Here is a 230686-nt window from a genome sequence, read left to right as displayed (position 1 = left end):
GGCATGATCGGCGTGCGTCTGGAGGCACGCGTGCACGTCATCACCGGGGCGCAGTCGGCGGCGCAGAACATGAGCAAGTGCGTGTCCCGTGCCGGGCTCAAGGTTGATGATCTGATTCCTTCGCAGCTGGCCTCGGCGCAGTCGGTGCTGACCCAGGACGAGCGCGATCTCGGCGTGTGCCTGGTCGACATCGGCGCCGGTACCACCGACATCGCCGTGTACACCCAGAGCGCGATGCGTCACACCGCTTCGCTCGGCATCGCTGGCGACCAGGTGACCAACGACATCGCGTTCGCATTCCGCACGCCAACGCCTTTCGCCGAGGAGATCAAGGTCAAGTACGCCTGCGCGCTGGCGCGCCTGGCGCGGCCCGAGGAAACCATCGAAGTGGCGATGGTCGGCGATCGCGCGCCGCGACGCCTGCAGCGGCAGTTGCTCGCCGACGTGGTGCAGAAGCGCTACGAGGAAATCTTCGAAATGGTGCAAGCGGAGCTGCGTCGATCCGGGCTCGAAGAGCTGGTTGCAGCCGGCATTGTGCTCACCGGCGGCGGCGCCCGCATGGAAGGCATCGTCGAGCTGGCCGAGGAGTTGTTTCACATGCCAGTGCGCGTTGGCGTGCCGCAGTACGTCAGCGGGCTCGGCGACGTCATCAACAACCCGGTGCATGCCACCGGTGTCGGGCTGCTGTTGGCCGGCAGCCGGCATCCGTCATTGCGCGCGCATCAGAGCCCGGCCGGTGAGGCCGTGGGTTCGCTTTGGGGCAAGTTGCGCAAGTGGGTTTCGGGAGAGTTCTAGCGATCAGTCCGCTGCGCACGGCGCGGCGGCATGGGAATTCCGCGAACAGCGGAAACGGAGCCGGACGGCGATCCGGTCACAACGAAGAAGCAGCAACACTGGAGGTAGGGAAATGTTTGAATTCGTCGAAACACCAGCGCCGAACGCCGTGATCAAGGTCATCGGCATCGGAGGCGGCGGCGGCAACGCAGTCGCACACATGGTCAACGCCGGGGTCGAGGGCGTTGACTTCATCTGCGCCAACACCGACGCGCAGGCCTTGCGTCACTGTCCGGCCAAGACCACGCTGCAACTCGGTGGCAATGTCACCAAGGGTCTGGGCGCAGGAGCCAACCCCGAGGTCGGCAAACAGGCCGCCATGGAGGATCGCGAACGCATCCGCGAACTGCTCACCGGCGCCGACATGGCCTTCATCACCTGCGGCATGGGTGGCGGAACCGGCACCGGCGCAGCGCCGGTCGTCGCGCAGTTGGCGAAGGAGATGGGCATCCTCACCGTGGCCGTGGTGACCAAGCCGTTCCCGTTCGAGGGGCGCAAGCGCCAGCAGATCGCACTCGCCGGCATCGACGCCCTGTCGCAGTACGTCGATTCGCTGATCACCATCCCGAACGAAAAACTGCTTTCGGTGCTTGGCCGCGAGACCTCGCTGCTGAGTGCGTTCAAGTCGGCCAATGACGTGCTGCTCGGCGCGGTGCAGGGCATTGCCGATCTGATCACACGGCCTGGACTGATCAACGTCGACTTCGCCGACGTGCGCACGGTCATGTCCGAGATGGGTATGGCGATGATGGGCACCGGCGTTGCCCGTGGTGATGACCGCGCGACGGCTGCGGCTGAGTTCGCGGTCAACAACAAGCTGCTGGAAGACATCAATCTGTCGGGCGCTTGCGGCATCCTGGTCAATGTCACCGCCGGCATGGACCTGACCATGCACGAGTTCGACGAGATCGGACGCACGATCTCCGAGTTCGCGGCTGAAGACGCGACCGTAGTCATGGGCACCGTGCTTGACCCGGACATGCGCGACGAAATCCGCGTGACCGTGGTCGCGACCGGTTTGAACCGTGCGCAGCCGGTACGCATGGCGACCCCGGCGGTTGTGGCGGCGCAGCCGCGCGTTGCGATCGTGCGTTCGCGACCCGGCGAACCCGATTTCGGCCATCCGCTGAACCGTGCGGTGCCGACCATGGGTGGACGCACGACGGCGGCGGCGGCCCAAGCGTCTTCGCCGGCGCCAACCGAGTCGGCGAGGGCGCCGGTGGATGACTACCTGGATATCCCGGCCTTCCTGCGTCGCCAGGCCGACTGAGGGATCGCTGCGGCGGCCGGTCCGCCGCAACGGGATCCTGCCTCCACCCCCGGCTGTCGCCGCAGCCGGGCGGTCTTGCATCCCGTTCGCGGCGGGCCAGGCTGTTGCGGAAACGCAACAAACTGGTGTCTTTTTGCTGGCGCCCCGGTTCCATGGGCGGAAAACGTCATGCTAAGGTTGCCGAAATAAGTCGTCCCTTGGACGAGGCTCTTTGGCGCATGATCAAGCAACGCACACTCAAGAACGTCATCCGCGCCACTGGCGTCGGCATCCATACCGGACAAAAGGTCTATCTGACCTTGCGGCCGGCCGCCCCGGATGCCGGCATCGTCTTCCGCCGCGTCGATTTGGCCGAACCCATCGAGATCAAGGCCTGCGCCGAGAATGTCGGTGCGACCGCGATGTCGACCACGTTGGTGCGCGACAGCATCCGCATTTCGACGGTGGAGCATCTGCTCTCGGCGATGGCGGGCCTCGGAATCGACAACGCCTATGTGGATGTCAGTGCGCCCGAAGTGCCGATTATGGACGGCAGCGCCGGGCCCTTCGTGTTCCTGCTGCAGTCTGCCGGAATCGAAGAGCAAAACGTCGCCAAGCGGTTCATTCGCATCAAGAAGTCGGTGACGGTACGAGACGGCGACAAGTGGGCCCGCTTTGATCCGTTTGACGGCTTCAAGGTCGGTTTTACCATTGATTTTGACCACCCGATCTTCACCCGCAAGACCTCGTCGGCGGAGATCGATTTTTCGACTACCTCCTTCGTCAAGGAAGTCAGCCGCGCCCGTACTTTCGGCTTCATGCGCGACATCGAAATGCTGCGCGAGCGCAATCTGGTGCTCGGTGGCAGCATGGACAACGCCGTGGTGCTCGACGACTACCGCGTGCTGAACGAAGATGGCCTGCGTTACGAAGACGAGTTCGTCAAACACAAGATCCTCGACGCGATCGGCGACCTGTACCTGCTCGGACACAGCCTGATCGGCGCGTTCTACGGCTACAAGTCGGGCCACCAGTTGAATAACCAGCTGTTGCGCACCCTGGTTGCGGACAGCAAAGCGTGGGAGGAGATCACGTTCACCGATTCGGCGGACGCTCCGATCTCCTATGCCCATCCGGCGCAGGCGATCTGATCCGGTTCTGAGACATTTGTATCGGTCGCCAAGCGCGGCCCGCCGGAAAATCGGCGCTGGAAACATTATTCGGCAAGGGATGCCAAACGCGACAGCAGTTCCCGCAATTCGGGGTCGGTTGTCGCGGCTGCCGCAGCATTGAGGTGCTTCGCGGCAGCCGGGGAAAGCGGTTTCGAGGGTGTCTCCGACGGAACGGGGAGCTCCGGCACCGTTTTCACCACCAGTTGGGTCAGTGGTTCGGGCCAGAATGCTGCCGCAGACGCGAGCAATCGCGACTGTTCGGCGCGCAGTCTTGCCGCCACCGCCGGCTGGCCGGTGACCAGCACCAGCACGCCCGAACGCACATTGGCGACGCAAAACCACGTCGCCCAGGGTTCGGAGAGCTGGCGACGCAATCCGGAATCGAGCCGACGCAAGAGTGCGGCGCGCTCGATCAGCGAATGCAACGAGGGCGAACGTGCCTGACGCGATGCGTCGACGGCATGGACGAGGGGATTGCGTCGCGTGTCCGGGGGCATGGCCATACCGACAGAGTAAACGAATGAACATCATCATTGTCGCCAAACCGGATGCCGGAACCCGCGTGTTCAGTCTGTCGGACCGGCGCGTGCGCGCTGCAGTCGGCATCACGCTGGCCGCGCTGTTCCTCAGCCTGGTCGCGCTCGGCGCATGGTTCGGGGCGGCCTTCCTGGGCCCGAGCCGGCTGCGCGACCAACTCAGCGGCACGCGCAACGAACTCGCGGCGCAACAGGGTGAAGTGGAGCGACTCACTGGTGTCGTTTCGCGCGACATGAACGCACTCGCATTGCGGCTCGGTCGCATCCAGGCGGAAACCACGCGACTCAACGCCCTCGGCGGTCGTCTGGCCAAGCTCGGCAAACTCGACGACGGCGAATTCAACTTCGGTTCTGACCCTGATCTCGGTGGCCCCGAGGGCGGCGGGTTGCTGGCTGCCGTCGCGCCGAACCAGATTTCCACTGCGATTGGTCGTCTGGAACGCCAACTCGCCTCGCAGTCCCGCCAACTCAGCGTGCTCGAGGAGCTACTGGCCGACCGCGAACTCGACGCCAGCCTGATGCCTTCGGGTACGCCGGTGCGATCCGGGTACATCTCCTCGCGTTATGGCTACCGTGCCGACCCGATTTCGGGCGCGGCCGATTTCCACTCCGGCATCGACTTCGACGGCGACTACGGCACCGAGATCCTCGCCGTTGGTTCCGGAGTGGTGTCGTTCTCCGGAGTCAAGCCCGGCTATGGCAATACCGTCGAGATCGATCACGGCAACGGCTACGTGACGCGCTACGCGCACAATTCCAAGAACCTGGTCGCGGTGGGTGATCCGGTGCGCGACGGCGACGTGATCGGCAAGGTCGGCTCTACCGGCCGGTCGACCGGAACGCATGTACACTTCGAGGTCTGGCGCGACGGTCGCGTCATCAATCCGAACGAGTTCGTGCGCGAGCCGGGTTGAGCGCGCTTGTAATCGTCGCGACCGACCCCAAACGTGAAGATCTCGTGGGGCCGCCTGCCCGGGCGGCTTCGTCGTTTCCGGATTCCATACTCTACGCGTTGAGACCATGTTCAATCAGATCCTGACCCGCCTGTTCGGCAGTCGTAACGAACGCCTGCTCAAGGGCTGCGAGAAGGTAAAGCAGCAGATCAAGGCGCTTGAGCCTCAGATGCAGGAGCGCAGCGACGTCGAGTTGCAGGGCAAGACCGCCGAGTTCAAGCACCGCGTCGAGCAGGGCGAGACGCTGGATGCCTTGCTGCCGGAAGCATTCGCGGTGATGCGCGAAGCCGCGAGGCGCGTGCTCGGCATGCGCCATTACGACGTGCAGCTGGTCGGCGGCATGGTGCTGCATCAGGGCAAGATCGCCGAGATGCGCACCGGCGAGGGCAAGACTCTGGTCGGAACCCTGCCGGTGTATCTGAATGCGTTGGCCGGCAAGGGCGTGCACGTCGTCACCGTCAACGACTACCTCGCAAAGCGCGACTCGGCGTGGATGGGCCGGGTCTACAACTGGCTTGGGCTCTCGGTCGGGGTGGTATTCCCGGGCATGAACCACGCCGACAAGCGCGCCGCCTACGCCGCCGACATCACCTACGGCACCAACAACGAGTACGGCTTCGACTATCTGCGCGACAACATGGCGCTGTCAGCCGAGGATCGCTACCAGCGCGGCCAGTTCTACGCCATCGTCGACGAGGTCGATTCGATCCTGATTGACGAGGCGCGCACGCCGCTGATCATCTCCGGACCGGCCGACGAGTCGCCGCAGCTGTACCTGCGCGTCAACACCGTGGTGCCGAAGCTGGCGCGACAAAGGGACGAAGAAGGCGAAGGCGACTTCTGGGTTGACGAGAAGGGCAAGCAAGTGCACTTGTCCGAAGCCGGCATGGAGCATTCGGAAGCGCTGATGCGATCGGCCGGCATCATCGGGGCCGAGGACAGCCTGTATGACGCGCACAACATCATGGTCGTGCACCATCTGAATGCCGCATTGCGCGCGCACAATCTCTACCAGCGCGATGTCGACTACATCGTGCGTGACGGTGAGGTCATCATCGTCGACGAGTTCACCGGCCGCACGCTCGCCGGACGGCGCTGGTCGGACGGCTTGCACCAGGCGGTCGAGGCCAAGGAAGGCGTGCCGATCCAGCGCGAGAATCACACGCTGGCGTCGATCACCTTCCAGAACTACTTCCGCCTGTACAAGAAGCTCGCCGGCATGACCGGCACCGCCGACACCGAGGCCTACGAGTTCCAGCAGATCTACGGGCTGGAGGTGGCGGTCATCCCGACGCACCGTCCGATGGTGCGCAAGGATCATCCGGATCTGGTTTTCCTCAAGGCTGACGCGAAGTGGAATGCGATCATCGAGGACATCAAGGAGTGCTACGCCCGCAAGCAGCCGGTACTGGTCGGAACGACCTCGATCGAGACCTCGGAAATGCTTGGCGAGCGGCTTCAGGCCTCAGGCATTCCGCACCAAGTGCTGAACGCCAAGCAGCATGAGCGTGAGGCGCAGATCGTGGCGCAGGCGGGCAGCCCGGGCGCGGTGACCATCGCCACCAACATGGCCGGTCGCGGCACCGACATCGTGCTCGGCGGCAATCTCGACGCCGAACTGGCGGCGCTGCCGCCGGAGACCACCGACGCCGAACGCGCGCGCGTCCGCATCGAGTGGCAGAAGCGACACGACGAGGTGCTGGCGGCGGGTGGCCTGCATATTGTCGGCAGCGAGCGTCACGAATCGCGGCGCATCGACAACCAGTTGCGCGGCCGTTCCGGTCGCCAGGGCGATGCCGGGTCGAGCCGTTTCTTCCTGTCGCTGCAGGACAATTTGATGCGCATCTTCGCGCCCGACTGGGTGACGAAGTGGATGCAGGTGTTCGGCATGAAGGACGAAGACGCGCTCGAGGATCGGCTGGTTTCGCGCCAGATCGAGAAGGCCCAGCGCAAGGTCGAGGCGCACAACTTCGACGTGCGCAAGAACCTGCTCGAATACGACGACGTCGCCAACGATCAGCGCAAGGTCATCTACGCGCAGCGCAACGAGTTGCTGGAACCGAACGACATCAAGGAAACCATCGACAGCCTGCGCTTCGACGTCGTCGAGGACATCGCGCGTCGCTTCGTGCCGGTCAAGAGCATCGCCGACCAGTGGGACATCGAAGGACTGGAGCGAACGCTGGCCGCGGACCTCGGCATCCAGTTGGAGCTGAAGCGCCATCTCGATGCGAATGAGGATCTGGAGGAAGCGGTATTGGTCGAGAAGGTGCAGGAAGACGTCGACCGTTACTTCCGCGAGAAGGAGGCGGGCATGGGCAGCGAGTTCATGCGCACGGTCGAGAAGCACTTCCTTCTGCGCGTGCTCGACACCCAGTGGCGCGACCATCTGGCGAACATGGACTACCTGCGCCAAGGCATTCATTTGCGCGGTTACGCGCAGAAGCAGCCGAAGCAGGAATACAAGCGCGAGGCGTTCGAGCTGTTCACGCAGATGCTCGACCGCGTCAAGCAAGAGACGGTCAGCATCCTCGCGCGCGTGCGCGTGCAGAGCGAAGACGAAGTGGCGCGTATGGAGCAACAGCAGCAGGCGCAGGCGCGCCAGCAGCAACAGGCCATGGCGTTCCAGCATCCCGACACCGGCAATTACGGCGTCGATGAGGAAGCCGAGCAGGTGCAGGCCGCGGCCGCGCGCCAGTCGAACCTGCCCAAGGTGGGCCGCAACGATCCCTGTCCCTGCGGCTCCGGCAAGAAGTTCAAGCAGTGCCACGGCCAGCTGGCCTGATGCGCTGACCGGAACGGCGCATGCGCGTGGTCGCCGCCCTGCTCGAGGATGAGGCAGGGCGCGTGCTGCTCGCACAGCGGCCACCTGGCAAGCACGAGGCCGGCCGCTGGGAGTTTCCCGGCGGCAAGGTCGAAACGGGTGAGTCGGCGTTGGACGCGTTGCGTCGCGAGCTGCACGAAGAACTGGGCATCGAGGTCACTGCGGCGTCGCGCTTCATGTGCGTGCGACGCAGTCGTGGTGTGGACGAACTGGCGCTGGAGGCTTGGCGTGTGTCTGCTTGGCGGGGCGTGCCGGTAGCACACGAGCACAGCGCGCTGGTGTGGCAAACGCCGCAGCAAGCTCTGTCGCTGTCGTTGTGCGATGCCGATGTGCCGATCTGCCGCGTCGCTGGGCTGCCATCGTGTTATGCGATCACACCCGATCCCGGCGCTAGGATCCCGGCGCAGTTCCTGGAGCGTATCGAAGCCGGATTGCAACGCGGCATCCGCCTGCTGCAATGGCGCGCGCCGATGCTTGATGCCGGTCGTTATCGCGACACCGCCTGCGAATTGCGTGCCCTGACCGCTCGCTACAGCGCGCGCCTGATGCTCAACGCCAGCCCGGCGCTGGCCATGGCGATTGGTGCCGATGGCGTGCACCTCAATGCCTCGCGCCTGATGGCCATGAGTGCGACGCAGTCGTGGCCGAAGGAGTTGCTGGTCGCGGCCTCGGTACATGGGTTACGCGAACTGGCGCAGGCCGAGGTGATCGCCGTGGATTTTGCCGTGATTTCACCGATCCGTCGTACCGGCTCGCATCCGCGAACCGAGCCCATCGGCTGGTCCGGGCTGCGCCAGCTGATCGAACACAGCGACGTGCCGGCCTATGCACTCGGTGGCCTTGGTCCCGATGATGTGTCCGAAGCGCGCGCGCATGGCGCGCTGGGGGTCGCCGGAATCAGCGCATTCTGGTGAGGTGCGCGCGCCAGCCGGCGAGCGCTGTGTCCACGCGATGGTGCAGGTCGGCGAGCGTGCCGTCATTGGCGATGACTTCGTCGGCGATGGCAAGTCGTTGCGAGCGCGGCGCCTGCGCCGCGATCATCTTCCGCGCCAGGTCGGCGTCGACGTGATCGCGCTGCATCAGCCGCGCCTTTTGCGTGGCAGTGCGGGCATCGACCATCACGGTTCGATCGACCCAGTCGTAGTGTCCACTCTCCACCAGCAACGGGATTGCGAGTAAGACCAACGCATCCTTGCTCGCCGTGGCGCCTGCGCGCAATGCGTCACGCACGCGCGGGTGGATGACGGCTTCGAGCATGTGCCGAGCTGAAGACTGCGCGAAGATGCGGGCACGCATGGCGCGTCGGTCGAGCTGGCCGTCGGCCTGCAGCACGTCCGGCCCGAAACGCTCGATGACCTCGGCGAGGCCCGAGGTCCCCGGCGCGACGACATCGCGACTGATGCGGTCGGCATCCAGGATGGCGACGCCTTGGGCAGCCAGTCGATCAGCCACCGCGCTCTTGCCCGAAGCCACGCCACCGGACAGCGCAACCACGAAGGCCATGGCTCAGTACAAACCCATGCTGTGCTTGTAGGTCGCGATGATCCAGTCACCATAGAGAAACTGGACCCAGCCGGCGATGGCCAGGAACGGTCCGAACGGGATCGGCGTCTGGCGGTCGCGCCCCTTCGCAATCAGGATTGCACTGCCGATCACTGCGCCGACCAGCGAGGACATCAGCACGATCGGGATCAGCCCTTGCGGGCCGACGAAGGCACCCAGCGCAGCGAGCAGCTTGAAATCGCCATAGCCCATGCCCTCCTTGCCGGTGACCAGCTTGAACAGCCAGTACACGCTCCAAAGACTGAGGTAGCCGAGCGCAGCGCCCCAGAGCGCCTGGGTCGGCGGCACATACAGCGAAGCCGTCGCCGCCGCGAGCAGGCCCAGCCATAGGGTCGGCAGGGTGAACTGGTCGGGCAGCAAGGTGGTGCGGAAGTCGATGCCGGAAGCGGCGATCAGGATCCAGGTCAGGACCAGCGCCACAGCCGATTCCCATCCCGTGCCGAAGTGCCACACGACGGCTGCCGACGCGGCCGCCGTCAGCAATTCCACCAGCGGATACTGGATCGAGATCGGCACCCGGCACGACCGGCACTTGCCACGCAATACCGCGTAGCTCAGCACCGGAACGTTCTCGTACCACGACAACTGGTGCCCACACTTCGGGCAACGCGAACGATCCGCAACCAGCCCCGGCGGTGCGGCCTCCTCGGTCTCCGGCAGTTCCAGAATTTCCCGCGCCTCACGGCGCCACGCGAACTCCAGTCGCGGCGGCGTGCGCAGGATCACGACATTCAGGAAGCTCCCGATCAGCAACCCGAAAACGAACACGGCGGCCGCAAGGACCGCCGTGTCGGCGAACAACCAGTCGAACGCCGGCATCCGAAGTCAGACCACGGCGCCGAGCTTGAAGATCGGCAAGTACATGGCGATGACGAGGCTGCCGACCATGCTGCCGATGATGACGATGATGAGGGGTTCGAGCAGGCTGGTCAGCGTGTCTACGGCGTTGTTGACCTCGCGCTCATAGAACTCGGCCACCTTGAACAACATGGTGTCGAGCGCGCCAGCTTCCTCACCGATAGAAGTCATTTGCTCGACCATGGTCGGGAACAGATTGACCTGCCGCATCGAGATCGCCAGCGAATAGCCGACTGCGACGTCCTCCTTCATTCTCATCACTGCCTTCGCGTAGATGATATTGCCAGTGGCGCCCGCAACGGTCTCCAGTGCCTCCACCAGCGGCACGCCCGACTTGAACGTGAGCGCCAGCGTTCTGGAGAAACGTGCGACCGCGGATGCATGCAAGATGCCCCCGATCACGGGCAGCTTGAGCATCATCCTGGCGGCGGTATGCTGAAATGCCTCGGAGCGCCTGTAAAGCTGGAGGACTACGTAGCCGGCGGCCATAGAACCAAGCAGAATCGCCCACCAATAGGCTACAACAAACTCCGACAGTCCGATGACCATGAGGGTGAAAGCAGGAAGATCGGCTCCGAAGCCAGAGAACACGGTCTTGAATTGCGGTACGACGAAGATCATCAACACCGCGCAGACCATGATCGCCACCGCGATCACCGTGGCCGGGTAGAACAGGGCCTTCTTGATCTTGCCCTTGAGCGCTTCGATATTCTCCTTATAGCTGGCGACTGTATCCAGCACGGTATCCAGCACGCCTGCTGACTCACCTGCCTTCACCAAGTTCCGGTACAGCTCATCGAAGTAGATCGGGTGGCGCGCAATGGCTTCGGCGAGGCTCGAGCCGCCCTCGATGTTGCTCTTGATGTCGTTGAGCATGGTGGCGAGCGCGCCATTCTTGGTCCCCGACGCAATTAGATCGAAGGCCTGCACCATCGGCACGCCCGAGGACATCATGGTGGCGATCTGGCGGCTGAAGGTGGCGATATCCTGCGGCGTGATCCTGCCTTTGCTCGAAAAAAAACCGGCCTTTCGCTCCGCCACCTTGCTTGGGTTAATGCCCTGTTTGCGCAGGTCGGCCTTGGCCAGATTCGCATTCTTGGCGCGCACCTCGCCGGTCATCTTCTTGCCGCGCTTGTCGGTGCCTTCCCATTTGAAGACCGGCATTTGCTCGCCGCGTGGCGTCACGGGGCTGCCTTTGCGGGGAGCGGTCTTGGTTGCAGTCGCAGTTGCCATGGCTTAGTCCTTGGTCACGCGGTTGATCTCGGCAAGGCTTGTAAAACCATCCTTGCATTTCTTCAGTGCTGACTGTCGCAGATCGTTGATCCCGATGCGACGGGATTCGGCGGCAATCTGGTTGGCGTTGCCGCCGGAGAGGATGATGGTCTGGATTTCCTCAGACATCGGCATCACCTGGTAGATGCCCACGCGGCCCTTGTAACCCTCGTTGCACGAGGAGCAGCCGACCGCCTCGTAGATGGTCATGGTGTCGATGTCTTCCTCGCGAAAGCCCTCGGCGAGCAGGGCCTCGCGCGGGATCTTGAGCGGCCGCTTGCAGTCGTGCAGGCGCCGCGCCAGGCGCTGGGCAGTGATCAGGGTCACCGCCGAAGTGATGTTGTATGGGGCGATGCCCATGTTCATCAGGCGCGCGACGGTCTGCGGCGCATCGTTGGTATGGAGTGTCGAGAGCACGAAGTGCCCGGTTTGCGCCGCCTTGATCGCGATCTCGGCGGTCTCCAGGTCGCGGATCTCGCCGACCATGATGATGTCCGGGTCCTGGCGCAGGAAGGAGCGCAGCGCTGCGGCAAAGGTCATGCCCTTCTTGGCGTTTTGCTGAACCTGGTTGATACCGAAGACGCGGATTTCGACTGGATCCTCGGCGGTTGAAATATTGACCGCTTCGGTGTTCAGGATATTCAGGCCGGTATAGAGCGAGACCGTCTTGCCCGAGCCGGTGGGACCAGTGACGAGCACCATTCCGTAGGGTTTCTGGATGGCCTCCAGGAACAACTTGCGCTGGTCTTCTTCGTAGCCCAGCTTCTCGATGCCCAGTTTCGCGGCCGAGGCGTCGAGCACGCGCAACACTACCTTTTCGCCGAACAGCGTGGGGCAGGTGGAGACGCGGAAGTCGATCGACTTGGTCTTGGAAATGTTGAGCTTGATGCGTCCATCCTGCGGCACGCGACGCTCGGCGATGTCTAGGCCAGACATCACCTTGAGACGCGCGGAGATGCGTGGCGACAGCTTCACCGGAGCGGTCGCGACCGCGCGTAACATGCCGTCGATGCGCAGGCGCACGCGCACCGAGGTCTCGAACGGTTCGAAATGGATGTCGGAGGCGCCTCGTTTCAGCGCATCCAGCAACACCTTGTTGACGAAGCGCACCACCGGCGTGTCATCGCCGCCGGCGTCGATGCCGCTGCCACCGCCGCCCTCATCATCGTCATCGCCGCCCTCGACTTCGAGATCGCCCAGCCCTTCATCGTCTTCGCCATCGCCCGCTGCGAGCGAATCGGCTCCGGCAAGCGCCAAGTCGATCATGCGCTCGAGCGTGTCCAGTGGTACCAGGATTGGCTCGACCGGCATGTTGGCTGCGAACTTGATGTCGTCCAGCGCGCGCAGATTGGTCGGATCAGAGATACCGACGAACAGGCGGTTGCCGCGCTTCCACAGCGGTAGCGCCTTGTGGCCCTGGATCAGTTTTTCCTCAACCAGCTTGATCGGCATGGCGCGTGGATCGATCGCCCGCACATCCACCAAGGGAATTCCGAACTCGATCGAAGCGGCATTGGCGACCGCTGCAGCGGGAGCGAGGCCATTCTGGACAAAGCAGCTGACGAGCGGGATTTTCTGCTTGGAGGACTCTTCGACCGCCTTGCGCGCGGCGTCCTCCGGCACGAGGCCTTCAGCCGCGAGTCGGCGCGCGATGCCAGGCATTCCGGCAAGGGAGGATCCTGCTGGCGTACTCACGAAGCCGCTCCAAAGTGACGTATCCGGTCAGAAACATACCGCAAACATCTGACCCCGCATAGGATTTGGGAGCCAAATTCGTGGATTGGGATGGAGCGCCTATGCGATCTGGTTGTACCGCCTATATCACCTGGCCCAGTCGCACGACGGTAGGCTGCGGATCTTGGCTTGGCTTGGCCCATTCATGAAACTTGGGGGCGACATGTTTCGAAAAGACATCCGCGGATTAAGGGCACTCGCCGTATTGGCCGTGCTCTTCTATCACTTTCGAGTTCCTGGATTCTCTGCGGGGTTCGCTGGGGTCGACGTCTTCTTTGTTGTTTCCGGTTACCTGATGACCTGGCTTCTGGTCCACGACCTAGAACATGGCCGGCATTCAGCCACAAGTTTTTACTTGTCCCGCGCTCGCCGAATAGTTCCCGCGCTTGTGACGCTCAGCGCTATTCTGATGCTTGTCGGCTGGTGGGTGTCGCTTCCCGACGACTATGCGCGGTTCGCAACGCACGCACTAGCCAGTTTGTGGTTTGTATCGAACCACGTCTACCTCGGTGAGTCGGGTTACTTCGACTTCGCAGCCACCGAGAAGTGGATGCTGCACACTTGGTCGCTATCGGTGGAGTGGCAGTTCTACCTTCTCTTGCCGCTGTTGCTCTCCGTTTGCTGGCGGTGGCGCCCTCACCGATCGTTCATTGCCGCCGCTTACGTGGTATTTGCCCTTGCTTCGCTCTCACTGATGCTGGCTGTGCCAGGGGACTTGAAGTCGACGGCCTTCTTTCTGCTGCTGACTCGCATGTGGGAGTTAATCGCCGGCGGTTTGACGATGTTGGTCATTCCAATCTTGCATGGGCGTTCTTCGCTGCGATGGGTGTTCGGTGGTAGCGGCGCTGTGGGGATGCTGCTTACGCTCTTGCTATCACCATCGTCTGTCGACTGGCCGGGGCCGTGGACACTTCTGCCAGTCCTTTCCACTGCAGGCGTCTTGTGCGCAGAGGATCGAAGCCCAACCGTGCTCGGATCGCACGTGCTCGGGTGGGTAGGCGATCGCTCATATTCGCTGTACTTGTGGCATTGGCCGATAGTCGTAGTCCTCACAGATCTGGGTGCGGAGCGTACGGTGCAACTTGGAGTTGGTTTGCCGGCTTCTATTCTATTGGCACATCTCTCATATCAAATGATCGAACAACCGTTCCGCTCCAAGTTCCCCGGATTCCGGGCGCGAGATGCTGTCATGGCTATGGCTTTCGCAGCTGTGTCTGCCTCGCTCGCCCTGATAATCACGGATGCCGGGGTCCCTGCTCGCATGCCCGCGGTGGCGGAGGGTGCTGCGGCGGAAGCCAGAAACCGATTTTCGCCACTGCGGAAGTGCCAACGTGCTGCAACTGGACCATGGGATAGCTGCCGCTATGGAAGTGGACCAGTTGGTGCAATTCTGATTGGCGACAGTCATGCCGACGCGGTTGCTTCATCGCTCGCGCAAGTGCTGACGGAACAACAGCGCTCGCTTGTACTGTATGTCTATCCGAGTTGTCCGACTTTGATCGGGGCGAAGTGGACGCCAGGCGTATTCCGGGCTGGACAGCATTGTGAGGCTTTCAATCAATGGGCGCTGGCCCGCGTCGACGAATTCGCCAACGGTGTGCCGGTAGTTCTGGTTGCGCGGAGTAGCGCTTATCTCTACGGGTTGACCGAGTCGTGGGATCCCAGCCCACCAGGACCGGCGATACATTTTTCGCGACCAAGAGGTGAAGTAGACGCCGAGTTTCTGGACGAGTATTCAAAAGCGCTCTACCAAACAGTCTGCCAGTTGACGCGCCGCCGTCCGGTTTTCCAAGTTCGACCGATCCCCGAGATGGCCGTCAACGCTCCGCGAGCAATCGCCCGCTCACTTATGCGGCGAGATTTGCGGATGCCGGCGATCGATTTGTCCGCCTATTGGGCACGCCACCAAACGGTGATTGCCGTTCAAGAAAGTGTTTCGAATCACTGCGGTGGAAGAACGCTGGATCCAGTACCGCATCTCTGTGACTCAAGTCACTGCTTCGCCGGGTCTGCCGGCCGTCCCTGGTATTACGACGACGATCATCTGAGTGAATTCGGCAACCGGCGATTGCTGCCGATGTTCCGTCAGATGTTCGCCGTCTCCAAGACTCGTTGACTATAGACCGTTGCTTTCGCGTTCATCTGACAACGCGAGCATGTAGGTGCGGAGAGTGAACATCGATGAGGATCTGCCGTAGCTTACCCGAAACTGTTTCTCGGCCTTCTCGACGCCCAGATGGTCGCCTTGAGCCAGTCGACCGAGCATTATCGCGCCGACTAGATACTCCCGGCCGTCCATCCGCGACCATTCAATATCACTCAGTGCATGTTCCGCAGCTGACTCGATGGCCAACCCGTCGCGCGACGCCAGCGCGCGCATCAAACCGAACCATGCTGTCTGGGCTCCTGGCTCGGTGCAACCGGGCCAGTTCTCGGCATCAAAGGCTCTCTTCATTTGATCAGGGTTGGCGAAAGCGACGGTCAGTCTGGTCACCGTCATCATCGAGTCGGTGAGTTCCAGTGCCTTGGCGCCCTTCTGGCAGGTTGCACCGAGGTCAATCAACATGGCGGTTGCAACGACGGCCTCCGGGTACTTGGACATCAGTTTCGGCGTCAGCCTATGGTTGATCAGTGAGGCGACAATCTCTCTTGCTCGGTGGTGCGAACGAAGCACCGGATACAAGCGAGACTCTTTTTCGCCGCTGTCCAAGTTGGCCGTGTCGGTCAATTCCGGGCGCCCGTGCAGCATTTGCTGGATCGGCAGCGGCGGTTCGGACAAATTGATCATAAGAGTTGCGGCGTCTCTGCGGAAGCGCGCAGAAGGTCCTTGCAGCGCCAATGCTGGGTAGAAGTCTGAGTGAGGTTCAGCATCGAAAACCCGGACGATGGCGCGCAGGCTCTCCGTCGTTGCAATGTGGCGGGCTAGATAGGCGTCTGGATGGCTCACGCCCTGCAAGCTGACTATCTTTGCCAATCGGTCTTTCCCCTCGCCAAGGTTCTTGTATTCGAAGTCAAGCTCGGACTGTCGGGCGACAATCAGAAGATCTGTCGAATTGGTAACGAAAACGTCTGCATAGCGAAACTCGGCCAGCACGGCTGCGAGCACTTTGGACAACAGACGGTCGTTGATTTCGTAGGCATGCATCCATTGAATGAAAACCCCGTCTTGCTTCAGGTGTTGCTTGATTTCCTTGTAGAACTCAATCGTGAACAGACTGGCGACACCGCTGACCCAAGGGTTGGATGGCTCGGACACGATCAGGTCATAGGCGTAGCGTCCGCTCGCGAAGTGCGTACGCGCGTCATTGATGACGATCTTGGAACGCGGGTCCGTGTATGCGAGTTCATTGAGGGGTTTGAACCCCTCCGCAACCTTGACCATTGCTGACTCGATTTCGATGGTCTCCACCGTGCCTATGTTCTTTGAAGCCAGCAGCGTGTGAGTCGACAGCCCTGATCCGAATCCGATGACAGCGACGCGATCGTATCGGTTGCGGATTGATAGCGGCAGCGACGCGATCATCGTCATCGTGACCTCGTCACCCGAGTTCGGAGCCCCGGGGATCATCTGGATGCCTGCGTCCGGCTTGCCGTTAGTCGCGATGGTGCGAACGCCGGTTGTGAACGCGGTCATCGAGATCGTCGCAGTCTTGCCGTCCACGTATGCGATGGTCTGCTGGTCAAGGGGGTCGAAAGTCGAGTTTCCGTAACGGAAAACGCCGCTCGACAAGACGCTGACATCAACCTTTCCGACCCATTGCAGTAGCCCAAACGCGCACACCGTCGCGAGCAATGCGGCAAGCGCTGAGAACTTGTGGGGCCGGTCGCAGTACTTGTAGTACAAGTAAGCGCCAAGGAAACCGTCGATCACCGCGGCGAGCACAATACTAAGGCGAACACCAATTGCCGGGATCAATGCATGCACCATCAGGAAAACGCCCAGGATTGCGCCCAGGGTATTCGCGGCGTAGATCTTTCCGATCTTTTCGGTGCCCGCGCCGGATCGGATCAATGCTGCGGTCATCAGCGGCAGGGTCATTCCCGCGAAGAACGCCGCTGGGAATACCGTCGACAGCGACACGACCGCAGTGGAAGTCAGGAAAATCAGGTAGCCATTATCGGTACGCGCAACTGCGGCCATGACCCACTCGACCAAGCTGAAGCTGTACGCATAGAGGATCAGGCACAGCAACGTGGCAACACCCATTGCGACTTGCGCGAATGCAGCACCACGGACTACGTCAAAGCTGGCTCTGCGTGCCCAGTAACGGACCGAGAGTCCACCCAGTGCCAGACCGAGAATGAACGATGAAAGCATGAGCTCGAACGAGTGCTGGGTCGATCCCATCGACAGGTTGAGTAGGCGTATCCAACCGACTTCATAGATGAATGAAGTCGCCCCCGTGATAAGCGCCGCAAGCAACATCATCCGGGATAGTCCTGAGCGAGTCCGGGCGATGGCTGGCTCGGCAACGGCTGCCATGTTCTCCGCTTGCGCGGGCATGTGCCTGAGTTCAGGAGCATGCCGGCCAAGTTTTCTGGAGTAGGCGATGGCTGCCAGTCCTACGCCGATATTGAGCAGCCCAGCGACGACCAATGAACCCGGGGTGCCAAACTGGGGCACGAGCAGGAAGGTGGCGATAAGTGCGCCGAACGCGGCGCCAATGCTGTTGGCGAAATATAGAGATCCGAGCACGGACGAGTCGGAGCGTGTCGAGGCGCGGATGCAGGCCGCGCCAAGGATCGGAAACGTAGTACCGAGCAGGATGGACTGAGGCAGGACCAAGGCCGCACCGCTGACCCATTGCCAGGTGATCGCGGCCGCCGGCGACGCCATGGCCGGCAGGGCGATGGTTTGCGAGAAGTTGGCTACTGTCAGGTATTCGGAATGGGAGGCAAGACCGAGCAGGCCGATGCCGATTTCGAGCAGTCCGTAAAGTTTCAATAGCTGGACTGGGCTGCGTCGTGTCCGGCTGGTCAACCAGGAACCGATGGCCATTCCACCCATGAAGATCGAGAGCACCAGTGCCTGCGCGTAGGCGGCGTGACCCAAGATCAGACCCAGGTATGTGGACCAGACCGACTGATAGATCAGTGCCGCGAATCCAGACGCAATGAAGAGCGCCATCGACAGAGCAAGTGCATGGTGCTGAACGCCCCCAGCGTGGTGTGAATCTGGAACTGCGGCACTAGCTGTCATTCGATCCTCGACTGTAGATGGACAGTTCTTCTAGAGGTTCTGTCGAAGAACTGCAAGCCGCTACTTTCGTTGGGCCGAACTCGCGCGCAACCTAGTTGAGCGAGATCCATCATTTGCTTTCGTCCACCATGGATGGCTGCGACTCGTTGACACGGATCAAATTACAGACTCGTTCGATACAGGTCACACTGGTTGTCCGAAGGAGTGGCGATCATCCTCCGACGTCGTGAACTAGCGGCACTCTGCGGGTACGTACTTGTCGGGTGACACGGAAGTGCATGACCATTTCACCGTGCCTCCGCCGCCCATGGACGGCGCGTAGACCAAAACGACGCCTTGTGTCAACGCACTGCCCGTTGCAGTCAGTACTCCATTCACACAAGCAAACGAATCCACGTTCTTGGTCCCAATTACGCCCGTGTTAACCCCTTGGCATGCATTGGCGTCGATCACTGCATTATTCGAAATATTCTCAGAGACAGTTGCCTTCGCGCTCGCCGAGAGAACTGCGAGCTCAGCAACCCGGGCGCGAATGGTGTAGTCCTGATAGGCGGGCAGTGCAATCGCTGCAAGGATTCCGATGATGGCCACCACGATCATCAGTTCAATCAGCGTGAACCCATGCTGCGATTTCATTGGAGTCGGCCTCGGAAAAGTGTGTTGTCGCGACGCAAATTGACGCAATTGCTGTGCCAAATCAGCATTGTCGTGTTGGCCAGCGAAATGGTCCTCTCGGTTGGCCTTGAAGCGTCGTTGTCGACTAGTCGTGAGTCCTAGTCGACTGAAAAAAAAGAAGGGCGCCGAAGCGCCCTTCTTCACAGACCGCTGGGTGGGATCAGCGGCACTCGGCCGGAAGGTACTTGTCATCCGCCGCCGAAGTGCAGGTCCACGCGATCTGGCCACCGCCGGCAAGCGATGGCGTATAGACCAGCGCGACGCCCTTGGCGTTGGCATTGCCGGTGACGGTGAGGACACCGGTGGCATCCGCGCAAAGGAACGAGGCAGTATTCTTGGTGCCGGGAGCCGTCGTATCGACACCGAGGCAGGAGCCCGCGGCGATAACGCCGCCTGCATTCGAGATATTCTCGGCAACCGTCGCCTTGCCGCCCGACGCCAGAATGGCGAGTTCGGATACGCGAGCGCGTACGGTGTAGTCCTGATAAGCCGGCAGCGCGATCGCGGCGAGGATGCCGATGATGGCGACGACGATCATCAGTTCGATGAGGGTAAAGCCCTGTTGCTTTTTCATGTGAGACCCCTTTGCAGTTGATTAGCTAACAACCTTCACGACCACGGGACTGGCAGTTGGCCTGGTTCCCTGGCCCTCGGGCCAGCACGGCGGTCGTGCGTAACGATAGAAGCATAGGTTGTGCCAATGGGCAACCCCGAGCGCAGCAGGCGCGCCAGTCCTTGGGTTCCCGATTGTCACGAATGATTGGCAGGGTCCAGGCCGGGAAATCGGGCTGGCGATGCGCCGAAGCGCCCTGTGCTGGGGCACAGTACTGCCGTTGCCGCTATGGTTCGGAATCCGGGGCGAAGCCGTCAAAGCCGGCTGTGATCAGGGGCTTGCCGCAGCTGCGTTCGATGATCACTGCACCGAAGCCTGTTCGAGCCTTGATCGGCAGTACGGCCAGGGCCGACTCATCCCGATTGCCGCTGCTTGCCCAGCGACGGAGTGCCGCAGTTTCCTCGGGTTGGCTCTGGTCGTAGTCGGACAGCGGTCTTGCGTGTGCCAGTAAAGTGCTGGAAACGTCGGACAAGGGCACGAAAGACTTGGGCAGTTGCGCAGTCGCCGGGCCGCCTTGGGCGGCCTCCAATGAGCGGGCCATGCGCTCCTGCGCATCTTCGGGCGGCATCACCCCGACCACGACCGGGCCGGTCCAGGAAAGCTCCCGCCACTCCTCGCGCGGCGCCTTGGCTAGCTCGTCGGGGTGAATCTCATTGGCGGATACGAGTTCGAAGCGATCCACCGCCCCCACCAAAAACACCGGCCGCGATTGCGCCATGACCCAGACGCCATAGCCCAGGGCGCCCATCTGGACCATGAGGATCACGGCCAAATCCCAAATTAACGATTTCTTGATGGGGTTGAAGACGATCAGGGTCAATAGTGGACCCAGGGTGACGTCGATCCCGACGACCAGGATCAGCAGCTTGCCGGCGCCCGCCAGCGTGAACAGGGCGTCGGGGTACCAGACGAAGCTAAACAGCGCGAACACGGCCAGCCCGAGCAGCACGCTGAACGCGAAATGCCCGCCCCCGTCTGCCAACAATTGAGGCTCCGAATACCCATCAGTCAATCCCCAGCTTCTTCAGCTTGTACCGCAACGCCCGGAAGGTGATGCCGAGCTTGGCGGCGGCCTTGGTCTTGTTGTAGCGGCACTCTTCCAGCGCCTTGATGATGGCGTCGCGCTCCAGGCTGTCGATGTAGTCGACCAGATTGGAAGCGCTGGCGGAGCCGGCGGATGCTGCGGAGGGTGGGGTGGCTTGCGGGCCTTTCAAGGGGGCGAAGGTATCAGCGACGCCGCTTTCGGGAAGGCGCAGATCATTGATTTCTATTCGGTTGTTCTCGCACATTGCGATGGCGCGCTCCAGGATGTTCTCCAACTCGCGGACATTGCCCGGGAAGTTGTAGGCCATCAGCGCCTTGAGCGCTGCCTCGCTGAGTTGCGGGCGTTCGATGCCCCACTCGGGGGCGATGCGGTCGAGGTAGCGCTCGGCCAGCAGCGGAATGTCCTCGGCGCGTTCGCGCAGTGGCGGCACGCGTACTTCGATGACGTTGATGCGGTAGAACAGGTCTTGCCGAAACTGCCCCTGTTCGACCAACTTGGACAATTCGCGATGGGTGGCGCTGAGGATGCGCACATCGATCGGAACCTCGGCGGTGGACCCTACCGCGCGCATCGCTTTTTCCTGGATCACGCGCAGCAGCTTGACCTGCATGTGCATCGGCAGGTCGGCGACTTCATCGAGGAACAAGGTGCCGCCGGACGCGGCCTGGAACAGGCCCTCCTTGTCGGTATTGGCGCCGGTGAAGCTGCCCTTCTTGTGGCCGAAGAACTCTGACTCCATCAACTCCGAGGGAATCGCCCCGCAGTTCACCGGCACGAACGGTCCGGCGGAACGAGGGCCCAGTTCGTGGATCATGCGCGCAACCAGTTCCTTGCCGGTGCCGGACTCGCCGCGGATATAGACTGGCGCTTGGCTGCGGGCCACCTTTGCGATGGTCTGGCGGACCGCTTGCATCGCCGCCGACTGTCCGATCAGCTTTTCGTTCGAGCCCTGGGTTTCGGCCTTGCGTTGTTCGCCAAGCTTGAGCGCGGTCTGCACCAGTCGGCGCAATACCGCCAGGTCGACGGGCTTGGAAACGAAGTCGAAGGCGCCGGCCTTGAGCGCGTTGACCGCAGCATCGACGTTGCCGAAGGCGGTGATCATCGCGATCGGCGTCTGCGGATGCTGGCGAGCGACATGGGCGATGATGTCCTGGCCGTTGCCGTCGGGCAGACGCATGTCGGTGAAACACAGGTCATACTCGTGCTCGCTGAGGCGCGCGAACGCCTCCGCCTGCGTGGCCGCGGTGTCGACCGCGAGGCCCATGCGCGTCAGGGTCATCACCAGCAACTCGCGGATGTCGGGCTCGTCGTCGATGACGAGTGCAGTCTGTCGGCTCATCGGTGCGTCGTTCCGTGTCGGTCAGGCGATGGCGGTGCCGGGTTGGCCGTGGAAGCTGATGCGGAAGCAGCTGCCGCCGCCAGCCAGCGAATGGTAGTCGAGAGTGGCCTGATTGGTCTCGCAAAGCTGGCGCGCGATGTACAGGCCGAGCCCGGTGCCCATTTCGCTGGTGGTGAAGAAGGGCTCGAAGATGTGCGCCGCCTGCTTGGCGGGAATCCCGGGGCCGCGGTCGACCACTTCCAGTACCGCCTGGTTGGTTTCCGGCAAACGTCGGATGACCAGTGCCACGCGCGCCGGTTCGTTCGGCATGCGCCCGTAGCGCAGGGCGTTCTTGACCAGGTTCCACGCCACCTGCTGCAACTGGTCGGGGTCGAACATCACCGACACGCCGCTCGCCTGGACGTTGAGCTTCAGCTCGTCCTGGCCGATCGGCTGCACGGTGCGGAACTCCTCGACAAATGCCTCGGCCCAGCGCGACAAGGTCACCAGCTCTTGTTTCGAATGCTGGCGCCGCGACAACTGCAGGATGTTCTCGACGATCGCGTTCATGCGCAGGCACTGGCCGCGGATGATTTCGAGCAAGCGCCGATCGGACAGCGGAAAGTCCTCGGACTCGGCCAGCAGCTGGGCCGCGTGGCTGATCGCCGCGAGCGGGTTGCGCACCTCGTGCGCGATGCTGGCGGAGAGTCGCCCCAGCGAGCTGAGCGTCAGCTGCTCGGCCTGGCGCGTCATCAAGGAGGTGTCTTCGAGGAACACGATGCAGTGGTGCGCGTCCGACTGTGGCACTGCGACGAAGCGCGGGATCACTTCCGGCTGGCCCTCGGCGAGGGCGATCGGTTGCAGGTTGGTGGCGTGGCCAGCGCGCCATTCGTTGACGCGCAGCGCCAGCGACGGGCTGATGCCGTTCAAGTCCTTGCGCGTTGGCGAGGGCTGCCCGAGCAGATGCCAGGCCGACTCGTTGATGCGCTGAATCTGGTTGCGATCATCGACCACGATCACGCCCGAGCGCATGCGCCGGATGATCAACTCGTTCAGCTGCGAAAGGCTGGCGAGATCCGATTCCTGCCGATCCATCAGCTTCTGCCGTTGCGTGACTTCGCTGCGCAGCAGTTGGCTGAGTGCGGCGGCGGCGACGTAGGCGAGCCCGAACAACATCACTTCGCCGGGGCTGCGCTCGCTACGGTCGCCGAATGCAATGCTGACCGCGCGTTCGAAGAACCCGGCCAACCCGGCAGCCAGCGCGAACGCGAATGCGGAGCGGAATGGCAGCAAGGTCGCTGCGCTGGCGATGTTGACCAGGATCAGCGTGGCGATGCCGCCGTCCAGCCGCGAAGTGGCGTGAAGGGTCAGCGTGGTCGCTACGATGTCGATGCCGATGCCGAGGAAGACCGGCAGCCGCCGCGTGTGATCACCGAGGCCGCCCCAGAGCAACAGCACGATCGCTGCGATCAGGTAACACATCGCCACGCTGCGCGCGAGCAGCGGATGGTCGATGCTGACCAGTTCGCTGCCGAAGGGCGTGAACAGCAATCCCGCCAGCAACGTCGCCTGAAGGATGCGATAAAGCGAGAAGAAATACGTCTCGCGCTGTACCAGGCTGCGGTCGCTGTAGCGGGAGAGGGTGCGGTCGAACACGGGATCGCCTCGACGGGATGTGCGTAGATAGCACGCCGGCGCCTCGCGTCGCGAGCGCAGGACCGGATTCGCCATGTCATTCCCGGTCGGGCTTTGGCACAATACGCGCCCGTTTTTCTCCGGTCCGTCGCGCGCGGCACCGATTCTCTGTTTTCCTTCATCAGGTGACTCATGAACTTCCACGAGTACCAAGCCAAAGCTTTGTTCTCCGATTACGGCATTCCGGTTCCCGCCGGTCGCATCGCCACCACTGTCGAGCAGGCCGCCGAGGCGGCGCGCGCGATTGGTGGCGAGCAGTGGGTGGTGAAGGCGCAGATCCACGCCGGTGGCCGCGGCAAGGCCGGTGGGGTGAAGCTGGCGCGCGACATCGACACGGTCAAGGAAGCCGCGGCCAAGATGCTCGGCACCGGGATGGTCACCTATCAGTCCGCGGGCCGCGCCTTGCCGGTCCACACCGTGCTGATCTCGGAAGCCAACGACATTGACCAGGAGCTGTATCTGAGTTGCCTGGTCGACCGCGCCACCAAGTCGGTGTCGTTCATCATCTCGGCCTCCGGCGGCGTGGACATCGAGCAGGTCGCACGCGACAACCCGGAAGCGATCCACACCGTCGCGGTCGACTACGTGCAAGGCCTGCAGCCCTACCAGTGCCGCAAAGTCGGCTTCGCGATGGGCCTGACCATGAAACAGATCGGCCAGCTCACCAAGATCATGACCGGCGTCTACAAGCTGTTCATGGACAAGGACATGGCGCTGATCGAGCTGAACCCGCTCGCGATCGTCGCCTCGGGAGACCTGATGGCGCTCGACGGCAAGCTCAACTCCGACGACAACGCCGAGTTCCGTCACCCGAAGCTCGCCGCGATGCGCGATGTCACCCAGGAAGACCCGGCCGAAGCCGAGGCCGCCGACCATCACCTGAATTACGTGCAGATGGACGGCAACATCGGCTGCATGGTCAACGGCGCTGGTCTGGCGATGGCGACGATGGATGTGATCAAGCTCGCCGGTGGCGAGCCGGCGAACTTCCTCGATGTCGGCGGTGGCGCCACCAAGGAGCGCGTGACCGAAGCGTTCAAGCTGATCCTGTCGAACCAGAAGGTCCGCGCGATCCTGGTCAACATCTTCGGCGGCATCGTCCGCTGCGACATGATCGCGGAGGGCATCATCGCCGCGGTCAAGGATGTCGGCGTGACGATTCCGGTGATCGTGCGCCTCGAAGGTACCAATGTGGAGAAGGGCCGCGAGCTGCTCGCAGGTTCCGGCTTCCAGATCATTCCGGCGACGGATCTCAACGATGCGGCGCAGAAAGCGGTCGCGGCAGTCAAAGGTTAAGGGGCAGCGATCATGAGCGTTCTCGTCAACAAGAGCACCAAGGTCATCTGCCAGGGCTTCACCGGCAGCCAGGGCACCTTCCATTCCGAGCAGGCGCTCGATTACGGCACCTTGCTGGTCGGCGGCGTCACGCCGGGCAAGGGCGGCTCGCAGCACGTCGGCCTGCCGGTGTTCGACACGGTCGCCGAGGCGGTCGATGAAACCGGCGCCGATGCGACCATGATCTTCGTGCCGCCGCCGTTCGCCGCCGATGCCATTCTCGAAGCGGCCGACGCCGGTATCCGCGTGATCGTCGCCATCACCGAAGGCATTCCGGTGCTCGACATGCTGCGCGTCAAGCACGCGCTCGCGCACTATCCGGACACCGTGTTGATCGGGCCGAACTGCCCCGGCATCATCACCCCGGGCGAGTGCAAGATCGGCATCATGCCCGGCCACATCCACAAGCCCGGCAAGATCGGCATCGTCTCGCGCTCGGGCACGCTGACCTATGAGGCGGTGTTCCAGACCACCAATGCCGGCCTCGGTCAGAGCACCTGCATCGGTATTGGTGGTGATCCGATCAACGGGCTCAACTTCATCGACTGCCTGAGCATGTTCCAGGACGACCCGCAGACCGAAGGCATCATCATGGTCGGCGAAATCGGTGGTTCGGCCGAGGAAGAGGCGGCCGAGTTCATCGAGGAATACGTCAAGAAGCCGGTGGTCGCGTTCATCGCCGGTGCCTCCGCACCCGCGGGCAAGCGCATGGGCCATGCCGGCGCGATCATTTCTGGCGGCAAGGGCACCGCAGCTGCGAAATTCGCTGCGCTCGAGAAGGCCGGCGTGACCACGGTGAAATCGCCGGCGGATCTTGGCCGCACCATCGAGGCCTGCCTCAAGGCCCGGAAATAGGCCCTGCCTTCGTGGGTGCGAATTTATTCGCACGCTCTTGATCGGATCAGTAGAGCGTGCGAATAAATTCGCACCCACAACAGCATGAACCGCACAATCCATGGCCACCATCCGCATCGCGCTCGCCCAGTTCGATTTTCCGGTCGCGGCGATTTCGGAGAACGCGGATCGCGTCGTCGCGTTGGCGGAACGGGCGCGCGATGAGCTCGGTGCGCGCCTGATCGTGTTCCCCGAGCTGACGATCTCCGGCTACCTCGCCGAAGACCTGTTCCTGCGCCCGAGCTTCATCCGCACCTGCGACGAATACCTGGCAAAGGTCGCCGAGCGCGTGCGCGGCATCGATCTGATCGTCGGGCATCCAATGCAGGAAGGCGAGCGTCGCTACAACGCGCTCAGCTGGATCCGCGATGGCGACGTGCTGGTGCGATATCGCAAACAGGCGCTGCCGAATTACACCGTGTTCGACGAGAAGCGCTATTTCGCGGCGGGCGACCAGGCGGCGACCGTCGAACTCGAGGGTGTGCGCTTCGCGCCGCTGATCTGCGAAGACATCTGGGACCCGCAGCCGGCGAGCCGCGCGCTGCAGGTCGGCGCCGATGCGTTCATCGTGATCAACGCCTCGCCGTTCAACCCGCGCAACCGCGCCGATCGCCACGCCGTGGTCCGCTGGCGTGCGCGCGAGCATGATGTGCCGATTGCGTACGTGAACCTGGTCGCCGGTCAGGATGATCTGATCTTCGATGGCGGCGCATTCCTGGTCGATCGCGATGGCCAGATCAACGGCCTGGCTCCGGCGTTCGAGGATCATCTGCTCGCGGTCGACTACGACATTGAGGCGCGTCGCTACCAGCCGCTGCAGTGGCCGTCGGCCGAAACCAGCGACGACGCGCGCGTCTACAACGGTATCGTGCGCGGCCTGCGCGACTACGTGCGCAAGAACCGCTTCCCGGGCGTGTTACTAGGGCTGTCCGGTGGTGTCGATTCCGCACTGACCCTGGCGCTCGCAGTCGATGCGCTCGGTCCGGAGCAGGTCACGGCGGTGATGATGCCGACCCGCTATACCTCGCAACTGTCGCTGGACGAGGCGGCGGCGCAGGCGAAATTGCTCGGCGTGAACTACCACGTCGTGCCGATCGAGGATGCCTTCAATGCCTTGACCACGACCCTGCAGCCCTTGTTTTCGGGCCGCGCGCCTGATGTCACTGAGGAAAACCTGCAGGCGCGCATCCGCGGCATGATCTTGATGGCGCTGTCGAACAAGTTCGGCGCGATGGTGCTGTCCACCGGCAACAAGAGCGAGATGGCCTGCGGTTACGCGACGCTCTATGGCGACATGTGCGGCGGTTACGCGCCGCTGAAGGACGTGTACAAGACCGAGGTCTGGGACCTGTGCCGATATCGCAACGCGATCTCGCCGGCGATTCCCGAAGTGGTGATCTCGCGCCCGCCTTCGGCCGAGTTGCGCGAGAACCAGAAGGACCAGGACTCGCTGCCGCCGTACGAAGTGCTCGACGAAATTCTCAAGCGCTACATCGAGCAGGACCAGTCACGCACCGAGATCGTCGCCGAAGGCTTTGATGCGGCGACGGTGGAGCGCGTGGTGCGCATGGTCCTGCGCAACGAGTACAAGCGACGACAGTCGGCTCCCGGTCCGCGCATCACCCAGCGCGCGTTCGGACGCGATCGGCGTTATCCGATCACGTCGGGTTGGCGTTGATCAGCCGCTGAACGGATTCAACTGCCGCCACTTGCTGCGCTTGGCTGGCCACTTGCCGACCAGGTACGGGTGCTCGGGATAGTTGAGCTTGAGCACTTGCGCGGTTTCGTCGCCGAGCTGGGTGCGGCCAATGCGGCGGTAGCTCTCCGCCATCACCGCCAGCGCATCGGCTGCGGCCGGTGCTTCCTGGTAGGTCTCGACCAGGAACTTGGCGCGAGTCGCGGCAGCGATGTAGGCGCCGCGACGGAAGTAGTAGTTGGCGACCATCAGTTCGGCATTCGCGAGGCCGTTGCGCAGGTAGAGCATGCGCTGGCGGGCGTCGGCGGCGTACTTGCTCTCCGGGTACTTGTTCAGCAGTTCGCCGAAGTCCTGGAAGCTCTGGCGCACGTACTGGAGGTCGCGGCGGGTGGTGTCTTGCGAGAAGTACTTCTCGAGCAAGCCGATGCGGCGATTGAAATTGACCAGACCGCGCAGGTAGTAGGCGTAGTCGATGCGTGCGTGCGTCGGGTAGATCTTGATGAAGCGGTTGATCGCGGACAGCGCCTCGTCCGGCTTGTTGTTGCGATACAGCGCATAGGCCAGCTCGATCTGCGCCTGCTCGTGGTAGCGGCCATACGGGAAACGCGCGACCAGGCGTTCGTAGAACTTGACGGCGCGGCCGACCTCGTCGTTGTCGAGAGAGCGCTTGGCTTCCGCATACATCGCGTCCACCGGCAGGGTTTCGGCCGCCTCGATCCGCGTGCGGTTGCTGCACGCGAGGAACAGGGGGAGGAGGGCAATCAACAGCAGTCGGGCGGGGATCTGGAGGCGCACAGGCACGAAACCGTCCTAGAATGAGGCGAGCATCATAGCCCATCCCCGCCGCAGGCCGGGACCGGGTCATCCGTCACGATTCGCGCGGGGTTCAGTCGGGCCCGCGCCCGGAAACCGCATGAACGAAACCGTTGACACCGAAATCGACGCGCCCGCGCTCGATCATTTCGAATTCGCATCAGCGCCGAGGCCGCCGGTCGGCGCTTCGACCAGGCGCTGGCCGAAGCTTTGCCGCAGTTCTCGCGCGCGCGTCTGTCCGGCTGGATCAAGGACGGTCGGGCCACGCTGAATGGCGAAGTGCGGCGACCCAAGGACAGCGTGCACGCTGGCGACTCCGTGGTCTTGGATGTCGAGCGCGAGATCCAGATCAGCGACGAGCCCGAGGACATTCCGCTCGACATCCTGTTCGAGGACCGCGACGTGCTGGTGATCAACAAGCCGGCCGGTCTGGTGGTGCACCCCGGTGCCGGCAACGCCCGCGGCACGCTGGTCAACGCCCTGCTGCATCATGACCCCAAGCTGCGCGAGCTGCCGCGTGCCGGCATCGTGCATCGTCTGGACAAGGACACCTCGGGCGCGATGGTGGTCGCGAAGACGCTGGAGGCACATGCAGCGCTGGTGGCGCAGTTGTCCGAGCGCGAGGTCAACCGACGCTATCTGGCGCTGGTCAACGGCACCTTGATTGCCGGTGGCAAGATCGATGCGCCGATCGACCGTCAGCCGCGCGATCGCATCCGCATGGGCGTGGTCGAGGGCGGGCGCGATGCGATCACGCACTACCGCGTGGTCGAGCGCTTCCGCGCGCATACGCTGCTCTCGTGCCAACTGGAGACCGGGCGCACCCACCAGATCCGCGTACACCTGAACCACATTCGCCACGGCATCGTCGGCGACCCGCTGTATGGACCGGGACTGAAATTGCCGAAGGGCGCGCCGCCGGCGCTGATCGAGTGCATGCGCGCGTTCAAGCGCCAGGCGCTGCATGCGGCGGAACTCGCGTTCGTGCATCCGCGCACGAAAAAGCAGGTCGCGTTCAGCGCGGTGATGCCCGAGGACATGGAAGAGCTGATCGCCTTCCTGCGGCGCGCCTCGCCGCCCGAATCGGCCTGATGGAGTGGTTCGTCCGTGCGCAGTGGCAAGCGCCCGGCTGTGTGCAGGGCCTGACCACGACACGCCTCGGACCCGGGGTTTCGGCCGCGCCCTTTGACCGCCTCAATCTGGGCGACCATGTCGGCGATGTTCCGGCCGCGGTCAGCGCCAATCGCGTGGCTCTGCGCCAGCACCTGCAACTGCCAGGCGAGCCGTTGTGGCTACGGCAGGTGCATGGTGTACGGGTGGTGGATGCTGATGCGCTCCCCGCCGGCGTCGTGCCCGAGGCCGATGCAGCGATCACGCGCTCGTCTGACTGCGTGCTCGCCATTCTCACTGCCGACTGCCTGCCGGTGTTGTTCGCGGCCGACGATGGCTCGGTGATCGGTGCGGCGCACGCCGGTTGGCGCGGATTGGCCGCGGGTCTGCTCGAAGCCACCGTGGCCGCGATGCAGATCGATCCGGCGAGGCTGGTGGCCTGGATCGGCCCTGCGATCCGCCAGCCGGCATTCGAGGTGGGCGCAGAAGTGCGCGAGGTCTTCGTTGACCGCGATCCTCTTGCCGTTGCTGCCTTCGAGCCGAGCACGCGGGCCGGCCATTTCCTTTGCGACCTGGCGCTGCTGGCGCGCCTGCGTCTGGCTGCGACCGGGCTCGATCGCGTCGCGGACTGCGGTGTCTGCACCTTCGCCGATGCCACGCGCTTCTACTCGCATCGCCGTGGCTCGCCTACCGGAAGGGTCGCAACCCTGCTGTGGCGCGGCGTGCGCTGAAGCCTTCGTTTTCAACCGGCTGGCGACAGCCCGCGCGCACAGGGGTATCTTTGCCGAACCCATTTCGCGAGGGACGGGCAATGAAGACGTGCATGCGTTTGCTGGGTTTGGTTCTGGCGGCCGGAGCGACTCTGGCCTGGGCTGGTGACGGCGTGGTGCAGCCGCGCCAGGCCGAGTTCCACATCAATGACAGCAGTGAGCCGACGCCGCAGGCGCCGCCGAGTCCGGTGACCGTGTTTGGCCGCAGCGTCGGAGTGCGAGTGCTGCCGACCCACCCGATCTACGCACCGCCGGATGCGGCGGCTACGCGCGTCGATTACGTGGAGACGCCGCGACCGAGTCGCGGCAACCCGAACGCGCCGCGCGGCAAGGGTGCGCCTGGTCCGGTTGTCGCCTTGCCCGAGTGGCAGGCGCCGGCGCCAAAGATCTGGGGCAGCGTCTCGCCGTTGTTCGACTCGATCGACTTCCTCGACAACAGCACCTACAACGACGGCTACCTGTTCATCCCGGCCGATCCGCATGCAGCCGTTGGTCCCTCGCACGTGGTCACCATCGTCAATGTCACGGTGATGATCCACGACAAGACCGGGGCGCTGCTGTATTCGTCCGGGCTGCAGGACTTCTTCGCGGGCTTGGGGGCCAGCGCGCCGGTCACCTACACCTTCGACCCCAAGGTCTATTACGACACGCAGTCCGGCCGCTACATACTGGTGACCCTGGAGCAGGAAGACCTCACCGGTACGTCGAGCGACAAGTCTTACATCTTCTTCGCGGTGTCCGACGACAGTGACCCCACCGGTACCTGGTACCAGTTCCGCGTCGACTTCAAGGCGCTGTATGGCTCGAACCGCTGGTTCGACTACCCGGGCTTCGCCTTCGACGAGGAAGCGGTGTACCTGACCGGTAACGTGTTCGGGTTCGGCGCTGGCGGCTCCTTCGACGGCGTGCGCATGTTCACGATCGCCAAGGGCATGGGAACGGGCGGCTGGTATGACGGCGGTACCGCCACAGTCTATGGTCCAACCAATCCCTACGCATCCAGTGGCGTAGCCTCCACGACCATGCCCGCACGCATCGAGGGCACGCCGCCCGCGGGCGCCATCGGCACTTGGCTGACCCTCTACAGCGGCATCGCCTCCGGCAGCACCGAGTACATCCAGGCGATGCGCGTGGACAGCCCGCTCAGCGCCACGCCGACGTTCACGCTGACGCAGTTGTCGCAAGGCAACATCGACAGCGGCGCCGCGATGCCGGGTGCTCCGCAGCCCGGTACCGATGCTGGCGGCACCAATCGGCTCCTCGACGCCGGCGACAAGCGCGCCTTGGAAGCAGTGTGGCGTGCCAATGATCTGTGGACGGTGTTCACCATCGTCTCCAACGCGGCGCCGAACAGTGGTCAGCCCACTGCGCGCTACCTGCGGCTCGATACCACCACGCCCTCCGCGCTGAGCATCGCCGATTCCGGCAACGCCGGTGGCGAGGACATTTCCGCCGGGCTGTACACCTACTACCCGTCGATCGGCCTCAACGACTACGGCCACATGGCGATGGGGTTCACCGGCTCCAATGCCTCGACCTACGCCAGTTCCTATGCCGTCAGCCGTCGTGCCGGTGATGGTGCCGGGGTGTTGTCCGCGACCAAGCTGGTCAAGGCCGGCGTTGCGCACTACTACCGGGCCTTCGGCGGTACGCGCAATCGCTGGGGTGACTACACCGCAACCCCGCGTGATCCGAGCACGCAGTGCTTCTGGCACTACAACATGTGGGCCGACACCACAGGGACGATTCTGGGCTCCTATCCGAACGAGAACGGCCGCTGGAGCACCGCGGTCGGGCGCTTCTGCGTCTGCGATGGCGACGAGTCCACGGTCGATACCGACTTTGATGGCGTCTGCGCCAACGTCGACAACTGCGACGCCGCTGCGAATCGGGATCAGGCCGACGGCGACAGCGACGGCGTCGGCAACGTCTGCGACAACTGTCCACTGGTCGCCAACCCGAGCCAGACCGATACCGATCTCGATGGCATCGGTGATGCCTGCGACACCGGCGCGGTCGCCTCGACCACGACCATCACCAGCAGCCCGGATTCGAGCGACTTCGGCGAGATGGTCAGCCTCACGGCGACCGTCAGCGGCGGTTCCGGAACGCCGACCGGCTCCGTTTCGTTCACCGACGGCGCCACGCCGCTTGGCAGCGTGAGCCTGAACGTGATGGGCATGGCGGTACTGTCGACCAGCGGTCTCGCGGTCGGCGCACACACGATCGGCGCTGCCTACAGCGGTGACTCGACCTATGCCACCTCGTCGGGCTCCGACCCACACACTGTGGTCAAGTCCGACACCACGCTCTCGATCAGCGACTCCCCGGAACCGAGCACACAGGGCAGTCCGGTGACGATCACGGCAAGCTTGAGCGTCGTCGCACCGGGTGCGGGCACGCCCACCGGTTCGATCACGGTCACTGCAACCAACTCGACCGGTTGCACCATCACCTTGCCGGCAGTGAGTTGCGCACTGACCTTCAGCGCAAGTGGCTCGCAGACGATCAACGCCAGCTACGGCGGTGACGGCAGCTTCAGCGGCTCGGCTGCAGCGCCGATCACCAACCTGTCGAACCCGTCGAACACGGCACCGACGATCACCTCGGTCAGCGATCAGACCATCGCCGAAGACGGCAGCACGGGCGCGCTCGCGTTCACGATCGGCGATGCGCAGGATGCAGCGACGGCGTTGGTGGTCACGGCCACGTCCAGCAACGCCGCGCTGGTGCCGAATGCGCCGGTGAATCTGGTGCTGGCAGGCAGCGGCGCAGCGCGCAGCATCAACGTGATTCCCGCGGCCAACCAGAGCGGCAGCAGCACGATCACGCTGCGCGTGACCGACACCGGCGCGCTGTTCACGGAGACGACCTTCCTGGTCACGGTGACGGCGGTTGATGATGCCCCGGTGGCGGTCGCCGACAGCGCGACAGTGGCCGAGGACAGCGGCGCGAACACGATCGATGTGCTGCTGAACGACACCGACATCGATGCTGGGCCGAAGCTGGTGACTGCGGTCGGTACTGCGACCAACGGCACGGTGACGAACAACAGCAGCAACGTCAGCTACACGCCGACCGGTAACTACTGCGGCGCCGACTCGTTCACCTACACCATCACCGGCGGTAGCAGCGCCACGGTGAGCGTGACCGTGACCTGCGTTGATGATCCGCCGGTCGCAGTCGCCGACAGCCCGAGTGTGGCCGAGGACAGCGGCGCGAACACGGTCGATGTGCTGCTGAACGACACCGACATCGACGGCGGCGCGAAGCTGGTCACCTTGGTCGGCACGGCCGCGAACGGCACCACCGCGATCGGAGGCGGCGGCGCCAACGTCAGCTACGCCCCGACCGCGAACTACTGCGGCGCCGACTCGTTCACCTACACCATCACCGGCGGCAGCAGCACGACGGTCAGCGTCACCGTGACCTGCGTCGATGACGCACCCACGGCAGTCGCCGACAGCCCGAGCGTGGCCGAAGACAGCGGCGCGAACACGATCGACGTGCTCGCGAACGACACCGACATCGACGCCGGTCCGAAGCTGGTCACCCTGGTCGGTACGGCCACGAACGGCACCACCGCGATCGGAGGTGGCGGTGCCAACGTCAGCTACGCCCCGACCGGTAACTACTGCGGCGCCGATTCGTTCACCTACACCATCACCGGCGGCAGCAGCGCCACGGTGAGCGTGACCGTGACCTGCGTTGATGATCCGCCGGTCGCAGTCGCCGACAGCCCGAGTGTGGCCGAGGACAGTGGCGCGAACACGGTCGATGTGCTGCTGAACGACACCGACATCGACGGCGGCGCGAAGCTGGTCACCTTGGTCGGCACGGCCGCGAACGGCACCACCGCGATCGGAGGCGGCGGCGCCAACGTCAGCTACGCCCCGACCGCGAACTACTGCGGCGCCGACTCGTTCACCTACACGATCACCGGCGGTAGCAGCACGACGGTCAGCGTCATCGTGAGTTGCGTCGATGACGCACCCACCGCAGTTGCCGACAGCCCGAGTGTGGCCGAGGACAGCGGCGCGAACACGATCGATGTGCTGCTGAACGACACCGATATCGATGCTGGGCCGAAGCTGGTGACTGCCGTCGGCGCTGCGACCAACGGTACGGTGACCAACAACAGCACGAACGTCGGCTACGCGCCGAACGGCAACTACTGTGGTGCCGATAGTTTCAGTTACACCATCACCGGCGGCAGCAGCGCCACGGTCAGCGTCACCGTGACCTGTGTCAACGACGCACCGACCGCGGTGGGTTCGATCGCGACGCAGTCGGCGACCGAAGCCGTGCTGCTGAGCGTTGCCACGGCGTCGGCGTTCAATGATGTGGATGGCGACACGTTGAGCTACACGCTGGATGCGGGTGCACCCGCCTGGCTCTCGGTCGACTCGGGCACGGGTGTCGTCAGCGGCACACCGCCGATCGGCGCCGCGCCCGGACCGTATAGCGTCACCGTCACCGCCAGCGATCCGGCGCTGACCAGTGCCGCGCAGACGTTCTCGATCACCGTGCTTCCGTTCGGATTGTTCAAGGACGGCTTCGAGACGGTGCCCTGATCGAGCTTGATCCTGCCGTCCAGGAAGCCCCGCTGCTGCGGGGCTTCCTGTTTGCGGAGCCGGCGTCAGGCTTTTCCGGGCGCCGCCGACCGGGCAGACTGGAGCCCAAACCGAGGAGGCGTCCGCCATGAGCCAGACCGCACTGATTCCCGTCGCGAACGGGACCGAGGACATCGAGGCCGTGACCCTGATCGACGTGCTGCGCCGCGCCGGATTCTCGGTCATCGTGGCCAGCGTCGGCAGCGCTCGCGAAGTCACTTGCGCCAACGGCACCCGCATCGTCGCCGACACCTTGCATGCCGACGTCGCCGGACGCAGCTTTGGTTTGATTGCGCTACCGGGCGGAATGCCGGGCGCGGAGCACCTGCGCGACACGCCAGCATTGATCGCTCAGCTGCGCGCCCAGGATGCGCGTGGCGCCTTGTTCGGGGCGATCTGCGCTTCGCCCGGCGTCGTGCTCGGCACGCATGGACTGATCGGCGCGCGCCGGGCCACGGCCTATCCGGGCTTCGAGGGCCTGCTGCCGGCCGGAAGTTTCGTGGACCAGCGCGTGGTGCGCGACGGCCACCTCGTCACCAGCCGCGGCCCCGGAACCGCGCTCGAGTTCGCGTTGGCTCTGGTCGAGGCACTCGGGCATGCCGACCTGGCCGCGCAGCTCGCCACCGGCATGCTCGCCCGCCGCTGAGCCTCAGGGCGAGCCCTGCACGGTCTCGAAGCCGTCGGCGTGCAGGACCTCCGGCGGCAGGTCCACGGTCAGGCTGACGGTATCCCAGAAAATGTCGTCCGAAGTCTGGTCGCCGAAGCTGTCGATCGCGACGATCAGTGCGGATAGCTGCTCGATCAGGCTGCCGCGTTGCCAGACGCCACCGTCCTCGGAGCGCGGCAGCGTAAAGGGCGTGAGCACCTGCGTCTGTCCGTCCACCGTGATCGACACCCAGCGGTCGTTGCGCTGGTTGGCCTTGAGCGTGATCTGGTGCCAGGCGTTCCAGCCGAGCCCCTGGCCGACGGTGAGCGGGACCGGTTCGTTGTTGTTGCTGCCATTGAACATCGCGATGCCGACGTTGGCGCCGCTGTCCTGCTTCGCCACCCCGTTGCCGCCATACACGCCGAAGGCGATGATCTCGTAGCCGGGATGCGGTCCGCCGCCGGCGACCAGTGACGCGTTGTATTCGTTCAGCGCCGTGAGATCGCTGGACTTGCCCTGGAAGCGGGCGCTGAGCGTGATCAGCGGGTGGGTGGCGAGATTCGGAGCGGTGAGGTCGCGTCGATCGATGGTCTGCGAAGCATCGGTGTTGGCGGCTACGATGAACTCGCGCAATGCCTTCCCGGCGTAGGCGGTGGTGCTCTGGAACTCGCCATAGGCCGGGGCCGGCGCCGAGCCCTGGTACCAGCCGCCATGGCCGGCCGCCCCAGGATAGGCCAAGGTTGCCCCCAGCGTCATGGTGTCGAAGTTGTTGCTGTACACCGTCACCGCTGATGGCGACGAGGGTGCCTCGGTCGCTGCCAGTCCATTTGTCGGCAGCGCGAGCAGTGCCAGTGCCAGCCGGTGCCCGAGACCGGCGAGGTGGCGTAGCGCAGGGGCTGGAACGGGATGTGGGTTCATTGCGCGTCGTCCGATCCGAAGTGAGTGCTCCCAGTCTAGCGGCGCCTGGCCCACGGTAGGCCGCATCGAAGCGGAGACAAAAAAACCGCGGCCCTTGCGGGCCGCGGTTGGGGAGGGCGGGCGTGCTCAGCGCGCCGCGTTGGAGTTCATGTTGCTGTTGCGGCTGCTGTCGGTCACTTGGGCCGGGTCGCGCATGCCGCCGGTGTGGCACCAGCCGGTCTTGTGGCCGAGGTTCACCGCGCCGCTCAGCTGGCCCTTGGCCTTCTCGGTGGTGCCGTCTTCCGGGTCGGAGAGCAGCACGTCGGTGGCCATGTTGCAGTAGTCGTAGACCCAGCTGCGATCGGTGAACGAAGTGGTGTGGAAGTTCACCTTGGCGCGCGCCCAAGTTGGAATGCCGGCGAGCCAGCTCGAGGCGCCGCTGTAGGTCAGGTTGGCATTGGTGCCGCAGCCGACGCCGAAGATCGAGCCGAGCACGGCGGCGTTGCCGGCGAGCGCGGTGCCCTGGTAGGGCGTGCCGACCGACTGGATCAGGCGCGAACCGGTGGCGTTGTCGAGGCCCGACCAGTAGTAGGTGTAGAGGTGCAGCGACGCGGCGCCGCCCTGGCTGTGCGCAACCACCCCGTAGGAGTTCCAGGTCGCACCGAAGGTCTTGATCAGGTTCGCGAACTGGTCGTGCGAACGGTTCTTGTTGAAGTCCTTGAACACCGCGGCGTTGCCGAACTGGTAGGCGACCGGGCCCCAGGCATCGCCGGAGCAGTAGCCATGCACCAGCAGCAACTTGGTGCCGACGCCCTTGGCCTGGACCAGATCGGCCGGACGCGCGCCCATCTGCATCTCCTCGTCGACTACGACACGGCGCTCGAACGCGGCCTTCGGCAGCGCGCCGAGGTTGATCGGAAGTTCCGCGACCGTGGCCAGCGGGATGAAGTGGTTCGGGTCCTCGATGCGCAGGTTTCGCAGCGTGAACGGGCCGATGGCCTTGGCCTTCGCGATCCAGCGCGCATCCAGCGACAGCGGCAGACGGCCGCCATCGAGTTCGCTCATGCCGCCGATCCAGGCGACGGCGACATCGCGGCCATTGCGCTTGCCCCAGACTTCGCCGATGACGCGATAGTGGTCGCTGCCGGCCTTGGACACGCTGACTTCGAGATCGAGCGCGATGCGGCGATCGGAAACGGCCTTGCCGAACACGGTGGCCTGACGCACGGCGATCTGATCGGCGATCACCGGCAGCGCGAACTCGGCGCTGCGTACAAAACCCTTGCCATCGGCGGTGCGACCGCTGGCGATGACCTGCGCGCTGTGCTCGCCGGCGCGGAGCGCGGCGAAGTCGGCGCCAAAGATGCCATCAAGCGCCTTGCCATCGCCGTGCAGACCATCGTCGAACATCGCGTACTCGGACACGCCATCGGGGCCGGTCACGCGCAGTTTGGCCTCGGCGATCACCGGCACCGACGCGCCGCCCTCTTCGTCATAGACCGAGGCGACGAAACCGATGCGCTTGCCGACTTGCTGATTGAAACTGGTCGGATGCGCCATCAGGCGAGTCTTGCCGGCGCCTTCGACCAGCACGAAGCCTTGCGCCGCGGCGTTGCCCTCGAGCGAGAGCGTCCAGTCACCCGGCATCATCGCCTTGAAGCCATAACGAACGGCCGGGAAGTTCTGGCCCTCGAGAGCGAAATTGGTGTGGTCGAGCTCCTGCGCCAGGTCGCGCACCGACTTGGCCGAGCTGCCCAGCGGATCGCGCAGCTGCAGGTTCCAGTTCGACTTGGCGGTGGAGAATGCGAGCAGGCGCAGATCCTCGCCTTCCACCGGCAGCGTTGTCTGCCAGCCGTAACGGCCGTCGCCGCGCTTGTCGAGGCGCACCGGCAACAGCGCGCTCTTCGAATGCACCGCGGTGCTGGCCGGCTCGACCGCCGCCATCGCGGCGAAGTCGGACGGCGGACCGGCAAGCTGCTTGGTCGCGAGCTGCGCCGCAGAAACGGAAGCAAACGGAACTGCCGCAGCAGCGAGGGACAACAGGAAACCGGTATGACGCTTGATCACGAAACCCTCCCAGATTTGGTGCGCGCACGAGCGGAAGCATGCGAACTTGGCGTGCTGTGTTTGGTGTGCGCCGGATCGAGTCCCCCGCTGGTCCGTACCCCTGAGTCCGGACAGGCGCGTGGTGAATTGTGCGGTAGTTCTCACTTTTTGCACGCTGCACTGCGTCAAACGCCCGTTTGAGACAGGTGTTTGCAATCGCAGAAGGTCAAAGCGAGCACTCGGTCCTGGATTGCCGCGGCGGGAGTGAAGCGCCAACGCCGCGCTTGAATCCGCCCGCGCCGGCCGCAGCTTGCGACCATCTCGCGGCGTGGCCGCATCAGACTTTGGGGATTCCCATGCGCATGGACAAACTCACCTCGCGCTTCCAGCAGGCCCTGCAGGAAGCCCAGTCGCTCGCCGTCGGTCGCGACCACAACATGCTCGAACCGGTGCACGTGTTGAGCGCACTGATGGAACAGCAGGGCGGTTCGGTGCGGCCCTTGCTGACCAAGGCCGGTGCCAATGTGCCGATGATCCGCCAGCGACTGTCGGCGATGCTCGACGCGCTGCCCAAGGTGAAAGGCCAGGAAGGCAACATCAATGTTGGCAACGACCTGAACCGGCTGTTGAATCTGACCGACAAGCTCGCACAGGAACGCGGCGACCAGTTCATCGCCAGCGAGTTGTTCGTGCTCGCGGCCGCAGACGACAAGGGCGAGATCGGCCAGCTGTTGCGCAATCACGGGGCGACCAAGGCCGTGCTTGCCGCCGCGATCGACCAGTTGCGCGGCGGCGAAGCGGTGTCCGACGCGAATGCCGAGGAACACCGCCAGGCGCTCGACAAGTACACGATCGACTTCACCAAGCGCGCCGAGGATTCCAAACTCGACCCGGTGATCGGCCGCGACGAGGAGATCCGCCGCGTGATCCAGGTGCTGCAGCGCCGGACCAAGAACAACCCGGTGCTGATCGGCGAACCCGGCGTCGGCAAGACCGCGATCGTCGAGGGCCTGGCCCAGCGCATCATCCACGACGAAGTACCGGAAGGCCTGAAAGGCAAGCGCCTGCTTTCGCTCGACATGGGTGCGCTGATCGCCGGCGCGAAGTTTCGCGGCGAGTTCGAGGAACGCCTGAAGGCGGTGCTGAACGATCTCGCCAAGCAGGAAGGCAACGTCATCCTGTTCATCGACGAGTTGCACACCATGGTCGGCGCCGGCAAGGCCGAAGGCTCGATGGATGCCGGCAACATGCTCAAGCCGGCGCTCGCGCGCGGCGAACTGCATTGCATCGGCGCGACCACGCTCGACGAATACCGCAAGTACGTCGAGAAGGACGCCGCGCTCGAACGCCGCTTCCAGAAAGTGTTCGTCGGCGAGCCGAGCGTCGAAGACACCATCGCCATCCTGCGCGGGCTGAAGGAGAAGTACGCGGTCCACCACGGCGTCGAAATCACCGACCCGGCGATCATCGCCGCGGCGACGCTGTCGCACCGCTACATCGCCGACCGCCAGTTGCCGGACAAGGCCATCGACCTGATGGACGAGGCGGCGTCGCGCATCCGCATGGAGATTGATTCCAAGCCGGAGGAGATGGACCGTTTGGAGCGGCGCCTGATCCAGCTCAAGATCCAGCGCGAGGCGCTGAAGAAGGAGAAGGATGCGGAGACGAAACAGCGGCTCTCCGATTTGGAAGTCGAGATTGCAAGACTCGAGCGCGAATTCTCGGACCTCGATGAAGTCTGGAAATCCGAGAAGGCTGCGGTGCAGGGCAGCACCAAGTTGAAGGAGGACATCGAACGCACGCGCAACGAGATGGATGCGGCGATGCGTCGTGGCGATCTGGCCAAGGTCTCGGAACTGCAGTACGGCCGGTTGCCGCAGCTCGAGGCGCAACTCGCCTCCGCGCAGGAAACCGAACAGAAGGGCTTCAAGCTGCTGCAGCAGAAGGTCACGGCGGACGAGATCGCGGAAGTGGTGTCGCGCTGGACCGGCATTCCGGTCAGCAAGATGCTCGAAGGCGAGCGCGACAAGCTGCTGCGCATGGAGGCGGAGCTGCACAAGCGCGTGGTCGGCCAGGACGAGGCGGTGGTCGCGGTCGCGGATGCGATCCGCCGCTCGCGTGCGGGTCTGTCCGACCCGAACCGGCCGAACGGCTCCTTCCTGTTCCTCGGCCCGACCGGCGTCGGCAAGACCGAGCTGTGCAAGGCACTCGCGGAGTTCCTGTTCGACTCGACCGATGCGATGGTGCGCATCGACATGAGCGAGTTCATGGAGAAACACAGCGTCTCGCGACTGATCGGTGCACCTCCGGGTTATGTCGGTTACGAAGAGGGTGGTTACCTGACCGAGGCGGTGCGGCGGCGTCCGTATTCGGTGATCCTGCTCGACGAGGTCGAGAAGGCGCACCATGACGTGTTCAACGTGCTGCTGCAGGTGCTCGACGATGGCCGCCTGACCGACGGCCAGGGCCGCACCGTCGACTTCCGCAACACCGTGATCGTGATGACCAGCAACCTCGGCTCGCAGCTGATCCAGGAATTCGCGTCACGCAATGACTACGCCGGCATGAAGGCATCGGTGCTGGAAGTGGTGCAGGGCCATTTCCGCCCAGAGTTCATCAATCGTCTCGACGAACTCGTGGTCTTCCATCCGCTCGGGCGCGAACACATCCGCAACATCGCGCGCATACAGTCCGGTCACTTGTCGAAGCGCCTCGCCGATCGCCACATCAAGCTCGAGATCAGCGACAGCGCGCTCGACCTGCTCGGCAACGCCGGCTTCGACCCGGTCTACGGCGCACGCCCGCTCAAGCGCGCGATCCAGAGCCAGCTCGAGAACCCGCTCGCCAAACAGATCCTGCAGAACCAGTTCGCCAGCGGCGACACCGTCGTCGTCGACCAGTTCAACGGCACGCTGCAGTTCCGGAAGGGGTGAGTTCGCCGCTCGCCAACACGCATGCACAGCGCTCGCGAAAGGCCGGGCGCGCGCTTAGAGCGTTGGCCAGGAATTGGCTTCCGACGCCTTCTTGATGGCGTCTGTTCGCCGGCGAATCAGTTCGTCTAGCTGTTGGCGTCGAAACTCCGAGAGGTATCTTGAAGTAGCGTCCTTGATCTCGTTTCGCGCGAGAAGAAGAGTTGGATCTGCCAGTGAGAACGCTGTCTGCAAGGTGGCGAACGCATTTCCGTCGTTGCACATCGAGATGATCTCTTCAGCATGTCGGGTGCGAGCCCGGTCGCGTGCGGCGAATAGAGCGACGGACCGCGTAACGAGGCATGGATCTTGACCCACTACACGCGCCAACTGTTCGTCGCAACCTGCGTTCAGTGCAAAGCCGGCGATGAAGCAAGCGTTTCGACGCGTATTCCGCTCCGCACTGGCGATCAAATTGGACAACCAATGCGTCGTGTCTAGCTGCGCGCGTCGGCGTTCAACTTCTATTCCGATTCTGCGCAGGTGGTCCTTCCTCACCGGCATACGAACAAGTGCAGTAAGGGCGTCGATCGCCCGAGCCGGATCTTTCTCCATCATGTCGTGAATCAGCGCTGGGGCGTCGGGGTGATTGGCCTGGGTCAGCGCCAGTGCCTGCTGAGTTGCCATATCCCAATCGATATCGAACATGCGTCGCATTTGTGCGGCGCGATGACCAACAGTCGTCATTCCTGTATCTGCACGGAAGTACTCCGACACCACGTCGTCATGTCCTTCCCCGGCACGCTGCGGGTCGAGCGTCACCTGATGCAGGTCTTCCTGGTCGAGAAATGGAAAGCCCCGCATCTTTGAAAGTTGCCTCCTTCGAATCTCAAGTCGATGCGGGTCCAACTCGCCACGACGGACGATCTCGATACAAGCGTCAATGAGCCTGGAGTCACCGACGGGCTGGTCACCGAGCGCGATGTCCAGTGCTCTATCCAGCGCGGCATCGCGAAACTCGAGGACATAGTCGGCAGCATCACCGCACCATTCGAGCCGCTTCGTCACCGCCTGAACAGCTTCTTGAATCGTGGTGTCGCGACGTTCGCCCAGACGCCTCATCGCAAAGAAGGCCCGCGTTGCCACCTCGGTGCCGAGCGTTCCGTTGAACGCGGTGTCGGGAATGCGTTGCCCGAGTTCTTTGTCTGGAACGCAGGCGATGATGGCGAGTGCGATGGATAGACTGCGTTCGTCGGCCCGGTCCAGCAGTACATGCAGTTTCGTGGTGACTGCGTCGGAAAGCGTCTCAGTGTCCACCAAGTGGCGATGCCACCCACGAAGTGAAATCCTGGTCAGGGTATGAAGCGATTGATCAAGCAGCTCCGCCAGGTGACCCGCGCGAATGAGGTGCAGCGCAGCTAGCGCGGGTTGATCCGAAAAGCCCCTCTGCCTCGGCGCTTCCTGCTCGGCCGAAAGCATGAGAAGCGTCGAGACATCCGCTGTACCAGCATCAACCAGGTCTTCCCTAAGCGCTTGTTCCCGAATTTCGCGGCGAGTGTCCTGCATCTCTGCCCGCAGCAAGCCACTCCACCGGTCGCCTCCAATTCGCCGCAACAAACCTCTGGCGGAGTCTCGAAGCGTGGAGTGTGGTTTGCCCGGTTGGGCTGGTAGTGCCAAGCGGAGCAACGTATCGGCGAGAGCCGAGACTCTGTCTTGCGAGAAGGCGCTGGTGAAGCCAGCGCCTTGAAACTCCGAGATCGCGCGAATTTGATGGTCGATCACGTTCAATGAACTGAATTCATTCATTGTGTCGAGCACCTTCGACAATGCAGTCAGCATCGCCGCCGCGAGTGAAGGTGACACAGCATCACCGTGAAGCGCGAGTAGCTGAGCCGCCACCGATCGATGCTGGTCAGTGCTTACGACGCTCTCAAGTGGTTGGCGTGCTTCAGTTGCCGCATGAATGAGCAACGCGCCGTTCATTTCGCTACCGAAAAATCCGATCTCGGAGTAGTGTCTATCGAAGAAATTCAGGGCACGTGCGGGCGAGAGCACCGCCAGCGTCGCGAAAATGCGATGACCATCTCCCCGCTGATGAGCATCGTCGTTCAGTGCCTCGGCGACATCATGCAGGCCGAATCTCAGTGCAACTCGTGCCCTGAGTTCCGCTTTGCCTGAGGGGAGCGATGAAAGAACATCGTGTCCGTGCTCCGACCAAAGTGCGTCCGCAAATGGCTCTGCCGATTGCGTCAGAAGATGCACCCAAGTCGATGCGGCCAGTCCGTTGCCACGTCGGAGGTCCTCCACGATCTGCTTGCTGGCCCACTGCGCTGCTAGCGGCAGGCAGGCAAGCATGGCGCGTCGCAACTCGTGCTCTGCCCCAATCATCGCGGGTGGCTCCCTCGTTGCCTCAAGTTCGGCAAGACGTCGATGCACGAGTGGTGCGGCGGCCAGTGAGGGGAAGTCGCCCAACTTAGACATCCAGCGATGTGCGGCCGTCGCTGTTGCAGCGCTGAGTTGTCCAGCAATGAACGTCGCGACTTCCTGAGGATGGTGTTTGCCTATGGACTCGACGGCCGCGATCAAGGCGTCTGTCCAGTAGGTTGTGGATCCTTCGCCAGATCGCGTAGCGAGAGCATCGAGAAGTGCCAAACCTGATTTCCCCAACGTCGGCAGTAGCTCAGTGGCGAAGGAATGCGCGGAATGAGCGTCGATCGATCCCATCCATGCGGTGCAGACCTCTGCGCATCGCTCTTCGGATTCTCGTCTCAGCAACCACACGATGTCCATCAAGACATACCCCAACAAGGGCTGCGCATTGGGGCGCGCATGCGAATCGTCAGGGCGCTTTCCGAGCGGACTCAAACACTGGGCCAACGCTTTGGCATCGATCTCCCCGGCGACAAACCGGCGTTCCAGGCGGCGTGCGAGATACCAGTTGAGCAGGCGGTCATGCACAAATCCCCAGCGATCGTCGGGGTAGCTCACCATCAGGCCGGACTCGCGAAACGCTCCGATCAATGAGTGCGACATCCCGGCTTGCAACAAGGCTTCCTGGGACCATGGATAGTCAACGTCAGGGTCGAGCAGAAGGTCGGCGTGCAGATAATCTCTGTGTTCCGGGGCTAGTCGTTTCCAAAACGCGCCGAACCCGCGCCCAACAAGTTCGTATTCGTTCGCTGGCGTGAATGTTCGAGAGTCAAGATCGGCGAACAGTCGTGCGAACAGCGGGGTTGTCAATATCAGGCGAATGTCGGGTGGAAGCAGGGTGTCGTCGATGCCACGGCGAGCGAGGTATCGGTGCAACTGCAGAAAAGTGAATGCGGGAATGTCGACCCGATCGGCACCGCCCAGCTCAGCCGATGCGAGGTTCGCTGCCGCAACGACTCGGATGCCGCAGTCTTGCGGAATGACTGTGCAGAGTGCTTGCGCCTGGGATTCGTCCAGAGTCTCCGCGATTCCGACGGTGAGCCAATACGACCCAACGGAATGCGCGTCGCGCGCTTTTTCACTGAGCGCTCGAAGCGACGGGTCGCCGGACTTGCCCATGGCTTCGACCCAGACACGTCGCGAAACGCTCGCATCAAATCGAGGCAGTTCCGAGGCAGGTAGATGGATGGCCAGCAAACACCGTTCGAGACTGTCTTGCAGGACCGCTTCGACCTCCCACGACTTTCCGAATCCACTTCGTCCGGTGAAAAGCGTGAACGCTGAACTGGGATCAACCGCGACTCGGGGGATGTGCTCGGACTTGTCGAATCCCCAAGCCTTCTTCTCCCGTCGCTCGTGCAGCAGGCGTTGGGCTAGCTTCGGGAGTGCCCCGAAGGACCAGGCGGACCACCCGGCAACCCTGCGGAACTCCGAAATATCGATTGTGGAATCCCCGGATTTGGCGCGTTGAATCAACCACCCGATCAACGAGCGACGTTTTTCGACAATCTGGTCGTCCGGGTGATGTTCGGCGAGAAAACGATCGACTCCGGCGACGATTTCGTCTTCGGTACGCGGATCCGCAAATCGACAATGTGCCAGCACCTGCGAAATCTGATCGATTGTCGTGCTTGATTTCTTGATCTCGCGATCGATGTCGTCTTTGATCGAGCGCAGGAATTCGTCGTCTGAAGCAAATGACTTCCTGCCGATAGACACGCGATCCGTGCCCAAAGCGCCAGTTGCGACCCGTCGGATGAACTGCTCCCATGCGTCCTGATGCGTGATACCTGCTGCAGTCTGCAACTCATAGTGGCTCGGTTCGCCGCGATGAACGCGCTTTGCCCTCAGAAAATCCGGCAGCACTCCACTGACGAACTCAGCGTACTTCAGGGGCTGGTCGCGCAGTTTGACTTGAATGACGTCTGCGGCGCCGCCGCTAACCCGCATCGCATCACCGCCACCCGCTGGCTCCAGGACAACGCATGCACTGCTCTGACCCGCGTCCGGCGCGAGGATGTGAACAGCGGACAATTCCCGCAGATCGTCAATTGCTCTGAGCATCTGGTAACAGATGCCGCCAATATTCGCTGCGCCGCCTCGTGTGCTCATGACCTGATCCTAGTCAATCTCAGAGCGATCGGGTATCAGTCAACGATGCCTCCGAGGCAAACCACTCTGTGGTGCAACGCCGGCTTCGACCCGGTCTACGGCGCGCGCCCGCTCAAGCGCGCGATCCAGAGCCAGCTCGAGAACCCGCTGGCCAAGCAGATCCTGCAAGGCCAGTTCGTCAGCGGCGACACCGTCGTGGTCGACAACTTCAACGGCACGCTGCAGTTCCGCAAGGGGTGATGTGACTCGGCTATCATGCACGCGATGAACATGGACCGGCAGCTGGTGGAGTATGCGGCGAGGTGGCGCGAGGTTTCGCCGCAGCTCGAGGCCATGCGCGACCAGGAACTTGTATCCACTCCGCTGCCGATCGCCATGGAGCAACTTGCTGGCATGGTCGAGTCCGCCGTGTTTCTTGAGCCGCTTTCGAATACTTCCGGCATGGTCGAGATGCAGCGCATCCTTGCCCTGTTGCGCGAATGAACTGGTTGGTGAGAGCCGCGCAGCAGGTTCAGGATGTCCTGAGCACGGCGGGCATCCCGTTCTGTTTCATCGGCGGATTTGCCGCCCAGCGCCATGCGGAGCCGCGCGTCACGCGCGATGTCGACGTGTCGATCCTGGCCGGTCTGGGCAACGAGGCGCCGGCCATCGACCTGATGCTCGCGCACTTCGCGCCTCGGCGTGACGACGCCCGCGCTTTCGCAACCCGCTACCGCGTGCTCCTGCTGAAGACTGAGGACGACATCGGCATCGATGCAACATTGAGCGCGCTGCCGTTCGAGGCTGAGGTGATAGCGCGCAGTTCGTTGTTCGAGTTCGCTCCCGGTGTCTGGCTGCGGACCTGCAGCGCCGAGGATCTGCTGGTGATGAAGATCTTTGCGGGACGACCGATCGATTGGCGCGATGTGGAGATGATCCTGCGGCGATATCGGCGACAGGGTCTGGATCTGGCAGCAGTCGAAGCGCGGGTCATGCCGCTGCTGCAAGCGAAGGACGAGGTCTCGTCCTGGGACGAGTATCAGAGATTGCTGAAGCGGGTCACTGGCTGAGCCAAACCCCGATTCCATCGCCCTCGCGTTGCATGCATCGCCCCAACCAACCCCAGGAGCGATGTCATGTACGCACGCAAGTCCCTGTCGCTGGCGATTGCCGCCGGCCTGATGTTCGGAATCGGTGCCTGCTCGGTGCAGGAGAAGAGCGACGCAGTCGCGGTGGTGGCGGACGACAAGGACGAGCGGCCGCTGTTCGACGAACCTGTGGACGCGAGTTCAACGGTGGTTCTGGCCGAGAAGCGCCAGGAACGCGCCGATGGGCGCAGCAATGAACAGGAAGTGGACGTCGCCTTCCTGCAGCCGCCGCCGGCACCGCCAGCGCCGGAACCGCCGCGGGAGATCAAGTCGCGGGAGGCGGCCAAGCAGAGCGCTCCGTCGGTTCAGCCCGCGCTGCAGTCGATCACGGTCAGCGGCACGATCGCGGCTTCGCCCAGCGTTCCCTTGCAGGGGCAGCCGATGGCCGGCGACATCACGACCGAGAAGTACGCGGACCACGAGGACAATGCAGTGATGCGCGTGGCCGAGCAGCCGGTCTCGACCTTCAGCATCGACGTCGACACCGGCAGCTACACGAACGTGCGGCGCATGTTGAACCAGGGTCAGCTGCCGCCGCGCGATGCGGTACGCGCCGAGGAGTTCATCAACTACTTCGACTACGCGTTTGCCGCACCGAAGGACCGCAAGACGCCGTTCGCGGTGCATACCGAGGTCGCCCCGGCGCCGTGGAATGCGAAGCGGCACCTGATGATGGTCGGCATCCAGGGCTACGAAATTGCGGCGACGGAAATCCCGGCGGCGAACATCGTCTTCCTGATCGACACCTCGGGCTCGATGGAGTCTGCGGACAAGATCGGCCTGCTCAAGCAGAGCTTCATGGCCATGGTGCCGAAGCTGCGCGAACAGGATCGCATCAGCATCGTCGTCTATGCCGGTTCGGCTGGCCTGGTGTTGCCGCCGACCTCGGGCGCCGACCACGAAACCATTCTTGCCGCGTTCGATCGGCTGTCTGCCGGTGGATCGACCAATGGTGCAGCGGGCATCGAACTTGCGTATGAGCAGGCGAAGCGCGCCTTCATCAAGGGCGGCGTGAATCGCGTGATTCTCGCGACCGATGGCGATTTCAATGTCGGCACGGTCGACATGGAGTCGCTGAAGACCATGGTGGCCGAGCAACGGCGCAGCGGCGTCTCGCTGACTACGCTCGGCTTCGGCCAGGGCAACTACAACGATGAACTGTCGGAGCAACTGGCCGACATCGGCAATGGCAACCATGCCTACATTGACACCTTGAACGAAGGCCACAAAGTCCTGGTCGAGGAGATGAGCAGCACCCTGTTCACGATCGCCAAAGACGTCAAGATCCAGGTCGAGTTCAACCCGGCCGTGGTTAGCGAATATCGATTGATCGGCTACGAGAACCGCATGCTTGCGCGCGAGGACTTCAACAATGACGCCGTCGACGCCGGCGAGATCGGTGCCGGCCACGATGTGACGGCGATCTACGAAGTTGCGCTCGCCGGCAGCGGCGCCGAGAGCGTCGACCCGCTGCGCTACGGCGCGAACGCGACGGTCAAGCACAGCGGCGAAGAACTCGCCTTCGTCAAGCTGCGCTACAAGCAGCCGGATGCCGACAAGAGCACCTTGATCGAGCGTCCGATCAGGCGCAGCCAGATCGCCCGCGAAGCGAGCCCGCGCCTTCAGTTCGCGGCCGCCGTCGCCGCTTTCGCCGACCGCTTGCGCGGTGGCGAGCACCTCGGCGATTTCAACCTGGCCGCGATCGGCAAGCTCGCCAGCCAGGCGCGCAACGACGACCGCTACGGCTACCAGCGCGAATTCGTCGAACTGGTGAACCGCGCGCAAGCGCTCAGCGGCGAAGCGACTCCGGTGGCGGTGGTTGCGGAGTAGGCTTGCGCTGAAGGGCGACCCCCTCCCGGCCTCCCCCTCGCTGCGCGAAGGGGAGGAGACAGGGCAGAGCAACCGCCTCCCGGCCTCCCCCTCGCTGCGCGAAGGGGAGGAGACAAGACGAAGCCCGTGCGTGAGCAGGCTCCGTGCTTTTGCCCCCTCCCTTGCGCGCGCAGCGCGGAGGGGAGGGTTGGGGTGGGGTCGTCTCTCGCAACGGAGTCGCCATGACATGCATCGAATCCTGATCGCCCTGCTCCTGATCGCCCCGGCCACGCTGGCGGACAGCTTGCCTCACGTTGCCAAGATCTACGGCCGCATCCAATTCGTCAGCTCGTTCCCGGACTACAAGGTGAAGATCGTCGACAGCTTCGCCGACCTGCATGTGCAGGTGGTCGAGAGCTTCCCGGACAAGCCCGGGCGCTGGCAGATGGTCGAGTCGTTCCCGGACTACAAGATCCAGATCGTCGAGTCCTTTCCCGACTTCACCATCAAGTACGTCGAGAGTTTTCCCGGCCCGCAATAGCACGCCCGCACCCGACCAAAGTCCAGTGCCTTGTGCGTTTGCACATGGCTGCAATCGGGGCTTCGCAGTCGAAGCCTTCGCCTGCGACGGTCTGGGGAGGGATTGCAATGCATGGACAATGGCTGGTTCGAATGGGCGCGGCGTTCGCGCTGTTGGGTTCCGCTGATGCTTTGGCGCTGACCTGCGGCACCAACAATGGCTGGACCTGCCAGGGCACGGCGACGCAATACGCCGGCGGCTTCAGTCCTGGCGTTGGCTACGGCGGATTTGGCGGCGCCAGCAGCTGCACCGCAACCCGGACACCGGTGGTCTTTCTGCACGGCAATGGCGACAGCGCGATCAGCTGGGACATGCCGCCGGCCAATGTCAGCGGTTACGCCACCGCACCGAACTCGGTCTATGACGAGTTCAAGGCTGCTGGCTACAAGGACTGCGAGCTGTTCGGCGTGAGCTATCTCAGCAGCAGCGAGAACGCAGCGCCGCAGTACAACTACCACCAGCCGGCGAAGTACACGATCCTCAACACCTTCATCGACAAGGTGCTGGCACATACCGGTGCGGCCAAGGTCGATATCGTCGCGCACTCGCTCGGTGCGACGATGGCGATGGCCGCACTCGAGTCGGCTTCGAAGTGGAGCAAAGTGCGCCGCTTCGTCAACATCTCCGGTGGTCTGCGCGGCATCTACAGCTGCCTGTACACCGGCGCCGCAAATGTCTACGCGACCACCTGCGGCTCCGAGAATTGGTACAACGGCGACATCTTCGGCTTCTACCCGGGCGGCTATTCGGCGTACTACTACAACCTGTGGACGGGATCGGGTATCGGCTCACTGCGCGCCATGCCTGCGGCCCACAGCGCGGTGGCCTTCTACACGATCGCAGCCGGCGCCTACGATCAGGTCGGCTGTTCCTCGTACACGTACTGGTCGGGCTGCAACCTGATGAGCAAGTTCAACAGCGCGAGCAACGTCAAGGCACAGCTGATGGTGGGCGCCGGATCGACCGCGGGCTCGGTCGACTGGAACTGGCAGGACGGAAGCCCGTACCAGACCGGCGGCGGTGATCTGTCGAATGGCGTCGGACATTTCCGCGCCAAGACCAACACCGGCAAGATCATCCAGCGCATGCTCTCGACCACCTGTACCACCGGTTGCGCCAGCGGCTATGTCGGCGTGTACGGTCCGGCGGTGGTGTACTGAGCTACTGGTTGCGCCGGCGACATCAGCGCTTCGACAGCGAGCGCTTGCGCTGGGCCGGTGCCTGGGCGAGGCGTTCAAGAATGGCGGTGGCGTGAAAGACGCGTCCCCACTTCTTCTCGGCGGCGGGCACGCGCAGGATGCCGAGCCCGACCAGATTGTTGATCGCCCCCGTTGCCGCCGGAATCGACACGGCCAGTCCTTCTGCGACCTGCTTGACTGAAACGACCGGATGTCCGATCAGGAACGCAGGCAGTCGGCGCGTCGCGGAATCCGAACGGAACTTGCCGAGCAAGGTCTTCCATTCCGCCTGGAGGGTCGAGAGATCATTGGCGATCGAGATGCAGTCATCGCTGGCCTCGACGATTGCCCTTGCAAGCAGGCTCACCCAAGGGTCCCAGTCGCCGCGTAGTTGCACGTCGGCCAGTGCGCGGTAGTAGGTGTTTCGGTGCCGCAACAGCGGCCCGGACACGTACAGCGGTGGCAAGCCATGCGCGGCAAGCATCAAGGGCAATAGCAGTCGACCGACACGGCCATTGCCATCCATATACGGGTGGATGGTTTCGAACTGGGCATGCGCAATCGCCAGTTGCGGCACCAGCGTGAGCACGCCGTATTCGTCTTCGCGCGGGGCGTACTGGAGGATGCTCCGCTCCATCTCGGCCATGCAGGCCGCGACGCGCTCTGGCGGAGAGGGCACGAACGCGGCGTCCTCAATGCGGCCGGCGCCAATCCAGACCTGTTGGGTTCGATAGCGGCCACGCGGGAAGCCGGTGGGTGCGTCTTGCATGAGGATGGCGTGGAGTTCATCGATCAGCCCGATCGTGAGCGCGTTGCGACCCCCTCGCTCGGCAATTGCGTCCAAACCGTGCTGGAGCGCGTGGACATAGCGCTCGGTGATCTTGACGTCGGCTGGCAATCCATCGAGCCCCAGCGTGGCTTCATAGGTCAACAGTTGCGGCAGGTCGGCGTGGGTGCCTTCGATCTGGGAGCTCTGCACCGCTTCCCGCCGGGCCAGCGTGCGGGTCAGGAGCCCGGCATTCGGCATACCTGCAAGGACGCCTTCCAGACGACCCAGCGCGTGGTTTGCGGTTGCGATCGCGAGGTCGAAGCGTGCGGCACGCGGCAGGGCGCGCGGCGTCGGCGGCGCGATCAGTGCATGGACGTGGGGGTAGTCCTTGCACCGGACCAGGTAAGGCTGCCGATCGGGTGCGATCTGGTCCTTGCGCATGCGGCTACGCCCTCGACGACCGTCGGCGCAGTATTGCAAAGCCGGCGTCGCTTTTAAAGGATATGGCGATTTACCTGAAAAATGCGGCGCGCTTTGCAAGGATCGGGTTGATCGTCCCGGGCATTACTTGCGCGAGTGGTAATCACCCTCGACCACCCACTTGTAGCTGGTGAGTTCTTCCAGGCCCATCGGGCCGCGAGCGTGGATGCGTTGGGTCGATACCGCGACTTCGGCGCCGAGGCCGAGCTGGCCGCCGTCGGTGAAGCGCGTGCTGGCGTTCCAGTACACGGCAGCGGAGTCGACACGTTCGAGGAAGTCGCGGGCGCGCGCGGCGTCCTCGGTCAGGATGCCGTCGGAGTGTCCGCTGGAGTGCACGTCGATGTGCGCGATCGCGGCCTCCATGTCGTCCACGATCCCGATGCCGAGCGTGAGCGACAGCCACTCTGTGTCGAAGTCCTGCGGGCCGGCCCGTTGTACGCGAATGCCGTTCGCGAGCTCGGGCTCCAGGATTGCGAACGCGTCGGCGTCGACGCGGAACTGCACGCCGTCTGCGGCCAGCGTGCGTACCAGCTCCGGCAGCACTCGTTCCGCGACGGCGCGGTGCACGAGCACGGTATCCAGCGCGTTGCACACGGTCGGGCGTTGCACCTTGGCATTGCGAATCACCGCGATCACGCGATCGAGGTCGGCACGGTCGTCGATGTACAGATGGCAGATGCCGATGCCGCCGGTGATCACCGGCATGCGCGCATGCTCGCGGCAGAAGGCATGCAGGGACGCGCCGCCGCGCGGGATGATCAGATCGATGCAGGCGTCGAGCTGGAGCAGTTCGAGCACATGCGTGCGATCGCTGGAGGGCACCAGCGCCAGCGCGTCGGCGGGCAGGCCGGCGGTGGTGAGCGCGGTACGCACGCACTCGGCGAGCACGCGGTTGCTGCGCAGCGATTCCTTGCCGCCGCGCAGGACCGCGGCATTGCCGCTCTTGATCGCCAGCGCGGCGACGTCGATGGTGACGTTGGGGCGCGATTCGTAGACCACGCCGAGCACGCCGATCGGCACGCGACGGCGATGCAGTTTCAGGCCATTCGGCAACACCCGCTGGTCGACGCGCACGGCCAGCGGGTCGGGCAGGTCGAGCAGGCTGCGCACGTCGCTCGCAAGCGCCGCGACGCGTGGTGCATCGAGACGTAGCCGATCGAGCATCGCGACATCGAGGCCTGCGTCGGCTGCGGCGGCAAGATCTTGCGCATTGGCGGCGGCGATGGCGGCGGTGTGTGCGATCAGCGTATCCGCCAGCGCCGCCAGGGTCGCATTGCGCTGCGCATGCGTGCTGCGCTTCAGTGTCTTCCAGGCGCCGCGCGTGGCGGCGGCGAGGGCGTGCAGGTTGAAGTCGCTCACCACATCACCAGGTCGTCGCGGTGGATGAACTCGGGCCCGAAGTCGTAGCCGAGGATGGCGGCGACATCGGTCGATCGCTTGCCGGCGATGCGGCGCAGTTCGCCGGCGCTGTAGTTGGCGATGCCGCGCGCCAGCATGCGGCCTTCGGCATCGTGCACGGCGACGGTGTCGCCGCGATCGAAGTCGCCGTCGATGGCACAGACGCCGACGCCGAGCAGGCTCTTGCCGTTGCGCAGAGCGTCGATTGCGCCGGCATCGACGCGCACGCCGACGCCATCGCGCAGGCCGCTCAGGATGTAGCGACTGCGCGCGTCGCGCGGCGCGGCGACGGCAACGAAGCGCGTGCCGATCGGCTTGCCGGCGACGATCTCAGCCAGGCGCGCGGGCTCGCGACCGTCGGCGATGACCACCTCGGCGCCGCTGCGACGCGCGATCTCGGCGGCCTTGAGCTTGGTCAGCATGCCGCCAGTGCCGAGCGTGCCGGCGCTACCGCCGGCGGCGGCCCAGACCGTTTCGGGAATCTCGGTCTCTTCGATGCGCGCGATCAATCTTGCATCGGCATGGGTGCGCGGGTTGGCGTCGAACAGCCCAGCCTGGTCGGTCATCAGCAGCAGCAGGCGCGCATCGACCAGCGAGGCGACCAGCGCCGAGAGCTGGTCGTTGTCGCCGACGCGAATTTCCTCGGTGGCAACGGTGTCGTTCTCGTTCACGATCGGCAGCACACCGGCGCCGAGCATCGCCTCGAAGGTGTTGCGCGCGTTGAGGTAGCGGCGGCGATCGTCAAGGTCGGCGCGGGTCAGCAGTACCTGCGCCACGGTGATGCCGTAGTGGCCGAACAATTCGCCATAGAGCGCCATCAGTCGCGGCTGGCCGACCGCGGCGAGCATCTGCTTGGCGGCGACTTCGCTCTCGCTGCGTGCCAGCCGCAACACGCCGCGACCGGCGGCCACCGCGCCCGAGCTGACCACCACCACCTGGTGGCCGGCTGCGCGCAGTGATTGCAATGCCCGCGCGTAGTCGATCAGACGCGGCGCATCGAGCACGCCGTCGCGGGTGACCGTGGAAGATCCGAGCTTGAGGACAAGGCGCATGGGCAAGTTCGCGGGGAAGCCCGAGCGTAGGGTGCGAGTCGTGGAGGAGGCAACCGGTGCCGGAGTGATCGATGACTGGGCCCGGCTGCGAGTAGGTGAAAGCCGGGGCGGCATTGCGCTGCGATGCGCCGCCCGGCGACCGACCCCAACCCGCAAGGAATCCCGATCATGAAGACCAAGCTCACCCTCACCCTCGCCGCCCTCGCCGCTGTGCTCGGGACCTTGACGGTGTCGTATCCGGCACTGGCCGCGACCTACTCCGTGACCCGCTGCGACGGCGGCCTGTGCACGGAACTGCGCTGCGACGACTTCGGCTGCGTGGTCGTGCGCCGCTGGCGCGAGTTCACCATCGAGAACTGAGGCTCCGACCGCCGCGTCCCCGCGCGCAACGCGCAGCGGGGACGTCGTCGCGGCTGGCATCTGCCGCCGGCGTCGTCTATACCGTCGTCCGGGTGCCGTTCATGGCGAAAGGTGGACAGGGATGATGCGGATCGCGGCGTGGCTGGTGGTCTCGTTGTGCATGCTGTTGGCGGCTTGTGCCGGATCGCGGCCGACTGCCGCGGAGGCAACGCCAGCCGCGCCGACGCCGATCCGCACGCCGCAGGCGCTGCAGCGTCACCTTGCGCAGGAGCTGGGCCACGGCTCGCCGCTCGATGCATTTCCGGTCGGCGCGCGCACCCGCTTCCTGCGCAGCCTGAGTTTCGGGCGCGGTGGCGTCGCCGGTTTCGACGTTGCCGATCTGGAGGAGTCGCTGAGCACCGAGCAGGCCGCAGCCGTGCTCGGTCTGTTCGGGCTCGACGATTACCTCGCCGCGCTCCAACCGTTGCCGCAGCCGCGACCGGCGCGCAACTTCGAGACGCCGTTCGAGCGCCGCTACCTGACGTTCCACGAGGCCATCGACGGCCAGCCGCAGGCGGCAACGCAGGCGCTCGCCGACCTGCTCGAACGCGAATCGGCTGCGACCGTGGCGCTTCGCCTCGACACCTGCGAACGCCTGCTGCTGTTGCGCGCGCTGCTGGTTGCCCTGCGCCAGGAATCCACGCCAGCGCGCGCCACCGAGGTCATCGCGGCGCTGGATCTGCTCGACCGCGAGCAGGCGGCGCAACCGCGCCAGATCCAGCGCGTTTACCAGGCACTGATTTCGGCGCGCGACTTCGATGCCGCCGCGCGCCTGCGGCAGCGCTTCCCCAGTCGCGGCCTGGAGCCGTTGCCCGCGCGTGACTTCGAAGACACGCTGGATCCGCTGCCGGAATCGGTGCTGGAGGTCTCTGCGGATGCGCTGCAGATGTCGCGGCGGCGCATCGACCTCGACCAGGGCCTGCGCATCGTGGTCGTGGCCGGCTGCCACTTCGCGCGCGATGCGGCGCGTGCGATCGCCACTGATCCGGCACTCGACCGCCTGTTCCGCCGTCACGGTGTCTGGCTGGCATCGCAGTCCGAATCGTTCACTGCCGTCGCCGACTGGAATCGCGAGTTTCCGACGCAGCCGATGCACATCGCCTGGCGCGACCGCGACTGGCCGCGCGTGCGCAGTTGGGCGATGCCGGCGTTTCATGTATTCCGCGACGGACAACTGGTCGCGCAGTGGAACGGCTGGCCCGCCGACAGCGGCATGGCCACGCTGCGCGAGCAGTTGCGTGCGGCGGGCGTGGGCGGATTGCCGTGAGAAAGGCCGGATTTGGCCATCGCGATGGCTGAGTCGGAGACGACACTGCACTTCCCTTGCAGCCCCGAGAGTCTTGCCATGAATATCGCCCGCCCCATATCGATGCTTGTCCTATTCGTCGCTGCCTTGTTCGCCGTGGCCTTGCCTGCAGCCGCGCGCAAGCCCTGCGAGGAGCTGCAGGCCGAGATCGATGCGAAGATCAAGGCCAACGGCGTCGTCGCGTTCACGCTGACGGTGATCGATGCTGCTGCGGAAACCGGGACCGAGGGCAAGGTCGTCGGCAGTTGCGACGGCGGCGCCAAGCGCATCGTCTATCGGCGCGGCGCGGCGGGCACGGCCGAAGTCGCGGCAACGCCGGCCGGCTGAGCGCCGCGCGCGCACGGTTCCGATAGCATCGCCGCATCTCCCTTCGAGGTTCGGCGATGGCGCGGGTGCTGATCGCGATACCGAATGACGATTTCGATCCGACCGAAACCGCGGTGCCGTGGAAGGTGTTGCGCGCCGCGAAGCACGAGGTTGTGTTCGCCACCCAGGACGGCCTGCCCGGCGAGTGCGACTACCGCCTGATCACCGGCAAGGGCTTCGGCCTGCTCAAGCCCTTGTTGATGGCGAATCGAGACGGCTGCTTCGCCTATGCGGCGATGGCGCAGAGTGCCGAGTTCCGCAATCCGATCGAGTGGAAGACCGCGCTGCGCCAGGACTTCGACGGTCTGCTGCTGCCCGGTGGGCATGCCATCGGCGTACTGCCCTATCTGGAGTTGCAGGACCTGCAGCAGAAGACCGCCGAGATGTTCGCGGCCAACAAGCCGGTCGCGGCGATCTGCCACGGCGTGCTGGTCGCGGCGCGCGCGCTCGGGCCGGACGGCGAGTCGCTGCTGTATCAGCGACGCACCACGGCGCTGCCGAAGTCGATGGAACTCTCGGCCTGGGCGGCGACGTGTCTGTGGCTCGGCGACTACTACCGCACCTACCCGAAGACCGTCGAGGACGAAGTCACCGATGTGCTGGCGCAGGTGACCCAGTTCGACGCTGGTCCGCGCAGCCTGCGTCGCGATTCGGCGAGCGACCTCTCGCCCGGTTTCATCGTGCGTGATCGCAACTGGCTCTCCGCGCGCTGGCCCGGCGACGCGCATCGCTTCGCGCACGAGTTCGTGGCGATGCTGGGTGAACGGCGCGGTCACTAGCGCTGCGATATCTTCCGCACACCCTTCGCTGCCGGAGTGCGTCCATGCGGGTTCGTTGGTGTTTCGCGCTGTGCATGCTGCTGGGCGCGACGGCGCCTGCCGCCGAGGACTTCGCCGACAAGTTCTGGGCGCAGCAGAACAAGGAGGCGCTGCGTGACCTGGAGCGCGGCAAGCCGGTGCAGCAGATCAAGGCCGCGAGTCGGCTCGGCGCCAAGTTCGCGGCGCAGACGGCGCCGGTCCTGATCCGTCACCTCGGCGCGAGCGAGAGCCCGATCCGTCTGGCGGCCGCCGAGGTCCTGTGGGAGTTGGGGGCGGACGAGCCGGGGGCCTTCGCATCGGCGCAGCCGGCCTTGCGCAGCGCGCTCGACGATGCCGATGCCGCGGTGGCGATGAATGCCGCTGGTGCGCTGGCGGCGATGGGCATTGCCGAGGGCGAGCTGGCCGCCGCGCGACGGCGAGTGCTGGCGGCTGGCGCGCGCGACTACGTCGGCTTTCTCGCGGCGCGCGGTTTGGTCGGGATCGATCCGGCACCGCGGTTGCTGCCGTACCTGCTCGGTTATTTCCTCGATGCGGTCGAGGCGAAGGCGCGCGACAGCTCCATCGACAACGTCGAATTGGCCGAGAAGGCATTGGCCAAGCTGGTCGCCACCGGCGATCGCGCCCTGATCGATCCGCTGTTGCAGTCGCTGCCATCGTCGCCGCCGGCGACGCCGTACCTGCTGCGGCAGTTGCACACCTTTGATCCGCGTCCCCCGGGTTGGACCGACGTGCTCCTGCGCAACGCCGACAGCCCCTATCCGGACATTCGCGATCGCGCCTGGAGTTTGCTTGGCGATCAGCGCGATGCCGCCTCGCTGGAGCGTTGGGCGCCGAAGGCTGCACGCCTGCTCGCCGATCCGGCGCAGCGCAAGATCGGGCTGCGCGCGCTCGCCGACGCCGCCGGGCGCAGCACGCATGGACTGCCCGAGCTGGCCGCGCTGGCCGCCGATGCGGCGGGTGACGAAGCCGAGCGCGTGCGCGCCATCGAGGTGCTGGGAGACGCCGCCGATGGCTCCGATCGCGAAGGCCACGCCGCGGTGCACGCGGCGGCGCGCCCACACTGGGAGCGCATGTGCGCGCCGATCCTGAGTGCGCATGCCATCGACGCGTATTTCCGCGCTTGCCACGACGATGCCCGCGACGTCATCGCCCTGGAGGCCGAACGCGCGCGCCTGATCGGTACCTGGCTGGGCGCGAACCGGGAGGTCGAAGCCAAGATCATGCTGCTTGGTGATCTGGAGTCGATGTGGAACCGCGCCGCGCCGGCCGCGAACGCGGTGCGCGCCGAACGCCAGCACGCCGACGCGCGCGTGGTGCAGGCGGCGGAGGCGGCGTTGAATCGCATCGAACCGGCCTGGCGCGAGCGTGATGCACGCGGCGGCGGCACGGCTCCGTCTGCGAAGGCGCCGACAGCGCGGATGCCGGAGGCGGGAACCGCCAAGGGTGCCGACGGCGTGGCCCTGTACACCGCGATCGCCAAAGGCGATGTCGCCGCGGTGAAGAAGCTGGTTCACGCCGGCAACGTGCATGCGCCGGTGCGCCACGCGCAGATGCAGGGCACGCCGCCGACGCCGATCATGATCGCGCTCGGTTACTGCGGCATCCCGCAGGCGGCACAGGGGTTGCCCGCCATCGTCAGCTACCTGCTCGGCCTCGGTGCCGATCCGGACGTGACCACGCCCACCGGTGATCGCCTGCTCGACCAGGCCAAGTACAGCTGCACGCCCGAGATCATGACCCTGCTTGGCGGACGAGGCGGGGCATGAGCGACGGGTCCATCGAATCGCAGGCAGAGCGCCAGCGGGAACGCGACGCCTGGTCGAGTCCCTGGTATCCGGCGCTGTGCTTCCTCGTCGCGATGCCGATCGAGATCTGGTGCTGGTGGAAGGCACCGTTCATGCAGCTCGGGTGGCAGGTCGTGCTGGGACTGACGATCGTGATCGCGGCTGTGCCCTGGATCGGCAGCCGACAGCACCGTGCCGATTCGGAAACCCTGCGCCGGCATCCGGCGCGCTTCGGGTTCCTGCTGCCGGCGTTGCTGCTGCATGCCGGCATGGCAGCGTTGTACGGGCCTTATTGGAATGCGGGCAGGGAAGCGGGCGATGGCAGCATCACCATCAACCGCCTGCTCGGCGCGCTGCTTGATCGCCAGGCGATGGCGACGATGCTGGTCGAGGCCGCAGCCCGACCGGACGACCGCAGCCTGGAAATCGGATTCCTGCTGCGGCTCGGCGCCGATGCCAACGCCGCCGACGCGCGCGGGCGCCATCCACTCGACGTGGTCGCCGACGGCACCTCGCTGGATCGACTGCTCGACACCGGCGCCGTGCGCCACTCGGCGGCGATCGGGCGCACCCTGATCGTGCTGGCGCGCGAGGGCGATACCGCGCGGCTCGTGCGCCTGCTCGCGCTCGGCGTCGATGCGGACGCTACCGACCCCGACGGCGACGCCGGCTACACCGCCGCGCACGAGGCGGCCTACTCCGGTCACGCCGAAACCCTGCGCGCACTGCTCGCCGCCGGTGCCGACCCGGACCGCCGCGATGCCCACGGCAAGACCGTCACCGACCGCGCCGGCGACGACCCGGACCTGCTCGCCGTGCTCGCCGAGTTCGATCGCCGGCTGCCCGTCCCTGCTTCGGGGGCGGCGGCGGTGGAGTGAGCCTCCATGCTGCCGCAGTGGCGCTGTCAGTGCGCCACCTGCGCGAGTGCGCGCTCGACGGCGGAGAGTGCATTTTGGGCGATGGCGCGGAAGTCGTCGCTGAAGCGCTCCTGCGCATCGATGACCTGCTGCCAGTAAGCGCGGGCGAGTGCTGCGGCCGCCAGCCAGTCACGGGTCTCGTGCGGCAGCGGAAAAGGTGGACGCCAGTCGTTGTCGGGCGGCAGTACTTCGCCGGTGGCGGCAGGGCGCCATCGCATCGGCAGCATGTCGTAGACCGGTGCCAGCGACAGCGGGCGAGTGTCGTCTAGATTGAGGGATACGTTGCCGAGGTGCATGTCGGTATTGCCGATCAACGCGCCAAACCAGCCGAGGCGCGCCAGCCGCGTAGCGTCTTCGGCGGCCAGCCAGCCATCGTTTCGAAGTTGCGCCGCGAACTGCCACCAGGGCAGTGCGCCATGTCCGTAGAACGCAGCATCGAGCGCGGCAAGCGGGACCATGCCGATGCGACCGAGCGTCGGCGTGCGATCGAAGCGCGTCGATTCCAGGAAGACGCGGTTGTCCGCGGTCAGGATCCGGGTCGGGGCGGCGGCTACCTCGGCGGCGGCGAGCGTCTCGGCCGCGAGCCGCTCGCCCTGCAGCAGATCGGCCCAGCGACGCGCACCAGGCGTGGTCAGGCGTTCGCTGAACTTGACGATCACTGGTCGCCAGCTGCCATCCACTTCGGCCAGAGTTGCGGTGAACTTGGGCTGCTCGCCGGCGGCGGAGGAACCGAACGGCTCACCGCGCAACGCCGCCTCTGCCAGTCTCGGATAGTGTTGCTCGCGTTCCTCCGCAAGGATCGCATTCGGCGGTGACGAGCGTTCGTCGAGCGCGCGGCGCAGCGACGGCTCGCCGAGGATCAAGTCACCGGGTGCATCGTGGCCATACTGCAGAAGCGCCAGGGCGATGTCGTCGTCGCCCCAGAGGTTCAGGTCTGCGGGTGACCCGAGCAAAGGTGCGACGCGATGTGCGAACGCACGCCCGAGGAAACCTTGCGGTCTCTGGCCATCGAGGAACCAGGGCCAGCCCGGGTACAGGCCGTCGCGAAACTCGGCGTTCGCAAACACCGGACCCAGGCGCGCGCCTTCCGCCGACAACCACCAGTCGCCGCGCGCCAGTGCGTGCAAGCGGCCGAGTGGATGCGGGCGGCCCATCGGATCCAATCGATACAGCGGCCAGTTTCGGCCGACGCGACCCAGCGAATGCGTAGCTGCGTAGCGCGTGGCGCGGGCCTTGCCAATCCGCACCACACCGTCGCCGGCCTCGCGGACCATTCGCGACAGCGTGGCCTGGCTTACGCCCAGGGCCGACTGCAGCGTGGCCGCCGGCACGGGCTGTGTCTGGCCGGGTCGGGTCAGGAAATCGACCAATGGGTTGAATGAGGCGGCATTCATGAATGGATTCGTGAATGGATAATGACGCTAGCATACTATAAAGATCATATGCTTATGGCGTATAGCCGACGTTGGAGTGAAACGATTCGTGAGTCGATTATGGAGGTCGGCCGAAGCGTCTGCGCTGAACCGCGGAGGCGGGGCCCCGAATGAAGCGCGCTCCGCTTACTCAAACCCATCCGCGTACAGCAACCCCTCGGCGCCGTACTCGTAGGCGCCGCGATCGGTGTGCCGAGGCGCGGGTAGTTGCGCTGGTCGACGGCGGGGACGAGTGCGCCGCCCACGCCGCCGTTGCGGGCGGCGCTGGCGGCAGGGATGGCGTGGGTCGGGGTCGGGCCGCCGTTTGCGGCGAGTGCTGCGAGCAGCGGATCGGCGAACTGCGCGCTCGCGGTCATCGGCACCTCGGCACCGCCGCCGTCCGGCCGTTGCTGCGGCCACTGCTGGTTGCCACCGCCATCGAAGGCCGCGGCATTGTTCATGCCCCAACTGACCCAGCGGTTGCCGCCACTGTTGTTGGCCAGGATCACATTGGTCAGTCGCAGCCGGTTCGGCGTGCCGATGGCGATGCCGCCGGCGAAGGCAGCGGTGGCGACGTTGTTGGCGATGGTGCTGTTGACGATGTCGATGTCGGCGTTCGTGCTCAGCGCCATCGCGGCGCCCAGCCCGGTGCGCGCGATGTTGCCGCTGAAGGTGCTGTTGCGGATCAGGCCGGGCGCATTGCCGGCGACGAACAGACCGCCGTAGCCATTGGCCTCGTTGTCGATGAAGGCGCTGCGCTCGATCGCCCACGGCCCGTCCTGCAGGTAAGCGCCGCCGCTGTGCTGGCCGGCGGGGTTGAGCTGGCGGTTGTGGCGGAACAGCACGTCTTCGAAGCGGGTGCGGCTGCTCTGGTCGTACATCACGCTGAAGAAGCCGGCACCAAAGGCGTTCGAGGTGTTGTCGATGAAGCGCGTGCGGCACACGTCGACCGTGCGGTTGGCGCCGTCGACGCCGAGCGCTCCCGCATTGCCGCCATTTCCGGGGTTGCCGCCGCTGCCGATCGCCTGGTTGGCGAGGAAGTCGCTGTCGACCACGTTGACCGCGAGCGAGCCGAGCGAATAGACCGCACCGCCGTTGCTGCCGCGGTTGTTCTCGAATACGCAGTCGCCGATGTCGATGCGTTCCAGCAGTTCGCCGTAGAACGCGCCGCCGCCGTCGTCCTGAGGCGTGCCGTCGAGCGCGGCGAGGTTGTTGCTGAAGCGGCAGTGCGAGAGCTTCAGGCTCACCTTGTGCGGATACTCGCCGCCGTGCGGCTTGTAGATCGCGGCGCCAACACCGTCGCTGACGCTGGCGTCGGCGAACGCGAGGTGCTGCAGCGTCACCGTGAAATGCGGTGCGTTCTGCGCCGGGTTCGGGTTGTTGATGGTCAGGATGCGGCGCACGCCGCCGCCTGAGAGCGTGACCACGTCCGCGCCGTCGAGTACCACCGCGCGCGTCGCGTTCAAGGTCGAACCCAGCACGATCGTGGTGGGTGCCGCGCCGACGTTGAAGCGCCAGACGCCGCCGGCATCGAGCGCAGCCTGGATCTGCGCGGTGCTGACGCTGCCCGGCGTGCCGTTGCCGAGCAGGTTCGCCGCAGCGGTCGATTCGGGCGCGACCGCGCCGCAGAAACTCTGCGCCCGCGCCAGGCCGGAGAGCGCGATGAGGACGAGGACCACGAGCCGTCTGGAGTGCATGGCGCATAGCGTGACGCGATCGCGGAGCCTTGTCTTGCGATGACCATCACGCGCCGGTGGTCCGAGCCGTTGCCGATGCGGGACGGTCACGGTCCGGCGGGTTTGCCCGGTTCCGGCTGCGGGCGGACAATGCCGTTCTCCCCCGGAGCACGACCATGGCCAGCCTCGACGCCCTTCCCACCAGCGCCGCGCAGTTGCGGCGACTGTGCGTGACCTACGCGCAGCCGAAGTTCGGACGCGCGCTGTGGCAATTGCTGAACACGTTGCCGCTGTTCTTCGCGCTGTGGGCGCTGATGGCCTACGGCTTCCTGCACGGCTGGCATTACGCCTGGATCCTGCTGCTGTCGCTGCCGACCGCGGGTCTGTACGTGCGCATGTTCATTGTCCAGCACGACTGCGGCCATGGCTCCTTCTTCAAGTCGGCGCGGGCCAACGACATCGTCGGCGGCGTGCTCGGCCTGATCACGCTGTTTCCCTATGGCTACTGGAAGAAGACGCACCATATTCATCACGGCAGCTCCGGCAATCTCGATCGCCGCGGCGTCGGCGACATGAACACGCTGACCGTTGCCGAGTACCTGGCCTTGTCCTGGCGCGGTCGCTTCGCCTACCGCTTCTACCGCAACACCCTGGTGCTGCTGCTGATCGGCCCGGTCTACCAGTTCCTGCTCAAGCACCGCTTCCCGTTCGACCTGCCGTTTTCCGCGAAGCGCGAATGGGCCAGCGTGTGGACCAACAACGCATTGCTGCTGCTCGCTGGCGGCGCGTTGTGCTGGCTGGTCGGTTGGCAGACGGTGCTCGCCGTGCATCTGCCGGTGGTGCTGCTGGCGGGCGCCGGTGGCGTCTGGCTGTTCTACGTGCAGCACAACTTCGAGCACGGTTATTGGGTACGCAAGGACGAGTGGGACGCAACGCGCGCCGCGATCGCCGGTTCGTCGTATTTCGACCTGCCGCGGCTGCTGCACTGGTTCACCGGAAACATCGGCTACCACCACATCCACCACCTGGCCAGCCAGATCCCGAACTACCGCCTGCGCGAAGCCTTCGAGTCGAGCCCGCTGCTGCAACTGTCGCCGCGCCTCACGCTGTGGTCCAGCCTGAAGTGCGCGCGCCTGAAACTCTGGGACGAAGACCTGCGGCGCATGGTCGGTTTCCCGAAGCGCGTGCGCGGGTGAGTCCGCGGTCGCTTCGATGCGTTTGGCGCTAATCAACGCCTGACCGCGCTGGCGCCTGCACCCCGGGCTCCCGCTCGCAGCCTACCGATTTCGCCCGGCAGCGTTGGCCTTCAACCATCGCAACCAATCCGGTCTACAATGCGGCCCATGAACGTGTTCGCGGCCAGTTTCCACGGGTTGTCCATCTCCGAGCGTATCCAGCTCGTCGAAGATCTCTGGGACAGCATCGCGTCGGAGGCGCCTGGCGCGCTGGGTCTCACACCCGCACAAGGAGCTGAGATCCAACGTCGTCTGGCTGCCCACGATACCGACCCGAGTACGGCGGTCGATTGGGACGCCGTGCGCTCCGAGCTGCAGCGGCGCGACCAGTAATGCGCGTCGTATTTCGGCCCGAAGCACGGTTGGAGGTGCTTGAGGCCAAGGCATGGTATGAGGCGCGCGTTCCAGGTCTTGGGATGGAATTTGCACGCGCACTTGAAGTTGCTGTTCATTCCGCGAATCGTTCGCCCGAGGCATTCTCCGTCATCAAAGACGATTGTCGCCGGGTGTTGATGCGCCGGTTTCCCTACTCCGTTATCTATCGTTCACGCCAGGGCGAGTTGCTCGTTGTTGCGGTCTTCCACCACCGCCGCGAGCCGGATTCCTGGCGGGGCCGTTCGGGCCGATGACCACATGGCGCAAGATCGCTCGCGCGTAACGTTGTTGTCGCCGCTGCAACCGCCGCGATCGGAGAGCTGATCTGCAAATCGTCGAAAGCAATCTGTTTGGACTGCGCGCGGCCTGCTACCGGCTGCGGCATGAGCGCGCTGCGGTGGAGTTCGTGGTCTGCCCGATGATCCACATCGGCACCCAGGCGTACTACGACTCCGTGCGCGTGATCCTGGAAGGCTGCGACGAGGTCATCTTCGAGGGTGTGCGTTCGTTCCGGGCCCGTCTCATCACCGCGTCCTACCGTTGGCTGACGTACCGGCGCAGGTTGGCGCTGGTGACCCAGAATCAGGCGCTGTGCATGAAACAGTTGTCGGCGCGGCTGGTGCACGCCGATGTCTCGGGCAGCGAGTTCGACGACGACTGGCGCCAGATCGCCTGGCATCACCGCCTCGCCATCTTCATCGCCGCGCCCGCGCTTGGGCTGTGGCTGTATCTGACGGCGACGCGCGCCTCGATCGGCAAGCGACGTGGTGTCGATGACTTGCGCAGTCGCAGCGACATCCTGCGCGACGACTTGGTTCCCGGCTTCGACGCCGCAATCCTGGACCGTCGCGACCAGCGACTGATTGCGGCGATCGAGGCCGCGCGCGCGCGCGCCGAACCCGGGCACAAGGTGGCGATCGTCTACGGCGCCGCGCACATGCGCACCGTGCTTGAACACCTGATGACCCGCCACGACTATCGCATTGCCGACTCGCAGTGGCTGACGGTGATGGACTACGACACCTGATTGCGCCGGGGCGCCTGGGTCGATGGCTCAAGTAATCTCGCGAGTCGCGCCCGATCGACACTGGCCTCAGTCCGCGACGAGCGCCGGTGGGTGATACACCGGTGCGAAGCCGCCACCGGGGGTGCGGAAGTTGGTGGTCTGGCCCTGGTAGAGGCGGGCGGCGACGAGTTGCACGGCGCCGTCGTAGACGTAATTGCGCAGGTCGAGCTTGAGCGGTTGGTCGGGGGCGAGGTGGCGTTCGCTCGGCGGCACGACGGCCTGCGCGACGTAGTCGGCTTCGAGGATTTCGGCGAACACCTTGCGCGTCAGCTTGTCGCCGCGATACGCGCCGCGGCTGCCGAAGCCGCCGGCGGGCTTGAAGAACCAGTGCTTGCGATCCGCCCACAGCGCATCTGCATCTTCGCCGAATACGCGCCGGGTGCGCGGGACGCCGCGCAGCAGCGTGTCGATGGTTGCGGCGTCGAGGCCGGCTGCGCGCAGCCAGTCGGAATCGCCGAGCAGTACCAGGTTGTGCTTGTTCGCATACAGCGCGTGCGCCTCGGGATGCGGGGTGAACACGGCGGCGTCGCTGCGGTAGGCCGCGGCCAGGTGCGCGTGCGCGGGGTCTTCGAAGTAGAAATCGGTGAGGCGGTTGTAGACCAGATCCACGGGCACGCCTTCGCATTCGAGGCGGCCGTCGCGCAGCAGCAACTCGCTCGGATCGACGATCACGGCACGGATGCCATCGCGCTCGAACAACCGCTGCGCCAGCAGGAACTCGGGGTACAGGTATTGCGCTGCGGGTGCGGTATCGACGATGGCGATGCGCCGGAGCGGCGCGTCGCCGCGGGCGATCCGCCACTCGTTGCGGAACATCGCGCACACGTTCGCATCGAGATCGCCGCCGGCGCCGCTGCGCGTCAGCAATTGCGTCACCGCGACGCAGCAGGCGCGTTGCGCGCTGGCGATGGCGGCATTGAGAAAGGCGCCGCCGGCGTTGCTGTTGATTTCGATCAGCTGCGGACCATTCGCGCCGATGTGGAAGTCGTAGCCCATGAACGCGCCGCGCGCGGCCTGGGGCACGCGCGCGATTGCCGGCGCATCGGCGAGCACCGCCTCGCGCCACGCCGCAGTCGCGACCACGCGCTCGACCGCGGCGATGATGTGCCGCATCGCCTCGGTATGCGCCGGCGCGACGAACACCGGCAGCGGCGAGAACAGGTGCGGATGCGTCTGCACGAACGGCTCACGCAACCCGCGCGCGCCGAGCTCGTGTTCCAGCTGCGCGCGCAGCGCATCGACATCGGTGCCGATGCACTGGCAGTCGCGATTCAGTCGATCGGCGGCGGGAATGCCCGTGGGGCTCATCGGAAACCTGCAGTGTCGGGACCGACATGGAGCCCGCGGGCGTGGGTTCAAGTCAAGGCGTGGAAAGGCCGAGGTCAGGGCTGCATCCACCGGCGGTCTGCTGGTCTGCGTTCGAAGGTGCTTGCGCAAGCTCGACGCTTCAGTGCCTGAACTGCTCAAATTTCCCGGGCGCTTCGCTGCGTCACCGACTGGACCGCAGCAAGGGCACCCGTTTCAGCAGCGTCAATGTTCGCCAGATCCATTCCAGCGGCCCGTGGTGGAATCGGCGGAGCCACAGACGGCTGCAGATCGTTTGCGATACGAAAATGATCAGCGCGAGTGCGTAGCAGTGCCGCAACGGCAGGCTGCCGGCGAGCCCGAGGCCCCACCAGTGGAAGACCGCCGCCGCAGCGATGCTGTGGAAAATGTAATTGCTGAGCGCCATCTTGCCGACTGGCGCGAGCCAGCGCAGCGCTCCCTGGCTGCCGGCATGCGGGCAGCCGAGCACGATCAGCGCGACGTAGGCCGCCGCGAGCGGATAGACCGCGAACAGATACAGGACCTGTTCGAAGACGTCGGACTCGAGCCGGCGAATCACGCCATAGGTTTCCGCGACTCGCAGCAGGCTCGCGGCCATGCCGATCAGTCCGCCCCAGACCAGCAGGTGTCGCAAGTAGGTCCGATCTTCTCGAAGCCGGTTCAGGAAATCGCTGCGACCGCAATGGAGCCCGAGCAGAAAGAGGCCGAAGATCTTCAGCGCGCGGCCATTGGTGAAATTGGTCATCGCGTGTTCGGCAATTTTTCCGAGGTTGTAGTCGCGAAACACGGCCCAGTCGCCCTTTGCAAGAACAACCAGCGACAAGGGCTTGTCGGTCGGGCGCGCCATCACGTCGGACATCTCCATCCATTCGGCATCGCGCAGGACCGCCAACAGCACCGGCGCCAACAGTGACAGCAGCGCCACGGTCAGCAGCGTGCGGTTGGTGGCGTGGCGAAACAGCAACAGGAATGCGCCGATCAAGGCATAGAAGCGCAGGATGTCGCCCCACCACAGGAAATACGCATGGGCCCAGCCGATCAGGAACAACACCAACAGCCGGCGGCCATAGCGAGCGGTGAAGCCGGCCTCCTGATGCGCCTCGGCGCGCTGCATCTGGACGGCAACGCCGAGCCCGAACAGGAACGAGAAGATCGAGTAGGACTTGCCGTGGACGAAGAGCCGCGTGAAGAGCAGAAAGAACTGATCGAGCGGATGCGCATGCAACGCCGCACGCACGGCAGCAGGCGCCAGCAGGTAGCCGCTCAACCACAGGATGTTGGCGAGCAAGATCCCGCCCAGCGCAAATCCGCGCAGGACATCGAGAACTTCAATGCGCTGATCCGAAGGGCTCGAGGTCACGGTCATGCTCCTTGCCGCAAGTCTGCATGAAGTGGCAGCACCAGATCGCGCCCGGGTTCGGTTGCCGATTCGGTTTCGGCGAGGCCGCCGCCGCGGATTCAGTTGCTCGGCGGCGGCACTGCCAGTGGGACTCACCAGAAACCTATGCTATCAACGCCGCCATGGAGCCAGGCGAGGCGCAATCGAGGGATGGGCGTGAGGGCTGGCGGCGCTGGCTGGGGCTGGCGTTGCTCGGGCTGGCGCTGATCGGGTTGTGGCAGGTGCCGTGGTTGGGTTGGCTGGTGTATCCGTTCCGCCTGTTCGGCACCTTCGTGCATGAGTTGAGCCATGGCCTGGCGGCGATCGCGACCGGGGGCGATTTCGTGCGCTTTGCGGTTTCGCCCGACCTGTCCGGCGTGGCGCATTCGGCGGGTGGCATTCGCATCGTGGTCGCCAGTGCCGGCTACGTCGGCAGCGCCATTTTCGGCGGCCTGCTGCTCGCCGCACATGCGCGGCTGCTGTCGGCGCGAACCTTGCTGTTCGTGCTTGGCGTCGGCTTCGCGCTGCTGTGCCTGCTGTTCGTGCGCAACCTCTTCGGCATTGCCGGTGCGCTCGCGATCACGGCGGCCTTGTTCGCCGCTGCGCTGCGCTTGCCCGCGGGCTGGCGCGACACGCTGATCGACGTGCTCGCGCTGCAGCTGATCCTCGACGGCTACAACAGCCTGTTCACCGTGTTCACGCTGGCGCGCAACGGTGCTACCGAGACCGACGCGCACACCATGGAGACACTGACATTGTTGCCCGCGACCTGGTGGGCGGTGATCTGGATGCTGGTCTCGACTGCGGTGTTGTTCGCCGTCTTGCGACTTGCGCTGCGGCCGAGGCGGGTGCTGGTTGCGACGCTGCTGGTCGCGATCGCGTTGATGCCGATCGCGGCCGTGCACGCGGCGACGCCGTTGACCGGAATCCGCAGCCTCGCGGCGGCCGAGGGCTTGCCGCAGCGCACCGTGTTCGCGCTCGCCGAAGATGCCCGCGGCTATGTCTATGCCGGCACCCAGGACGGCCTGTCGCGCTGGGACGGACGCTCCTTCACTGCGGTGGAATTTCCCGGTGGAGCGCGTGACTGGGTGGTGCGTGTGCTGCGCGACGGCGACGGCCTGTGGGCGGGCACGCCGCGCAGCGGGCTGTATCGCGTCGAGAACGACATCGCGCAGGAGTGGCACGATGCCGAGGGCGGACGTCTGCTCAACATCCAGGCGCTCGCCGCCTCGGTTCATGGCGGCGTCTGGGTGGCGGCGCAGCGCGGGCTGTATCGCTGCGGCGTCGAGCCGGGTTGTCGGCTGCAACCGCGAAACGGTTCGTCGCCGATCGGCGCGCTGCTGGAGTCCATGCAGGATCCTGCGGTGCTGTGGGTCGGTGCCGCCTCGCTCGAACGCCACGCGCTCGCCGCCGATGGCAGCCTGCGCCCGGAAGCAGTGGCGGACACGATCATCGGCTGGCCGGGGGCGCAGGTGCAGGCGCTGGCCGAGGATGCCGCGGGAGCGCTGTGGGTTGGCAGCGACCTCGCGATCTCGCGCCACCATCGCGGCCAGTGGCGCGAGTGGCGGGCGGAAGGCGTGGAGACGCCGAGCGACGTGCGCGCGCTGGTGCCAGCGCCCGGCGGCGGCGTGCATGCGGCACTCTGGGGCGTGGGCCTGGCCACCGTCGATGGCAACGATGTGCTGAGCGTTCACGGCGTGGCCGCGGGACTGCCCGAACCGTACCTGCAGGCGCTGCTGCTGCGCGGCGACGACGCACAAGCACAGCTCTGGCTCGGCAGCGGCGCGACCGGCGTGTTGCGGCTGGAACCAGGTCGCTGGCGCAGCTTCGACGAACACGATGGTCTGCCCTCGCGCGTGGTCATCGGCGTTGGCCAGGCGCGCATGGATGACGGCGTCGAGGCGCAATGGGTGGGCACGATCGGTGGCGCGGTGCGGCGCGTGGCGGAAGGTTGGCAGCCCTTGCTGCCCGAGCGCTACCGCGATCGCGCCGTGTACGACGTGCTGACTGATCCAGGCGGGCGCGTCTGGTATGCGACCCACCTCGGCGTGCTGATGCAGGAGGGCGAGCGCTGGCAGGCGTTCGGTTTCGGCAGTGCGCAAGCCGCCGTATTGACCAGCCATCTGGCCTGGATCGATGGCGCGCTGTGGGTCGGCAGCGAGCGCGGTGTCGCGCGCATTGTCGGAACGGCGCTGCAGCCGATGTTCACGGCGATGCAGCCGATGGCGCAGCCGGGCGTGCGCGTGCTCGCTGCGGTCGATGTGCCGGGTCGCGGCCGGCAGTTGCTGCTCGGCAGTTCCGATGGACTGGCACGGGTGGTCGATGGGCGCATCGACGCATTGCCCGCGGCATGCTCGTCCGCGGGAATGGTCTATGACATCGAGGTGATGGCGGAAGCCGAGGTCTGGATCGCGACCCGCTCCGGCGTGGTGCGCCTGCAATGGCGCGATGGCGCGGCGGTGTGCACGCCGGTGCCCGAGCCTGGCGGCGCAGCACGCACCGTCTACGAGATCGCCAGCGATCGCCGCGGACGCATCTACCTGTTCGGTTACGACGGCGTGCGTCGCTTTGCCTCGCGCGCTGCGGACGCGGACGGCTACGAACGCTTTGGTGTCGAGGACGGTCTGCCCTCGCCCGAGTTCAATCGCGACGCATGGCTGGCCGACGATGGCAGGTTGTGGGCGGCGAATGCCGATGGGCTGGTGGTGTTCGATCCGGAGACCGATTTGCTGGTACCCGGCGCGGCGCCGCTGCGCATCGGTGCTCGGCACGGCACCCAGCCTCTGGTCGCGGATGCACTGCTGCCGAGCGAACACGAGGAACTGGTGTTCGCGCCGCGACTGCTGTCGTTCAGTCATGAACATCGCATCCGCTATCGCACACGCATGCTCGGGCAGGACCGGGTGGTCACGGCGTGGAGCGCAGATGGCGATCGTCGCTACGCGCACCTGGCCCCGGGCGCTTATCAGTTCGAGGTCGAGGCGCGCGATGCCGCCGGCAACGGCCATGGCCCGGTGACGATCGCGTTCCGCGTCGCCGCGCCGTGGTGGCAGCACCCGCTGGCGCTGTTTTCCGCGGCGCTGGCGCTGGTCGGACTTGGCCTGCTGTTCGGGCGAATGCGCGCACGTGCCTTGCGCGCGCGCGCCGCCGCGCTCGAAGCGCTGGTCGGCGAGCGCACGCAAGACCTGGAGCTGGCGTCGAATCGCGATCCGCTCACTGCTGCGTGGAATCGCCGCTACTTCCATGCCCGCATCGGCGGCTGGCTGCGCGACAGCGAGGCCGGCGGCGGTCTGCTGGTGCTGCTGATCGACATCGATCACTTCAAGCGCATCAACGACACCCATGGTCATGCCGCGGGCGACGCCGTGCTGGTCGCGGTCGCCGCCTGCCTGCGCGGCGTCGATGGCGATTCGCCGCTGATCCGCTGGGGCGGCGAGGAGTTCGTGCTGGTGCTGCGGCGCGAGCGCGGGCGCGACGACGACGCCCGCGTCGCGGCGGTGCTGCGTGCCGTGGCGGCGCTCGCGGTGGACGTCGACGGGCAGTCGATCGCGGTGCGCTGCTCGATCGGCTGCACCGTGTGCCGTCCGCCTGCGCTCGACATCGACGCGCACATCGACCGCGTCATGCACCGCGCCGATGCCGCGCTTTACGAAGCCAAGCGCCAGGGCCGCCATCGCGCCTATGCCGCCGAGCCGGCGAACGACGGCGGCGTGTCGCTGCGCCGAGTCGCGAAGGGGGATGGGGAGTCTGGCGCCTGACCGTTCAACGAGAGCGCCGCGAGCAGCGTCGCGCTGGACCTCGTTCTACTGCTTGCAGGTCACGACCCGAAGACCCAGGTGTTCCTCGAAGGGGTCGAAGTCGCGGTCGTTGTGCAGCAGTTCCAGGTTGCTGACGATGCAGCGCGTCGCGATGAACGTGTCGATGGTCTTGCGTACCGTCACACCCTTCGCGCGCAGTCGCCGGAAGTTCTTCGCCGCCTCGATGGCGACGTCACTGCCACCAAGCACGACGAGTTCGAGCGTGCCGAGCAGTCGCCTTGCCTCATTGAACTCGCGGTCGCTGCCGGTGCCTTGCAACACCTCGGCGAGGATGAGATCACCCATCGCCAGTGGCTCGCTCGCCAGCAGGGAATCGAGCTTGTCCGTTTGCGGAGTTTGCCTGCCGCGGAAGAAGTCGATCCAGACGCTTGAGTCAACCAGGATCACTTGTCCCGCCTCATCGTGTCGAGGTCGCCTTGCCAGTTCAACTTGCCTCGCAGGCGGCGGATTTCTGCCTGCTTGCGAAGGCGAAGCAAGGTCTGCAAGCCCAGCTCGACCGCCTCGCGTTTGGTCCTCAAGCCGGTCGCCCGCAGCGTTTCGGCCATCAGCTTGTCGTCGATGACGATGTTCGTGCGCATAGGTGTACGCCTCTTCTGGTTCGTACACATTCTAGGAACGCCGACGACCCGCCACAAGCATAGGAACCCGAGATCGCGCCATCGGTGAATGTGCCGCCTTGCGGATTGTCTGGCCGAGGGTCCGCGCCGCCTACCCCTCGAACCCGTCCGCAAACAACATCGGGCCGGCGCCGCGTTCGAGCGCGCCGCGATCGACGCCGGCGCCGAAGGGGCGCTCGTAGCTGCGGAAGTCGAGTGCGGGAATCAGCCCGCCGACGGGCAGGCCGGAGTCGAGTGCGGGGCTTGCCGGCAGCGGCATGGCGTCGAAGCTGTCGCCGCTTTGATTGGCGAGCTGCGGCGAGGCGCACAGGTCGTTGCCGGCGAGCGGGCAGGGGTTTTCCTTGACGTTGTGGATCACGCCGTAGTCCTGGTTGAGCGGATTGCCCGGGCAGCCGTTGTTGTAGGCGAAGCAGGTCAGCTCGAACGATTGCAGGAAATCGGTGTCGCCGACGAAGACGTTGTTGCGGCTGACGATCGACTCGCTGCCGTTGCAGCCGGAGTTGTCGATGCCGATGATGCAGTCGCCCTCGCTGTACAGGGTGGAGTTGATCAGCTGGACCTGGGTGCCGGCATTGAGGTCGAGGTTCAGCGTTGAGCCGAGCGCACGGCAGTGGTCGACCTGATACGTGAACGGTTGGCCGGCGAAGTAGCCGCAGTTGCCAACCAGGATGCTGTTCTCGATCAACGTGTGGCCGCGGGTCTTGATCTGGTTGCCGGCGTTGCCGCGCGCCTCGACCCGGCGCAGTTCGATTTGCGCGCTCGGCTGGTCCAGATAGAGCAGGTCGAGGCCATCGGAGGTGTTGTAGTTGAAGCGCGAATCGGAGATCAGCCAGTGGCCGCCGCCGGCGCCGAGCCCGACACCATCGCCGTAGCCGCCGGCTTCCTGTGCCCAGCAGCCGCCGGTAACCAGCCCGGGCCAGGTCTGCGCGCAGCCATTCCATTCCACGATCCAGTGCGAAAAGCGCAGGGTGCCGGTATTGCCGTCGAAGTCGGGGATGTCGCCATCCCAACCCACCCAACCGTTGTGGCTGATGCGCACGCGCTCGACGCTCAGGTCGGCCAGGCGCCCGGCAAGCACGCCGCGCACTGCGAGGCCGTGGATGTCGAGGTCGCGCAAGCTGATGTCGGTGGCGTCCCAGGCGACCAGGCCGGTATCCGCCCAGGGACCGTAGGGCGGCGTGTCGCGTTCGCAGGCGAGCCCGCCGGAGTGGAACTCGATGCAGCCGGAGTGATCGGTCAGTTCCAGGCACGCGACATCGACATGGCTGGCGTTGCGCAGGTCGAGCAGGTGGGTGGCTCGCTCGCTGCCCCAGAACTGCGGCGGCGCGGCGCAACCGCCATCATGGCCGACGCCGAGCAGGCGCGTGCGCAGCAATGCCGAGGGACCGGCCGGCAGCGCCGGCATCACGCAGTCCCAGCGGCCGCCGCTGTCGCAGTCGACCGAGTTCGGCGCGCCGTAGCCGAGCAGGTACTGGCCGGGGCCGATCAACAGTGTGTCGCCGCCGCTGATGCGCAGCGCCTGCACGCCGCCCGGTGGCAGCGCCCAGAACGGATGGTTCCAGGCGCAGGCCTGGTTGCTGCCGCTGCCGGGATAGGCGGCATTGGCGAGCCCGGTGCACTGGCCGGCGCTGCCGCCGTCGGTGCGCACATAGTAGGTGGCGGCTTCGCTCGTGCTCGCCACGAGTAAAACAACGCAAGTCATTGCCGGGATTGCCGCGCGCATCGCAGTGCTCCTCGCCGCAGCCGGAACGGCGCTGGTGCGAGACTACGCCTGCGCTCGACGCTTGCAAGCGGATGCCGGCGCAGATCCGGAGCAAAGTGCTGGAGCTTGGTGATGCAGCGCATGGGCGAAAATCCGCAACCAAGTTGCGGATTTTCAAGTTTGCGAGCGATCGTCGCCCACGCCGCCGCATTGGACCAAGGTACAGGTGCGCGCTGAACGCGCAGTTTCTACATTGGCGGCCATGATCGGTGCATGTCGTGCCGGGGGAGAATCTACATGCTGCTGCAGAATCGTTCACCGCTGGCCCTGGCGATCGCGCTGTCCTTGTGCGCGGCCTTGCCGGTCGTTGCCGAGGATGACAAGACCGACGCCGCGAAGGCCGAGTCGGAGAAAGCCGCGACCATGGACACCATCACCGTCACCGCGCGCCGCCGCGAGGAGACGCTGCAGGAAGTCCCGGTCGCGGTGACCGCATTCACCGAGGCCGCGCTCGAACGCATGAACGTGCAGGACATGGGCGATCTGGACGCGCAGGTGCCAAACCTCACGGTCTATGCCGCACGCGGTTCCAACTCGACGGTGACCGCCTACATCCGCGGCGTCGGCCAGTCCGATCCGCTGTGGGGCGTCGATCCCGGCGTCGGAGTCTATCTCGACGACGTCTATCTGGCGCGGCCGCAAGGCGCGCTGCTCGACGTCATCGACATCGATCGCGTCGAAGTGCTGCGCGGCCCCCAGGGCACGCTGTATGGCAAGAACACCATCGGCGGTGCGATCAAGTACGTGACCAAGCCGCTGCTGCCCGAGTTCTCGTCGAGCACCACCGTCGCGGTGGGCACGCACTCGCAGCTCGACCTCAAGACCAGCCTGAACCTGCCGCTCGGCTCCGACGCGGTGGTTGGGCGCGTCTCGCTGGCCTCGCTCAATCGCGATGGCTTCGGTGAGAACCAGCGGACTGGCGAACAGGTCAGCGACAAGGAAATCCTGGTTGCGCGCGGCACGCTCGGCTTCTATCCGAGCGATGCGGTCAGCGTGGTGCTCTCCGCCGACTGGCTCGATGACCAGGGCGGTGTGCGCGGCGCGCGGCGCCTGAATGCGTTCAATGCCGCCGACCCGGCCCACACGCCAGCGCTGGACGACCGCTACGACGTGCTGAACGGCATGCTCAACATCAACGACACCGGCATGAACGGCGCCTCGGCGACGATCAACTGGAACCTCTCCGATGCGTGGTGGTTCAAGTCGGTCACGGCGTATCGCGAGTCCGACACCGACACCTACATCGACTTCGACACGCTGCCCAACAAGATCGCCGACGTGCGCGCGATCTACGCCGACGACCAGCTCAGCCAGGAGTTCCAGTTCAACTACGGCGGCGACGACTGGCAGGGCGTGTTCGGTCTGTACTGGTTCCAGGGCCAGGCCGGCGGCACCGTGTTCAACAACTTCTTCAACGCCATCTTCGGCACCACCAACGGCACCGTCGATACCGAAGCGCTGGCGGTCTACGGCGAGGGCACCTTCCCGATTTCCGACACCTTCTCGATCACCGCCGGCCTGCGCTACACCGACGAGAGCAAGGAAGCCGACGTGCTCAACCAGGGCTACGCCAACGCCAGCTACAGCACGCCGATCTCGACCGCCGCCGACTTCCACGACACGGTCGACTTCAAGAACGTGTCGCCGAAGATTTCGCTCGACTGGCAGATCGATGACGACACCCTGATCTACGGCCTGGTCAGCCGCGGCTTCAAGAGCGGCGGCTTCAACATCCGCGCCAACACCGCGGCGGTGCCGGCTTCGGCGCGTCCATTCGACGACGAGTCGGTGACCAGCTTCGAGATCGGCAGCAAGCAGTCCTTCAACGACAGCAGCGTGTTCCTCAACGCTTCGCTGTTTCACAACCAGTACAAGGACATCCAGCTGTCGGTGTTCAGCGCTTACGACTCCAACGGTGACGGCACCGATGATGCCTTCTTCGGCGACTTCACCAACGCCGGCAAGGCCACCGTACAGGGCCTGGAGCTGGAGCTGCAGTGGCTGGCCACCGAGCGCCTGAGCATCAGCGGCAACGCCGCCTGGCTCGACGCCGAGTACGACGAGTTCGTCACCCGCGGTGTGGATGTTTCGGACGCGCAGATCATGACCAATGCGCCCAAACTCTCGGGTGCACTCACGCTTGGCTACACCTGGCCGGTGTTCGGCGGCGAGCTCGCGGCACGCGTCACCGGCAGCTATCAGGACAAGGTCTATCCGACCACTGACCTGAGCGAAGTCATCGCCCAGCCCGGCTACAGCCTGTGGGGTGCCGGCCTGGTCTGGCGAGACGACGGTCCGTGGGCGTTCTCGCTGCAGGGTTCGAATCTGGGCGACAAGGAATACCGCACCACCGGCTACAACATCCCGGTGCTCGGCGTGCTCACTGGGTTCTACGGTTCGCCGCGCCAGATCACCTTGGCGGCGACCTACAGCTTCGACTGATCGCGAAAGCGTCCGATTGAAATCGGACCCACAAGAGCTTGAAAGCGTCCGATTGAAATCGGACCCACAAGAGCTTGAAAGCGCCCGATTGAAATCGGACCCACAAGAGCTTGAAAGCGTCCGATTGAAATCGGACCCACGAGAGCCAGGCAGCGGCGGGCTTTGCTAGGCTGCGACGATGTTGAACGCCTCCACCGTCGTCATCGCCGGCCTGGTCTGGTTGTTGCTGCTGTTCGGCGTGGCGCTCTACGGCGAGCGCCGCGGTGAGCGCTTCACTCGTGCCTGGCCGTGGATCCACGCGTTGTCACTGGCGGTGTACTGCACGGCGTGGACGTTCTACGGCACTGTCACCCAGGCGGCGCGCTGGAACACGCCGATCCCGCCCACGTTCATCGGCACGTTCCTGCTGTTCCTGTTCGCGATGCCGTTCCTGCGTCGGCTTGCAGCACTGGCCGAGGCGCAGAACTCGGCGTCGCTCGCCGACCTGATCGCCTCTCGCTTCGGCAAGGACCCGCGCCTCGCGGCGCTGATCACTGCGGTCGCGGTGCTCGGCATGGTGCCCTACGTCGCGTTGCAGCTGAAGGCGGTGGCCATGAGTTACGCCATGCTCACCGGCGGCGCCGCGCAGGTGCCGGCGTGGCAGGACGCGGCGTTCTGGATCGCGTTGGTGATGGCTTTGTTCGCCATGCTGTTCGGTACCCGCCGCGCTGCTGCCACCGAACACAATCGCGGCCTGGTGCTGGCGGTCGCGTTCGAGTCGCTGATCAAGCTGGCGGCAATGCTCGCAGTCGGCGCCTACGCCATGTTCGGTGCGCACGGCGGCCTCGGTGATCTGTCGCAGCAGCTGCAAGCGCAGCCGGGGTTCCGGCCCGACAGCGGTTTCTTCGCGCTGGTCGTGCTCGGCGCGCTGGCGATGTTCACGCTGCCGCATCAGTTTCACCTAGGCATCGTCGAGCTTCGCGATCGCGCGCATCTGGCCACCGCGCGCTGGTTGTTTCCGCTGTACCTGCTGCTGATCGCGGCGCCGATCTTGCCGCTGGCCTGGGTCGGTGCAGCCGCGTTCGGCGAGCGCGTGCCCTCCGATCTGTACGTGCTGGCGTTGCCGCTGTCGCAGGGCCACGATGCGCTCGCGTTGCTGACCTTCCTCGGCGGCGTGTCGGCCGCCACCGGAATGGTCATCGTGGTCGCGCTGACCTTGTCGATCATGATCGCCAACCACTGGATCGCGCCGCGCGTGGTGCGCAGCGCCACCGCGGCATCGGGCGATCTGCGCGAAGCGGTGCTGCGTCATCGCCGTTACGCGATCGCGCTGGTGGTGCTGCTGGCCTGGGCCTACAGCCGGGCCATGGTCGCGAGCGAGGTGCTGGCCGACATCGGCGCCTTGTCGTTCTCGGCGCTGGCGCTGCTGGCACCGCCGATCGTGGCGGCGGTGTACCGGCCGCAGCTGCCGGCGCGTGCGGTGTCCGGCGGCTTGCTGGTCGGCATCGGGCTATGGTTCTGGATCATCCTGCTGCCGCTTGCGGCTGAACTCGCCGGCCATCGCGTGCCGCATTTTCCGGGCGCGCTGGACCTGCTCGCGCCGGCCAATTTCGCCGGACTCGGCGGCATCGACCGGCTCGCGCGCGGCACCTGCGTCAGCCTGGCGGCAACCACGCTGGCGATGCTGCTGCTGGCACGACGTGCGCCGGTCTCCGCCACGGTCGATGCCGGTCGCATCGAGAGTGCGGTGCTGCGCGGGCTGGCCTCGCGCTTTCTGCCGGAGCGCCAGAGCGCGGCGCTGTTCGACGGCGCCGAGATGCATGCCGGTGCCGAGCGCATCGCACGTGTCGAGCGCGAGTTGGCGCCGGTGATCGGCGCCGCTAGTGCACGTCTGCTGGTGGATGCCGCGCGCCGCACCCCGGCGGTGGCACTGGAGCGGGTCGCCGAATTCGTCGGCGAGGCGACGCAGACGCTGCGCTTCAACCAGCAAATCCTCGAAGCCGCGCTCGAGAACATGAGCCAGGGCATCAGCGTGGTCGATGCCGAGCTGCGTCTGGTGGCGTGGAATCGGCGCTATGCCGAGCGCTTCGACTATCCGCCGCAGCTGCTGCGCGTGGGTACGCCGGTGGCCGAGCTGCTGCGCTTCAACCTGGCGCGTGGCCTCGGTGGCAGCCGCGCCGGCACAGCGGATCTGGAGCGGCGTCTGCAGCTCATGCGCGCCGGCACGCCCTACGTCAGCGAACGGCGATTTGCGGATGGTGCGGTGGTCGAAATCCGCGGCAATCCGATGCCGGGCGGTGGTTTCGTTGCCACCTTCACCGACGTCACCGCCTATCGCGCCAAGGAAGCCGAGCTCAAGCACGCCGCAGAGACGCTGGAACAGCGCGTCGACGAACGCACTGCGGCGCTGGCGTTGGCGAGTGCCGGGGCCGAGCGCGCCAATCAGGCAAAGACGCGCTTCCTCGCGGCGGTCAGCCACGACCTGCTGCAACCGATCCACGCCGCGCACCTGTTCACACACGCGCTGGCGCAGTCGCTGCGCCATGGCGAATACCAGGAGGGCGTGCAGCAGATCGACGGCGCGCTGACTTCGGCCGAGTCGCTGCTCGCCGGCCTGCTCGATATTTCGCGTCTCGACGCCGGCGGCATGACGCCGAGCGTGCGCGCGTTTGCGCTTGATGAAGTGCTGCAGCACCTGGCCAGCGAGTTCCGCGTGCTGGCAGCGGAGCGCGGGCTGGCGCTGCATTGCGTCGCCACCCGCGCCTGGGTCGAAAGCGACCCGCAACTGCTGCGCCGCGTGTTGCAGAACTTCCTCTCGAACGCGGTGCGCTACACCCAGCGCGGGCGCGTGCTGCTCGGTTGCCGACGCCACGGTCCGCTGTTGTCGATCGAGGTGCACGACAGCGGCCCCGGGATTCCCGAAGCGGAGCGCGTCGTCATCTTCGAGGAGTTCCGGCGCCTCGATCGCGGCAGCCAGGGACTTGGGCTCGGCCTCGCCATCGCCGATCGCATCACGCGCCTGCTCGGGCATCGCCTGCGCCTGCACTCGACGCTTGGACGCGGCACCATGTTCGCGGTCGAGGTGCCGCTGGCAGCGCCGCGCGTCGAACCGGAGCCTCATGCCGCGGCCGCCACCGAGCACGCGCCGCGCGCCTGCGTGCTGGTGGTCGATAACGACGCCGCGGTGCTGCGCGCGATGCAGGCACTGCTCGAAGGTTGGCACTGCGAGGTGTTGGCCACGCACGCCGGCGACGCGGCGCAGGCCAGGGCGGCGTTGCGGCGTCCCGATCTGCTGTTGCTCGACTACCACCTCGACGGCGGCCACGACGGCCTCGAACTGTGCGCGCAACTGCGCGAGCAGATCGGTGACGTGCCGACCATCGTCATCACCGCCGATCATTCCGACGCCGTACGCGAAGCCGTGCTCGCCGCCGGCTGTCAGTTGCTGCACAAGCCAGTCAAGCCACTCGCGCTGAAGTCGCTGATGAACCGGTTGCTGGCGGGGAGAGCGTCTGGCTGGTTTTCAACGGCGTAGCCGGTCAGCCAGACCCACGAGAGCAGAGCGGACCCCGGCCTCCTGTGGGTCCGGCTGACCGGCTACGCCGTTGAAAACCAGCCGGACGCTCTCGCACTGGACTGAAGCCAACAGCGTCTGGCTGAAGCCAGACCCACAAGAGCAGCGCGCCGTCCGGCCTTCTGTGGGTCCGGCTGACCGGCTACGCCGTTGAAAACCAGCCGAACGCTCTTCGCTCTGTGGGTTCGGCTTCAGCTGAACGCTGCTGCCAGTCAGTCGCTTTCCTCCTCATCCGCCACCACCCGCGCCGGGTCGCCGAGTTCGAGCGAGCGCAGCATGACCGAGGCCTGGGTGCGGTTGCGCACGCCGAGCTTCTGGAAGATCAGCGACAGGTGCGCCTTGATGGTGCGTTCCTGGATGCCGAGGCGGTCGGCGATCTGCTTGTTCAACTGGCCATCGGCGACCAGCCCGAGCACGCGCAGTTGCTGCGGCGTCAGCGAGGCCAGTCGCGCGGCGATGCGTTCGTCTTCGCTGCTGGTGCGCGTGGCGCCGATCGCGTTGCGCAGTTGTGCCGGCACGTATTCCTCGCAGTTGAGCACCGCGCGCAAGGCGCTGCCGAGTTCTTCCAGCGACGCGCCCTTGGGGATGTAGCCGGCGGCGCCGAAGGCAAGCGCGCGACGGATCACGCGCGGATCTTCGTTCGCCGAGATCATCGCCACTGCGACCGCGGGATGTTCGGCGCGCAGCGAGGCCAGGCCCATCAGTCCGTGGCTGTCCGGCAGGTGCAGATCCAGCAGCACCAGGTCGATGTCACGCCGCGCATCCAGTTGCGCTCGCGCTGCGGCCAGCGAATCGGCTTCGACCAGCACCGCGTCGGGTGCGATCGCGCGCAGCGCCTGGGTCAGTGCGAGGCGGAACAGCGGGTGATCGTCGGCGATGAGGATCTGGGTCATGGATTCAGCTTGCGGTCCAGCCGCCATCGACCGGAATGGCCGCGCCGTTGAGGTTATGCGCCTCGCGCCGGCACAGCCACAGCGCGAGCGCGGCGATCTCCTCGGGCAGGGTCATGCGCAGGCTCGGCTGCTTCTCCGCGAGCAGATCGCGGATGCCGGCATCGCGGTCGCCGCCGTGCTGCGCGGCGCGCGCCAGCACTTGCGGTTCGATCAATGCGGTCTCGACGAAGCCGGGGCAGATGCAGTTGATGGTGATGCCGCCGCTGGCGCGGTCGCCGCTGCTGGCGTATTCGAGCGCGGCCACCTTGGACAAGCCGACCACGCCGTGTTTCGCCGCAACATACGGCGCTTTGTGCACCGAGGCCACCAGGCCATGCACCGAGGCGATGTTGATGACGCGGCCGAAACCACGTGCGGCCATGCCGGGCAGGGCGTGGCGCAGGGTGTGGAAGACCGCGCTCAGGTTGATCGCAAGGATGCGGTCCCACTGCTGCGGCGGCATCTCGCCGATGCTGGCGGTGTGCTGGATGCCGGCGTTGTTGATCAGAATGTCGATGGGGCCGGCGGCCTGCATCAACGCGTCGATCGCGCTCGCATCGGCAAGATCGCCGGGCAGGAAGCGCACGGCCTCCGCACCGCTGGCGAGCACGCGCCGTTGCGCCGACTCGATTTCCTCGCTGCTGCCGAGACCGTGCACGATCACGCTGGCACCGGCGGCGCCGAGCGCTTGCGCGATGGCCAGGCCGATGCCGGAGGTGGAGCCGGTGACCAGGGCGTGGCGGCCAGCGAGGAAGCGGTCGGTCATGGTGGAGTCCGGCGACTGGATGTGCGATGCAGAGGCTAGCATTCGGCGTCGCCGCGATCGTCTGGACCAAAGTGCAGTGGCGGCTGCGGCGTGGCCTGATAGCGTGCCGGACGAGGAGAACGCCGATGCGCCTGATCACCCCCACCCTCCTGAGCTTGTTGACCGCCGCCTGCACGAACATGAACACGACCGAGCCAGCACCCGCCGATGCCTTCACCGCTACGCGCGTCACCGTCCATCGTGAGGGCGATGACTTGCTCAGCGGCGGCATGGGCCGCGGCCCGCTGCTGAATTCGGTGGCGCCGGCGCCGGCCGATGCCGCCCATCCGAGCGCGGCCGAATTGCGGCGGCGCGCGCTGCATGCGAACTGGCGCGGCATTGCCGATCTGTATGGAAGCGTGAGCGAAATCCCCGCCGTGCCGGGTCGAGAATTCCACGCCTTCGCGCGGCTGCCCGGCGCGCGCCATCCGCATCGGGTGATGGCGCAGGTGCCGGATGCCTTCGATGCAATGCAACGCTGCTTGATCGTGACCGCGTCATCGGGGTCACGCGGCATCTATGGCGCGATCGGTTCGGTCGCTGCCTACGGCCTGCCGCGCGGCTGCGCGGTGGTGCACACCGACAAGGGCGGCGGCAGCGGCTTCTTCGACATCGCCAGCGGCGAAGGCGTGCAGGGCGACGGTACGCGCGCGCCGCGCGGCATCGAACTCGAGTTCGACCCGGGCACTGCAGCAGTCGCCAACGAAACCCGCGTCGCGCTCAAGCATGCGCACTCCGGCGACCACCCGGAGGCCGACTGGGGGCGGCACGTGTTGCAGGCCGCGCGCTTCGGCTTGCAGGTACTTGACGAATCCTTTCCGGGGCAGGCGCCGTTCACCGCCGCGAACACGCGCATCCTCGCCTTCGGTCTGTCGAATGGCGGCGGTGCGGTGCTGCGCGCCGCCGAACTCGACGACCAAGGCCTGCTCGATGGCGTCGTCGCCGCCGCGCCCAACGTCAGCGTCGAAGGTGCCCGGCACCTGTTCGACTACGCCACCGAAGCCGCGCTGCTGCAGCCTTGCGCCTTGCTCGCGCTGCCCGACGCGCCTGCGTTCCTGCCCGACGCCGCCTGGCGCGCCGTTGCGGGCGCACGCTGCGCCAGCCTGCGCGCGGCGGGGTTGATCGAGGGCGACGATGCCGCAGCGCAGTCGGCATCGGCACTGGCGCAGCTGCGTGCCAGCGGATGGCGCGATGAGTCGCTGCGGCTTGCCGGTCTGCAAGTGGGCTTCGATCTGTGGCGCGCGGTCGCAGCGCTGTATGCGCAGAGCTACGCGCGTGCCACGTCGGACGCTGCGGTCTGCGGCTATGGCTTTGCCCAGCGCGACGGCGCCGGCCCGCCGCGTGCGGCCTCTGCCGCCGAGCGCGCGCTGTGGTGGTCGGACGCATCCGGCATCGCACCGACCGCGGGCGTCGCCCTGGTCGACGGATTGGCGACCGATCCCGCTGATCCAGCGCTCACCGGCCTGCGCTGCCTGCGCGCGCTGCTCGACGGCGAAGATGTGTTGGCGCGCCAGGTGCAGGCATCGATCGCCGCCACGCGCGGCAACGGCAAGCCGCGGGTGCCGACCGTGATCGTGCACGGCGACCGCGACAGCATCATCCCGATCGAGTTCAGTTCGCGGCCTTACCTGGCCGCAGCGCGGGCGAACGGTGCGCGCATTGCACTGTGGGAGGTCGCCAACGCCCAGCACTTCGACGCCTTCGTCGCGCTGCCGCAATTGCATGGTACGCCACCCCTGTTGCCCCATGCCCACGCGGCGATGGACGCGCTGATGCTGCATCTCGATGGCGCAAGCCCGCCTCTGGACCGTGTGCTCCGCTAGCGCCGGAGCGGGGTGCGCACGCGCGCCCTGATCTGGATCAAGCGAACGCGAAAGTGGAGGGTCGCGGCACAGAGTTTTGCGCTTCGCTGGAACGCGCCGAGGGACTACGCTCGCGCCGATTCAACGGGGAGGATGCGGCGATGCGGCATGGTCTCTGGATGGGCTTCTTGGTCCTGGGTTTGGCGTTCGCGGCATGCGCAGATGCGGCTACCTGCACCTGGGGTGGCAGCAGCGGCAACTGGTCGGCGGGAGCGAACTGGAGTGGCTGCGGCGGTGCCGCGCCGGGTGCGGCCGACACCGCCGTGGTCAACAGCGGTACGCCACAGGTAGACGCGCCGTCCACGGTGGCCGGACTGACGATCACCGGCGGCGGCCTCGGTGGCGCCCAGAATCTGAACGTGAGCACGGCTTTCGTCTGGTCGGCCGGCTCGCTCTCCGGGCCCGATCTCTCGGCCGAACTGATCCTGGATGCGGGCTGCACCAGTACCTTCGGACCCAGCGGCAGCGGGCGCAGCATCAGCAACCGGACGCTGCGCAATCGCGGAACGTTCAATCGCGCCGACTCGACCGGAACGATCACGCTGTCGAATGCCGCCGAGATCATCAACGAAGGCGTGTGGAACGGCGGTGCAAGCAACTGGATCGCAACTGGCTCGGGCGCCGGCATCAAGCGCTTCACCAATGCCGTGGGCGCGCAATACAACCACGCCAGCGGCAATTCCTACCTGGCCGTCGAGGTGATCAACAACGGCACACTGGCGGTCGCTGGCGGGATCTTGCAGTTGGGTGGCGGCGGCACGCTCGCTGGTGCGCAGACGTTGTCGGCAGGTGGGACGCTGGAGGTGCAGAACGCCGCAATCAACGTCTCCAGCGGTGCCACCTTCATCGGCGCCGGGGCGTTGCGCATCATCGGCGGCGCGCTGACGTTCAATGGCCCGGTGTCGGTGCCGAATCTCGCGATCGGCGGCGGCGTGGTCAACGGCAGCGGCACGCCGACCATCACCGGCGGGTTGAACTGGTATGCGAGCGCGATCGTGCAGGGCAGCGGCCTCGCCGACCAGATGATCCTCGACACCGGCTCGGTGAACAGCTTCAGCGTGCCGATCAATTCGCCATGGCTGCAGAACCGCACGCTGATCAATCGCGGAACGTTCAATCGCGCCGACTCGACCGGAACGATCACGCTGTCGAATGCCGCCGAGATCATCAACGAAGGCGTGTGGAACGGCGGTGCAAGCAACTGGATCGCAACTGGCTCGGGCGCCGGCATCAAGCGCTTCACCAATGCCGTGGGCGCGCAATACAACCACGCCAGCGGCAATTCCTACCTGGCCGTCGAGGTGATCAACAACGGCACACTGGCGGTCGCTGGCGGGATCTTGCAGTTGGGTGGCGGCGGCACGCTCGCTGGTGCGCAGACGTTGTCGGCAGGTGGGACGCTGGAGGTGCAGAACGCCGCAATCAACGTCTCCAGCGGTGCCACCTTCACCGGCGCCGGGGTGTTGCGCATCATCGGCGGCGCGCTGACGTTCAATGGCCCGGTGTCGGTACCGAATCTCGCGATCGGCGGCGGCGTGGTCAACGGCAGCGGCACGCCGACCATCACCGGCGGGTTGAACTGGTATGCGAGCGCGATCGTGCAGGGCAGCGGCCTCGCCGACCAGATGATCCTCGACACCGGCTCGGTGAACAGCTTCAGCGTGCCGATCAATTCGCCATGGCTGCAGAACCGCACGCTGATCAATCGCGGCACCATGACCCGCAGCAACAGCACCGCAACGCTCAGCCTTGCCAACGCTGCCGAGATCGTCAACGAGGGCATCTGGAACGGCGGATCAAACAACTGGATCGCGACGGGTTCGGGCACCGGCATCAAGCGCTTCACCAATGCCGTCGGCGCGCAATACCACCATGCCAGCGGCAATTCCTGGATCAACGTGGAGTTCGTCAACAACGGCACGCTGGCCGTTGCCGCGGGAATCCTGCAGCTCAGCGGCGGCGGCACGCTCGCTGGTGCGCAGACGTTGTCGGCCGGCGGGACGCTGGAGGTGCAGACCGCCACGATCAACGTCTCCAGCGGCGCCACCTTCACCGGCGCCGGGGTGTTGCGCATCATCGGCGGCGCGCTGACGTTCAATGGCCCGGTGTCGGTACCGAATCTCGCGATCGGCGGCGGCGTGGTCAACGGCAGCGGCACGCCGACCATCACCGGCGGGTTGAACTGGTATGCGAGCGCGATCGTGCAGGGCAGCGGCCTCGCCGACCAGATGATCCTCGACACCGGCTCGGTGAACAGCTTCAGCGTGTCGATCAATTCCCCATCGCTGCAGAACCGCACGCTGATCAATCGCGGCACCATGACCCGCAGCAACAGCACCGCAACGCTCAGTCTTGCCAACGCTGCCGAGATCGTCAACGAGGGCATCTGGAACGGCGGATCAAGCAACTGGATCGCAACTGGCTCGGGCGCCGGCATCAAGCGCTTCACCAATGCCGTGGGCGCGCAATACAACCACGCCAGCGGCAATTCCTACCTGGCCGTCGAGGTGATCAACAACGGCACACTGGCGGTCGCTGGCGGGATCTTGCAGTTGGGTGGCGGCGGCACGCTCGCTGGTGCGCAGACGTTGTCGGCCGGCGGGACGCTGGAGGTGCAGACCGCCGCGTTCAACGTCTCCAGCGGTGCCACCTTCACCGGCGCCGGGGTGTTGCGCATCATCGGCGGCGCGCTGACGTTCAATGGCCCGGTGTCGGTGCCGAATCTCGCGATCGGCGGCGGCGTGGTCAACGGCAGCGGCACGCCGACCATCACCGGCGGGTTGAACTGGTATGCGAGCGCGATCGTGCAGGGCAGCGGCCTCGCCGACCAGATGATCCTCGACACCGGCTCGGTGAACAGCTTCAGCGTGCCGATCAATTCGCCATGGCTGCAGAACCGCACGCTGATCAATCGCGGCACCATGAATCAGCAGTCGTCGACCGTGAGTCTGGTGTTCGCCGGCGCCGCGGAAATCGTGAACGAAGGCGTGTGGAACTTGGATTCGAATACGGCGCTCGTCGTCGGCGCCGGAGCCGGAAGCAAGCGCTTCCGCAACGAGGCCGGGGCAACCCTGAGCAAGGTTGGTGGCGGCACTGCGAGCATCGGGCCGGACCTGACCAATGCCGGCACCCTGCAGGTCACCGTCGACACCACCTTGAACGTGAACACCTTCACCCAGAGTGCCGGCACGACCACGCTCGCGAGCCTTGGCTTCCTGCAGCAGCTATCGACGCCGCTGGCGTTCCAGGGTGGCCACTTGCGTGGCGTCGGCACCGTTCAGGGGTCCGTGAACAACACCGGTGCCACCGTCGCGCCCGGCAGTTCGCCTGGCACGCTGACCATCACCGGCAGCTACACGCAGTCCGCGGCCGGCGCGCTGGAGATCGAACTCGCCGGCGCAGCGTCGGGGCAGTTCGACAAGCTCGCCGTCACCGGCGCGGCGAACCTGGGCGGGTCGGTGAGCTTCGTGCTGCTCGGAGGGTTCGTGCCGACGCCCGTGGACAGCTTCGCGTTCCTGACGGCGGCCAGCCGTTCCGGTTACTTCAGCGGCGTCAGCAACCCGGCAGCGGCCACGCATTTCATCGACTACGGCGCCACCGCGGCGACCTTGACCGCATCCGGAAGCAACGGCGCCGCACAGCCGACCGCCTGCTTCCTGTGGGTACACGAAGGCGGTCAGGTGGAGGTGCCGATTGAGCGCGTCGGCGGGTTCGACCAGGCTTCGGTCGACTGGACCACCGCCCCGGTCAATGCCACGCCGGTCGATGACTACCTCCCGGTCAGCGGCAGCGTGGTGTTTGCGCCGGGCAGCCTGGCGGCGCGCGCGGTGATCAGCATTCCCGACGATGGCCTGCCCGAGGTGCCCGAAGAGTTCGTGCTGCAACTCAGCGGCGGCAGCGCGGGCGTGAGCGTGTCGAGCCGCACCGTGGTGGTGCGCATTCTGGATGGCGAAGGCGTCTACCTCGACGGTTTCGAGGGCGGCTGCGCGCCTTGAAATTGCGGCGGGCGCCCCAAGTACGGGCGCCCAGTCCATCCTGCCGGCGAATCACTATGCCGATCTACGAATACGTCTGCGCCCATTGTGGCACCAAGAGCGACCACCTGATGCGCCTGTCCGACCCGGACCCGGGCGAGTGCCCGCAGTGCGGTCCGGCGACGATGACGCGCGCGCTCTCGGCGCCCTCGTTCCGGCTGGCGGGCAGCGGCTGGTACGAGACCGACTTCAAGAAAGAAGGCGACGCCAAACGCAATTTGGTCGAAAAGCCGAGCGGCGACAGCAAGCCCGCAGAGAACAAGCCGACCGAGAGCAAGCCAGCCGAGGGCGGCTGTGGCGGCGGTGGCTGCGGCGGAGCCTGTGCCGCGCCGGCTGCGGACGCCTGATTCCGGCCGATTAGCGCAAGAGCGCCGGCAGCGCGATCGCGAGCACCACCAGCAGCAACAGGCCGACCACCAGTCCGAGCGCGATCCAGTCCCCCAGCGTGCGCCGGTAGCGCACCTGTGGGGTCGCGTCGATCACGGCCTGGTACTCCGGAGCGAGCACGACGCGCCCCTGCTTGCCGAACATCAGGAACAGGATCCAGCCGTGGATCAGGGTGCCGACCGGGATCGCGAGCAGCCCGAGACCGGACAGGATGCCGCCGGGAATGCGCACCCAGGGCCGCAGTCGGCGGAAACCGATCGCCATTGTGAACGCCGCAGTGGCAAAGGCCAGGTACACCGCGCCGACGATGGCGAACTTGCCCGCATCGCCGCCGTGCGAGGCGTCGCCGAACATCAGTCCGAACATGCCGAGCGCAGCAACGGCCAGCAGCAATGCGCCGAGCAGGTACAGCGAGCCCACCGACTTCAGCTGCACCTCGTGGCGAATGTGCTGTTCGCGCAGCGCGACCAGGCCGGCATCACCCACCACCGGATCGGCAACCATGGCGGTCGGAGGCTGGTAGGGGTTCACATCCATGCGGGCGTTCTCCGGGCAAAGGGGCGCGAAGGGTAGCCGATGAGGGCTTGCGGTTTGCGGTCTCGGGGCCGCGTCCGTAGCATGCGCGGTCCTGTCCAAACCCCGCGTGGCGTTCGCGCCCGCCTCGGAGCATCCACCATGCGTAGCCACTATTGCGGTCTCGTCGACGAGACGCTGACCGGTCAGACCGTCACCCTCTGCGGCTGGGCCGATACCCGTCGCGATCACGGCGGCGTCATCTTCATCGACCTGCGCGACCACGAGGGCCTGGTGCAGTGTGTGATCGAGCCGGACAATGCGGCGGCGTTCAAATCGGCCGAAGGCGTGCGCTACGAGTATTGCCTGCGCATCACCGGTACGGTGCGCGGCCGTCCCGCCTCGCAGATCAATGACCGCTTGCGCACCGGCAAGATCGAAGTCGTGTGCGATCGTGTGGAAGTGCTGAACGCGTCGGCGCCGCTGCCGTTCCAGCTGGACGACACGCCGGGCGAAGAAGCGCGCCTCAAGTATCGCTATCTCGATATCCGCCGCCCGGCGATGCAGCGCGCGATGCGCCTGCGCACGCGCCTGACCCAGGAAATCCGCCGTTATCTCGATGCGCGGGGTTTCCAGGACATCGAAACGCCGATCCTGACCAAGGCGACGCCGGAAGGCGCGCGCGACTATCTGGTGCCGAGCCGCGTGCATGCGGGCGAGTTCTACGCGCTGCCGCAGTCGCCGCAATTGTTCAAGCAGTTGCTGATGATGGCCGGCATGGATCGCTACTACCAGATCGCGCGCTGCTTCCGCGACGAAGACCTGCGCGCCGACCGCCAGCCGGAATTCACCCAGCTCGACATGGAGTTCGCGTTCGTCGAGGAACACGACGTGCAGGACATGGTCGAGGGCATGATCCGCCACATCTTCAAGACCGTGAACGATACCGAGCTGCAGGACCCGTTCCCGCGCATGACCTACGCCGAGGCGATGCGTCGCTACGGTTCCGACAAGCCGGACCTGCGCATCGATCTGGAGCTGGTCGATGTCGCGGCCGCGGTCGCGCATGTCGAGTTCAAGGTGTTCTCGGGACCGGCCAAGGACCCGGGTGGCCGCGTCGCCTGCCTGCGCGTGCCCAAGGGTTCGGAGATGACGCGCAAGCAGCTCGATGACCTCGGGCTCTACGTCGCCAAGTACGGCGCCAAGGGCCTGGCCTGGATCCGCATCGATGATCTGTCCAAGGGCCGCGAAGGCCTGACCTCGCCGATCGTCAAATTCCTCGACGATGCCGCGATCGAGGGCATCTTCAATGCAGTCGGCGCCGAGCAGGGCGATGTGCTGTTCTTCGGCGCCGGACCGTACAAGACCGTGTCGGATTTCATGGGCGCGCTGCGCATCAAGGTCGCGAAGGACATGGGCCTGGTCGCAAACCGCTGGGCGCCGTTGTGGGTCACCGACTTCCCGATGTTCGAGTACGACGCCGACGACAAGCGCTACGTCGCCCTGCACCACCCGTTCACCGCACCGAAGATCGACGACGTCGCCGACCTCAAGGCCAACGCCGTCAGTTCGGTATCGCGCGGCTACGACTGCGTGCTCAATGGCAACGAAATCGGCGGCGGCTCGATCCGCATCCATCGCCCGGACATGCAGAGCGCGGTGTTTGACCTGCTCGGCATCAGCGCCGAAGAAGCGGAACTGAAGTTCGGCTTCCTGCTCGACGCCCTCAAGTTTGGCGCCCCGCCGCACGGCGGCATCGCCTTCGGCATCGACCGCATGGCCGCACTGATGGTCGGCACCGAGTCCATCCGCGACGTCATCGCCTTCCCCAAAACCGCCAGCGCCAACTGCCTGCTCACCAGCGCCCCCTCCGTCGTCGCCGAGAACCAGTTGCAGGAACTGCACGTGCGCGTGGTGAAGCCGGTGAAGAAGGGGTAGCAGGCTTTCGGGAGCTGCGGTAGTTTCCTCGAATCTTGGGATGACTTGCGATGCTGAAGAAGCTTGCTCTTGCAAACATCGGTCCCGGTCCGAAATTTCGAATGGACTGCGCCTCCCGATTGAATTTGATCACCGGGGACAACGGACTCGGCAAGAGTTTCTTATTGGATTGTGCTTGGTGGGCTCTGACGCGTACGTGGGCCCGCAACGCTGTGATCCCGACCTCCACGCGCCCAGGAGTTTCGGAAATTGCTTTCGAGTTTGATGCGAAGACGAAGTCCAAGGTTGTTCGATACGCATCTCGATTCGATAGGAATTCACAAAGCTGGAAGGGGAAGCAAGGGCGGCCATCGGACCCCGGACTCGTTCTCTATGCGCAGGTGGACGGAGGATTTTCCGTTTGGGACCCGCAGCGCAACTACTGGCGCACTGATCGCGGAGTTGACGTCCAAGACAGGCCGTCTGCCTACCTGTTCAGGCCTGATGATGTTTGGAATGGTCTTCGAGTCGACGGCAAGCGCCAATGCAATGGGTTGATCGATGACTGGGCTGCTTGGCAGCGTGAAAACAAGCGTCCGTTTCAGTTGCTCGAGGCCGCGCTACGGCACTTGTCTCCGGATGAAAACGAAACGCTGAGCATTGGCGAATTGACGCGCATCGGTCTGGACGACAGTCGCTGGATCCCGACGATCAGACAACCTGGAGCAGGTGACGTTCCCATAGTCCACGCATCTGCTGGCGTGCGTCGAATTGCCGCTCTCGTGTACCTGCTCGTATGGGCCTACACGGAGCACGAGATTGCGGCGAGGCAACGAGGCCAACCCTCATCACGCCAGATCATCTTCCTGATTGACGAAGTTGACACTCATCTCCATCCTCGCTGGCAACGGAAAGTTCTCGGCGCGCTTCTTGAAGTGGTTGATGAGTTGATCACGGGAGGCGAATCGGCGGTGCAAATTGTTGCGACGACCCACTCGCCCATGGTCATGGCGTCGATTGAACCAGATTTCGATGAGGCAACTGACAGTCATTGGACGCTGGAGATTGATTCCGACTCGAAGCAAGTACAGCTGGTCAACCGCCCTTGGGCACCTCAAGGCGATGTCGGGTCTTGGCTTGTCTCGCCAAGCTTTGGATTGCAACAGGCCAGATCTTCTGAAGCTGAGCGTGCCATCGAGGCGGCCGAAGCGCTGGGGCGAGAAGATTTCAAGAGTTTGCCCGCCGGGTTGAATACACACGCAAAAATAGAGGCCGAGTTGATCCGCCTGCTTCCCGCGCTAGATCCGTTCTTCATTAGATGGCGGGTCGCTGGGTCGCCTTCGGCGAAGGCCATTTCTGGGCCTCGAAAGTTCAGTCGCAAGACAGTCGTTCGGGCGAAGAAGAAGTGATTCCAGTAAAGAGAAGCCCGGAGCCTTCTCAGTTCGACACCAAGTGTCGGAAGGCCGGGAAGGCGTGGCTGAAGTTGCAAGCTCGCCCTCTTGCTGGTCGTCCGAAAGACTATTGGTCCCAATTTCGACCTGATCTGTGTAATGCGTTCAAATCAATTTGCGCATACGAAGCCCTATTCATCGGCGCTGGGGGTGGATGCGTGGACCACTTCGAGCCCGTGTCCAACACGAAGTTGATTTATGAGTGGTCCAACTACCGATATGCAAATGCACGGGTGAACAGCCGCAAGGGAATCCGCGGCAGCGCGGACATTCTCGACCCGTTCGAAGTGCGGCCGGGATGGTTCGAGATTCTGTTGCCGAGCCTGCAAATGCGGGTAACGGATAGGGTTCCCGCGCCCAAGCGAGCGCGCGCTGAAGCAACGCTGCGACTACTCGGGTTAGACCACCACGAACAAGTCGTTGCGTCCCGCGCGGAATTCTACAGGCTCTATCGCGAGGGCAAGCTTTCGTTGGAGGCTCTGCGCGAATGGGCGCCCTTGATCGCCGAAGCCATCGATAACGAACAATTGGCACGCTGAGTCGGACACCGACCATGACCCCCAAGACCCTCACCGAATTCCTTGCCGAGACGGCCGACCAAAGTCAGGGCGATGCGCCTTGGGAGCTGGAGAACGAGCGCATCCTGGAGGTGAAGCTGTCGCAGCAGCGAGTGTGGATGAAGGCCGGGGCGATGGTGGCGTATCGCGGTGGCATCAAGTTCGAGCGCGAGGGGGCGTTCGAGCATGGCGCGTCGCGGTTCTTCAAGGAGATGTTCACCGGCGAGGGCGCGAAGCTGACCAAGGCTTCGGGCAGCGGTCGATTGTTCCTGGCCGAGGGCGGCAAGCGCATCACGCTGCTGAAGCTGGAAGGCGACGGCGTGACCGTGAACGGCAACGACCTGCTCGCGTTCCAGGACGGCATCGAATGGGACATCCGCATGACGCGCAAGCTCAGCGGCATGGTCGCCGGCGGCCTGTTCAACCTGCAGCTGAAAGGGCATGGCCTGATCGCGCTGACCACGCACGGACGTCCGCTGACGCTGCGCGTTGCGCGCAACATGCCGGTGTGCACCGACCCGAACGCGACCGTGGCGTGGTCGTCCAATCTCGAACCCGAGTTCAAGACCGACATCTCGCTGCGCACCCTGATCGGCCGCGCCAGCGGTGAGTCGGTGCAGATGGCCTTCAGCGGCGAGGGCTTCGTCGTCGTGCAGCCTTACGAAGAGCAGCCGTTCCAAGCGCGGCGCTGACATGAGCGAGCGCGTGTTGTTGCTGCACGGCATCTGGATGCGCGGCTTCATGATGGCGCGGCTGGCGAAGCATCTGGCGAGCGAAGGCTATGCGGTTGACGTGGTCGACTACCCCTCGCTGAGCAAGGGCGCGGACGCCTGTGCCGACGACTTGCGCGCGCGCATCGCCGCGCATGCGGGCGAGACGGTGCATGTGGTCGGGCATTCGCTGGGCGGGTTGGTGGCGCTGCTGGCGACGCAGGGCGAGACTTTGCCCGGTCGCAGCGTCTGCCTGGGTTCACCGTTGACCGGAAGCGCTGCAGCGAAGAGCCTGGCGACGTTTGCGCCGTGGATGATGGGCCGCAGTCGCGAACGCTTGCTGAGCGGCCTCGGCGAATGGCGCGGCCCGCGCGAGGTCGGCGTGATCGCCGGGCGCGTGCCGTTCGGCGCCGCGCTGCTGATCGGCGGACTGAGTGGCGAAAGTGATGGCACCGTCGGCGTCGATGAAACGCGGCTGCCGGGCATCCATGACCATGCCGTGATCGCCGCCACCCACACCGGACTGCCGTTCTCGACCGAAGCGATCGCGATGACCGCGAACTTCCTGCGCGCGGGGCGCTTCCAGCCGGCTACGGGCGCAGCCAGCGGATGATCTGCGCGCCCACTTCCGGGCGATGCAGCAATTCGATGTGACCGGTGCCGTGACTGATCCAGTGGGCATGGCGGTGCAGCCCGAGATCGCGGGCGTCGTCGTGGCGGCCGAGGGCGCTGTCGAGCGGCACCAGGCCGTCACCGACCAGTCGCTCGGCGAGCGGGCTGCGTTGCTTCGCCAGCGTTGCGGCGATGCTGAAGCAGGCGATATCCGCGGGTAGCGGCAGGTGCAGACGCGAATCCTCTGCGTGGGCGAAGCGGCCCGCGCCTAGCCAGTCCTCATCGCGTACACAGCCATGGCGCAGGTCGGTGATGCCGGCGCTGCGCATCTGGCCGAGCTTCGCGAACGGCGCGGTGTACATGCTGCGAGCAAGCACCTGATCGACCCACTGCCCGGCGCGTTCCAGCGGTGCGCCATGGTGCGGCGTGCCGAGGAACACGAGCTTGCGCAGCTTGCCGCGCCAGGTTCGCGCCGCGCCGCTGCCGTGGTGGCAGGCACTGCGTGCGACCAACCCGCCCATGCTGTGCGCGACGATGCTGATCTCCTCGACCGGCACCGGCCATTGCGCGAGCAGCCGTTCCAGTCGCTCCGAGAGATCGCGGCCGTTTTCGGAAATATGCCGCCCCGTGTTGTAGCGCAGGTACAGCGGCGTGTAGCCGAGTGCCGCGGCCGCTGCCTCGCCGTGGTCAGTCACCCCGCCAGCACGCTCGCCGCGCCATTGCAGGTCGTTCATGCACAGGCCGTGCACGAGCAGCAGGATGCGACCACGGGCAGCGGGAATGTCGGCAGGAGTGTCCGTCGCGACCAGTCGTCCGCGATGGCGCAGCGACATCGGGATCGCCAGCGGATTGCCGCTCGCGACCAGATGATCGCCCATCACGCCATTCAGTACCGACTGGAATGCGGCGCGCTGTGGTGACGGGTGTGCAGCGTCGTGTTCGCGGTCGAGCATCGGCTGCAGCTTGTGCAGCGCCCGGTCGATGCCGTGTCCGATCACGTGGCTGACGCCATGGATGCCGCGGTACACGAGCCCGGTCAGGCCGCGGGTTCGCCCCGGCACGGGCCCGTCGGCGGCGCCGAGCGAACGCCACACCGACTGGTGCACACCCTCAACCACGCCGGTGACGCCATGCGTCGCCTGGGTCGCCAGTTGCAGCAGTCCGCGCACTTCGGCGATGGCGATGCGATGGCGCTGTGATCTGGCAGTGGCGGGGTTCATGCGGTCCGACTCCGATGGGGTGGCGGCTGCGCGAGCATGCGTCCGCCACCTAGAGCACATCGCGCGCTGCATTCGTGTCAGTCTCCGCGACCCTGTGCAGGGTCGTGACCCCGCGTCGAGTCTATCCCTGCGGCACCCCGGCCATGTCCGGCAACTGGTGGGCGATGCCCTTGTGGCAGTCGATGCAGGTCTTGTCGCCGCTGAGCAGGTGGCGTTCGTGGATGGCGCCAGCGCGCGGGCTCTGGCGGGTGATGTCCATCGAGCCGTAGTCGTGGCAGTTGCGGCACTCCAGCGAATCATTCGCCTTCAGCCGGGCCCATTCGTGTTCGGCCAGTTCGCGGCGCTTGGCGAGAAACTTCTCGCGCGTGTCGATGGTGCCGAAGACCTTGCCCCAGACTTCCTTCGAGGCCTGCATCTTGCGCGCGATCTTGTCGGTCCACTGATGCGGTACATGGCAGTCCGGGCAAGTGGCGCGCACGCCGGAGCGGTTGCTGTAGTGGATCGTGCTCTTCAGTTCGGCGAACACGTTGTCCTGCATCTCGTGGCAGCCGGTGCAGAAGGTCTCGGTGTTGGTCGCCTCGAGCACGGTGTTGAACGCGCCCCAGAACACGATGCCGGCGATGAAGCCGCCGAGGGTCAGGAACATCAGGCTGAAATGCCGGCTCGGCGAGTTGAAGATGCGCCAGATGCGGAGGATGCGCTCGCGCCAGCTCATGGGTTCACTCCTTCACCGCTTCCGGTGTCGCCGCAAGGATCGCGTCGGCACCGGTGAAGTCGTTCGCGATCAGCGGCACGGCATCGGTCTGCACGACGTGGCACTGCACGCAGAAGTAGCGGCGCGGCGAGATCTCGGCCAGCACCTGGCTGTCGCGGTCCATGTAATGGGTGACGCTGACTGGCGGCGCCTGGAACTGCGCCGAGTTGGCCTGGCCGTGGCAGAGCATGCAGCGGTTGGCGTGCTGGTCGACCTGGTAACCGTCGATCGCGTGCGGAATCGTCGGTGGTTGCATCGGGTAGGCGCGTTCGCGACGGATGTCGGTGTTCTCGACACGCGCCAGCGGCAGCGACTCGGGTTCGCTCTTGAGGTCGGCGCCGCGACGCATGGCGTCGATCGACTTCGAGGTTTGCGTCGTGGTCGGTACGGCTACGGTGCCCCTCGGAGCGGGGGTCGCTTCCGGCTTGTGCGTCGGCGAGTTGCTGCAGCCGCGGCCGAGCGCGACGCCGACGATGAGCACGATGAGGAAGGCGAAGATCTGCATCGGTTTCATGGTGGCGCTCCTCAGACCTTGACCACTTTGACGGCGCACTTCTTGAAATCCGTCTGCTTGGAGATCGGGTCGGTGGCGTCGAGCGTGACCTTGTTGATCAGCACCGAGGCGTCGAACCAGGGCACGAAAATCAATCCACGCGGCGGCTTGTTGCGGCCGCGGGTCTCGATGCGCGCACGGATCTCGCCACGACGCGACACCACCCTGGCCTCCTGGCCGCGACGCAGTTCGCGCGCCTCGGCATCATCCGGGTGCATGAAGATCACTGCCTGCGGCACCGCCTTGTACAACTCGGGCACGCGCATCGTCATCGAGCCGGAATGCCAGTGCTCGAGCACGCGTCCGGTCGACAGCCACAAGTCGAACTCCGTGTCAGGTTCCTCTGCGGCCGGTTGGTAGGGCAGGGCCCAGATCACTGCACGGCCGTCCGCGAAGCCGTAGAACTCGAAGTCCTTGCTGGCCTTCACGTACGGGTCGCTGCCTTCCTTGTAGCGCCAGCGCGTCTCCTTGCCCTCGACCACCGGCCAGCGCAGGCCGCGCGTCTGGTGATAGAGATCAAACGGCGCGAGGTCATGGCCGTGATGGCGGCCGAACTCGGCGTATTCCTCGAACAGGCCCTTCTGCACGTAGAAGCCGAACGCCTCGGACTCGTGGTTGTCGTAGCCCTTCTCGATCTCTTCGCGCTTGAACTTGTCGACGACGCCGTTCGCGAACAACAGATCGAACAGGGTCTTGCCCTTGAGCTCAGGTTTCGCCGCGACCAGCTCTGCCGGCCAGCACTCCTCGACGGTGAAGCGCTTGGAGAATTCCATCAGCTGCCACAGGTCGGAACGCGCTTCGCCCGGTGCCTTCACCAGCTGATGCCAGAACTGGGTGCGGCGTTCGGCATTGCCGTAGGCGCCTTCCTTCTCGACCCACATCGCGGCCGGCAGGATCAGGTCGGCGGCCTGCGCAGTGACGGTCGGGTAGGCGTCGGAAACGACGATGAAGTTCTCCGGGTTGCGGTAGCCCGGGATGCCTTCCTGACCGGTGTTCGCCGCAGCCTGGATATTGTTGTTGACCTGCACCCAGTACGCATTGAGCTTGCCGTCCTTCAATGCGCGGTTCTGGGCGACCGCGTGCAGGCCGGGCTTTTCGACGATGGTGCCGGGCGGCAACTGCCAGATCTGCTCGGCCTTGGCGCGGTGCTCGGGTTTGGCGACCAGCATGTCCGCCGGCAGGCGATGGCTGAAGGTGCCGACTTCACGCGCGGTGCCGCAGGCCGAAGGCTGCCCGGTCAGAGAAAACGGCGAACTGCCCGGGGTCGAGATCTTTCCGGTCAGCAGGTGGATGTTGTAGACCATGTTGTTCGCCCACACCCCGCGCGTGTGCTGGTTGAAGCCCATGGTCCAGAACGACATCACCTTGATCTTGGGGTCGGCATACAGTTCGGCCATCTGCGTCAGCCAGGTGGCATCGACGCCGCTCATCTTCGCGGCGTATTCAAGCGTGTACGGGCGCACGAAGGCGGCGAACTGTTCGAAGTCGATCAGCGAGCCCTGGTTCGGGTCGGCGGCATCCTTCGCGCCGGCTTCCTTGGGATGGTCCGGGCGCAGGCCGTAGCCGATGTCGGTGACACCGAGCTTGAAATTGACGTGTTTGCCGATGAAGTCCTGGTTGACCCGGCCGGTCTGGATGATGTGGTTGGCGATGTAGTTCAGGATCACCAGGTCGGTCTGCGGCTTGAACACCATCGGGATGTCGGCGAGGTCGAAGCTGCGGTGCTCGAAGGTCGAGAGCACGGCGACCTTCACGCCCGGGTTCGACAGCTTGCGGTCGGTGACGCGCGTCCACAGGATCGGGTGCATCTCGGCCATGTTCGAGCCCCACAGCACGAACGCGTCGGCGGCTTCGATGTCGTCGTAGCAGCCCATCGGTTCGTCTATGCCGAAACTGCGCATGAAGCCCATCACCGCGCTGGCCATGCAGTGGCGTGCATTCGGGTCGATGTTGTTGCTGCGGAAGCCGGCCTTGAACAGCTTGTTCGCGGCGTAGCCTTCCCAGATCGTCCACTGGCCGGAGCCGAACATGCCGACCGCGGTCGGCCCCTTCTCCTTGAGCACGCGCTTGAACTGTGCGGCCATCACGTCGAAGGCTTCGTCCCAGGACACCGGCGTGAACTCGCCGTTCTTGTCGTACTGGCCGTTGCTCTTGCGCAGCAACGGCTGGGTCAGGCGGTCGCTGCCGTACATGATCTTCGAGAGGAAGTAGCCCTTCACGCAGTTCAGGCCGCGATTCACCTCGGAGTGGATGTCGCCGTGGGTGGCGACGACGCGCCCGTTCTTGACCGCGACGTTGATGCCGCAGCCGGTGCCGCAGAAGCGACACGGCGCCTTGCTCCACTTGAGCTCGGTTTCGCCGCGGTCGGTGACGATGTTGCTGGCGTCGGCGTACAGCGGGATGCCGGCGACTGCTGCGGCAGTGACCGCGGCGGAGTTGCGGATGAATTCACGGCGCGTGCTGAGCATGGTCGGCCTCGGCTTCGTCAGTATCGATTTCGTGGTGGACCAGGTCCGTGGTCATCACGTCCTGGGTGGCGCGGATCGCGTCGAAACGCTGCGCCAGTTCATATTCATTCGTGCCTTCGGCGAGCACCACGATGCGTCCGCGCTCGGCGCCGCGCACGGTGGTCTGGTCGAGTGCATCGAGCCGCGTGATCACGGCCGCTTCGTGCTCGGGCCGACAGCGCACGATCAGGCTGGCGACATGCCAGGTCATGGCCGCTGCACCACGCTGCCGTTGTCGGCGCGCCCGAAGAGGGGTGTACGACCCAGGGATTCGCTCATCACTGCGGTCCCGGCGGGCCGGCGAACATCTGCAGGATCCAGATGCCAAAGCCCCAGGCAGCGACCGTGCCAACGGCCAGAATCGGGGCCAGGAACACCGTCAGGAACAGGAAGGCACGCAATTCGCGGCGGCGTTCGACAACTGTCGGTTCCATGGTCGCGATCTCGCTGTCGAGGTGCGGCCAGACTAGCGTCGTGGCCGCGCGCCGGGTTGACTCCGATCAACTCGGCACTCTCGCCGGCGATGATTTCTCCGCGTCACTGGCAAAACCAGCCGCGGACTCGTCAAGCTTCGCGGATGGATGGAAAACCTGTACGAACAGCGGAAGGAATGATCGGGCGGCGAATGCGCGGCGGTGGCGGGCGAACGCTACGCACGAGCGCCTGCAGGGCGTTGCTGCTGTCGCTGGTCGCCAGCTGTGCGGCCTCGGGTCGTGCGTCGATGCGATTGCAGTTTCCGCCGCTGCCGATGGATCCGGGCGAGGTGGTCGTCGCGGTGGATGCAAGTGTCGAGTGCGAGACACGCATGCGCTGGCGTCCGCTGCCGCGCGGTTGGAGCGTGACCGCGCAGACCCGCGACGGAGTGACGGCGATCCGATCGCGCCTCGAACCGGAAGCGACTGGCGTGGCCGAGCGCCCGCCGTTCGCCGACGCAGCAGGTCGGCTGCCGACGCTCATCGTTGCGGATGCAGTTGACGACTGCGGGCTCTGGGCGATCGAGTTGCAGGTCCGCCAGTCGGGGCAGGAGAGCGATGCCGGGGCGAGCGATGTCCTGATGCTGGACTACGCTTCGCACGGACTCTGGTATCGGCACCCCGGGGCGTCGCTCGAATGACCCGCATCCTCGGCATTGACCCCGGGTCGCAGCGCACCGGCATTGGCATCATCGATGCAATGCCGGACGGGCGTTGCGTGCATGTGTTCCACACCGCGCTGCAGCTGCTCGACAACGAGACTTTTCACCTGCGCCTGAAGCAGATCTACGACGAAATCGGCGGCATTCTCGAGGAGTACCGGCCGCAGGAGGTGGCGATCGAGCGCGTGTTCATGGCGCGCAATCCGGATTCGGCGCTGAAGCTCGGGCAGGCGCGCGGTGCCGCGATCGTCGCTGTCGTCGGCAAGGGCCTGGCGTTGACCGAGTACTCGGCCAAGGAAGTGAAGCAGTCCGTGGTCGGCAGCGGTTCCGGCGACAAGACCCAGGTGCAGCACATGGTCGGGGTGCTGTTGTCGCTGCCGGGCAAGCTGCAGGCCGATGCCGCCGACGCACTCGCGATCGCATTGACGCATGCGCATACCCGCGCCAGTCTCACACGCCTTGGCATCCCGCGAACGGCTTGGAGACGGCGATGACGCAGTGGTCCGTTCGGTCTGAGCCTGTCGAAGACCGGCCACCACAGGCGTCATGTCCGAGGGCTTTTCGCAGTCGCCCTTCGACGAGCTCAGGGCGAACGGGAATTGTGGCAACACCGAGAAGGAACAACGGATGATCGGCAGACTCAAAGGCGTATTGGTGATGAAAGCGCCGCCGGCATTGATGATCGATGTGAACGGCGTCGGTTACGAGCTGGAAGCGCCGATGTCGACCTTCTACGAGCTGCCCGAGATCGGCCGCGACGTCACGTTGGTCATCCACTACGCGCAGAAGGAAGACGCCGTGAACCTCTACGGCTTCCAGTCGGAGCGCGAACGCGGGCTGTTTCGCACCCTGCTCAAGGTCAGCGGCATCGGCGCCAAGACCGCGCTGTCGATCCTCTCCGGCGTTTCCGCCGATGACTTCGCGCGCATGGTCGCGAGCAGCAACATCACCGCGCTGACGCGAATCCCAGGCATCGGCAAGAAGACCGCCGAGCGCATCGTGGTCGAGCTGCGCGACAAACTCGGAGCGGGTTTGGCGCCGGTCGCGGCGGGTGGCGTAAAAGCCGTGGCCAACGACCCGCTGGCCGAGGCCGCGGCGGCGCTGGAGCAGTTTGGCTACAAGCCGGCGGAGATCGCGAAACTGCTGAAGGATGCGGCGGAACCGACCGACTCGGCCGAGACAATCATTCGCAAGGCACTCAAGGCCGCATTGCGCACCTGAGATGGCTACACTACGCGACCTTTTTTCCGGGCCTCACGGCTGATACCGGGTTTTATGGGCAATTCCAACGAGCAGAATGGAGCCAAGGCCAGCGTCGCCGGCCTTGCGGTCGCCGCGGTCGGCGTGGTCTTCGGTGACATCGGCACCAGCCCGCTGTACACCATGCGCGAGGCCTTCCACGGCCCGCATGCCATGGCCCTGAACGAGACCAACGTCTTCGGCGTGCTGTCGCTGGTGTTCTGGTCGCTGATCCTGGTGGTGTCGCTGAAGTACGTGGTGTTCATCATGCGCGCCGACAACCGCGGCGAAGGCGGCATCATGGCGATGATGGCGTTGGCGATGAAGGCAGTCGGGGACAATCGTCGCGCGCGCCGCTTCATCACCGTGCTCGCCCTGCTCGGCGCAGCGCTGTTCTATGGCGATGGCGTGATCACCCCGGCGATGTCGATCCTCGGCGCGGTCGAGGGCCTCAAGGTGGCGGCGCCGGCCTTCGAACAGTACGTGGTGCCGATCACGCTGGTCATCGTGGTCGGGCTATTCGCGTTCCAGCGCAGCGGCACGGCCAAGGTCGGCGCGGTGTTCGGTCCGGTGATGCTGCTCTGGTTCGTGGTGCTGGGGGTGCTCGGGCTGGCCGAGATCCACGAGTACCCCTCCATCCTGAAGTCCTTGAACCCGTGGTATGGCGTGCTGTTCTTCGCCGCGCACCCGATGATGTCGTTCCTCGCGCTCGGCACCGTCGTGCTGGCGATCACCGGTGCCGAGGCGGTCTATGCCGACATGGGCCATTTCGGGCGCCTCCCGATCCGCATCGCCTGGTACTGGATCGTGTTCCCGGGGCTGGTGCTGAATTACCTCGGCCAGGGCGCGTTGATCCTCGCGCACCCGCAGAAGGCGGTGAATCCGTTCTACCTGCTGGCGCCGGAATGGGCGTTGTACCCGATGATCGGGCTGGCCACGGCGGCTGCAGTGATCGCTTCTCAGGCAGTGATCTCCGGGGCATTCTCGGTCACGCGCCAGGCAGTGCAGTTGGGTTTCGCGCCGCGCATGCAGGTCAAGCACACCTCGGATGAAACCGTCGGCCAGATCTTCGTGCCGTGGATCAACCGCTTCCTGCTGGTGGCGATCATTCTGGTGGTGATCGGCTTCGGCTCGTCGAGCAAGCTGGCCGCGGCCTATGGCATCGCGGTGACCGGCACCATGCTGATCGACACCATTCTGGCGTTGATCGTGGCGCGCATGATGTGGCGCTGGAACAAGTGGATCGTGATCGCAGTCGGCGCCACCTTCCTCACCATCGACAGCGCGTTTCTCGCCGCCAATGCGATCAAGATTCCCGACGGCGGCTGGTTCCCGTTGGTGCTGGGAGCCGGGCTGTTCCTGCTGATGTCGACCTGGCGCAAGGGTCGCTCGCTGGTGGTCGCGCAGATGCGCAAGGAAAGTCTGGCGCTGGCGCCGTTCATCACCTCGATCGCCGCGCACCCGCCGCTGCGCGTGCCCGGAACCGCCGTGTTCATGACCGCGAACCAGGAAGGCGTGCCGCACGCGATGTTGCACAACCTCAAGCACAACAAGGTGCTGCACGAGCGCAACGTGATGCTCACCGTCGAGACCGTGGAGTCGCCGGTGGCCGACCCCGGGGAGCGCATCAAGGTCGATCCGCTGGGCCACGACTTCTACGCGATGCACCTGCGCTTCGGTTTTGCCGAAGACCCCAACGTGCCGAGGATTCTTGGTGGGTGCGAGTCCTGCGGCCTGCCCTTCGACATGATGGACACTACCTTCTTCCTGTCGCGCGAGACCCTGATCCCGAGCCAGGAAGAGGGCATGCCGTTGTGGCGCGACAAGCTGTTCGCGTTCATGGCGCGCAACGCGCAGTCGGCGACCACCTTCTTCCAGATTCCGGGCAATCGCCTGATCGAACTCGGCACCCAGGTCGAAATTTGAGGCAGGACAGGTGGATCCTTGCGTGTCCGGGTGGGTCCGGATTTATCCGGACGCTCTTCGCTGCGATGATGCGACAGCGTCCGACTGAAGTCGGACCCAGTGTGCCCGGCATGGGCACTGACTTGTTGATTGAGAGGTATCAACCGGAGGCGATGGAGCCAACCGAAGCCGAACTGCAAGGTGCCGACCGCGAGGGAGGTGCTGGAAGAAGCAGGAGGCAAACGATCGACCGCAGGAACACGAACGCCTTGAGGCCGGGTCGGGCGGCAAGCTGGCTGGGAACAGCGAAGCCCAATCCCTCGAGACGTATCAGGTAAGCGCGGCACGATTGAAAGTCAGTGTTCTTACCGGGAGATCTCCGCGCCAGCGTGGAAGTCAGCAGCGGCCGAGTAGCAGGAAGCGGGGTAATGGCCGGGAGCGAAGGGCCAAAGGAAGGAAGAGGGGATAACGCGATGCAGGATCGAACACGGATGAGCCGAAGTCGATGGAAAGGATCGGCGGTCCGATGCTGATGGGTGAGCCCGGCAGGCGTTGGAAGCAGCGTGAGCGTGGGCGAGCCGTTGGATTCGATGGAGCCAAAGCCCCTTGGAGGTGATGGAACAGGCGTGGGTGCGATTGTAAGCAGCGCAAGCAGCGGTGATCGGAAACCGCGGTCGCTGGCCCTGCGGGATGCCCTCGCGCCACTTGCTGAAACACGGAGAAGCGATCAAGCGCAGCTGTTGACGGGGCTATGTTCCGGCAGCAGCCGCGCAGATCGCGAAGCCCAATGGCGGGACACGCGGACTGAACATCCGAATGTGGTCGATCGATTGTCCAGCAGTTGCTGGTGCAATGCTGACCCCCCCCCAGAGCCCGTCGAGCTTTGGGTTCCGTCCGGGCGCAGTGCCCCGATGCCTGCGCCAAGCCCAAGCGTATGCCCGAGAGGGTCGCGACTGGGTGTGACATGGTATCAGGCATTCTTTGACCGGTGAACCACGAGTCTGATGCGGCGTTTGACGCGGACGTCAAGACCGGCGCGCCTCAAGCTGATCAATCGCTGTTGAGTGCAGGACACTCCTGCCGCAGGGTAAGGCGACGGGCCCCCAAGGTGGACCGCTATCACCCTCGAACCTCTGGAGACCACGCCTTGCGCCCCCACCCGCAAGCCGGAGAACGCCTGGCGGTAAGCGCATGGCTGAGCAAGCACCTGAAGCTCACCGGCATCCGGGCAAGAGCGGGTCGGACGGGTTTGGGAACGCAAGTTCCTCGGCTTCACGCTCACCCTCCCCCGCTCACCTGTCCCGCCAGCATGCCATCCGTTCCCCCAGTGACCAGCGCGAACAACGCATGGCTGGGACGCACTCCTACCCAGCAAGACCGAGTCCCCTGGAAGGATGGACGCGCGTCACATCCGCAAATGCTTCTGGCAACGCTGGCACAGTCCAGGGCCGCTACCGCAACCTCGCAAGCTCGGATCAATCCCGAGTTGCCAGTCGCACGTAGCGGTCGCGCCTTTGCTCCGGACTGCAGCAAAGCGCTCCCCCCGCGATTCGCTACTTCGTCCCCACCCTATGCCCCCTTCCAACCCCAGCAAAAACGCATGTCCGGTGGTGTGAGCCCCTGACGCGCACCGGTCAGGGCCCCGTCTCAAGCCCGGGAAGCACCGACCCCCAACCATGACCGATACCCGCCTCAGCTCTGCTACCGCAACGCGCGAAGACGAAGCCGTCGAGGCCAGCATCCGTCCGAAGCGCCTGGCCGAGTACATCGGCCAGGCGCCGGTGCGCGAGCAGATGGCGATCTATGTCGAGGCGGCCAAGCGGCGGGCGCAGTCGCTCGACCATGTGCTGATCTTCGGGCCGCCCGGCCTCGGCAAGACCACGCTGTCGCAGGTCATCGCCAACGAACTCGGCGTGAACCTGCGCTCCACCTCCGGACCGGTGCTGGAACGCGCCGGCGATCTCGCTGCGCTGCTGACCAACCTGCAGCCGCACGACGTGCTGTTCATCGACGAGATCCATCGTCTGTCGCCGGTGGTCGAGGAAGTGCTGTACCCGGCGATGGAGGACTTCCAGATCGACATCATGATCGGCGACGGCCCAGCAGCACGCTCGATCAAACTCGACCTGCCACCGTTCACCCTGATCGGCGCGACCACCCGTGCCGGCCTGCTGACGGCGCCGTTGCGCGATCGCTTTGGCATCGTCCAGCGGCTGGAGTTCTACGAGCGCGCCGAGCTGGCGCATATCGTCACGCGCTCGGCGCGCATCCTCGGCATCCAGTGCGATGCCCAAGGCGCCGACGAGGTCGCACGGCGCTCGCGCGGCACACCGCGCATTGCCAATCGCCTGCTGCGGCGCGTGCGCGACTACGCCGAAGTGCGCGGCGCCGGCCACATCGACCGCGATATCGCCGGCGCAGGCCATGGCCATGCTCAAGGTCGACGACGAAGGTTTCGACACGCTTGACCGGCGTATGCTGACGATGATCATCGAGAACTTCGACGGTGGCCCGGTCGGGGTCGAGTCGCTGGCGGCGGCGCTGAGCGAAGAGCGCGGCACGCTCGAGGACGTGATCGAGCCCTACCTGATCCAGCAAGGTTTCCTGATCCGCACCGCTCGCGGTCGCATGGCTTCCGCCAAGGCCTACCGGCACTTCGGCCTGAACCCGCCGCGCCGCGCCGATGCGCCGCTGCCGGACCTGTTCGGGACCAGCGAGTGAGCACGCCATTCGTCTGGCCGGTTCGGGTCTACTACGAGGATACCGACGCTGGCGGCGTCGTCTACCACGCCCGCTACCTGCAATTCCTCGAGCGTGCGCGCACCGAATGGCTGCGCAGCATCGGTGTGGATCAATCGCGGCTGAAGCGCGAGCGCGGACTGGTGTTCGTGGTCAGCAAGCTTTCGCTATCCTTCCGCCGCCCCGCGCAGCTTGACGACGAGTTGCTCGCGAGCTGCGTCCTGGTCGGACAGCGCGGGGCCAGTCTCCGATTCATGCAGGAAGTGCGCAAGGCCGGGAGCGGCGAACTGCTGCTCGACGCCGAAGTGCTGGCTGCCTGCGTGAACGCCGAATCCTTCCGTCCGACGGCATTGCCGGCGGACTTGTTTGCGGAGTAAACGATGCCTTCAGTGTGGACCCTGCTCAGCCTCGCAGCCAGTGCGACGGCGCCGATCGAATTGGCAGAGACGGCCCAGGCGGTCGCCGCCATTGCGCCGCCGGATGGCGGCTTCGACATTCTCAAACTCGTCCTCGGTGCGTCGTTGCCGGTGAAGCTGGTCATGGGCCTGCTGCTGGCCGCATCGCTGATGAGCTGGACCATCATCCTCGGCAAGCGCAGCATCCTGGAGCGCTCGAAAAAGCGTGCCAACGAGTTCGAGGAACGCTTCTGGTCCGGTGGCGATCTGGCCGCGCTGTTCAAGGAAGTCTCGGCGCCGGGCAAAGAGAGCGAAGGGCTCGCCGGCATCTTCGAGGCCGGCTTCCGCGAGTTCGCGCGCCTGCGCTCGCGACGCACGATGGACCCGCGCATCATGGTCGAAGGCGCCCAGCGCGCGATGCGCGCAGCCGCCGGGCGCGAGGTCGATCGCCTGGAGAAGGACCTCGAGTTTCTCGCCAACGTCGGCTCGATCTCGCCCTACATCGGCCTGTTCGGCACGGTCTGGGGCATCATGATCGCGTTCATGGACCTGAGCACCGCCAAGACCGCGACCATCGCGACCGTGGCGCCGCCGATTTCCGAAGCCCTGATCGCAACCGCGATGGGCCTGTTCGCAGCAATCCCCGCGGTGTGGGCGTTCAACCGCTTCTCGAACCTGGTGGAGCGCCTGAACGTGCGTTTCGATGCGTTCCAGGAAGAGTTTTCCTCGATCCTGCAGCGCCAGGCCCACGTCGAGGACAACCATTGACCCCGCGCACGCGCCCCGGACGTTGGAGCGGCCATGGCCACCGCCGGTAGACATCGCAAGCGCCGCAAGCTCAAGTCCGAGATCAACGTCGTCCCCTACATCGACGTGATGCTGGTGCTGCTGATCATCTTCATGGTCACCGCGCCGATGCTCAATCTCGGCGTCGACATCGACTTGCCGGAATCGAACGCCAAGTCGGTGTCGCTGGACTCCGAGCCGGTGCTGGTCAGCATTGCCCGCGACGGCACCCTGTACCTGACCCTTGGCGACGAGAAACGCGAAACCATCGAGATGCCCGAGCTGGGCAGCAAGATCGCGGCCTTCATCCGCCAGAACCCGAAGGTGCCGGTGCTGGTCGGTGGCGACCAGAGCATCGACTATGGCCGTGTCTACGAAATCATGGTGGTGCTGCAGCAGGCCGGCGTGCCGCGGGTCGGGCTGATGAGCCAGCCGGCGGGCGAGAAGGCGAATGCGCGCTGAGAACGTCGAACGCCGCGACGACACCCTGCTGGCCTTTGGCGGTTCGCTGCTGTTGCATGGCGGGCTGGTGCTGCTGGTTCTGGTAGCGATGTGGCTGAAGCCGAGCGTGCAGCCGGCTGATGTCGCCGGTCCGGTGATCGAGGCGGTGCTGGTCGATTTCACCGCGCCGCCGCTGCCGGCGGCGGCGGCGAAGCCAAAGCCGGCGGCAGCGAAGCCGCAACCGGTGAAGCCGCCACGACCGGTGGATCCGGAACCACCGAAGCCGGCACCGGCGCAGGACCGCATCGACCAGGAGAAGGTGCGGCTGGCGGCGGAGGCGCTGGAGAAGGCCGAGCGCGAGCAGGAAGAACTGCGCAAGCAACAGCAGGTCGATCTCGACCGCCAGGATCAACTGACCGAGATGGAGCGCGAGCGACAAAAGCAGCTCGACGACATCCGCAAGCTGCGCGAGGAAGCCGAGCGCAAGCGCAAGATCGAGGAAATGAAGCTGGCGCAGCTGCAGGACAAACAGAAACAGACCGACGCCGACAAGCAGCGCGCGCTCGAGCAGCAGCGCATGGCCGAGCTCACGGCGGCGGAAGCGCAGCGCGCCGGAACCAATGGCCGCGACGATTCATTGAAGGGTCAGTACATTGTTGCCATAAGTCAGTGGGCTGATCGCAACTGGCGGCGGCCAGACACGCTACGCGAGGGTTTTCGCTGCATGCTCACGGTCAAGCAGATTCCTGGCGGCGACGTGATCGAGGTGAACTCCTCGACCTGCTTCGGCGACCCCTTGGTCATCCGCAGCGTCGAAGCGGCGGTGCAACGCGAGCCCTTGCCCTATCGCGGATTCGAGTCGGTATTCGAGCGCGTCGTGACCATCCCGTTCTGTTATCCAAGAGAGATCTGCATCCAATGAAGCGATTCCACTGGCTCCTCGTTGCAATCGGCCTGCTCACCGCCCGCATCGGGCTGGCCCAGGGACTGATGGTCGATCCGGTGCAGGGCAGCAGCGCTGCCATTCCGGTCGCGGTGGTGCCGTTCGCATTCGAAGGCACCGGCATGCCGCCGGACACCGACCTCAGCGCGGTGATCGGCGCCGATCTGAATCGCAGCGGTCAGTTTCGCGCCCTCGGGCGGGCCGACATCGTCGAGTTTCCGGCGCGTCCGGGCGACGTGAAGTTCGCCACCTGGCGCCTGCTCAAGCAGGATTTCCTGGTGATCGGTCGCATCTCCGACGCCGACGCCGGCGCGCTGCGGATCGAGTTCGAACTGTTCGACGCGGCCCGCCAGACGCGCTTGCTCGGGCTTGCGATCGGTGCCCGCCCGAACGACCTGCGCGGCGCCGCGCACCAGATCGCGGATTTGATCTACGAGAAGATCCTCGGCGTTCGCGGCGCGTTCTGGACGCGCGTTGCCTACGTCACCGCCACCGGCGTCGGCAAGGACACGCAGTACGCGTTGATGGTCGCCGACTCGGACGGCCACAACCCGCAGACCGTGGTGCGCTCGCGCGAGCCGCTGCTGTCGCCGGCGTGGTCGCCGGATGGCAAGCGCCTTGCCTATGTCAGCTTCGAGCGCGGCAATTCCTCGATCTACCTTCAGGAGCTGACCACCGGGTCGCGCCAGGTCATTGCCGCCTACCGCGGTATCAACGGCGCGCCGGCGTTTTCGCCTGACGGTTCAAAGCTGGCCCTGACCTTGTCGCACTCGGGCAATCCCGAAATCTACGTGATGGACATCGCCAGCCGCCGCACCACCCAGATCACCCGGCATTTCTCGATCGACACCGAGCCGGTGTGGATGCCCGATGGCGCGACGCTGATGTTCACCTCGGACCGCGCCGGCAAGCCGCAGATCTACAGTGTCGCGGCCACCGGCGGTGACGCCACCCGGGTCAGTTTCAGCGGTGAGTACAATGCCCGCGCCACCCTCGGCCATCAGGGCAAGACCCTGGCTATGGCACAGGGCAGCGGAAATGTGTATCGTATTGCGGTTCTGGATCGGTCGCGCGGCGGGGCTGGGGAAATGCGCCTGATCTCGCCCGGGAACCTGGATGAGTCCCCGAGTTTCGCGCCGAACGGAAGCATGATTTTGTACGCCGCACGCGAAGGAAAGCGCGGCGTGCTGTTCGCCGTATCCGCCGACGGGCGGGTGCGGCAGCGTCTGGTGCTGGCGGATGGCGACGTGCGCGAACCTGCGTGGGGGCCCTTCCGGCAGCGTTAAGACGTGCGCCGCTAGAGTTCGCGCTCTGCTGTGCCCCTGTGGATTTACCAAAAAAACCTCGAGGAAATACAATGAACAACCCGATGCGCGTAGTCCTGTCCATGGCGATGATGGTCGCCCTGTCCGCCTGCAAGACCCGTGGTGATGAGAAGCCGGTCGAGCCGACTCCGGAGCCGACCCCGACCCCGACCGCGACCGCTCCGGTCGACGATGGCAAGTTCACCCCGGACGAACTCGATTCCGACAGCTGCCTGCGTCAGCGCGTGGTCTACTTCGACTTCGACAAGGCCGAAATCCGTGCTGAAGCCCAGGCCATTCTGGCTTGCCATGGCAAGTACCTGACCGACCGTCCGTCGGCAGCGATGACGCTGGAAGGCCATGCCGACGAGCGCGGCTCGCGCGAGTACAACCTTGGTCTCGGCGAGCGTCGCGGCAACGCCGTGTCCTCGGCGCTGCAGGCCAATGGCGGTTCGGCTTCGCAGCTGAACGTCGTCTCCTACGGTGAAGAGCGCCCGACCTGCGCCGACTCGTCGGAAGACTGCTGGGGCAAGAATCGTCGCGTCGAAATCGTCTACACGGCGAAGTAAGAAGCGATGACGATGTCCGGTTCACTGTTTCGTGGACCCCTCGTGGCGGCGGCCTTGGTCGCCGCCACGTCGTTTTCGGGGTCGGTGCATGCCCAGACGGGTCGTCTGAGTCTCGCTGAGCGCGTCGCCCGGCTCGAAGCCCAGACCCAGGGTCAAGGCGGTGCCCAGTCCGCCGTCGATCTGCTGAACCGTATCGATGATCTCCAGTCCGAAGTGCAGTCGCTGCGCGGGCTGGTGGAACAACAGGCATTCGAAATCGAGGAACTGAAGAAGCGCAGCCGCGATCAGTACATCGATCTCGATTCGCGCCTCAGTCGCCTCGAGGGCAATCCGGCGCCGGCGTCCACCGCACCGCCTGCCGAACCCGCCGCGCCCTTGGCGCCGGGACAAGTCCAGGAAATTCCGGCAACGCCCGCGGCTCCGGGGCAGCTGACGATGGACCCTGCGGCCGAGCCCGCGCCACCGCTTCCCGCCACCGGTGCGGAGTTCGAAGTCGCGACCGCGCCCGCCGCGCCGATCACCGCAGCGCCGACCGAGCCCATGCCGGCCACGGCGACGACGATGATCCCGCAGGTCGGCGAACAGGCGACCTATGACACCGCGTTCGACGCCCTGCGTGAGGGCCGCTATGCCGAATCGGCACGGCGCTTTTCGGCCTTCCTCGAGCAGTATCCGGAAGGCGAGTTGGCCGACAACGCGACCTATTGGCTGGGCGAGTCGTACTACGTGACCCAGAACTACCAGATCGCGCTCGATACTTTCCGCTCGCTGCTGTCGCGCTATCCGCAAAGCGCGAAGACCCAGGACGCGATGCTCAAGGTTGGCTACTGCCTGTATGAGTTGAAGCAGTGGGCGCCGGCCGAGGCGGCGTTGAACGAAGTCGTCGCGCGCTATCCGGATTCGACCGTATCGCGGCTGGCGCAGGGGCGCCTGCGTGCCTTGCGTCTCGAAGGCAAGACGCCGTAGACCGATGATGGTCGCCGCCGTTACGGCCGCGGATTCCGGGGCCGGCACGGCAACCGGCGAAGCGCGGCTCAAACTCACCGAGATCTTCCTTTCGCTGCAGGGTGAAGCCGACGCCGTCGGCTGGCCGACCGTGTTCATCCGTCTCACCGGCTGTCCGCTACGCTGCAGCTACTGCGATACCGCGTATGCGTTTTACGGCGGCGAGTGGTGGACGCTCGACGCGATCCTGGAGCGAGTCTCCAGTTTCGGCGTTGACCATGTCTGCGTCACCGGCGGCGAACCGCTGGCACAGCGTGCCTGCCTCGATCTGCTCGCGGCGCTGTGCAAAGCCGGTTACCGCGTGTCGCTCGAAACCAGCGGTGCACTCGATATCGCCGCGGTCGACGCGCGTGTCTCGCGTGTGGTGGATGTCAAGACGCCGGACTCGGGCGAGTGCGAACGCAACCGCCTGGCGAATCTGCAGCTGCTGACGCAGCACGACCAGATCAAGTTCGTGTTGTGTTCGCGCGCCGACTACGAGTGGGCAGCGCAGATGGTACGCGAGCATTCGCTACCGCAGCGCTGCCAGGTGCTGTTTTCACCTAGCCATCGCCAGATCGCGCCGCGTGACCTGGCCGAGTGGATCCTCGCGGACCGCTTGCCGGTGCGCTTCCAGCTCCAGCTGCACAAGCAGCTCTGGGGCGACACGCCGGGGCGCTGAGATGACCGCGATTGATCTCCAGCCGATGCGCCCGCGTGCCGTGGTCCTGGTCTCGGGCGGCATGGACTCGGTCGCCACGCTGGCGATCGCGCGCGCGCAGGGCTTCGATTGCCATGCGCTCAGCGTCGATTACGGCCAGCGCCATCACGCCGAACTCGACGCCGCGCGCCGCAACGCCGCGGCGCTCGGCGCGGTCGCGCACAAGGTCGTGCACATCGATCTGCGCATGCTCGGCGGCTCGGCCCTGACCGACGACATCGCCGTGCCGGAGACGGCGAGTTTCGGCATTCCGGTGACCTACGTGCCGGCACGCAACACCATCATGTTGTCGGTCGCGCTCGGCTGGGCCGAGGTGCTCGGCGCGCATGACCTGTTCTGCGGCGTCAACGCGGTCGACTATTCCGGCTATCCCGACTGCCGCCCCGAATTCATTCGCGCTTTCGAGCAACTGGCGAATCTGGCGACCAAGGCCGGCGTCGAAGGCACGCGCTTTCGCGTGCACGCACCGTTGATGGCGATGAGCAAGGCCGACATCGTCCGCGCCGGACTCGCCCACGGCGTCGATTTCGCGAACACGGTGTCGTGTTATCAGGCCGACGTCGAAGGCCTTGCCTGCGGCCGCTGCGACGCCTGCCGCCTGCGCCGTCAGGGTTTCGTTGATGCCGGCGTGGCCGACCCGACGCGGTACCGTGCGGCATGATTTCCTTGAGCGTTCACCAGTGCTCACCTACACTTCGCGCCCCCATCCGGGGGCGTGCGCTTTGGGTCGTTAGCTCAGTCGGTAGAGCATCGGACTTTTAATCCGTTGGTCGGCAGTTCGAGTCTGCCACGACCCACCATTCCCACCGCGCCTGGACGCGAGACGATTCGGGCCAGCATCGGCCTTCGGCGGGCATCGGCTCGTGTCCATTCGGCCGTGACGAATTCGTGAAGGAGTACCATCGGACTGCCGCCGCCGGGTGGCGGCGTGCTTGTTCGTTCACGACGCGGATGACCGCGCGATTGTCGGGGAGAAACTCCATGAAAAGCGTAGCGATGAGGGCCGGGTGGGTGGCGCTGGCCACGATGTTGATGGGCGCGCCCGCGTGGGCGCAAGGCGTTTCGGTGCTGTCGGAGACGGAGTCGGTGGTGGTCAGCGGCGACAGCGTGCGCGTCGACGATGCCGACGACAGCGTGGTGGTGGCGGGTGACTGGCGCCGCGGGGGTGCAGTCGGCGTGCACACCGACACCGAGTCGGTGCTGATCGGGCTGGGCGCAGTGGTGGTCGGCGACCGCATCCAGGTGAATCTCGAAGGTGACGTGCTGTTCGATTTCGACAGCACGCGGCTGACCGCTGCCGCCCGCGCGCGGCTGGCCCAGGTGGCGACGTTGATCCGTGCCAAGGCGGTCGGCGCGGTGCATGTGATCGGCCACACCGATGCCTTGGGCGGTGCCGACTACAACGCGCGGCTGTCGCGCGAGCGGGCGCTGGCGGTGATCCGCCATCTGCACGAGGCCGAGGGCATTCCTTTCGGCGTGCTGGTCGGGCATGGCGTTGGGGCGAAACATCCGATTGCGGCGAATGCGCTGGCCAATGGCGCGGACAACCCGCCGGGGCGCGCGCGCAACCGTCGCGTCGAGATCCAGCTCGCCACCCGCGAGGGCGTTGCGCTCGGGCCGGACCAGGTGCTGGTGAGCGGCGATCGCATCGTCACCAACGAGGCCAGCATCGATGCCGGCGGTGTCAGCACCGACGAGGCGCGGGTGGACATCGCTTCCGGCGGCGTGCGCGTCACCGACCACGACGACGGCGATGTCGCGAGCATCGTCTCGGGTGCGATGGCACAGGCAGGGCTGGCATCGGCGCCGAGCGGCGCGGCCGCCACCGCGCCGATGGCGGGCGGCGCCTGCGAACTGATGTGTCAGTCCACCACCGGGCGCAAGAGCCTGGCGACGATCGAGTGCATCGAGGAGACGCTGGAGGAAATGGAGTTCGACTTCGACGCCGATGCCTGCGATGAGTTCGAGGATGCGATGGCGAGCGGCAGCGGCAACTACGGCGGCCAGCAGTGCCGGGCCTGTCGCAAGGCCGAGGGTTACGGCGACGCGCATTGCCTGAAGGTGGTCCAGGCCTGCCTGTCGGGCGCGCGCTGATCGCACCTACCAGTCGTCGTTGAGCGGGAGCGCGCGTCCGCTGGCGGCGCTCTCGCGCAGGATTCCGAGGGTGCGTTCGTGGTTCGCCTGCCAGTCGTTGCCGGCGGCGTCCCTGGCGCGCTGCATGAGCGCGAGTGCGGCCGGAAACCGCCCGCGGCGATGGGCGATGATCGCGGCCAGCGAGTGCTCGAGCCAGTCGGTGTCGAGGCCGAGCGCGCGCACGGCGGCGAGCTCGGTTTCGGCACGGTCGATGTCGCCGAGGTGGATCAGGGTGTTGGCCATGTTGATGCGCGCCGACTGCATGCCGCGCGGCATTCCGATCTGGGCATACAGCGCGATTGCGCGCTCCAGCGTGGCGCGGGCTGCAGGCCAGTCGCGTAGGGTGAGCTGCAGGTCACCGAGGTTGCTCAGGTTGGCCGCGATCCGGGTCGGGTTGGCGAGTGCCTCATTGAGCCGCAGCGCCTCCTGCAGCGAGGCGAGCGCGGCCTCGGTGTCGCCGGCGTAGTGCTGCGAGATGCCGAGACTGTTCAGGATGCTGGCGCGCTGCGAGGGACGTGCGCCGGCCGGGACCAGCACCAGCGCCTCCTGGAACAGCGCGATCGCGCGGTCGAGCTGCCAGCGTGAGTCGGCCACCACGCCACGTGCGCGCAGTGCCCGCGCCAGCAGGGCCGGGTCGCCGCCGGTGCGCAGCCGTACGATCGCGTCATCGAGCTGACGCTCGGCGGTATCGAGATCGCCGCGCTCCCAGGCGATCTGGCCGAGCAGGACCAGCGCATCGGCCAGCGCGTCGGGGCTCGGGTCGGCCGCAAGCGCTTCACGTACCGCGATCTCGCCCTCCGCCGCGCGGCCGAGGTGTGCGAGTGCCTGGCCGCGGAGCAGCGCCGCCTGCAGCACCAGGCCGCGGTCGCCGCTGCGCTTGCCTTCGGCCAGCGCCGTATCCGCCGCAGCCAGCGCCGCCTCGACCTGGCCGGCGCGATACCGGGACTCGGCGAGTTGCAGTTGCGCCCAGGCGAAGCTGGGCTCGCGGTCCAGGCAGATGCGGAAATACGGCTCGGCGACGCCACCACCGCCGTGTCGCAGCCGATCCAGCCCGAGCGCGTAGAGCTGGTTGGTCATCGGATCGGAGGCGAAGCGGTCGCGCAGTTCGATCGTTGCCGATTGCGGCGACAGGCGTCGCGCCAGTTGCTGCGCCAGCAGGTCGGCGGCATCGGTCGGTTCGCGCGCGACCACGCCTTGCCAGGGGCCAGCGCGCCCGCCGGCACGGACGCTGCGGTACTCCAGGCGCAGGCCCTCGCTCGTGGACAGTGCGCGCGGCACGATCACCAGGTGCGTGCCCAGTTGTTGCGGCAGTGCCTCGAGCCCACGCGTGTCGCCGCGCTGCAGCGTACCGACCGCCTCGATGCGCTGCTGCAAGCGCGCCATTGGCAGTACCTCGATCGGATCGAGATGGTCGAGCTGGCGCAACACCAGTTCGGTCAGACCGGTGCCGACCCAGTCATACGAGCGCGACCCGGTGGCGTTTTCGATCGGCAGCACCGCGACCACCGCTTTGCCGCCGCTCGCGAGCAGCGGTTGCGGCCGCGACAGCCACCAACTGCCGAAGGCGCTGGCGACGACCGCGAGCAGGGCCAGCGCCAGACCGGCGATCAGGCGCCGTCGTCGCTGCTGGCGCTGCGGCAGATCGATCAGTGCCTGCAACGCTTGCTTGCAGGTGGCGGCGTCCGGCCGCTCGGCCGGATCGCGCGCGGTCATGCGTGCGAGCAGCGCACGAAGCGGCGCGGGCGCATCATCGATCGGCTGCACGTCGGCGGCGCTCACGCGCTGCACCAGTTCCTCGTGGGTGCTGTCGCGCGGGTAGGCCGGGCGGCCGCTGCACAGCTCGCGCAGCAGCAATCCCAGCGAAAAGACATCGGTGGCCGCCGTCACCGGCAGTCCTCTGGCCTGCTCCGGGCTCATGTACGCGAGCGTGCCGATCAGCGAGCCCTGCGCGGTGTGGAAACCCGTTTCCGAGGGCGCCGGCATGGACGCAAGCGGCTGGGTATCTTCATCGCCGGCCGCGCCCGGTGCCAGTTCCCGTACTTCGATTCCCACGGCGGCCTGCGTAGCGGCGGGCAGTACGGGAACATCGACTTCGAGGCGGGCGATGCCGAAGTCGAGCATCTTCACCGCGCCGTCTTCGGTGATCATCACGTTGTCGGGCTTGAGGTCGCGATGCACGATGCCTTGCGCGTGCGCGGCGGCGAGCGCGTCGGCGATCGCGGCGGCGATCGCGAGTGCGCGCGATCGCTCGATCCCCTGTTGCGCATGGCGGCGCAGGGTCACGCCATCGACCAGTTCCAGCACCAGGTAGTCCGCATGCCCAGTCTCGATCAGGTCGTGGATCTGGCAGATCGCCGGATGGTTCAGCCGCGACAGTGCCAGCGCCTCGCGTCGGAAACGGGTGCGTGTTTCGCGGCCGAAACTGTGCTCGAGTCGGATGGTCTTGACCGCGACGGCACGCTGCAGCTTTTCGTCAAAGCCGCGATAGACGCGGCCCATGCCGCCTTCCCCGAGGAATCCCTCCAGGCGCACCGAGCCGACGCGTTCGCCGAGCCTGGGCGGGCAGGCGGCGAGCAGGGCCGCGAAGCGTTCGCCGAGCGGCGTGCCGAGGATGGCGTCGACGGCGTCGTCCGATGCCGAACGGGCGTCCTGCGACTGGAGCAGCTGCCGCGCGGCATCTTGCAGCTCGCGGTCGCCGCCGCACCACTCGCCCAGGGTGCATTCGCGCGTCGCCGGGTCGAGCGCCGACAGATCGCACAGCCATTCGCGCGCGCGCTCGGCGGTCACAGCGGCGTCTCGAAGCCATCGGTGAACAGCAGCGCTGAGCTGGTGAGGGTCACGGCGCCGGGGATGGTGGCCGAGGTCAGCGCGAGGTCGCCGCTGTTGAGGGCGGCGTTGCCGTCGATGTCGAGGTAGAGCGCGACGATCAGGTCGTAGCTGCCGTCGGCTACGCCGGGCGGAATCACGAACGGGCGCGCGACGGCATTGGCGCCGGGCACCAGTGCGACCGCAATGTCGTTGCCGGGGTCGTTGAGGTAGCCGACGCCGCTGCGATACAGACTGGCACCGAGGAACACCTGCGCATGCGTCTGTGCAGCGAGGTTGCTGAGCGAGAGCTGCAGCGACAGCGTGCTGCCTGGCGCGGCGCTGGCCGGAAGCGGGGTGGCCGCGTCAATGCGCAAGGGCGAGGACAGCACCGCGCTGCGCAGCCCGCTGCCGAACCCGCTGGCGTTGAAGTAGTGACCGACGATCCAGGGCCAGCGCTGGCCTTCGTTGATCGCCCAGCGCTGCGAGCCCCACTGCGACATGCCGCGGCCGTGGCCGAAGCAGCCGTGGCCGCTGGCGACGCTGTCGGCGAGGCAAGGCCAGTTCGCAGCCGGCGAGCCGACGAAGCCGTTGCCGCAACTGAGGTCGGCATTGCTGCATGAAAGCCCGTCGCTGGGATCGTCCCAGGCGTTGTTCTCGGCCGAGTATTCGCTGCGGAAAATGCTGCCGCCACGTTCGAGCAGGATGCCGGCGGTGGCATCGACCGCGGCGCTGGTGCTGGCCGAGGTGTCGGGGTCGTTCATCTGGCAGCAGGCGCTGGAGCAGATGTCGTAGCTCGGACTGCGCGGGTTGGCGACGTGCCAGGCACCATAGCTGCGATAGGCGACGGCACCCGCGCGCAGGCTGTGGCCGTTCCAGCTGGCGATCCACTCGTCGTTGAGGCCGCGCTTGACGTAGGTCTCCAGCGACATCACCGCGACCGTGCTGCAAGCGCCGACGCAGCAGGGCGTGGTGAATGCGGCGTCGGCGAACCCGACACGCAGCGAAGTGGGTGGCTGCAGGATCGGCGCCTGCGGTGCCGCCGGAGCGTCGGTGGCGGCCTCGTCTTGCAGCCACTGCAGGTCGTTGCCATCGAGGTGATGGTCCACCGCCGGCGCCTGCGCTTCGCCGTCGAGATCGAGCAGCAGCCGGTGCGTGCCCGGGACCAGGCGCAGGCGACGCGTCTGCACCCGCTCGCCGGCGCCGATGCGCAGTTCCGCAGCGCGGCCCTGCTCGAACGCCGCGGGCTCCAGCACGAACTCGATGCGGAAGCGACCCTCGGCGTCGGTCCGCGTGCTCACGCTCTCCAGTTGCACCCGTGCGGCGACGAGAGGCTCGCGCGTGGCTCGGTCGAACACGCGCCCATCGATCTGCACCGCGCCCGCCGCAGCGGACGCCGCCGCGCCCCGCGACGCGGTCTCCGGGTCCAGCCACAACTGCAGGGCGCGCGTGGCGTCGGAGCCGACCTCGATCGTGGTCTGCAGCGGCCAGTGGCCCGGCGCTTCGACCCGAACCTGCCAGGTGCCGTCGTCGAGTTGCAGCGGCGAGGCATCCTGCGCGGCCCGCCGTACCTCAAGGGTGCCGTCGGCACGGGTCAGCCGCAGGCTCGCGGCGAGAAAACTGCCGTCGCCACTGTCGCGGATCTCCACCGGCAGCGCCTGCGCCGCTCGCGCCGGTGTGGCCGCAAGCCACAGCGCCAGCGCGGCACAGGCAGCGGTTGCGCGGCAGAGGTTGGGCATGGCGGGCGGGGCTTCCCAAGGCGTCGCCGGCATTGTTGGCGATGCGTTGCTGGCCGGCAAGCGGAAGCGATGTTTGACGGCGCAATCGAGTTGACTCCGATAGACTAGTGCGATGCCTGTGCCGCCGCGCCCTGTCACGATCCCCTCGCTCGATCTGCTGCAGTTGCGTCGCACCTGTCGCGCCTGCGCGTTGCATGATTTGTGCCTGCCGGCTTCGATCGCCCCGGAAGAATTGGGTACGTTGGACAGCATCGTGCGGGCGCGCCGTCCGCTCGATCGCGGCCAGGCGCTGTTCTCCAGTGGCGGTCGCTTCCAGGCGCTGTTCGTGGTGCGTTCGGGTTCGTTCAAGACGACGCTGGCCGGGAACGCTGGCGAGGAGCAGGTGCTCGGCTTCCATCTGCCCGGTGAGGTGATCGGTTTCGACGCGCTCTGCGATGACGTGCACCGTTGCAATGCCGAAGCGCTGGAGCGTTCGTCGGTGTGCGAGGTACCGTTCGCGCAGATCGACGAGTTCGCGACGCGCGTGCCGGGGCTGTATCACCAGTTGATGCGCATCGCCAGTCGCGAGGTGGTGCGCGATCACGAACATCTGATGATGATGGGTCGCAAGCAGGCGCAGGAGCGGCTCGCGGTGTTCCTGCGCAGCCTGTCCGAGCGCTACCACAACCTGCATCGCAGCCCGGAGTTGCTGGAACTGTCGATGTCGCGGCACGAGCTGGCGAACTACCTCGGCCTGGTGGTCGAGACCGTGAGCCGGCTGTTCACGCGCTTCGAGGAAGCCGGGGTGTTGTCGGTGAACCGCAAGCAGATCCGCATTCTCGATTTCGCCAAGCTCGACGAGTTGGCCGGCGAGCCGCCGCCGTCCTGCGAACGCGCGGCCGGTTGATCCGGCACAGCGGGCCGAAGTCGAGGGCAGATCTCGTTCCAGACATCTGGATGCGTGCAGGCCCGTGATCCTCACTGCGTTTCGAAGCTGTCCTCGAACAGCGGCCCCTCGACGAACAGCGCGTACCAGCCTTCCCTGCAGGCCTCGAACATCACGCTGCCGGCATCGATGCCGGGCTGCAGGGTCCGACCGGGGCAGGCGACGGGCAGCGGCTGCCATTCTTCGCTGGCGCTGTCGTAGCGGAACAGCGCCAGTTCGGCCAGCGGCGGCAGTTCGGCGGCGAGCAATACCGCGCTGGCGTCCTGCTGCGGCGTGACCGGCTGCCCCGAGGTGGCGCCCCAAAGCAGACCGACGCCCAGCGGCATCCAGCCCGACGGCCAGCGCGTGCGCGGCGCGGCGCCGCTGCCCGGCGAGTAGCGGTTGAGGAACAGTTCGGTAGTCTGCTCGATCGCGCCGGCCGGTACGTCGACCACGGCGGTGTAATCGCCCACCGCCTTGAGCTGCTTGTTGCCGCCGCTGCCGGTGTTCATCGCCGTGCCCTGGCCGGATGAGGCGGTGCCGGTGGCCTGGGGTTGCGCCACCACGAAGGTCACCGCTTCGAGCGCGCTCAGGTAGTAGGCATCGGAGGGAAACCCCTGATGATGGCGCGGCCGGCGCGGATGGCTGCGCCAGTTGGGTGGGTCGATGGCGGGATGGCCAGCACTGGCGCCAAGCAGGATCCGCCCTGGCTGCGGCGCAATGGCGAGTACCGTGAAGGTGCGTGGAAGTGACGGATAGAGGACATATTCGATCGTGTTGGTGCCCGTGACCGTACCTGGCGAGAAGGGCGTTAGTGCGGGAGAGGTGGCGTCGGGCTGATGCACGCTGGGTGGCAACGCCAGCGCCTGGCCGTTGCCGTCGACCACGGCCGTCAGCAGGCCGCCGAAATCGCGCAGGCCAAGACCAAGGCTGTCGTCGCGTTCGCCAAGCGCCAGCGTGATCCACGGCGAGAACACCTCGCTACCCTGCGCGTTGGCGGGGTCGAAATCGCTGTCGTACCAGTCGCTGGCGCCAGCATTTGGCGTCGCCAAGTTCGCCAGGGTGCCGATGCCTCCCCAGGCAATCCGGTACGCGCCTGCATCGCTGAGCGGAAACACCACTTCGGTGCCATCGGCCACACGCTGCGTCAACGGCGTGCTTTCGCCCTGCCGGTACAACGCCAATGGCACGGCCAGCGCCGGCGGCTCGTCCGGATCGCGGATGCCATCGTTGTCGACGTCGACCCACAGTTTCAGGCGAAGCTCGGCCCCGCTCGGCGTCAGCCCGGCGTCGATGTGGTTGCGCTGGAGGTTGGCGCCGAGTGCGATGGCGGTCGTTACCGCCTGGTTGGCACCACTGGCGGCGAAATCGTTGTCGCGCTGCAGGTCGTTGCCGAGCCCCACCGGCACTGCGGCAAACAGTGGCGGCACCGTCAGCCGAATGCGCACACTGCTGTCGCCATTGCACAGGCAGTTCAGCCCTTCGAAGCGGTAGTTGCCGGCGCCGTCGGTGGTCGTCTGCAGCGCCGGTGCGCCGCTGTCGAACTCGGCCTGCAGTTCCACGCCGCCGAGCGGCGCCTCGCTGTCTTCGCGGGTGCCGAGCGGCGCCAGGTCTTTCCAGACCGTGCCACTGATCGTCGTACCTGGATGCAGTCCGGCATCGACGGTGTCGTTCCAGCCGTTGGTCAGCAGGTCCGGTGGGGCCGCACTGTAGAACCCGCGGGTCGCGCCAGGCAGCAGGTTGGCAGGCACCGGCTGATCGCCGGCGAAATCGCTGTCCAGGCTATCGTCCAGGCCCTGGTTCCAGCGGGTCGGCCCGGTCACGGCGCCGCTGCTCGGGAACGGCAGCTGCACCGACAGGCGATACTCGCTGGCGCGCACATCGTCAAGGGCGTAGCGCCCGTTCTGATCGGTGGTGACATCGCCACGCACCTGGTTGATGGCGTCGATCAGCACCACCCGCACACCGCCAATCGGGCCCTCGCCGCTCTCGCGGATGCCGTCGCCATCCACGTCGGCCCAGACCTGCCCGCGCACGCGGCCGCGGCGCAGGCCGGCATCCAGCTCGGCGCGCTGCTCGACGATGCCCACGGCAGCCAGCGGCAGGCGACCTACCTGCACGGCACCCACCAGCGCCGTCTCGAAGTTGCTGTCGGTGTTGGGGTCGCTCACCGCGCCGGTGGGCGAGAGCGCACGCAGGTCGAGTTCCGGCAACTGCAGTTCAAGGTCGAACGTTGTGCCGGTACAGGCGCAAGCGACGCCGAGAAAACGATAGCGACCGTCGGCATCGGTGCTGGTACGGGCGATTTCCACGCCGCCGCGCAGCATTACCACCGGCAGATCGAACACGCCGGGTTCTCCCTGGTCTTCGCTGCCCAGCGAATCCAGTTCCTTCCACACCCGCCCCGACAGACTGACCCCGCGATGCAGGCCGGCATCGACGTCCAGCACCTGCTGGCCTTCGACCAGCGTGACCGTGCTGCCGAGTGGATAGCGGATCAACCCAGCCTGCAGCGGCAGCGGCTGGCTGCCGTCGAGGTTGTTGTCATTGCCGGGATCGCCGGTGGCGACCCGGGCGCTGGGCAGCCAGGCGTTGCCGTCGTTCTGATTCGGCGGCAGCCCGAGCTGCAGATCGTAGAAGCCCGGCGGCAGATTGCTGAAACGGTATTCGCCATTGCCGTCGCTCATGGTGACGCCGAGTGGGGCACCCGCGGCCAGCAGGAACACCGGATGGTTCATCAAGGGCTGCTCACCGGCGTCTTCCCGACCGTTGCCATCGACATCGAACCAGACCCGCCCGCCGAGCGTGGCCGGATGGGTCAGCGGCGTGTAATCGATCTCGGCGGTGGCGCTGTTGTTGATGGCCTCCGCATCGGCCGGCGTGCTGCTCCACAGCGCCGCCAGAAGGGCAAAGTGTGCTGCCTGATCCGGCACGTCGACGCTGGCGCGCACCAGCAGTTGTGCGCTGGCTCCGGGGGCCAGGGCGCCGACATTCCAGCGTTGGTTGAGGGGGTCGTACTGGCCCTGCGACGGCATGGCGGCGACAAAGGTGAGTCCGGCCGGTAGCTGCGCGTAGGTTTCCAGGGCGCTGAACGGTAACGCGACCGCGCCGTTGTGCATCACGTCGAGGGTGAAGCGCAGTTCGCTGCCGAACTGCATCGCGCTGTGGCTGAGTTCGACGTCGGGCAGGCGCAGGCGCAGGTTGATGCGGGCATCATCGTTGCCGGCATCGAGGTTGCCGGCGCTGGCGCTGAGCTGGGCGTCCAGCCCCAGCGTGGCGGCTTGGCTGGTGTCGGCGAAGTGCAGATCCAGCACCAGCTCGGCGCTGGCGCCGACGTTGAGCGTGCCCAACGTCCAGCGCGACTGCACCGCGTCGAAGCTGCCGGCCGTCGGCGTCGCACTGTCGAGGGTGAGCCCGGCATCGAGCTGCAGCGCCAGCGCCACGCTCTGGGCGGTGCTACCGAGGCCGTTGTGGCGGACCTTGAGCCGTACCCGGTGGGTGCCAAAGCCGGTTTCCTCGAACAGCGGCTCCAGCACCAGATCGGCCGGATCGGCCAGCGGCGCGCCGAGGATTTCGGTCGAGGTGAGTGAGCCATATCCTCCGGTGTTGCCTTGCCCGCCACTGACCAGCACCCGGCCATCGGCCAGGCGGATCGCGCTAGCACGTGCGCGCGCCTCGTTGAGCACCGGCCCGGTCTGCCAGCTCGCGCCGTCGAAATGGCGCGTCGAGCTGAGTTTCACGTAGTTCTCTTCCCAGCCGCCGATCAGCAGCGGCCCAAGTTCGCTGTCCACCAACGGGGCGAAATTGCGGAACTCGGGGTAGGGGGTGGTGGTCACCGACCCGCCGGCAGTGATCAGCGCGGAATGGGTTTGCCAGGCAGCGAGCACGCTGCCATTGGGGCGGCGCAGGAAGGCGTAGTTGCCCTCGTTGTTATTGATCGGAACGGACCCGCCGTTGACCTGGGTCACGGCGCCGGTGCTCAGCGAGTAGATCTCCGTCCCGAAAATCCCCAGCGAGACCACTACCTGGTCGCTGCCCAGGCGCTCGGCGACATAAGGCCACGAATAGGGCCTGGAGCCCGTCGGCTGCCACCCCGGGCCGAGCGACCAGCGGTCCTGCCCCGGGTGGTAGATCCAGATCGTGCCCTGGTGATCCAACCAGACCTCACCGGACGTCAGGCGCACCGCAGCGTGCCCCTCCATCGCGCCAATGCTGGAGTTGGCCGGTTCGAAGCGCAGGGTCGCGGGGTCGAACAGATCGTGGGTGGACGCCACGCCACCGTACGACTGCCGGCCGCCGACGATCAGCACCTTGCCGGTGGGCAGCAAGGTTGCGGTGTGGAAGTAGCGGGTGCTGCTGGAACTGTTGGCCGCGAGCGTCCACTGTTCGGTGGCCGGATCGAACAGTTCGGCACTGGCCAGATACCCTGAGTTGTTCAGGCCGCCCACCGCCAGCACCCGGCCATCGGGCAGCAAGGTGAGGGTGTGGCCGAAGCGTGCATGGTTCATCGGGCTCGCGGTCTGCCAGACCGGGGTGGTAGCCGCGGCCGGGCAGGTCCAGGCCAGCAGCAGTAGGGCAAGGCAAGACAGAACGGCACGCAACATCGCTGGGGCTCCCGAAGAGATTCGCCGCAAATCAGCAAGTGGCGGGCCAGGCGACAGGGGTATCAATATCAACAACTTGGCGCTCAGCGCCGCTGAGCCAGTTCAGAAACGCGAACTCGCCGGCCCCCTTGCGCGCTCGCTGTTCGCAACCGCGAACCGGTTGGGCCTGCCTGCGCTCCTGGGTACGACGGTGTTCGATGTGTTCTGACGGGGTTGCACTAAGGCAGGCAATAGTCGGCACCCGAGAGCGCCATCCACACGCTGGTCGGGTGCGCGTGCCCGCGATGCTGCAATGGCAGCCACAGGCTGAGCAGCGCCAGCGCGATCGCCAGGGTCGCCGCGAACCAGCGCAGCGTCGGCGCCAGGCGACCGCGGTCGATCCGCTGTCCGCCCAGGTCGAGCAGCGACAGCGGCAGCACCGTTGCGCTGCCGAATGCGGCCATCACAGCGGCGCCTCCGGTCAGCGATCCCTGAGCGCCGGCCACCAGCAGCATTGCGTAGCTCAGCCCGCAGGGCAGGAAGCCCCAGAGTCCGCCGAGCAGCGCCGCGCGCAGCGGCGTGCTGGCGGGCAGCAGTCGTCGCGTCAGCGGCTGCAGTCGTGCCCAAGCCGCACTCCCAGCGCGCGCGGCGCCGGGCAACTGCAGGCCGGGGCGCAGCAAGCGCGCGGCGAGCCACAGCCACGACAGCGCAAACAGCAGTTGCAGCAACAGCCGGGCCTTGCCGGCGCCGCCGACGAACAGCAGACCCTGGCCGAACCCGCCGATCGCGGCTCCGGCCAGTGTGTAGGCGCCAACCCGGCCGAACTGGCGCGCGAACACGAATCGCGCTCGTGGCGGCGAGGAGCGCGCCAACGCCAGGCTGATCGCACCGCACATCGCCAGGCAGTGCGCGCTCGCGGCGAGACCTGCGACGAACGCGGCGAAGGCAGCGGGCAGGTAGCTCATGCGTCGCCGTTGCGGCCGGCATCGTCCTCGAGCGGATCGAAGCCGGGTCGATCGAGGTCGTCGAACTGGCCGTTGTCGACTGCCCAGAAGAACGCGTACAGCGCCAGTCCGACCAGCAGCAGGCTCACCGGCACCAGGATCAGCAGGATGTTCATGCGTGTGCCTCGGCCAGTGTCGGCAGCGCTGGGCGTGCGCCGCCGGACGGCCGCCGGCGCAAGCGCAGCGCGTTGAGCGTGACCAGCAGCGAACTCGCGGCCATGCCGGCGGCGGCAAGCCAGGGCGGCATCAGCCCGCTGACCGCGAACGGCACGATCGCCAGGTGGTAGCCGATCGCCCACGCCACATTCTGCCGCGCGATGCGGCGCGTGCGCCGCGCGGTATCCAGCAGCAACTGCACCAGGCGCAGGTCGTCGCGCAGCAGCAGCACGTCGGCATGGCAGTGCGCGAGCGCGGCGCCACCGCCCATGGCCACGCCGACATCGGCGGCGGCCAGCGATTCGGCATCGTTGAGGCCATCGCCGATCATCATCACGCGGTGGCCCTTGGCGCGCAGCGCGGCGATGATGGCGCGCTTCTGCTGCGGCGTCTGGCGTGCGTGCGCGGCCAGGGCGAGCGGTGCCGCGACCGCAGCGACCTGCTCGGCGCTGTCGCCGGAAAGGATCTCGACCAGCGCCTGCTGTTGCCATCCCGCCACCGCCGTGGCTGCCTCGGCGCGCACGCGGTCGGCGACGACGAAGCGCGCCACCGCGCGATCGCCCTCGGCCAGCACCAGATCGCCGGCATCCTGCAGGCCGAGCCAGTCGCCGCGGCCGAGGCGCCAGTGGCGATCGTCCACGCAGCCGCCGATGCCGCAGCCGGCGCTGACGTGCACGGCGCTCACCGCGTCGCCGCGGTCGAACTCGCGGAAGGCATGGGCGAGCGGATGGCGATGGTCGCGCTCCAGCGCCGCGGCGATGGCGAGGACGTCTTCGCGCGTGTAGTCGCGGTCGAGCACGATGCACTCGACCAGCCGCGGCCGGCCTTCGGTCAGGGTGCCGGTCTTGTCGATGACAATACGGTCGATGTCGCTGGCGCGTTGCAGTGCCTGCGGCCGGGTGACGATGACGCCGGCGCCGGCCAGCATCGCGTGCGCGGCGGCGAGGCTGGTGGGCAGCGCCAGCGCGAACGCGCACGGGCAGGCGGCGGCGAGCACGGCCAGCGCCGCCGGCAAGGCGCGCTCCGGCGCCGTTGCGCCCCAATACAGCGCCGTCGCCAGTGCCAGCGCCAGCATCGCCAGCGCGAAGCCGGTGGCAAGCTGGCGCGCGGGCGCGGTGCTCGCGGCGGCAGCGTGCAGGCCATTGCCGATCTGTGCGCGCAGCAGGCCGAGGCGGGTTGCGGTGCCGACCGCAGAGACGCGCAGCGTAAGCGGCGCATCGAGCGCGATGCTGCCGGCAAGCACGAGCTCGCCCGGCTGTTTCGGTTGCGCCGTGGTTTCGCCGCTGAGCAGGGACTCATCGACGCGTGCCGCCTCGGTCTCGAGCACGCCGTCGACCGGGATCGACTCGCCACCAGCGACGCGGATGCGCTCGCCGACCTGCAGTTCGGCCAGCGCCACCGGTTGCGAGCGATCGCTGGCATCGAGGCGCATCGCATACGGATACTGCGCGCTCGCGATCAGCTGCAGGCGCTCGTTGGCGCGTGCGCGCGCGACGCTTTCGACGTGGCGCGCCGCGCCGAGCAGGAACACGAACATCACCGCGGCGTCGAAATACACCACCGGACCGCCGCGCACGGTTTCCATCAGCGAGGCCAGATAGGCCAGCCCAACCGCGAGCGCGACCAGCATGTCCATGCCCGGCTGGCGCAGGCGCAGCTCACGCCAGGCGCCGCGGAAGAATGGCTGGCCCGAATACAGCACCACCGGGGTCGTGATCAGCAGCGCCAGCAGGCGGAAGAAGTCGCGGGTGGCGACATCCAGCTCGCCCGCGCCCCAGTACAGCGCCTCGGTGAACATCATCGCCTGCATCGCGCCGATCCCGGCCACCGCCACGCGCTTCAGCGAGAGCCGCCGCGCGGCGGCAGCGTCGGCGGGGTCGGTGACGATCTTCGGGTCGTAGCCGAGCGCTGCCAGTTGCGCGGCGATGCGGCTGAGCGGCGTCTGCGTCGCATCGAAGCGCAGACGCGCATGCGTGGTCGCCGGGTCGACGCTGACGCCGACCACGCCGGGCATGCGCAGCAGCACGCGGTCGATCAGCCACGCGCACGCAGCGCAGCGCAGGTTGCCGATGCTGAGGTCGCACTGGCTGATGCCGTCGTGCTCGTGCAGGTACAGGCGTGCGAATCCGCGGCTGTCCCAGGCGCTGAAGTCGGGCGCCGGCGCGACCCGCGCCGAGGCCGAACTGCGCAGCGCGTAGTAGTCGCCGAGCCCGCCCTGATGCAGCCATTCGGCGGCAGCGCGACAGCCGTCGCAGCAGAAACCGCGCTCGACTTCAGCGATTTCTGCGCGGATCGGCGCCCGGCTCGGAACCGCTTCACCGCAGTGGTAGCAGGCGCTCGCGCTCATCGCGGCGCCGACCAGGCCGGGGCCAGGGCGACGCGCTGCTGGCCGAGTTCGCGTACGCCGACGATGCGCCAAGTGCCGCCGGCGTCGGCCAGCACCAGATCAAAGCGGGCGTTGCCGGGTGCGCTGTCAGCGCAATAGCGGTCAGCGCCGCATGACGACAACGGGATGCGGCGATCCTGCCCGGAATCGGTAGCGTGCACCGCGATCAGCAACAGAGCGTTGGTCGCGGGTGGCGTGTTGCCGGCAGCGAACTGCACCACCACGGCGGCCGCTGCCAGCTCAAGCTCGGCGTGCAGGCCGAGCTCCAGGGCGCGACGGTCTGCGCCCTGGTCGCTGATCTGGACTTGCGCAACGCGGCGTACCGGATCGGGGCTGACATCGAGGCCGCCATGCGCGGTGATGGCCAACCCAACCCCGGCCAGCACCGAAATCGCCGGCAGCGCGATCGCGATCCACATCACCGGCTGGCGGTACCAGGCATGCATGTCAACGCTCACAAGGGTCCGAAGAAGCGCGATTTCTGGCTGCGCTTCATTTCGGCATCGAGCGCCTGCACTTCGAACTCGATCTCCAGCATGCCGCGCACGCTGCCCGCGCTCGCCTGCACCGCCACCGGAACGCTGGCCACGCCCTCGGCGGCGACCTCGATTTCGCCGGCACCGCCGGCCAGGGTCAGCGGCGTGGCGCTGTGCACCAGGATGCGATAGCGATGCGCCTGCACGTCCTTGTTCACGATCTTGAAGGTGTAGACGTTCTCGATGGCGTCGTCGGCAAGCACGCGGTACAGCGCATTGCGGTCGCGCAGCACGTCGACGATCAGCGGCGTGCGCGTCAGCACCGACCAGGCGAAGCCGGCGCACAGCGCCAGCAGGATCAGGCCGTAAATCACGACCCGTGGCCGCAGCAGTTGCGCGGGCTTGCGCTCCAGTGTGTTCAACGTGGCGTAGCGCACCAGTCCGCGCGGGTAGCCCATGCGGTCCATCACGCCGTCGCAGGCGTCGATGCAGGCGCCGCAGGCGATGCACTCGTATTGCAGGCCGTTGCGGATGTCGATGCCGGTCGGGCATACCTGGACGCAAATGGTGCAGTCGATGCAGTCGCCGAGCGCGCTCCGCTCCTCCCCTTCGCGCAGCGAGGGGGAGGTCGGGAGGGGGTCGCTCTTCGCTCGTTCGAGCACGCTCGGCGTGCCCTTGCGGCGTGCGCCGCGCGGCTCGCCGCGCTCGGCGTCGTAGGCGATGACCAGGGTGTCGCGGTCGAACATCGCGCCCTGGAAGCGTGCGTAGGGACACATGTAGGTGCACACCTGCTCGCGCAGGAAACCGGCATTGCCCCAGGTGGCGAGCGCGTAGAACACGATCCAGAACCACTCCCAGCCGCCAAGCGTGAGCGTGGCGACTTCACCCGCGAGCACGCGGATCGGCGTGAAGAAGCCGACGAAGGTGAAACCGGTCCACAACGCGAACACGATCCACAGCGTGTGCTTGGCGCCCTTGCGCAGGAGCTTGGCGCGCGACCACGGTGCCGCGTCGAGTTTCATCTGGCGGCCGCGGTCGCCCTCGCACCAGCGCTCCATCGCGATGAACACTTCGGTCCACACCGTTTGCGGGCAGGCATAACCGCACCACAGCCGACCGGCGATGGCGGTGAAGAAGAACAGCGCGAACGCGGCGATGATCAGCAACAGGGCGAGGTAGACGAAATCCTGCGGCCAGAAGCTCAGGCCGAGCACGTAGAACTTGCGCGCCGGAAGATCGAACAGCACTGCCTGGCGCCCATCCCACTGCAGCCACGGCATCAGGTAGTAGAGCCCGAGCAGCACCCACACCGCGAGCAGGCGCAGGTTCTGGAAGCGCCCGGAGACCTCTCGCGAGTAGATCTTCGGCGCAGACTCGTACATGTCTCCGCCGCGGATCACCTTGAGCGGGATCTGCTTGTCCATGCTCAGCGATCGGCGCGCGGCGGCAGTCGGCTCGGCGGCCCGAGCAGCAACCAGGTGAACAGGCTGGACGACGCGGTGCAGGCCCAGAACATGAAGAAGCCGATGGTGTAGCCGAACTCGCGCGAGATCTCGTGACCCGGAAAGCTGATCGCCGCCAGATCCAGCGGATCCAGCGCGGCGAAGAACACCGCGGTCGCTACGCCGGCGGCGAAGAACGAGGGCCACAGGATGGCACCGACCCGCTGCACCAGCGGGCGCGACGGGGAGTCCGGATCGCGCAGCGGCGTGGACACGGTTCAGTGCACGCCGCTGGCCGCGTTCGTCGCAGACTGTCCGAGCACCCAGGCTGCAGCCAGGCGCACGCGGTCCTCTCCGAGCAGCGTGCGGTGTGCCGGCATCTGACCCGCACGACCTTTGCCAATGGTCGCGCTCAGGGTCGCGAAGTCGCTGCCGTACAACCACACGTCGTCGGTCAGGTTGGGCGCGCCGAGCATCGGGTTGCCCTTGCCTTCGGGGCCGTGGCAGGCCGCGCAGATGGTCTGGAAGTGCGCCTGGCCCTTGCTCGCCAGCGCGTCATCCACGGCTTGCCCGGAAAGCTTCTGCACGTACACCGCGGCCGCTGCGACCCCGTCTTCGCCGAGTGCGCCGGCCATCGCCGGCATCGCCGCCTGGCGGCCGTCGAGGATGGTGGCCAGCACCGCGTCCGGATCGCCGCCCCACAGCCAGTCGGCATCGGTCAGGTTGGGATAGCCCTTGGCGCCGCGGGCGTCGGAGCCGTGGCAGGTGGCGCAATGGTTGGCGAACACCGAGCGCCCGAGGCGCTGTGCCTCCGCATCCTGCACCAGTTCGCCGATGGCCTTGGCGCGGAATGCCGCAAACACCGGCGCGATTTTCGCCTCGGCGTCGGCCACCGCGGCATCGTGCTCGGCGGTCGAGGTCCACCGGCTGGCGCCGGCGAAGTTGCCGAGACCCGGGTAGTAGGCGAGGTAGGCGAACGCGAACGCCACCGTCAGGTAGAACAGGTTCAGCCACCAGCGCGGCATCGGCCGGTTCAACTCGGTGATGTCCTCGTCCCAGACGTGGCCGGTGGTGTCGCTGTCGGAGCGGTCGCCGGGTCGCTTCTTTGCGGTCCACCACAGCAGCCAAAGGAAGGCGAGGATGTTGACGATCGAAAGGATCGCGATGTAGAGCGACCAGCCCTGGCTCATGGCTGCACCTCATGGTCTTGCAGTGGCAGTTGCGCTGCCGTGTCGAATTCGCGCTGGCGGCGTGCGCTGAACGCCCAGGCAACGCCGCCGAGAAAGGTCGCCAGCAGGATCAGCGTGACGATGCCGAACAGAATGCCGGTGTCCATCTCAGCCTCCCTTCGGTGCGTGCTTGCCGAGCGCTTGCAGGTAGGCGACCACCGCATCGAGTTCGGTCTTGCCGACGACTTCACCGGCGGCAGCGGCGATCTGCTCGTCGCTGTACGGGTCGCCAAGCGCCTGCAGTGCGCGCATCTTGTTCTCGACCAGGCCGGCGTCGATGGTGGTTTCGGCCAGCCAGGGAAAACCCGGCATGTTCGACTCCGGAACCACGGCGCGCGGATCGAGCAGGTGCACACGATGCCAGTCGTCCGAGTAACGCCCGCCGACGCGGGCCAGATCGGGCCCGGTGCGCTTGCTGCCCCACTGGAACGGGCGGTCGTAGACTGATTCGCCGGCCAGCGAGTAGTGGCCGTAGCGCGCGGTCTCGTAGCGCAGCGTGCGCACCATCTGCGAGTGGCAGTTGTAGCAGCCCTCGCGCACGTACACATCGCGGCCGGCGAGTTGCAGCGGCGGGTATGGTTCGATCCCGGGCAACGGCTTGACCACCTGTGCCTGGTACATCAGCGGCACGATCTCGACGAGGCCGCCGATCGCGACCACGAGCGCGACCAGCGCCGCCATCAGCGGGAAGTTGGTTTCGATCTTCTCATGCGACATGGTCATCTCCTCAGGCGTGCGCCGCGACCGGGGCCGGGACCGCGACGTCGGCCGGGGCCTTGGCCAGCTGCAGCGTCTTCAGCGTGTTGTAGAGCATCAGCAGCATGCCCGAGAGACACAGCACGCCGCCGAGCAGGCGCCCGAGGTAGTAGGGATAGGTGGCCACCAGCGATTCGACGAAGGTGTAGGTGAGGGTGCCGTCGTCGTTGGTCGCGCGCCACATCAGGCCCTGGGTCACGCCGGCGATCCACATCGAGGCGATGTAGAACACGACGCCGATGGTGTGGATCCAGAAGTGCTGCTCGATCAGTCGCGTCGAGTACATCGCCTTGAGCCCGAGCACGCGTGGCAGCAGCGAGTAGAGGCTGCCGATGGTGATCATCGCGACCCAGCCGAGCGCTCCCGAGTGCACATGGCCGACGGTCCAGTCGGTGTAGTGGCTGAGGGCGTTGACGGTCTTGATCGACATCATCGGCCCCTCGAACGTGCTCATGCCATAGAACGACAGCGCCACGATCATGAACTTCAGGATCGGGTCGGTGCGCAGTTTTTCCCAGGCTCCGGACAGCGTCATCATGCCGTTGATCATGCCGCCCCAGCTCGGCGCCAGCAGGATCAGCGAGAACGCCATGCCAAGCGACTGCACCCAGTCCGGCAGCGCCGTGTACATCAGATGATGCGGGCCGGCCCACATGTAGATCGAGATCAGTGCCCAGAAGTGCACTACCGAGAGTCGGTACGAGTACACCGGACGCCCGGCCTGCTTGGGCACGAAGTAGTACATCATGCCGAGGAAGGCGGTGGTCAGGAAGAAGCCGACGGCGTTGTGCCCGTACCACCATTGCACCATCGCATCGACCGCGCCGGTGTACACCGAATAGGACTTGCCCAGCGTCACCGGCAGCGCCAGATTGTTGAAGATGTGCAGCAGCGCGACGGTGATGATGTAGGCGGCGAAGAACCAGTTGGCGACGAAGATGTGACGGATCTTGCGCTTGGCCAGGGTGCCGAAGAACACCACCGCATACGCCACCCACACCGCGGTGATCAGCAGGTCGATCGGCCATTCCAGTTCGGCGTATTCCTTGCCCTGGGTCAGGCCGAGCGGCAGCGTGATCGCAGCCAGCACGATCACCAGTTGCCAACCCCAGAAGGTGAAGGCGGCGAGCTTGTCCGAGAACAGGCGCGCGTGGCAGGTGCGTTGGACGCAGTAGTAGCTGGTCGCGAACAGGCCGGAGCCGCCGAACGCGAAGATCACCGCGTTGGTGTGCAGCGGGCGCAGGCGTCCGTAGCTGAGCCACGGAATGTCGAAGTTGAGCGCGGGCCAGTACAGCTGGGCGGCGATGAACACCCCGACCAGCATACCGACGACGCCCCAGATGACGGTCATCACGGCGAATTGCCGGATCACCTTGTCGTTGTAGGTCTCGGGTTGGGTGGACATGGACACTCCTTGGAGGCGGACCGCGGGATTCTCGCAGTACCCGTCTGCGCGGGCCATGACGACGATCAACCCGCCCGCGCCGGCAGGCAGCGGGAAATCACGCGAACTTCACGCGCGCTGTTGCTGGCAGCGGGCGAGCAGTCCCGACAGTGCATCGAGACGCACCGGCTTCACCAGTGCGTCGAGCACGACCAGCCCACGCGCGTCGATGCGCGCGCGCGCCTCCGCCAAGGTATGGCGGTCGCTGCCCGAGAGCAGCACGATCGGCGGTGCCGCGGCGAGCCCGGCAAGCAGGTCGACCAGCGCTTCATGCACGCCCGGTGGCATGACCAGGTCGAGCAGCACCAGGTCGAACGGTTCCGTCAGCGCCGCGGCCGCGGTGGCGGCATCGCCGGCGACGACCGCGCAGGCGCCGGCGTGTTCGAGCAGCGCCTGCAGCAGCACCTGCATGTCGGGGTCGTCGTCGAGTACCAGCACACGCGGTCGTTCGGCACTCATCGGCGCGCTCCGAGCAGGGTGTTGAGCAATGCCCCGAGGCGATGCCCGGCCGCTTCCAGTTGCGCGTCGGCTACTGGCGAGAAACGCGCGATGTAATCCGGCGTGATGCGTCCGCGCTCCGGGTAGAAATCGTCGCGCTGCACGATCTCGCAACTGGCCTCCGCCCACGTGACTGGCGCCGATTCGCCCCAACGCCGGTCTGGCTCCGCGCCGGGTTGTTGCAGCAGGTCGTGGGCATGCGCCATCACCTGCAACTCGCCGCGCGCCGCGCGCAGCAGGTCCTGGTCCCAGAAGCCGTGCAGGTTGTCGCCATCGCGACGGTTGCGCACCTGGAAATCGTTGCCGCCGCGGTCGTCGCGATAGCCGGCGTGCAGCGGTTGGTGCACATCGCCGACGAAGTGGATGAGGAAGCGCAGTGCCTGCGTGCGCCGTAGCGCAGTCGCCTTGCGGTCGGCGAGCACGCGCGCCTGGCGCTGGATCGCGCCGACCACGCAGTCGCCATTGCGGCAGGCCTTGCGCGCGACGTAGCGGCAGTCGCCGCGCTCGAAGTTCAGGTAGTGCCAGCCGCCGGTGTGGCGCCATTCGGGTTCACCGCGGATTTCGTCAGCCCAGGTGCTGGCCTCGCGCATGGCGTTGCTGGCGCGGTCGCCAAGCAGGGCTTCGACTTCGGCACGTGCCGACGGCGTGAGTTCGCGCGCGGCGATCTCGGCCACCACCTGGTGCCCATGCGGACCCCAGGCGGCAATCGGCGGCGCCGCTGCCACCAACAGAAGCAGGAGCACGCGGCGCAGGATCGGAACGAAGCCATCGGGGTTCATTGCGGCACTCTAGCGGCCTCGTTTCGGCCGGCGCAACGGCCGGGCATAATCGGCCCTCGCCAGCGAGGCTCGCGCCCGATGTCCCAGGAAATCCCAGGCGTTCCGGCGCCACGCATCTCGTTCGAGCGCATGCGCGAACGCACCGACGAACTGGAGTTGCTGGTTTCCGGCCTCATCATGTTCGCCTTGTTCGCGGTACCGGGCTGGCGGGTCGAGCGCTACATGGCTGCGTACTGGCTGCTGCCGCTGGCCGCGATTGCCGCGGCCAACATGGGCGTGGTGATGGCGATCGGCCTGGCCTGGGTACTCGGGGCGCTGTTCGCGGTGCACATCGGCATCCGCGCCTACTGGGTTGGCTTGATCGGGCTGAAGTCGGTGTTCCCGGAGGGCATCCGGTGGGAGCGCATCGCCGGTCTCGGGCCGATCGGCCACGCGCAGTGGCGCGAACGCATCCCGTCGATCGATGCGGCGATCGAGGCCGCGGATCGTGCCGCGTCGACGCTGTTCGCGGTGATCACTTTCGGCGCGCTGGCATCGTTGTGGGCGGCGCTGGTGCTGAGCGCGTTGTTCGCGCTGGCGGCGCTGGTCGGTGGTTGGCTCGGCGCCACCAACGCTGCGCTCGCGCTGGTCGGACAGGTGCTGCTGGCGCTGTTGCTCGGCGCGATGCTGCTGTCGTGGCTGCTCGACGCCGTGCTCGCACGGCGCTTTCCGGCGTTGCAGGAAAGCCGCAGCTACCGACACCTGGTCGCACTGTTGCGCGGCGTCTCCGGTGTCCTGTTGCCGAACCGGTTGCTGCGCCCGGTACAACTGACCCTGCAGAGCAACACCCGGCCGTGGCTGTTCCACCTGTTGTTCCTTGGCGCGATGGCGCTGGTGCCGCTGGTTGGCATGCGCTACTTCCAGTCGGCGATCGCCTTCGATACTTCGTCCGAGCAGCGGGTGATCAATTTCAGCGCGCTGCCGGCGCTGGCGCATGGCAAGTACTACGAATCGACGCGCGTGCCGCGCGACCGCTTTCGACCGGGGCCGCTGATTCCGGCGCCGGTCGAGTCCACGCGCTGGCTGGTCCTGTTCCTGCCCTATCTGCCGCTGATCGACGACCCGCTGCTCGCATCCAACTGTCCCGATCCCACCGGTGCCGCCGCAACCCGATGCCTGGCGCGGCTGTGGCGGGTACGGCTCAACGGCCGCGAGGTGGCGCTCGATGGTTTCGTGCCGATGCAACGCAATGACCTCGAGCTGCGCGGGCTGCAAGGTTGGGTTTCGCTGGCGGGCGTGGCGCCCGGGCCGCAGCGCCTGGCCGTGACCTGGCGTCCGGCCGGACTCACTGCGGCGCACGCCGATGACTGGCTGCCGCCGACCATCGAGCACGAGATCCCGTTCCTGTTCGCGCCGCAAGCTTCCGAGTGAGATTCAGCCGAGCAGGCTGCGCAGCATCCAGGCGGTCTTCTCGTGCACCTGCATGCGTTGGGTGAGCAGGTCGGCGCTGGCCTGGTCGCTGGCGTCGTTGGTCAGCGGAAACACCGAACGCGCGGTGCGCACCACGGCTTCCTGGCCCTGCACCAGCTGGCGGATCATCTCGCTGGCGTCGGGCACGCCCTCGGCCTCCGCGATCGACGACAGCTGCGCGTAGGCGCGATAGCTGCCCGGTGCCGGGAATCCGAGCGCGCGGATGCGCTCGGCGATCAGGTCCACCGCGAGCGCGAGTTCGTTGTAGTGCGTCTCGAACATCAGATGCAGCGTGTTGAACATCGGCCCGGTGACGTTCCAGTGGAAGTTGTGCGTCTTCAGATACAGCGTGTAGGTATCCGCGAGCAGACGCGACAGGCCATCGGCGATGTCCTTGCGCGTCGCTTCGGGAATGCCGATGTCGATGGCGGGTGCGTTCATGGCGGTCTCCGGTAGGGGTATCGCTAGACTAGTCGGCCCGAAGCCGCGGTTGAAGTGAATCGTCTGGATGGATCCGATCGACCCCGCCAATCGAAGCGTTGAACTCGGCGCGCTGCGGCGACGCTTGGGCGAAGTGCTCGGGCGCGATCGGTCACGGCTGCGCCAACGCCTGGACCAGCTGATCGCGGCCAAGACCGCAATCGACGACGCGCGCCTGACCGCACTCGCCGCGGCGATCGACGCCAGCGCCGGCAAACGTGCGGCGCGTGCGGCGGCGGTGCCGGCGATCAAACTCGACGAGACCCTGCCGATCGCGCGCGAGGCCGACGCCATCGTGAAAGCGATTCGCGAGCACCAGGTCGTCGTGGTTGCGGGTGAGACCGGTTCCGGCAAGACCACGCAATTGCCGCTGCTCGCGCTCGCCGCCGGGCGCGGCGTCGATGGCTTGATCGGCTGCACGCAGCCGCGTCGCATCGCCGCGCGCAGCGTGGCGCGCCGCGTCGCCGAGGAGCTCGGGACCCAGGTCGGGCAAGGGGTCGGCTTCCAGGTGCGTTTTACCGAGCAGGTTGCCGAGACCTCGCTGATCAAGTTCATGACCGACGGCATCATGCTCGCGGAAACTCAGCGCGACCGTTTCCTGAACCAGTACGACACCCTCATCCTCGACGAGGCGCACGAGCGCAGCCTCAACATCGACTTCCTGCTCGGTTACCTGAAGCAGTTGCTGGCCAAGCGACGTGACCTGAAGCTGATCGTGACCTCGGCGACGATCGACACCGCGCGTTTCTCCGAACATTTCGACGGCGCGCCGGTGATCGATGTCGAGGGACGCACGTATCCGGTAGAGGTGCGATATCGGCCGCTGGCCGAAGATCGCGACGAGCGCGGTGTGAATCAGGCGATCATCGCGGCGGTCGAGGAGATCGGGCGCAGCGAGGCGCTCGCCGACGTGCTGGTGTTCCTGCCCGGCGAACGTGAAATCCGCGACGCCCACCTGGCCCTGTCGCGACGCAACTTCCGCGAGACCGAGATCTTGCCGCTGTACGCGCGCCTGTCCGCGAAGGAGCAGGACCGCGTGTTCCATCCCGGCCCGAAGCGGCGCATCGTGTTGACCACGAACGTGGCCGAGACCTCGCTGACGGTGCCGCGCATCCGCGCCGTGATCGACACCGGCAGCGCCCGCGTCGGTCGCTACAGCCCGCGCCACAAGGTGCAGCGCCTGCACATCGAGCCGATTTCGCAGGCGAGCGCCGACCAGCGCAAGGGCCGCTGCGGGCGACTCGGGCCAGGTCTGTGCATCCGCCTGTACGACGAGGCCGATTTCACGGCGCGGCCGCGCTACACCGATCCCGAGATCTTGCGCGCCTCGTTGGCGAACGTGGTGCTGCGCATGTTGAGCCTCGGGCTCGGCGACATTGCGCAGTTCCCGTTCCTCGAACGTCCGGACGAACGCGCGATCAACGAGGGCGTGAGCCAGCTGGTCGAACTCGGTGCGATCGGCGAGGCGCGCCACCAGCTGACCGCGCTCGGCCGCGAGATGGCACGCATTCCGATCGACGCCAAGCTGGCGCGCATGCTGATCGCCGCGCAGCAGCACGGCGCCGCGCGCGAGCTGATGATCATCGCGTCCTTCCTGTCCATCCAGGATCCGCGTGAGCGCCCGGCCGACGCCAAGCAGGCCGCGGACCTGGCGCATGCGCAGTTTGCCGATCCGAAGTCGGACTTCGTCGCGGTGCTGAAGCTGTGGGAAGCCCATGCCGCCGCGCACGAGGAACTGACCCAGTCCAAGCTGCGCGACTGGTGCGAGAAGCATTTCCTGAGTTTCCTGCGCATGCGCGAATGGCGCGAGCTGCATCGCCAGCTGCTGGTGCTCGGTGATGAACTGGGCTGGTCGCTGAACCGCGAGGCGGCCTCGTTCGAGGCGCTGCATCGGGCCTTGTTGGCCGGCTTGCCGGCGAACCTGGCGCGCAAGGACGAGAAGGGTCAGTACCAGGGCACGCGCGGCAAGCGTTACGCAATCTTCCCCGGCTCCTTCGTTGCCAAGGCGCCACCGTCGTGGCTGCTGTCGGCGACCCTGCTCGACACGCAGAAGCTGTACGCGATCATGAATGCGCGCATCGAACCGGAGTGGGCGGTGCAGGAGGCGGCGCACCTGATCAAGCGTGCGCATCATGATCCGCACTGGAACCGCGGTCGCGGCCAGGTCATGGCCTATGAACAAATCACCCTGTTCGGTCTGACCTTGGTCGAGCGTCGCCCGGTGCACTTCGGCACCATCGATCCGGCGCAGGCGCGCGCGATCTTCATCCGCGACGCACTGGTGCCGTGTGAACTCGATGCCAAGGCGGTGGTCATCGCGCACAACCGGCGCGTGCTTGCCCAGGCCGCCGCCGAGGAAGCGAAACAACGACGACATGGCCTGTTGCGTGCGCCCGAGGATCTGGCTCGATGGTGGGAAGGACGATTGCCGGAAGGCATCGCGACGAGCAAGGCCTTTGACGACTGGGTCAAACGTCTCGATCCGGAACTGCGGCGTGGGCTGGAGTGGTCGCTCAGTGATGTGCTCGAAGCCGGTGCGTCCACTGCCGAGCGCTTCCCGGAGAGTTTCATCGTCGGCAACCAGCGGCTGAAACTGCATTATGCGTTCGATCCGCAGCTCGACGAGGATGGCGTCACGCTCGATCTGCCCCTGTCGCTGCTGAATGCGGTCTCGGAGACGCGCGCGCAGTGGTTGGTGCCCGGCCTGCTCGAGGCCAAGGTTGCGGAACTCATCCGGGCACTGCCGAAGAGCGTGCGCCGCAACTTCGTGCCGGCGCCCGACTTCGCACGGGCCTTCGTGCAGGCCGAGCCGCCTGGCGAACGCGGCTTGCTGCAGGCGCTTGCGACGTGGTTGGGCAAAATCGCCGGAATCGAGGTGGCGGTGACCCTGCTGCAGGAAGCCGACGCCGCGTTGCCGGCCTTCCTGCGCATGCGTTTCCGCTTGCTCGATGCCGCGAAGAAGACGCTCGCGGTCGGTCGCGATCTGCTGGCCTTGCGGCGCGAGTTCGGTGCGCTGGCGCGCGAGGCGTTTGCGGAGCAGACCAGTCGCGACATCGCGCGCGAGGACGTACGCAGCCTGCCGTCGCAGGCCATCCCGGAGATCGTGAAGACCGACACCGGGCTGTCGGCATTTCCGGCGCTGGTCGATCGTGGTCACCGTGTCGACCTGGTCGTGTTCGAACGCGCCGACGAAGCCGCGGCGGCGCACCGCGCCGGCATCGAGCGTCTGCTGCGGGTCGCGCTCGTCGAGAAGTGCAAGCAGGCGCGCAAACAGTTGCCGCTCGCACCCAAGCTTGCGCTCGCCTACACGCCGATCGCCTCACCCGACCAGTTGCGCGACGACATTGTCGAAGGCGCACTCGCCGATCTGCTGCAGGCCGATCCGCGCAGCGCGCGTTCGGACGACAGCTTCCGGCTCTCGTTCAATGCCATCGAGAAGCGCCTGTTCACCGACAGCATCGAGCGCCTGAAGGCGGTCGAGGCCGTGCTCGCCGCGCATGCCGAACTGCTGCCCAAACTGAAGCCGCCGCTGATGGGTTTCGCGACCGCGAACTTCGAGGACTTGCGCGAACAGCATCGGCGCCTGGTATTCGCGGGTTTCGCGAAGGCTTTCCCGCTCACGCGCCTGCGTGAACTGCCGCGTTACCTGAAGGCCATGCGCCTGCGCGCCGAACGCCTGCAGAACGACCCGCGCAAGGACCAGGCGCGCATGCTCATCGTGCGCGACTTCGAAGCGCAGCTCGATCGCCTTGCCGCGAAGCTGCCGCGCGAGCGCTGCGAAGAGCTGCGCTTCCTGCTTGAAGAGCTGCGTGTGCAGCTGTTCGCGCAGGAACTCGGCACGCGCGAGCCGGTGAGCGAGAAGCGTGTGCAGAAGTTGCTGGAGCAGGCTGCAAGCCAGCCCTGAGGCCCACAGCCGCGCGGGCCAGTCGCGATCGTGACGGCGTCGCCGGTCGCGCCGAGCCTGCGCGCGTATGCTGGTGTCTGCCCATCCGAGACGAGGCGCCATGAATCGCATCCCCTCCGCACTGCTGCTCGTGCTGCTCGCCGCCGGCGCGCAGGCCGCGACCTACCCGGTCGGCCCGACCCGCGCGCATGTCAACTTGTCGCAACTGTTCGCCGCGGTCGATCTGCAGGGCGGCGACATCGTCGAAGTCGATGGCAATGTGATCTATGACGTCGGCACGCCCGGCATCGTGATGGGCGCCGCCGACGGCGGCCAGCCCGGCAACCCGGTGATCCTGCGCGGCATCCGCGTCAACGGCCAGCGCCCGCACTTGCGTGGCGGCACCAACACCATCGAGTTTCGCCTGTCCGACCACGTCGTGTTCGAGGGCTTCGAGGTCAGCGGCACCGGCAACACCAGCACCGGCACCTTCCGCTGCATCTACCACCACGCGCACGACATCACCATCCGCGACGCCTACATCCACGATTGCCCGCGCCACGGCATCCTCGGCGCCGACAACGACTCCGGCTCGCTGCTGGTCGAGTACAGCGAGATCTTCAACGCCGGCTCGGGCGGCAGCAACCATGCGATCTACATGGCGACCGACGAGGTGGCGCATCCGGGTTCGGTGTTTCGCCTGCAATACAGCTACGTGCACGACAGCCAGTTCGATGCCGGCGTGCCGGGCGGCAACCTGATCAAGAGTCGCGCCGAACGCAACGAGATCTATTACAACTGGCTCGAAGGCGCCTATTACCACGAGCTGGAGCTGATCGGCCCGGACCCGTCCGGCGGCATTCCGGAAGGCCAGGCGCGCGAGGACTCGGACGTGGTCGGCAACGTCATCCTGCACACCGCCGACTTCGGCTCGGTGATGCGTTTCGGCGGCGACGCCACCGGCCAGAGCAATGGCCGCTACCGCGTGGTCAACAACAGCATCGTGCGCCGCAACCCCAACAACGACACCCCAACGGTGTTCCGGCTGTTCGATGGCATCGAGTCGCTCGAATTCCACAACAACGTGATCTGGCGCGAAGGAACGAGCAGCCTGACCCTGGTGCGCGCCGTGGAGGCGGTCTGGACCCAGGGTGCGCGCGTGACCGGGTCGAACAACTGGATCAAGTCCGGCTTCGTGCTGAACCCGTCGAACCTGCCCAACACCATCAGCGGCACCTTCAGCGGCAGCGATCCCGGTTTCGCCAATCTCGCCGGCTACGATCTCGCGCCAAGTCCCGCCAGCCCGCTGCTCGATGCCGGCACGAACAGCACCGTGACCGCGCCCGACTACCACTTCGCCAACCCGCTGTTCCCGCCGATCCGCCACCCGCCGCAACGCGCACTGATCGCGCCCGGAACCGCCGCCAGCCGCGTCGAGAATGGCGCCATCGACATCGGCGCCTACGAGCAGATCGACCTGGCCATCCTGTTCGGCGACGGCTTCGAGGAGTGAGTTGGGGCCAAGCCCGAGGCCGCATCCGTTATAGTCGCGCAGGCTTCCAGAGCGCCGTCCCTCATGTCGCTGCATCTCGACATCCTGCCTCCCGCGCAACGCACGCTATGGGATGCATTCGATGCCTTGCCCGCGGAGTTCGTGCTGTATGGCGGGACGGCAATCGCATTGCAGTTGGGTCACCGACAGAGCGTCGATTTCGACTTCTTTGCGCGGGCCACCTTCGATCCAGAGAAGTTGCTAACCACATCCGCACTCCTGGCGGATGCGGAGGTGGTGGCGATCGAGCCGAACACGCTGACGATACGCATGGGTGCGCTCGCGCCCGTCCTGATGTCCTTCTTCGGTGTGCCGAAGCTCCCGGTGGTCCGAGCGCCGCTCCTGATCGAGCACCCGTGCGTGAGAATCGGTGCCCTGCTGGAACTTGCGGGCATGAAGGCCATGGTCGTGCAGAAGCGTGCCGAGGCGAAGGACTACATCGACCTGCATGCACTGATCCATCAGGCGCGCATCGACCTGCCCATGGCATTGGCCGCGGCGAGCGCGCTGTACGCGCCGCGTTTCTCGCCAGAATCCACGCTGAAGGCCTTGTGCTACTTCGGTGATGGTGACCTCTCCAGTCTGCCGAAGTCGGTTCGTGATGATCTTGCCCGAGCCGTTCGCAAGGTGGATCCCAGCCGGCTGCCGACACTGTGAGCTTGCCGCCCATTCCATTCGATGCCGAGACGGCAGCGATTGCGCGCAGACTGGTCTGGTTCGAAGCGCCCGAAAAGGCGCTCGCGCAGCCACAGCGTTTTCTCGCCTACGCCTTTGCATTGGCCAGCGCCGGCGACATGGACGTGATCCGGCGCCACGTCAGCGAAGACGACCTGCGCCAGGCCCTGCGCGAGGCACCGCCGGGGATCATCGACGCGCGTTCCTGGGCCTACTGGCACCTGATGCTGGACGCGGGCGAGCCGCCGCCGTTGCCAGTGCGTTGCATTCCCGGCTGATCGCGCGACTGGCGCGAGTCGCTGTTCGCCCGGAAACTCGGCAACCGCGAGTCGCGCACCGAGAAACGCGCAGAATCGGTTGGGCCAGATGGGTGGGCCAAGGTCATGGTGCACGACGTCGGCGGATTCGCACTACGCCACTCGAACAACCGCCGATCAAATCGAGGAAGCCGCCGCGGGCGCGCAGTCTGGTGTGGTTCGAGCCGTAGCGTTACCGGCATATGCTTCGCGGCGGGGCGGGAATTGGAGCCGCAACTCAGTGCAATGCTCGGCCCGACCGCACCCCTCGATCAGTTACGCGGAACGTTGGTGCGCCACTTTCGAGCGGTGCTGGGAAAGGTATAGCCGACGGTGTTGATGCTGCAGGCTCGCCATTGGCTCGCGGGTGGCAAGTGCGCGCCGCTCCTGATGGCCCAGGCGTACCCAGCTTGGTAGGCGACCGCACCGTCGCGCACCATGACCACATCCAGTCCGTTTGGCACGCCAGCGCTGTCCACAGCGCCGTTACCGCCGTTTACTCCATCCATCCAGCCGCCATGCTGATCCCACCAGCCTTCCGACTGCAGAATCGCCGGCCGCGTGCTGCTCCCGCCTCCCTGCCAGCAGGAATTGGTTACGCCCGGGGAATAACTGTATCTAGCTTCCCAGAACCACTTCCCTGGCCCGCCGCCAAGCAGTCCCCAGACGCGTATGCGCATCGGTTGCCCGGTGACGCTGTTGGGCACATAAGGCTGGCCAGTGCTGCCGCAGACATTGGTGATGTCGTAGATGCGCCCTTGATAGTCAAACAGCGCGCGCGTCGTCGAGATAGCTGTGTCGTGATTGGCTTCGGTCACGCCCGGCGACCATGGAATGGATGTGCGTTGGTGATAGGAGTTGACGTACAGCCAACTGCTCGAATTGGTGCAGTTGAATCGGCGCTGCCAGCGTTCCCAAGTCGTATTGTTGAGATCCAGGTCGGGATTGAACGCGACGCGTGGTTGCGGCCAATGGAAGTCCCAGATGCCGTTGGCGCCGGGAATCGACCAAGTGGCGTTCGGGCTGCCCTCTGGATTGGACACGCCGCGAAAGGTTGTCTTCATGTTGCCGGGGAACATTGGGTAGTACTGGTCCGAGGTGCCATAGGTTGCGGGCAACGTCGGGAGTCCATATTCCGCGACGATCACCCTTCGGCCAACACTGACGCCGCTGGCGCCGCCGTTGTCATGGGCTCGGGCAACGATGGTGAATTCACCACTCGACGGCGGGCTCCAGTTGAACGGGAAGTTGCCGGAGTTGCCGCTGCCGATGACGCTTCCGTTGACGAGGTAGTCCACCCGCTGAACAAAGCCATCCGAATCTGCGGCCGTTGCCGTCAACGTAATCGACGTTTGCTTGTGGCCGGCAAAGCCCTCGGCGCTGGGAGTGAGCAGCGCCACCGTGGGACTGCTGTTGGGCGAAAGCGCCCAGACGCTCGTGCGCGCCAATTCTGTGCCGGAGACGTCAATCTGGCTCCAACTCGGATGCGAACGCAGGATCATCACGCCCGGCTGCAAAGTTGCATACGGCCACACCGCAGTGTCGCGTGCGCTGCCAGAACATGCGAAGAGAGAGCCGCCTTGTGTCCACACGCAGCTCACCGGTGAATGTGTTGTTGACCAAGACAAAGTAACACTGCACGAACCGGTACCGCTGAGGAGTGAGCAGGGACTGTTGCTGAGCAAACTACCCGCGGGGGCCGGAGCCGGGCCCTGCGCACGGACGACTATGCGTGCGAGCTCGGTGCCGCTGACTGTTACGTGGTTCCAATCCGGGTGGCTGCGCAGAACGAACTCGGTGCCAGTCACAGTCGTGTGGGGCCAAGTGTGACTCTCGCTGGCGCCGCCACCACAGGCAAACAGATGGCCGTCCGATAGCCAGAGGCAGGAAATGGGGCTGTTAGAGGTTGTCCAGTTAACTTGAACGTTGCAGGAAGTCTGGCCGGTACCGAGCTGGCACGGTGAGTTGCTGCTGAGCGTGCCCTGCTGGGCAAATGCGCTGCTGGACGTTACGGCTGACAGAGCGCAGAAGAGCAGCGCTGCGAGGCTGAACTGTTTCATTGGCTACATCCCTGTGCCAGTGGATACCGGCGTAGACGTGCGTAGCGTAACTACTTGGCACGCGCTGGTCGAGGGTGGTTGGTTAATCCTCAAAGTGCAAGTCAGATGGATAAATCTCGCCTGTAGGCCTGCATTCGCGGATCTTGAGCAGCAACCCTTTCTGCCCTTGGGGCGAGCTGGCGTCGCACATCGGTGCTGGCTATGCAGGTGCGCGAGTTTTTCCGAGCCAGCGCGCCCTGACCTTGTCCGGCATCCCCTTCAGGCGCAGTGCCGGTTGCTCGATGAAGTGCCAGGAGGCGATTGCGAGTGTCAGTGCGAGCAGGAACCCGCCGAGTGTGTTGCCGAAGCTGTGCAAGCCGCCAGCCAGTGCCGCGATTGTTTGCTGCGCTGGATAGCCCCAGAGATAGATGCCGTAAGAGTAGTCGCCGAAGCGGTTGAAGCCGCGCCAGCGTGTGTTGTAGGCGAACCAGAATGCGAAGGCGATTTCGGCCAGGGCAAACAGGAACGGGAAGACCGGCGTGTTGCGCCACAGCCAAGCCATGCCGGCGAGCGCGAGCAACAGGCTGCCGCGCAGCGGAATCCAGTCGCGGTTGACGTAGCAGAACGCGCCCGCCACGAACAATGCGGCCAGGCGCAGGTATTCGCGCGGATTCGACATCGGCGTCTGCTCTGGATAGTGCAGCGCCAGCACCAGCGAGCCCAGCGCAACAATGTTGAACAGGGCACGCCAGCGCAGCGCGCCGGCGATGCCGAGCGCCGCGACCATGACGTACATCCGCACTTCGGCGGGCAGGGTCCAGATCGAGCCGTTGATCACGGCGCTCTTGGGGTTGTGCTCGAACACGCCCGACAGTTGCCACTGCATGAGGATGTCGAACTTGAGGTTGCGCACGATGTAGCCGAGCGTTTCCGGGTGCTGCAGGTAATCGCGCAACGGCAGGCTGGTGAAAGCGGTGCCGAGGACGAACGCCGTCAGCAGCAGGCATACCGCATACGCCGGCACGATGCGGATGGTCCGGGCCCACGCGAAATCGAGCAGCCGCGGGTTGCGCAGGTAGCTGCCGGTCACCAGGAATCCGCTGACGATGAAGAACAGGTCCACGGCGATGCTGCCGGAGTAGGTGCCCCAGTTCATCCAGACGAAGAAGTCAGCCGGTGCATGGCCGCCGGTGATCGCCGGCGAGTGCCCGTAGATGACCATGCTGGCGGCGATGAAACGCAGCAACAGGAAGTTGTCGCCCTTCTGGGCAAGGCCGTCGGCAAGAGTTCTCATGCGGCATCGGTCCTGTAGGTGAGCCAGGCAGGCGCGTGTCGGCAAGGCGCGTTGTCGTCGGGTCGTCGCACGGGATCAGTCCGGCTGACGTACGCAAAACTGTGGGGTCAGGTGCTTGTACACGACCGGGCGCAGGCTTCGATCGTTGCTCATGATCGCCATCATGTGGGTGGGCTTGATGCGGCCGGCCTCGATCTCGGCCTGGTCACGCGCATGCACGCGATCGATGAAATCCTTGTCCCACGCGCCGTTCGCATCGAAGTGGTGCCCGAAGCTGCGGTCGATGAATGGGGTCACCAAGTTGCCGAACGCGAAGAACAGCTTGAATCCGAATCGCTCGATGAGCAGCGGCAGGATGTCCTGCGCGCGAATGCCCTCGAAACCTTCGACCGAGCAGTCCCAATTCTGGAACTCCGCTTCCTGCCGCTTCAGCTGCAGGTTGTAGCGATACGACTCCGGCAATTCCCGCCAGAACTCCTGAAGGATCGTCAGCGCCTCCGGCCAGCGCTGGTGGCCGTTGCGGCCGATCATGTCGGAAGTGATGAGGACGCCATCGTTGCCGATCGCGGTGCTGATCGCGTCGAACAGGTGCTCGAGTTCGGTGACGTGGTGCAGGCTCTGGTTCGCCATGACGACGTCGTAGGCCTGAGTTGGACGCCAGCGGTTGAAGTCGGCGCTGGTGAATCGGAATTGCGCACCGAGTCCGGCCGCTTCGGCCAGCTGCCGGCCGCGTTCCAGCATCGCCGTGGTCAGGTCGAGGCACTCGAACGTGAAGTCCGCCAGCCCCGACGCGCGCAATGTCTCCGCGATGCGGACCTCGGCGTCGCAGTTGCCGGAACCGATGCTGAGGATGCGTGGCGCAATGCCCTGCTCGCGCGCATGGGCGAGGATGCTCTTCGCGAAAAAGTCCTCGGGGTGGGCGAATCCGAGCGACTCCAGCATCGGCCGCAGGTAGGTGTTTGACCAGTAGTGGAAGATCGCGGGCAAGGCATTCACGTCCAAGTCGCTGGCGAATCGTCCGGTTTCCTGCGCGATCCGTGCTTCGTAGTCGGAGGTCGAGGTGGCAGGCGCTGGCAGCGTCGGCTCGGGCTTCGCGCGAAGTCCTGCCGGCAGCGCCGACGAAAGACTGCGCAGTATTCTCGAAATCGATTTCATGGACGGATACTCGTGGCGGATGCACTGTCCGCCGGGCGGAATGCAGGATCGGGCGCATCGCGGGGTGACCCGCCCAATAATCACAGGAGTCGCGCGCCCGGGGAAGCGCCGAGGCCTGCGCACCTGCGGGACCGCGCATCGCGTAGGATTCCCCGGCGCCTGCCCGGCGCGAGCCCGCAACACAGCCCGTCACCATGAAGTCGCCCCTCGCGCCACTGCTCCCCCTCTCCGACTGGCTCACCCAGCACGCGCCCGTTGCGGCCTTGCTCGGGGGGAGTGGGGTGCTGACCGAGTCGGTCGATGCGGCGCTGGTGCCGACGCTGGAGCTGCTGGAGCACTTGCGTGTCGATAGCGAGACGTTGGCGGCGACGCTGGCCTACGAGCTGCGCTTGCCGACGGAGAAGTTGCCGGCGAGTCTGCAGGCGCTGATCGATGGGCAGCGCGAGGCCGGGCGGGTGTGGAAGCTGTACTCGGAGAAGGGCCAGGGCGTGGCGCCGGAGGGGTTGCGGCGGTTGCTGCTCGCGATCATCCGCGACCTGCGCGTGATCTTCATCCTGCTGGCGCGGCAGCTGGTGCGGCTGCGTGGCGCGGCGGCGCTGGCGGAGCAGGAACAGCGCGCCTTGGCCCAGCTCACTGCCGATATCCATGCGCCGCTCGCCAACCGGCTCGGCATCTGGCAGCTCAAGTGGGAGTTGGAGGACCTGTCGTTCCGTTTCCTCCAACCGGATGCCTACAAGCGCATCGCCAGGGCGCTGGACGAGCGTCGCGGCGACCGCGAGGCATTCATCGAGCGCGTCAAGCGCGAGCTGACCCTGACTTTGCGCAACGAAGGCATCGACGCCGAAGTGGCCGGGCGCCCGAAACACATCTGGTCGATCTGGCGCAAGATGAGCCGCAAGCAGGTCGATGTCGATGGCCTCTACGACATCCGCGCGGTGCGGGTGATGGTCAAGGACGTCGCCAATTGCTATGCCGCGCTCGGGATCGTGCATGCGCTGTGGCCGCCGGTGCCGGGCGAGTTCGACGACTACATTGCGCGGCCCAAGGGCAACCACTACCGCTCGCTGCACACCGCGGTGATCGGCCCGGAGGGCAAGACGCTCGAGATCCAGATCCGCACGCCGGAGATGCACGAACACGCGGAACTCGGCGTCGCCGCGCACTGGCGCTACAAGGAAGGTGGCGGTGGCGACGCCGCGTTCGAGCGCAAGATCGCCGGTCTGCGCAATTTGCTCGAGGCCAAGGCCGACACCGAGTCCGATGCCGCCCTGCTCGCCGGCCTGCAGACCGAAGTGGTCGAGGACCGCGTCTATCTGCTGACGCCGCAGGGCAAGGTGATCGACCTGCCCAAGGGCGCGACCGTGCTCGACTTCGCCTACCACATCCACACCGAGGTCGGGCATCGTTGCCGCGGCGCGAAGTTGAACGGGCGGCTGGTGCCGCTCGACCATGCGCCGGTCAGCGGCGAGACCGTGGAGATCGTCACCGGCAAGGTCGCCGAACCCAAGCGCGACTGGCTGATCGCCTCGCGCGGTTTTCTGACTTCGCCGCGCGCGAAGGAGAAGGTGCGCACCTGGTTCAAGAAGCTCGACCACGACCGCAATGTCGTCGCCGGGCGCGAATTGCTCGACAAGGAAATGAAACGGCTGGCGCTGCACGAGGTCGATCTGTCGACACTGCCGGCGCGCTTCAACCTCAAGACCCAGGACGACCTGCTCGCCGCGATCGGCATTGGCGAGGTCACGCCCGGGCACATCGCGCGGGCGCTGCACGACATCGTGCAGCCGAAGACCGAGAAGCCCGAGTTCAGTGCCGAGCCGGTGCGCTCGCGCCGGCGCGGCAAGGACGCGATCACCATCGAGGGCGTTGGCAATCTGCTGACCGCGATGGCGCGCTGCTGCCAGCCGGTGCCGGGCGATCCGATCATCGGCTGGCTGACCAAGGGCCGCGGCGTCAGCGTGCATCGCGACGGCTGCCGCAGTTTCCTGAATCTGGTGGCGAAGGACCCTGGGCGCGTGATCCACGTCGACTGGGGTGGCAGTCAGGGCGAGTACGAAGTCGACGTGCTGGTGCGAGGCTACGACCGCAAGGGCCTGCTCAAGGACGTGTCGGCGGCGATCGCGCTGGCCGACGCGCATGTGCTCGCCGCAAGCACGCGCCTCGACCGCGACCACGGCATCGCCGAGATGTTCTTCGCCGTGCGCGTCGCCGACTACGGCCAGCTCTCCAGCCTGCTGCACAAGGTCGCAGCCTTGCCGAACGTGATCGAGGCGCGGCGCAACACCGCGGCGCGGCGGTGAAGGATCGCGGCCTGGAGGACGCTCCCACTGGGGTGGACCGAGATCGGGCTGGCCGGGTGGGAGCGGCCTCCGGTCGCGATCCTCTGCAACAAGCACTCGACGATTTCCGCCACAGCCGCTGGCGTGAGGTAGTGCAGGCGCTGGCGCCGATGATCGACGGCTGTCGCGACCTCGACACCATCCGCATCTTCGCGCTTTCCCTGGCCGAGCTCGGGCACAGCGCCGAAGCGATCGATCTGTTGCTGCAGGCGGTGGAACTGCATCCGCAATCAGCGGTCGCGCGCGTCAACCTGGCTTCGGCGCTGCGTCGTGGCGGGCAATACGAACGTGCCGAACAGGAATTGCGCAGCGCCATCGCGCTCGACCCGCAGCTCGCCGCCGCCGCCTTCAATCTCGGCAATCTGCTGAAGTCACAGGCGCGGCTGGGCGAAGCGCGCGCGCCGCTGGAGCGCGCGATTGCACTCGCGCCCGCACATGTCGACGCGCGCGTGGCGCTGGGCGAAGTGCTGAAGGCGCTGGGCGAGGTGCCGGCGGCAGTGGCGCAGTTCCGTGCCGCGATCGAATTGCGGCCGCAATGCGGCGCGGCCTGGTGGGGCATCGCCAACCTGAAGACGGTGCCGTTGTCGGCGGCGGACGGGGCGAAACTCGATGCGCTGTGGTCGGGCACGCTGGCACAGCGCGATCGCGAGACGCTCGGATTCGCCCGCGCCAGCGCGCACGCCACGCACTCGGGTGCGGAGCGTGCCTGGCAGGTCCTGCTCGAGGCGAATGCGGTGGCGGCGGCGAACCGACCGTTCGATGCCGCCGCCTTCCGCGACGAGTTGGCGCACGCGACACATGGCCTGGCCGCGCTGCCGCCGACATTGGCGCCGACCCAGGTCATCTTCATCGTCGGCCTGCCGCGCAGTGGCTCGACCCTGGTCGAACAGATGCTGTCCGCGCATCCGCAACTGGCCGCCGCTGGGGAACTGCCCGATCTTCCGAATCTGGTCGCGCGGCGCCGACGCGAGCAGGGGACGGAATGGCGGGAAGCGATGACGACCGAAGACTGGGCGAAGCTCGGCAGCGAATACCTGCATCGCACGCAGCGTTGGCGGACGGCGGGGCAGGCACTGATCGACAAGCTGCCGGACAACCTCCTGCGCGTTGACGTGATCCTGCGCATGCTGCCGAGTGCGCGCGTGATCGACTGTCGACGCGATGCGCGCGACTGCGCCCTGAGTTGCCTGCAGCAGTATTTCGCACACGGCAATGCCTTCAGCTTCGACCTCGAAGCGCTCGCGATCTACCAGCGCGGCTACCGCGAACTACTGGACCAGGCGCGGGTGTGGGCACCGGAGCGTGTCTTCGGCATTGCCTACGAGCGACTGGTGCAGCAACCGTCCGCGGTCCTGCAGGAGCTGCTGGATTTCCTCGGGCTGCCGTTCGACACAGCGTGCCTGCATCCGGAGCGGGTGCGGCGCGAAGTGCGCACCGCCAGCGCCGCCCAGGTGGTCGAGCCGCTGGACCAGCGCGGCATCGGCCGCTGGCGTCGATTCGAGCGGGAGTTTGCGGGCTGGGACGAGCGTGGCGTTACGCTAGTTGCTTTGACCTGAGTCATCCGATGCGCGATAGTGCCGCGATCTGGCTCGCACTTTGCGGCTGGATTCCCATTGCCCCGGAGAAACTGCGCATGAAGTCGACCGTGTTGAGCGCCGCGATTGCGGCTGGATTGATGATGGCTGGTGCCGCCGATGCGGCGATGGTCAAGAATGCCGGCAGCGCCGGCGTGATTCCGCCGGGCATTCGTGCGCCCAGCGCGGTGCTCTACAGTCAGCTGGATAACCCGTCCGGCAATGGCGTACCGGACCAGGACTTCGAGCCCGCTAACGACGCCTACGACTCGATCGCGGCCGATGATTTCGTCGTCACCGATCCGAGTGGCTGGACCATCCAGCAGGTGTCCACGGTGGGTACCACCGGGACAGCAGGTGGCTCGACGGTGGATGTCACCATCCACGCCAACAGCGTCGGCGGTGGCGATCCGGACCTGCCGGGCGCGGCTGAATGCACCTACACCGGCCTCACTCCCGTGGATACGACGGGCTCGTTCGTAATCACGCTGCCGACCTCCTGCATCGTCGGTCCGGGTACCCACTGGGTCTCGATCCAGACCAATCAGAGTTTCGCGGCCAACGGCCAGCACTTCTGGTCGAACCGTTCGACGCAAACCGGTTCAGAGGGCGTGTGGATGAACCCCAGCAATGGTTTCGGCACTGGTTGCGCCACCTTTACGCCGCAGACCACCTGTGGTGTCGGTGGTGGCGCCAGCCCGGACCTGCTGTTCCAGCTTGACGGCGTGCTCGGCGGTCTGGTGACCCCGTCGCAGCCGGTTCCGGCCAACTCGACCTTCGCGCTGCTCGGACTCGCTGCATTGCTCGCGGGCGTGGGCGTGTTCGCGATGCGTCGCCGCTTCTCCTGATCGACGCGTTCTGGAGACGAAAACGGCACCTTCGGGTGCCGTTTTCATTTGCGGCGTCCCGGAGTGGGAGCCTGCTTGTGGGACGGCCTGCGGCTGCGATCTCAGTGACCTCGGCTATACTCCGCGCCCCTGTTGCTGAGCCGGGACGCCGCCATGAGCATCGATCAACTGGAAGAAACCGCGCAGGCCATGGTGGCCGCCGGTAAGGGCATCATCGCCATCGACGAGTCGAACACCACGATCAAGAAGCGCTTCGACGGCGTCGGCATTGACTGCACGGAAGAAAACCGCCGCGCCTATCGCGAGATGCTGCTGACCGCGCCGAACCTGGCCGACCACATCTCCGGCGCAATCCTGTACGACGAAACCATCCGCCAGAGCACGCGTGACGGCGTGCCTTTCACCAAGATCATGCTCGACCGCGGCATCCTGCCCGGCATCAAGGTCGACAAGGGGCCGCAGCCGCTGGCCGGCTTCCCCGGCGAAGTGGTTACCGAAGGTCTCGACGGCCTGCGCGATCGGTTGAATGAGTACGCCCGTCTCGGCGCCAAGTTTGCGAAATGGCGTGCCGTCATCAGCATCGGTGACGACATGCCGAGTGCGACCGGCATCGACGCCAACGCGCATGCACTCGCACGCTACGCGGCGCTGTGCCAGGAAGCCGGCATCGTGCCGATGGTCGAGCCCGAGGTGCTGATGGACGGCAACCACGACATCGACACCTGCTACGACGTCACCGAGGCCGCGCTGCGCGCCCTGTTCGGCGCGTTGTATGAGCACAACGTGATGCTGGAAGGCGTGATTTTGAAGGCGAGCATGGTCATCAGCGGCAAGGATTGCGCGGAGAGGGCCAGTGCCGAGGAAGTGGCCGAGCTGACCGTGCGCTGCCTGAAGTCGGCCGTGCCCTCCGCGATTCCGGGCATCGTGTTCCTGTCCGGTGGCCAGTCCGATCTGGACGCGACCGCACACCTGAACCTGATGAACCAGATCGGTCCGCATCCTTGGCCGTTGTCGTTCTCCTACGGTCGCGCGATGCAGTCGGCGGCGCTCAAGCTGTGGTCGCAGGACCTGGTCGGCAACTTCGCCAAGGCCCAGACCATCGTCGCCAGCCGCGCCCGTGAAAACGGCATGGCCGCGCTCGGGCGTTGGACGCCGGATATGGCTGCGTAAGAGCGACCCCCTCCCGGCCTCCCCCTTGCTGCGCGAAAGGGAGGAGAAGTGCGGGGCTTTTGCCCCCTCCCTTGCGCGCGCAGCGCGGAGGGGAGGGTTGGGGTGGGCTCGCTCTATCATCTCCGCCTCCCGAACCCACCCACGAGGACAGGCCATGACCACTCCGCTCAAGCAACTCGACCAGGCACTCGGTGCGCTGCGTGATCTCGGTCTGATCAAGTCGCAGCCCGAGGAAGCGCCGGTCGTGGCCTTGATCGACCGCATCGCCCACCTCGACCCGGACAAGACCGTCGCGATTGCGCGCACCTTGTCGCAGGCGTCGCTGTTCAACGAGGTCGTGCGCGAGCAGATCTCGGCGATGTCGATCGGCGAGCGTTATCGCGGCATCACCGAAGCCTTCAACAGCATCCGCGACGACGCCAAGGCGATGGTCGCGCAAGTCGAGGATGGCAAGATCGACACCATGGAACGCCTGTCCAACATCTGGATGAAGGTCACCCGTGGCGACATCCCGAGCCGCTTCGCGCGCATCAAGGACACCTACCTCGATGTTGCCAAGGACTCGAAGGAACAGATCCAGCGCGAGCAGACCATCCTCGATGCCTATCGCGATTTCCGCGGCGCACTCAAGGAATCACAGGTGCTCGGCTTCAACGTGCTGAAGAAGGCCGAGGAGTCGCTGAGCGCGACGCGTGCGGCGCTGCAGACGGCCTCGGATGCGGTCAATGCCAGCACAGGTGCCGATCGCGAAGCGCACGCAAAGCTCGAGATGGCGCGTGATGTCGCGATGCGTGCGCTGCAGGACGAGGACAAGCGCTACCAGATCGCCAAGGACCTGGCCGAGAACCTGTCGATCTCCTACAACACCACCGAAGTGGTGATGGCGCGGCTGATGCAGATCACCGACGCCAAGGAACGCGTCTATTCGCAGGCGGTGATGTTCTTCGGCACCAACGAAACCGTGTTCACTGCGCTCTCGGCCTCGTTCACCGGCATGCACGGCCTGCACGAAAGCACGCAGACGCTGGATGCGATGAAGGAAGGCATGAACAAGAGCCTGGAGACGCTGGGCGAGATCGGCACCAAGGTGCTGGAAGAGGCGACGCGTGCCGGCTACGGCCCGACCCTGCGTGCGGAATCGGTCGCCAAGCTGGTCGATTCGGTGGTCAGCTTTCAGGAGAAGTCGGTGCAGATCATCGACGAGATGCGTGACCTCTCGAGCGCCAACGAGCGCGAGATCCAGGCCGCGGTCGAAGACGGCAAGCAGCGCCTGGTCGCACTCAGCCGCGCGGCGGCGACGCTGCCGGCAGCGCGCTGACGCGATGATTCGGTGCGGCCAAGAGCGACCCCCTCCCGGCCTCCCCCTCGCTGCGCGAAGGGGAGGAGAAGGGCGATGCTTCTGCTCCCTCCCTCGCGCGCGTAGCGCGGAGGGGATGGCCGGGGTGGGGTGCTCGTGAGTTCACGGCAGCCGGTGCTCGGCCAGGCGCGCACGTCGATGGACGAGCTGATGCTCGCCATGGACATCGTCGACACCTTGCGTCACGAGCAGTCGCTGGTCGAGCGCGAACTCGCCTCGGACCTGCGTGATGATGCGTTCGTCGCACGCGTCCAGCAGATCTATGCGAGCCAGGGCATCGAGGTCACCTCGGCGCTCATTCGCAAGGGCGTCGAGGAACTCAAGCAGGACCGTTTCGCCTACACGCCGCCGCCGCGATCGTTCGCGTTGCGGCTCGCCGAGGTCTGGGTCGACCGCTGGCGCTGGGCCAAGCGCTCGCTGATCGCGGGGTTCGTGCTGGCGTTCGGTTATGCCGTGGTCGCCATTCCGAATGCGTGGGTGGCTGCGCGCGAATACGGCGAGTACACAGAGTCCGTGCAGTCACTGCAGCAGCGCGGCGAACGCCTGAAAGTATTGGCCGAAAGCCTTTCGGCGTTTCCGCGCGCGTGGGCGGTGGATGCACCGGCAGTGGTGTCGGCACACCTGTCCGCGCTCGGTCGCGAGCTTGGTCAGGGCCAGGCCCATGCGGCGCCGACACTCGCCGCCGCCAGTGGCATTGCGGCGGTGGCGCAGGACCCATTCGCGGATGCGCCGGAGGCCAGCTACGCGCAACTCGCGCCGCTGCGCGAGCGCCTGGATGCCGCCGAGGCGCAACTTTCGTCGCTGGAAGGGCGCATCAAGGCGGGTGAGCGGCTGATGCTCGCCGCGCGCCGCTTCGATGCCGCGAATGCGCGGCTGGCGTCGATGGCCATCGGCGAACGCGCAAGCGCGACCGTGCAGGACGCGCGCGCACGCGCCGAGTCGGCACTGACCGCGGCCGATGACGTGGCCGCGAGCACCGCGGTCGGGCAGCTGGAACAGGCGGCCGCCGTGCTCGACCTCGCCTACACCCTGCGCATCGTCAATCGCGAAGGCGTGCAGAGCGGCGTCTGGCGCTATCACGAGGCCGCGCCGGATGGAAAGAACTACTACCTCGTGGTCGAGGCGATCGATGGCGCCGGCCACGCGATCCTGCTGCCGGTGACGAACGAGGAGACCCAGCAATCGCAGTCGGTGTCGCTGTTCGCGATCCGCGTGCCGCCGGCCGAGTACGAACGCGTCAAGGCCGACAAGCTCGACAACGGTCTGATCGACGATGCCGTCGTCGGCGAGAAACGTCGCGGCGAACTCGAAGCCGACTACCGCATCGCCGTCGCCGGCGGTGCCATCACGGAATGGTGAGCGCGATGCAATCCGGACAAGCGGTGCTGCGCGACATCGACCAACGCATCGAGGCCCTGCGGGCGCAGACGCATGTGCTCGCGAACGAACTCAATGTACTCAGCGCTCGTCGCAATGCCGCGCGTACCCAGGAGAGCGGGCAGACGCGCGAGCTGGCCAGGCTGCGCCTGGACCTGCTGCAGGCGAATCAGGTCGCGGCCGGCATCGACGCCGCCGACCAGCGCGCGCTCAATTTGCTCGAGCAGCGTGCCGCGGCGCTGGATGCGTTGAATGCGGCGATCTCGACCTCCGAGGTGCGCCAGCAGGAGTTGTTGGCGACGCGCAGCGCGCGCCTGGCCGAGCGCGATGCCGCGCAGACGCGGGTGACCGAGGCCGCCACCGCGGTACGCAGCGCAGTGGCGGCCACCGCCGACTATCAGGCGCTGCAGGCGAAAGCGATGCGGGCTGCCGACATGGCCCGGCTGGCGCGCGAGAAGGCACGCGTCGCCGCCGAGGATCGCGAACGCAAGCGCAAGCCCTACGAAGCGGACAAGTTGTTCATGTATCTGTGGCAGGGTCGTTTCGGCTTCCCCGAGTACGCGGCGAATGCACTGACGCGCACGCTCGATCAGTGGGTGGCAAGACTCGTGGGTTATGACGGCGCGCATCGCAACTACCGCATGCTGCTGGCGCTCGCCGACCACCTCGCTGCGCATGCCGATAGCCAGGACGCCGCGGCCGCCGAGGCCGATGCCGCGCTGACCGCAGCCGAGGACGCGGCGCTGTCCGCAGCCGGCGTGTCCGCGCTTGAAGCTGCGCTCGATGCCGGCGAGGCAGCGCTGGATGCGGCCGAGCAGGCGATCGAGGTCGAGGAAGGCCAGCATCAGCAGCAGCTCGAGCAACGCGCGGCGATGGTCGCCGGCAATGATCCATTCACGACCGAGGCGGTGAGCGTGATCGCCGCCCAGCTCGGTCGCGAGGAACTGAACCAGTTGCGCAGCGATGCCCAGGGCACCGCGACGCCGCGCGACGACGCCATGGTCGCGGCGCTCGCGAATGCGCGAACCGAATCCAGCCAGCTGACCGAGCAGGTCGCGCGGCTCGAGCAGCAGCAGACGCTGTTGCTGAAGCAATTGACCGATGCCGAGCAGTTGCGCACGCGCTTTCGTGCCCAGGCCTATGACAGCAGCAACTCCGAGTTCGAGAATGGCCTCGCCGTCGGTGCGATCCTCGATCGCCTGCTGCGCGGTGCAGTGCGTGTGAACGATGCCTGGGAGGAAGTGAATCGCCACCATCGTGTGCGCATCCCGCCAGTCACGCGCTCGCCGCGCAGCGGTGGTGGCGGTGGATTCGGCAGCGGTGGCGGGTTCCGCACCGGTGGCGGCTTCCGCGGTGGTGGGGGCTTCAAGACCGGTGGAGGCTTCTGATGTACACGCCAATCGAGCGGATTGCCGACGCGCGCCGTGGGCGACGCCAGTCGGAGATGCGGGTGTTCGGCCTGCATGCGTGCATGGCCGTGTTTCATCATCGGCGGGCGGCGATTCGCAAGGTCTATCTGGACAAGGAGCTGCTCGGCGAGTTGCGCGAGGTGATCTCGTATTGCGTGGCGAACCGGCTCGGCTATCGCCTGCTGCCGGGCGAGGAGCTGGAGAAGCTGACCAAGTCGCAGCATCACGAAGGCGTCTGCTTCGAAGTGCTGCGCGCGCCGCTGCGCTCGCTCGAGGACGCGCTCGCGGCGATCTCGCCGACGCAGCCGGCGTGGTTCGCGTGGCTGGACGGTGTCGGCAATCCGCACAATCTCGGCGCGATGTTGCGCAGTGCCGCGCACTTCGGATGTGCCGGGCTGATCCTGCCGCGCGACGCCGGCCTTGGTCTCTCGGGCGCGGCCTGTCGCGTCGCCGAGGGTGGCGCGGAAGCGGTTCCGCTGGTCGGCATCGATGGCGCCGATGCCGCGATCGGGCTGCTGCACCGCCAGGATTTCCAGCTGCTCGCGACCGTCGTGCGCGGCGGCGAGAGCCTGTTCACGCAACCGCCGCCGGCGCGCGCAGTGTTCGTGATGGGTGCGGAGGAGGCCGGCATGAGCGAAGCCCTGGTCGCGCGATGCGATCGCCGCGTCGGCATTCCCGGCAGCGGTGCTGTCGAAAGCCTGAACGTGTCCGCGGCATTTGCGGTGTTCGCTGCCCAATGGGCGGCACACTGCCGTCCTTGATCCCGGCGAAACTTCCCATGTCCCGACCTGTCCATCTGGTTGTTCTCGTGCTCCTGCTGCTGTCCGGCGTCGATGGGCGTGCCCAGACGGTGGCGAGGCAGACCTTCGCGCTCGACTACACGATCGAGTTGCTGCCGGCGCAGGACCAGGCGCGGGTCACGATCGCGCTCGGCAAGGGTGCCGAGCGCGTGACGCGGCTCGGCATCGGCTTCGACGCCAAGCGCTACAGCGGCTTCAAGGCGAGCCAGGGCCAATTCGTCACGGGTGCCGCCGGCAGTGCGGTGTGGACGCCGACCGGTCCGGGCTCGAAGTTGAGTTATCTGGTTCGCATCACGCGCAAGCGCGACAGCGGCGACTTCGACGCGCGCATGACTGCCGACTGGGCGCTGTTCCGCGGCGACAAGGTGATTCCGTTCATCACCGCGAAGATGAAGAAGGGCACCGAGTCGGTCGCGCATCTGCGCTTCGTGCTGCCCCCGGGTTGGACCAATGTCGATACCGGCTGGATGCGTCTGCCGGACGGGCGCTTCGTCGTCGACAATACCGAGCGTCGTTTCGACCGACCGATCGGGTGGATCATCGCCGGCAAGGTCGGCACTCGTCGCGATCAACTCGGGTTGACGGAAGTGTCGATCGGTGCGCCCAAGGGCGACCCGCTCGACCGCATGGACGCGCTGACCATGATCCATCTGGTCTGGTCTGAAATCGAGGGCGCGTTCGGCAAGACGCCGAAGAAGATCCTGATCGTCGGCGCCGGCGATCCGATGTGGCGCGGCGGGCTGTCGGCGCCGAACTCGCTGTTCTTCCATTCGCAGCGCCCTCTGGTCAGCGAAAACGCGACCAGCACCCTGTTCCATGAACTCACCCACGTGGTCACGCGCATCAGCGCCGAGAACCGCTCCGACTGGATCGCCGAGGGCCTGGCCGAGTTCTATTCGGTGGAACTGGTCTGGCGCGCCGGCGGCATGAGCGACGACCGCCGCGAACGCGTCTATCGCAGCCTGCGCGACTGGGGGCGTGGCGTGAAGTCGCTGCGCACCGAGCATTCCAGCGCCGAGATCACCGCGCGTGCGGTCGTGCTGCTGCGCGAACTCGACGATGAGATTCGGGCGCGCACCAGGGGCAACAAGGATATCGACGATGTCACTCGCATCCTGCGCGTGCTGCGCAAGGTCTCGACCGCCGAGTTCATCGCCGCCGCCGAAAAGGTTCTCGGCGGCAAATCCAGGGTGTTGGCGACGCCGTTGCTGAAATAGGCATCAAGAGCATCGCGGGCCGGAGCCCGCTCCCACAGGTGCTCCATGAAGGTTCGTCCGTGCACCTGTGGGAGCGGGCTCCGGCCCGCGATGCTTTTCACACCACCCGACCCTCGATCTGTTCGTGGATCGCGATGCGCGCGTCCTCGTCGAGGCCGAGTGCATTGCCGAGCGTCTGCAGGAAGCGACGCTCGGCCTCGCTGTCGATGTCGATTGCTACTGCAGCGGCGGCGTAGACCTCGCGCGTCAGGCCGGGGCGGGTGAGGGCGCCGATCCTGTCTGCGGATTTCGGCACCGCAAGCTCGGCTTCGAGGAAACTGCGTGTTTCGGCATCGACGCCGGCTGCGCAGGCACGATCGAGCACGCGCTGGCGCTCCGTGGGGTCGATCACGCCATCGGCCGCAGCGGCGGCGATCATGCTCTGCACCAACAGCACGGCGTCGGCTTGCTCCTGCGGCAGCAGGGCGGGATCGATGGTTGCGGCGGGCGCCGGTGGCGGCGGTCCGGGCGGCACCGCAGCGGCGATTGCAGCGGCATAGGCCGGCGCGGGAGGTGGCATCGCGCCCGCTGTGGTTGCCGGCTCGGTGGGCTTCTGCTGCGAAAAATGTTCGTAGGCGGCCATGGCCACGCCCAAGGCGCCGAGCCCAAGTTGCGCCTTGGTGCCGAAGCTGAGACCACTGCCGCGCTTGCGGCGATGTCCGAAATCGCCACCGAGGGCGTCGCCGAGGAGTTGGCCGAGCAATCGTTGCGGATCGAACATGGGGCGATTCCGGCAGTCTGGGGAGTGGCGGTTATGGCGGCTCGGGCGGTGGATGACAAGAGCATTCGTTTCGCAACTTGTTGTGGCGACAAGGGCTTGGCATCATACGCGCCGCATTTCCGCGGGAATCCCCCGATGTCGATCCACGAGCAAGCCTGTCCCGGGCCTGCCGCCCTGACGCCTGTGCCGCCCAGCGGAGGCCGCTAGATGGCGGATGAAGTGAGCGCGCTGCCGCGTGGGCCGGGCAAGGTCTGGAATGCGCTGCGCTGGTCGCTGAAGGGCACCGCGACGGCGTTTCGAATCGAGTCTTCGTTTCGACTCGAGTGCTATTTGCTGCTTCTGCTCGGGCCGCTGGCATTCGTGCTGGGCGCAACTGCGGTCGAGCGCGCCCTGTTGTTCGGCTCGCTGCTGCTGGTGCTGTCGGCGGAATTGCTGAACTCCGCAATCGAGCAGGTGGTGGACAAGATCAGTCCGGAGTTTGCGCTCTTCGCCGGTCGCGCCAAGGACATGGGCTCGGCGGCGGTTTTCTTCACCATGATGAATGTGATCGCGGTCTGGGGCTTGCTGCTCGCACCGCGCTGGATGTGACGGATGGAAGTACTGTTCACCCCTGAAGGCCTGTTGTCGCTGCTGATGCTGGCCACGCTCGAGATCGTGCTCGGCGTCGACAACCTGGTCTTCATCTCGATCGCGGTCAGTCGCCTGCCGCAGGAGCGGCGCTCCGAGGCGCGCAAGTTCGGCCTGGCGCTGGCCTGCATCACGCGCATCGGCCTGCTGATGTCGCTGGCCTGGCTGGCGCGCATGAAGACGCCGCTGTTCAGCCTGATGGGCAACGACATCTCGGTGCGCGACCTGGTGCTGATCGGCGGCGGCTTGTTCCTGCTGATCAAGGGCACCATGGAAATCCACGAGTCGGTCGAGGGCGAGGACAGCGACGGCCCGAGTGCGCGCGCCTCCTCGGCGTTCGGCTACGTCATTGCGCAGATCGCAGTCATCGACATCGTATTTTCGCTCGATTCGGTGATCACCGCGGTCGGCCTGGTCAACAACGTGCCGGTGATGGCGGCGGCGATCATCGCCGCGGTGCTGGTGATGATGCTGGCCTCGGATCCGGTCGGCGAGTTCATCGACCGCCACCCGACCATCAAGATGCTGGCGCTGGCCTTCATCATCCTGGTCGGCGTGGCCTTGATCGCCGATGGCCTGAACTTCCACATTCCGCGCGGCTATCTGTACTTCGGCATGGCCTTCTCGGCCGGCGTGGAGGCGCTGAACCTGATGGCCAAGTCGCGGCGCCAGAAGAAAGCAGCGCTGCGCGCGCAGCGGGATGACACCGAGTGAGCGCCGCGGACGGGGAATGCGAGGCGGATGCGACCGAACTGCCGGGTCTGTTTCTGAAGCGCGGCGAAGACGCGCGACTGCGCCAGGGACACCTGTGGGTGTTCTCGAACGAGGTGGACGTCAAGCGTTCGCCGCTCGGCGAGTTTGAGCCGGGCGAGCAGGTCGCGATCGTCGATGCTGCCGAGCGCGTGATCGGGCTCGGCTACATCAATCCGAATGCGTTGATCTGTGCGCGCATGGTCGAACGCGGCGCGCACCATCCACTCGACCAGTCGCTGCTGGTGCACCGCCTGAACGTGGCGTTGGCGTTGCGCGAGCGCTTGTACGACACCCCGCATTACCGCCTCGTCTTTGGCGAATCCGATGGCCTGCCCGGCCTCGTCATCGATCGCTTCGGCGACGTGCTGGTCGGCCAGATCGGCACCCTCGGCATGGAGCGGATGAAGGACTGGGTGGTTGCGGCGGTGGCCAAGGTGTTCAAGCCGCGCGCGTTCCTCTGGAAGAACTCGGGTTCGGCGCGCAAGCTCGAGGCCCTGCCCGAATACGATGAATGCGCAATCGGCGAATGGCCGCAGTACCTCGACGTGGTCGAGGGCGGCGTGCGTTTCCAGATCGATCCGCGCGACAGCCAGAAAACCGGCTGGTTCTATGACCAGCGCGACAACCGTGATCGCCTGCCGAAGCTGGTCAAGGGCCGGCGCGTGCTTGACGTGTTCTGCTATGGCGGCGGCTGGGGCCTGCGCGCCGCGGCCGCGGGTGCTAGCGAAGTGGTCTGCGTCGATGCCTCGGCGACCGCGCTCGCCATGGTCAACCGCGCGGCGCAGGACAACGCGCTCGCGGACCGCGTGAAGGCGCTGCAGGGTGACGCCTTCGACGTGCTCAAGGAATTGCGCCAGCAACGCGAACGCTTCGACGTCGTGATTGTCGATCCGCCCGCCTTCATCAAGCGCAAGAAGGACTTTGCCGAAGGCCGCATCGCCTATCGCCGCATCTTCGAGATGGCGATGCAGCTGCTGGCGCGCGACGGCGTGTTGATCGCGTGTTCGTGTTCGCACCACCTGCCGCGCAGCGTGCTGCTCGACACCATCCACCAGGGCGCGCGCCATCTCGATCGCAGCGTGCAGGTGCTCGCCGGCCTGCAGCAATCCGCCTGCCATCCGGTGCATCCCGCGATCCCCGAGACCGAGTACCTCAAGGGCTTCATCTGCCGGGTACTGCCGTCGTGAGCGAGGTCTGACATGCCCTACGTCCATGACATCGACCCGATCGTGCTCAGCGTCGGGCCGCTTTCGGTGCACTGGTACGGCGTCATGTACCTGCTCGGCCTCGGTGCGGCGTGGTGGCTCGGCGTGCGGCGCGTGCGCGCGGGGCGCTTCGGGATCAGCGAGCAGCAGTTCTCCGACCTGATTTTCGAGGGCATGCTCGGTGTCATCATCGGCGGCCGCGTTGGCTACATGCTGGTCTACGGACGCGCCGAACTGGCGGCCGATCCGCTGGCACTGTTCCGGGTCTGGGAAGGCGGCATGTCGTTCCACGGCGGGCTGGTCGGGGTGATGGCCGCACTCGCCTTCTGGTCGTGGCGACAACGCCGGCATGCGTTCGACACCATCGACTTCATCGCGCCGCTGGTGCCGGCCGGACTCGGCTTCGGTCGCATCGGCAACTGGATCGGCGGCGAGTTGTGGGGACGCCACACCGACGCGCCCTGGGGCGTGATCTTCCCGCAGTCGCTCGATCACCTCGGGCTGTCCATCGAGCAGATCAAGGCGCAGGCCGCGCAGGGGCTGCTGAATCACGAGATGCGGCATCCCTCGCAGCTGTACCAGGCGTTCCTCGAGGGCGTGCTGCTGTGCGGCCTGCTGCTCTGGTTCACGCGCCGCGAACGGCCGCGCTACGCCGCCAGCGGCGTGTTCGCGCTGATTTACGGCCTCGGCCGTTTCGTCGTCGAATTCGCGCGCGAGCCGGACGCGCACATGGGCTACATCGCGTTTGGCTGGATGACCACCGGCCAGGCGCTGTCGTTGCCGCTGATCGCCGTCGGCATCGGCCTGCTGGTCATCGCCTACCGTCGTCGGGGAGCCTGATGCAGGCCTACCTCGATCTGCTGCGGCACGTACTCGAATGCGGCGCGGACAAGGCCGACCGCACCGGCACCGGCACGCGCAGCGTGTTCGGTTACCAGATGCGCTTCAACCTCGCCGACGGCTTTCCGCTGGTCACGACCAAGAAGCTGCACCTGCGCTCGATCATCCACGAACTGCTGTGGTTCCTGCAGGGCGACACCAACATCGGCTACCTGCGCGAACACGGGGTCACGATCTGGGACGAGTGGGCCGATGCCAGCGGCGATCTCGGACCGGTCTACGGCAAACAGTGGCGACGTTGGGCCACGCCCGACGGGCGCGTCATCGACCAGATCGCCGAGGTGATCGAGCGCATCCAACGCGATCCCGACTCGCGCCGCCTGATCGTCAGCGCCTGGAACGTCGCCGAGATTCCGCAGATGGCGCTCGCGCCCTGTCACGCGCTATTCCAGTTCTACGTCGCCAATGGCCGATTGTCCTGCCAGCTGTACCAGCGCAGCGCCGACATCTTCCTCGGCGTTCCGTTCAACATCGCGAGTTATGCGCTGCTGACGCACATGGTCGCGCAGGTCTGCGAGCTTCAGGTCGGCGACTTCGTGCACACGCTCGGCGATGCGCATCTGTACGCGAACCACGTCGAACAGGCGCAGCTGCAGCTCACGCGCACGCCGCTGCCCTTGCCGACGCTGCAGTTGAATCCCGACATCCGTTCGATCGACGCATTCCTCTTCGAGGACATCGCGATCGCGGGCTACCAGTCGCACCCGGCGATCAAGGCACCGATCGCGGTGTGACAGGGGTGGACGCGGCGCGCCGGCCAGCGCCGATGGCCATCGACAGCGCGATCGCGATGGCGGCTGCCAGCCAATCCAGCGCGGTGCTGCGCACCAGCACCAGGTCCAGGGTCATTGCCACGCCCATCGCATGCAATGTTTCCATCGGGCCGTATCCGAACTGTTGCGCCACGATCACGCCGGCGGCCAGCGCCTGCGCATAGGCAATGCCGGCGAATGCGGCGAGGCCATGCAGCAGCAGTCGCGTGCCGCGTGTCAGGAAGCCGAGTTGGCCGCGCATCAGCAGCAGTACGGCCGGCATCATCAGGCTCGCGAAGGGCAGGTCGCGGTGCGTCAACTGCATCGCCACCGACCACACCGCGCCGGCGCACAGCGGCAGCAGGAACAGCATCAACAGGTGGATGCAACGGGTCAGAATCGACGGCATGGCGCATTGTGACATGGCCTTGCAGTGTGCCCGCCGGCGCGCGGCGATAAAAGCGTACCGATTCGGTACAATTTCGCATCCAACCCCGCCAGACGCGCCATGTCCCGTTACTCGCAAACCAGTGAACCGGTCCGCTTCGAGCGCGACTGTGCCGCCGTGATGGTGCCCTCGGGCGATCTGGTCAACCTGCCCGCGGGCCAGACCGGCTACATCACCCAGGCGCTCGGCGGCAGCTTCACCGTGTTCGTCGAGGGCAACCTGTTTCGCGTCCGCAACGAAGACGCCGACGCCATCGGCAAGGAGCCGATGCCGCTTCCCGAACTGCCCGAGAACGCCAGCGACGACCAGGTTGAGCAGGCGGTGTGGGCGCAGTTGCGCACCTGTTTCGACCCGGAGATTCCGATCAACATCGTCGAGCTGGGGCTGGTGTACAGCTGCGAACTCGGCCAGCGCGACGATGGCGCGCGCAAGGTCGAGGTCAAGATGACCCTGACCGCGCCCGGCTGCGGCATGGGCGATATTCTGGTCGAGGACGTGCGCAGCAAGATCGAACTGCTGCCGGCGATCGCCGAGGCCGACGTCGAACTGGTGTTCGATCCGCCCTGGAACCAGTCGATGATGAGCGACGCGGCGCGGCTGGAAACGGGCATGATGTATTGAGCGGTCGCTCTGGTTTTCTCCCATCCCCCCCCCCCCACACACCCGACCCAACCCGCGCATGACCAAGCCCTGGTGGCAACACGAAAGTCATACCGTTCTCGATGACGACATCCTCTGCGACGGCCAGTCGCTGACCGCGCTGGCGCGCCAACACGGCACGCCGCTGTACGTGTACAGCCGCAGCAACGTTCAACGCCGGCTGCAGCGCATGCAGGAGGCGTTGCGAGCGGTGGGGGTTCGTCATCGCATCTACTACGCGATGAAGTCGAACCGGCATCCCGGCGTGCTGCAGGCGGTGCGCGATTGCGTCGGGGTCGGCATCGACGCCTGCTCGCCGCGCGAGGTGCAACTGGCGCTCGCTTCCGGCTTCACGCCGGCGGACATCTCGTTCAACGCAGGCATGCTTTCGTCGCGCGATCTCGACTACCTCGCCGGTACCGGCGTGCATTGCACCCTGGACACCTTCTCGGCGCTGCGGCGCTATGCCGCGCGTGCGGCGCCGGGGACCGCAGTCGGGCTGCGCTTCAATTCGGGCGTGCGCGTCGGCTACTCGGACGATCCCCGGTTGACCTACGGCGGCGCCAAGTTCGGCTTCGAGGCCGAAGACCTGCCGCGCATCCTGGAAGTCGTTGCCGAACTCGGCATGCGCGCCGACGCCGTGCACATGCACCTCGGTTGGGGACTGACCGATAGCGGCGAGGCCAAGGTGCGCACCGCGTTCGAGCGCCTGGCGGCGATCGCGCGCGCGGTGCCCGGCATCGAGGCGATCAACGTCGGCGGCGGGCTTGGCGGGCACTACGTCGAGCAGGACCATCCGCTCGCGCTCGGCACCTGGGCGGCGCTGATTGCGGAGGTACTGGCGCCGGTCGGTGCCTGCATCTGGTGCGAACCCGGGACCTTCGTGTCGGCTTCCTCGGGCATGCTCCTGGTCGAGGCGAACACCGTCGAAGCACGTCGCGGCGAGACCTGGCTAGGTGTCAATGCCGGTTTCGCGGTCAACCTCAATCCGGCGATGTACAACATCGGCCTGACCGCCATCGCGCTGCAGCAGCCGCGCGCCGAGGCGAGCCAGCGCTACACCATCGCCGGGAACATCAACGAGTCCGGCGACGTCTTCGGCCGCGGCATCGCCCTGCCGGAGATGCGCGAGGGCAATCTGCTCGCGTTCTTCCCCGCCGGTGCCTACGGCGCCAGCATGGCCAGCGACCATTGCCTGCGCGGCGGCGCGATGGAAATTGCGGTGTGATGCATCGCAGACATTGATCCGAGCGGTGTAGGAGCGACCCCGGTCGCGACCGGTGACGCGATGCACCCGATGTTCGCGACGGGCGTTGTTCGCAATGCGGCGCGATGCACCCGGCGTTCGCGATGAAACGTGTTCGCGACCACCGCATGTGGCCGCGTCACCGGTCGCGACCGGGGTCGCTCCTACGTCGTATCGACGTGGTTCAATCGTGCGGTGTAGGAGCGGCCCCGGCCGCGACCGGTGACGCGATGCATCCGATGTTCGCGACGGGCGTTGTTCGCAATGCGACGCGATGCATCCGGCGTTCGCGATGAAACGTGTTCGCGACCACCGCATGTGGCCGCGACCGGTGACGCGATGCATCCGATGTTCGCGATGGGCGTTGTTCGCAACGCGACGCGATGCACCCGGCGTTCGCGATGAAACGTGTTCGCGACCACCGCATGTGGCCGCGACCCCGGCCGCGACCGGCGACGCGATGCACCCGATGTTCGCGATGGGCGTTGTTCGCAACGCGACGCGATGCACCCGGCGTTCGCGATGAAACGTGTTCGCGACCACCGCATGTGGCCGCGGCCCCGGCCGCGACCGGTGACGCGATGCACCCGATGTTCGCGACGGGCGTTGTTCGCAATGCGACGCGATGCATTCGGCGTTCGCGATGAAACGTGTTCGCGATCACCGCGTGTGGCCGCGTCAACGGTCGCGACCGGTGACGCGATGCACCCGATGTTCGCGACGGGCGTTGTTCGCAATGCGACGCGATGCATTCGGCGTTCGCGATGAAACGTGATCGCGATCACCGCAGCTGGCCGCGTCACCGATCGCGCCACAAGTGGCGCTCCTACATTTTCGGTGCGGTGATCTTCGCTTCGGCTTCCGCGGCGAGATAGGCGAATGCGGCGTAGGCGGCGACGTTCTGGTCGAGCTTGGCGGCGTCGACCTTGTCGAGGGTGTCGTTCGCGGTGTGGTGGTAGTCGAAGTAGTCGATTCCGTCCTGGCTTAGCGAAAACGCCGGCACGCCGAGCTTGGCGATCGGGCCGATGTCGGAACCGACGCGTGCGACATTGCCGCCGCGTTCGATGCCGAGCGGATAGAGCACGCTGCCAATCGCATCGGCGACCGGCAAGGAACCGGCCGCGACGTTCGAGTCGAAGCGATAGATCAGGTCGGCGCCGAAGTCGGACTCGGCAATCGCGACATGGGTCTGCGCCGCGTCGGCATGCGCGCGGGCATAGGCATTGCCGCCGTACAGGCCCTGCTCTTCATTGGCGAACGCGACGACGCGGATGCTGCGCCGCGGACGCTGCGGCAGCCGCGCAATCATCGCGCCCGCGGCCATGGTGATGCCGACGCCGGCGGCGTCGTCGATGGCGCCGGTGCCCGGGTCCCAGGAATCGAGATGGCCGCCGATCAGCACGAACTCGTCCGGTTTCTCGCGCCCGGTCAATTCGCCGATGACGTTGTGGCTGGTGTACTCGCCGGCCAGGCCGACATCGAGTTCGAGCTTGATCCGCATCGGCGCACCGCGCGCGACCAGACGGTCGAGCTGGTCGGCATCGGGGTTGCTGAGCGCCGCAGCGGGCACCAGCGTGGTTGCGATCAGCGAACCGTCGCGGAGCTTGCGCGCACGCTTGGCGATTTGCGGGTCTAGCGCGATCTGGCCGAGCCACAGCGCGCCACCGGTGTGCGGGAAGCGGTCGCTGTCGGTGCCGATCGAGCGGATCAGCACTGCGACCGCGCCCTTGCGCCCGGCGATCTCTGCGCTCTGGCCGCGCACCGCGACCGCCGGGCCGTAACCGCCGCCGTCGCGGCGCCGCTCCATCTTCTGCGACACGAATACGATCTTGCCGCGCACCTCGTCCGCGCTGGCTGCGCTCAGTGCGGCCAGATCCGGGAAGCGCACGATCTCGGCCTCGACACCGCCCTTGGGTGTGCCCGAGGAAAATCCGAGCGCGAGGATGGACAGCTTTTGCGGCGCCGGTGCCAGCACCTCGGCGCTCTCATGGCCGCGTCTCCACACCGGGAAGCTGACCGGTTCCAGCAGCACGCGGTCGAAGCCCAGTGCCTTGAACTTCTGCTCGGCCCAGCGCACCGCGCGTGCGTCGGCGGGCGTGCCGGCCATGCGCGCGCCGACCTCGGTGGTCAGCGATTCGACCAGCGCATAGGCGCCGCTGCCTTGCATCGCGGTGTCGCGCAGTTGCGCCGCGGTGGTCATCGCCGGTTCGGCGATCGGGGACGGTGGTACCGGTGTCTGCGCGCAGGCAAGGCCGCAGGCGATCAGGAAATACACGGGCAGCAGGCGCATCGCAGTCTCCGCAGACGAAGCGCCGATTCTGGCAGAGCCGCGCGCCTGTCCCGTGTGACGTTCGTCCTGCGCGCGGCCCGCTTCGTCACTCGAAGCCGTCGGCGAACACCAGGCCGATGTCGGTGGGCGCCAGCGTCTGGAGGGTCAATTGCGCGGGTGCGCCGACTTCCACCGCCGCCAGCGTCGCGGAAGCATTCGTCGGCGGCGTCGCCGCGGTGAAGCCGAAGTTGTACAGCGTGCCCCAGTCGAGCCCGGCGCTGGCCGCGGGCTTGGTCCAGGTGATGCCGTTCGCGTCCTGTGTCGCGATCCAGTCGCTGCCGGCATTGCGATCGACATCGTGGAAGTAGAGATTGCCGACGCTGTTGCCGCCGGTGGGCACGAAGAACGAACCGATCTGGCGGTCGAAATCGTGGTTCGCCAGGGCGTACTCGTAGCGCGTTTGACCGCCGCCGAGGTCGGTGGTCTTGACCGCCAGGCGCACGTGGCCCTCGGGCAGGGTCAGCAGTTCGTTGCGGCTGCCCGCGGGCGGGCTTGTCGGATTGACCCAGGCGTCCAGCACCGAACCATTGGCCAGCGCGGTGTTCAAGGTGAAAATCCAGATGCCGCCGGGCAAGGACGGCGTCATTCGTCGCCAGCCCATCGAGTTGAAGATGTTGACGTCGTCGCGCACCACGTACCACGCCTCCAGGAAGTACTCGGCGCCTGGAGTCTGCAGGTCGGTCTCCTACACGGTGGCGCGGTGGATCGGGAACGGGTCGCTGCCGCTGTGGTCCTGCACGCCGTCGCCGTTCTGGTCGAAGTGCGAGCCGGTGTGGTTCCACAGACCGAGGCCGGCGGTGACTTCGGGGCGGAACGACAGGCTACCGGTCGAGTTGTTGGTGCCTTCGCCATACACATCCGAGCAGCCGAGGCCGAGGATGTGCGAGTCGGTGCAGGCGCCGGCATCGCAGCCGCTGTTGATGGTCAGGAACGCATGCTTCACGTCCGAGGTGCCGATCTGCTCGAACACGCCATTGGCGCTGCGGAAGATCGCCCAGACCAGGAACGGATGCTGGTCGTTGTTGTAGGGCGGGAACGGCCCGGTGAACTTGCCGTACCAGGGCACGTTGCCGCTGCCGACATTGCGCAGCGTGGCCGATGGACTGACCGCGACGAAACCGCCCTGGCGCTCCCACTGGCCGACCGAGCCGATGGCGGTGAGCGCCACGTCCTTGTCGCCGGACCAGTTGGAACAGCCGGGCGGGGTGCCGAGCTTGGCTTCGGCCTCCGGCGCCTGCACGCGTGCTTCGAGCTCCAGCGTGCCGATGGCGACGCCGGCGAGCTGCGGTTGCTGCAGACGCTGCGCCAATGCCGGGGCGATGCGCAGATCGAGGTTGAACAGCTGCAGCTTGCCGGCATCGCGATCGACCTCGAAATGCGCGAAGTCGGCGGTGAATGTGACCTCGCCATCGCGCGTGCGCAACTCGAAGCTGCGCGGCGCGAACGCCGGCGCCAGCACGAACTGCTGCAGCGACAGCGCGCCGCCTTTCCACGCCAGCTCGAAGCCGCCGCGATGGTGCAGGCCCGGGCCGAGCAGGTGTTCGAGCACGTGGCCCTGCATGTCCACCGCCAGGCGTTTGTCGTTGCGCGCGCCGAACACCAGGCGCGCGTCGTAGCCAAGCGCGTGTTCGTGCGGCGCGAAGCGCAGGTCGCCGCGCTCGATATCGCGCACCTGAACGCCCAGATCGCGCAGCAAGGACCGGTTGAACGAGATCGCGGTGCGCGCGTCGCTGAGCGACCACGAGGCAGCGTGGACGCCGGAAGCGGCGAGGGCAAGCAATATCGGCAGGATCGGGCGCAGGCGCATGGCGGCCTCAGCGCGACTTGAGCAGGTCGCGGATTTCGGCCAGCAGTTTCTCCTGCTCGCTCGGCGGCGGGGGTGCTGCGGGTGCTGCAGCTTCGGCGCGCTGCATGCGATTCACCGCCTTGATCACCAGGAACAGCACGAAGGCGACAATGACGAAGTCGAGCGTGGCCTGCAGGAAGGCGCCATAGCCGATGCTGACTGCGGGCGTGCCATCGGCCTGGGCGCCGACCTTCCACGCCAGTTCCGCGAAGTTCTGCCCCGAGGTGAGATAGCCGACGATCGGCATGATCATCTTGTCGACCATGGCGCTGACGATCTTGCCGAACGCGGCGCCGATGACGACGCCGACGGCCATGTCCACGACATTGCCGCGCATCGCGAAGGCCTTGAACTCCGAAATCATGCCCATGAGGGTTTCTCCGTGGTGGACTCAGACGATGCGGCCGCGCAGATCCGCGAGGCCTGGGAAGGTGGCGACGAAGGCGTCGCCGCGCTGCAGTGCGGCGACACCGGCCGGCGTGCCGGTGAACACCAGGTCACCGGCGCGCAGCTCGAACAGGCGTGACAGCGACGCCAGGATCGCAGCCACCGGCAACACCATGCTGGCGATGTCGGCACGCTGGCGGGTCTCGCCATTGATCGCCAGGTGCAGCTCGCCCGCGGCCGGATGCCCGCATTGCGCCGCGGGCGTGATCGCGCCGATCGGCGCCGAGGCATCGAAGCCCTTGGCGGTGTCCCAAGGCAGGCCCTTGGCCTTGGCCTTGGCCTGCAGATCGCGGCGGGTGAGATCGAGGCCGACGGCATAGCCGTAGATCGCTTCGCGCGCCGCCTGCTCGTCGAGATCGCGCCCGCCGGATTGCAGCGCGACGACCAGTTCGACTTCGTGGTGCAGGTCAGCGGTCGCCGACGGATAGGGCACATCGGCGCCATCAACGACCACGGCATCACCCGGCTTGAGGAAGAACACCGGTGCGTCGAGCGCCACCGTCGCGTTCATCTCGCGCGCGTGCTCCTCGTAGTTGCGACCGATGCAGTAGATGCGATGCACCGGGAAGCGCAGCGCGCTGCCGTGGATCGCGACGGTTGGCGGGGTCGGTGCCGGGAATGCCAGTTCACTCATGCTCAATGCTCCGTGTGCTTGATCAGCAGCATCGCGCCTACGCCGCCTTCGGCCAGTCCGACCGCGACCAGCAGCCAGGGCAGGAATGTCGGCGCGTCCGCCAACGCCTGCCACACCGCCACGGCCATCAACATCAGGAGCGCACTGCCGGCGAGCAGGCCATAGGCGATGAATCGTCGCTGCGGAGCGGGCTGGCGCATGGGTGGGTCTCGCTGGGAATCGGGGCGAATGTTACAACCGGGCGGGATGACCTTCGTCACTTCGCGCATGCAGGCGAAGCGGCCAAGCTGGCGGGTATCATCGGGGTTTGCCCGCGTGGAGTCGTTCATGGATCAGCAGGAAGCACTGATTGCGCAGTTGCGCATCGACCGCAAGCCGGTTGCGCCGGCGCGACGCCGTTGGCCGTGGGTCGCCGGGTTCATCGCGGTCGCGGTTGGTGCCTTCGTGGCGCTGTCCGGTGGCCGCCCGTTGCCAGTCGAGATCGCGACCGCGCGCGCCGCCGCCAGCGACGAGAATGCCTCGGTGCTGGATGCTTCCGGATACATCACCGCGCGCCGCCAGGCGACGGTATCGGCCAAGGTCACCGGCAAGGTGCGCGAGCTGCTGATCGAGGAAGGCCAGAAGGTGGAGGCCGACCAGATCGTCGCCTATCTCGACGATACCGAGGCGAAGACCGACGAAGGCCTGGCGCTGGCCCGGCTGGGTGCGGCCAAGGCGGCGCTCGGCGAGATCCGCGCCACGCTCGCCGACGCCGAGCGCGAACTCGCGCGCCAGCGCGACCTCGCCGCGCGCAAGCTGACCTCGCAGGCGCTGCTCGATGCCGCCGGCACCCAGGTCGATGCCTTGCGTGCGCGCTTGGGCAGCGCCCAAGCGCAGATCCCGGTGGCCGAACGCCAGCTCGAAGCGACGCGCAACCAGCTCGCCAACATGGTCGTGCGTGCGCCGTTCACCGGCGTGGTCACGGTCAAGGCGGCGCAGCCGGGCGAAATGATCTCGCCGATCGCGGCCGGCGGCGGCTTCACCCGCAGCGGCATCGGCACCATCGTCGACATGGATTCGCTGGAGGTGCAGGTCGATGTCAACGAGGCCTACATCAATCGCGTCACCGCGCAGCAGCCGGTCAATGCCGTGCTCAATGCCTATCCCGACTGGAACATCCCGGCTTCGGTGATCGCGATCATTCCCGCGGCCGATCGCACCAAGGCCACGGTAAAGGTGCGCATCGCGCTCGCCAGCAAGGACGCGCGCATCGTGCCGGACATGGGCGTGCGCGTGAGCTTCCTCGAAGAACGCAAGCCGGGTGCGCCCAAGCGCGAAGGCGTGTGGGTGCCGAGTCGCGCGCTGTCCGGCCAGGGCAAGGACGCCGCGGTGTTCGTGGTGACCGCCGAGGGCAAGGTGCGGCGCGTGGCGGTGGCACTCGGCGAGAAGCGCGACGCCGACCAGCTGCTGACCAGTGGCCTCAAGGGTGGCGAGCAGGTCGTGCTCGGGCCGCCGGAGCAATTGCGCGATGGCGCACGCGTGACCGTGAAGAAAGCCTGAGCGATGCCGGCCCTGATCGAAATCCGCGGCCTGACCAAGGTCTACGAGCGCGGCAAGCAGCGCATCGAGGTGCTGCATGGCATCGACCTCGACATTCCCGACGGCGACTTCGTCGCGCTGATGGGGCCCTCGGGCTCGGGCAAGACCACGCTGCTGAACCTGATCGGCGGGCTCGACACGCTCACCGATGGCTCGCTGCGCATCGACAGCCAGCGCATCGACGTGCTCACCGGCGCCGCGCTCGCGGCCTGGCGCGCTGATACCGTCGGCTTCATCTTCCAGAGCTACAACCTGATGCCGGTGCTGAGCGCGCAGCGCAATGTCGAGTTGCCGCTGCTGCTCGCCGACATGAGCGCCGCCGAGCGTGCCCGCCGCGCACGCGTGGCGCTGGAACTGGTCGGCCTGTCCGATCGCGCCGCGCACAAGCCGAACGAATTGTCCGGCGGCCAGCAGCAGCGCGTCGCGATCGCGCGCGCGCTGGTCTCCGATCCGCGCATTCTCATCTGCGATGAACCCACCGGCGATCTCGACCGCAAGACCGCCGACGAGATCCTGCGCCTGCTGCAGTCGCTGAACCGCGACCACGGCAAGACCATCGTCATGGTCACGCACGATCCTAAAGCCGCCGACTACGCCCGCCGCACGGTGCACCTGGACAAGGGCACGCTGGTGGACGAGGCGGTGCATTGATGGGCGGATGGCTGCCAAGAGCACCCCACCCCAACCCTCCCCTTGCTACGCAAAGGGAGGGGGCAAAGATTCGCGGGTTGATTGATGCGCTTCTTGTCTCCTCCCCTTTGCGCAGCAAGGGGGAGGTTGGGAGGGGGTTGGCTCTGCCATGAAGTACCTCCCCCTCATCCTCGGTGCCTTGTTGCGCAAGAAGTGGCGCACGCTGCTGGCGTTGTTGTCGCTGATGGCGGCGTTTTTGTTGCTCGGGCTCGGGCAGGCGATCAACTCGCTGGTCGAGGGCGGCGCCGAGTTCCTTGGCGTCGATCGGTTGATCACGCAGGCGCGCACCAGCTTCACCCAGCCGCTGCCGCTGCGCCTGCTGCCGCGCATCGAAGCGGTGCCGGGGGTGAAGCGCGTCGGCTATTCGCAGTTCTTCGGCGGCGTCTACCAGGACCCGCGAAATTTTTTTCCACAGTTCGCCGTCGATCCGCCGCGCCTGTACGAGACCTACCCGGAGTGGAAGCTCGATGCCGAGGCCAAGCGCGCATTTGCGGCTACCCGCAACGGTGCCATCGCCGGGCGCCTGCTCGCCGAAGAGTACGGCTGGAAGGTTGGCGACACGATTCCGCTCAATTCCCTCCTCTGGCAGAAACGCGACGGCAGCAATGCCTGGGAATGGAAGCTGGTCGGCATCTTCGACGGCCGCGACGAGCAGTGGCAGAAGCGCACCAGCATCATGTACCTGAACTTCGCCTACTTCGACGAGTCGCGCGTTGCCGGTGCCGCCGGCCTCGCCGGCGTATTCGTGGTGCGCCTGCGCGATCCGAACGAAGTCGGCAAGGTCGCGGCCATGATCGACGCCCAGTTCGCCAACTCGCCGGACGAAACCAAGACCCAGAGCGAGCAGGAGTTCCAGGTCGGCTTCCTGCGCCAGATCGGCGACATCGCCTTCATCATCAACGCCATTCTCGGCGCCGCGTTCTTCTCGATCCTGATCCTCACCGGCTTCATCATGAACCAGTCGGTGCGCGAGCGCGTGCCCGAGTTCGGCGTGCTCAAGTGCCTCGGTTTCACCGACCGCAGTGTGCTTGGGCTGGTGCTGGCCGAGTCGCTGGCGCTGTGCCTGACCGGGGCCGCGCTCGGCATCGGGCTCGCCTATACGGTGACGGCGCTGCTGCCGCCCAAGTACCCGGCGCGCATCGACGCGCGCGTGCTGGTGATCGCGGCCGTGGCCGCGCTGCTGCTCGCGGCCGTGGTCGGGTTGCCGCCGGCGTGGCGGGCGATGCAGCTCAAGATCGTCGACGCACTGGCCGGGCGCTGACATGGGCATGCTCACGCAAACCCGCGAGATCGTGCTGCTCAATCTGCGCAGCATCCCGTCGCGGCTCGGCGCTTCGCTGGTGATCGTGATCGGCATCGCCGGCGTGGTCGCGGTGCTGGTGGCGATGCTGTCGATGGCGCGCGGGCTGTCGCGCACGCTCGAAGACACCGGCGCGCCGGACCGCGTGGTGGTGCTGCGCGGCGGCTCGACGGTGGAGCTGTCGAGCTTCATGGACCGCGCCTCGAGCACGCTGGTGCGCCAGGACCCGGCGGTGGCGCGGCTGCCCTCGTCGCTGCCCGCAGCCTCGGGCGAGATCGTGGTCGTCACCGAGGTGATGCGCCCGGGCCAGAGCACCGGCGCCAACGTCTCGCTGCGCGGGGTCGAGCCTGCCGGCCTGCTGCTGCGCCCGGAACTGCGCCTGGTCGAGGGCCGCATGTTCCGGCCGGGGCTGCGCGAGATCGTCGTCGGCAGCGGCGCGCGCGGGCAGTTCGCGAACCTGGATCCGGGATCGAGGCTGCGCTTTCGCGGCACCGACTGGCTGGTGGTCGGCGTGTTCGAAAGCGGCGACGCGCACGACTCCGAACTCTGGGCCGATCTGGAAACGGTGCAGGGCGTGTTCCGCCGCAGTGGCGTGTCCAGCGTGCTGCTGCGCCTGGCCAATGCCGACTCCTTCGACGCACTCAAGGAGCGTTTGACCAGCGACCCGCAGCTCAACGTCGATGTGCAGCGCGAGGGTGAGTACTTCCGTTCGCAGTCGTCTGGCCTGACCACGCAGATCGGCATCGTTACCACCCTGGTCGGCATCGTCATGGCGCTCGGCGCGCTGTTCGGCGCGATCAACACCATGTACTCGGCGGTGTCGGCGCGCACCGCCGAGATCGGCACCCTGCGTGCGCTCGGCTTCGGGCGCGTGGCGGTGGTGGCGTCGGTGCTGGCCGAGGCGCTGTTGCTGGCCTTTGCCGGAGGCTTGCTCGGCAGCGGCATCGCCTGGCTGCTGTTCAACGGCTACTCGGTGTCGACGCTGGGCGGCGGTTTCTCGCAGATCGCCTTCGACTTTGCGGTGACTCCGGACCTGCTGCGCCAGGGGCTGTTCTGGGCGCTCGGCATCGGCTTCATCGGCGGCCTGGCGCCGGCCCTGCATGCCGCCCGCATCCCCGTCACCGAGGCCCTGCGCGCACGCTGAAATGCAGGCGGGAAGCGCGTTAGCGCATGTTATGCTCGGGTCGAAACGCTCCGTTCAGGGGCGAACCGTGACCTGACGTCGGCGCCGTGATCGAGATCCCCGGATACCAAATCATCAAGCAGCTCGGCCGCGGCGGCATGGCCACCGTGTATCTGGCGCTCCAGGAATCGGTGGATCGCGAAGTCGCGCTGAAAATCATGTCGCCGGCGCTGATGGTCGACCCGAACTTCGGCGAACGCTTCCTGCGCGAGGCGCGCATCGCCGCCAAGCTGCACCATCGCCACGTCGTCGGCGTGCACGATGTCGGCAAGTACGGCGACATCCACTACATCGCGATGGAGTACGTTTCCGGTGGCTCGGCGCATCGCGACGACGGCAAGCCGGTCGAAGTGACCTTCGTGCTGCGCGTGGTGCGCGAGATCGCGACTGCGCTCGCCTATGCGCACAGCAAGGGCTTCGTGCACCGCGACGTCAAGCCCGACAACATCCTGATGCGCGAGGACGGCTCCTCGGCGCTGACCGACTTCGGCATCGCCCGCGCCAATGACTCGGCGACGCGCATGACGCGCACCGGCGCGGTCATCGGCACGCCGCACTACATGAGCCCGGAACAGGCGCGCGGGCGCCCGCTCGACGGGCGCGCCGATCTTTATTCACTCGGCTGCGTGCTGTTCGAGATGCTGATGGGGCGGGTGCCGTTCGTGGCCGACGATCCGCTCGCGGTCGGCATCATGCACATCACCGAACCGGTGCCGAAGCTGGCGCTCAATCTGCAGCCGATCCAGGCGATCCTGGAACGGATGATGGCGAAGACCCCGGAGGAGCGTTACCAGACCGGTACCGACGTCGCCGATGCCATTCGCGAGATCGAGCTCGATATCGCCGAAGGCCAGTATCCGCACCTGGCCACGCCCGACGAGGCCTATCGTCGGCGCGTGTTCGCCGAAGCCTCGCGCACCCAGCGCCTGCCGACGCCGCCGCCCGACAACGAGCCGGTGCGCGGGCGTTCGGAACCGTCGATGGGTGACCTGCGCGACATGCCCACCGTGGCCCAGGGTGATGCCGGGCGCACGCGCGTCACGCCGTCGGTGCCGGGCGCATCGCAACGCGCCGCGGCGCACGTCGCGGCGGTGCAACGCCGACGCGGACCGTGGTTGCTGGTGGCGGCGGTGGTGCTGGTGGCGCTGGCCGGCGCTGGCTACGTTTTCCGCAAGCAGTTGGCCGCGCTGCTGCCCGAGTCCGATGTCGCCGCGCTGCTGCACCGCGCCGATGCGGCCGTGGTCGAAAACCGCCTCACCGAGGGCGAAGGCAATGCCCGCGATCTGTACCAGGCGGTGCTGCAGATCGACCCCGACAACAGCCAGGCGCGCGACGGCATGAAACGCATCGGCACGGTGCTGATCAACCGCGCCGACGAGGCGCGCGCCGGCGGCAACCTCGAGATCGCCAAGGGCTTCGCCAACGAGGCCGAAGAATTGCTGCAGGGCGGGCCTGCGATCGCCGAGCTGCGCGCTCGCCTGCAGGAGGCCGAAGCGGCGAAGACGCGCCTTGACGAGCTGCTCCCGAAGGCCGACGCCGCGTTTGCAGCCGGCAACTACATCGGCACGCCCGACAGCGCCTACGAGCTGTACCAGCAGGTGTCGGGCGTCGATGCGGCGAATGCGATCGCCACCAATGGCATCGCCAAGATCCTCGATGTGCTCGGCAGCCGCGCCGATGCCGAGATCAAGGCCGGCAACAACGCGGCAGCGGCGCTGACGATCCAGCAGATCACGATGATCAGTCCGAACTTCGCCCAGCTCGCCGACCTCAAGGCGCGGCTGTCGGAAGCGCAGGGCGACGCGCTCGACTCGCTCAGCAACGACCTCGAAGCCGCGGCGCGCCTGTTCGCAAACGGCGCGATTGCACCGCCGACCGAACCGAACGCGCTGAGCCTGTACCAGTCGGTGCTCGCACGCGATCCGGTCAACGTGCCGGCCAAGCAGGGCCTGAGCCGTATCGGCAACCTGCTGCTGTCGCAGGCGACCGAGAAGCTCACCGAAAAGGACCTCGACGCCGCCGACAAGCTGATCCGCCGCGCCGAATCGCTCGGCCCCGACTCCGGCCGCCTGCGTACGGCGAAAGTCGCATTGCGCGAGGCCCGCGAAAAACGCGACATCCAGCTCAACCCGCGCACCGTCGATGCCGCCGGCCAGCAACGCCTCGCCGAGTTGCTGTCGCGTGCCCGCGACTACGCCCGCAACGGTGATCTGTTCGGCGAGCCCGGCGCGAACGCGGTCGACGCGTACAACAACGCACTGCGCATCGACCCCAACAACGCCGAAGCCCGCGCCGGCCTGGCCGCGCTGCCCGCACGCGCCAAGGAACTGTTCGACCAGGCGATGACCGGCGGCCGCCTCAACGCCGCCTACGAAAACTTCGACGTGGTCCACGAACTCACCGGCCGCGACCCCGACATCGAACCCATGCGCACCCGCCTCCTCCGCGCCCTCGTCGACCAGGCCAAACGCCAACACGCCGCCGGCGAAATCGACAAAGCCAAACGCTCCGCCCAAAAAGCCCGCGAACTCGCCCCCAACTCGCCCATCACCGCGGAACTGGCGAATTTATTGTAGGGGGAATCGAGGCTTCTTCACACCTCTGTCACACCATGTAAACTCCGCGGAGTTTTTCATCTCAGGTGACAGAAAGTGAGCGCATCGCAACGTACTTCCGGCTTCAGCCATCTTTCGGCGGCATCCGTTGAGCGGGCGAAGCCCGCAATCGCATCACGATTGGCCGGTGTGTCGAGCGTCGTGCAGCTCGTTTTCCTTCGGGTGAATTGGATCAACGCGGCCTTGATGATCGGGCTGCTCACGGCAGGCCAAGCAACGCAAGCCTGGGTCTGCAGCGCTGGCGCTGAGTGTCGGTCGAAGGACCAGAAGCCATGGTGCTGGTCAAACTCTGCCGGTTGCGCGCCAGTGATCTCGCCTCCCCCGATGTGTGTGGAGTCTACAAACCCGACGGGCTTTCTCGACGCTCAGTCCTACGCGGACTTCAAAGTCTCTGCCACTGAGTCTTGCACCGGTGGAATCGTGCCTGGAAGTGGTGTCGCTTACCCGAATCCTGATGGAACCGAAGTGTTGTCAGGTGGCATTCCAGCATTTCGGACTGGGTCGAGCAGGCCATGGCTGCTCGACTACAGGCTCCTGTCAGACCCGAACATGCACGCTATATTTGGGACAACTTTGACTGCGACGCGCGGTTACTCCTGCCCCGAGGGGTGGTTTGCGCTCTATGACGGCAACGATGTGCACTGCGAGCGCGCCCGAACCTCCTGCCAAAACAGCTGTCCGGCGGGCAATCCGGTAATGCCGATGGAACAAAGCAAGCTCGAAACCGTGGCCGACTTCACCGGCGCCGGCGGGCTTTCGCTGATTCGCCGCTACAACAGCGCCTCGCGCGCAGTTGCTGCCGCAGACGCGCCAGTCGCCTTCGGCCCCAAGTGGTCGAGCAATTGGGAAGGGCATCTCAAGTTCGACGCAGTCGATATGGTCCGGGCGATTCGCCCCGAAGGTGAGCAAATCCAGTTCACTCCGCAGGCCGGGCTGTGGCGCGCATGGTCGGGGGAAGCTTCGACCTTGACCGAGTTCCCCGGTGCGACCGGTGACCAGGTTGCATGGGCGCTGCGCGATGCGCAGGATCGCATCGAGTCTTACCGCGCCGATGGCAAACTCCTGCGCATCGAAACGCGCGATGGCGAGTCCTTCGTGCTGGCGTACGACGCGCAGGGGCGTCTGTCCGAGGTGCAGGCGCGGGATGGCCGTCGACTGGTCTTCCACTGGACGGTCGTGGCCGGTTTCTATCCTCGCGTGGCTTCCGTCGACCTTCCCAACGGCAGTGCCATCACCTACGAATACGACGCTGCCTACGCGCGCCTGACGCACCTTACTTACGCATCGGGTGGGGCGACACCTATCTCTACAACGAAGCCGCGAACAGCGCCTACACGGGATTCGGGCGCGGCTATTTCCTGACCGGCATCGTCGACGCATCGTCCGCGCGTTACTCGACGTTTCGCTACGACAGCCAGGGGCGCGCGATCCGTACCGAGCATGCGGATGGTGTGGACGCTTTCGCTTTCACGGTCAACGGCAACGCCGTCGACATCGTCCGCCCGACCGGACTGCTGGAGCGGCGAGAGTTTTCGCCGGTGGCGGGGGCCCTGCGTCTGACCCTGGTGACCGAACGGGAATGCGCCGGCTGCTCGGTTTTGCGATCGAAATCCCATGGGTATGACAGCCTCGGTTTCAACGACATCGACACCAACTTCCTCGGCATCCTCACCGACCACGACTTCAACACCCGTGGTCTGGAGACGCAGCGCATCGAGGTGGCGAATGCGACTTGTCCGCCGGCCCTGCCCAACTGCCTGCAGTCGCGGCGCAAGGTGCAGACGGATTGGCATGCGGACTTCCGCGTGCCGGTGGAGCGGCGCACCTACAACGCCGCGAATGTGCTGGAGCAAGTGGTGCGCTTTGCGTACAACGCGCGTGGCCAGCAGACGGCGCGTTGTCAGGTCGAGCCGGGTAATGCCGGGGCGATGGCGTATGCCTGCGGTTCGGCGAATCCGGCGCCGGTTGGGGTGCGGCAGTCGCTGAGCGATTACTGCGATGCCGGCGATGCCGACTTCGGCACCAGCGCTTGTGCGCGCGAAGGGCTGGTGCGCTGGGCCGACGGCCCCCGCACCGACGTCTCCGACCTGACCAGCTACGCCTACCGTGCCGCCGATGACGCGGCCTGTGTCAGCGCGCCGACCACCTGCGCGTATCGCCGTGGGGATTTGTGGAAGACGACCAATGCGCTCGGCCACGTCAGCGAAGTGCTGCGTTACGACGGCGCCGGGCGCGTGTTGTCGCTGCGCGATGGCAATGGCCTGGTGACCGACCTCGAATACACGCCGCGCGGCTGGTTGCAGCGGCGCATCGTGCGCGGGCCCGACGCCGGCGGCGAAGGCGACGATGCCATCACCGTGTTCGAGTACGAGCCCTACGGTTCGATCAAGAAAGTGACGCAGCCCGATGGCAGCTTCCTGCGCTACCACTACGACGCCGCGCATCGCCTGGAGGCGGTCAGCGATGTCGCCGGCGACCGCATCGACTACACCCTCGATGCCGCCGGCAACCGCCTCAAGGAAGAGACCAAGGACCCCTCGGGCAACGTCAAGCGCCTGCTCGCGCGTCAGTACGATGCGCTGAGCCGCATGCGTGCGCAGGTCAACGCGCCGTTCGCGGCGATGCCGAACCTGGACGATCCCGCGGTCAAGAAGACGCGCTTCGAGTACGACGCCAATGGCAACAGCCAGCTCGTCACCGACGCGCTCGATGTCGCCACCGACAACGACTACGACGCGCTCAACCGCCTGATCCGCAGCATCGGCGATGTTGGCGGCATCGGCGCCGACAGCCAGTTCGCGTACGACGCGCGCGACAACCTGCGCAGCGTCACCGACCCCAAGGGGCTGGTCACTCAGTACACCTATGACGGCCTCGATAACCTGACGCAGCTGCAGAGCCCCGACACCGGCACCACCACCTACGCCCACGATGCCGCCGGCAATCGCATCAGCCAGACCGACGCGCGCGGCGTGAGCTCGCTCTACGGCTACGACGCGCTCAATCGCCTGCGCACGGTCAGCTTCCCGGACAGCGCGCTCAACCTCGGCTTCGACTACGACCTGGCGCCGGCTTCCTGCGACGCGAGCGAGCAGGCGGCGGTCGGGCGCTTGTCGCGCTTCACCGACGCCACCGGCAGCACCGAGTTCTGCTACGAGCCGCGCGGCAACCTCACCCGCAAGACCCAGGAAACGGCAGGCGTGACGCTCACCGTGCGCTATGCCTGGAACGCGGCCGGGCGGCTGCAGTCGATCATCTACCCGAGCGGCACCACGCTGCGCTTCGAACGCGACGCCGAAGGTCGCGTGCAGCGCATGTTCGTGTCGCTGCTCGGGAACGACGAGAAGGAGCTGGTGTCGGCGGTGAACTACCTGCCGTTCGGGCCGGTCGCCGGCATCACCTGGAACAACCCGGACGCGGTGCATGCGCGCGGCGTCCCCGGCGGTATCACCTCCCTGCAGCAAACCCGCAGCTACGACCAGAACTACTGGATCGACCGCATCGAATCCTCCCTCGCCGAAGGTTTGCAGGCGGACTTCACGACGGACGTGGTCGGCAACATCAGCGCGATCGCGGGGGCGGGCGGGGCGTCGGTGAGTGGTTATGGCTATGACGATCTGTACCGCCTGACCAGCGAAACCGCGCCGGGCTTGTCGCTGGCGCACGCCTACGACGCCACCGGCAACCGCACCGCCGAGACCGTCGCCGGCGCCACCACGGTGTATGCCTATCCGCCGGACTCGCATCGACTGACGAACATCGGCCGCACCGCGCGCACCTTCGACGAGGCCGGCAATCTGCGCGTGCTGAACAGCTTCAATCGCTCCAGCCCCGAATACACCTACGACGACCGCAACCGCATGGCTGCCTATCGCGTCGGCGGCCGCGACGTCGCCACCTACGCGCACAACGCGCGCGGTGAGCGCGTGCACAAGTCGGCGCCGAAGGCAGGCAGCGCGACGCTGTTCGTGTACGCCGAAGGCGGCCAACTGCTCGGCGAGTACGACGCCGACGGCAATCTGCTGCAGGAATACGCCTGGCTCGACGCGCTGCCGGTGGCGGTGCTGAAGAAGGCCGGACTGCACCCGATCGAACCCGATCACCTCGGCACCCCACGCCGCGCCATCGCCCCAGAACTCGACCGCGCCGTCTGGGCCTGGGACCTGCAAGGCCCCGCCTTCGGCACCCACCCCGCCAACGACGACCCCGACGCCGACGGCGAATCCTTCCCCCTGAACCTCCGCTTCCCCGGCCAATACCTAGACGCCGAGTCCGGCCTCCACTACAACTACTTCCGCGACTACGACCCGGTGACGGGGCGGTATGTGGAGAGTGATCCGGTGGGGTTGCTGGCGAGCCTATCTACGTTCGGATACGTCGACGGGACGCCGATTCGCAAATTTGACTCCAGTGGGTTGAGCCCCTGTGGCGCCGACCCAGCTAAGTGCCCCTATGAAGGCCGGCTCAAGCCTTGCTGCAACACGTGGGAGCAAGATGACTGGGATGTCACGGTTTGGTTTAAGCGGAAAATCTGCGAGAGTTTTGTGATCGGCCCTGCTTGCGACAAGGCCGCGATGGTCTGCTGCGAGAGCGATTTCCTAAGTTGCACTGATGGGCTATCACCATCCGAAGTTGCCGCTGACGCAGGCTTGGCTGAGAAGTACATGCACTGCACCTTGGAACACCAAAGTTGTCTGCTAGGAAAATAGGCGTTCGCTCATGACAAGTATTCGCGCCAGACGGTCCCTGATCGCGTTGTATTCCTTGCTTTTCCTTGTTGTTCCGATGGGCAGCATGCTTGTCTTTCGAACCGCGTTTTCGGAGGCCGGGTGCGCAATCGACTCGGAGTGCACGCGGTTCGCCGCCGTTATTTCGTGGCGGCTTTTCTTGTTTGGTGTATTCGGCGCCGGATTCGCGATCCCCGCAGTTGTCTTACTTAACCGTGCTGCATTCTCGATGGATGCGGGGGCCAGCAACGGGGCGTGCGGAAAAGAGGTCAGAGACCATTTCCAATCTCGCCAACGATGATGGACGCACTGGCACAAGCAAGCCAAGGAAGCGACGCCTAAACCATGACCTTTCACGCCCGCCACCGCATCGAGTCCTCGCTCGCCGAAGGTTTGCAGGCCGACTTCACGACGGACGTGGTCGGCAACATCAGCGCGATCGCTGGGGCGGGCGGGGTGCCGGTGAGTGGTTATGGCTATGACGATCTGTACCGCCTGACCAGCGAATCCGCGCCGGGCTTGTCGCTGGCGCATGCCTACGACGCCACCGGCAACCGCACCGCAGAAACCGTCGCCGGCGCCACCACGGTGTATGCCTATCCGCCGGACTCGCATCGACTCACGAGCATCGGTCGCACCGCGCGCACCTTCGACGAAGCCGGCAATCTGCGCGTGCTGAACAGCTTCAATCGCTCCAGCCCCGAATACGCCTACGACGACCGCAACCGCATGGCCGCCTATCGCGTCGGCGGCCGCGACGTCGCCACCTACGCACACAACGCGCGCGGTGAGCGCGTGCGCAAGCAGTTGCCGAAGGCGGGCACGGAGACGCTGTTCGTGTACGCCGAAGGCGGCCAACTGCTCGGCGAATACGACGCCGACGGCAACCTGCTGCAGGAATACGCCTGGCTCGACGCGCTGCCGGTGGCGGTGCTGAAGAAGGCCGGACTGCACCCGATCGAACCCGATCACCTCGGCACCCCGCGCCGCGCCATCGCCGCGGAACTGGATCGCGCCGTCTGGGCCTGGGACCTGCAAGGCCCCGCCTTCGGCACCCACGCCGCCAACGACGACCCCGACGCCGACGGCCAACCCTTCCCCCTCAACCTCCGCTTCCCCGGCCAATACCTCGACACCGAGTCCGGCCTCCACTACAACTACTTCCGCGACTACGACCCGGCAACGGGGCGGTATGTGGAGAGTGATCCGGTGGGGTTGGAGGGTGGCGTGAGTACGTTTGGGTATGTTGAAGGTGATCCGTTTCTCCATTTCGATCGGAACGGTCTCAAGGTCGAGTGCAAGACGCGTTTGGAGCGCGACTCTTTTGGCAAGGCCTATCGAGTGCGTTATGACTGCAAGTCCACGCCAGAGCCATCACCCGATCCACCTATGCCGCCGCCGGGGCCAGTTTGTAGCAGCACCGGCGCTTGCCTAAACTGCCAGAAGATTCTGGATGATTGCCTCAAGACTAGTGGTTTGGGAGGGAGGTTGATTGAAATTAGCGTTGGCTGTTTCGCAGGCGCGCCGCTCGCCCTAGCCGGTGGGCCCGTCAAGGGAGCAGCCTCTGCTACAGGTCAGCTACTCGGTGCTGCAACGGGCGGTCAGGCCGTTGTGCAGGAGTGGTGCAGAGATGCGTATGAGGGCTGCGAGAGGCAGAATCGCAATAGGTGTTGCCAATGAACGAGCCAAGGGGCCGCATGTCGACGCACGAGTGGACCGAGAGGTTGGAGGCGATCCGGTTGCAGGATGGCGCAAGGCGTACACTGCGCGAGACAAGTTGGCCGATCGTGGCGGTGGTGATCGCCTGTCTCGTGCTGGCGGGAGGCGCCCTTTGGTTGCATTGGAGTACCGCACCCTTCGCGCTGAGGGCTGTGATCTTCTTGACTACCTACTTGGCGGTCTACTTCGGGATCAGCACGATCCAGCTCCGCAGGAGGCTTCGTGCTGCTCAGTTCCTCCTCGGAGAAGAGAGATGTCGCCATGAGTGATTCCGAAATTTCTGCGGTGATCGTGATTCTCACATTCGCCTGCGCGGTCTTGGCGCTCGTGTTCCGGAAGAGAACCCTCGCGGCGGTTTCTGCGCAAACTGTCGGAACAGAGAACATTGCGGTGAAGTACACGTTCAACCAAGGATGCGAGGACTCGAACTTAGAAGTTGGCGAAAGCCATGCTGTGGACCACTGTGACGGAGGGGACGACTGATGAAGCCAGATGGACCGCGTCGGCGGCCGCGACGTCGCCACCTACGCGCACAACGCGCGCGGTGAGCGCGTGCACAAGTCGGCGCCGAAGGCAGGCAGCGCGACGCTGTTCGTGTACGCCGAAGGCGGCCAACTGCTCGGTGAGTACGACGGCGACGGCAACGTGCTGCAGGAATACGCCTGGCTCGACGCGCTGCCGGTGGCGGTGCTGAAGAAGGGCGGCCCGTACCCGATCGAACCCGATCACCTCGGCACCCCGCGCCGCGCCATCGCCGCAGAACTGGATCGCGCCGTCTGGGCCTGGGACCTGCAAGGCCCCGCCTTCGGCACCCACCCCGCCAACGACGACCCCGACGCCGACGGCCAACCCTTCCCCCTGAACCTGCGCTTCCCCGGCCAATACCTGGACGCCGAGTCCGGCCTCCACTACAACTACTTCCGCGACTACGACCCGGCGACGGGGCGGTATGTGGAGAGTGATCCGGTGGGGTTGAGGGGTGGGGTGAGTATGTTTGGCTATGTGGGTAATGCGCCGATTAGGTATTCGGACCCGCTGGGGCTGTGCGCTTGCAAGGCAAGAACACAGACCAAGAGATATGCGGAGGATCCTCTTGAAGTGCCGAGGCAATGGTGGCCACCGGGCGCGAAGCAAGTGACGATCACATGCCAATACGACTGCGTTGATCGGGCGGGCAATCGCTCTGTTGTGACTGCGAGTCACGTGGCGACTTGGTGGACGAAGCAAGGCGAGGGGCAGGTGTTTTTGTGCATTGGAGTGCCGGTCCAAGAGCATTTCAGTACCTTCAACAACTGGTATGTCTATTCGCCAATGGACCCCGAGTCATTCGATCCGCGCGGTTCAAGTTCATCAGAGCTTCGGGATTGGGGACGGAGGCACTGCAAATGCAGCAGCGACTGAAGAGGCTACTACTGTCCTGTGGGTTGGCTGGGGGCTCGTCATGTAGCGCTGAAGTCGAGCCCTTGCCGCGCGCGCTGGACGAGATTGTCGCGGTCGGGGTTGGGCGGCTGGATGCGTTTCCGCCCGAGCGTGCCGGCGCGGTGGTCAACGGAAAGCACATCGTGACGTGGGCGTCTGGCGAGTGGCTGGTGCTGGCGCTGCGGGCCGGCGACGTGCCGCACGCCGAGCAGCGCGCGGACGCGGCGCTTGCGAGCCTGCTGGCGTCGGGAGTGCAGTTCTCGGCGCAGGTCTGTCGGGAAGCGCTTCATCATGCCGTCGCGTCGGACCGGCTCGGAGCCGCCGTGCTCCTGCTCGGGGAAACGCGGGATTGTCTGGGAAGGGATGCGCTTGAAAGCGCGCGCGCGCTTTCCGTTGAGCGCGGAGATGCGTCGATGCAGAGCCTGCTGAGCGCAGCTCTTCGCAGCGAAGGTGCACTAGCCGCACCGCAAACCACCCCATGACCCACCCCGCCCGCCATCGCCACAATGAGCAATCGCGCCGCGCCGCCCATGCGTGCGGCAGCCGCGACGTCGCCACCTACGCGCACAACGCGCGCGGTGAGCGCGTGCACAAGTTGGCGCCGAAGGCAGGCAGCGCGACGCTGTTCGTGTACGCCGAAGGCGGCCAACTGCTCGGTGAATACGACGCCGACGGCGGCGTGCTGCAGGAATACGCCTGGCTCGACGCGCTGCCGGTGGCGGTGCTGAAGAAGGGCGGCCCGTACCCGATCGAACCCGATCACCTCGGCACGCCGCGCCGCGCCATCGCCGCAGAACTGGATCGCGCCGTCTGGGCCTGGGACCTGCAAGGCCCCGCCTTCGGCACCCACCCCGCCAACGACGACCCCGACGCCGACGGCCAACCCTTCCCCCTGAACCTGCGCTTCCCCGGCCAATACCTCGACACCGAGTCCGGCCTCCACTACAACTACTTCCGCGACTACGACCCGGCAACGGGGCGGTATGTGGAGAGTGATCCGATTGGACTCCGGGCAGGGATGAGTACGTTTGGTTACGCGCTCCAGAATCCAGTCGTGTTGCTTGATTTCTACGGACTGGATGCTTGGCGTTGCGGTCGGCCACTCAAGGGACTTCCCGGATTGGCCTCAATCACCATTCCATGTGCGCAACGAAAATTGATGGTTCAATAGGGTGCGGAGGACAGACATCTGACTCTACGGTCAACGATGGAAATATGTTTGGTAATCCGGGCGCGGATAGCGAAGACAAATTTTCGCCACGCGATTGCACTCTTTTCAAGAAGGGAGATGGTGATCGCTGTTTTGAGGAGTGCATCTTGAGAAAAATTAAGGGTCCACGTCCACGCTACGCAATTGGTCCGCAAGGCACTGATTGCCAAGAGTGGGTGGAAGACGAATGGGTAGACTGCGGATTGCAGTGCGCAAGCAGAAAGAGAAAAAAATGAACGCTGGACGATGGTTGCGCGTTTCGGTACCGGCTTCCATCTGCCTCGCTTTAGCATTCGCGCTGCTCTTTAGATCAGAGGAGGCAAGCGTGGTGATCCAGCACGTGCTGTTGTGGTTGGCCGCACCGACTTCGTTTGTTTTGGGCGGGATCATCTACGCGATCAGCGCATCTACTGATGTAAATCTATATACGTTGCCACTCCGGGTGTCGCTGGAATTGTGGACATTCGTATGGTGCTTGTGTTACCTGCTGTGTTGCTCGTTGCAGTGGTATTTCATTGTCTGGTTTTGGAGGAAAAAGGTCGTAGGGATCTAGTAAGCTAAAAAACGGCTCGGAAATTGGCTCAGAAGCCACTCCAAAGCTCGTCAATGCCGACCATCGCGGTACTCGCACAAGCAAGCCAAGGCAGCGACACGAAACCCCATGACCCTCCACGCCCGCCACCGCATCGAGTCCTCCCTCGCCGAAGGTCTGCAGGCGGACTTCACGACGGACGTGGTCGGCAACATCAGCGCGATCGCGGGGCGGGTGGGGTGCCGGTGAATGGTTATGGCTATGACGATCTGTACCGCCTGACCAGCGAAACCGCACCGGGCTTGTCGCTGGCGCACGCCTACGACGCCACCGGCAACCGCACCGCCGAGACCGTCGCCGGCGCCACCACGGTGTATGCCTATCCGCCGGACTCGCATCGACTCACGAACATCGGCCGCACCGCGCGCACCTTCGACGAAGCCGGCAATCTGCGCGTGCTGAACAGCTTCAATCGCTCCAGCCCCGAATACGCCTACGACGACCGCAACCGCATGGCCGCCTATCGCGTCGGCGGCCGCGACGTCGCCACCTACGCACACAACGCGCGCGGTGAGCGCGTGCGCAAGCAGTTGCCGAAGGCGGGCACGGAGACGCTGTTCGTGTACGCCGAAGGCGGCCAACTGCTCGGCGAATACGACGCCGACGGCAACCTGCTGCAGGAATACGCCTGGCTCGACGCGCTGCCGGTGGCGGTGCTGAAGAAGGCCGGACTGCACCCGATCGAACCCGATCACCTCGGCACCCCGCGCCGCGCCATCGCCCCCGAACTGGATCGCGCCGTCTGGGCCTGGGACCTGCAAGGCCCCGCCTTCGGCACCCACGCCGCCAACGACGACCCCGACGCCGACGGCCAAGCCTTCGCCCTGAACCTGCGCTTCCCCGGCCAATACCTCGACACCGAGTCCGGCCTCCACTACAACTACTTCCGCGACTACGACCCGGCGACGGGGCGGTATGTGGAGAGTGATCCGGTGGGGTTGAGGGGGGACATCACAACATATGCTTATGTGAGTTCACGCCCCATCTCCTTTACTGATGCCTTTGGTTTGCTCAAGGTAGAACCGTGTGACGGATGTGCGCCAACGAGGTATTCAAGCGATGACGTGGCTGCCGCTGCACAAAACGCCTGCAATACATTAATTAATGGCATCACTGACGCGGCGCTACGCTATTGCATCAAGTATCGGTGCAGAAGTCCAAAAACTAAGCTTGTCTGCGATCCTGGCTGCAGTGAATACGGCGAATTCAAATGCAGCAAGACTCGGAATCCGTGCGGAAATTCTATTAGCGTTTGCACGAGCGTCGAAACCGATCACATGGCTGAGACAATCATTCATGAGCTTGCTCATTCGTGTGGCTGGGTTCACGAGGGTGGGATGGGGGTTCCTCGTCAGGGGAAACGAAAGCCAAACGATGGCCCGTGTCCAGTCGCTGTAATAGGCCCATACAGCTGCGTGGCGGGGCAATGAAGCTCAAGAGTAGGGCAGTCGCATTACTTGTGGTGCCAGTTACCTGCATGCTGCAGGCGGGTGGATTGGCGTCACAGCGTAGCCCCTACACGTTTGACAAGATGACTTGTCACGATAACTCCTCACTGCAGCAGATTGAGAACTACATCGTGCGTTTTTGCGCGACTCCGGAAATGGTTCGTGTGTTTCACAAGAGCGACGATGGCGAGAGTTTTGTACTTGGAGAATCTGCGCGCGTGTGGATGTCCGTTATCAGGAGACCTATTGGCTCTTCTCAATTCGCCGTTGACATAGGCGAACATTGTGTGGTCGGCGACTATTGCCTCTTCATATCGGATCCCGATCAAAGTGTTGGGCTCATTGTGGCCGCGCCCCTGGAATTCCAAAAGAAAATCGTCGATCTTGCAGCGAGTATTGAATTTAACTCTGATGCATTGCATTCGATATTTCGCGTAGAGTGCGGAGGAGATCACAAGGCTGGACGGCTTTTCTACAAGCGATTCGGTCGAGAAATCGAAGTTCGCGAGGGTGATTTCGTGACAAAGCACGGCGGCCGGATCATCGGATTCGACTCGACCACCGTTGTAATCAGCGAGAGATTTCCTGACGAAGCAGGCAACGAGGTTGATGTATCAACGCATCAACCCGTGGAGCGCAAGGGTGCCGATTGCGAGTAGATGTTCCGGAACTGGATTCGGGAAATGGGGTTGGAAACCATTCCCTCGCTCGCCAATGCGGACAACATCGCGGTACTCGCACAACCAAGCCAAGGAAGCGACACTCAGCCCATGACCCTCCACGCCCGCCACCGCATCGAGTCCTCGCTTGCCGAAGGTTTGCAGGCCGACTTCACGACGGACGTGGTCGGCAACATCAGTGCGATCGCGGGGGCGGGTGGGGCGCCGGTGAGTGGTTATGGCTATGACGATCTGTACCGGCTGACCAGCGAATCCGCGCCAGCCTTGTCGCTGGCACACGCCTATGACGCCACCGGCAACCGCACCGCCGAGACCGTCGCCGGCGCCACCACGGTCTATGCCTATCCGCCGGACTCGCATCGACTCACGAACATCGGCCGCACCGCGCGCACCTTCGACGAAGCCGGCAATCTGCGCGTGCTGAACAGCTTCAATCGCTCCAGCCCCGAATACGCCTACGACGACCGCAACCGCATGGCCGCCTATCGCGTCGGCGGCCGCGACGTCGCCACCTACGCACACAACGCGCGCGGTGAGCGCGTGCGCAAGCAGTTGCCGAAGGCGGGCACGGAGACGCTGTTCGTGTACGGCGAAGGCGGCCAATTGCTCGGTGAGTACGACGCCGACGGCAACGTGCTGCAGGAATACGCCTGGCTCGACGCGCTGCCGGTGGCGGTGCTGAAGAAGGGCGGCCCGTACCCGCTCGAACCCGATCACCTCGGCACGCCGCGCCGCGCCATCGCCGCAGAACTGGATCGCGCCGTCTGGGCCTGGGACCTGCAAGGCCCCGCCTTCGGCACCCACGCCGCCAACGACGACCCCGACGCCGACGGCCAACCCTTCCCCCTCAACCTCCGCTTCCCCGGCCAATACCTCGACGCCGAGTCCAACCTCCACTACAACTACTTCCGCGACTACGACCCGGCAACGGGGCGGTATGTGGAGAGTGATCCGGTGGGGTTGGAGGGCGGGATTGCGACGTACTCGTATGTCACGTCCCAGCCGCTCGATTTCGCTGATGCTGACGGACTGCGGCCATGTCGCCGAGGGACGTACAGTCACGATGTGTGGGGTTGTTTGCCGAACCCGTGGAAGCCAGATCCGACGCCTCGGAAACCATCGCGCTGGTCGATTACACCGTGCTTTGGCACCGTCGCTCCTTTTGGAAACTGTCACCCTCTGCCATTTCCGGAATTTACCTGCGAGAGAAAATGCAACTTCTGGGTTGGGCTGGCCTGCGGACCCGTTGCGTCAGTTGCTGGTGACACATCTGAGGCGATAGAGGCTTGGTTGATCTGCAGAGCGCTTGTGTACGAGGGTTGCAAGAAGAAGTGTGCGAATTCCTGTGATTGAGAGAACACAGATGCCGAACTTGGACGAACGCCAAAAAAAGAACCTGATGCTCGTAATTCTTGAGCTTGTTGCGGTAGTTCTGATTTTCCTGTTCATTCGTTGAGGGCGCTCCTGGCCGCAGTGCTTGCCGATGGGTGGCGCCAGTAGCAAGATGCGGCACGTATCGAACGCCTCCGGAGCATTCATTCATGGCCAGCGCAGCGATCACCCTATCCGGCGACGGACAGATCGAAATACCCAAGGAAATTCTTCAGGCCTTGCATTGGCACGCAGGGACGGAGCTTGTGCTCGTTTCGAAGCCGGACGGCGTGACGATCTCGACGGTCGAGAAGCCGACCCGGCGACGCTTTGCCGATTTGATCGGCCTGCTCAAGCATGAGGGGCCGGCGTTGTCCGACGAAGCACTTTGCGCCGCAGTCGACCTCAACGAGGAACCGGCCAGGCGGCCGGGTAAACCGGGGTGATCGCGTTTGATACCAACATGCTCGTGCGCGCCCTGGTCGCGGATCACCCCGAACAAGTCGCCGTGGTCCGGCAACTGATCGCTCAGGACGCGGTATTCCTGTCGCGTACGGTGTTGCTGGAAACGGAATGGGTGTTGCGCTCCCGATACCGGAAATCGCGGGGTGAGCTCGCCAACTTCTTCGGCGCGCTCATGGAAACAAGCGACGCGGTGATCGAGGACAAGATGGCGGTGACGCAAGCGCTGAAGTGGTATTCACAGGGCGCTGATTTTGCGGACGCGCTTCATCTCGCCGTCTGCGGTGCCACGGTGCTGCATACATTTGATCGGGACTTTTGCAAGGAAGCGCGCGCAGCGGGTTTGGCCCCCGAAGTCAGGGTGTGGAACGTTTGATGAACTGACCGCAGGCCGTCAAACCCGCGGCGAACGCGTGCGCAAGTTCTGGGGCAGCACCAAGCAACGGGCGTCAGAACACATCTCGAACGGGGCGCGCTCGCAGGAATCCGATCACAGCCACGCCCCATGACCCACCCCGGACGCCATCGCGGCGCTGACCAGTCGCGCCGCGAAGCCGCTCTCGCGGCAGCCGCGATTTCGCTTCAGCCGGCAGCGAGCTTGGCGCTGGCGAGGCGGTTGAGGCTGACGCCTTGTTCGGCGGCTTCGAGGGCGAGGGCGCGGTGCAGGTGGGGAGGGATGCGCACGCGGAACTCGCCGCTGTAGGACTTGTCGGCGAGTGGCGCCGGTACCGGCTCGCCGGCCTGTTCCAGATCCGCCACGATGGCGCGCACCTGCGCGCGAATGCCCCTCAGGGCCACTTCCGGCTTGTGCGCCAGCCACGACAGGGATGGGAATTCGGTGCACAGCCCCACGTATTCGTCGTCTTCGGCCGACCAGGTGACGCGATAGCTGTAGTGGTCATTGCGCATGATTCGTTTCCTCGAGCTTTGCGATGGCCGTCAGTACCTGGCGAACCTGATACGCCTTGGCTCGGCCATGGTCGTTCTGGATGTTGATGCGCGGGTCGCCAATCCAGGGCGTCTTGAACACCATGTGGCTGGAAGCACTTTGCCTCGGCTTGCCGGAAACAGATTTCACAGACACGCTTCAGGTCTGCGAAGCGAACATCGGCAGGATTGCGCCGCATCGACTCGATCAGCTGGGCTAGCGTCGTCATGAACGAATGGTTCCACTATTGGCCCCATTCAGCAAGCGGGGTGCTCCGGTGTGTGGCGATACGCGGCTTTTGCGGCTCGGTGGGCGTCCGGGTTCTGTTGCGTGGCGCTGCGCATTCGGATCATCATGAGCACGTTGAACACTACGATCATGGTGCCGAGATGATTACTGAAGTCACTGCAGGCGATTTCCGGCAAAACCTGGGCGAGATGCTGAACCAGGTGCAGTTTCGCAATGACAGCATCGTCATCAGCAAGGACGGAAAGCCGGTTGCGGCTTTGGTGGATGCCGAGCTGTTCGCGCGCATCCGACGCATGCGCGAGCGGTTCGATGCGCTGAGCGAGCGGATTGCGACAGCCTACGCCGATGTGCCGGTCGGTCAGGGCCTGGCCGAGATCGACGCATTGGTCGCCGAAGAACGGCGCCATTGATGTCAGGCATGCGCGTGGTGCTGGACACGAATGTGCTCGTGTCCGGGCTGGCGTATCCGGGCAGTGTCCCGGGGCGCATCGTCGGCGCCTGGCGCCAGGGCGGTCTGGACGTCGCGCTCTCGCGCTACATTCTCGACGAGTTGAGCCGGGTCTTGCCGCGACTGTCGCGGCTCACTCTGACTGCGGCCGAGATTCTCGATCTGGTGGACAGTCTGAGGTTCATCGCCGACGTCGTCGAGCCCGACGAATCGCACGGCGAGGTGCTGCGTGATCCAGCCGACCAACCGGTGCTCGCCACCTGGAAAGCTGCGAAGGCGCAGTACCTGATCACTGGCGACAAGGACTTGCTCGTTGTCGCCGCGAAGTACCCCGTCATCACCCCGGCGGACTTCTGGGCGCGGCATGGGCAGTAGCGGAACGGTTTCCTGGGCACGCCGACTCGGGCATGCAGTGCGCCTAGCGCCGCCGGAGTTCGCTCATGCGCCGACACCCACAGGTTCACCGCATCGCCGTCGGCGTGGGTGTCGAGAACGAGAGTGCGGGGGCCGCAGGGGGCGGGCTGGGTGGAGCGTGCTCAACCCGCCGCGAGCTTGGCGCTGGCGAGGCGGATGAGGCTGGTGAATATTCCGGTCATGGGAAGCCAGCGTTCCGGACCATGGGAAGCCAGCCGGGTTGGGGGGCTGAGGCTGGGGCGCCGTGTCTTCGGGTGATGATCGGCGAGTTTCGCGCGCGAGGCTGATCTTGGCTGGCCGATTCCAGTCTCGATTTCCATTGCAAATGTAACTACGTTAGTAGTTATAGAGAGATCGCTGCATAGCGCCATGACGGCCGCGAGGACTACGGCGAAGACCGTTATGTCGCCATCGGATCGGTCGATGGCTTCGAACTGTGCGTCACCTACACCCTGCGCGACCAAACCATCCGAATCATCTCCGCACGCAAGGCCACCCGCCATGAGCAACGCGACTACTGGAAAGACCGTTAGGTTCACCCTCGATCCGGCCAACCCGCCCAAGCTGAGCGAGGCGACCATTGCCCGTCTGGCCGCGATGAAAGACGAAGACATCGACTTCAGCGATATCCCGGCTTCGCCGGCGGATGCGGTGTGGACGCGCCCCGGCATTCCTTTCTCGGTAGAGAACAAGCGCCAAATCACCCTGCGCCTGGATGCCGATGTGATCGACTTCTTCAAGCAGCCTGGGGCGCGTTACCAGACGCGCATCAATCGGGTGCTTCGCGCCTTCATGGACGCGCACCAGCCACGAAACAAGGCGGGTTGACCTCGTGCGAAGCGAACGTCGGCAGGATTGCGCCGCATCGACTCGATCCGTCGGGCCAGCGTCATCATGATCGAATGGTTCCATGGCTGGCCCCAGTCGGCAGACGGGGTAATGGGGCTACAGACCTCGATCCGCCGTACGTGCGCCGCTGCGCTGGCATCGCTCAATAAGAAGCTTCCAGCAATTCCCTGAGTGGTGTCGGTAGCCCGCTGCGCAGCGATGCACTGGCGCGCGCCTCGAACCGCTGCCAGACAAAGCCCAGCCCGACGATGGCGAAGCCGATCAGGCTGAGGGCAAACGGAAACAGCATGCTGTCTTTGAATACGGTGTACGAGAGGTGCCCGAGGTATCCGGCGATGCCGAAGCCACCCAGTACCGCGAACACCCTGCGGCCGAGCACGGCGCCAAGCAGCAGCATGCCGGCATTGATGGCGCAGTAGATCGCGCGCCCCCACTCGCTGCCCGAGTCCATCGCCGACAGTCCGCCCCAGAACGCCAGCGCCCCGAACAGGTACAGCCAGAATCCGAAATCCGGCTTGCGACGCGAACGCAGATCGATCCAGAACGCGAGCAGCATCATCACCACGCCGAACAACACCGACACCTGCTTGCGCAGTTCCCAATCGCTGTCGCCATTGATGGTGAGGAACTGCACGATGTCCATGCTCATGTACCACAGCGTCACCGCTACCGGCATCACCAGGAACGGCATGCGATAGCGGAACAGGTACACCGCCGCGACCGCCAGCGTCCCCAGTTCCATCAGCAGCCAGCGCCAGTCGATGCGGGTGTGATAGGCGCGATACGCCAGGTCGCCTTCCCAGAAACCCAGCGCATGCTGCAACGCGTAGATCGCCAGCGGCGCCAGCGCCACCGCAAACGTGTACAGGATGCCGGCGGGAATGCGTTGGCCATGTCTCAGCACGACGTTGCCGACGATGGTGGCGATCGCCGCGTAACCCACGGCGATGACGAAGCCACCGACATCGCCGAACGCAGTCCAGGCCAGTGTCATGAACAGGCTCATCGCGCCGATGGCGATGGCGCCGCCCAGGTAGTAGAGAACGTGAGTGAAGGTGAAACGCGGCGTGTGCTGGTTGGTCGTCTGCAGGAACTTCCACAGCGCCTCGGCCTGGGCCGCGGTCAACACGTTGGCATTGACCGCCTGTTCCAGCGATGGACGATCGATCTGCATGTCTTTCGGTCCGGAGGAAGGATGGCCTCGATCGTCGCAGCACCATGCCCGGCCGGCCACCGAGCTGCGCGGACCGATGCGTGGTCAGCCAAGTCGGAGCGCGGCCTTGCCGCGCCCGCGCGCGAATACCCCTGCGGCCCTGCGTGTTCCTCCTCCTCGGACGAGCCGATGAAGCGCTTGGACGATATGAACGGCGGTGAATCGAACACAATAGCGACATGTCCCTCCCCGCCAGGCTGGCAATGCAGCGGAAAACCGACAGGCATCGCGGTGTCGCGTGGCCGGGTCGCGCCTGGGTGCGGTCGTGAGCGGGGCGTTCATCGCAGTCAACCGCAGTCGTTATGCGGCGGATGCGCGGGCGGGGTACTACGAGAGTTTTTTCCAGCGCGCCAACCATCCGACGCGGCCGCTGGCGTTCTGGATCCGCTACACGCGCTTCTCGCCGCTTCGGCGCCCGCAGGATGCGGTGGGCGAGTTGTGGGCGGTGTACTTCGACGGCGAGCGCGGCGTGCATGCGGTGGCCAAGGAAGTGCTGCCGATGTCCGCGTGCCATTTCGCCTGCGATCGCTTCGACGTGCGCGTGGGTGCGGCCGTGCTCGACTCGGCGTCGCTGCGCGGCGCGGTGGGCGTGGCGGGGCAACGCATCGGCTGGGAGCTCGGCTACTCGGGCGATGCGCCACCGCTGTTCCTGCTGCCGCGGTTCTTGTACGCGGCGCCGCTGCCGCGGGCGAAGGCGCTGGTCGGGTTGCCGCTGGCGCGCTTCGATGGCCGCTTGCAGGTAGCGGGCGAAACCGTGGAGGTGGACGGCTGGATCGGCAGCCAGAACCACAACTGGGGATCGCGCCATACCGATCGCTATGCCTGGGGCTAGGTCGCCGGCTTCGACGAGGCGCCGGACAGTTTTCTGGAGCTGGCGACGGCGCAGTTGCGGATCGGGCCGTGGTGGACACCACCGCTGACGCCGATCGTGCTGCGCCATGAAGGCGTCGAGCATGCGTTCCGCGCCCTGCATCGCATTGCCGGTACCGGTGCGATCGACGGCTTCCACTGGCGCTTCAGCGGTGCGTCGGGCGATGCGCGCATCGAAGGCAGCATCAGCGCCAGGCCAGAGGACTTCGTCGGCCTGCGCTACGACAACCCGCCCGGCGGCGTGAAGTGGTGCCTGAACAGCAAGCTCGCGCGTTGCGCGCTCCGCCTGCAGCGTCGTGGCCAGGCGCCGGTGGAACTGCACAGCGCGCGGCGTGCGGCGTTCGAGATCCTCACCGACGACAGCGGCCATGGCGTGGCGATTCGGGCGTGAGGAAGGCGATCTGGCATCCGTGTCGCCGAGACGCGGTGCCAGAGCGCAGGCGCGTTCGTGTCAGCGGCCGCGAGCGGGTCGTTCGACAACAGCGCGGCATCCTTCGCGTAACGAAGTCGTGTAGGAGCGGCCCCGGCCGCGACCAGTGACGCGATGCACTCGATGTTCGCGGTGTCACAGGTTCGCGATGCAACCGTTTGCGATGCAACGGTCGCGATGCAACGGTCGCGACCGGGGTCGCTCCTACAACATCGCGGGATGGTGCGCGCATTGAAGCAGTGTGGAGTGGCCCCGGCCGCGGCCGGCGACGCGATGCTCCCGATGTCCTCGATGCAACAGGTGCGCAATGAGGGCTTGCGGCTGCGCCGGGCAGGCTTGTCGGCGCGCCGGTGCTCCGGAGACCGCCGCATCTGGCAAGCTGCGCGCGACTCCCGCACGCAGCGTTGGCCCGCGCATGAAACGCATCCGCATCGATCGCCCCGGTGGTTACGACGCCCTGCGCATCGAGACCTGTGCCGACCCGCAGCCGGGGCCGGGGCAGGTGCGCGTCGCGGTCGAGGCCTGCGGGGTGAACTACGCCGACGGCATCATCCGCATGGGGCTGTATGCGTCGGCGCGCGAACTGCATGGCTATCCGATCACGCCCGGGTTCGAGGTGGCCGGGCGCATCGATGCGCTCGGCGCGGACGTCGTGGACTGGCAGCTCGGCGACGCGGTGATCGCGCTGACCTTGTTCGACGGCTACAGCAGCCACCTCTGTCTCGACGCGGCGCAGGTGTTCGCGTTGCCGGTGCCGCTGACCATGGCCGAAGGCGCGAGCCTGCCGACGGTGTTCCTGACCGCGTGGTTCATGGTGCACCAGCAGTTGCATCCGCGTGCCGGCGAGCGCTGGCTGGTGCATTCCGCGGCCGGTGGCGTCGGTTCTGCGCTGGTGCAGATCGGGCGCCTCGCCGGGTGCGAGGTGGTCGGCGTGGTCGGGGCCGCGCACAAGATCGAGCACTGCCGGGGCATGGGTGCCGCGCAGGTGATCGACAAATCACGCGTGGACCTGTGGGCCGAGGCCGAGCGCTTCGCGCCCGCCGGTTATCACGCGATCTTCGATGCCAACGGTGTCGCCACGCTGCGCCAGAGTTACGACCACCTCGCCGCGACCGGGCGCCTGATGATCTACGGCTTCCATTCGATGCTGCCGCACGACGGGAGACTGAACTGGCTGCGCCTGGCCTGGGACTGGCTGCGCACGCCGCGCTTCAATCCGCTGCACATGACCCAGAGCAATCGCAGCGTGCTCGCTGCCAACCTCAGCTTCCTGCAATCCGAAGCGCCGCGCCTGCGCGAGGGCATGCACTGGCTGCTGCAGCATTTCGCCGACGGTTCGCTGCGGCCGCTGCCGGTCGAGACCTTTCCGCTGGAACGTGCCGCCGACGCGCAACGGCGGATCGAGTCCGGGCAAAGTCTGGGCAAGCTGGTGCTGCTGCCCTGAGTGGCGCCGGCGATCGTTGCTCGCAGCCGCGGTCGCGCGCACCATTGGAGGCCTCGCTGCCGCGCTGGTCGGCGGCTTGCACGTGCAACGAACAGGGAGCAGATCATGGCCAAGGTGACGGGTATCGGCGGTGTGTTCTTCAAGAGCCGTAGTGACCCCGAGGCGCTCGCCGCCTGGTATCAGAAGCACCTGGGCCTCACGCTCGAACCCTGGGGTGGCGCCATCCTGCGCTGGCCGGAAGACCGCGCCGAGGACGGTGGCCTGACGGTGTGGACGGTGGCGAAACCGGACAGCCAGTGGTTCAGCCCGAGCGACGCCGCGTTCATGATCAACTACCGCGTCGATGACCTCGACGCGCTGCTCGCGCAACTGCGCGCCGCGGGCATCGACCTCGTCGGCGGGCCCGAGTCGCACGAGAACGGCAAGTTCGCCTGGATCCTCGACCCCGACGGCCACAAGCTCGAACTCTGGCAACCGATGGCCTGGGACGAGAAGAACAAGGGCGGGTGAGGCAGCGAACCCATTCGTTCCGCAGTCGCGGCAGGGACGTCGCAATGACGTCTTTCAGCTCGTGGTCGTTTCCGATTCGAGCATGTACAGCGCCATGGCGTGGTCGCCGCCGGCGAGGAAGTCGGACGGGTTGATGGTGAAGCCGGAGCGGATCAGCGCTTCGCCCACGCACCATTCGCGCTGCGCTTCGGTGAAGCGCCGCTTGTGGCGCGAGATCGAGAGCAGGACTTCGTGGCTCGGTGCGTTCGGGTCGGTGGCGTCCGCGGCTTGTGCTTCGGCGACAGGTTCGGGAGTGGCTTCGGCTTCTGCTGCAACGACTTCCGCAGGCGCTTCGGTCGCCACGGGTGCGACCTCGGGCTCGGTCGTGGGCACCGCAACCACCGGTGTCGCGATCGGCGCGGGGGCCGCGGCGGCAATGCCTGGCGCGCTCGCGACGGTTGCCGGTGCGGCGGCCTGCAGCAGTTCGTCGGGCAGGTCGGCGAGATACTTCGCGGCCTTCTTCGCCAGCAATTGATAGATCGCTGGCGCGGTTACGTGCAGGTCTTCGGCGGCCAGACGCCAGGCCATCGCGACGCGATCGCCGGCAGCGTTCGCATCCGTCTCCGTGCTCGCGGTCGCGAGATTCTTGCCGCTGTCGTTGGCCAGTTCGGCGCGCGCTTCGTCGAGGCGCTTGCACAGTTCGGTCTTGTGGAAATCACGGACGTGCAGCCGCAGTTCAATGCGGCAATCGGCCAACAAGTCCCGGATCTTCTTCATGACGGCGTGCGGCTGCAGGCCCCTCGGGCCGTTGGGGCACAAGTGTATCAGTTAGTGGCGACGCAGCCGGCGCTGGCCGCGCGCGCTAGCGAAGCACCCTTCGCAACGCCGCCGTGGCGGCAGCGAAGGAGAAGTGCGTGGCGATGTTGACGAGGCCGCCGTCGGCGAGGCGGTTCCACAGGTCTTCGTCGCGGTACAGGCGCACGCATTCGCCGGCGAAGGCGGCGGCTTCGTCGGCGATCAGCACGTCGATCTCGTGTTGCAGGTACATGCCTTCGGCGGCGACGCTGGTGGCGACCACCGGTTGCCCGTGCGCCATGCTCTGGTTGACCTTGCCCTTGACGCCGGCGCCGTAGCGCAGTGGTGCCACCGAGAGCCGGCAGCCGTCGAGCATCGCCTCCAACGACGGCAGGAAACCGTGCACGACGACGCGTTCGCTGGCGAGCGCCTTGACTGCGTCCGGCATCTTGCTGCCGACGATGTGGAAGCGCGCCTCCGGCAGTTCCTTCGCGACCAGCGGCCAGATGCCATGCACGAACCACAGCATCGCGTCGACGTTCGGCTGGTGCTGGAAGCCACCGACGAAGCACAGATCCTTGCGTTCGTGAAAACCGGCGCGGCGGCTGACGACTTCGTGCACATTCGACAGCACCTCGATGCGCGCGCCGGGCGCTTCGCTGCGCAGAAGCTGCTGCTCGATCGGGCTGACCACGAGGGTGACGTCGCTGCTGCGGATCAGGCGCAACTCGGCGAGCTTGGTCGCGGCGGCCTGGCGGCGCAGGTCATCGCGGTCGGCGAGCGCGGCTTCGCGTTCCTCGCGCAGGTAGTGCAAATCCACCGTGTCGAACACCAGCCGCGCACGCGGCGCATGGTGGCGCACGGCCTCGACCAGCGGCGTGGCGACATAGTGCCGGCTCAGGATCACGGCATCGAGGTGGGCGCCGTGCTCGCGCAGCCAACGCGTCGGTTCCGGCATCCATGGGTGGTAATGCACTTCAACGCCGAGCTGCTGCAGCGCTTCGCTGTAGCGGCCGTCGCAGGCGCGGTTCTCGGCGAAGAAGCTGACCTTGTGCCCGAGCGCGGTGAGCAGCTGCATCAGGTTGACCATGCGCACCGAGCCGGAGTCCTCGTCCGGGTGCGGCGTGGTCGCGTCCACGATCAGCACGCGCTGGGCCACGCGATGTTCGCGCGCCAGCGTGATCGGCGTTCCGGGCTTGGGCTGACGTGTGAGCGCGTCGGCCCAGCGCTCGACGAACTTGGCCTGGTTGAGCACCTGGTACTGCTTGATGCCGCTGGCGGTATCGGTGCCGGCGGTGATGCCCTCGAAATGGAACACGGTGGCAGCCGGCTGGTAGAGCACACGCAAGCCGGCCGCGCGCACCTGGAAGGCGAGGTCGGTGTCTTCGTAGTAGGCCGGGGCATAGCGCAGGTCGAAGCCACCGAGCTGCACGAACAGCGCGCGCGCGATCGCGATCGCCGCGCCCGAGCAGTAGTCCACCTCGCGCACATAGTTGTAGGCGGGATCGCGCGGGTCGCCGAAGCGACCGTAGTTCCAGCCCGAGCCGTCGCTGAAGACGACGCCGCCGGCTTCCTGCAGGCGCCCGTCCGGGTACACCAGCTTGGCGCCGGCGAGGCCGACGCGCGGGTGCCGATCGAAGGTGTCGAGCAGCGCGTCGAGCCAGTTCGGCGCGACCTGGGTGTCGTTGTTCAGGAACACCAGGTACTCGCCCTGCGCCTGTGCCGCGCCGGCATTGCAGGAACCGACGAAGCCGAGGTTGCGCTCGTTGCGATGCGCGATGATGCCCTCGATCTGCGCCAGTCGCTCCGCGGTTTCGTCCGCGGAGCCGTCGTCGACCACGATCACCTCGAAGCCGGACTGTTGCGCTTCCTTGGCCAGCGAGCGCAGGCAGGCCTCGGTGTAGGACCACTTGTTATAGACCGGGATGATGATGCTGGCGCGCGGCGCCGGTGCGCGCGGCAGCGCGAATGCGACGAAACTGCTGCCGGCTGCGGGTGCCGCGAGCAGTTCTGGGGTCGGCAACACGGGGGCGTCGCCAGCGATGTTCCGGGCGCGCTCCAGCGTGCCCTTGAGGCCGCGCGTGCGCAGGCTGCGCAACAGCCGCGGCGGCAGCCCGAGCGCGCGTCGCGCCAGATAGCCGAGGCGCACGCGGGCATTGCCGAGGCCGCGGCGCACGAAGCGCAGCGGCTTGGTCAGACGCCAGCTCAGGCTGTTCAGCAGCTCCGACTTATCGCCTTCGAGGCGCGCGATCTCGCGATGGAAATGCGCCGCGGCCTGCGACCACTCCTGTTGTGCTTGCGCGTTGCGATCATGCGCCGCGGCCAGTTCGCTGCCGAGTCGCGTTGTTTCGGCATTGAGCTCGAGCGCCCACGCGCTGCGTTCCTCGAATTCGTGGCGCAGCTTGGTGATCTGGCCGTGCAGTTCGCTGGCGACCGCCGCATGCTGCACGGCCGCGCGCTGCCGCTGGCGCTCGATGTCGTGCGCCCAATCGGCGCGGGCAAGCAGTTCGCGTTCCTTCTCGGTGTCGCTGCGGCGCAGTGCATCGCGTTCGCGCTCGGCGTCGAGTGCACGCGCGGCCAGTGTCGCGCTGGTCGACTCCAGCGCAACGCGCCAGTGCGTCGTGCCGCTGCCGGGTGCGAGCAGGGCGCGGTGCGCGCTGGCCATGTCGGCGATCGAGGCCGCCGCCGGCGCTGCGGCCAGGTGTTCGCGCACCGCGGCCAGCGCACCGGGGTCGTCGCGCAGTTCGGCGGCCAGCGCGACGAGTGCTGCGGCCTCGGGCGCCACCAGCAAGCCATCGCGTTCGTGTTCGATGCGCTCGGCGAAGGCGCCGAGCCGGGTGGCGATCACCGGCACGCCAAGCGCACGCAGTTCGCTCAGCGTGTAGCTGAAACTCTCGGCCACGGTCGCCGGCAGCAAGGCCGCGTCGGGCGCGATGCGTGCGAGCAGCTGCGGCAGCTCTTCGCGCGCGTAGTCCAGCAGCACGTGCACGTCGCGTTCGCCGAAGAACTCGTGGCCAGTGTGGCCGCAGCCGACCAGGAACAGCTCGGCATGTTCGCGCAGCCCAGCGTCGAGCGCGGCGCGCAGCAGGTGCTGGCCCTTGCCCCCGTTCAGGCGCCCGAGCACGACCAGCCGCAGTCGCTCGCGCAGCGGCGGCTTCGGCAGCACACCCCCGGCGAAACCGCACAGGCCGTGGCCAATCACCTCGAAGCGTGAAGTGGCGAGTTCCGGCGCGATGCGCAGCCAGTTCGCGCGCACACCCTGCGAGGGTGCGACCAGCGCGATGGAGTGCGTCCGCACCAGTTCGATGTAGCGCTGGCGCAGCAGCGTCCAGTGGCGCGGTTCGCGGTTGCCGAACGGGAACTCGGCGTCGCGCGCGCGGCGCAACGCGTCGGCCAGCGCGCCGGCATCGAAGCGCGCGTCGGCGTCACCGAAGTCGGCATGCAGCACTGGCCATAGCGGGTAGTAGTCGTGGCATACGATCTCGGTCGGCAGGCCGCTGTCGAGCGCGTCGAGCGCGTGGCCGATCAGCGAGGACACGATCACCTGGCTGACGCCGAAGGTGGCGCAGACCTGCGAGAACACATCGCGCCACTGCGCATGTTCGAGTGCGGTGTCGGCGATCGGCGCCGCCAGTTCGTGCCGGGCGAGCCGATGCAGGTGATCGTCGCGCAGCAGCACCAGTTCCAGCGCCTCGCCGTAGCAGCGACGTCCGAATTGGCCACGCGCAACCAGCGCCAGGTGGCTGCGCTGGCGGTCACCATCGGCGAGATCGCGCGCGAAGCGTTCGACGCCGCCGCCCCAGCCGTGGAGCACGTGCAGCAGCACCGGCTTGCCGTCGATGCCGGGCCAGCAGCTTGGCAGCGACGGCGCCTGCGCGATGCGTGCGCGCAACTCGGCGAGTGCGGTCTCGGCGCGCGCATGACGACGGTCGGATGGCGCCACGGCGCCACGCAGCGTGGCGCCGGCGGCAGCGACGAACAGGCTGTCGAGCACGCCGCTGCGCAGCGGCTGGCCGCGACGGGTGCGTTCGGCGGCCTCGGGTCCGACCCAGGCCAGGGTCGCGTGGGCGGAATCGCAGGGGCGCACGCAGCGGCTCCCGAGCAGCCACAGCGTGGCATCCAGCGCGATGGCATCGCCGGAAAAGTCCTGTGCCTCGGGCAGTGGATTCAATGCCGGCTCGGCCACATCGGCGGCGACGATCAGATCGAAGGCTTCGCAGGCGCGCGCCGCTTCGAGCAGGCGCCGCATCGCGAACGGCGGCAGCGGTGCGTTGGCGACGATGCGCAGCGTCGTCTGTCCGGCATCGCAGGTGTCGGCGACCGCGGCCTGTGCGTCGAGCACGACCAGTTCGATGTCGGGAGGAAGTTGCGCGAGCAGGCTGCCGAGCCAGGCCTCTGCAGGCTGGCCAAGCACGGCCACGCAAAGCGGGCGGGCTGGGGTCACGGAATGGGCGCCGCGCACTCTGGAATGGTGCGCTGAGGCTGAATTATCGCGGAATCGCCCGCGGGCCGCCATGCGAGCACGAAAACCGCTCCGTTAGACTGGCGCGCCCCTGTCCACCCGGTATCCACTTGGCTCGTTTCCTCGATCTGTCGCGCCGGTTCTACCGCTGGTTCCGGGTGCCGATCTGGCTTGGGCTTGGCCTCGCGATCGGATTCCTCGGTCCCTACCTGTGGTACCTCGACCGCCTGGTGCGTGCCGGTTTCGATGGCTTGCGCTTCGACACCCCGAGCCGCGTCTACGCGCGTGCGCTGGAGTTGCGTCCGGGCCGCGCCATGGATGCCGAGACCCTGCTGCTGGAATTGCAGGCTGCGCGCTACAGCGAAAGCACCGATGCATTGCAGCCCGGCAGCTATGCGCGCGATGGCGCCCGCTTCCTGATCCAGACCCGCGCCTTCGTCGACGGCGGCGGTGCGCAGCCGTCGCGCCGCATCCGCGTCGCGCTCGCCGACGGGCGCGTGGGCAAGCTCGAAGACGTTGCGGGCAAGCGCGCGCTCGAAGTCGTTCAGATCGATCCGGCGCGCATCGCCACCTTGTACGGTAAGGCGCGCCAGGAGCGGCGCCTGGTCAAGCTGGGCGAGGTGCCGCCGCTGTTCCTGCGCAGCCTGCTCGCGGTCGAGGACAAGGACTTCGCCAGCCACCACGGCATCGACCCCTGGGGCATGGCGCGCGCGATCTTCGTCAACGTGAAGTCGGGCGAGCTGTCGCAGGGCGGCTCGACCCTGACCCAGCAACTGGTGCGCAACCAGTTTCTCGACCGGCGCAAGAAGTTCGTGCGCAAGTTCAACGAAATCTGCCTGGCACTGCTGATCGAGGCGCGCTTTGGCAAGCAGGCGATCCTTGAAGCGTATTTGAACGACGTCTATCTCGGGCAACACGGTTCGCAGTCGGTGCACGGCGTCGGTGCCGCAGCCGAGTTCTACTTCGGGCGCGAACTGGAGACGCTGGCACCGCACGAAATGGCGCTGCTGGTCGGCATGATCCAGGGGCCGTCGCTGTTCGACCCGCGGCGCGCGCCGGCGAACGCGCTCAAACGCCGCAACCTGGTGTTGCGCGAGATGCACCAGGCCGGCCTGCTCAGCGAACTCGAGGTCAAGGGCCAGCAGCGGTTCGCGCTGAACGTGACCGCGAGCGGCGCGATCGCGCGCAACCGCTATCCGGGCTTCATCGAACTGGTGCAGGCGCAGATCGCGCGCGACTACGACGCCGCTGCGCTCGCGAGCGAAGGCCTGGCCATCCACACCACGCTGGCGCCTTCGACCCAGCAATATGCCGAGCGCGCGGTGGCCGAGAAGATCAAGACGCTGGCCAAGGACGCCAGCGGGCTGCAGGCGGCGATGGTGGTGACACGCGCCGCCACGGGCGCCATCGAAGCCGTGGTCGGCGGCCGCGACACGCAACAGCTCGGCTTCAATCGTGCGGCGATGGCAGCGCGGCCGATCGGGTCGCTGGTCAAGCCCTTCGTCTATCTGGTGGCACTGGCGCAGCCGGAGCGCTGGTCGCTGATGAGCCCGCTCTCGGACACCGCGATCGCGCTGCGCCAGCGCAGCGGCCAGACTTGGCAACCGCGCAATTCGGACAACCTCGAACACGGCGAGGTGGCGCTGATCGACGCGCTCGCGCGTTCCTACAATCTGGCGACGGTGCGCCTCGGTCTCGATCTCGGCGTGCCCAAAGTCGAGCGCCTGCTCGAAGCGCTGATCCCGGGCGCCGATGTCTCGCCGCATCCCTCGCTGCTGCTTGGCGCCACCGAGTTGACACCGCTGCAGGTGGCGCAGGCCTACCAGTACCTGGCTGCCGACGGGCACCTGCTGCCGCTGTCCTCGGTCACCGCGGTGATCGACCGCAACGGTCGCGCCGTCTCGCGTTACCGCGCGCCGCAAGGCGCCGGCGAGCTGGTGGAAGCGGCGCGCCTGGTCAGCTACGCGATGCAGGAAGGCAGTCGCAGCGGCACCGGCGCGGCGCTGGTCGGGCTGGGTCTTGGCCATCTCCATGTCGCCGGCAAGACTGGCACCTCCGATGACCTGCGCGACTCCTGGTATGCCGGCTTCACCGGTGGTCACCTGGCGGTGGTCTGGCTCGGTCGCGACGACAACAAGCGCGCCGGACTGTACGGCGCCACCGGTGCGATGCGGCTGTGGGCGGCGCTGTTCGAGAAACTGCCGAGCGAGCCGCTGCAGCTCGACCTCGGGCACAATCCGGTGGTGCGCTGGATCGACCCGCAGACGCAACGCGCGACCAATGCCGAATGCGAAGGCGCGCGTGCGCTGCCCTTCATCCGCGGCTTCGAGCCGACCGAATACATGGACTGCGACCGCTGGACCCTGGACGACTGGTTTCGCAATCGATTCACCGATCGCGACCCGCCGTCCGTGAATGAACCCTGGAACGATGACGATGTGCCCTGAACTCCGCCGTGCGCCCGCCCTCGTGGCCTTGCTGCTGCTTGCCGCTTGCGCCACCACGCCGCCGCCGAAGCCGGTTGCGAAAGCGCCGCCGCCGGCGGCGCGCGACTGGGTCGCCGAAATCCGCGCCGAGGCGGGCAAGCTGCCCTCGCACATCGAAGTGATCCCGCTGCAGGAAGCCGCAGTCGCCGATCTGCGGTCCAAGGCGCAGGCGGCCGAGGCTGCGAAGCAGTTCGACCAGGCCGAGGCCACGCTTGATGCCGCGCTGGCGATCACGCCCGAGGACCCGGCGCTGTGGCAGTGGCGCGCCGAGATCGCGCTGGCCGAGCGCCGCTTCGCCGATGCGATCGCGCATGCGCAGAAGTCCGAGGCGATCGGGCCCAAGCTCGGCGGCCTGTGTGTGCGCAACTGGCTGACCGTTGCGGCGGCGCGCCAGGAGGCGAAGGACAGCGCCGGTGCCGCGGCCGCGCGCACCCGTGCCGCCGCCTGCCCGGTGCCGGCACCGATCCGGATGTAACGATGGCCGCGCGCGCCGCCGCTCCACTGGCCGAAGGCGGCGCGCTGGCGCTCGCCATCGACGGCTTCACGCCGCGCCCGGTGCAGCAGGAAATGGCAGACGCCGTCGCGGCGACCATCGCTGGCGGCGGCGAACTGGTGGTCGAAGCCGGCACCGGCACCGGCAAGACCTTCGCCTACCTGGTGCCGGCGATCCAGAGCGGCCAGCGCGTGATCCTCTCGACCGGCACCAAGGCGTTGCAGGACCAGTTGTTCCATCGCGACCTGCCACGCGTGCACAAGGCGCTCGGCGTGCCGGTGAAGACCGCACTGCTCAAGGGGCGCGCCAACTACGTCTGCTGGTACCGGCTCGACAAGGCCAAGCACGAGGGCCAGTTTTCGAATCGCGCCATGGTCGCCGAGTTGAACGTGGTGCTGGATTTCGCTGCGCGCACGCAGTCCGGCGATCTGGGCGAATGCAGCGGGCTCGCCGACGACGCCATGATCCTGCCGCGCGTGACCTCGACCAGTGAAAACTGCCTGGGTGCCGAGTGCGCGTTCTTCAACGACTGCTTCGTGGTCAAGGCGCGGCGCACCGCGCAGGACGCCGACCTGATTGTGGTCAACCACCATCTGCTGTTTGCCGATCTCGCCATCCGCCACGAAGGCTTCGGCGAAATCCTGCCCGGTGCCCATCTGTTCATCGTCGATGAGGCGCATCAGTTGCCCGATCTCGCCGGTCAGTTCTTCGGCGACTCGCTCGGCACGCGCCAACTCGCGGACCTGGCCCAAGACGCGCTGCGCGAGTCCGGCGACGTGCCCGGAGCGCGCGCGTCGATGGTACGCGTGGCGCCTGCGGTCGAAGACCAGATCAAGAAGCTGCGACTGGCCGTGCACGGCGAAGCTGCGCGCGGCGCCTGGCCACCGTTGCGCGACAAGCCCGCGGTGCAGGAAGCGATCGCGGTGGTCGCCGCAGCGCTCGAAGAACTCAGCGCCGCGCTCGATCTGCTGGCCGAAGCCAGCGAAGGCCTCGCCGCCTGCGCCGAGCGCGCCGGCGCGCTGGCGCAGCAGCTGTCGCTGTGGCGCGATCCGGAGCCGAGCGGGCACGTGCTCTGGTACGAAACCAGCGAGCGCCACCTGAGCGTCACCGCGACCCCGCTCGATGCCTCCGAGCCGCTGCGCGAGTTCCGCGAACGCCTGAAGGCGGCGTGGATCTTCACCTCGGCGACGCTGACCGTGGCCGGCAAGTTCGATCACTACCTGGCGCAGATGGGTCTGAGCGAGCCGCGCACGCTGGCGCTGCCGAGCCCGTTTGACTACGCCACCCAGGGCCTGATGTACCTGCCCAAGGGACTGCCGGCGCCGAACTCGCCGGAACACACCCACGCCCTGATCGAACGGGTGATGCCAGTGCTCGAAGCCTCGAACGGGCGCGCGTTCCTGTTGTTCACCACGCACCGCGCGCTGCGCCAGGCGGCGGAGTTGCTGGCGACGTCGCGCTTCCCGCTGTTCGTGCAGGGCACGGCGCCGCGCTCGGCCCTGCTCGAAGGCTTCCGCGACTCCGGCAACGGCGTGCTGCTCGGCGCTGCGAGTTTCTGGGAAGGGGTCGATGTGCGCGGCGATGCGCTCAGCGTGGTCGTGATCGACAAGCTGCCATTCGCGCCGCCGGACGACCCGGTGCTGGACGCGCGCATCCGCACGTTGCGCGAGCAGGGCGGCAATCCGTTTGCCGAGCTGCAGATTCCGGCCACCGCGATCGCGCTCAAGCAAGGCGCCGGGCGCCTGATCCGCGACGTGACCGATCGCGGCGTGCTGATGTTCGGCGATCCGCGCCTGGTCACCCAGGGCTACGGCCGCACCTTCATTGCCAGCCTGCCGCCGATGCCGCGCACGCGCGAGCTCGCCGACGTGCAGGCGTTCTTCGCCACCGGACACGCCGACACCGCGCCCATGTAGGAGCGCCGGCCACGGCGCGATTGCTTGCCGCAAATCATGCATGATCCGGTCGCAGGCCAAATGGAGCCGCCATGAATGCAGCGATCCCGAAGACCCCGATCGGCAGCGACGCCTTGTTCGAGTCGGCGGCGTCGCTGGCGACCAATGACGTGCCGCTGGCATTCCCGGACGAGACCGTGGTGCAACTGCGCGCGCGGCTGGCGCAGCGGCGCTACGCCTGCGTATCGGACATCCCGGTGGTCGCGCGCGACACGCGTGTGCTGGTCGGCTTGCTGCAGATCGAAGACGTGGTCAGCGTGGCCGACACGACCCGTGTCGACGCGATCATGGACGCCGATCCGCCGCGGGTCGCGCATGGCATCGACCGCGAGCACGCGACCTGGAAGGCGGTGCAGCATGGCGAGTCGGCCCTGGTCGTGGTCGATGACGACGGTCGTTGTCTCGGGTTGATTCCGCCGCAGCGCCTGCTGCACGCGATGCTCGCCGAACACGACGAGGATCTGTCGCGCCTCGGCGGTTTCAACAAGAGTGCCGAACAGGCACGCCATGCCACCGTCGAAGCGCTGCCGCAACGCCTGTGGCATCGGCTGCCGTGGCTGTTCATCGGCCTGCTCGGTGCGCTGCTTGCGGCCGGCATCGTCGGTCGCTACGAACACACGCTGGCGTCTCTGGTGCTGCTCGCGGCCTTCGTGCCCGGCATCGTCTACTTCGCCGATGCCGTCGGCACCCAGACCGAGACCGTGGTCGTGCGCGGGCTGTCGCTCGGCATTCCGGTGCGGCAGATGGTGGCGCGCGAGGCGGTGACCGGTGTCGTCATCGGCGCGGCGACCGCGATCGTCGCCTACGTCCTGGTACGTCTGGTCTGGCACGAAGCGACCCTGGCCACCATCGTCGCGCTGTCACTGTTCGCCGCCTGTTCGGTCGCGACCGTGGTCGCGCTCGCATTGCCGGTCACGCTGCACCGCCTGCACGTCGATCCCGCCTTCGCCGCCGGCCCGCTCGCCACCGTGATCCAGGACCTGCTGTCGCTGCTGATCTATTTCGCGATCGCGACGGCGATGCTGGCGCCGCCATGACGGCTTCGCGTAGAAATCAAGAATCGCGATGCAGGATGGGGTTTCATGGTTCGGTGATCACTGGATCGGTGCGCGCTGCCACCAGCCGCGGCCCGCAGTCAATCTCCAGCCACGGTCTCGCCAGTCCTCAGCTCATCCGATCCACGGAATAGCAGGCCAGATCGCGCAGGTGCACGGCGCGTTCGTCGAAGCCGGCGAGGGCGGAGATCGCTTGTGCACGCAGCTGCCCGGCCAGCGCGCGTGACTCGGTCAGGCCGAGGATCGCCGGGTAAGTGGGCTTGTTCTGTGCCGCGTCCGAGCCTTGCGGCTTGCCGATGATGTGGGTCTCGCCCTCGATGTCGAGGATGTCGTCGCGGATCTGGAAGGCCAGCCCGACCGCGTGGCCGTAGCGCAACATTGCCGCGATGCGCGTCGCGTCGCGTTCGCCGGCGGCGAGAGCGCCGAGCTGCACCGAGGCGCGGATCAGCGCGCCGGTCTTGTGCGCGTGCATGCGTTCGAGCTCGCCGCGGTCGAGCCGCCTCCCGACGCCATCGAGATCGAAGGCCTGGCCGCCGGCCATGCCTTGCGAGCCGCATGCGACGGCGAGCGCGTGCAGCATTTCGACCCGGGCCGTGGCATCGTCCGTCGGCTCGCGGGCCAGCAGTTCGAAGGCCAGTGCCTGCAGCGCATCACCGGCCAAGATCGCGGTCGCCTCATCGAAGGCGATGTGGCAGGTCGGCTTGCCGCGGCGCAGATCGTCGTTGTCCATCGCCGGCAGGTCGTCGTGGATCAGCGAGTAGGCGTGGATCATCTCGACCGCGGCGGCGCTGGTGTCCGCGGTGTCGAGGGCGCCCCCGCAGGCCAGCGCTGCACCATAGACCAGGCACGGACGCAGCCGCTTGCCGCCGCCGAGGGTGCTGTAGCGCATCGCGCGATGCAGCCCGAGCGGCGCCTGGGTTTCGGCCGGCAGCGCGCGTTCGAGGACGGATTCGGCGCGTGCGGCGAGTGCGAGCAGCGCCGGCGTCAGCTCACGGCGTGTCGGGGTCGAAGCGCGGTGCGCCATCGAGGTCGTTCGGGTCGATGATCTGGCGCACGCGCAGTTCCGCTTGGTCGAGCGCACTGCGGCATTGTCGGTACAGGCCGACGCCGCGCTCGAACGCGCTGAGCGATTCGTCCAGCAGCAGGTCACCCTTCTCCATGCGCGCGACCAGTTGTTCGAGTTCGTCGAGCGACTGCTCGAACTCGGCGACGCGGCTGGTCTCGTTGGACTCGGGGGGCGACATGGGCGCACCTTAGCCCGGCTTCGCGGCGGATTCAACGCGCCAGACGTGACCGGCGTCGCGAAGCCGCGCGGCGAAGCCGGCGTCGAGGAAGCGGTCGCCGACTGCGATCAGGGTCTCTCCCTGCCACAGACATGGCAGTTGCGCGCGCTGCCACGGCGGCACGCCGCATTCCTGGAGCAGCAGCCGCAATGGTCGTCGCGGCGCCTGCGCGTGCACGCGGATCTTCTCGCCGCCACGGCGCGGGGCCACGCGCAGGGGAGCCTCGAACATTCCGGGAAGTGCCGGCAGGACGCCGCCGTCAGTCAGGGCGAAGGGCTGTTCCGGTAGCCAGTCGGTGTCGGTCAACGGCAACGACGACGTCGCCGTCTGCGCATGCAGCTGCCCACGATAACGGCGCAGCACTGCGTCGGCCCAACGCACCTCTGGCACGCGATCGGCGCGCGCATCGCGCATCTGCCGCAGCACTTCGCGCAGGACTGCGGCGGGTGGATGCGTCAGCGCCCGTTCGCGCAGCCACGCTTTCAGCACCGCGATCGCCGTGCCCGCGGACAGTTCCAGCACGCGTGCATCGAGTACGCCGGTCTCGAGATCGCGATGCTGCGCAAGCAGGCGCTGCACCTCGGGTTCGGCGAGTGCGAGCAGGTCGGCGGCGCGCTGTGCCGTGGTCGCCAACGCGGCCATGGCCTGTGGCCAGCGTGCCGAGAGTCGCGGCAGAATCTCGTGGCGCAGGAAGTTGCGATCGAGCGTGGTGTCGGCGTTGCTCGGGTCTTCGATCCATTCGAGGCCTTCGCGTTCGGCCTCGGCGCGGATCGCACTGCGCGGCACTTCCAGCCAGGGTCGCGCGAGCCAGCCGCGGCTGAAGCGGCGCAGCGGGCGCATGCCGGCGAGGCCGTCGTAACCCGGCGCACGCAACGCCCGCAGCAGCATGGTTTCCGCCTGGTCGTCGCGATGATGCGCCGCCAGCAGCACTTCGTCGTCGCCGAGGCGTTCGGCGAAGGCCGCGTGCCGCGCCGCACGCGCGGCGGCTTCCAGCCCAAGTTCGGCGATGCGCGTCACCTGCACGCGCACCACGTCGAGCGGAACCGCGAGTGCCGTGCACCAGTCGCGGCAGCGCTCGGCCCAGCGCGCCGAGTCCGGGTGCAGGCCGTGATCGACATGGATTGCGCGCAGACTGAGGTCGAGTTGACCGCGCAGCGATGCCGCCACCTGCAGCAGCGTGCGCGAGTCCATGCCGCCGCTCAACGCCAGCACGAACTCGCGGTGCGGCAGCGTCGCGATGAAATCGGCAAGGATTCGGCGTGCGGCGGACATTGCGACAGTGTGCCATCTGCGCGCGTGTCATCGTTGACCAGACGCCGGATTCAGCGCTGTAAGGGCGGCCCCCGTGGCCGCCCTGATGGGTTGTCGCAAAGTGCAGGGCAGGCACGGGGGCCTGCCCCTACGGGTCAAGGGTTCGTGGACGTCGCTGCCTCAAGACCCCGCTCAGCCTCGCTCCAGCAGCTTGCGCAGTTCGATGATCGAGGCATTGGCGCGCGCGATGTAGCTGGCCAGCACCAGCGAGTGGTTGGCGAAGAAGCCGTAGGGAGAGCCGTTGAGGATGACCGGGCTGCCGAGCGGCTGCTGGGTGGCTTCGAGCTCGGCGATGATCTGGCGCAGCGTCACCGTCGCGTTCTTGTCCTTCAGCACCGCCGCGAAGTCGTACTCGACCGCCTTGAGGAAGTGGATCAGCGCGAAGCAGGAGCCGCGCGCCTCGTAGAAGACGTCGTCGATTTCACGCCAGGGCGTGCGCACCTCACGCGCGGCCACGGCCGGTTTCGACTGGCGTGCGCTCGGGTCGTTGGCGAGGTCGGTGTCCTGGCGGGTCGGCCCGACCGCGGCGGACAGGCGTTGCGACAGGCTGCCAAGGCGTCCCTCGACCGTGGCCAGATAGCTGGCGAGATTGTCGGCGCGGGCGTAGAACTGGGCGTCGTTGAGATCGCCGTCGCCAAGGCGCACGCGATAGGCGTCGACGCGCGCGATCGCGGCGCGATACTGGCTTTCGGTCGAAGGCAGCAACCAGCGGTCGTTGGTGGTCGAGAACAGCGGCTGCGCCTCGGCCAGGTCCTTGTCCTCGACCGACTGCGTCAGCGAGCGCGAAAAATCGCGGCGCAGTGCCTGCGCCAAATCGCGGCTCTGCTCGATGACGCCGAACTCCCAGTTCGGCTGGTCGTCAAGGAAAACGCTCGGTGGCATCACGTCGTTGGACAGGTAACCGCCGTTCTTGTCGAGCAGCAGTTCGCCGACGCGCGCCAGCGTCGAAGCGGTCGTGACACCGACCACCAGCGCGCCGCTGCCATTGCGTACCTTGGCCTGCAGCAGGGGATCGAAGGCCGGCGGCGGCGTACTCCAGCGCCACATCAGCACCGCTGTGGCGAGCGCGATCAGCGCCAGCAGGGCCAGCGTCAGTCGCCACCACCAGCGCCGGCGCGGGCGCGCCGGGAGGTCGGCGACGGCTGGGCTGGCGATCGGCGGTAACGGTTCCATGGCGCGGCTCCCTGGGCTGGGCGTCTAGTCTAGCCAGCAGCCGCCCCGAATTTGACCGGTGCCGGAGTATCCGGGTGCGAAACCCGAACGCTAGAATCGTCGCCCCTTTGTCCTGTCTCCGGAGAGCGTCATGGCGATCAAGGTCGCGATCAATGGCTACGGCCGCATCGGTCGCAACATCCTGCGTGCACTGTACGAGTCGGGTCGCAACAGCGAAATGCAGGTGGTCGCGATCAACGATCTGGGCGACGCCGAGACCAACGCGCACCTGACCCGCTACGACACCGCGCATGGCAAGTTTCCGTTCGACGTCGGCGTCGATGGCGGCGACCTGATCGTCAAGGGCGACCGCATCAAGGTCTACGCGGTGCGCAATCCGGCCGAGATTCCGTGGGGCGCGCACGACGTCGACGTGGTGCTCGAATGCACCGGCTTGTTCACCAGCAAGGCCAAGGCGAGTGCGCATCTGCAGGGCGGTGCGAAGAAGGTGATCATCTCGGCGCCGGGCGGCAGCGACATCGACGCCACCGTCGTCTATGGCGTCAACCACGACGTGCTCAAAGCCGCGCACACGGTGATCTCGAACGCCTCCTGCACCACCAATTGCCTGGCGCCGCTGGCCAAGGTGCTGCACGAGAAGATCGGCATCGTGCACGGCCAGATGACCACCATCCACGCCTACACCAACGACCAGGTGCTGACCGACGTATTCCACTCCGACTTGCGCCGTGCGCGTTCCGCGACGATGAGCCAGATCCCGACCAAGACCGGCGCCGCCGCCGCGGTCGGCCTGGTGTTGCCGGAGTTGAACGGCAAGCTCGACGGCTTCGCCATGCGCGTGCCGACGATCAATGTCTCGGTGGTCGATCTCACCTTCGTCGCGGCGCGCGCCACGACCAAGGAGGAAATCGATGGCGTCGTGACTGCGGCTTCGACCGGTGCACTCAAGGGCATTCTCGGCATCAACCATGGCCCGCTGGTGTCGATCGACTTCAATCACGATCCGCGCAGCTCGGTCTACGACGCCACGCTGACCAAGGTCATGGGTGGAACGCTGGTCAAGGTCTGCGCCTGGTATGACAACGAGTGGGGTTTCAGCAACCGCATGCTCGACACCACGCTGGCGCTGATGGCCGCCCGCTAGGAACGACCCGGATCGCGAATGAAAAAGGGCCGCTGCATCGCTGCAGCGGCCTCTTCATGCAGCGCCCGTGCTCACAGCAGCGCTTCGATTTCCGGAACGACTTTGAACAAGTCCCCGACCAGGCCGAAGTCGGCGACTTCGAAGATCGGGGCTTCGCCGTCCTTGTTGATCGCGACGATGGTGCCGGCATCCTTGATGCCGGTGAGGTGCTGGATCGCGCCGGAGATGCCGATCGCGATGTACAGCTCGGGGGCGATGATCTTGCCGGTCTGGCCGACCTGCATGTCGCTCGGCACATAGCCGGCATCGACCGCGGCGCGCGAGGCGCCAACGCCGGCGCCGAGCTTGTCGGCGAGCGCGTAGATCACGTTGAAGTTCTCGCTCGAACCCAGCGCGCGCCCACCGGAGACGACGCGGCTCGCGGTCTGCAGGTCGGGGCGATCCTTGGCGCCGGCCTGCAGTTCGACGAAGCGCGTGTGGGTCGGCAGTTCCACCGACACGGCTGCGGCTTCGATCGGTGCAGCGGCGCTGCCGTTTCCGGTCGCCGCGAACGAGGCGTTGCGCACCGTCGCGATGAGCTTGCGATCCTGCGGTGCCTCGACGGTGAGGATCGCATTGCCGGCATAGATCGGCCGCTGGAAGCTGTGGCTGCCGAGCACCTTCATGATGTCGCTGACCTGGGCTTCGCCGAGCAGCGCGGCGACGCGCGGCAGCAGGTCCTTGCCGAAGGTCGTGCTCGGCCCGAGCACGTGGGTGTAGTTCGCGGCCAGCGCCACGACTTGCGGCGCCAGCACGGCGGCGAGCGCGTTCGCATTCGCGGCGTTGGCGATGGTGAGTACGCGGCTGACGCCATCCAGCGTTGCGGCTTGGGCGGCGACGGCGGCGGGCTCGGCCGCGAACACGGCGATGTCGATGGCGCTCGCGCCCATCTGTTTCGCGGCGGTCAGGCACTTTGCGGTGCTCGGGTTGAGCTGGCCAGAGGCGTGTTCGGCGATGATCAGGATCTTGCTCATGGCGGGCTCCTTACAACAGTCCCTTGGACTTCAATGCAGCGACCAGTTCGGCCGCATCCTTGACCATCACGCCCTTGCTGCGCTTGGCCGGTGGAGCGAATTGCGTGGTCTTGAGGTGGTCGCCGGACTCGATGCCAAGCGTGTCGAGCGCGATCGCTTCCATCGGCTTCGACTTCGCCTTCATGATGTCCGGCAGCTTGACGTAGCGCGGCTCGTTCAGGCGCAGGTCGGTGGTGATCACCGCGGGCAGGTCCACCTCGAGCGTCTCGAGGCCGGCGTCGACTTCGCGCGTCACCCGCACGGTGTTGCCGTTCACTTCGACCTTCGAAGCCGAGGTCGCCTGCGCCTTGCCCCACAGTGCCGCCAGCATCTGCCCGGTCTGGCTGCAGTCGTCGTCGATCGCCTGCTTGCCGAGGATGACCAGGCCGGGCTGCTCCTTCTCGACCAGCTTGAGCAGCGCACGCGCCGCGGTGAGCGGCTGCAGCGGACGGTCGGTGGTGACGTGGATGGCGCGGTTTGCGCCCATGGCCAGGCCATTGCGCAAGTGTGCCTGGGCGTCGGTGGGGGCGATGGTCGCGACGATCACTTCCGTGGCCACACCTTTCTCGCGCAGGCGCAAGGCTTCCTCGAGCGCGATGTCGTCGAACGGGTTCGGCGACAGCTTGACACCGTCGGTGACGACGCCGGCACCGTCAGGTTTCACTTGGATGCGCACGTTGTAATCGACGACGCGCTTGTAGGCGACCAGGATCTTCATTCGTGGGTCCTCGAACCGCCAGCGGGGATGCCGGCAAAGGGCGCGCATCTTAGCGGGAAGCGGAGTGAAGGCCTATTCGAATGCTTCCGTGTTAGCGGCGGGTCAGGCCATTCCGCCATACTGACGCCCTCTTTCTGCATCCGGCGGCCCCGGGAACCCGTGAAAACCCCGAAGGGCTTGCAGCCGTTGCTCGACGACGGCGTCATCGACGAAGTGTTGCGGCCGCTCAAGAGCGGCAAGGAAGCGTCCGTCTACGTGGTGCGTTCGGGCGAGCACGTCCGCTGCGCCAAGGTCTACAAGGACCTGGGTCAGCGCAGTTTTCAGGCGCGCGTGCAGTATCAGGAAGGGCGCTCGGTGCGCGGTTCGCGCCAGGCGCGCGCGATCGGCAACGCCAGCCGCTTCGGCAAGCGCGAGGCCGAGGAAGCGTGGAAGCACACCGAAGTCGATGCCCTCTACCAGTTCGCCGCCGGCGGTGTGCGCGTGCCCAAGCCGCACGGCTATTTCAACGGCGTGCTGCTGATGGACCTGGTCACCGACGAGCACGGCTACAGCGCGCCGCGCCTCGGAGAAGTGGACCTGCCGCCCGCGGTTGCGCGCATGTTCCATCACGATTTGATCCGCGACGTGGTGCGCATGCTCTGCCTCGGCTGGATCCACGGCGACCTGTCCGAATACAACGTGCTGGTCGCCGAGGATGGGCCGGTGATCATCGACTTTCCGCAGGTGGTCAGCGCCAGCGGCAACAACAACGCGCGCAAGATGCTGCTGCGCGACGTGCACAACCTGCGCGACTGCCTGGCGCGCTTTGCGCCCGAACTCGCCGCCACCCACTATGGCGAGGAGATGTGGGCACTGTTCCAGAAGGGCGAACTCAAGCCCGATACGCCGCTGACTGGCCGCTTTGCGTTTGATCGCCACCGCGCCGACGTGAAGTCGGTGATGCAGACCATCGACGAGGCGCGCAAGGAGGCCCTGATCCGCGAGCAGGGCCGCAAGGAAGCCGCCGAGCGCGATTGATCATTGCTGCAACGCTCCCTTCTGCCATCTACGGATTAGGAAATATCCTAGTCAAGCGACCGGATGGCTCCTATTGACGCATTCACGTAACCACTCATGATTGACAGAGACCAACCCCACTCAGCGGAACATGTTGTCATGAACAAGCGGATCAATGCGGACAAGCCCCACCTGTGGAAGTCGGACAGCGCGAAATCCGTTGATCAGTTCAATCAGTGGTTCATGCGCTTCGCGCCCGAGGCGTTTCGTGCAACACGAGTCAAGACAACGGCTCAAGTGAAGGACGCACTGCTGGCCACTCGTGACTTGCGCAGCATCGAGGCCGCCACACTCAAGAGCTATCCGAACGCCCTGCCCACGCTGCGCATGTGCACCGCCCCGCCCATAGCGGTGGACCGCCTGATCGGGCTGGCTGGCGCGAAGAAGAGCGTGGTCGGCAGCATGGAGAGTGGAAAGCTCCCGCGCAAGATGAACAGTGCCGACTTGGATACGGAGCTCTCGAAGCTCTGCGGCATCATCACAAAATTGCTGGATCGCGACGTCTTTCCCTGGTTGGACCGCAGGAAAGATCCAGTAGATCACGAACGCGACCGTGCATCGACCATCGTCGCAGATCGCTTGTGCACTGCCGTATCGAATCCGATCGTGCGCAACGCTCAGGAGGAGCGGCAACTCAGGCTGATCGGTGGATGGCTCGACGCCAGGGGCTACCGGAAGCAAGGGCACTCGACCGGCCTGCCGTTGACCAAGATGGAGCCAGCGACGTACGCATTTCGGATGAACATCCCGGTCGGCAAGGCTCTCGTCGTCAATATGCCAGTGGATGTGGTGATCCAGCCCAAGAAACGACGAAAAGATCGGCTGCCGATTCTGATCGAGGCAAAGTCTGCGGGAGACTTCACCAATACCAACAAGCGACGGAAGGAGGAAGCCACAAAGATCCACCAACTGAAGGCCGCGCTTGGTGAGAATGTGCCGTACGTGTTGTTTCTGTGCGGTTACTTCGGCAGCGACTACTTAGGTTACGAAGCCGCCGAGGGCATTGACTGGGTTTGGGAACATCGCATCGACGACCTTGTGAAGCTGGGCCTATGAGTTCCCCGCTCGCACACAAAGAAGGCTCGATCGAGTCTCGGCGGCAAGCCATGCAGGCGGCAATCGATTCAGGGAAGCCGGCTATCGAGCGGAATCGCCTGGGCCAGTTCGCGACCCCCTACCCGCTGGCAGTCGAGATTGCCCGATACGTTCGCTCATTGGTCGGTAGTCCAGAAGGCGGCATCCGCTTCGCCGATCCTTCTATCGGTTCGGGCAGTTTCTTTTCTGCGGCGCTCGCCGTCTTCGGCTCTGACGGAATACGTAGTTCCATCGGCGTCGAGATCGACAGCGCATTCGCCGATGCGGCTCGAAAACTGTGGACCGATGCGGGACTCGACGTTGTGAGGGGCGACTTTACGCGAATCGTTGCCGCCGACCCCTGCCCACCGGCCCCCAACGTGATCTTGGCCAACCCGCCCTACGTTCGACACCACCACATCGGCCGGGAGGAGAAGGAGCGTCTGAAATCCCTTACGCTCGGGCGGGTGGGGGTCGAAGTCAGCGGGTTGGCAGGTCTGTACGTTTATTTTCTCCTGCTGGCCACGTCGTGGATGGAAGAGGGTGGAATCGCCGCGTGGCTGATCCCCTCGGAGTTCATGGATGTCAATTACGGAGTGGCTCTCAAAGGCTTTCTTGCGGATCGCGTCACCCTCATCCGCGTTCACCGTTTTGACCCAGCAGATGTTCAATTCGGCGACGCGCTGGTGTCTTCGGTTGTGGTGGTCTTCCGAAAATCGCCGCCAGCATCCGATCATGCGGTCGATTTCACCTTCGGCGGTTCTCTGGATCAGCCGCAAACCTGCGAAGTCATATCGCGTGGAGGGCTCGGTGCGTTGCGCAAGTGGACCATGTACCCGAGTCACGCCAAGAACGACCGCCGCGCGCGTATCGACAGTGGAGGGCTGATGCTCGGCGACCTATTCCGTGTCCAGAGGGGTATCGCCACCGGATGCAACAAGTTCTTTGTCTTGGACCGGGCAGAAGCAGAGCGACTTGGGCTTCCGAGCAAGTACCTTTCTCCAATCCTTCCCAGCCCCCGACACCTCAGGACGACGATTATCGATTCTGACGCTGATGGATACCCTGTTCTCGATCGTCCGCTGTGCGTCATCGATTGCGATCTGCCCGGTCCATTGCTTGAGTCAAGGTATCCGGCGCTCTGGAGTTACCTGCAGACTGCACGGTCGCTCGGCATCTTGGACGGCTATTTGATTGGGAAGCGAAGCCCTTGGTACAAACAAGAACAGCGTCTGCCGGCACCGTTCTTGTGCACCTATATGGGGCGCGGCGTGGCTGAAAAACAACCATTTCGTTTCATCTGGAATCGATCAAGAGCGATCGGAACCAATCTCTATCTCATGCTGTACCCCCGTAACGGGTTAGCCGAGATGCTGAGCGAGCACCCAGAACGGGAGCAAGATGTCCATGGACTACTTGGCTTGGTGTCGGGCCAGGAGCTTCGAGGTGAGGGACGAGTCTACGGTGGTGGCTTGAACAAGATCGAACCAAGCGAACTTGCGCGAATTTCTGCAGCGTCTTTCGTGGACCTTTGGCCGGAGATTCGCGCCAATCATCAGCCGCAGCAATTGCTTTTCGCATGAGGTGGTGAGGCATCCTTCTGCGAACCACATCTGTGTTCGACCACCACCGCGCCGACGTGAAGGCGGTGATGCAGACCATCGACGAGGCGCGCAAGGAAGCGCTGATCCGCGAACAGGGCCGCAAGGAAGCCGCCGAGCGCGATTGATCACGCCGATTCAGTGCGCGAGGAAGGCGGTGTCGGCGGGAAAATCTTCGCGCTTGGGCAGCGCGGTGAGCGCGACCGTGTTCGGCGACTTCGGTAATGACGAATCCTTGGCGGCGGCGGACGCGCGTTGCGCGGCCTTGTGCGGAATGCGCCAGAGCTGGTTGACGTCGTAGAACGAGGGGCCGCGGGTCCAGCGCGAGTGCCCGGACTTGGCCGCCTCGGAGATCATCTTCAGATCGCGGCCGGAGCCCTGGAACAGCGGCGTCCACAATCCGGCGCGGGCATCGACGTCGAGGCAGACGAAGAACTGCTGTGCGGATGCGGCTTCGCTCGCGGACGCGGTGCATTCGGCGCCGTGCTTGAGCAGTTCGTCGGGATACATGTAGAGCACCAGTCCGGGTGCGAAAACGTGGGCCATGGGGTCAGTCCTGGGTTGCGTGCACAGCGGACGACGCGGCTGCGCGCCCGGACGATCGGGGGGCGCGGTCAGCAGCGGCGGACGAAGGGAATGTCCTTGGTGCCGTGCTCGTAGTAGTCCTCGCGCTCGGCGCGGCAGTAAGGGCCGCCCATCGCGAAACGGCGGCAGGCGCTCGGGCGGTTCTCGTAGATGCCGCAGTTCATGTGCTTCTCGTCGATCGCCACGCACCAGCCGTCTTCGCCACGCGCCATCTGCTCGTAGCCTTGCGGCGTACGCTCGACCAGATGCGGTGGGATCCGGTCCTCCGGCATCAGCACTACGGTCAGGCGGCAGCACACCGCCTCACAGCTGCTGCAAGACACGCTGGGATCGACGCTTTCGGCGTAGGGGTCGGTCGGATAACCGCTGGGGTCGAGGGTGTTCGGCATGGGAACTCCCGTGGAGGCGCCGGCGTGGCGCGGGCCACGATGGGTGACGCGAGAGGGGAGCGAAACCGCGACGGAAGATCCCGACGGTGACGCACAAGAAGGCATTGGCCCAACGACATCTTACGCGAATGCGGCGCCTGGCGCCGCTTCAGCGCGGCAAGCGCCGCCGTGCGGCGTCGGCGTAGCGCCGGGCTGAGCCGGCGTCGTGCGCAAAGAACAACGAAGGTTCGGTGAGTTCGAGTTCCAGCACGCAGGGCGTATGGTCGGCGCCACGCAGCAGATCGACGCGCGCATAGAGTGGCGCGCCGCCGGGGATCGCCGCGACGACGCGGCACGCCAACGCCAGCTCGTCCGGCCCCGGCGTGCGCGCACAGATCTCCTCGGGCGCGAACAGCTGCTGTGTCGGACCGGTGTCGAGCCGCAGCAGCGGCCCCTTGCGGATGGCGTGGCTGAACTCGCCATCGAAGAACATCAGCGCGGTCTCGCCGGCGACATCGACCTGTTCGAGGTAGGGCTGCACCAACACGCTGCGGTCATCGCTGAGCAAGGCATCGACATGGCGCAGCGCAGTGTTGATCTGGCGGCGGCGATAGCGTTGCGCATCCTTCGACCCAGCCCCCACCGCCGGCTTGACCACGAACTCCTCGCTCGGAAGCGACGCGACCAGCGTCTGCAGATCGCTCGCGGGGTGCTCGCCGGGTTCCAGAAAGTGGCTCGGCACCGTCTCGATGCCCTGCGCAGCCAGATCGGCAAGGTAATGCTTGTCGGTGTTCCAGCGCACCAGCGATAGCGGATTCAGCAGCTGCGTCTGCGCTGCCACGTGCTCGCACCAGGCCAGGAACTCAGGCAAGCGCGGCACGTAGTCCCAGGTCGAACGTAACAGCACCAGATCGAACCCGGACCAGTCGATCGCGGCATCGTCCCAGTGCACCACTTGCGCGTCCGCGCCGAACGCCGCGATCAGCGGCGGCAGGTCCTCATCCAGCGCTTCGGCTTCGGTGGCGGTGACTAGGGCGATGCGGGTCATGACGCGGCTCCTCGGGGCCGCGCATTATCCACGGTGTGTGGTCACGGGCGTATGATTTGGCCCTCGCTTCGGGAGGGACGACGATGCATCGCTATCGACTGGGGTCTTCGCTGTTGCTCCTGGTCTGGTGCGCAACGACGGCGGCGAGTCCGCCGGACAGCATGCTCCTGGACGGCTACGAACACTGCGCAACGCCGCAGTTGTTGTGTCCGGATGGCGATGGCGACCTGTTCGGCAACACGCCCTATTGCATCAACGCTTGCGAGCGGCCCTACGATTTCTTTCCGTTGCCTTCCGGCGACTGCAACGACGACGACGGTGCGATCCACCCGGGCGCCTTCGAGCTCTGCGACGGCACCGACAATGATTGCGATGGCTCCACGGACGAGCTGTATCCGACCCTGGGCGCGGTGTGCAACACCGGGTTGCCGGGCATCTGTCTGCTCGGCACCGTGACCTGCCAGGCGGGCGGCGGCGGCATCCAATGCCTGCAGTCGATAGCGGCCTCGCCCGAAGTCTGCGACGGCCTCGACAACGACTGCGATGGCAGCGCCGACCAGGGCAATCCGGGTGGTGGAGCAGCCTGCATGACCGGTCTCCCCGGTCGCTGTGCCACCGGGCTGACCAACTGCGCCGGTGGTGCCCTGCAATGTCCCGGGACGTTCGGACCGATCCCCGAACTGTGCAACGGCCTCGACGACAACTGCGACGGCTCGGTGGACGAGGGCAACCCCGACGGTGGAGTCGCCTGCAGCACCGGATTGCTCGGTGTGTGCGCGGCCGGCGTCCGACATTGCCTGGGCGGCGCCCTGCAATGCGTCGGCAATGTCGGGGCTTCCGCCGAAGTCTGTGATGGGCTCGACAATGATTGCGATGGTGCCGCGGACGACGGGAATCCGGGTGGCGGCTTCAACTGCAGCACGGGCCAGCCCGGCATCTGTGCCGCCGGCACCTCGACCTGCTTGTCCGGTTCCATCCAGTGCCTGCGCAACAACAACCCGGGACCGGAGTTCTGCGACGGCCTCGACAACGACTGCGATGGTGCCGTCGACGAGGGCAACCCTGGTGGTGGAAATGCATGCAATACCGGCCAGCTCGGCGTCTGCGCGGCTGGCACCACCCAATGCGCAAGCGGCGCGCTGATGTGCAACCGCAACGTCAATCCAGCGCCCGAAATCTGCGATGGCCTCGACAACGACTGCGATGGCAGCGTCGACGAGGGGTGCATTCCCTGATGCGGATCGTGGTGAGGATTGTGCGGCGTACAGCATGCGACCATGCTCCATCCCACCGGCCAGAGCAGCCATGAGCGGCGACCGCCCCACCCAGCCCGAATCGCCCACGCAGATCCAGCACACGCCGAGCAGCGGTGGCGGCACGCCCGTGCCCGACGGCACGCTGGTGGTTGCGCATGGTGACGACGTGAAGTCGGCGTCGGCACTGAAGGTGGACTTCGTTCCGGGGGCGGGTGATTCGCATCTGTCGTTGATCGGCAAGTGGGTCGGGCCCTACAAGATCCAGACCGAACTCGGCGCCGGCGGCATGGGGGCGGTGTATCTGGCCGAGCAGTTCGAGCCGGTACGTCGTCAGGTCGCGTTGAAGGTGATCAAGGCCGGCATGGACAGCGAGGAGGTGCTGTCGCGCTTCCAGTCCGAGCGCGAGTTGCTGGCGCGCATGAACCACCCGAACATCGCCCAGGTGCTCGACGTCGGCGCGACGCCCGAGGGCCGGCTGTATTTCGCGATGGAGTACGTGCCCGGCATTCCGGTGAACGAGTTCTGCGATCGCCGCGGCATGGACATCGCGCACCGGCTGGAGTTGTTCCTGCAGATCTGCGAAGGCGTACAGCACGCGCACCAGAAGGGCGTGATCCATCGCGATCTGAAGCCGAGCAACCTGATGGTCGCCGACTATCAGGGCCAGTTGCTGGTCAAGGTGATCGACTTCGGCATCGCCAAGAGCATGGATGCGGGCCGTGGCGATACCGGCTCGACGCGCATGGGCGTACCGATCGGGACGCCGGCGTACATGAGCCCGGAACAGGCCGCGGGTGATCTGGCCGCGATCGACACGCGCACCGACGTCTACTCGCTCGGCGTGGTGCTGTATCGGTTGATCACCCACGACCTGCCGATTTCCGGTGACACCATTGCCCGTGCCATCGACACCGACCTGGCGCGCGTGCTGCGCGAGGCCAACATCCGCGCTCCAAGCCGCAAGGTGCTGGAGATCGCGCGCGACACCAAGGTCAACCACACCGACTGGAAGCGGGCGATGGCCGGCGATGCGCAGTCGCTGTCGCGCGCACTCAAGGGCGATCTGGACTGGATCACGCTCAAGGCCCTGGAACGCGAACGCGAGCAGCGCTACGCATCGGTGTCCGAACTTGCTGCCGACGTGCGCCGCCACCTGCAGGGCGAGGCGGTGCTGGCCAGTCCGCCGAGCAAGGTTTATCGCATCCGCAAGTTCGTCGCGCGCAACAAGCTGGTGGTGAGCGCGGCCGCGGCGGTGGTGCTGTCGCTGATCCTCGGCATCATCGGCACCAGCTACATGACCATCGAGGCGCGCCAGCAGCGCGCCCGTGCCGAAGCTGCGTTGATCGACGCCCAGCAGCAGCGCGATCGCGCCGCCGCCGAAAGCGCGCGCGCCGTCGCCACCCGCGATTTCCTCGAAGAGATGATCGTCGCGCCGGACCCGTGGAAGCTGCAGGGCGGAACGCCGGAGACGCGCAACGTACGCGTGGTCGATGCGTTGCAGGCCGCGGCCGCGAACCTGGACAAGCGCCTCGCCGACAATCCGGTGCTGCGCGCCGAGGTCGCGACCATGCTCGGGCGGACGTTGCGCCGGTTGGGGCAACTGGAAGCAGCAAGAAGCCTGCTCGACGCCGCCGAACTCCTGCTCAAGGGTCGTGAGGCTGCAGACTCGCCGTTGCGCATGCGCGTGGAACTGGAACGCGCCCTGACCATGGCCGAGCAGGCCGAGCACGCCGAGGCGCGCAAGATCTTCGATCGCTGGTTGCCGAAGTTGACGGCATCCGCCGAGGTGCCGATCGATACGGTCGAGGAGGCCCGGCGCTCGGCTGCCAATTCGCTTGCAGCACTCGGCGAGGGGGCCGCGGCCGAGACTCTCGCGCGCGAGAATCTGAACTTGGCGCTCGCGCAGTACGGCGAGTTCAGTACGCCGGTCAGTGGCGCCAAGGCAGCGCTGGCCGACGTGCTCGGCGAACGCGGGGCCTGGGATGAGGCCGAACGCCTGGTGAGCGACGCCTACAACACCGAACGGCAGCGCCTGGGGCTGACGCATCCGGTCGTGCAACAACTGCTCGCGAATGCAGCCGACCTCTCGTTTCGTCGCGGCGATTTCGCAGTTGCGGAAGCTCGTTACCGTGAGATCGCCGCTGCATCCGAGACTGTGCTCGGCGCCGAACATCCGGTGACTCTGCGGTACCGCGCCCACGTCGCGGCGGCGGTGGCCAATTCCGGCCGCAATGGCGAGGCGATCGCCCTGTTTGAATCGCTGTTGCCGGTGCGCGAGCGGTTGCTGGGTGCCGAGCACTCCGACGTACTGATGATGCGCTTCAACTACGGCGTGGCCTTGCGCGCCGCCGGTCGACTGGATACTGCCGAGCGCGAGCTCGACGTGGTCTATCAAGCTCGGCGCCGAGTGTTGGGCGATACGCATCCGGAGACGCTGCGCACACTCGGCTTGCTGGGCGTGATCGCACGCGACCGCAAAGACCTCGGACGCGCCGAGGTACTGCTGCGGCAGGCGGCGGCGCTGTACGAGCAGGTCAACGGAAAGGCGCATCCGGAGTCGATCGTGATCCGCAACAACTATCTCGCGGTTGTGCGTGATCGCGGAGATGTAGCTGCCGCGGTAACGGGTTACGCCGAACTGCTGCCCCTTGCGGAAACGATCTTTCCTGCCGAGGCCACCAACCTCGCGGTCATCCGCAGCAACTACGGACTGTCCCTTGCACGACTGCGCCGATTCGAGGCCGCCGAGCCGCTGTTGATCGCGGGTTATCGCGGCCTGCGCAAGGTGTTGCCCGCGGATGACCCGCGCCTGCAAGTGTTGCGGCAACGCATCACCCAGTCCTATCGCGACTGGGGACACCCTGAGCGTCTTTCCGAAGTGCTCGCCGACCCCGAAACTCAGTGATCGCAGCTTGGCGGTCCCGTATCCGGAGCGGACTCCATGCCATCGCGGAACAGGCGATCGTCGTAGCAGGCGGGACCACCGACGAAGAGGATGCGGTCGGTCATCGGTCGGTAGCTGCCGAACTGGTTGGCATCCAGCGTGATTCGCCACTTGTTTCCGGAACCGGGTACTCGTGCCGCGCGCGATGCGAAATCGCGCCAGCGCAGGCTATCGTCGTCACCGGGCACGAGTGGGCCGAACATGCGGAAACTCCACCCGTACTCGACATCGAAGGCGGCTCCGTGGAACGTGACATCGACCACCGCATGGGTACAGTCGAGCACCTCGAAGCGGACCAGATCGCGCGGGTAGCGGTGGTAGTGCGTGCCATTTGCAATCAGGTCACGGCCATACAGCGAGGATGGCTGCGCCTGCACATCGGTGGCCTGCTGGCAGCCGCCTGGCACGCTGGGTGTGGAGTCAGCTCCGATCACGTCGCTGGTGAAGAAGCCACCGCTCCCCTCGGGTTGGCGGATGATGATCACCGAAGACCCGACATCACGTTGTGCCGAATCCATGAAGCCGTCGCCGTTGCCGTCGCCGCCACTCGGTGCGTTGTTCTCGGTGGCGTCGGGGATCCCGTCGCCATCGTCGTCGGGTACCTGGGTCAGACTCCAGATGCCGGTGTTGGTGCCGGCGTGGAGAAGGTTGTAATTGAATGGGTCGACCGCGATGGCAAGCGCCGAGTCCGCCGGCAGGCCGATGCTGATCGAGCGCCAACTGGCGCCGCCGTCATCGCTCCTGTACACCGATCCAGGATTGGCTGGCGTGCCGGCTCCGGAGGCGTACAGCGTGTTGCCCGTGGGATCGCTTGGATCGACCGCGAGCGCACGGATGTCGGCCTGCCCGCGCAGGCCATTTCCGGACTCGAACCAGTGCGCACCGCCATCGACCGTCTTGTAGATGGAGCCGGAACCCGGGACTGCGTAGTCGCGCGTGGCCGCCCACAGCACTTGTCCGTCCGTTGGGTGCATGGCCATGGCCAAGATGTCTTGCACCTGGTTGGTTTTGCCGAGCGCCAGCGGCAGCCCATAGTTTTCCGCCATCCACGAGGAGCCGCCATCGACGCTGACAAAAACCCCGGTGACGGGGTCGGGCGTCGGCGATCCGGTCATGACGCTGTTGCTGCCGACATAGGTGCCGACGTAGAGCCGAGTGGCTTCGACGGGGTGAACGACGATCGGCAGCGGCGTGATTTCCTGCCGATATGAGACGTTTGGTCCGTCGCAGGTGCCGTTGTTGTCCGGGTCCGGGCAGGCGGTGATCCGGCGCTTGGCGGGAAAACCGTTGGCCGTGTTGTCGATTGCCTGCCAGGTCGCGCCGGCGTCGCTGGTCTTGATCAGGCGGTAGCTGTAGCTACGAATGGTCTGGCGGGTGCCGGGAACCGAAGTGGTGTCGATCACGGTCGAGGTGATCAGGCCGTCGGCACTGGCATAAAGCGTTTGCAGCGGGCCGGCCACGCAGGGGCCACTGGGAGGTGGCGAGGAGCACGAGCGCAGATCGATCGCGAGCGCTCGCACCAAGCCGATCGCGGCGTAGTCGTTGGGCGGTGTGCCGAGGCGGGGCAGACCCCCATCGATCACACTCCAGGTCAGGCCGCCGGTGCTGCTCTTGTACAGGCCGCCGTTGCCGAAGTGGGCACCGCTGCTGCCGAGGTCGGTCGCCGAAGCGCGTCCCGCTGCGTACACAACGGCTGAATTCACCGGCGGGTAGGGCGGCGCGCTGCCCACGCCCGCGGTCGTGGGATCGAACGCGATGGCGCGAATCTGTGCCGCACGCAGGCCCTGGTTCAGCACGTTCCAGCTGTTGCCGGCATTGGTCGAGCGGTACATCGCTGGCGAGGAGAAGTAGACGTCGGAGTAGCCGGCGAGCACCGTCTTCCCGGCGCCGGTGCCGGGATCGATGTTGCTCGGGTTCGGATGGATCGCGAGCGCTCGAACCTTGCTTGCGCGCAGGTCCACCTGGCTTGGCTGCCAGGAGTTGCCGCCGTCGATGCTGCGGAACAGGCCATCGCCTTCGGTGGTCAGCCACATCGTTGAACCAGCGGCCGGGAAATCGGGCGAGGCGGTGATCTGGAATGGGTCGACCGGCAGCGCCTTCGTCGGATTCAGCAGGTCGGTGTAGCTCGGGTTTGAGCTCAGCCCGGTGGTCAGGCGCGTGGCGCTGACACCGGCATCGGTGGAGCGCTGCAGCCCATCGACGAGCAGGTTGCCGATGGCATCGTCGGAGAAGTAC

Annotated in this window: 185 protein-coding genes, 1 tRNA gene and 4 pseudogenes (2 of these 190 cut by a window edge); 114 read left to right on the top strand and 76 right to left on the bottom strand. The window is 66.1% G+C overall.

Annotated elements, in window-relative coordinates; translation table 11 throughout:
- The 3 genes from ftsA to IPG63_02420 form a co-directional block, all read left to right on the top strand.
- A protein-coding gene (gene ftsA / locus IPG63_02430) for a cell division protein FtsA (protein ID MBK6726109.1) crosses the window boundary here: on the top strand, positions 1 to 795 show its 3' portion. It extends 441 nt beyond the left edge of the window; only the last 795 of its 1236 coding nucleotides appear in the window; the start codon falls outside the window, past its left edge; the stop codon is at positions 793 to 795.
- A 112-nt stretch (positions 796 to 907) separates the two neighbouring features.
- Positions 908 to 2104 (top strand): cell division protein FtsZ, encoded by a 1197-nt coding sequence (ftsZ, locus tag IPG63_02425; protein MBK6726108.1) that lies wholly within the window; start codon positions 908 to 910, stop codon positions 2102 to 2104.
- 218 nt (positions 2105 to 2322) lie between these two features.
- Positions 2323 to 3234, top strand: coding sequence for a UDP-3-O-acyl-N-acetylglucosamine deacetylase (locus IPG63_02420; GenBank protein ID MBK6726107.1), 912 nt, complete (start codon positions 2323 to 2325; stop codon positions 3232 to 3234).
- 65 nt (positions 3235 to 3299) lie between these two features.
- Here IPG63_02420 and IPG63_02415 read toward each other — a convergent pair whose 3' ends face one another.
- A complete protein-coding gene (locus IPG63_02415) occupies positions 3300 to 3752 on the bottom strand; it encodes a DUF721 domain-containing protein (protein ID MBK6726106.1) in 453 nt (150 codons plus the stop codon).
- Between the two features lie 23 nt (positions 3753 to 3775).
- Between IPG63_02415 and IPG63_02410 the strand changes: the two genes are divergently transcribed.
- The 3 genes from IPG63_02410 (at position 3776) to IPG63_02400 (ending at position 8482) form a co-directional block, all read left to right on the top strand.
- Positions 3776 to 4705 (top strand): M23 family metallopeptidase, encoded by a 930-nt coding sequence (locus tag IPG63_02410; protein ID MBK6726105.1) that lies wholly within the window; start codon positions 3776 to 3778, stop codon positions 4703 to 4705.
- A gap of 106 nt (positions 4706 to 4811) precedes the next feature.
- Entirely contained in the window at positions 4812 to 7529 is a 2718-nt protein-coding gene (gene secA, locus IPG63_02405) for a preprotein translocase subunit SecA (protein ID MBK6726104.1), read from the top strand.
- A gap of 20 nt (positions 7530 to 7549) precedes the next feature.
- The gene (locus IPG63_02400) at positions 7550 to 8482 is read left to right on the top strand and encodes a Nudix family hydrolase (GenBank protein MBK6726103.1); all 933 of its coding nucleotides are present in this window, start codon (positions 7550 to 7552) and stop codon (positions 8480 to 8482) included.
- Here the strand turns inward: IPG63_02400 and IPG63_02395 are convergent.
- From IPG63_02395 to pilB, 4 genes are all read right to left on the bottom strand, one after another.
- A complete protein-coding gene (locus IPG63_02395) occupies positions 8466 to 9071 on the bottom strand; it encodes a dephospho-CoA kinase (protein MBK6726102.1) in 606 nt (201 codons plus the stop codon). The genes IPG63_02400 and IPG63_02395 overlap by 17 nt on opposite strands.
- 3 nt (positions 9072 to 9074) lie before the next feature.
- On the bottom strand, positions 9075 to 9950 hold the full coding sequence (locus tag IPG63_02390) for a prepilin peptidase (protein ID MBK6726101.1): 876 nt from the start codon (positions 9948 to 9950) through the stop codon (positions 9075 to 9077).
- A gap of 6 nt (positions 9951 to 9956) precedes the next feature.
- Positions 9957 to 11153 (bottom strand): type II secretion system F family protein, encoded by a 1197-nt coding sequence (locus IPG63_02385; protein MBK6726100.1) that lies wholly within the window; start codon positions 11151 to 11153, stop codon positions 9957 to 9959.
- Between the two features lie 72 nt (positions 11154 to 11225).
- Complete coding sequence (pilB, locus tag IPG63_02380) at positions 11226 to 12923, bottom strand: type IV-A pilus assembly ATPase PilB (GenBank protein MBK6726099.1); 1698 nt, start codon at positions 12921 to 12923, stop codon at positions 11226 to 11228.
- A gap of 235 nt (positions 12924 to 13158) precedes the next feature.
- Here pilB and IPG63_02375 point away from each other — a divergent pair, with 235 nt between their 5' ends.
- Positions 13159 to 15111 (top strand): acyltransferase, encoded by a 1953-nt coding sequence (locus IPG63_02375; GenBank protein MBK6726098.1) that lies wholly within the window; start codon positions 13159 to 13161, stop codon positions 15109 to 15111.
- Here the strand turns inward: IPG63_02375 and IPG63_02370 are convergent, their stop codons facing one another.
- The 6 genes from IPG63_02370 to IPG63_02345 form a co-directional block, all read right to left on the bottom strand.
- Entirely contained in the window at positions 15112 to 18123 is a 3012-nt protein-coding gene (locus IPG63_02370) for a spermine synthase (GenBank protein MBK6726097.1), read from the bottom strand.
- A gap of 303 nt (positions 18124 to 18426) precedes the next feature.
- Complete coding sequence (locus IPG63_02365) at positions 18427 to 18831, bottom strand: pilin (GenBank protein MBK6726096.1); 405 nt, start codon at positions 18829 to 18831, stop codon at positions 18427 to 18429.
- A gap of 199 nt (positions 18832 to 19030) precedes the next feature.
- Entirely contained in the window at positions 19031 to 19444 is a 414-nt protein-coding gene (locus IPG63_02360; GenBank protein ID MBK6726095.1) for a pilin, read from the bottom strand.
- Positions 19445 to 19709: 265 nt separating this feature from the next.
- Complete coding sequence (locus IPG63_02355) at positions 19710 to 20468, bottom strand: hypothetical protein (protein ID MBK6726094.1); 759 nt, start codon at positions 20466 to 20468, stop codon at positions 19710 to 19712.
- Positions 20469 to 20487: 19 nt separating this feature from the next.
- Positions 20488 to 21867 (bottom strand): sigma-54-dependent Fis family transcriptional regulator, encoded by a 1380-nt coding sequence (locus IPG63_02350; GenBank protein ID MBK6726093.1) that lies wholly within the window; start codon positions 21865 to 21867, stop codon positions 20488 to 20490.
- A 21-nt stretch (positions 21868 to 21888) separates the two neighbouring features.
- On the bottom strand, positions 21889 to 23502 hold the full coding sequence (locus IPG63_02345) for a two-component sensor histidine kinase (protein ID MBK6726092.1): 1614 nt from the start codon (positions 23500 to 23502) through the stop codon (positions 21889 to 21891).
- A gap of 171 nt (positions 23503 to 23673) precedes the next feature.
- On the opposite strand from IPG63_02345, the gene sucC reads away from it, so the two are divergent.
- The 3 genes from sucC to IPG63_02330 all read left to right on the top strand — a co-directional run bounded on the left by sucC (position 23674) and on the right by IPG63_02330 (position 27448).
- Positions 23674 to 24837 carry an ADP-forming succinate--CoA ligase subunit beta gene (gene sucC / locus IPG63_02340; GenBank protein ID MBK6726091.1) on the top strand — a complete coding sequence of 388 codons (1164 nt, stop codon included), beginning with the start codon at positions 23674 to 23676 and terminating at the stop codon, positions 24835 to 24837.
- A 12-nt stretch (positions 24838 to 24849) separates the two neighbouring features.
- The gene (gene sucD / locus IPG63_02335) at positions 24850 to 25731 is read left to right on the top strand and encodes a succinate--CoA ligase subunit alpha (GenBank protein MBK6726090.1); all 882 of its coding nucleotides are present in this window, start codon (positions 24850 to 24852) and stop codon (positions 25729 to 25731) included.
- A gap of 100 nt (positions 25732 to 25831) precedes the next feature.
- Positions 25832 to 27448, top strand: coding sequence for an NAD+ synthase (locus IPG63_02330; GenBank protein MBK6726089.1), 1617 nt, complete (start codon positions 25832 to 25834; stop codon positions 27446 to 27448).
- Here the strand turns inward: IPG63_02330 and IPG63_02325 are convergent, their stop codons facing one another.
- Positions 27449 to 28267, bottom strand: a complete 819-nt coding sequence (locus tag IPG63_02325; GenBank protein MBK6726088.1) for an outer membrane protein assembly factor BamD — start codon at positions 28265 to 28267, stop codon at positions 27449 to 27451.
- A 171-nt stretch (positions 28268 to 28438) separates the two neighbouring features.
- Here IPG63_02325 and rluD point away from each other — a divergent pair, with 171 nt between their 5' ends.
- The 4 genes from rluD (at position 28439) to IPG63_02305 (ending at position 35418) form a co-directional block, all read left to right on the top strand.
- Positions 28439 to 29371, top strand: coding sequence for a 23S rRNA pseudouridine(1911/1915/1917) synthase RluD (rluD, locus tag IPG63_02320; GenBank protein MBK6726087.1), 933 nt, complete (start codon positions 28439 to 28441; stop codon positions 29369 to 29371).
- Positions 29371 to 30120 carry a peptidoglycan editing factor PgeF gene (gene pgeF / locus IPG63_02315; GenBank protein MBK6726086.1) on the top strand — a complete coding sequence of 250 codons (750 nt, stop codon included), beginning with the start codon at positions 29371 to 29373 and terminating at the stop codon, positions 30118 to 30120. Before rluD ends, pgeF begins: the two co-directional genes overlap by 1 nt.
- A 92-nt stretch (positions 30121 to 30212) precedes the next feature.
- On the top strand, positions 30213 to 34733 hold the full coding sequence (locus tag IPG63_02310; GenBank protein ID MBK6726085.1) for a tandem-95 repeat protein: 4521 nt from the start codon (positions 30213 to 30215) through the stop codon (positions 34731 to 34733).
- A 127-nt stretch (positions 34734 to 34860) separates the two neighbouring features.
- Complete coding sequence (locus tag IPG63_02305; protein MBK6726084.1) at positions 34861 to 35418, top strand: DJ-1/PfpI family protein; 558 nt, start codon at positions 34861 to 34863, stop codon at positions 35416 to 35418.
- Positions 35419 to 35421: 3 nt separating this feature from the next.
- Here IPG63_02305 and IPG63_02300 read toward each other — a convergent pair whose 3' ends face one another.
- Together IPG63_02300 and IPG63_02295 are read right to left on the bottom strand one after the other, a co-directional pair.
- Positions 35422 to 36336 (bottom strand): hypothetical protein, encoded by a 915-nt coding sequence (locus IPG63_02300; protein ID MBK6726083.1) that lies wholly within the window; start codon positions 36334 to 36336, stop codon positions 35422 to 35424.
- Between the two features lie 126 nt (positions 36337 to 36462).
- Positions 36463 to 38382 (bottom strand): conditioned medium factor, encoded by a 1920-nt coding sequence (locus IPG63_02295; protein MBK6726082.1) that lies wholly within the window; start codon positions 38380 to 38382, stop codon positions 36463 to 36465.
- Between the two features lie 335 nt (positions 38383 to 38717).
- Between IPG63_02295 and clpB the strand changes: the two genes are divergently transcribed.
- A complete protein-coding gene (clpB, locus tag IPG63_02290; protein MBK6726081.1) occupies positions 38718 to 41294 on the top strand; it encodes an ATP-dependent chaperone ClpB in 2577 nt (858 codons plus the stop codon).
- 54 nt (positions 41295 to 41348) lie between these two features.
- On the opposite strand, the gene IPG63_02285 is transcribed toward clpB, so the two are convergent.
- A complete protein-coding gene (locus IPG63_02285; protein ID MBK6726080.1) occupies positions 41349 to 45812 on the bottom strand; it encodes a hypothetical protein in 4464 nt (1487 codons plus the stop codon).
- Between the two features lie 75 nt (positions 45813 to 45887).
- On the opposite strand from IPG63_02285, the pseudogene IPG63_02280 reads away from it, so the two are divergent.
- From IPG63_02280 to IPG63_02255, 6 genes and pseudogenes are all read left to right on the top strand, one after another.
- Positions 45888 to 46052 (top strand): annotated as a pseudogene (locus IPG63_02280) (hypothetical protein).
- A gap of 30 nt (positions 46053 to 46082) precedes the next feature.
- Positions 46083 to 46295 carry a hypothetical protein gene (locus IPG63_02275; GenBank protein MBK6726079.1) on the top strand — a complete coding sequence of 71 codons (213 nt, stop codon included), beginning with the start codon at positions 46083 to 46085 and terminating at the stop codon, positions 46293 to 46295.
- Positions 46292 to 46861, top strand: coding sequence for a nucleotidyl transferase AbiEii/AbiGii toxin family protein (locus IPG63_02270; GenBank protein ID MBK6726078.1), 570 nt, complete (start codon positions 46292 to 46294; stop codon positions 46859 to 46861). The genes IPG63_02275 and IPG63_02270 overlap by 4 nt, the downstream gene beginning before the upstream one ends.
- A 111-nt stretch (positions 46862 to 46972) precedes the next feature.
- Positions 46973 to 48769 (top strand): VWA domain-containing protein, encoded by a 1797-nt coding sequence (locus IPG63_02265; GenBank protein MBK6726077.1) that lies wholly within the window; start codon positions 46973 to 46975, stop codon positions 48767 to 48769.
- Between the two features lie 226 nt (positions 48770 to 48995).
- Complete coding sequence (locus tag IPG63_02260; GenBank protein ID MBK6726076.1) at positions 48996 to 49289, top strand: hypothetical protein; 294 nt, start codon at positions 48996 to 48998, stop codon at positions 49287 to 49289.
- A 131-nt stretch (positions 49290 to 49420) separates the two neighbouring features.
- Positions 49421 to 50488 carry a lipase gene (locus IPG63_02255; protein ID MBK6726075.1) on the top strand — a complete coding sequence of 356 codons (1068 nt, stop codon included), beginning with the start codon at positions 49421 to 49423 and terminating at the stop codon, positions 50486 to 50488.
- A 22-nt stretch (positions 50489 to 50510) separates the two neighbouring features.
- Here the strand turns inward: IPG63_02255 and IPG63_02250 are convergent, their stop codons facing one another.
- Genes IPG63_02250 through proB form a run of 3 tightly spaced genes read right to left on the bottom strand, consistent with a single transcriptional unit; the run spans position 50511 to position 54319 of the window.
- Positions 50511 to 51815, bottom strand: coding sequence for a Fic family protein (locus tag IPG63_02250; protein ID MBK6726074.1), 1305 nt, complete (start codon positions 51813 to 51815; stop codon positions 50511 to 50513).
- A 24-nt stretch (positions 51816 to 51839) separates the two neighbouring features.
- Entirely contained in the window at positions 51840 to 53099 is a 1260-nt protein-coding gene (locus IPG63_02245) for a glutamate-5-semialdehyde dehydrogenase (protein MBK6726073.1), read from the bottom strand.
- A gap of 11 nt (positions 53100 to 53110) precedes the next feature.
- Entirely contained in the window at positions 53111 to 54319 is a 1209-nt protein-coding gene (gene proB / locus IPG63_02240; GenBank protein MBK6726072.1) for a glutamate 5-kinase, read from the bottom strand.
- Positions 54320 to 54373: 54 nt separating this feature from the next.
- Here proB and IPG63_02235 point away from each other — a divergent pair, with 54 nt between their 5' ends.
- From IPG63_02235 to IPG63_02210, 6 genes are all read left to right on the top strand, one after another.
- Positions 54374 to 54565, top strand: coding sequence for a hypothetical protein (locus tag IPG63_02235; protein MBK6726071.1), 192 nt, complete (start codon positions 54374 to 54376; stop codon positions 54563 to 54565).
- 121 nt (positions 54566 to 54686) lie between these two features.
- The gene (locus tag IPG63_02230) at positions 54687 to 55871 is read left to right on the top strand and encodes a hypothetical protein (GenBank protein ID MBK6726070.1); all 1185 of its coding nucleotides are present in this window, start codon (positions 54687 to 54689) and stop codon (positions 55869 to 55871) included.
- Between the two features lie 96 nt (positions 55872 to 55967).
- The gene (locus IPG63_02225; GenBank protein MBK6726069.1) at positions 55968 to 56237 is read left to right on the top strand and encodes a DUF1161 domain-containing protein; all 270 of its coding nucleotides are present in this window, start codon (positions 55968 to 55970) and stop codon (positions 56235 to 56237) included.
- Positions 56238 to 56293: 56 nt separating this feature from the next.
- Positions 56294 to 57055 carry a DJ-1/PfpI family protein gene (locus IPG63_02220; protein MBK6726068.1) on the top strand — a complete coding sequence of 254 codons (762 nt, stop codon included), beginning with the start codon at positions 56294 to 56296 and terminating at the stop codon, positions 57053 to 57055.
- A 44-nt stretch (positions 57056 to 57099) separates the two neighbouring features.
- Positions 57100 to 58860: a hypothetical protein gene (locus tag IPG63_02215; GenBank protein MBK6726067.1), complete on the top strand. Its 1761-nt coding sequence runs from the start codon at positions 57100 to 57102 to the stop codon at positions 58858 to 58860.
- A 398-nt stretch (positions 58861 to 59258) separates the two neighbouring features.
- Complete coding sequence (locus tag IPG63_02210; GenBank protein MBK6726066.1) at positions 59259 to 59756, top strand: ankyrin repeat domain-containing protein; 498 nt, start codon at positions 59259 to 59261, stop codon at positions 59754 to 59756.
- A 26-nt stretch (positions 59757 to 59782) separates the two neighbouring features.
- Here IPG63_02210 and yjjJ read toward each other — a convergent pair whose 3' ends face one another.
- A complete protein-coding gene (yjjJ, locus tag IPG63_02205; protein MBK6726065.1) occupies positions 59783 to 61189 on the bottom strand; it encodes a type II toxin-antitoxin system HipA family toxin YjjJ in 1407 nt (468 codons plus the stop codon).
- Positions 61190 to 61233: 44 nt separating this feature from the next.
- Positions 61234 to 62886, bottom strand: coding sequence for a right-handed parallel beta-helix repeat-containing protein (locus IPG63_02200; protein MBK6726064.1), 1653 nt, complete (start codon positions 62884 to 62886; stop codon positions 61234 to 61236).
- Positions 62887 to 63059: 173 nt separating this feature from the next.
- On the opposite strand from IPG63_02200, the gene IPG63_02195 reads away from it, so the two are divergent.
- The 4 genes from IPG63_02195 to IPG63_02180 all read left to right on the top strand — a co-directional run bounded on the left by IPG63_02195 (position 63060) and on the right by IPG63_02180 (position 65520).
- Positions 63060 to 64079 carry a fatty acid desaturase gene (locus IPG63_02195; GenBank protein ID MBK6726063.1) on the top strand — a complete coding sequence of 340 codons (1020 nt, stop codon included), beginning with the start codon at positions 63060 to 63062 and terminating at the stop codon, positions 64077 to 64079.
- 147 nt (positions 64080 to 64226) lie between these two features.
- Positions 64227 to 64451, top strand: coding sequence for an addiction module protein (locus tag IPG63_02190; protein MBK6726062.1), 225 nt, complete (start codon positions 64227 to 64229; stop codon positions 64449 to 64451).
- The gene (locus IPG63_02185) at positions 64451 to 64747 is read left to right on the top strand and encodes a type II toxin-antitoxin system RelE/ParE family toxin (protein MBK6726061.1); all 297 of its coding nucleotides are present in this window, start codon (positions 64451 to 64453) and stop codon (positions 64745 to 64747) included. Before IPG63_02190 ends, IPG63_02185 begins: the two co-directional genes overlap by 1 nt.
- A 143-nt stretch (positions 64748 to 64890) precedes the next feature.
- Positions 64891 to 65520, top strand: a complete 630-nt coding sequence (locus IPG63_02180) for a hypothetical protein (protein ID MBK6726060.1) — start codon at positions 64891 to 64893, stop codon at positions 65518 to 65520.
- Between the two features lie 66 nt (positions 65521 to 65586).
- Here the strand turns inward: IPG63_02180 and IPG63_02175 are convergent, their stop codons facing one another.
- Together IPG63_02175 and IPG63_02170 are read right to left on the bottom strand one after the other, a co-directional pair.
- On the bottom strand, positions 65587 to 66867 hold the full coding sequence (locus IPG63_02175; protein MBK6726059.1) for a hypothetical protein: 1281 nt from the start codon (positions 66865 to 66867) through the stop codon (positions 65587 to 65589).
- A 181-nt stretch (positions 66868 to 67048) separates the two neighbouring features.
- On the bottom strand, positions 67049 to 68245 hold the full coding sequence (locus IPG63_02170) for a DUF418 domain-containing protein (protein ID MBK6726058.1): 1197 nt from the start codon (positions 68243 to 68245) through the stop codon (positions 67049 to 67051).
- A 26-nt stretch (positions 68246 to 68271) separates the two neighbouring features.
- Between IPG63_02170 and IPG63_02165 the strand changes: the two genes are divergently transcribed.
- Positions 68272 to 72021, top strand: coding sequence for a M50 family metallopeptidase (locus IPG63_02165; GenBank protein ID MBK6726057.1), 3750 nt, complete (start codon positions 68272 to 68274; stop codon positions 72019 to 72021).
- Between the two features lie 45 nt (positions 72022 to 72066).
- On the opposite strand, the gene IPG63_02160 is transcribed toward IPG63_02165, so the two are convergent.
- From IPG63_02160 to IPG63_02150, 3 genes are all read right to left on the bottom strand, one after another.
- Positions 72067 to 72468, bottom strand: coding sequence for a PIN domain nuclease (locus IPG63_02160; GenBank protein MBK6726056.1), 402 nt, complete (start codon positions 72466 to 72468; stop codon positions 72067 to 72069).
- Positions 72465 to 72659, bottom strand: a complete 195-nt coding sequence (locus IPG63_02155) for a type II toxin-antitoxin system VapB family antitoxin (GenBank protein MBK6726055.1) — start codon at positions 72657 to 72659, stop codon at positions 72465 to 72467. Before IPG63_02155 ends, IPG63_02160 begins: the two co-directional genes overlap by 4 nt.
- A gap of 130 nt (positions 72660 to 72789) precedes the next feature.
- Entirely contained in the window at positions 72790 to 74421 is a 1632-nt protein-coding gene (locus IPG63_02150; protein MBK6726054.1) for a hypothetical protein, read from the bottom strand.
- Positions 74422 to 74697: 276 nt separating this feature from the next.
- Between IPG63_02150 and IPG63_02145 the strand changes: the two genes are divergently transcribed.
- Positions 74698 to 76902 (top strand): TonB-dependent receptor, encoded by a 2205-nt coding sequence (locus IPG63_02145; GenBank protein MBK6726053.1) that lies wholly within the window; start codon positions 74698 to 74700, stop codon positions 76900 to 76902.
- 178 nt (positions 76903 to 77080) lie between these two features.
- Positions 77081 to 80416 carry a PAS-domain containing protein gene (locus IPG63_02140; GenBank protein MBK6726052.1) on the top strand — a complete coding sequence of 1112 codons (3336 nt, stop codon included), beginning with the start codon at positions 77081 to 77083 and terminating at the stop codon, positions 80414 to 80416.
- 251 nt (positions 80417 to 80667) lie between these two features.
- Here IPG63_02140 and IPG63_02135 read toward each other — a convergent pair whose 3' ends face one another.
- Together IPG63_02135 and IPG63_02130 are read right to left on the bottom strand one after the other, a co-directional pair.
- The gene (locus IPG63_02135; protein MBK6726051.1) at positions 80668 to 81348 is read right to left on the bottom strand and encodes a response regulator transcription factor; all 681 of its coding nucleotides are present in this window, start codon (positions 81346 to 81348) and stop codon (positions 80668 to 80670) included.
- Between the two features lie 4 nt (positions 81349 to 81352).
- On the bottom strand, positions 81353 to 82153 hold the full coding sequence (locus IPG63_02130; GenBank protein ID MBK6726050.1) for a 3-hydroxybutyrate dehydrogenase: 801 nt from the start codon (positions 82151 to 82153) through the stop codon (positions 81353 to 81355).
- Positions 82154 to 82278: 125 nt separating this feature from the next.
- On the opposite strand from IPG63_02130, the gene IPG63_02125 reads away from it, so the two are divergent.
- The 3 genes from IPG63_02125 (at position 82279) to IPG63_02115 (ending at position 88435) form a co-directional block, all read left to right on the top strand.
- Positions 82279 to 84015: a hydrogenase gene (locus IPG63_02125; protein ID MBK6726049.1), complete on the top strand. Its 1737-nt coding sequence runs from the start codon at positions 82279 to 82281 to the stop codon at positions 84013 to 84015.
- Between the two features lie 167 nt (positions 84016 to 84182).
- Positions 84183 to 88049 (top strand): hypothetical protein, encoded by a 3867-nt coding sequence (locus IPG63_02120; GenBank protein MBK6726048.1) that lies wholly within the window; start codon positions 84183 to 84185, stop codon positions 88047 to 88049.
- Positions 88050 to 88105: 56 nt separating this feature from the next.
- Positions 88106 to 88435, top strand: a complete 330-nt coding sequence (locus IPG63_02115; GenBank protein ID MBK6726047.1) for a zinc ribbon domain-containing protein — start codon at positions 88106 to 88108, stop codon at positions 88433 to 88435.
- Between the two features lie 10 nt (positions 88436 to 88445).
- Here the strand turns inward: IPG63_02115 and IPG63_02110 are convergent, their stop codons facing one another.
- The gene (locus tag IPG63_02110; protein MBK6726046.1) at positions 88446 to 89012 is read right to left on the bottom strand and encodes a hypothetical protein; all 567 of its coding nucleotides are present in this window, start codon (positions 89010 to 89012) and stop codon (positions 88446 to 88448) included.
- Between the two features lie 138 nt (positions 89013 to 89150).
- On the opposite strand from IPG63_02110, the gene aspS reads away from it, so the two are divergent.
- The 5 genes from aspS to IPG63_02085 are packed head-to-tail and all read left to right on the top strand — an operon-like array spanning position 89151 to position 94236.
- A complete protein-coding gene (gene aspS / locus IPG63_02105) occupies positions 89151 to 90926 on the top strand; it encodes an aspartate--tRNA ligase (GenBank protein MBK6726045.1) in 1776 nt (591 codons plus the stop codon).
- 50 nt (positions 90927 to 90976) lie between these two features.
- Positions 90977 to 92314: an ATP-binding protein gene (locus IPG63_02100; protein MBK6726044.1), complete on the top strand. Its 1338-nt coding sequence runs from the start codon at positions 90977 to 90979 to the stop codon at positions 92312 to 92314.
- On the top strand, positions 92311 to 92895 hold the full coding sequence (locus IPG63_02095; GenBank protein MBK6726043.1) for a hypothetical protein: 585 nt from the start codon (positions 92311 to 92313) through the stop codon (positions 92893 to 92895). Before IPG63_02100 ends, IPG63_02095 begins: the two co-directional genes overlap by 4 nt.
- A gap of 14 nt (positions 92896 to 92909) precedes the next feature.
- On the top strand, positions 92910 to 93605 hold the full coding sequence (locus IPG63_02090; protein MBK6726042.1) for an AIM24 family protein: 696 nt from the start codon (positions 92910 to 92912) through the stop codon (positions 93603 to 93605).
- A gap of 1 nt (position 93606) precedes the next feature.
- The gene (locus IPG63_02085) at positions 93607 to 94236 is read left to right on the top strand and encodes an alpha/beta fold hydrolase (protein ID MBK6726041.1); all 630 of its coding nucleotides are present in this window, start codon (positions 93607 to 93609) and stop codon (positions 94234 to 94236) included.
- Here the strand turns inward: IPG63_02085 and IPG63_02080 are convergent.
- The 6 genes from IPG63_02080 to napE all read right to left on the bottom strand — a co-directional run bounded on the left by IPG63_02080 (position 94214) and on the right by napE (position 99703).
- A complete protein-coding gene (locus IPG63_02080) occupies positions 94214 to 95455 on the bottom strand; it encodes an alpha/beta hydrolase (protein ID MBK6726040.1) in 1242 nt (413 codons plus the stop codon). The genes IPG63_02085 and IPG63_02080 overlap by 23 nt on opposite strands.
- 121 nt (positions 95456 to 95576) lie before the next feature.
- Positions 95577 to 96170, bottom strand: coding sequence for a NapC/NirT family cytochrome c (locus IPG63_02075; protein ID MBK6726039.1), 594 nt, complete (start codon positions 96168 to 96170; stop codon positions 95577 to 95579).
- A 4-nt stretch (positions 96171 to 96174) separates the two neighbouring features.
- Complete coding sequence (locus IPG63_02070; protein ID MBK6726038.1) at positions 96175 to 96714, bottom strand: nitrate reductase cytochrome c-type subunit; 540 nt, start codon at positions 96712 to 96714, stop codon at positions 96175 to 96177.
- Between the two features lie 20 nt (positions 96715 to 96734).
- Complete coding sequence (gene napA, locus IPG63_02065) at positions 96735 to 99230, bottom strand: periplasmic nitrate reductase subunit alpha (protein ID MBK6726037.1); 2496 nt, start codon at positions 99228 to 99230, stop codon at positions 96735 to 96737.
- On the bottom strand, positions 99211 to 99480 hold the full coding sequence (locus IPG63_02060) for a chaperone NapD (protein MBK6726036.1): 270 nt from the start codon (positions 99478 to 99480) through the stop codon (positions 99211 to 99213). The genes napA and IPG63_02060 overlap by 20 nt, the downstream gene beginning before the upstream one ends.
- 67 nt (positions 99481 to 99547) lie before the next feature.
- Positions 99548 to 99703: a periplasmic nitrate reductase, NapE protein gene (gene napE, locus IPG63_02055; protein MBK6726035.1), complete on the bottom strand. Its 156-nt coding sequence runs from the start codon at positions 99701 to 99703 to the stop codon at positions 99548 to 99550.
- A 287-nt stretch (positions 99704 to 99990) separates the two neighbouring features.
- Here napE and IPG63_02050 point away from each other — a divergent pair, with 287 nt between their 5' ends.
- From IPG63_02050 to IPG63_01975, 16 genes and pseudogenes are all read left to right on the top strand, one after another.
- Positions 99991 to 100383 carry a hypothetical protein gene (locus IPG63_02050; GenBank protein ID MBK6726034.1) on the top strand — a complete coding sequence of 131 codons (393 nt, stop codon included), beginning with the start codon at positions 99991 to 99993 and terminating at the stop codon, positions 100381 to 100383.
- Positions 100380 to 100898 carry a crossover junction endodeoxyribonuclease RuvC gene (gene ruvC / locus IPG63_02045; GenBank protein MBK6726033.1) on the top strand — a complete coding sequence of 173 codons (519 nt, stop codon included), beginning with the start codon at positions 100380 to 100382 and terminating at the stop codon, positions 100896 to 100898. Before IPG63_02050 ends, ruvC begins: the two co-directional genes overlap by 4 nt.
- Before the next feature lie 133 nt (positions 100899 to 101031).
- A complete protein-coding gene (gene ruvA, locus IPG63_02040; protein ID MBK6726032.1) occupies positions 101032 to 101625 on the top strand; it encodes a Holliday junction branch migration protein RuvA in 594 nt (197 codons plus the stop codon).
- 54 nt (positions 101626 to 101679) lie between these two features.
- The gene (locus tag IPG63_02035) at positions 101680 to 103569 is read left to right on the top strand and encodes a potassium transporter Kup (protein ID MBK6726031.1); all 1890 of its coding nucleotides are present in this window, start codon (positions 101680 to 101682) and stop codon (positions 103567 to 103569) included.
- A 1655-nt stretch (positions 103570 to 105224) separates the two neighbouring features.
- Positions 105225 to 106269 (top strand): annotated as a pseudogene (ruvB, locus tag IPG63_02030) (Holliday junction branch migration DNA helicase RuvB).
- Positions 106266 to 106664 (top strand): tol-pal system-associated acyl-CoA thioesterase, encoded by a 399-nt coding sequence (ybgC, locus tag IPG63_02025; GenBank protein ID MBK6726030.1) that lies wholly within the window; start codon positions 106266 to 106268, stop codon positions 106662 to 106664. The pseudogene ruvB and the gene ybgC overlap by 4 nt, the downstream one beginning before the upstream one ends.
- 3 nt (positions 106665 to 106667) lie before the next feature.
- On the top strand, positions 106668 to 107450 hold the full coding sequence (gene tolQ, locus IPG63_02020; GenBank protein MBK6726029.1) for a protein TolQ: 783 nt from the start codon (positions 106668 to 106670) through the stop codon (positions 107448 to 107450).
- A 33-nt stretch (positions 107451 to 107483) separates the two neighbouring features.
- Complete coding sequence (gene tolR / locus IPG63_02015) at positions 107484 to 107930, top strand: protein TolR (GenBank protein MBK6726028.1); 447 nt, start codon at positions 107484 to 107486, stop codon at positions 107928 to 107930.
- The gene (locus IPG63_02010; GenBank protein MBK6726027.1) at positions 107920 to 108831 is read left to right on the top strand and encodes a protein TolA; all 912 of its coding nucleotides are present in this window, start codon (positions 107920 to 107922) and stop codon (positions 108829 to 108831) included. The genes tolR and IPG63_02010 overlap by 11 nt, the downstream gene beginning before the upstream one ends.
- Entirely contained in the window at positions 108828 to 110138 is a 1311-nt protein-coding gene (gene tolB, locus IPG63_02005; protein MBK6726026.1) for a Tol-Pal system beta propeller repeat protein TolB, read from the top strand. Before IPG63_02010 ends, tolB begins: the two co-directional genes overlap by 4 nt.
- 71 nt (positions 110139 to 110209) lie before the next feature.
- Positions 110210 to 110725 (top strand): peptidoglycan-associated lipoprotein Pal, encoded by a 516-nt coding sequence (gene pal / locus IPG63_02000; GenBank protein MBK6726025.1) that lies wholly within the window; start codon positions 110210 to 110212, stop codon positions 110723 to 110725.
- 12 nt (positions 110726 to 110737) lie between these two features.
- The gene (gene ybgF, locus IPG63_01995; protein ID MBK6726024.1) at positions 110738 to 111691 is read left to right on the top strand and encodes a tol-pal system protein YbgF; all 954 of its coding nucleotides are present in this window, start codon (positions 110738 to 110740) and stop codon (positions 111689 to 111691) included.
- Between the two features lie 7 nt (positions 111692 to 111698).
- Positions 111699 to 112391 (top strand): 7-carboxy-7-deazaguanine synthase QueE, encoded by a 693-nt coding sequence (gene queE, locus IPG63_01990; protein MBK6726023.1) that lies wholly within the window; start codon positions 111699 to 111701, stop codon positions 112389 to 112391.
- 25 nt (positions 112392 to 112416) lie between these two features.
- Complete coding sequence (queC, locus tag IPG63_01985; protein MBK6726022.1) at positions 112417 to 113091, top strand: 7-cyano-7-deazaguanine synthase QueC; 675 nt, start codon at positions 112417 to 112419, stop codon at positions 113089 to 113091.
- Between the two features lie 63 nt (positions 113092 to 113154).
- Positions 113155 to 113230: transfer RNA gene (locus IPG63_01980), tRNA-Lys, on the top strand.
- 181 nt (positions 113231 to 113411) lie between these two features.
- A complete protein-coding gene (locus tag IPG63_01975; GenBank protein ID MBK6726021.1) occupies positions 113412 to 114524 on the top strand; it encodes an OmpA family protein in 1113 nt (370 codons plus the stop codon).
- Positions 114525 to 114530: 6 nt separating this feature from the next.
- Here the strand turns inward: IPG63_01975 and IPG63_01970 are convergent, their stop codons facing one another.
- Positions 114531 to 117350, bottom strand: a complete 2820-nt coding sequence (locus IPG63_01970; protein MBK6726020.1) for a protein kinase — start codon at positions 117348 to 117350, stop codon at positions 114531 to 114533.
- Entirely contained in the window at positions 117347 to 119107 is a 1761-nt protein-coding gene (locus IPG63_01965; protein MBK6726019.1) for a hypothetical protein, read from the bottom strand. Before IPG63_01965 ends, IPG63_01970 begins: the two co-directional genes overlap by 4 nt.
- Before the next feature lie 112 nt (positions 119108 to 119219).
- Between IPG63_01965 and fnr the strand changes: the two genes are divergently transcribed.
- Positions 119220 to 119993 carry a fumarate/nitrate reduction transcriptional regulator Fnr gene (gene fnr, locus IPG63_01960; protein MBK6726018.1) on the top strand — a complete coding sequence of 258 codons (774 nt, stop codon included), beginning with the start codon at positions 119220 to 119222 and terminating at the stop codon, positions 119991 to 119993.
- Positions 119994 to 120064: 71 nt separating this feature from the next.
- On the opposite strand, the gene IPG63_01955 is transcribed toward fnr, so the two are convergent.
- The 13 genes from IPG63_01955 to IPG63_01895 all read right to left on the bottom strand — a co-directional run bounded on the left by IPG63_01955 (position 120065) and on the right by IPG63_01895 (position 134764).
- Positions 120065 to 124615, bottom strand: coding sequence for a hypothetical protein (locus IPG63_01955; protein ID MBK6726017.1), 4551 nt, complete (start codon positions 124613 to 124615; stop codon positions 120065 to 120067).
- Positions 124616 to 124833: 218 nt separating this feature from the next.
- A complete protein-coding gene (locus IPG63_01950; protein MBK6726016.1) occupies positions 124834 to 125559 on the bottom strand; it encodes a sulfite exporter TauE/SafE family protein in 726 nt (241 codons plus the stop codon).
- Entirely contained in the window at positions 125556 to 125714 is a 159-nt protein-coding gene (ccoS, locus tag IPG63_01945) for a cbb3-type cytochrome oxidase assembly protein CcoS (GenBank protein MBK6726015.1), read from the bottom strand. The genes IPG63_01950 and ccoS overlap by 4 nt, the downstream gene beginning before the upstream one ends.
- Positions 125711 to 128101 carry a cadmium-translocating P-type ATPase gene (gene cadA, locus IPG63_01940; GenBank protein MBK6726014.1) on the bottom strand — a complete coding sequence of 797 codons (2391 nt, stop codon included), beginning with the start codon at positions 128099 to 128101 and terminating at the stop codon, positions 125711 to 125713. The genes ccoS and cadA overlap by 4 nt, the downstream gene beginning before the upstream one ends.
- On the bottom strand, positions 128098 to 128586 hold the full coding sequence (locus IPG63_01935; GenBank protein ID MBK6726013.1) for a FixH family protein: 489 nt from the start codon (positions 128584 to 128586) through the stop codon (positions 128098 to 128100). Before IPG63_01935 ends, cadA begins: the two co-directional genes overlap by 4 nt.
- A gap of 8 nt (positions 128587 to 128594) precedes the next feature.
- Positions 128595 to 129998 carry a cytochrome c oxidase accessory protein CcoG gene (ccoG, locus tag IPG63_01930; protein ID MBK6726012.1) on the bottom strand — a complete coding sequence of 468 codons (1404 nt, stop codon included), beginning with the start codon at positions 129996 to 129998 and terminating at the stop codon, positions 128595 to 128597.
- A gap of 44 nt (positions 129999 to 130042) precedes the next feature.
- Positions 130043 to 130321 (bottom strand): hypothetical protein, encoded by a 279-nt coding sequence (locus IPG63_01925; GenBank protein MBK6726011.1) that lies wholly within the window; start codon positions 130319 to 130321, stop codon positions 130043 to 130045.
- A 15-nt stretch (positions 130322 to 130336) separates the two neighbouring features.
- Positions 130337 to 131248, bottom strand: a complete 912-nt coding sequence (gene ccoP, locus IPG63_01920; protein ID MBK6726010.1) for a cytochrome-c oxidase, cbb3-type subunit III — start codon at positions 131246 to 131248, stop codon at positions 130337 to 130339.
- Positions 131245 to 131394 (bottom strand): CcoQ/FixQ family Cbb3-type cytochrome c oxidase assembly chaperone, encoded by a 150-nt coding sequence (locus tag IPG63_01915; GenBank protein ID MBK6726009.1) that lies wholly within the window; start codon positions 131392 to 131394, stop codon positions 131245 to 131247. The genes ccoP and IPG63_01915 overlap by 4 nt, the downstream gene beginning before the upstream one ends.
- Before the next feature lies 1 nt (position 131395).
- A complete protein-coding gene (gene ccoO / locus IPG63_01910; GenBank protein MBK6726008.1) occupies positions 131396 to 132010 on the bottom strand; it encodes a cytochrome-c oxidase, cbb3-type subunit II in 615 nt (204 codons plus the stop codon).
- A 4-nt stretch (positions 132011 to 132014) separates the two neighbouring features.
- Positions 132015 to 133448, bottom strand: coding sequence for a cytochrome-c oxidase, cbb3-type subunit I (gene ccoN, locus IPG63_01905; protein MBK6726007.1), 1434 nt, complete (start codon positions 133446 to 133448; stop codon positions 132015 to 132017).
- 108 nt (positions 133449 to 133556) lie between these two features.
- Entirely contained in the window at positions 133557 to 133946 is a 390-nt protein-coding gene (locus IPG63_01900; protein MBK6726006.1) for a response regulator, read from the bottom strand.
- A complete protein-coding gene (locus IPG63_01895; GenBank protein MBK6726005.1) occupies positions 133943 to 134764 on the bottom strand; it encodes a S1/P1 nuclease in 822 nt (273 codons plus the stop codon). The genes IPG63_01900 and IPG63_01895 overlap by 4 nt, the downstream gene beginning before the upstream one ends.
- A gap of 78 nt (positions 134765 to 134842) precedes the next feature.
- Between IPG63_01895 and IPG63_01890 the strand changes: the two genes are divergently transcribed.
- Positions 134843 to 136174: a hypothetical protein gene (locus tag IPG63_01890; GenBank protein ID MBK6726004.1), complete on the top strand. Its 1332-nt coding sequence runs from the start codon at positions 134843 to 134845 to the stop codon at positions 136172 to 136174.
- 3 nt (positions 136175 to 136177) lie between these two features.
- On the opposite strand, the gene IPG63_01885 is transcribed toward IPG63_01890, so the two are convergent.
- A complete protein-coding gene (locus IPG63_01885) occupies positions 136178 to 136654 on the bottom strand; it encodes a DNA starvation/stationary phase protection protein (protein ID MBK6726003.1) in 477 nt (158 codons plus the stop codon).
- Between the two features lie 67 nt (positions 136655 to 136721).
- Here IPG63_01885 and hrpA point away from each other — a divergent pair, with 67 nt between their 5' ends.
- The 4 genes from hrpA to IPG63_01865 all read left to right on the top strand — a co-directional run bounded on the left by hrpA (position 136722) and on the right by IPG63_01865 (position 143081).
- The gene (gene hrpA, locus IPG63_01880) at positions 136722 to 140597 is read left to right on the top strand and encodes an ATP-dependent RNA helicase HrpA (GenBank protein MBK6726002.1); all 3876 of its coding nucleotides are present in this window, start codon (positions 136722 to 136724) and stop codon (positions 140595 to 140597) included.
- Between the two features lie 100 nt (positions 140598 to 140697).
- A complete protein-coding gene (locus tag IPG63_01875; GenBank protein ID MBK6726001.1) occupies positions 140698 to 142089 on the top strand; it encodes a right-handed parallel beta-helix repeat-containing protein in 1392 nt (463 codons plus the stop codon).
- Between the two features lie 63 nt (positions 142090 to 142152).
- Positions 142153 to 142785 (top strand): nucleotidyl transferase AbiEii/AbiGii toxin family protein, encoded by a 633-nt coding sequence (locus IPG63_01870; protein ID MBK6726000.1) that lies wholly within the window; start codon positions 142153 to 142155, stop codon positions 142783 to 142785.
- A gap of 2 nt (positions 142786 to 142787) precedes the next feature.
- Entirely contained in the window at positions 142788 to 143081 is a 294-nt protein-coding gene (locus IPG63_01865) for a hypothetical protein (protein MBK6725999.1), read from the top strand.
- Between the two features lie 290 nt (positions 143082 to 143371).
- Here IPG63_01865 and IPG63_01860 read toward each other — a convergent pair whose 3' ends face one another.
- From IPG63_01860 to IPG63_01850, 3 genes are all read right to left on the bottom strand, one after another.
- Positions 143372 to 144604 carry a hypothetical protein gene (locus tag IPG63_01860; GenBank protein MBK6725998.1) on the bottom strand — a complete coding sequence of 411 codons (1233 nt, stop codon included), beginning with the start codon at positions 144602 to 144604 and terminating at the stop codon, positions 143372 to 143374.
- Between the two features lie 754 nt (positions 144605 to 145358).
- Positions 145359 to 146432: an acyltransferase gene (locus IPG63_01855; protein MBK6725997.1), complete on the bottom strand. Its 1074-nt coding sequence runs from the start codon at positions 146430 to 146432 to the stop codon at positions 145359 to 145361.
- 75 nt (positions 146433 to 146507) lie between these two features.
- A complete protein-coding gene (locus tag IPG63_01850) occupies positions 146508 to 147587 on the bottom strand; it encodes a class I SAM-dependent methyltransferase (protein ID MBK6725996.1) in 1080 nt (359 codons plus the stop codon).
- Positions 147588 to 147781: 194 nt separating this feature from the next.
- Between IPG63_01850 and IPG63_01845 the strand changes: the two genes are divergently transcribed.
- The 9 genes from IPG63_01845 (at position 147782) to IPG63_01805 (ending at position 159678) form a co-directional block, all read left to right on the top strand.
- Positions 147782 to 149887, top strand: coding sequence for a bifunctional (p)ppGpp synthetase/guanosine-3',5'-bis(diphosphate) 3'-pyrophosphohydrolase (locus IPG63_01845; GenBank protein MBK6725995.1), 2106 nt, complete (start codon positions 147782 to 147784; stop codon positions 149885 to 149887).
- Positions 149888 to 149943: 56 nt separating this feature from the next.
- On the top strand, positions 149944 to 151482 hold the full coding sequence (locus IPG63_01840) for a sulfotransferase (GenBank protein ID MBK6725994.1): 1539 nt from the start codon (positions 149944 to 149946) through the stop codon (positions 151480 to 151482).
- Between the two features lie 8 nt (positions 151483 to 151490).
- Positions 151491 to 152348, top strand: a complete 858-nt coding sequence (locus IPG63_01835) for a hypothetical protein (GenBank protein ID MBK6725993.1) — start codon at positions 151491 to 151493, stop codon at positions 152346 to 152348.
- A gap of 153 nt (positions 152349 to 152501) precedes the next feature.
- Positions 152502 to 153518, top strand: coding sequence for a fructose-bisphosphate aldolase class I (locus IPG63_01830; protein MBK6725992.1), 1017 nt, complete (start codon positions 152502 to 152504; stop codon positions 153516 to 153518).
- A gap of 154 nt (positions 153519 to 153672) precedes the next feature.
- On the top strand, positions 153673 to 154836 hold the full coding sequence (locus IPG63_01825) for a cell surface protein (protein MBK6725991.1): 1164 nt from the start codon (positions 153673 to 153675) through the stop codon (positions 154834 to 154836).
- A 135-nt stretch (positions 154837 to 154971) separates the two neighbouring features.
- A complete protein-coding gene (locus IPG63_01820; GenBank protein ID MBK6725990.1) occupies positions 154972 to 156234 on the top strand; it encodes a hypothetical protein in 1263 nt (420 codons plus the stop codon).
- A gap of 5 nt (positions 156235 to 156239) precedes the next feature.
- Positions 156240 to 157640 carry a hypothetical protein gene (locus IPG63_01815; GenBank protein MBK6725989.1) on the top strand — a complete coding sequence of 467 codons (1401 nt, stop codon included), beginning with the start codon at positions 156240 to 156242 and terminating at the stop codon, positions 157638 to 157640.
- Positions 157640 to 158422: an rRNA methyltransferase gene (locus tag IPG63_01810; GenBank protein ID MBK6725988.1), complete on the top strand. Its 783-nt coding sequence runs from the start codon at positions 157640 to 157642 to the stop codon at positions 158420 to 158422. Before IPG63_01815 ends, IPG63_01810 begins: the two co-directional genes overlap by 1 nt.
- Positions 158423 to 158439: 17 nt before the next feature.
- Positions 158440 to 159678, top strand: coding sequence for a hypothetical protein (locus tag IPG63_01805; protein MBK6725987.1), 1239 nt, complete (start codon positions 158440 to 158442; stop codon positions 159676 to 159678).
- 97 nt (positions 159679 to 159775) lie between these two features.
- Here the strand turns inward: IPG63_01805 and IPG63_01800 are convergent, their stop codons facing one another.
- Complete coding sequence (locus IPG63_01800; protein ID MBK6725986.1) at positions 159776 to 160438, bottom strand: DUF533 domain-containing protein; 663 nt, start codon at positions 160436 to 160438, stop codon at positions 159776 to 159778.
- Positions 160439 to 160645: 207 nt separating this feature from the next.
- Here IPG63_01800 and IPG63_01795 point away from each other — a divergent pair, with 207 nt between their 5' ends.
- The 5 genes from IPG63_01795 to IPG63_01775 are packed head-to-tail and all read left to right on the top strand — an operon-like array spanning position 160646 to position 164657.
- Positions 160646 to 161026 (top strand): diacylglycerol kinase, encoded by a 381-nt coding sequence (locus IPG63_01795; protein ID MBK6725985.1) that lies wholly within the window; start codon positions 160646 to 160648, stop codon positions 161024 to 161026.
- A gap of 3 nt (positions 161027 to 161029) precedes the next feature.
- Entirely contained in the window at positions 161030 to 161779 is a 750-nt protein-coding gene (locus tag IPG63_01790; GenBank protein MBK6725984.1) for a TerC family protein, read from the top strand.
- A 38-nt stretch (positions 161780 to 161817) separates the two neighbouring features.
- Complete coding sequence (locus IPG63_01785; protein MBK6725983.1) at positions 161818 to 163005, top strand: class I SAM-dependent rRNA methyltransferase; 1188 nt, start codon at positions 161818 to 161820, stop codon at positions 163003 to 163005.
- Between the two features lie 12 nt (positions 163006 to 163017).
- Positions 163018 to 163863 (top strand): prolipoprotein diacylglyceryl transferase, encoded by an 846-nt coding sequence (locus IPG63_01780; protein ID MBK6725982.1) that lies wholly within the window; start codon positions 163018 to 163020, stop codon positions 163861 to 163863.
- On the top strand, positions 163863 to 164657 hold the full coding sequence (locus IPG63_01775) for a thymidylate synthase (GenBank protein ID MBK6725981.1): 795 nt from the start codon (positions 163863 to 163865) through the stop codon (positions 164655 to 164657). Before IPG63_01780 ends, IPG63_01775 begins: the two co-directional genes overlap by 1 nt.
- Here IPG63_01775 and IPG63_01770 read toward each other — a convergent pair.
- Entirely contained in the window at positions 164635 to 165084 is a 450-nt protein-coding gene (locus IPG63_01770) for a hypothetical protein (GenBank protein ID MBK6725980.1), read from the bottom strand. The genes IPG63_01775 and IPG63_01770 overlap by 23 nt on opposite strands.
- 99 nt (positions 165085 to 165183) lie before the next feature.
- Here IPG63_01770 and sufT point away from each other — a divergent pair, with 99 nt between their 5' ends.
- A complete protein-coding gene (gene sufT, locus IPG63_01765; GenBank protein ID MBK6725979.1) occupies positions 165184 to 165744 on the top strand; it encodes a putative Fe-S cluster assembly protein SufT in 561 nt (186 codons plus the stop codon).
- A 58-nt stretch (positions 165745 to 165802) separates the two neighbouring features.
- Positions 165803 to 166990: a hypothetical protein gene (locus tag IPG63_01760; protein MBK6725978.1), complete on the top strand. Its 1188-nt coding sequence runs from the start codon at positions 165803 to 165805 to the stop codon at positions 166988 to 166990.
- A gap of 844 nt (positions 166991 to 167834) precedes the next feature.
- On the opposite strand, the gene IPG63_01755 is transcribed toward IPG63_01760, so the two are convergent.
- The 6 genes from IPG63_01755 to IPG63_01730 form a co-directional block, all read right to left on the bottom strand.
- A complete protein-coding gene (locus IPG63_01755; GenBank protein ID MBK6725977.1) occupies positions 167835 to 169298 on the bottom strand; it encodes a M28 family peptidase in 1464 nt (487 codons plus the stop codon).
- 85 nt (positions 169299 to 169383) lie between these two features.
- Positions 169384 to 169971 (bottom strand): hypothetical protein, encoded by a 588-nt coding sequence (locus IPG63_01750; GenBank protein MBK6725976.1) that lies wholly within the window; start codon positions 169969 to 169971, stop codon positions 169384 to 169386.
- A 51-nt stretch (positions 169972 to 170022) separates the two neighbouring features.
- On the bottom strand, positions 170023 to 171144 hold the full coding sequence (locus IPG63_01745; protein MBK6725975.1) for a hypothetical protein: 1122 nt from the start codon (positions 171142 to 171144) through the stop codon (positions 170023 to 170025).
- 7 nt (positions 171145 to 171151) lie between these two features.
- Positions 171152 to 171553 (bottom strand): large-conductance mechanosensitive channel protein MscL, encoded by a 402-nt coding sequence (gene mscL, locus IPG63_01740; protein MBK6725974.1) that lies wholly within the window; start codon positions 171551 to 171553, stop codon positions 171152 to 171154.
- Between the two features lie 21 nt (positions 171554 to 171574).
- Entirely contained in the window at positions 171575 to 172264 is a 690-nt protein-coding gene (locus IPG63_01735) for a fumarylacetoacetate hydrolase family protein (protein MBK6725973.1), read from the bottom strand.
- Between the two features lie 2 nt (positions 172265 to 172266).
- Positions 172267 to 172593, bottom strand: coding sequence for a hypothetical protein (locus IPG63_01730; protein MBK6725972.1), 327 nt, complete (start codon positions 172591 to 172593; stop codon positions 172267 to 172269).
- Here IPG63_01730 and IPG63_01725 point away from each other — a divergent pair.
- From IPG63_01725 to IPG63_01645, 17 genes are all read left to right on the top strand, one after another.
- Positions 172592 to 173803 carry an efflux RND transporter periplasmic adaptor subunit gene (locus IPG63_01725; GenBank protein ID MBK6725971.1) on the top strand — a complete coding sequence of 404 codons (1212 nt, stop codon included), beginning with the start codon at positions 172592 to 172594 and terminating at the stop codon, positions 173801 to 173803. The two genes, IPG63_01730 and IPG63_01725, sit on opposite strands and share 2 nt — an antisense overlap.
- A 3-nt stretch (positions 173804 to 173806) precedes the next feature.
- The gene (locus IPG63_01720; GenBank protein ID MBK6725970.1) at positions 173807 to 174493 is read left to right on the top strand and encodes an ABC transporter ATP-binding protein; all 687 of its coding nucleotides are present in this window, start codon (positions 173807 to 173809) and stop codon (positions 174491 to 174493) included.
- Between the two features lie 148 nt (positions 174494 to 174641).
- Positions 174642 to 175793 carry an ABC transporter permease gene (locus IPG63_01715; protein MBK6725969.1) on the top strand — a complete coding sequence of 384 codons (1152 nt, stop codon included), beginning with the start codon at positions 174642 to 174644 and terminating at the stop codon, positions 175791 to 175793.
- Positions 175794 to 175800: 7 nt separating this feature from the next.
- Positions 175801 to 176976, top strand: coding sequence for an ABC transporter permease (locus IPG63_01710; protein ID MBK6725968.1), 1176 nt, complete (start codon positions 175801 to 175803; stop codon positions 176974 to 176976).
- Positions 176977 to 177062: 86 nt separating this feature from the next.
- The gene (locus tag IPG63_01705; protein MBK6725967.1) at positions 177063 to 179591 is read left to right on the top strand and encodes a protein kinase; all 2529 of its coding nucleotides are present in this window, start codon (positions 177063 to 177065) and stop codon (positions 179589 to 179591) included.
- A gap of 75 nt (positions 179592 to 179666) precedes the next feature.
- Positions 179667 to 180992 (top strand): RHS repeat protein, encoded by a 1326-nt coding sequence (locus tag IPG63_01700; GenBank protein MBK6725966.1) that lies wholly within the window; start codon positions 179667 to 179669, stop codon positions 180990 to 180992.
- A gap of 89 nt (positions 180993 to 181081) precedes the next feature.
- Positions 181082 to 184339 carry an RHS repeat protein gene (locus IPG63_01695; protein ID MBK6725965.1) on the top strand — a complete coding sequence of 1086 codons (3258 nt, stop codon included), beginning with the start codon at positions 181082 to 181084 and terminating at the stop codon, positions 184337 to 184339.
- 363 nt (positions 184340 to 184702) lie between these two features.
- Positions 184703 to 186037 carry an RHS repeat-associated core domain-containing protein gene (locus tag IPG63_01690; GenBank protein ID MBK6725964.1) on the top strand — a complete coding sequence of 445 codons (1335 nt, stop codon included), beginning with the start codon at positions 184703 to 184705 and terminating at the stop codon, positions 186035 to 186037.
- Between the two features lie 261 nt (positions 186038 to 186298).
- Complete coding sequence (locus tag IPG63_01685) at positions 186299 to 186559, top strand: hypothetical protein (GenBank protein ID MBK6725963.1); 261 nt, start codon at positions 186299 to 186301, stop codon at positions 186557 to 186559.
- A 9-nt stretch (positions 186560 to 186568) separates the two neighbouring features.
- Entirely contained in the window at positions 186569 to 187477 is a 909-nt protein-coding gene (locus tag IPG63_01680) for an RHS repeat-associated core domain-containing protein (protein ID MBK6725962.1), read from the top strand.
- Positions 187478 to 187539: 62 nt separating this feature from the next.
- Entirely contained in the window at positions 187540 to 187977 is a 438-nt protein-coding gene (locus IPG63_01675) for a hypothetical protein (GenBank protein MBK6725961.1), read from the top strand.
- On the top strand, positions 187974 to 188666 hold the full coding sequence (locus tag IPG63_01670) for an RHS repeat-associated core domain-containing protein (protein ID MBK6725960.1): 693 nt from the start codon (positions 187974 to 187976) through the stop codon (positions 188664 to 188666). The genes IPG63_01675 and IPG63_01670 overlap by 4 nt, the downstream gene beginning before the upstream one ends.
- Positions 188667 to 189482: 816 nt before the next feature.
- Positions 189483 to 190727, top strand: a complete 1245-nt coding sequence (locus tag IPG63_01665; protein ID MBK6725959.1) for an RHS repeat-associated core domain-containing protein — start codon at positions 189483 to 189485, stop codon at positions 190725 to 190727.
- The gene (locus tag IPG63_01660) at positions 190724 to 191404 is read left to right on the top strand and encodes a hypothetical protein (protein MBK6725958.1); all 681 of its coding nucleotides are present in this window, start codon (positions 190724 to 190726) and stop codon (positions 191402 to 191404) included. Before IPG63_01665 ends, IPG63_01660 begins: the two co-directional genes overlap by 4 nt.
- Positions 191405 to 192778: an RHS repeat-associated core domain-containing protein gene (locus IPG63_01655; GenBank protein ID MBK6725957.1), complete on the top strand. Its 1374-nt coding sequence runs from the start codon at positions 191405 to 191407 to the stop codon at positions 192776 to 192778. It begins immediately after the preceding gene.
- A gap of 188 nt (positions 192779 to 192966) precedes the next feature.
- Positions 192967 to 193242, top strand: coding sequence for an AbrB/MazE/SpoVT family DNA-binding domain-containing protein (locus tag IPG63_01650; protein MBK6725956.1), 276 nt, complete (start codon positions 192967 to 192969; stop codon positions 193240 to 193242).
- Entirely contained in the window at positions 193239 to 193634 is a 396-nt protein-coding gene (locus tag IPG63_01645) for a type II toxin-antitoxin system VapC family toxin (GenBank protein ID MBK6725955.1), read from the top strand. Before IPG63_01650 ends, IPG63_01645 begins: the two co-directional genes overlap by 4 nt.
- Before the next feature lie 206 nt (positions 193635 to 193840).
- On the opposite strand, the gene IPG63_01640 is transcribed toward IPG63_01645, so the two are convergent.
- Both IPG63_01640 and IPG63_01635 read right to left on the bottom strand, forming a co-directional pair.
- Positions 193841 to 194167: a type II toxin-antitoxin system HicB family antitoxin gene (locus tag IPG63_01640; GenBank protein ID MBK6725954.1), complete on the bottom strand. Its 327-nt coding sequence runs from the start codon at positions 194165 to 194167 to the stop codon at positions 193841 to 193843.
- Positions 194157 to 194415: pseudogene (locus IPG63_01635) on the bottom strand (toxin HicA). The gene IPG63_01640 and the pseudogene IPG63_01635 overlap by 11 nt, the downstream one beginning before the upstream one ends.
- A 160-nt stretch (positions 194416 to 194575) precedes the next feature.
- Here IPG63_01635 and IPG63_01630 point away from each other — a divergent pair.
- The 4 genes from IPG63_01630 (at position 194576) to IPG63_01615 (ending at position 196125) form a co-directional block, all read left to right on the top strand.
- Entirely contained in the window at positions 194576 to 194845 is a 270-nt protein-coding gene (locus tag IPG63_01630; protein ID MBK6725953.1) for a type II toxin-antitoxin system Phd/YefM family antitoxin, read from the top strand.
- Positions 194845 to 195258, top strand: a complete 414-nt coding sequence (locus IPG63_01625) for a putative toxin-antitoxin system toxin component, PIN family (GenBank protein ID MBK6725952.1) — start codon at positions 194845 to 194847, stop codon at positions 195256 to 195258. Before IPG63_01630 ends, IPG63_01625 begins: the two co-directional genes overlap by 1 nt.
- Positions 195259 to 195707: 449 nt before the next feature.
- Complete coding sequence (locus IPG63_01620; GenBank protein ID MBK6725951.1) at positions 195708 to 195830, top strand: BrnT family toxin; 123 nt, start codon at positions 195708 to 195710, stop codon at positions 195828 to 195830.
- Positions 195799 to 196125 carry a BrnA antitoxin family protein gene (locus tag IPG63_01615; protein ID MBK6725950.1) on the top strand — a complete coding sequence of 109 codons (327 nt, stop codon included), beginning with the start codon at positions 195799 to 195801 and terminating at the stop codon, positions 196123 to 196125. The genes IPG63_01620 and IPG63_01615 overlap by 32 nt, the downstream gene beginning before the upstream one ends.
- Positions 196126 to 196288: 163 nt before the next feature.
- On the opposite strand, the gene IPG63_01610 is transcribed toward IPG63_01615, so the two are convergent.
- Complete coding sequence (locus tag IPG63_01610; GenBank protein ID MBK6725949.1) at positions 196289 to 197320, bottom strand: DUF2157 domain-containing protein; 1032 nt, start codon at positions 197318 to 197320, stop codon at positions 196289 to 196291.
- 304 nt (positions 197321 to 197624) lie between these two features.
- Between IPG63_01610 and IPG63_01605 the strand changes: the two are divergent.
- The 3 genes and pseudogenes from IPG63_01605 to IPG63_01595 all read left to right on the top strand — a co-directional run bounded on the left by IPG63_01605 (position 197625) and on the right by IPG63_01595 (position 200613).
- Positions 197625 to 198620, top strand: a pseudogene (locus IPG63_01605) (hypothetical protein).
- A 454-nt stretch (positions 198621 to 199074) separates the two neighbouring features.
- Positions 199075 to 200103 carry a zinc-binding dehydrogenase gene (locus IPG63_01600; GenBank protein MBK6725948.1) on the top strand — a complete coding sequence of 343 codons (1029 nt, stop codon included), beginning with the start codon at positions 199075 to 199077 and terminating at the stop codon, positions 200101 to 200103.
- Between the two features lie 105 nt (positions 200104 to 200208).
- The gene (locus IPG63_01595; protein MBK6725947.1) at positions 200209 to 200613 is read left to right on the top strand and encodes a VOC family protein; all 405 of its coding nucleotides are present in this window, start codon (positions 200209 to 200211) and stop codon (positions 200611 to 200613) included.
- A 54-nt stretch (positions 200614 to 200667) separates the two neighbouring features.
- On the opposite strand, the gene IPG63_01590 is transcribed toward IPG63_01595, so the two are convergent.
- Entirely contained in the window at positions 200668 to 201369 is a 702-nt protein-coding gene (locus IPG63_01590) for a hypothetical protein (protein ID MBK6725946.1), read from the bottom strand.
- Positions 201370 to 201454: 85 nt separating this feature from the next.
- Positions 201455 to 205831 (bottom strand): glycosyltransferase, encoded by a 4377-nt coding sequence (locus tag IPG63_01585; protein ID MBK6725945.1) that lies wholly within the window; start codon positions 205829 to 205831, stop codon positions 201455 to 201457.
- A gap of 128 nt (positions 205832 to 205959) precedes the next feature.
- Between IPG63_01585 and mrcB the strand changes: the two genes are divergently transcribed.
- The 4 genes from mrcB (at position 205960) to IPG63_01565 (ending at position 211820) form a co-directional block, all read left to right on the top strand.
- Entirely contained in the window at positions 205960 to 208296 is a 2337-nt protein-coding gene (gene mrcB / locus IPG63_01580; protein MBK6725944.1) for a penicillin-binding protein 1B, read from the top strand.
- Entirely contained in the window at positions 208286 to 208810 is a 525-nt protein-coding gene (locus IPG63_01575) for a tetratricopeptide repeat protein (GenBank protein ID MBK6725943.1), read from the top strand. The genes mrcB and IPG63_01575 overlap by 11 nt, the downstream gene beginning before the upstream one ends.
- Before the next feature lie 2 nt (positions 208811 to 208812).
- Positions 208813 to 210744, top strand: coding sequence for an ATP-dependent DNA helicase (locus IPG63_01570; protein ID MBK6725942.1), 1932 nt, complete (start codon positions 208813 to 208815; stop codon positions 210742 to 210744).
- A 71-nt stretch (positions 210745 to 210815) separates the two neighbouring features.
- Positions 210816 to 211820 (top strand): magnesium transporter, encoded by a 1005-nt coding sequence (locus IPG63_01565; GenBank protein MBK6725941.1) that lies wholly within the window; start codon positions 210816 to 210818, stop codon positions 211818 to 211820.
- 127 nt (positions 211821 to 211947) lie between these two features.
- Here the strand turns inward: IPG63_01565 and IPG63_01560 are convergent, their stop codons facing one another.
- The 4 genes from IPG63_01560 to IPG63_01545 form a co-directional block, all read right to left on the bottom strand.
- On the bottom strand, positions 211948 to 212862 hold the full coding sequence (locus IPG63_01560; protein MBK6725940.1) for a polyprenyl synthetase family protein: 915 nt from the start codon (positions 212860 to 212862) through the stop codon (positions 211948 to 211950).
- Complete coding sequence (locus IPG63_01555) at positions 212828 to 213082, bottom strand: exodeoxyribonuclease VII small subunit (GenBank protein ID MBK6725939.1); 255 nt, start codon at positions 213080 to 213082, stop codon at positions 212828 to 212830. Before IPG63_01555 ends, IPG63_01560 begins: the two co-directional genes overlap by 35 nt.
- 9 nt (positions 213083 to 213091) lie before the next feature.
- Positions 213092 to 214393: a tRNA lysidine(34) synthetase TilS gene (gene tilS, locus IPG63_01550; protein MBK6725938.1), complete on the bottom strand. Its 1302-nt coding sequence runs from the start codon at positions 214391 to 214393 to the stop codon at positions 213092 to 213094.
- 171 nt (positions 214394 to 214564) lie between these two features.
- Positions 214565 to 215605, bottom strand: a complete 1041-nt coding sequence (locus IPG63_01545) for a DUF2333 family protein (protein MBK6725937.1) — start codon at positions 215603 to 215605, stop codon at positions 214565 to 214567.
- Between the two features lie 130 nt (positions 215606 to 215735).
- Here IPG63_01545 and gap point away from each other — a divergent pair, with 130 nt between their 5' ends.
- Positions 215736 to 216749, top strand: coding sequence for a type I glyceraldehyde-3-phosphate dehydrogenase (gap, locus tag IPG63_01540; protein ID MBK6725936.1), 1014 nt, complete (start codon positions 215736 to 215738; stop codon positions 216747 to 216749).
- Positions 216750 to 216820: 71 nt separating this feature from the next.
- Here the strand turns inward: gap and IPG63_01535 are convergent, their stop codons facing one another.
- Positions 216821 to 217762, bottom strand: coding sequence for an electron transfer flavoprotein subunit alpha/FixB family protein (locus IPG63_01535; protein MBK6725935.1), 942 nt, complete (start codon positions 217760 to 217762; stop codon positions 216821 to 216823).
- Between the two features lie 10 nt (positions 217763 to 217772).
- Positions 217773 to 218519, bottom strand: a complete 747-nt coding sequence (locus tag IPG63_01530; protein ID MBK6725934.1) for an electron transfer flavoprotein subunit beta/FixA family protein — start codon at positions 218517 to 218519, stop codon at positions 217773 to 217775.
- 159 nt (positions 218520 to 218678) lie between these two features.
- On the opposite strand from IPG63_01530, the gene IPG63_01525 reads away from it, so the two are divergent.
- From IPG63_01525 to IPG63_01515, 3 genes are all read left to right on the top strand, one after another.
- Positions 218679 to 219536 (top strand): serine protein kinase RIO, encoded by an 858-nt coding sequence (locus tag IPG63_01525; protein MBK6725933.1) that lies wholly within the window; start codon positions 218679 to 218681, stop codon positions 219534 to 219536.
- Positions 219537 to 219674: 138 nt separating this feature from the next.
- Complete coding sequence (locus IPG63_01520) at positions 219675 to 220631, top strand: XamI family restriction endonuclease (protein ID MBK6725932.1); 957 nt, start codon at positions 219675 to 219677, stop codon at positions 220629 to 220631.
- Positions 220628 to 222232 (top strand): SAM-dependent DNA methyltransferase, encoded by a 1605-nt coding sequence (locus IPG63_01515; protein ID MBK6725931.1) that lies wholly within the window; start codon positions 220628 to 220630, stop codon positions 222230 to 222232. The genes IPG63_01520 and IPG63_01515 overlap by 4 nt, the downstream gene beginning before the upstream one ends.
- A gap of 156 nt (positions 222233 to 222388) precedes the next feature.
- On the opposite strand, the gene IPG63_01510 is transcribed toward IPG63_01515, so the two are convergent.
- The 3 genes from IPG63_01510 to IPG63_01500 all read right to left on the bottom strand — a co-directional run bounded on the left by IPG63_01510 (position 222389) and on the right by IPG63_01500 (position 224251).
- Positions 222389 to 222796 carry a hypothetical protein gene (locus IPG63_01510; GenBank protein MBK6725930.1) on the bottom strand — a complete coding sequence of 136 codons (408 nt, stop codon included), beginning with the start codon at positions 222794 to 222796 and terminating at the stop codon, positions 222389 to 222391.
- A 68-nt stretch (positions 222797 to 222864) separates the two neighbouring features.
- Entirely contained in the window at positions 222865 to 223224 is a 360-nt protein-coding gene (locus tag IPG63_01505) for a YkgJ family cysteine cluster protein (protein ID MBK6725929.1), read from the bottom strand.
- 148 nt (positions 223225 to 223372) lie between these two features.
- On the bottom strand, positions 223373 to 224251 hold the full coding sequence (locus tag IPG63_01500; protein MBK6725928.1) for a hypothetical protein: 879 nt from the start codon (positions 224249 to 224251) through the stop codon (positions 223373 to 223375).
- Between the two features lie 83 nt (positions 224252 to 224334).
- On the opposite strand from IPG63_01500, the gene IPG63_01495 reads away from it, so the two are divergent.
- Both IPG63_01495 and IPG63_01490 read left to right on the top strand, forming a co-directional pair.
- A complete protein-coding gene (locus IPG63_01495) occupies positions 224335 to 225486 on the top strand; it encodes a putative metal-binding motif-containing protein (protein ID MBK6725927.1) in 1152 nt (383 codons plus the stop codon).
- A 70-nt stretch (positions 225487 to 225556) separates the two neighbouring features.
- Complete coding sequence (locus tag IPG63_01490; GenBank protein ID MBK6725926.1) at positions 225557 to 228412, top strand: serine/threonine protein kinase; 2856 nt, start codon at positions 225557 to 225559, stop codon at positions 228410 to 228412.
- Here IPG63_01490 and IPG63_01485 read toward each other — a convergent pair.
- On the bottom strand, positions 228406 to 230686 hold the 3' portion of the coding sequence (locus tag IPG63_01485) for a hypothetical protein (protein MBK6725925.1). Its footprint extends 848 nt past the window's final position; only the last 2281 of its 3129 coding nucleotides appear in the window; the start codon falls outside the window, past its right edge; its stop codon occupies positions 228406 to 228408. The genes IPG63_01490 and IPG63_01485 overlap by 7 nt on opposite strands.

It is taken from the genome of Lysobacterales bacterium (genome assembly GCA_016703225.1).
Taxonomy (GTDB): domain Bacteria; phylum Pseudomonadota; class Gammaproteobacteria; order Xanthomonadales; family Ahniellaceae; genus JADKHK01.
Note: the sequence above shows the minus strand (reverse complement) of the source record. Positions and strands in the feature narration are given on the sequence as shown.

Coding starts and splice junctions, on each gene's coding strand:
- ftsZ (MBK6726108.1), top strand. CDS start 908: ATGTTTGAATTCGTCGAAACACCAGCGCCGAACGCCGTGATCAAGGTC.
- IPG63_02420 (MBK6726107.1), top strand. CDS start 2,323: ATGATCAAGCAACGCACACTCAAGAACGTCATCCGCGCCACTGGCGTC.
- IPG63_02415 (MBK6726106.1), bottom strand. CDS start 3,752: ATGCCCCCGGACACGCGACGCAATCCCCTCGTCCATGCCGTCGACGCA.
- IPG63_02410 (MBK6726105.1), top strand. CDS start 3,776: ATGAACATCATCATTGTCGCCAAACCGGATGCCGGAACCCGCGTGTTC.
- secA (MBK6726104.1), top strand. CDS start 4,812: ATGTTCAATCAGATCCTGACCCGCCTGTTCGGCAGTCGTAACGAACGC.
- IPG63_02400 (MBK6726103.1), top strand. CDS start 7,550: ATGCGCGTGGTCGCCGCCCTGCTCGAGGATGAGGCAGGGCGCGTGCTG.
- IPG63_02395 (MBK6726102.1), bottom strand. CDS start 9,071: ATGGCCTTCGTGGTTGCGCTGTCCGGTGGCGTGGCTTCGGGCAAGAGC.
- IPG63_02390 (MBK6726101.1), bottom strand. CDS start 9,950: ATGCCGGCGTTCGACTGGTTGTTCGCCGACACGGCGGTCCTTGCGGCC.
- IPG63_02385 (MBK6726100.1), bottom strand. CDS start 11,153: ATGCCGGTCTTCAAATGGGAAGGCACCGACAAGCGCGGCAAGAAGATG.
- pilB (MBK6726099.1), bottom strand. CDS start 12,923: ATGCCTGGCATCGCGCGCCGACTCGCGGCTGAAGGCCTCGTGCCGGAG.
- IPG63_02375 (MBK6726098.1), top strand. CDS start 13,159: ATGTTTCGAAAAGACATCCGCGGATTAAGGGCACTCGCCGTATTGGCC.
- IPG63_02370 (MBK6726097.1), bottom strand. CDS start 18,123: ATGGCGCTCTTCATTGCGTCTGGATTCGCGGCACTGATCTATCAGTCG.
- IPG63_02365 (MBK6726096.1), bottom strand. CDS start 18,831: ATGAAATCGCAGCATGGGTTCACGCTGATTGAACTGATGATCGTGGTG.
- IPG63_02360 (MBK6726095.1), bottom strand. CDS start 19,444: ATGAAAAAGCAACAGGGCTTTACCCTCATCGAACTGATGATCGTCGTC.
- IPG63_02350 (MBK6726093.1), bottom strand. CDS start 21,867: ATGAGCCGACAGACTGCACTCGTCATCGACGACGAGCCCGACATCCGC.
- sucC (MBK6726091.1), top strand. CDS start 23,674: ATGAACTTCCACGAGTACCAAGCCAAAGCTTTGTTCTCCGATTACGGC.
- sucD (MBK6726090.1), top strand. CDS start 24,850: ATGAGCGTTCTCGTCAACAAGAGCACCAAGGTCATCTGCCAGGGCTTC.
- IPG63_02330 (MBK6726089.1), top strand. CDS start 25,832: ATGGCCACCATCCGCATCGCGCTCGCCCAGTTCGATTTTCCGGTCGCG.
- pgeF (MBK6726086.1), top strand. CDS start 29,371: ATGGAGTGGTTCGTCCGTGCGCAGTGGCAAGCGCCCGGCTGTGTGCAG.
- IPG63_02310 (MBK6726085.1), top strand. CDS start 30,213: ATGCGTTTGCTGGGTTTGGTTCTGGCGGCCGGAGCGACTCTGGCCTGG.
- IPG63_02305 (MBK6726084.1), top strand. CDS start 34,861: ATGAGCCAGACCGCACTGATTCCCGTCGCGAACGGGACCGAGGACATC.
- IPG63_02300 (MBK6726083.1), bottom strand. CDS start 36,336: ATGAACCCACATCCCGTTCCAGCCCCTGCGCTACGCCACCTCGCCGGT.
- clpB (MBK6726081.1), top strand. CDS start 38,718: ATGCGCATGGACAAACTCACCTCGCGCTTCCAGCAGGCCCTGCAGGAA.
- IPG63_02285 (MBK6726080.1), bottom strand. CDS start 45,812: ATGAGCACACGAGGCGGCGCAGCGAATATTGGCGGCATCTGTTACCAG.
- IPG63_02275 (MBK6726079.1), top strand. CDS start 46,083: ATGGACCGGCAGCTGGTGGAGTATGCGGCGAGGTGGCGCGAGGTTTCG.
- IPG63_02270 (MBK6726078.1), top strand. CDS start 46,292: ATGAACTGGTTGGTGAGAGCCGCGCAGCAGGTTCAGGATGTCCTGAGC.
- IPG63_02265 (MBK6726077.1), top strand. CDS start 46,973: ATGTTCGGAATCGGTGCCTGCTCGGTGCAGGAGAAGAGCGACGCAGTC.
- IPG63_02260 (MBK6726076.1), top strand. CDS start 48,996: ATGCATCGAATCCTGATCGCCCTGCTCCTGATCGCCCCGGCCACGCTG.
- IPG63_02255 (MBK6726075.1), top strand. CDS start 49,421: ATGGGCGCGGCGTTCGCGCTGTTGGGTTCCGCTGATGCTTTGGCGCTG.
- proB (MBK6726072.1), bottom strand. CDS start 54,319: ATGCCGCCCCGGCTTTCACCTACTCGCAGCCGGGCCCAGTCATCGATC.
- IPG63_02235 (MBK6726071.1), top strand. CDS start 54,374: ATGAAGACCAAGCTCACCCTCACCCTCGCCGCCCTCGCCGCTGTGCTC.
- IPG63_02230 (MBK6726070.1), top strand. CDS start 54,687: ATGATGCGGATCGCGGCGTGGCTGGTGGTCTCGTTGTGCATGCTGTTG.
- IPG63_02220 (MBK6726068.1), top strand. CDS start 56,294: ATGGCGCGGGTGCTGATCGCGATACCGAATGACGATTTCGATCCGACC.
- IPG63_02215 (MBK6726067.1), top strand. CDS start 57,100: ATGCGGGTTCGTTGGTGTTTCGCGCTGTGCATGCTGCTGGGCGCGACG.
- IPG63_02210 (MBK6726066.1), top strand. CDS start 59,259: ATGCTGGTCGAGGCCGCAGCCCGACCGGACGACCGCAGCCTGGAAATC.
- yjjJ (MBK6726065.1), bottom strand. CDS start 61,189: ATGAATGCCGCCTCATTCAACCCATTGGTCGATTTCCTGACCCGACCC.
- IPG63_02195 (MBK6726063.1), top strand. CDS start 63,060: ATGGCCAGCCTCGACGCCCTTCCCACCAGCGCCGCGCAGTTGCGGCGA.
- IPG63_02190 (MBK6726062.1), top strand. CDS start 64,227: ATGAACGTGTTCGCGGCCAGTTTCCACGGGTTGTCCATCTCCGAGCGT.
- IPG63_02185 (MBK6726061.1), top strand. CDS start 64,451: ATGCGCGTCGTATTTCGGCCCGAAGCACGGTTGGAGGTGCTTGAGGCC.
- IPG63_02175 (MBK6726059.1), bottom strand. CDS start 66,867: ATGAGCCCCACGGGCATTCCCGCCGCCGATCGACTGAATCGCGACTGC.
- IPG63_02165 (MBK6726057.1), top strand. CDS start 68,272: ATGAAGTGGCAGCACCAGATCGCGCCCGGGTTCGGTTGCCGATTCGGT.
- IPG63_02155 (MBK6726055.1), bottom strand. CDS start 72,659: ATGCGCACGAACATCGTCATCGACGACAAGCTGATGGCCGAAACGCTG.
- IPG63_02150 (MBK6726054.1), bottom strand. CDS start 74,421: ATGCGCGCGGCAATCCCGGCAATGACTTGCGTTGTTTTACTCGTGGCG.
- IPG63_02145 (MBK6726053.1), top strand. CDS start 74,698: ATGCTGCTGCAGAATCGTTCACCGCTGGCCCTGGCGATCGCGCTGTCC.
- IPG63_02140 (MBK6726052.1), top strand. CDS start 77,081: ATGTTGAACGCCTCCACCGTCGTCATCGCCGGCCTGGTCTGGTTGTTG.
- IPG63_02135 (MBK6726051.1), bottom strand. CDS start 81,348: ATGACCCAGATCCTCATCGCCGACGATCACCCGCTGTTCCGCCTCGCA.
- IPG63_02130 (MBK6726050.1), bottom strand. CDS start 82,153: ATGACCGACCGCTTCCTCGCTGGCCGCCACGCCCTGGTCACCGGCTCC.
- IPG63_02125 (MBK6726049.1), top strand. CDS start 82,279: ATGCGCCTGATCACCCCCACCCTCCTGAGCTTGTTGACCGCCGCCTGC.
- IPG63_02115 (MBK6726047.1), top strand. CDS start 88,106: ATGCCGATCTACGAATACGTCTGCGCCCATTGTGGCACCAAGAGCGAC.
- IPG63_02110 (MBK6726046.1), bottom strand. CDS start 89,012: ATGGATGTGAACCCCTACCAGCCTCCGACCGCCATGGTTGCCGATCCG.
- aspS (MBK6726045.1), top strand. CDS start 89,151: ATGCGTAGCCACTATTGCGGTCTCGTCGACGAGACGCTGACCGGTCAG.
- IPG63_02100 (MBK6726044.1), top strand. CDS start 90,977: ATGCTGAAGAAGCTTGCTCTTGCAAACATCGGTCCCGGTCCGAAATTT.
- IPG63_02090 (MBK6726042.1), top strand. CDS start 92,910: ATGACCCCCAAGACCCTCACCGAATTCCTTGCCGAGACGGCCGACCAA.
- IPG63_02085 (MBK6726041.1), top strand. CDS start 93,607: ATGAGCGAGCGCGTGTTGTTGCTGCACGGCATCTGGATGCGCGGCTTC.
- IPG63_02080 (MBK6726040.1), bottom strand. CDS start 95,455: ATGAACCCCGCCACTGCCAGATCACAGCGCCATCGCATCGCCATCGCC.
- IPG63_02075 (MBK6726039.1), bottom strand. CDS start 96,170: ATGAGCTGGCGCGAGCGCATCCTCCGCATCTGGCGCATCTTCAACTCG.
- IPG63_02070 (MBK6726038.1), bottom strand. CDS start 96,714: ATGCAGATCTTCGCCTTCCTCATCGTGCTCATCGTCGGCGTCGCGCTC.
- napA (MBK6726037.1), bottom strand. CDS start 99,230: ATGCTCAGCACGCGCCGTGAATTCATCCGCAACTCCGCCGCGGTCACT.
- IPG63_02060 (MBK6726036.1), bottom strand. CDS start 99,480: ATGACCTGGCATGTCGCCAGCCTGATCGTGCGCTGTCGGCCCGAGCAC.
- napE (MBK6726035.1), bottom strand. CDS start 99,703: ATGGAACCGACAGTTGTCGAACGCCGCCGCGAATTGCGTGCCTTCCTG.
- IPG63_02050 (MBK6726034.1), top strand. CDS start 99,991: ATGCGATTGCAGTTTCCGCCGCTGCCGATGGATCCGGGCGAGGTGGTC.
- ruvC (MBK6726033.1), top strand. CDS start 100,380: ATGACCCGCATCCTCGGCATTGACCCCGGGTCGCAGCGCACCGGCATT.
- ruvA (MBK6726032.1), top strand. CDS start 101,032: ATGATCGGCAGACTCAAAGGCGTATTGGTGATGAAAGCGCCGCCGGCA.
- IPG63_02035 (MBK6726031.1), top strand. CDS start 101,680: ATGGGCAATTCCAACGAGCAGAATGGAGCCAAGGCCAGCGTCGCCGGC.
- tolQ (MBK6726029.1), top strand. CDS start 106,668: ATGCCTTCAGTGTGGACCCTGCTCAGCCTCGCAGCCAGTGCGACGGCG.
- tolR (MBK6726028.1), top strand. CDS start 107,484: ATGGCCACCGCCGGTAGACATCGCAAGCGCCGCAAGCTCAAGTCCGAG.
- IPG63_02010 (MBK6726027.1), top strand. CDS start 107,920: ATGCGCGCTGAGAACGTCGAACGCCGCGACGACACCCTGCTGGCCTTT.
- tolB (MBK6726026.1), top strand. CDS start 108,828: ATGAAGCGATTCCACTGGCTCCTCGTTGCAATCGGCCTGCTCACCGCC.
- pal (MBK6726025.1), top strand. CDS start 110,210: ATGAACAACCCGATGCGCGTAGTCCTGTCCATGGCGATGATGGTCGCC.
- ybgF (MBK6726024.1), top strand. CDS start 110,738: ATGTCCGGTTCACTGTTTCGTGGACCCCTCGTGGCGGCGGCCTTGGTC.
- queE (MBK6726023.1), top strand. CDS start 111,699: ATGGTCGCCGCCGTTACGGCCGCGGATTCCGGGGCCGGCACGGCAACC.
- queC (MBK6726022.1), top strand. CDS start 112,417: ATGCGCCCGCGTGCCGTGGTCCTGGTCTCGGGCGGCATGGACTCGGTC.
- IPG63_01975 (MBK6726021.1), top strand. CDS start 113,412: ATGAAAAGCGTAGCGATGAGGGCCGGGTGGGTGGCGCTGGCCACGATG.
- IPG63_01965 (MBK6726019.1), bottom strand. CDS start 119,107: ATGCCCAACCTCTGCCGCGCAACCGCTGCCTGTGCCGCGCTGGCGCTG.
- fnr (MBK6726018.1), top strand. CDS start 119,220: ATGCCTGTGCCGCCGCGCCCTGTCACGATCCCCTCGCTCGATCTGCTG.
- IPG63_01955 (MBK6726017.1), bottom strand. CDS start 124,615: ATGTTGCGTGCCGTTCTGTCTTGCCTTGCCCTACTGCTGCTGGCCTGG.
- IPG63_01950 (MBK6726016.1), bottom strand. CDS start 125,559: ATGAGCTACCTGCCCGCTGCCTTCGCCGCGTTCGTCGCAGGTCTCGCC.
- ccoS (MBK6726015.1), bottom strand. CDS start 125,714: ATGAACATCCTGCTGATCCTGGTGCCGGTGAGCCTGCTGCTGGTCGGA.
- cadA (MBK6726014.1), bottom strand. CDS start 128,101: ATGAGCGCGAGCGCCTGCTACCACTGCGGTGAAGCGGTTCCGAGCCGG.
- IPG63_01935 (MBK6726013.1), bottom strand. CDS start 128,586: ATGCATGCCTGGTACCGCCAGCCGGTGATGTGGATCGCGATCGCGCTG.
- ccoG (MBK6726012.1), bottom strand. CDS start 129,998: ATGTACGAGTCTGCGCCGAAGATCTACTCGCGAGAGGTCTCCGGGCGC.
- ccoP (MBK6726010.1), bottom strand. CDS start 131,248: ATGAGCCAGGGCTGGTCGCTCTACATCGCGATCCTTTCGATCGTCAAC.
- IPG63_01915 (MBK6726009.1), bottom strand. CDS start 131,394: ATGGACACCGGCATTCTGTTCGGCATCGTCACGCTGATCCTGCTGGCG.
- ccoO (MBK6726008.1), bottom strand. CDS start 132,010: ATGACCATGTCGCATGAGAAGATCGAAACCAACTTCCCGCTGATGGCG.
- ccoN (MBK6726007.1), bottom strand. CDS start 133,448: ATGTCCACCCAACCCGAGACCTACAACGACAAGGTGATCCGGCAATTC.
- IPG63_01900 (MBK6726006.1), bottom strand. CDS start 133,946: ATGAGTGCCGAACGACCGCGTGTGCTGGTACTCGACGACGACCCCGAC.
- IPG63_01895 (MBK6726005.1), bottom strand. CDS start 134,764: ATGAACCCCGATGGCTTCGTTCCGATCCTGCGCCGCGTGCTCCTGCTT.
- IPG63_01890 (MBK6726004.1), top strand. CDS start 134,843: ATGTCCCAGGAAATCCCAGGCGTTCCGGCGCCACGCATCTCGTTCGAG.
- IPG63_01885 (MBK6726003.1), bottom strand. CDS start 136,654: ATGAACGCACCCGCCATCGACATCGGCATTCCCGAAGCGACGCGCAAG.
- hrpA (MBK6726002.1), top strand. CDS start 136,722: ATGGATCCGATCGACCCCGCCAATCGAAGCGTTGAACTCGGCGCGCTG.
- IPG63_01875 (MBK6726001.1), top strand. CDS start 140,698: ATGAATCGCATCCCCTCCGCACTGCTGCTCGTGCTGCTCGCCGCCGGC.
- IPG63_01870 (MBK6726000.1), top strand. CDS start 142,153: ATGTCGCTGCATCTCGACATCCTGCCTCCCGCGCAACGCACGCTATGG.
- IPG63_01855 (MBK6725997.1), bottom strand. CDS start 146,432: ATGAGAACTCTTGCCGACGGCCTTGCCCAGAAGGGCGACAACTTCCTG.
- IPG63_01850 (MBK6725996.1), bottom strand. CDS start 147,587: ATGAAATCGATTTCGAGAATACTGCGCAGTCTTTCGTCGGCGCTGCCG.
- IPG63_01845 (MBK6725995.1), top strand. CDS start 147,782: ATGAAGTCGCCCCTCGCGCCACTGCTCCCCCTCTCCGACTGGCTCACC.
- IPG63_01835 (MBK6725993.1), top strand. CDS start 151,491: ATGCGCGATAGTGCCGCGATCTGGCTCGCACTTTGCGGCTGGATTCCC.
- IPG63_01830 (MBK6725992.1), top strand. CDS start 152,502: ATGAGCATCGATCAACTGGAAGAAACCGCGCAGGCCATGGTGGCCGCC.
- IPG63_01825 (MBK6725991.1), top strand. CDS start 153,673: ATGACCACTCCGCTCAAGCAACTCGACCAGGCACTCGGTGCGCTGCGT.
- IPG63_01815 (MBK6725989.1), top strand. CDS start 156,240: ATGCAATCCGGACAAGCGGTGCTGCGCGACATCGACCAACGCATCGAG.
- IPG63_01810 (MBK6725988.1), top strand. CDS start 157,640: ATGTACACGCCAATCGAGCGGATTGCCGACGCGCGCCGTGGGCGACGC.
- IPG63_01805 (MBK6725987.1), top strand. CDS start 158,440: ATGTCCCGACCTGTCCATCTGGTTGTTCTCGTGCTCCTGCTGCTGTCC.
- IPG63_01800 (MBK6725986.1), bottom strand. CDS start 160,438: ATGTTCGATCCGCAACGATTGCTCGGCCAACTCCTCGGCGACGCCCTC.
- IPG63_01795 (MBK6725985.1), top strand. CDS start 160,646: ATGGCGGATGAAGTGAGCGCGCTGCCGCGTGGGCCGGGCAAGGTCTGG.
- IPG63_01790 (MBK6725984.1), top strand. CDS start 161,030: ATGGAAGTACTGTTCACCCCTGAAGGCCTGTTGTCGCTGCTGATGCTG.
- IPG63_01780 (MBK6725982.1), top strand. CDS start 163,018: ATGCCCTACGTCCATGACATCGACCCGATCGTGCTCAGCGTCGGGCCG.
- IPG63_01775 (MBK6725981.1), top strand. CDS start 163,863: ATGCAGGCCTACCTCGATCTGCTGCGGCACGTACTCGAATGCGGCGCG.
- IPG63_01770 (MBK6725980.1), bottom strand. CDS start 165,084: ATGCCGTCGATTCTGACCCGTTGCATCCACCTGTTGATGCTGTTCCTG.
- sufT (MBK6725979.1), top strand. CDS start 165,184: ATGTCCCGTTACTCGCAAACCAGTGAACCGGTCCGCTTCGAGCGCGAC.
- IPG63_01760 (MBK6725978.1), top strand. CDS start 165,803: ATGACCAAGCCCTGGTGGCAACACGAAAGTCATACCGTTCTCGATGAC.
- IPG63_01755 (MBK6725977.1), bottom strand. CDS start 169,298: ATGCGCCTGCTGCCCGTGTATTTCCTGATCGCCTGCGGCCTTGCCTGC.
- IPG63_01745 (MBK6725975.1), bottom strand. CDS start 171,144: ATGCGCCTGCGCCCGATCCTGCCGATATTGCTTGCCCTCGCCGCTTCC.
- mscL (MBK6725974.1), bottom strand. CDS start 171,553: ATGGGCATGATTTCGGAGTTCAAGGCCTTCGCGATGCGCGGCAATGTC.
- IPG63_01735 (MBK6725973.1), bottom strand. CDS start 172,264: ATGAGTGAACTGGCATTCCCGGCACCGACCCCGCCAACCGTCGCGATC.
- IPG63_01725 (MBK6725971.1), top strand. CDS start 172,592: ATGGATCAGCAGGAAGCACTGATTGCGCAGTTGCGCATCGACCGCAAG.
- IPG63_01730 (MBK6725972.1), bottom strand. CDS start 172,593: ATGAACGACTCCACGCGGGCAAACCCCGATGATACCCGCCAGCTTGGC.
- IPG63_01720 (MBK6725970.1), top strand. CDS start 173,807: ATGCCGGCCCTGATCGAAATCCGCGGCCTGACCAAGGTCTACGAGCGC.
- IPG63_01715 (MBK6725969.1), top strand. CDS start 174,642: ATGAAGTACCTCCCCCTCATCCTCGGTGCCTTGTTGCGCAAGAAGTGG.
- IPG63_01710 (MBK6725968.1), top strand. CDS start 175,801: ATGCTCACGCAAACCCGCGAGATCGTGCTGCTCAATCTGCGCAGCATC.
- IPG63_01690 (MBK6725964.1), top strand. CDS start 184,703: ATGACCTTTCACGCCCGCCACCGCATCGAGTCCTCGCTCGCCGAAGGT.
- IPG63_01680 (MBK6725962.1), top strand. CDS start 186,569: ATGGACCGCGTCGGCGGCCGCGACGTCGCCACCTACGCGCACAACGCG.
- IPG63_01670 (MBK6725960.1), top strand. CDS start 187,974: ATGACCCACCCCGCCCGCCATCGCCACAATGAGCAATCGCGCCGCGCC.
- IPG63_01660 (MBK6725958.1), top strand. CDS start 190,724: ATGAAGCTCAAGAGTAGGGCAGTCGCATTACTTGTGGTGCCAGTTACC.
- IPG63_01655 (MBK6725957.1), top strand. CDS start 191,405: ATGTTCCGGAACTGGATTCGGGAAATGGGGTTGGAAACCATTCCCTCG.
- IPG63_01650 (MBK6725956.1), top strand. CDS start 192,967: ATGGCCAGCGCAGCGATCACCCTATCCGGCGACGGACAGATCGAAATA.
- IPG63_01640 (MBK6725954.1), bottom strand. CDS start 194,167: ATGCGCAATGACCACTACAGCTATCGCGTCACCTGGTCGGCCGAAGAC.
- IPG63_01630 (MBK6725953.1), top strand. CDS start 194,576: ATGATTACTGAAGTCACTGCAGGCGATTTCCGGCAAAACCTGGGCGAG.
- IPG63_01625 (MBK6725952.1), top strand. CDS start 194,845: ATGTCAGGCATGCGCGTGGTGCTGGACACGAATGTGCTCGTGTCCGGG.
- IPG63_01615 (MBK6725950.1), top strand. CDS start 195,799: ATGAGCAACGCGACTACTGGAAAGACCGTTAGGTTCACCCTCGATCCG.
- IPG63_01610 (MBK6725949.1), bottom strand. CDS start 197,320: ATGCAGATCGATCGTCCATCGCTGGAACAGGCGGTCAATGCCAACGTG.
- IPG63_01600 (MBK6725948.1), top strand. CDS start 199,075: ATGAAACGCATCCGCATCGATCGCCCCGGTGGTTACGACGCCCTGCGC.
- IPG63_01595 (MBK6725947.1), top strand. CDS start 200,209: ATGGCCAAGGTGACGGGTATCGGCGGTGTGTTCTTCAAGAGCCGTAGT.
- IPG63_01590 (MBK6725946.1), bottom strand. CDS start 201,369: ATGAAGAAGATCCGGGACTTGTTGGCCGATTGCCGCATTGAACTGCGG.
- IPG63_01575 (MBK6725943.1), top strand. CDS start 208,286: ATGTGCCCTGAACTCCGCCGTGCGCCCGCCCTCGTGGCCTTGCTGCTG.
- IPG63_01570 (MBK6725942.1), top strand. CDS start 208,813: ATGGCCGCGCGCGCCGCCGCTCCACTGGCCGAAGGCGGCGCGCTGGCG.
- IPG63_01565 (MBK6725941.1), top strand. CDS start 210,816: ATGAATGCAGCGATCCCGAAGACCCCGATCGGCAGCGACGCCTTGTTC.
- IPG63_01560 (MBK6725940.1), bottom strand. CDS start 212,862: ATGGCGCACCGCGCTTCGACCCCGACACGCCGTGAGCTGACGCCGGCG.
- IPG63_01555 (MBK6725939.1), bottom strand. CDS start 213,082: ATGTCGCCCCCCGAGTCCAACGAGACCAGCCGCGTCGCCGAGTTCGAG.
- tilS (MBK6725938.1), bottom strand. CDS start 214,393: ATGTCCGCCGCACGCCGAATCCTTGCCGATTTCATCGCGACGCTGCCG.
- IPG63_01545 (MBK6725937.1), bottom strand. CDS start 215,605: ATGGAACCGTTACCGCCGATCGCCAGCCCAGCCGTCGCCGACCTCCCG.
- gap (MBK6725936.1), top strand. CDS start 215,736: ATGGCGATCAAGGTCGCGATCAATGGCTACGGCCGCATCGGTCGCAAC.
- IPG63_01535 (MBK6725935.1), bottom strand. CDS start 217,762: ATGAGCAAGATCCTGATCATCGCCGAACACGCCTCTGGCCAGCTCAAC.
- IPG63_01530 (MBK6725934.1), bottom strand. CDS start 218,519: ATGAAGATCCTGGTCGCCTACAAGCGCGTCGTCGATTACAACGTGCGC.
- IPG63_01520 (MBK6725932.1), top strand. CDS start 219,675: ATGAACAAGCGGATCAATGCGGACAAGCCCCACCTGTGGAAGTCGGAC.
- IPG63_01515 (MBK6725931.1), top strand. CDS start 220,628: ATGAGTTCCCCGCTCGCACACAAAGAAGGCTCGATCGAGTCTCGGCGG.
- IPG63_01510 (MBK6725930.1), bottom strand. CDS start 222,796: ATGGCCCACGTTTTCGCACCCGGACTGGTGCTCTACATGTATCCCGAC.
- IPG63_01505 (MBK6725929.1), bottom strand. CDS start 223,224: ATGCCGAACACCCTCGACCCCAGCGGTTATCCGACCGACCCCTACGCC.
- IPG63_01500 (MBK6725928.1), bottom strand. CDS start 224,251: ATGACCCGCATCGCCCTAGTCACCGCCACCGAAGCCGAAGCGCTGGAT.
- IPG63_01495 (MBK6725927.1), top strand. CDS start 224,335: ATGCATCGCTATCGACTGGGGTCTTCGCTGTTGCTCCTGGTCTGGTGC.
- IPG63_01490 (MBK6725926.1), top strand. CDS start 225,557: ATGAGCGGCGACCGCCCCACCCAGCCCGAATCGCCCACGCAGATCCAG.